At 45.3% G+C, this 230,686-nt stretch carries 214 protein-coding genes, 3 tRNA genes, 1 pseudogene and 1 riboswitch (2 of these 219 running past the window's edge); of the genes and pseudogenes, 81 read left to right on the top strand and 137 right to left on the bottom strand.

The features are described from left to right. From dnaE to miaB, 9 genes are all read right to left on the bottom strand, one after another. Window positions 1-3,201, bottom strand: the 5' portion of a protein-coding gene (gene dnaE / locus ACLWBD_RS09315) for a DNA polymerase III subunit alpha (protein WP_063207119.1). 339 nt of this gene lie to the left of the window's left edge; 3,201 of the gene's 3,540 nt are visible here — the first part of the coding sequence; the start codon lies at window positions 3,199-3,201; its stop codon lies off the left edge, out of view. A gap of 72 nt (window positions 3,202-3,273) precedes the next feature. After that, window positions 3,274-4,251: a hypothetical protein gene (locus ACLWBD_RS09320; protein ID WP_413568003.1), complete on the bottom strand. Its 978-nt coding sequence runs from the start codon at window positions 4,249-4,251 to the stop codon at window positions 3,274-3,276. Window positions 4,252-4,322: 71 nt separating this feature from the next. Further along, a complete protein-coding gene (guaA, locus tag ACLWBD_RS09325; protein ID WP_413570731.1) occupies window positions 4,323-5,843 on the bottom strand; it encodes a glutamine-hydrolyzing GMP synthase in 1,521 nt (506 codons plus the stop codon). 14 nt (window positions 5,844-5,857) lie between these two features. Further along, window positions 5,858-7,321, bottom strand: coding sequence for an IMP dehydrogenase (gene guaB, locus ACLWBD_RS09330; RefSeq protein ID WP_063207114.1), 1,464 nt, complete (start codon window positions 7,319-7,321; stop codon window positions 5,858-5,860). A gap of 90 nt (window positions 7,322-7,411) precedes the next feature. Further along, a complete protein-coding gene (locus ACLWBD_RS09335; RefSeq protein WP_063207111.1) occupies window positions 7,412-7,924 on the bottom strand; it encodes a gamma carbonic anhydrase family protein in 513 nt (170 codons plus the stop codon). 68 nt (window positions 7,925-7,992) lie between these two features. Next, window positions 7,993-9,168 carry a patatin-like phospholipase family protein gene (locus ACLWBD_RS09340; RefSeq protein WP_413568004.1) on the bottom strand — a complete coding sequence of 392 codons (1,176 nt, stop codon included), beginning with the start codon at window positions 9,166-9,168 and terminating at the stop codon, window positions 7,993-7,995. A gap of 91 nt (window positions 9,169-9,259) precedes the next feature. Next, window positions 9,260-11,485, bottom strand: a complete 2,226-nt coding sequence (locus tag ACLWBD_RS09345; RefSeq protein WP_413568005.1) for a cation:proton antiporter — start codon at window positions 11,483-11,485, stop codon at window positions 9,260-9,262. Window positions 11,486-11,502: 17 nt separating this feature from the next. Beyond that, on the bottom strand, window positions 11,503-12,060 hold the full coding sequence (locus ACLWBD_RS09350; protein WP_063244539.1) for a bifunctional nuclease family protein: 558 nt from the start codon (window positions 12,058-12,060) through the stop codon (window positions 11,503-11,505). A 2-nt stretch (window positions 12,061-12,062) separates the two neighbouring features. Beyond that, complete coding sequence (gene miaB, locus ACLWBD_RS09355; protein WP_413568006.1) at window positions 12,063-13,445, bottom strand: tRNA (N6-isopentenyl adenosine(37)-C2)-methylthiotransferase MiaB; 1,383 nt, start codon at window positions 13,443-13,445, stop codon at window positions 12,063-12,065. Window positions 13,446-13,528: 83 nt separating this feature from the next. On the opposite strand from miaB, the gene ACLWBD_RS09360 reads away from it, so the two are divergent. Further along, the gene (locus ACLWBD_RS09360) at window positions 13,529-14,167 is read left to right on the top strand and encodes a hypothetical protein (RefSeq protein ID WP_063207096.1); all 639 of its coding nucleotides are present in this window, start codon (window positions 13,529-13,531) and stop codon (window positions 14,165-14,167) included. 34 nt (window positions 14,168-14,201) lie between these two features. On the opposite strand, the gene ACLWBD_RS09365 is transcribed toward ACLWBD_RS09360, so the two are convergent. Further along, window positions 14,202-16,763 (bottom strand): hypothetical protein, encoded by a 2,562-nt coding sequence (locus ACLWBD_RS09365; protein WP_413568007.1) that lies wholly within the window; start codon window positions 16,761-16,763, stop codon window positions 14,202-14,204. A gap of 117 nt (window positions 16,764-16,880) precedes the next feature. After that, window positions 16,881-17,918 (bottom strand): hypothetical protein, encoded by a 1,038-nt coding sequence (locus ACLWBD_RS09370; RefSeq protein ID WP_413568008.1) that lies wholly within the window; start codon window positions 17,916-17,918, stop codon window positions 16,881-16,883. A 337-nt stretch (window positions 17,919-18,255) separates the two neighbouring features. On the opposite strand from ACLWBD_RS09370, the gene ACLWBD_RS09375 reads away from it, so the two are divergent. Beyond that, window positions 18,256-19,560, top strand: a complete 1,305-nt coding sequence (locus ACLWBD_RS09375) for a ferric iron reductase (RefSeq protein ID WP_413568009.1) — start codon at window positions 18,256-18,258, stop codon at window positions 19,558-19,560. Between the two features lie 52 nt (window positions 19,561-19,612). On the opposite strand, the gene ACLWBD_RS09380 is transcribed toward ACLWBD_RS09375, so the two are convergent. From ACLWBD_RS09380 to ACLWBD_RS09395, 4 genes are all read right to left on the bottom strand, one after another. Further along, on the bottom strand, window positions 19,613-20,272 hold the full coding sequence (locus tag ACLWBD_RS09380) for a type 1 glutamine amidotransferase (protein WP_413568010.1): 660 nt from the start codon (window positions 20,270-20,272) through the stop codon (window positions 19,613-19,615). Window positions 20,273-20,369: 97 nt separating this feature from the next. Further along, window positions 20,370-20,849, bottom strand: a complete 480-nt coding sequence (locus ACLWBD_RS09385) for a hypothetical protein (protein WP_063207081.1) — start codon at window positions 20,847-20,849, stop codon at window positions 20,370-20,372. Then, a riboswitch (purine riboswitch) is annotated at window positions 20,842-20,937 on the bottom strand. (Overlaps the previous gene by 8 nt.) 396 nt (window positions 20,938-21,333) lie before the next feature. Then, window positions 21,334-22,254 carry a hypothetical protein gene (locus ACLWBD_RS09390; RefSeq protein ID WP_063207079.1) on the bottom strand — a complete coding sequence of 307 codons (921 nt, stop codon included), beginning with the start codon at window positions 22,252-22,254 and terminating at the stop codon, window positions 21,334-21,336. A 66-nt stretch (window positions 22,255-22,320) separates the two neighbouring features. Further along, window positions 22,321-23,301, bottom strand: coding sequence for a DUF4097 family beta strand repeat-containing protein (locus tag ACLWBD_RS09395; protein ID WP_413568011.1), 981 nt, complete (start codon window positions 23,299-23,301; stop codon window positions 22,321-22,323). Between the two features lie 80 nt (window positions 23,302-23,381). On the opposite strand from ACLWBD_RS09395, the gene ACLWBD_RS09400 reads away from it, so the two are divergent. The 4 genes from ACLWBD_RS09400 (at window position 23,382) to ACLWBD_RS09415 (ending at window position 27,072) form a co-directional block, all read left to right on the top strand. Beyond that, window positions 23,382-24,557, top strand: coding sequence for a thiolase family protein (locus ACLWBD_RS09400; protein ID WP_413568012.1), 1,176 nt, complete (start codon window positions 23,382-23,384; stop codon window positions 24,555-24,557). Between the two features lie 6 nt (window positions 24,558-24,563). Beyond that, on the top strand, window positions 24,564-25,262 hold the full coding sequence (locus ACLWBD_RS09405; RefSeq protein WP_063207073.1) for a CoA transferase subunit A: 699 nt from the start codon (window positions 24,564-24,566) through the stop codon (window positions 25,260-25,262). 3 nt (window positions 25,263-25,265) lie between these two features. Further along, window positions 25,266-25,922 carry a CoA transferase subunit B gene (locus ACLWBD_RS09410; RefSeq protein ID WP_063207070.1) on the top strand — a complete coding sequence of 219 codons (657 nt, stop codon included), beginning with the start codon at window positions 25,266-25,268 and terminating at the stop codon, window positions 25,920-25,922. Between the two features lie 166 nt (window positions 25,923-26,088). Next, the gene (locus ACLWBD_RS09415) at window positions 26,089-27,072 is read left to right on the top strand and encodes a Crp/Fnr family transcriptional regulator (RefSeq protein WP_063207067.1); all 984 of its coding nucleotides are present in this window, start codon (window positions 26,089-26,091) and stop codon (window positions 27,070-27,072) included. A 107-nt stretch (window positions 27,073-27,179) separates the two neighbouring features. On the opposite strand, the gene pyk is transcribed toward ACLWBD_RS09415, so the two are convergent. The 5 genes from pyk to ACLWBD_RS09440 form a co-directional block, all read right to left on the bottom strand. Continuing rightward, window positions 27,180-28,667 carry a pyruvate kinase gene (gene pyk / locus ACLWBD_RS09420; RefSeq protein WP_413568013.1) on the bottom strand — a complete coding sequence of 496 codons (1,488 nt, stop codon included), beginning with the start codon at window positions 28,665-28,667 and terminating at the stop codon, window positions 27,180-27,182. A gap of 4 nt (window positions 28,668-28,671) precedes the next feature. Beyond that, on the bottom strand, window positions 28,672-30,348 hold the full coding sequence (locus tag ACLWBD_RS09425) for a hypothetical protein (protein WP_413568014.1): 1,677 nt from the start codon (window positions 30,346-30,348) through the stop codon (window positions 28,672-28,674). An 87-nt stretch (window positions 30,349-30,435) separates the two neighbouring features. After that, on the bottom strand, window positions 30,436-31,173 hold the full coding sequence (locus ACLWBD_RS09430; protein WP_413568015.1) for a hypothetical protein: 738 nt from the start codon (window positions 31,171-31,173) through the stop codon (window positions 30,436-30,438). Then, window positions 31,170-31,850, bottom strand: coding sequence for a tetratricopeptide repeat protein (locus ACLWBD_RS09435; RefSeq protein ID WP_063207055.1), 681 nt, complete (start codon window positions 31,848-31,850; stop codon window positions 31,170-31,172). The genes ACLWBD_RS09430 and ACLWBD_RS09435 overlap by 4 nt, the downstream gene beginning before the upstream one ends. 51 nt (window positions 31,851-31,901) lie before the next feature. Continuing rightward, window positions 31,902-32,615, bottom strand: coding sequence for a hypothetical protein (locus tag ACLWBD_RS09440; protein ID WP_063207052.1), 714 nt, complete (start codon window positions 32,613-32,615; stop codon window positions 31,902-31,904). A 150-nt stretch (window positions 32,616-32,765) separates the two neighbouring features. Between ACLWBD_RS09440 and ACLWBD_RS09445 the strand changes: the two genes are divergently transcribed. After that, entirely contained in the window at window positions 32,766-33,068 is a 303-nt protein-coding gene (locus ACLWBD_RS09445; protein ID WP_301335618.1) for an HU family DNA-binding protein, read from the top strand. On the opposite strand, the gene ACLWBD_RS09450 is transcribed toward ACLWBD_RS09445, so the two are convergent. Together ACLWBD_RS09450 and ACLWBD_RS09455 are read right to left on the bottom strand one after the other, a co-directional pair. Next, window positions 33,060-33,476, bottom strand: a complete 417-nt coding sequence (locus ACLWBD_RS09450; protein ID WP_413568016.1) for a DUF4339 domain-containing protein — start codon at window positions 33,474-33,476, stop codon at window positions 33,060-33,062. The two genes, ACLWBD_RS09445 and ACLWBD_RS09450, sit on opposite strands and share 9 nt — an antisense overlap. Continuing rightward, a complete protein-coding gene (locus tag ACLWBD_RS09455) occupies window positions 33,473-35,110 on the bottom strand; it encodes a ChaN family lipoprotein (protein WP_413568017.1) in 1,638 nt (545 codons plus the stop codon). The genes ACLWBD_RS09450 and ACLWBD_RS09455 overlap by 4 nt, the downstream gene beginning before the upstream one ends. A gap of 82 nt (window positions 35,111-35,192) precedes the next feature. On the opposite strand from ACLWBD_RS09455, the gene ACLWBD_RS09460 reads away from it, so the two are divergent. Next, window positions 35,193-36,398, top strand: a complete 1,206-nt coding sequence (locus ACLWBD_RS09460) for a DsbA family protein (protein ID WP_413568018.1) — start codon at window positions 35,193-35,195, stop codon at window positions 36,396-36,398. 4 nt (window positions 36,399-36,402) lie between these two features. Here the strand turns inward: ACLWBD_RS09460 and ACLWBD_RS09465 are convergent, their stop codons facing one another. After that, the gene (locus ACLWBD_RS09465) at window positions 36,403-36,990 is read right to left on the bottom strand and encodes a hypothetical protein (RefSeq protein WP_063207040.1); all 588 of its coding nucleotides are present in this window, start codon (window positions 36,988-36,990) and stop codon (window positions 36,403-36,405) included. Window positions 36,991-37,133: 143 nt separating this feature from the next. Here ACLWBD_RS09465 and ACLWBD_RS09470 point away from each other — a divergent pair, with 143 nt between their 5' ends. Then, entirely contained in the window at window positions 37,134-38,252 is a 1,119-nt protein-coding gene (locus tag ACLWBD_RS09470; RefSeq protein WP_413568019.1) for a hypothetical protein, read from the top strand. On the opposite strand, the gene ACLWBD_RS09475 is transcribed toward ACLWBD_RS09470, so the two are convergent. Continuing rightward, complete coding sequence (locus ACLWBD_RS09475) at window positions 38,249-38,575, bottom strand: STAS domain-containing protein (protein WP_063207034.1); 327 nt, start codon at window positions 38,573-38,575, stop codon at window positions 38,249-38,251. The two genes, ACLWBD_RS09470 and ACLWBD_RS09475, sit on opposite strands and share 4 nt — an antisense overlap. 129 nt (window positions 38,576-38,704) lie before the next feature. On the opposite strand from ACLWBD_RS09475, the gene ACLWBD_RS09480 reads away from it, so the two are divergent. Next, window positions 38,705-41,116, top strand: a complete 2,412-nt coding sequence (locus ACLWBD_RS09480; protein WP_413568020.1) for an LPS-assembly protein LptD — start codon at window positions 38,705-38,707, stop codon at window positions 41,114-41,116. Window positions 41,117-41,190: 74 nt separating this feature from the next. Here the strand turns inward: ACLWBD_RS09480 and ACLWBD_RS09485 are convergent, their stop codons facing one another. The 10 genes and pseudogenes from ACLWBD_RS09485 to ffh all read right to left on the bottom strand — a co-directional run bounded on the left by ACLWBD_RS09485 (window position 41,191) and on the right by ffh (window position 47,243). Further along, entirely contained in the window at window positions 41,191-41,526 is a 336-nt protein-coding gene (locus ACLWBD_RS09485; protein ID WP_063207028.1) for a hypothetical protein, read from the bottom strand. Between the two features lie 32 nt (window positions 41,527-41,558). Then, a pseudogene (locus tag ACLWBD_RS09490) lies at window positions 41,559-41,849 on the bottom strand (YraN family protein); the annotation flags it as partial. 49 nt (window positions 41,850-41,898) lie between these two features. Further along, a complete protein-coding gene (locus tag ACLWBD_RS09495) occupies window positions 41,899-42,612 on the bottom strand; it encodes a ribonuclease HII (RefSeq protein WP_081111018.1) in 714 nt (237 codons plus the stop codon). 231 nt (window positions 42,613-42,843) lie between these two features. Beyond that, entirely contained in the window at window positions 42,844-43,221 is a 378-nt protein-coding gene (gene rplS / locus ACLWBD_RS09500) for a 50S ribosomal protein L19 (RefSeq protein ID WP_063207025.1), read from the bottom strand. A gap of 48 nt (window positions 43,222-43,269) precedes the next feature. Further along, the gene (locus ACLWBD_RS09505; RefSeq protein WP_413568021.1) at window positions 43,270-43,860 is read right to left on the bottom strand and encodes an RNA methyltransferase; all 591 of its coding nucleotides are present in this window, start codon (window positions 43,858-43,860) and stop codon (window positions 43,270-43,272) included. After that, window positions 43,853-44,680, bottom strand: a complete 828-nt coding sequence (trmD, locus tag ACLWBD_RS09510; protein ID WP_413568022.1) for a tRNA (guanosine(37)-N1)-methyltransferase TrmD — start codon at window positions 44,678-44,680, stop codon at window positions 43,853-43,855. The genes ACLWBD_RS09505 and trmD overlap by 8 nt, the downstream gene beginning before the upstream one ends. After that, entirely contained in the window at window positions 44,681-45,196 is a 516-nt protein-coding gene (gene rimM / locus ACLWBD_RS09515; RefSeq protein ID WP_063207015.1) for a ribosome maturation factor RimM, read from the bottom strand. It abuts the gene before it with no gap. Window positions 45,197-45,289: 93 nt separating this feature from the next. Continuing rightward, window positions 45,290-45,529, bottom strand: a complete 240-nt coding sequence (locus tag ACLWBD_RS09520; protein ID WP_041875527.1) for a KH domain-containing protein — start codon at window positions 45,527-45,529, stop codon at window positions 45,290-45,292. Between the two features lie 64 nt (window positions 45,530-45,593). Next, the gene (gene rpsP / locus ACLWBD_RS09525; protein ID WP_041875524.1) at window positions 45,594-45,842 is read right to left on the bottom strand and encodes a 30S ribosomal protein S16; all 249 of its coding nucleotides are present in this window, start codon (window positions 45,840-45,842) and stop codon (window positions 45,594-45,596) included. 69 nt (window positions 45,843-45,911) lie between these two features. After that, window positions 45,912-47,243: a signal recognition particle protein gene (gene ffh, locus ACLWBD_RS09530; protein WP_063207012.1), complete on the bottom strand. Its 1,332-nt coding sequence runs from the start codon at window positions 47,241-47,243 to the stop codon at window positions 45,912-45,914. 166 nt (window positions 47,244-47,409) lie between these two features. Here ffh and ACLWBD_RS09535 point away from each other — a divergent pair, with 166 nt between their 5' ends. Beyond that, window positions 47,410-47,748: a hypothetical protein gene (locus ACLWBD_RS09535; protein WP_413568023.1), complete on the top strand. Its 339-nt coding sequence runs from the start codon at window positions 47,410-47,412 to the stop codon at window positions 47,746-47,748. Window positions 47,749-47,776: 28 nt separating this feature from the next. On the opposite strand, the gene ACLWBD_RS09540 is transcribed toward ACLWBD_RS09535, so the two are convergent. From ACLWBD_RS09540 to ACLWBD_RS09555, 4 genes are read right to left on the bottom strand one after another with little or no spacing between them, the layout of a single operon-like run. Beyond that, window positions 47,777-48,598 (bottom strand): MBL fold metallo-hydrolase, encoded by an 822-nt coding sequence (locus ACLWBD_RS09540; RefSeq protein WP_413568024.1) that lies wholly within the window; start codon window positions 48,596-48,598, stop codon window positions 47,777-47,779. A 53-nt stretch (window positions 48,599-48,651) separates the two neighbouring features. Then, window positions 48,652-49,425, bottom strand: a complete 774-nt coding sequence (locus ACLWBD_RS09545) for an ABC transporter permease (RefSeq protein WP_063207003.1) — start codon at window positions 49,423-49,425, stop codon at window positions 48,652-48,654. Next, window positions 49,422-50,339: an ABC transporter ATP-binding protein gene (locus ACLWBD_RS09550; RefSeq protein WP_063207000.1), complete on the bottom strand. Its 918-nt coding sequence runs from the start codon at window positions 50,337-50,339 to the stop codon at window positions 49,422-49,424. The genes ACLWBD_RS09545 and ACLWBD_RS09550 overlap by 4 nt, the downstream gene beginning before the upstream one ends. 11 nt (window positions 50,340-50,350) lie before the next feature. Continuing rightward, entirely contained in the window at window positions 50,351-51,958 is a 1,608-nt protein-coding gene (locus ACLWBD_RS09555; RefSeq protein ID WP_063207878.1) for a peptide chain release factor 3, read from the bottom strand. 257 nt (window positions 51,959-52,215) lie between these two features. Between ACLWBD_RS09555 and ACLWBD_RS09560 the strand changes: the two genes are divergently transcribed. Both ACLWBD_RS09560 and ACLWBD_RS09565 read left to right on the top strand, forming a co-directional pair. Next, a complete protein-coding gene (locus ACLWBD_RS09560) occupies window positions 52,216-53,253 on the top strand; it encodes a rhodanese-related sulfurtransferase (RefSeq protein ID WP_413568025.1) in 1,038 nt (345 codons plus the stop codon). Window positions 53,254-53,332: 79 nt separating this feature from the next. Continuing rightward, window positions 53,333-53,746 carry a hypothetical protein gene (locus ACLWBD_RS09565; protein WP_413568026.1) on the top strand — a complete coding sequence of 138 codons (414 nt, stop codon included), beginning with the start codon at window positions 53,333-53,335 and terminating at the stop codon, window positions 53,744-53,746. Between the two features lie 14 nt (window positions 53,747-53,760). On the opposite strand, the gene ACLWBD_RS09570 is transcribed toward ACLWBD_RS09565, so the two are convergent. The 3 genes from ACLWBD_RS09570 to ACLWBD_RS09580 form a co-directional block, all read right to left on the bottom strand. After that, window positions 53,761-54,549, bottom strand: a complete 789-nt coding sequence (locus ACLWBD_RS09570; RefSeq protein ID WP_413568027.1) for a siderophore-interacting protein — start codon at window positions 54,547-54,549, stop codon at window positions 53,761-53,763. A gap of 3 nt (window positions 54,550-54,552) precedes the next feature. Next, window positions 54,553-55,155 (bottom strand): PadR family transcriptional regulator, encoded by a 603-nt coding sequence (locus ACLWBD_RS09575; RefSeq protein ID WP_063206988.1) that lies wholly within the window; start codon window positions 55,153-55,155, stop codon window positions 54,553-54,555. 136 nt (window positions 55,156-55,291) lie between these two features. Next, on the bottom strand, window positions 55,292-56,062 hold the full coding sequence (locus tag ACLWBD_RS09580; RefSeq protein WP_413568028.1) for an SDR family NAD(P)-dependent oxidoreductase: 771 nt from the start codon (window positions 56,060-56,062) through the stop codon (window positions 55,292-55,294). A gap of 125 nt (window positions 56,063-56,187) precedes the next feature. Here ACLWBD_RS09580 and ACLWBD_RS09585 point away from each other — a divergent pair, with 125 nt between their 5' ends. Beyond that, the gene (locus tag ACLWBD_RS09585) at window positions 56,188-56,382 is read left to right on the top strand and encodes a hypothetical protein (RefSeq protein ID WP_063206983.1); all 195 of its coding nucleotides are present in this window, start codon (window positions 56,188-56,190) and stop codon (window positions 56,380-56,382) included. Between the two features lie 82 nt (window positions 56,383-56,464). On the opposite strand, the gene ACLWBD_RS09590 is transcribed toward ACLWBD_RS09585, so the two are convergent. From ACLWBD_RS09590 to ACLWBD_RS09600, 3 genes are all read right to left on the bottom strand, one after another. Beyond that, window positions 56,465-58,414, bottom strand: coding sequence for a methionine--tRNA ligase (locus ACLWBD_RS09590; RefSeq protein WP_063206980.1), 1,950 nt, complete (start codon window positions 58,412-58,414; stop codon window positions 56,465-56,467). Between the two features lie 60 nt (window positions 58,415-58,474). Then, window positions 58,475-61,645, bottom strand: a complete 3,171-nt coding sequence (locus ACLWBD_RS09595; RefSeq protein ID WP_413568029.1) for a PAS domain S-box protein — start codon at window positions 61,643-61,645, stop codon at window positions 58,475-58,477. A 201-nt stretch (window positions 61,646-61,846) separates the two neighbouring features. Continuing rightward, a tRNA-Met gene (locus ACLWBD_RS09600) sits at window positions 61,847-61,923 on the bottom strand. 143 nt (window positions 61,924-62,066) lie between these two features. Between ACLWBD_RS09600 and ACLWBD_RS09605 the strand changes: the two genes are divergently transcribed. Further along, window positions 62,067-63,032 (top strand): hypothetical protein, encoded by a 966-nt coding sequence (locus ACLWBD_RS09605; RefSeq protein WP_413568030.1) that lies wholly within the window; start codon window positions 62,067-62,069, stop codon window positions 63,030-63,032. 310 nt (window positions 63,033-63,342) lie between these two features. Next, entirely contained in the window at window positions 63,343-65,004 is a 1,662-nt protein-coding gene (locus ACLWBD_RS09610; protein WP_413568031.1) for a methyl-accepting chemotaxis protein, read from the top strand. 47 nt (window positions 65,005-65,051) lie between these two features. On the opposite strand, the gene ACLWBD_RS09615 is transcribed toward ACLWBD_RS09610, so the two are convergent. From ACLWBD_RS09615 to ACLWBD_RS09630, 4 genes are all read right to left on the bottom strand, one after another. Beyond that, a complete protein-coding gene (locus tag ACLWBD_RS09615; protein ID WP_063206966.1) occupies window positions 65,052-65,309 on the bottom strand; it encodes a DUF2945 domain-containing protein in 258 nt (85 codons plus the stop codon). 74 nt (window positions 65,310-65,383) lie between these two features. Then, window positions 65,384-65,692, bottom strand: a complete 309-nt coding sequence (locus tag ACLWBD_RS09620) for a hypothetical protein (RefSeq protein ID WP_063206963.1) — start codon at window positions 65,690-65,692, stop codon at window positions 65,384-65,386. Then, a complete protein-coding gene (locus ACLWBD_RS09625; protein ID WP_413568032.1) occupies window positions 65,689-66,636 on the bottom strand; it encodes a hypothetical protein in 948 nt (315 codons plus the stop codon). Before ACLWBD_RS09625 ends, ACLWBD_RS09620 begins: the two co-directional genes overlap by 4 nt. Window positions 66,637-66,642: 6 nt before the next feature. Continuing rightward, a complete protein-coding gene (locus ACLWBD_RS09630; protein WP_063206957.1) occupies window positions 66,643-66,888 on the bottom strand; it encodes a Smr/MutS family protein in 246 nt (81 codons plus the stop codon). Window positions 66,889-67,034: 146 nt separating this feature from the next. Here ACLWBD_RS09630 and ACLWBD_RS09635 point away from each other — a divergent pair, with 146 nt between their 5' ends. Beyond that, entirely contained in the window at window positions 67,035-67,217 is a 183-nt protein-coding gene (locus ACLWBD_RS09635) for a hypothetical protein (RefSeq protein ID WP_063206954.1), read from the top strand. On the opposite strand, the gene ACLWBD_RS09640 is transcribed toward ACLWBD_RS09635, so the two are convergent. Further along, entirely contained in the window at window positions 67,214-68,074 is an 861-nt protein-coding gene (locus tag ACLWBD_RS09640) for a helix-turn-helix domain-containing protein (RefSeq protein ID WP_063206951.1), read from the bottom strand. The two genes, ACLWBD_RS09635 and ACLWBD_RS09640, sit on opposite strands and share 4 nt — an antisense overlap. A gap of 101 nt (window positions 68,075-68,175) precedes the next feature. On the opposite strand from ACLWBD_RS09640, the gene ACLWBD_RS09645 reads away from it, so the two are divergent. Together ACLWBD_RS09645 and lon are read left to right on the top strand one after the other, a co-directional pair. Continuing rightward, window positions 68,176-69,063: a 3'-5' exonuclease gene (locus ACLWBD_RS09645; protein WP_413568033.1), complete on the top strand. Its 888-nt coding sequence runs from the start codon at window positions 68,176-68,178 to the stop codon at window positions 69,061-69,063. 206 nt (window positions 69,064-69,269) lie between these two features. Next, window positions 69,270-71,645, top strand: a complete 2,376-nt coding sequence (gene lon, locus ACLWBD_RS09650) for an endopeptidase La (protein WP_063206945.1) — start codon at window positions 69,270-69,272, stop codon at window positions 71,643-71,645. Window positions 71,646-71,661: 16 nt separating this feature from the next. Here the strand turns inward: lon and ACLWBD_RS09655 are convergent, their stop codons facing one another. Together ACLWBD_RS09655 and ACLWBD_RS09660 are read right to left on the bottom strand one after the other, a co-directional pair. Next, entirely contained in the window at window positions 71,662-72,210 is a 549-nt protein-coding gene (locus tag ACLWBD_RS09655; RefSeq protein WP_413568034.1) for an OmpA family protein, read from the bottom strand. Window positions 72,211-72,339: 129 nt separating this feature from the next. Next, on the bottom strand, window positions 72,340-73,737 hold the full coding sequence (locus ACLWBD_RS09660; RefSeq protein WP_063206939.1) for a sigma-54-dependent transcriptional regulator: 1,398 nt from the start codon (window positions 73,735-73,737) through the stop codon (window positions 72,340-72,342). A 293-nt stretch (window positions 73,738-74,030) separates the two neighbouring features. Here ACLWBD_RS09660 and ACLWBD_RS09665 point away from each other — a divergent pair, with 293 nt between their 5' ends. After that, entirely contained in the window at window positions 74,031-74,276 is a 246-nt protein-coding gene (locus ACLWBD_RS09665) for a GlsB/YeaQ/YmgE family stress response membrane protein (RefSeq protein ID WP_063206936.1), read from the top strand. Here the strand turns inward: ACLWBD_RS09665 and ACLWBD_RS09670 are convergent. Next, window positions 74,260-74,553 (bottom strand): Hpt domain-containing protein, encoded by a 294-nt coding sequence (locus ACLWBD_RS09670; RefSeq protein WP_413568035.1) that lies wholly within the window; start codon window positions 74,551-74,553, stop codon window positions 74,260-74,262. The two genes, ACLWBD_RS09665 and ACLWBD_RS09670, sit on opposite strands and share 17 nt — an antisense overlap. Then, on the bottom strand, window positions 74,550-77,258 hold the full coding sequence (locus ACLWBD_RS09675) for a CHASE domain-containing protein (RefSeq protein WP_413568036.1): 2,709 nt from the start codon (window positions 77,256-77,258) through the stop codon (window positions 74,550-74,552). The genes ACLWBD_RS09670 and ACLWBD_RS09675 overlap by 4 nt, the downstream gene beginning before the upstream one ends. A gap of 269 nt (window positions 77,259-77,527) precedes the next feature. Between ACLWBD_RS09675 and ACLWBD_RS09680 the strand changes: the two genes are divergently transcribed. From ACLWBD_RS09680 to ACLWBD_RS09695, 4 genes are all read left to right on the top strand, one after another. Further along, window positions 77,528-77,749: a hypothetical protein gene (locus tag ACLWBD_RS09680; RefSeq protein WP_413568037.1), complete on the top strand. Its 222-nt coding sequence runs from the start codon at window positions 77,528-77,530 to the stop codon at window positions 77,747-77,749. A gap of 112 nt (window positions 77,750-77,861) precedes the next feature. Further along, on the top strand, window positions 77,862-78,524 hold the full coding sequence (locus ACLWBD_RS09685; RefSeq protein ID WP_413568038.1) for a PilZ domain-containing protein: 663 nt from the start codon (window positions 77,862-77,864) through the stop codon (window positions 78,522-78,524). Window positions 78,525-78,605: 81 nt separating this feature from the next. After that, complete coding sequence (locus ACLWBD_RS09690) at window positions 78,606-78,941, top strand: hypothetical protein (RefSeq protein ID WP_063206921.1); 336 nt, start codon at window positions 78,606-78,608, stop codon at window positions 78,939-78,941. Next, entirely contained in the window at window positions 78,938-79,993 is a 1,056-nt protein-coding gene (locus ACLWBD_RS09695) for an AI-2E family transporter (protein WP_413568039.1), read from the top strand. The genes ACLWBD_RS09690 and ACLWBD_RS09695 overlap by 4 nt, the downstream gene beginning before the upstream one ends. Before the next feature lie 54 nt (window positions 79,994-80,047). On the opposite strand, the gene ACLWBD_RS09700 is transcribed toward ACLWBD_RS09695, so the two are convergent. Continuing rightward, window positions 80,048-81,664 carry a fumarate hydratase gene (locus tag ACLWBD_RS09700; RefSeq protein WP_413568040.1) on the bottom strand — a complete coding sequence of 539 codons (1,617 nt, stop codon included), beginning with the start codon at window positions 81,662-81,664 and terminating at the stop codon, window positions 80,048-80,050. Window positions 81,665-82,139: 475 nt separating this feature from the next. Here ACLWBD_RS09700 and ACLWBD_RS09705 point away from each other — a divergent pair, with 475 nt between their 5' ends. From ACLWBD_RS09705 to ACLWBD_RS09715, 3 genes are all read left to right on the top strand, one after another. Beyond that, on the top strand, window positions 82,140-83,684 hold the full coding sequence (locus tag ACLWBD_RS09705; RefSeq protein ID WP_413568041.1) for an MFS transporter: 1,545 nt from the start codon (window positions 82,140-82,142) through the stop codon (window positions 83,682-83,684). A 78-nt stretch (window positions 83,685-83,762) separates the two neighbouring features. Continuing rightward, window positions 83,763-85,616, top strand: coding sequence for an LTA synthase family protein (locus ACLWBD_RS09710; RefSeq protein WP_413568042.1), 1,854 nt, complete (start codon window positions 83,763-83,765; stop codon window positions 85,614-85,616). 97 nt (window positions 85,617-85,713) lie between these two features. Beyond that, window positions 85,714-86,688, top strand: a complete 975-nt coding sequence (locus ACLWBD_RS09715; protein ID WP_413568043.1) for a universal stress protein — start codon at window positions 85,714-85,716, stop codon at window positions 86,686-86,688. Here the strand turns inward: ACLWBD_RS09715 and ACLWBD_RS09720 are convergent. Beyond that, entirely contained in the window at window positions 86,685-87,203 is a 519-nt protein-coding gene (locus ACLWBD_RS09720; protein WP_413568044.1) for a LuxR C-terminal-related transcriptional regulator, read from the bottom strand. The two genes, ACLWBD_RS09715 and ACLWBD_RS09720, sit on opposite strands and share 4 nt — an antisense overlap. 40 nt (window positions 87,204-87,243) lie before the next feature. On the opposite strand from ACLWBD_RS09720, the gene ACLWBD_RS09725 reads away from it, so the two are divergent. The 3 genes from ACLWBD_RS09725 to ACLWBD_RS09735 all read left to right on the top strand — a co-directional run bounded on the left by ACLWBD_RS09725 (window position 87,244) and on the right by ACLWBD_RS09735 (window position 89,443). Continuing rightward, window positions 87,244-87,582, top strand: a complete 339-nt coding sequence (locus ACLWBD_RS09725) for a hypothetical protein (protein WP_413568045.1) — start codon at window positions 87,244-87,246, stop codon at window positions 87,580-87,582. A gap of 160 nt (window positions 87,583-87,742) precedes the next feature. Next, the gene (locus ACLWBD_RS09730; protein ID WP_063206904.1) at window positions 87,743-88,369 is read left to right on the top strand and encodes a TetR/AcrR family transcriptional regulator; all 627 of its coding nucleotides are present in this window, start codon (window positions 87,743-87,745) and stop codon (window positions 88,367-88,369) included. Between the two features lie 75 nt (window positions 88,370-88,444). Beyond that, on the top strand, window positions 88,445-89,443 hold the full coding sequence (locus tag ACLWBD_RS09735) for an NAD(P)H-dependent flavin oxidoreductase (RefSeq protein WP_413568046.1): 999 nt from the start codon (window positions 88,445-88,447) through the stop codon (window positions 89,441-89,443). Here the strand turns inward: ACLWBD_RS09735 and ACLWBD_RS09740 are convergent. After that, window positions 89,429-89,914, bottom strand: coding sequence for a DUF4442 domain-containing protein (locus ACLWBD_RS09740; protein WP_063206898.1), 486 nt, complete (start codon window positions 89,912-89,914; stop codon window positions 89,429-89,431). The genes ACLWBD_RS09735 and ACLWBD_RS09740 overlap by 15 nt on opposite strands. Before the next feature lie 184 nt (window positions 89,915-90,098). On the opposite strand from ACLWBD_RS09740, the gene ACLWBD_RS09745 reads away from it, so the two are divergent. After that, entirely contained in the window at window positions 90,099-90,308 is a 210-nt protein-coding gene (locus ACLWBD_RS09745) for a hypothetical protein (RefSeq protein ID WP_413568047.1), read from the top strand. Window positions 90,309-90,610: 302 nt separating this feature from the next. Continuing rightward, the gene (locus ACLWBD_RS09750) at window positions 90,611-91,282 is read left to right on the top strand and encodes a transposase (RefSeq protein WP_413568048.1); all 672 of its coding nucleotides are present in this window, start codon (window positions 90,611-90,613) and stop codon (window positions 91,280-91,282) included. On the opposite strand, the gene ACLWBD_RS09755 is transcribed toward ACLWBD_RS09750, so the two are convergent. From ACLWBD_RS09755 to ACLWBD_RS09765, 3 genes are read right to left on the bottom strand one after another with little or no spacing between them, the layout of a single operon-like run. Beyond that, the gene (locus ACLWBD_RS09755) at window positions 91,279-91,671 is read right to left on the bottom strand and encodes a DUF1634 domain-containing protein (protein WP_413568049.1); all 393 of its coding nucleotides are present in this window, start codon (window positions 91,669-91,671) and stop codon (window positions 91,279-91,281) included. The two genes, ACLWBD_RS09750 and ACLWBD_RS09755, sit on opposite strands and share 4 nt — an antisense overlap. Continuing rightward, window positions 91,668-92,483: a sulfite exporter TauE/SafE family protein gene (locus ACLWBD_RS09760; RefSeq protein WP_413568050.1), complete on the bottom strand. Its 816-nt coding sequence runs from the start codon at window positions 92,481-92,483 to the stop codon at window positions 91,668-91,670. Before ACLWBD_RS09760 ends, ACLWBD_RS09755 begins: the two co-directional genes overlap by 4 nt. Window positions 92,484-92,493: 10 nt before the next feature. Then, the gene (locus ACLWBD_RS09765) at window positions 92,494-92,883 is read right to left on the bottom strand and encodes a hypothetical protein (RefSeq protein WP_253696733.1); all 390 of its coding nucleotides are present in this window, start codon (window positions 92,881-92,883) and stop codon (window positions 92,494-92,496) included. 52 nt (window positions 92,884-92,935) lie between these two features. On the opposite strand from ACLWBD_RS09765, the gene ACLWBD_RS09770 reads away from it, so the two are divergent. Further along, complete coding sequence (locus tag ACLWBD_RS09770; RefSeq protein ID WP_063206882.1) at window positions 92,936-94,177, top strand: MFS transporter; 1,242 nt, start codon at window positions 92,936-92,938, stop codon at window positions 94,175-94,177. A 1-nt stretch (window position 94,178) separates the two neighbouring features. Here the strand turns inward: ACLWBD_RS09770 and arfB are convergent, their stop codons facing one another. Next, window positions 94,179-94,583: an alternative ribosome rescue aminoacyl-tRNA hydrolase ArfB gene (gene arfB, locus ACLWBD_RS09775; RefSeq protein WP_413568051.1), complete on the bottom strand. Its 405-nt coding sequence runs from the start codon at window positions 94,581-94,583 to the stop codon at window positions 94,179-94,181. Next, window positions 94,580-95,053 (bottom strand): OsmC family protein, encoded by a 474-nt coding sequence (locus tag ACLWBD_RS09780; protein ID WP_413568052.1) that lies wholly within the window; start codon window positions 95,051-95,053, stop codon window positions 94,580-94,582. The genes arfB and ACLWBD_RS09780 overlap by 4 nt, the downstream gene beginning before the upstream one ends. A gap of 126 nt (window positions 95,054-95,179) precedes the next feature. On the opposite strand from ACLWBD_RS09780, the gene ACLWBD_RS09785 reads away from it, so the two are divergent. Both ACLWBD_RS09785 and ACLWBD_RS09790 read left to right on the top strand, forming a co-directional pair. After that, the gene (locus ACLWBD_RS09785; RefSeq protein WP_413568053.1) at window positions 95,180-96,763 is read left to right on the top strand and encodes an Rnase Y domain-containing protein; all 1,584 of its coding nucleotides are present in this window, start codon (window positions 95,180-95,182) and stop codon (window positions 96,761-96,763) included. 118 nt (window positions 96,764-96,881) lie between these two features. Then, window positions 96,882-97,307, top strand: coding sequence for a response regulator (locus ACLWBD_RS09790; protein WP_041870079.1), 426 nt, complete (start codon window positions 96,882-96,884; stop codon window positions 97,305-97,307). A gap of 87 nt (window positions 97,308-97,394) precedes the next feature. Here ACLWBD_RS09790 and ACLWBD_RS09795 read toward each other — a convergent pair whose 3' ends face one another. Beyond that, window positions 97,395-97,967, bottom strand: coding sequence for a hypothetical protein (locus ACLWBD_RS09795; protein ID WP_063206873.1), 573 nt, complete (start codon window positions 97,965-97,967; stop codon window positions 97,395-97,397). Window positions 97,968-98,187: 220 nt separating this feature from the next. Here ACLWBD_RS09795 and ACLWBD_RS09800 point away from each other — a divergent pair, with 220 nt between their 5' ends. Continuing rightward, window positions 98,188-99,249 carry a hemolysin family protein gene (locus ACLWBD_RS09800; RefSeq protein WP_063206870.1) on the top strand — a complete coding sequence of 354 codons (1,062 nt, stop codon included), beginning with the start codon at window positions 98,188-98,190 and terminating at the stop codon, window positions 99,247-99,249. 55 nt (window positions 99,250-99,304) lie between these two features. On the opposite strand, the gene ACLWBD_RS09805 is transcribed toward ACLWBD_RS09800, so the two are convergent. The 4 genes from ACLWBD_RS09805 to ACLWBD_RS09820 form a co-directional block, all read right to left on the bottom strand. Next, window positions 99,305-101,758, bottom strand: a complete 2,454-nt coding sequence (locus ACLWBD_RS09805; RefSeq protein ID WP_373997575.1) for an acyl-CoA dehydrogenase — start codon at window positions 101,756-101,758, stop codon at window positions 99,305-99,307. A gap of 196 nt (window positions 101,759-101,954) precedes the next feature. Beyond that, window positions 101,955-102,170 (bottom strand): hypothetical protein, encoded by a 216-nt coding sequence (locus ACLWBD_RS09810; protein WP_063206864.1) that lies wholly within the window; start codon window positions 102,168-102,170, stop codon window positions 101,955-101,957. 146 nt (window positions 102,171-102,316) lie between these two features. Further along, the gene (gene mutM, locus ACLWBD_RS09815; protein WP_413568054.1) at window positions 102,317-103,129 is read right to left on the bottom strand and encodes a bifunctional DNA-formamidopyrimidine glycosylase/DNA-(apurinic or apyrimidinic site) lyase; all 813 of its coding nucleotides are present in this window, start codon (window positions 103,127-103,129) and stop codon (window positions 102,317-102,319) included. A 148-nt stretch (window positions 103,130-103,277) separates the two neighbouring features. Continuing rightward, window positions 103,278-104,144, bottom strand: coding sequence for an Fpg/Nei family DNA glycosylase (locus tag ACLWBD_RS09820; RefSeq protein ID WP_413568055.1), 867 nt, complete (start codon window positions 104,142-104,144; stop codon window positions 103,278-103,280). A 106-nt stretch (window positions 104,145-104,250) separates the two neighbouring features. On the opposite strand from ACLWBD_RS09820, the gene ACLWBD_RS09825 reads away from it, so the two are divergent. Then, window positions 104,251-104,967 carry a VC0807 family protein gene (locus ACLWBD_RS09825; RefSeq protein WP_413568056.1) on the top strand — a complete coding sequence of 239 codons (717 nt, stop codon included), beginning with the start codon at window positions 104,251-104,253 and terminating at the stop codon, window positions 104,965-104,967. Here the strand turns inward: ACLWBD_RS09825 and ACLWBD_RS09830 are convergent. Then, the gene (locus tag ACLWBD_RS09830; protein WP_413568057.1) at window positions 104,964-105,713 is read right to left on the bottom strand and encodes a hypothetical protein; all 750 of its coding nucleotides are present in this window, start codon (window positions 105,711-105,713) and stop codon (window positions 104,964-104,966) included. The two genes, ACLWBD_RS09825 and ACLWBD_RS09830, sit on opposite strands and share 4 nt — an antisense overlap. A gap of 107 nt (window positions 105,714-105,820) precedes the next feature. Between ACLWBD_RS09830 and sohB the strand changes: the two genes are divergently transcribed. From sohB to ACLWBD_RS09860, 6 genes are read left to right on the top strand one after another with little or no spacing between them, the layout of a single operon-like run. Continuing rightward, window positions 105,821-106,840, top strand: coding sequence for a protease SohB (gene sohB / locus ACLWBD_RS09835; RefSeq protein WP_413568058.1), 1,020 nt, complete (start codon window positions 105,821-105,823; stop codon window positions 106,838-106,840). A gap of 15 nt (window positions 106,841-106,855) precedes the next feature. Continuing rightward, a complete protein-coding gene (locus tag ACLWBD_RS09840; RefSeq protein ID WP_413570732.1) occupies window positions 106,856-107,821 on the top strand; it encodes an ABC transporter ATP-binding protein in 966 nt (321 codons plus the stop codon). Between the two features lie 14 nt (window positions 107,822-107,835). Next, window positions 107,836-108,807 (top strand): ABC transporter ATP-binding protein, encoded by a 972-nt coding sequence (locus tag ACLWBD_RS09845; RefSeq protein WP_063206843.1) that lies wholly within the window; start codon window positions 107,836-107,838, stop codon window positions 108,805-108,807. Window positions 108,808-108,849: 42 nt separating this feature from the next. Beyond that, the gene (locus tag ACLWBD_RS09850; RefSeq protein ID WP_413568059.1) at window positions 108,850-110,541 is read left to right on the top strand and encodes a peptide ABC transporter substrate-binding protein; all 1,692 of its coding nucleotides are present in this window, start codon (window positions 108,850-108,852) and stop codon (window positions 110,539-110,541) included. A gap of 57 nt (window positions 110,542-110,598) precedes the next feature. After that, window positions 110,599-111,570 carry an ABC transporter permease gene (locus ACLWBD_RS09855; protein WP_063206837.1) on the top strand — a complete coding sequence of 324 codons (972 nt, stop codon included), beginning with the start codon at window positions 110,599-110,601 and terminating at the stop codon, window positions 111,568-111,570. Between the two features lie 11 nt (window positions 111,571-111,581). After that, on the top strand, window positions 111,582-112,799 hold the full coding sequence (locus ACLWBD_RS09860) for an ABC transporter permease (protein ID WP_063206834.1): 1,218 nt from the start codon (window positions 111,582-111,584) through the stop codon (window positions 112,797-112,799). Here ACLWBD_RS09860 and ACLWBD_RS09865 read toward each other — a convergent pair. Next, complete coding sequence (locus ACLWBD_RS09865) at window positions 112,786-113,688, bottom strand: TIGR02285 family protein (protein ID WP_413568060.1); 903 nt, start codon at window positions 113,686-113,688, stop codon at window positions 112,786-112,788. The genes ACLWBD_RS09860 and ACLWBD_RS09865 overlap by 14 nt on opposite strands. A gap of 195 nt (window positions 113,689-113,883) precedes the next feature. Here ACLWBD_RS09865 and ACLWBD_RS09870 point away from each other — a divergent pair, with 195 nt between their 5' ends. Both ACLWBD_RS09870 and ACLWBD_RS09875 read left to right on the top strand, forming a co-directional pair. Continuing rightward, window positions 113,884-114,360, top strand: coding sequence for a hypothetical protein (locus ACLWBD_RS09870; protein WP_413568061.1), 477 nt, complete (start codon window positions 113,884-113,886; stop codon window positions 114,358-114,360). Window positions 114,361-114,436: 76 nt separating this feature from the next. Then, the gene (locus ACLWBD_RS09875) at window positions 114,437-114,673 is read left to right on the top strand and encodes a twin-arginine translocase TatA/TatE family subunit (RefSeq protein WP_063206825.1); all 237 of its coding nucleotides are present in this window, start codon (window positions 114,437-114,439) and stop codon (window positions 114,671-114,673) included. Between the two features lie 19 nt (window positions 114,674-114,692). On the opposite strand, the gene ACLWBD_RS09880 is transcribed toward ACLWBD_RS09875, so the two are convergent. The 3 genes from ACLWBD_RS09880 to greA are packed head-to-tail and all read right to left on the bottom strand — an operon-like array spanning window position 114,693 to window position 118,006. Further along, window positions 114,693-115,493: a glycerophosphodiester phosphodiesterase gene (locus tag ACLWBD_RS09880; RefSeq protein WP_413568062.1), complete on the bottom strand. Its 801-nt coding sequence runs from the start codon at window positions 115,491-115,493 to the stop codon at window positions 114,693-114,695. Beyond that, complete coding sequence (locus ACLWBD_RS09885) at window positions 115,493-117,466, bottom strand: hypothetical protein (protein ID WP_413568063.1); 1,974 nt, start codon at window positions 117,464-117,466, stop codon at window positions 115,493-115,495. The genes ACLWBD_RS09880 and ACLWBD_RS09885 overlap by 1 nt, the downstream gene beginning before the upstream one ends. A gap of 51 nt (window positions 117,467-117,517) precedes the next feature. Further along, window positions 117,518-118,006 (bottom strand): transcription elongation factor GreA, encoded by a 489-nt coding sequence (gene greA, locus ACLWBD_RS09890; protein ID WP_063206819.1) that lies wholly within the window; start codon window positions 118,004-118,006, stop codon window positions 117,518-117,520. A gap of 127 nt (window positions 118,007-118,133) precedes the next feature. Here greA and ACLWBD_RS09895 point away from each other — a divergent pair, with 127 nt between their 5' ends. Next, window positions 118,134-118,391, top strand: a complete 258-nt coding sequence (locus ACLWBD_RS09895; RefSeq protein WP_413568064.1) for a bacterioferritin-associated ferredoxin — start codon at window positions 118,134-118,136, stop codon at window positions 118,389-118,391. On the opposite strand, the gene ACLWBD_RS09900 is transcribed toward ACLWBD_RS09895, so the two are convergent. Next, on the bottom strand, window positions 118,388-118,825 hold the full coding sequence (locus tag ACLWBD_RS09900; RefSeq protein WP_063206817.1) for a bacterioferritin-associated ferredoxin: 438 nt from the start codon (window positions 118,823-118,825) through the stop codon (window positions 118,388-118,390). The two genes, ACLWBD_RS09895 and ACLWBD_RS09900, sit on opposite strands and share 4 nt — an antisense overlap. Window positions 118,826-118,935: 110 nt before the next feature. Here ACLWBD_RS09900 and gloB point away from each other — a divergent pair, with 110 nt between their 5' ends. Further along, on the top strand, window positions 118,936-119,694 hold the full coding sequence (gene gloB, locus ACLWBD_RS09905; protein ID WP_063206815.1) for a hydroxyacylglutathione hydrolase: 759 nt from the start codon (window positions 118,936-118,938) through the stop codon (window positions 119,692-119,694). 7 nt (window positions 119,695-119,701) lie between these two features. Here the strand turns inward: gloB and ACLWBD_RS09910 are convergent, their stop codons facing one another. The 10 genes from ACLWBD_RS09910 to ACLWBD_RS09955 form a co-directional block, all read right to left on the bottom strand. Then, on the bottom strand, window positions 119,702-121,849 hold the full coding sequence (locus tag ACLWBD_RS09910) for a TonB-dependent receptor (RefSeq protein WP_413568065.1): 2,148 nt from the start codon (window positions 121,847-121,849) through the stop codon (window positions 119,702-119,704). Between the two features lie 8 nt (window positions 121,850-121,857). Next, window positions 121,858-123,129, bottom strand: coding sequence for a lysine N(6)-hydroxylase/L-ornithine N(5)-oxygenase family protein (locus tag ACLWBD_RS09915; protein WP_413568066.1), 1,272 nt, complete (start codon window positions 123,127-123,129; stop codon window positions 121,858-121,860). Continuing rightward, on the bottom strand, window positions 123,126-124,874 hold the full coding sequence (locus ACLWBD_RS09920) for an IucA/IucC family protein (protein ID WP_413568067.1): 1,749 nt from the start codon (window positions 124,872-124,874) through the stop codon (window positions 123,126-123,128). Before ACLWBD_RS09920 ends, ACLWBD_RS09915 begins: the two co-directional genes overlap by 4 nt. Then, window positions 124,871-125,860 (bottom strand): GNAT family N-acetyltransferase, encoded by a 990-nt coding sequence (locus ACLWBD_RS09925; RefSeq protein WP_413568068.1) that lies wholly within the window; start codon window positions 125,858-125,860, stop codon window positions 124,871-124,873. The genes ACLWBD_RS09920 and ACLWBD_RS09925 overlap by 4 nt, the downstream gene beginning before the upstream one ends. After that, window positions 125,857-127,614 carry an IucA/IucC family protein gene (locus ACLWBD_RS09930; RefSeq protein ID WP_413568069.1) on the bottom strand — a complete coding sequence of 586 codons (1,758 nt, stop codon included), beginning with the start codon at window positions 127,612-127,614 and terminating at the stop codon, window positions 125,857-125,859. The genes ACLWBD_RS09925 and ACLWBD_RS09930 overlap by 4 nt, the downstream gene beginning before the upstream one ends. Continuing rightward, a complete protein-coding gene (locus tag ACLWBD_RS09935) occupies window positions 127,607-128,800 on the bottom strand; it encodes an MFS transporter (protein ID WP_413568070.1) in 1,194 nt (397 codons plus the stop codon). The genes ACLWBD_RS09930 and ACLWBD_RS09935 overlap by 8 nt, the downstream gene beginning before the upstream one ends. After that, window positions 128,797-130,104 (bottom strand): PepSY-associated TM helix domain-containing protein, encoded by a 1,308-nt coding sequence (locus ACLWBD_RS09940; protein WP_413568071.1) that lies wholly within the window; start codon window positions 130,102-130,104, stop codon window positions 128,797-128,799. The genes ACLWBD_RS09935 and ACLWBD_RS09940 overlap by 4 nt, the downstream gene beginning before the upstream one ends. A 257-nt stretch (window positions 130,105-130,361) precedes the next feature. After that, window positions 130,362-130,871, bottom strand: a complete 510-nt coding sequence (locus ACLWBD_RS09945) for a hypothetical protein (RefSeq protein ID WP_413568072.1) — start codon at window positions 130,869-130,871, stop codon at window positions 130,362-130,364. A gap of 153 nt (window positions 130,872-131,024) precedes the next feature. Beyond that, window positions 131,025-132,389, bottom strand: a complete 1,365-nt coding sequence (locus ACLWBD_RS09950; protein WP_413568073.1) for a TIGR01777 family oxidoreductase — start codon at window positions 132,387-132,389, stop codon at window positions 131,025-131,027. Window positions 132,390-132,395: 6 nt separating this feature from the next. Beyond that, complete coding sequence (locus ACLWBD_RS09955) at window positions 132,396-133,706, bottom strand: cryptochrome/photolyase family protein (protein ID WP_413568074.1); 1,311 nt, start codon at window positions 133,704-133,706, stop codon at window positions 132,396-132,398. A gap of 45 nt (window positions 133,707-133,751) precedes the next feature. On the opposite strand from ACLWBD_RS09955, the gene ACLWBD_RS09960 reads away from it, so the two are divergent. After that, a complete protein-coding gene (locus ACLWBD_RS09960) occupies window positions 133,752-135,152 on the top strand; it encodes an ABC1 kinase family protein (RefSeq protein ID WP_413568075.1) in 1,401 nt (466 codons plus the stop codon). Next, a complete protein-coding gene (locus ACLWBD_RS09965; protein ID WP_413568076.1) occupies window positions 135,153-135,644 on the top strand; it encodes a TlpA family protein disulfide reductase in 492 nt (163 codons plus the stop codon). Window positions 135,645-135,726: 82 nt separating this feature from the next. On the opposite strand, the gene ACLWBD_RS09970 is transcribed toward ACLWBD_RS09965, so the two are convergent. From ACLWBD_RS09970 to ACLWBD_RS09990, 5 genes are all read right to left on the bottom strand, one after another. Continuing rightward, entirely contained in the window at window positions 135,727-136,974 is a 1,248-nt protein-coding gene (locus ACLWBD_RS09970; protein ID WP_413568077.1) for an EF-hand domain-containing protein, read from the bottom strand. A gap of 17 nt (window positions 136,975-136,991) precedes the next feature. Then, window positions 136,992-137,996: a prepilin-type N-terminal cleavage/methylation domain-containing protein gene (locus tag ACLWBD_RS09975; protein WP_413568078.1), complete on the bottom strand. Its 1,005-nt coding sequence runs from the start codon at window positions 137,994-137,996 to the stop codon at window positions 136,992-136,994. Next, window positions 137,993-138,433 (bottom strand): hypothetical protein, encoded by a 441-nt coding sequence (locus tag ACLWBD_RS09980; RefSeq protein WP_063206776.1) that lies wholly within the window; start codon window positions 138,431-138,433, stop codon window positions 137,993-137,995. Before ACLWBD_RS09980 ends, ACLWBD_RS09975 begins: the two co-directional genes overlap by 4 nt. Then, a complete protein-coding gene (locus tag ACLWBD_RS09985; RefSeq protein ID WP_413568079.1) occupies window positions 138,433-141,444 on the bottom strand; it encodes a hypothetical protein in 3,012 nt (1,003 codons plus the stop codon). Before ACLWBD_RS09985 ends, ACLWBD_RS09980 begins: the two co-directional genes overlap by 1 nt. A 138-nt stretch (window positions 141,445-141,582) precedes the next feature. Next, window positions 141,583-142,524 (bottom strand): cation diffusion facilitator family transporter, encoded by a 942-nt coding sequence (locus ACLWBD_RS09990; RefSeq protein ID WP_413568080.1) that lies wholly within the window; start codon window positions 142,522-142,524, stop codon window positions 141,583-141,585. A gap of 88 nt (window positions 142,525-142,612) precedes the next feature. Here ACLWBD_RS09990 and ACLWBD_RS09995 point away from each other — a divergent pair, with 88 nt between their 5' ends. Then, a complete protein-coding gene (locus ACLWBD_RS09995) occupies window positions 142,613-143,554 on the top strand; it encodes a COX15/CtaA family protein (RefSeq protein ID WP_413568081.1) in 942 nt (313 codons plus the stop codon). Here the strand turns inward: ACLWBD_RS09995 and ACLWBD_RS10000 are convergent. Continuing rightward, entirely contained in the window at window positions 143,544-144,161 is a 618-nt protein-coding gene (locus tag ACLWBD_RS10000) for an LON peptidase substrate-binding domain-containing protein (RefSeq protein WP_063206767.1), read from the bottom strand. The two genes, ACLWBD_RS09995 and ACLWBD_RS10000, sit on opposite strands and share 11 nt — an antisense overlap. Window positions 144,162-144,216: 55 nt before the next feature. On the opposite strand from ACLWBD_RS10000, the gene ACLWBD_RS10005 reads away from it, so the two are divergent. Beyond that, window positions 144,217-144,627 carry a thiol-disulfide oxidoreductase DCC family protein gene (locus tag ACLWBD_RS10005; protein WP_413568082.1) on the top strand — a complete coding sequence of 137 codons (411 nt, stop codon included), beginning with the start codon at window positions 144,217-144,219 and terminating at the stop codon, window positions 144,625-144,627. Here the strand turns inward: ACLWBD_RS10005 and ACLWBD_RS10010 are convergent. Beyond that, on the bottom strand, window positions 144,616-145,023 hold the full coding sequence (locus ACLWBD_RS10010; RefSeq protein ID WP_413568083.1) for a (deoxy)nucleoside triphosphate pyrophosphohydrolase: 408 nt from the start codon (window positions 145,021-145,023) through the stop codon (window positions 144,616-144,618). The genes ACLWBD_RS10005 and ACLWBD_RS10010 overlap by 12 nt on opposite strands. Before the next feature lie 79 nt (window positions 145,024-145,102). Here ACLWBD_RS10010 and ACLWBD_RS10015 point away from each other — a divergent pair, with 79 nt between their 5' ends. From ACLWBD_RS10015 to ACLWBD_RS10030, 4 genes are read left to right on the top strand one after another with little or no spacing between them, the layout of a single operon-like run. After that, entirely contained in the window at window positions 145,103-145,846 is a 744-nt protein-coding gene (locus ACLWBD_RS10015; protein WP_063244436.1) for a YoaK family protein, read from the top strand. Further along, entirely contained in the window at window positions 145,843-147,447 is a 1,605-nt protein-coding gene (locus ACLWBD_RS10020; RefSeq protein WP_063244435.1) for a Na/Pi cotransporter family protein, read from the top strand. Before ACLWBD_RS10015 ends, ACLWBD_RS10020 begins: the two co-directional genes overlap by 4 nt. Continuing rightward, complete coding sequence (locus tag ACLWBD_RS10025; protein WP_413568084.1) at window positions 147,447-147,791, top strand: DMT family protein; 345 nt, start codon at window positions 147,447-147,449, stop codon at window positions 147,789-147,791. The genes ACLWBD_RS10020 and ACLWBD_RS10025 overlap by 1 nt, the downstream gene beginning before the upstream one ends. A gap of 44 nt (window positions 147,792-147,835) precedes the next feature. Further along, the gene (locus tag ACLWBD_RS10030; protein WP_413568085.1) at window positions 147,836-149,425 is read left to right on the top strand and encodes a hypothetical protein; all 1,590 of its coding nucleotides are present in this window, start codon (window positions 147,836-147,838) and stop codon (window positions 149,423-149,425) included. A gap of 69 nt (window positions 149,426-149,494) precedes the next feature. On the opposite strand, the gene ACLWBD_RS10035 is transcribed toward ACLWBD_RS10030, so the two are convergent. The 4 genes from ACLWBD_RS10035 to ACLWBD_RS10050 form a co-directional block, all read right to left on the bottom strand. Next, window positions 149,495-150,880, bottom strand: coding sequence for a sigma-54-dependent transcriptional regulator (locus ACLWBD_RS10035; protein WP_413568086.1), 1,386 nt, complete (start codon window positions 150,878-150,880; stop codon window positions 149,495-149,497). After that, on the bottom strand, window positions 150,880-152,976 hold the full coding sequence (locus ACLWBD_RS10040) for a sensor histidine kinase (RefSeq protein WP_413568087.1): 2,097 nt from the start codon (window positions 152,974-152,976) through the stop codon (window positions 150,880-150,882). The genes ACLWBD_RS10035 and ACLWBD_RS10040 overlap by 1 nt, the downstream gene beginning before the upstream one ends. A gap of 63 nt (window positions 152,977-153,039) precedes the next feature. After that, window positions 153,040-156,183, bottom strand: coding sequence for a hypothetical protein (locus ACLWBD_RS10045; protein WP_413568088.1), 3,144 nt, complete (start codon window positions 156,181-156,183; stop codon window positions 153,040-153,042). Between the two features lie 160 nt (window positions 156,184-156,343). Further along, entirely contained in the window at window positions 156,344-158,539 is a 2,196-nt protein-coding gene (locus tag ACLWBD_RS10050; RefSeq protein WP_413568089.1) for a heavy metal translocating P-type ATPase, read from the bottom strand. A 130-nt stretch (window positions 158,540-158,669) separates the two neighbouring features. Here ACLWBD_RS10050 and ACLWBD_RS10055 point away from each other — a divergent pair, with 130 nt between their 5' ends. Beyond that, on the top strand, window positions 158,670-159,086 hold the full coding sequence (locus ACLWBD_RS10055) for a hypothetical protein (protein ID WP_413568090.1): 417 nt from the start codon (window positions 158,670-158,672) through the stop codon (window positions 159,084-159,086). Here ACLWBD_RS10055 and ACLWBD_RS10060 read toward each other — a convergent pair. The 8 genes from ACLWBD_RS10060 to queA form a co-directional block, all read right to left on the bottom strand. Continuing rightward, a complete protein-coding gene (locus tag ACLWBD_RS10060; RefSeq protein WP_413568091.1) occupies window positions 159,083-159,649 on the bottom strand; it encodes a DUF366 family protein in 567 nt (188 codons plus the stop codon). The two genes, ACLWBD_RS10055 and ACLWBD_RS10060, sit on opposite strands and share 4 nt — an antisense overlap. Then, the gene (gene queC, locus ACLWBD_RS10065; protein ID WP_413568092.1) at window positions 159,649-160,347 is read right to left on the bottom strand and encodes a 7-cyano-7-deazaguanine synthase QueC; all 699 of its coding nucleotides are present in this window, start codon (window positions 160,345-160,347) and stop codon (window positions 159,649-159,651) included. Before queC ends, ACLWBD_RS10060 begins: the two co-directional genes overlap by 1 nt. Beyond that, complete coding sequence (gene recJ, locus ACLWBD_RS10070) at window positions 160,344-162,074, bottom strand: single-stranded-DNA-specific exonuclease RecJ (protein ID WP_413568093.1); 1,731 nt, start codon at window positions 162,072-162,074, stop codon at window positions 160,344-160,346. The genes queC and recJ overlap by 4 nt, the downstream gene beginning before the upstream one ends. A gap of 10 nt (window positions 162,075-162,084) precedes the next feature. Then, window positions 162,085-163,017 (bottom strand): protein translocase subunit SecF, encoded by a 933-nt coding sequence (gene secF, locus ACLWBD_RS10075; RefSeq protein ID WP_413568094.1) that lies wholly within the window; start codon window positions 163,015-163,017, stop codon window positions 162,085-162,087. A gap of 10 nt (window positions 163,018-163,027) precedes the next feature. Further along, window positions 163,028-164,722 carry a protein translocase subunit SecD gene (secD, locus tag ACLWBD_RS10080; RefSeq protein ID WP_413568095.1) on the bottom strand — a complete coding sequence of 565 codons (1,695 nt, stop codon included), beginning with the start codon at window positions 164,720-164,722 and terminating at the stop codon, window positions 163,028-163,030. Continuing rightward, complete coding sequence (gene yajC, locus ACLWBD_RS10085; RefSeq protein WP_413568096.1) at window positions 164,722-165,060, bottom strand: preprotein translocase subunit YajC; 339 nt, start codon at window positions 165,058-165,060, stop codon at window positions 164,722-164,724. Before yajC ends, secD begins: the two co-directional genes overlap by 1 nt. 67 nt (window positions 165,061-165,127) lie before the next feature. Beyond that, the gene (tgt, locus tag ACLWBD_RS10090; protein WP_413570733.1) at window positions 165,128-166,243 is read right to left on the bottom strand and encodes a tRNA guanosine(34) transglycosylase Tgt; all 1,116 of its coding nucleotides are present in this window, start codon (window positions 166,241-166,243) and stop codon (window positions 165,128-165,130) included. Next, the gene (gene queA / locus ACLWBD_RS10095; protein ID WP_413568097.1) at window positions 166,240-167,259 is read right to left on the bottom strand and encodes a tRNA preQ1(34) S-adenosylmethionine ribosyltransferase-isomerase QueA; all 1,020 of its coding nucleotides are present in this window, start codon (window positions 167,257-167,259) and stop codon (window positions 166,240-166,242) included. The genes tgt and queA overlap by 4 nt, the downstream gene beginning before the upstream one ends. A 129-nt stretch (window positions 167,260-167,388) precedes the next feature. On the opposite strand from queA, the gene ACLWBD_RS10100 reads away from it, so the two are divergent. Continuing rightward, entirely contained in the window at window positions 167,389-168,237 is an 849-nt protein-coding gene (locus ACLWBD_RS10100; RefSeq protein ID WP_413568098.1) for an EamA family transporter, read from the top strand. Window positions 168,238-168,370: 133 nt separating this feature from the next. Here ACLWBD_RS10100 and ACLWBD_RS10105 read toward each other — a convergent pair whose 3' ends face one another. From ACLWBD_RS10105 to ACLWBD_RS10135, 7 genes are all read right to left on the bottom strand, one after another. Further along, window positions 168,371-168,961: an outer membrane beta-barrel protein gene (locus ACLWBD_RS10105; RefSeq protein WP_413568099.1), complete on the bottom strand. Its 591-nt coding sequence runs from the start codon at window positions 168,959-168,961 to the stop codon at window positions 168,371-168,373. A 38-nt stretch (window positions 168,962-168,999) separates the two neighbouring features. Beyond that, window positions 169,000-169,545, bottom strand: coding sequence for a hypothetical protein (locus ACLWBD_RS10110; protein ID WP_063206726.1), 546 nt, complete (start codon window positions 169,543-169,545; stop codon window positions 169,000-169,002). Window positions 169,546-169,613: 68 nt separating this feature from the next. After that, the gene (locus tag ACLWBD_RS10115) at window positions 169,614-169,868 is read right to left on the bottom strand and encodes a hypothetical protein (RefSeq protein ID WP_063206725.1); all 255 of its coding nucleotides are present in this window, start codon (window positions 169,866-169,868) and stop codon (window positions 169,614-169,616) included. A gap of 240 nt (window positions 169,869-170,108) precedes the next feature. Beyond that, window positions 170,109-170,675, bottom strand: coding sequence for a hypothetical protein (locus ACLWBD_RS10120; protein ID WP_063206724.1), 567 nt, complete (start codon window positions 170,673-170,675; stop codon window positions 170,109-170,111). Window positions 170,676-170,678: 3 nt separating this feature from the next. Then, entirely contained in the window at window positions 170,679-171,737 is a 1,059-nt protein-coding gene (locus tag ACLWBD_RS10125) for a DUF748 domain-containing protein (protein ID WP_413568100.1), read from the bottom strand. A 69-nt stretch (window positions 171,738-171,806) separates the two neighbouring features. Continuing rightward, complete coding sequence (locus tag ACLWBD_RS10130; RefSeq protein ID WP_063206722.1) at window positions 171,807-172,385, bottom strand: hypothetical protein; 579 nt, start codon at window positions 172,383-172,385, stop codon at window positions 171,807-171,809. A gap of 26 nt (window positions 172,386-172,411) precedes the next feature. Then, window positions 172,412-173,002 (bottom strand): BON domain-containing protein, encoded by a 591-nt coding sequence (locus tag ACLWBD_RS10135; RefSeq protein ID WP_413568101.1) that lies wholly within the window; start codon window positions 173,000-173,002, stop codon window positions 172,412-172,414. 205 nt (window positions 173,003-173,207) lie between these two features. On the opposite strand from ACLWBD_RS10135, the gene ACLWBD_RS10140 reads away from it, so the two are divergent. The 3 genes from ACLWBD_RS10140 (at window position 173,208) to ACLWBD_RS10150 (ending at window position 175,216) form a co-directional block, all read left to right on the top strand. Beyond that, window positions 173,208-173,966: a BON domain-containing protein gene (locus tag ACLWBD_RS10140; RefSeq protein ID WP_413568102.1), complete on the top strand. Its 759-nt coding sequence runs from the start codon at window positions 173,208-173,210 to the stop codon at window positions 173,964-173,966. Between the two features lie 15 nt (window positions 173,967-173,981). Then, window positions 173,982-174,560 carry a type 1 glutamine amidotransferase domain-containing protein gene (locus tag ACLWBD_RS10145; RefSeq protein WP_413568103.1) on the top strand — a complete coding sequence of 193 codons (579 nt, stop codon included), beginning with the start codon at window positions 173,982-173,984 and terminating at the stop codon, window positions 174,558-174,560. Window positions 174,561-174,724: 164 nt separating this feature from the next. Next, window positions 174,725-175,216: a hypothetical protein gene (locus ACLWBD_RS10150; RefSeq protein ID WP_413568104.1), complete on the top strand. Its 492-nt coding sequence runs from the start codon at window positions 174,725-174,727 to the stop codon at window positions 175,214-175,216. Window positions 175,217-175,253: 37 nt separating this feature from the next. Here the strand turns inward: ACLWBD_RS10150 and ACLWBD_RS10155 are convergent, their stop codons facing one another. Together ACLWBD_RS10155 and ACLWBD_RS10160 are read right to left on the bottom strand one after the other, a co-directional pair. Then, entirely contained in the window at window positions 175,254-176,384 is a 1,131-nt protein-coding gene (locus ACLWBD_RS10155) for a YbdK family carboxylate-amine ligase (RefSeq protein WP_413568105.1), read from the bottom strand. A 76-nt stretch (window positions 176,385-176,460) separates the two neighbouring features. Continuing rightward, window positions 176,461-176,889, bottom strand: coding sequence for a hypothetical protein (locus tag ACLWBD_RS10160; RefSeq protein WP_413568106.1), 429 nt, complete (start codon window positions 176,887-176,889; stop codon window positions 176,461-176,463). 275 nt (window positions 176,890-177,164) lie between these two features. Here ACLWBD_RS10160 and ACLWBD_RS10165 point away from each other — a divergent pair, with 275 nt between their 5' ends. The 6 genes from ACLWBD_RS10165 to ACLWBD_RS10190 all read left to right on the top strand — a co-directional run bounded on the left by ACLWBD_RS10165 (window position 177,165) and on the right by ACLWBD_RS10190 (window position 183,290). Beyond that, a complete protein-coding gene (locus ACLWBD_RS10165; RefSeq protein WP_063206715.1) occupies window positions 177,165-177,662 on the top strand; it encodes a hypothetical protein in 498 nt (165 codons plus the stop codon). Window positions 177,663-178,116: 454 nt separating this feature from the next. Next, window positions 178,117-178,199 (top strand) — tRNA-Leu (locus tag ACLWBD_RS10170). 117 nt (window positions 178,200-178,316) lie between these two features. Then, the gene (locus tag ACLWBD_RS10175; protein WP_063206714.1) at window positions 178,317-181,148 is read left to right on the top strand and encodes a hypothetical protein; all 2,832 of its coding nucleotides are present in this window, start codon (window positions 178,317-178,319) and stop codon (window positions 181,146-181,148) included. A 122-nt stretch (window positions 181,149-181,270) separates the two neighbouring features. Then, complete coding sequence (locus ACLWBD_RS10180; protein ID WP_413568107.1) at window positions 181,271-181,912, top strand: hypothetical protein; 642 nt, start codon at window positions 181,271-181,273, stop codon at window positions 181,910-181,912. 101 nt (window positions 181,913-182,013) lie between these two features. Beyond that, window positions 182,014-182,604, top strand: coding sequence for a hypothetical protein (locus ACLWBD_RS10185; protein WP_063206712.1), 591 nt, complete (start codon window positions 182,014-182,016; stop codon window positions 182,602-182,604). After that, window positions 182,604-183,290: a Fic family protein gene (locus tag ACLWBD_RS10190; RefSeq protein WP_063206711.1), complete on the top strand. Its 687-nt coding sequence runs from the start codon at window positions 182,604-182,606 to the stop codon at window positions 183,288-183,290. The genes ACLWBD_RS10185 and ACLWBD_RS10190 overlap by 1 nt, the downstream gene beginning before the upstream one ends. On the opposite strand, the gene ACLWBD_RS10195 is transcribed toward ACLWBD_RS10190, so the two are convergent. The 5 genes from ACLWBD_RS10195 to ACLWBD_RS10215 all read right to left on the bottom strand — a co-directional run bounded on the left by ACLWBD_RS10195 (window position 183,287) and on the right by ACLWBD_RS10215 (window position 188,549). After that, entirely contained in the window at window positions 183,287-184,138 is an 852-nt protein-coding gene (locus ACLWBD_RS10195) for an SDR family oxidoreductase (RefSeq protein ID WP_413568108.1), read from the bottom strand. The two genes, ACLWBD_RS10190 and ACLWBD_RS10195, sit on opposite strands and share 4 nt — an antisense overlap. Before the next feature lie 100 nt (window positions 184,139-184,238). Continuing rightward, window positions 184,239-184,619, bottom strand: a complete 381-nt coding sequence (locus tag ACLWBD_RS10200) for an OsmC family protein (RefSeq protein WP_063206709.1) — start codon at window positions 184,617-184,619, stop codon at window positions 184,239-184,241. Next, on the bottom strand, window positions 184,612-185,028 hold the full coding sequence (locus ACLWBD_RS10205) for a hypothetical protein (protein ID WP_413568109.1): 417 nt from the start codon (window positions 185,026-185,028) through the stop codon (window positions 184,612-184,614). Before ACLWBD_RS10205 ends, ACLWBD_RS10200 begins: the two co-directional genes overlap by 8 nt. Before the next feature lie 12 nt (window positions 185,029-185,040). Then, window positions 185,041-185,742, bottom strand: coding sequence for a pirin family protein (locus ACLWBD_RS10210; RefSeq protein WP_063206707.1), 702 nt, complete (start codon window positions 185,740-185,742; stop codon window positions 185,041-185,043). 92 nt (window positions 185,743-185,834) lie between these two features. Continuing rightward, entirely contained in the window at window positions 185,835-188,549 is a 2,715-nt protein-coding gene (locus ACLWBD_RS10215) for a hypothetical protein (protein WP_413568110.1), read from the bottom strand. 249 nt (window positions 188,550-188,798) lie between these two features. On the opposite strand from ACLWBD_RS10215, the gene ACLWBD_RS10220 reads away from it, so the two are divergent. Next, window positions 188,799-189,191, top strand: a complete 393-nt coding sequence (locus tag ACLWBD_RS10220) for a hypothetical protein (RefSeq protein ID WP_063206705.1) — start codon at window positions 188,799-188,801, stop codon at window positions 189,189-189,191. Here the strand turns inward: ACLWBD_RS10220 and ACLWBD_RS10225 are convergent, their stop codons facing one another. Continuing rightward, complete coding sequence (locus ACLWBD_RS10225; RefSeq protein ID WP_413568112.1) at window positions 189,192-191,759, bottom strand: hypothetical protein; 2,568 nt, start codon at window positions 191,757-191,759, stop codon at window positions 189,192-189,194. Window positions 191,760-192,230: 471 nt separating this feature from the next. Between ACLWBD_RS10225 and ACLWBD_RS10230 the strand changes: the two genes are divergently transcribed. The 4 genes from ACLWBD_RS10230 (at window position 192,231) to ACLWBD_RS10245 (ending at window position 196,058) form a co-directional block, all read left to right on the top strand. Next, on the top strand, window positions 192,231-192,599 hold the full coding sequence (locus ACLWBD_RS10230; protein ID WP_063206702.1) for a CoA-binding protein: 369 nt from the start codon (window positions 192,231-192,233) through the stop codon (window positions 192,597-192,599). 187 nt (window positions 192,600-192,786) lie between these two features. Continuing rightward, the gene (locus ACLWBD_RS10235) at window positions 192,787-193,518 is read left to right on the top strand and encodes an outer membrane beta-barrel protein (protein WP_413568113.1); all 732 of its coding nucleotides are present in this window, start codon (window positions 192,787-192,789) and stop codon (window positions 193,516-193,518) included. A gap of 10 nt (window positions 193,519-193,528) precedes the next feature. Further along, a complete protein-coding gene (locus ACLWBD_RS10240; protein WP_063206700.1) occupies window positions 193,529-194,536 on the top strand; it encodes a gamma-glutamyl-gamma-aminobutyrate hydrolase family protein in 1,008 nt (335 codons plus the stop codon). 121 nt (window positions 194,537-194,657) lie between these two features. Next, window positions 194,658-196,058: an aldehyde dehydrogenase family protein gene (locus ACLWBD_RS10245; RefSeq protein ID WP_413568114.1), complete on the top strand. Its 1,401-nt coding sequence runs from the start codon at window positions 194,658-194,660 to the stop codon at window positions 196,056-196,058. On the opposite strand, the gene ACLWBD_RS10250 is transcribed toward ACLWBD_RS10245, so the two are convergent. The 4 genes from ACLWBD_RS10250 to ACLWBD_RS10265 form a co-directional block, all read right to left on the bottom strand. Beyond that, window positions 196,055-198,283: a cation:proton antiporter gene (locus ACLWBD_RS10250; RefSeq protein WP_063206698.1), complete on the bottom strand. Its 2,229-nt coding sequence runs from the start codon at window positions 198,281-198,283 to the stop codon at window positions 196,055-196,057. The two genes, ACLWBD_RS10245 and ACLWBD_RS10250, sit on opposite strands and share 4 nt — an antisense overlap. A 93-nt stretch (window positions 198,284-198,376) precedes the next feature. Then, window positions 198,377-200,005, bottom strand: coding sequence for a S8 family serine peptidase (locus tag ACLWBD_RS10255; RefSeq protein ID WP_063206697.1), 1,629 nt, complete (start codon window positions 200,003-200,005; stop codon window positions 198,377-198,379). 341 nt (window positions 200,006-200,346) lie between these two features. Continuing rightward, window positions 200,347-201,069 (bottom strand): dolichyl-phosphate beta-glucosyltransferase, encoded by a 723-nt coding sequence (locus ACLWBD_RS10260; protein WP_063206696.1) that lies wholly within the window; start codon window positions 201,067-201,069, stop codon window positions 200,347-200,349. Then, window positions 201,066-203,153 (bottom strand): site-specific recombinase, encoded by a 2,088-nt coding sequence (locus tag ACLWBD_RS10265; protein ID WP_413568115.1) that lies wholly within the window; start codon window positions 203,151-203,153, stop codon window positions 201,066-201,068. Before ACLWBD_RS10265 ends, ACLWBD_RS10260 begins: the two co-directional genes overlap by 4 nt. Before the next feature lie 134 nt (window positions 203,154-203,287). Here ACLWBD_RS10265 and ACLWBD_RS10270 point away from each other — a divergent pair, with 134 nt between their 5' ends. Genes ACLWBD_RS10270 through ACLWBD_RS10285 form a run of 4 tightly spaced genes read left to right on the top strand, consistent with a single transcriptional unit; the run spans window position 203,288 to window position 205,584 of the window. Next, complete coding sequence (locus ACLWBD_RS10270) at window positions 203,288-203,833, top strand: redoxin family protein (protein WP_063206694.1); 546 nt, start codon at window positions 203,288-203,290, stop codon at window positions 203,831-203,833. Beyond that, window positions 203,834-204,253 (top strand): serine protease spb1, encoded by a 420-nt coding sequence (locus ACLWBD_RS10275; protein WP_413568116.1) that lies wholly within the window; start codon window positions 203,834-203,836, stop codon window positions 204,251-204,253. Continuing rightward, a complete protein-coding gene (locus tag ACLWBD_RS10280; RefSeq protein ID WP_413568117.1) occupies window positions 204,250-205,149 on the top strand; it encodes a serine protease spb1 in 900 nt (299 codons plus the stop codon). The genes ACLWBD_RS10275 and ACLWBD_RS10280 overlap by 4 nt, the downstream gene beginning before the upstream one ends. 9 nt (window positions 205,150-205,158) lie before the next feature. Further along, on the top strand, window positions 205,159-205,584 hold the full coding sequence (locus ACLWBD_RS10285; protein ID WP_413568118.1) for a FixH family protein: 426 nt from the start codon (window positions 205,159-205,161) through the stop codon (window positions 205,582-205,584). Here the strand turns inward: ACLWBD_RS10285 and ACLWBD_RS10290 are convergent. Further along, a complete protein-coding gene (locus tag ACLWBD_RS10290) occupies window positions 205,581-205,907 on the bottom strand; it encodes a KH domain-containing protein (RefSeq protein ID WP_063206690.1) in 327 nt (108 codons plus the stop codon). The two genes, ACLWBD_RS10285 and ACLWBD_RS10290, sit on opposite strands and share 4 nt — an antisense overlap. Window positions 205,908-206,405: 498 nt before the next feature. On the opposite strand from ACLWBD_RS10290, the gene ACLWBD_RS10295 reads away from it, so the two are divergent. Beyond that, a complete protein-coding gene (locus tag ACLWBD_RS10295) occupies window positions 206,406-207,023 on the top strand; it encodes a DNA-3-methyladenine glycosylase I (protein WP_413568119.1) in 618 nt (205 codons plus the stop codon). A 52-nt stretch (window positions 207,024-207,075) separates the two neighbouring features. On the opposite strand, the gene ACLWBD_RS10300 is transcribed toward ACLWBD_RS10295, so the two are convergent. The 10 genes from ACLWBD_RS10300 to ACLWBD_RS10345 form a co-directional block, all read right to left on the bottom strand. After that, window positions 207,076-207,149 (bottom strand) — tRNA-Cys (locus ACLWBD_RS10300). Between the two features lie 75 nt (window positions 207,150-207,224). Next, complete coding sequence (locus tag ACLWBD_RS10305) at window positions 207,225-208,673, bottom strand: ATP-binding protein (protein ID WP_413568120.1); 1,449 nt, start codon at window positions 208,671-208,673, stop codon at window positions 207,225-207,227. Between the two features lie 86 nt (window positions 208,674-208,759). Then, a complete protein-coding gene (locus tag ACLWBD_RS10310; RefSeq protein WP_063206682.1) occupies window positions 208,760-209,638 on the bottom strand; it encodes a site-specific tyrosine recombinase in 879 nt (292 codons plus the stop codon). Between the two features lie 116 nt (window positions 209,639-209,754). Beyond that, window positions 209,755-210,366 (bottom strand): hypothetical protein, encoded by a 612-nt coding sequence (locus ACLWBD_RS10315; protein ID WP_413568121.1) that lies wholly within the window; start codon window positions 210,364-210,366, stop codon window positions 209,755-209,757. An 80-nt stretch (window positions 210,367-210,446) separates the two neighbouring features. Continuing rightward, window positions 210,447-211,214: a hypothetical protein gene (locus ACLWBD_RS10320; protein ID WP_063206680.1), complete on the bottom strand. Its 768-nt coding sequence runs from the start codon at window positions 211,212-211,214 to the stop codon at window positions 210,447-210,449. Window positions 211,215-211,682: 468 nt separating this feature from the next. Further along, on the bottom strand, window positions 211,683-213,506 hold the full coding sequence (locus ACLWBD_RS10325) for a hypothetical protein (protein WP_413568122.1): 1,824 nt from the start codon (window positions 213,504-213,506) through the stop codon (window positions 211,683-211,685). Window positions 213,507-213,542: 36 nt separating this feature from the next. Then, the gene (locus ACLWBD_RS10330) at window positions 213,543-214,700 is read right to left on the bottom strand and encodes a SpoIID/LytB domain-containing protein (protein WP_413568123.1); all 1,158 of its coding nucleotides are present in this window, start codon (window positions 214,698-214,700) and stop codon (window positions 213,543-213,545) included. Between the two features lie 92 nt (window positions 214,701-214,792). Further along, entirely contained in the window at window positions 214,793-215,542 is a 750-nt protein-coding gene (locus ACLWBD_RS10335) for a slipin family protein (protein WP_063206678.1), read from the bottom strand. Between the two features lie 10 nt (window positions 215,543-215,552). Next, window positions 215,553-216,827 (bottom strand): NfeD family protein, encoded by a 1,275-nt coding sequence (locus ACLWBD_RS10340; RefSeq protein ID WP_413568124.1) that lies wholly within the window; start codon window positions 216,825-216,827, stop codon window positions 215,553-215,555. Next, window positions 216,824-217,315: a hypothetical protein gene (locus ACLWBD_RS10345; protein ID WP_063206676.1), complete on the bottom strand. Its 492-nt coding sequence runs from the start codon at window positions 217,313-217,315 to the stop codon at window positions 216,824-216,826. Before ACLWBD_RS10345 ends, ACLWBD_RS10340 begins: the two co-directional genes overlap by 4 nt. Before the next feature lie 168 nt (window positions 217,316-217,483). On the opposite strand from ACLWBD_RS10345, the gene ACLWBD_RS10350 reads away from it, so the two are divergent. Further along, on the top strand, window positions 217,484-217,690 hold the full coding sequence (locus ACLWBD_RS10350) for a hypothetical protein (RefSeq protein ID WP_413568125.1): 207 nt from the start codon (window positions 217,484-217,486) through the stop codon (window positions 217,688-217,690). Here the strand turns inward: ACLWBD_RS10350 and ACLWBD_RS10355 are convergent. Further along, window positions 217,687-218,877, bottom strand: a complete 1,191-nt coding sequence (locus ACLWBD_RS10355) for an MFS transporter (RefSeq protein WP_413568126.1) — start codon at window positions 218,875-218,877, stop codon at window positions 217,687-217,689. The two genes, ACLWBD_RS10350 and ACLWBD_RS10355, sit on opposite strands and share 4 nt — an antisense overlap. A gap of 75 nt (window positions 218,878-218,952) precedes the next feature. Between ACLWBD_RS10355 and ACLWBD_RS10360 the strand changes: the two genes are divergently transcribed. After that, entirely contained in the window at window positions 218,953-219,357 is a 405-nt protein-coding gene (locus tag ACLWBD_RS10360) for a hypothetical protein (RefSeq protein WP_413568127.1), read from the top strand. Window positions 219,358-219,838: 481 nt separating this feature from the next. Next, on the top strand, window positions 219,839-220,501 hold the full coding sequence (locus ACLWBD_RS10365) for a hypothetical protein (protein WP_413568128.1): 663 nt from the start codon (window positions 219,839-219,841) through the stop codon (window positions 220,499-220,501). 292 nt (window positions 220,502-220,793) lie between these two features. Here ACLWBD_RS10365 and murJ read toward each other — a convergent pair whose 3' ends face one another. The 3 genes from murJ to uvrB form a co-directional block, all read right to left on the bottom strand. Further along, the gene (murJ, locus tag ACLWBD_RS10370) at window positions 220,794-222,359 is read right to left on the bottom strand and encodes a murein biosynthesis integral membrane protein MurJ (RefSeq protein WP_413568129.1); all 1,566 of its coding nucleotides are present in this window, start codon (window positions 222,357-222,359) and stop codon (window positions 220,794-220,796) included. Further along, window positions 222,356-224,245, bottom strand: a complete 1,890-nt coding sequence (gene uvrC, locus ACLWBD_RS10375; RefSeq protein ID WP_063208479.1) for an excinuclease ABC subunit UvrC — start codon at window positions 224,243-224,245, stop codon at window positions 222,356-222,358. Before uvrC ends, murJ begins: the two co-directional genes overlap by 4 nt. A gap of 93 nt (window positions 224,246-224,338) precedes the next feature. Further along, on the bottom strand, window positions 224,339-226,417 hold the full coding sequence (uvrB, locus tag ACLWBD_RS10380; RefSeq protein ID WP_413570734.1) for an excinuclease ABC subunit UvrB: 2,079 nt from the start codon (window positions 226,415-226,417) through the stop codon (window positions 224,339-224,341). A 144-nt stretch (window positions 226,418-226,561) separates the two neighbouring features. On the opposite strand from uvrB, the gene ACLWBD_RS10385 reads away from it, so the two are divergent. After that, window positions 226,562-228,853: a penicillin acylase family protein gene (locus tag ACLWBD_RS10385; protein WP_413568130.1), complete on the top strand. Its 2,292-nt coding sequence runs from the start codon at window positions 226,562-226,564 to the stop codon at window positions 228,851-228,853. Window positions 228,854-228,994: 141 nt separating this feature from the next. Continuing rightward, window positions 228,995-229,501, top strand: a complete 507-nt coding sequence (locus ACLWBD_RS10390) for a DUF333 domain-containing protein (RefSeq protein WP_253696840.1) — start codon at window positions 228,995-228,997, stop codon at window positions 229,499-229,501. A gap of 65 nt (window positions 229,502-229,566) precedes the next feature. On the opposite strand, the gene ACLWBD_RS10395 is transcribed toward ACLWBD_RS10390, so the two are convergent. Both ACLWBD_RS10395 and cysS read right to left on the bottom strand, forming a co-directional pair. Further along, on the bottom strand, window positions 229,567-230,052 hold the full coding sequence (locus ACLWBD_RS10395) for a hypothetical protein (RefSeq protein WP_413568131.1): 486 nt from the start codon (window positions 230,050-230,052) through the stop codon (window positions 229,567-229,569). A 151-nt stretch (window positions 230,053-230,203) separates the two neighbouring features. Further along, window positions 230,204-230,686, bottom strand: the end of a protein-coding gene (gene cysS, locus ACLWBD_RS10400) for a cysteine--tRNA ligase (protein ID WP_413568132.1). 966 nt of this gene lie beyond the right edge of the window; the window shows 483 of its 1,449 coding nt (coding positions 967-1,449); its start codon lies off the right edge, out of view; its stop codon occupies window positions 230,204-230,206.

Consider the following 230,686-nt stretch of genomic DNA (forward strand, 5'->3'; position numbering starts at 1 on the left):
ATCGCGAAGCTGTGCTTCAAAACGTGCGTAAGAGTCTGGGAAGATCACAAGCTCGCAAGCTCCGGTCAGATCTTCAATCTTACCGAAAGCCATGCGTGTTCCTTTTTTGGTAATAAGCTCACGCAGCTCGGTGATAAGTCCAGCCACGACGATCTTCTTTTTACCCGCATCGCGATTTTTCCAATCTTTCTTAGCGGCCTTTAAGGCCTCGGCCTCGGGCGAACCCGGCGCGGGCATCTGTGCTGGCAGCTCAGCCACCTTACACGTCGTCCAGATTTCTGAAAGAGTATCGAAACCTTTTAACGGGTGATCGCTAAGATAAAATCCCAAGACTTCCTTTTCATACGCCAAGGATGCCGTACGACTCCAAGGTTTGATTTCTTCAAGCGTCACTTTGGTTTCTGTGGAAGGACCCAAATCAAATAACGAAGCTTGTCCTAGCTCTTTGTCCTTTTGCAGGCCTTGCGCACGATCTAAGTACTTTTGATAGCCGGCCATCATTTGCGCACGATGAACACCGAAACCCTCAAAGGCACCGGCTTTAATCAAGCACTCGATCACTTTTTTATTCACGCGGCGAAGATCGATAGAGTTAAAGAACTCATCCAAAGAATTAAACTTTTTATCGGGCAAACTATTGCGAGCTTCAATAATGGCTTCAACCGCTCCCTGTCCGACACCTTTGATGGCACCCAGACCGAAGTAAATCTCGTCACCATGGGCCCCGAAAAGATACTCAGAGAAATTCACATGAGGAGGTTTTACGGTGATACCGCGTTTCGCAGCATCCTTTGAGTACTTCACGATTTTTTCCGTATCCGACAACTCGGTACTGAGAAGAGCCGCAAAGAATTCCACCGGGTAATGACATTTCAACCAGGCCGTTTGCAAAGTGACGACAGAATAAGCGGCCGCATGGGATTTATTGAAACCGTAGTCGGCAAACTTATACATGAGATCAAAAAGCTCAGAGGACTTTTCTTTATTGTGACCTCTTTCCACCGCCCCTTGCATGAAGCGTTCGCGGTGTTTATCCATCTCTTCTTTGATCTTCTTACCCATTGCACGACGAAGCATGTCGGCTTCACCCAAGGAGTAACCAGCAATCTTCGAAGCAATACCCATAACTTGCTCTTGGTAAACCATGATCCCGTAGGTTTCCGAAAGAACCTCACGCGTGTCCTCAAGCAAGTATTCGACGGGGGCTTTGCCGTGTTTACGATCGGTAAAGTCAGGAATATTCGCCATCGGACCCGGGCGATACAAAGACGTGATCGCCGTGATATCTGCAAACGATGACGGACGGATTTTACGAGTGGCATCCGTGATACCCTCACCCTCGAACTGGAACACCCCGGCAGTATCCCCGCGGGACATCATCTCGAACGTGGCAGTGTCGTTCATCGGAATCATTTTTGAGGTGATCTCTTTACCACGATTCTTCTTGATGAGCTTTAACGCCATATTGATGTGAGTGAGCGTCTTTAACCCGAGGAAGTCGAATTTGATCAGGCCAATTTTTTCGGCGTGTTTCATGTCGTATTGAACGACTTGCTCGCCATCCGCCCCTTTGTATAACGGAGCATGTTTTACCAGTTGACCGTCACCGATGATAACACCAGCAGCGTGGATCCCCGCATTTCGAACCATACCTTCCACGCGTTGAGCGAGGTCAATCATGGTTGCGACAGTTGGATTCATCTCCATCATTTCTGTCAGACGAGGTTCCATCTCTAAAGATTCTTTAAGACTGATTCCCAATTTATCTGGAATCAGTTTTGTGACTTGATCCACTTCCGAGAACAGCATACCCAAAACACGGCCCACGTCTTTCAGCGCCGCACGCGTTTGCAATTTACCGTAAGTGATAATCTGAGATACCGACTCTTGCCCGTATTTTTCCGTCACATAACGAATGACTTCCTGTCGACGATCTTGACAGAAGTCGATATCGAAGTCCGGCATCGAGATACGCTCTGGATTTAAGAAACGCTCAAAGAGAAGAAAGTTGGGAAGAGGATCTAAATCCGTAATTCTTAAACAATAGGCAACCAGGGAGCCCGCACCGGATCCACGACCTGGCCCTACCGGGATGTCATGATCTTTAGCCCAACCGATGAAGTCTTGGACGATTAAGAAGTAACCGTTAAAACCCATGCGGTCGATGATGCCAAGTTCATAATCTAAGCGCGCATAATACTCTGGTTTTTTTTCTTCCGGCACAGTTTCGCCACGGAGAACTGCTTCTTCAAAGCGCGTGAGCAAACCTTCTTTGGCACGACGAGCGATATCGTCTTTTAACGAAACGCCTTCAGGAGTCGGGAATGTAGGAAGATGATAAATCGGCTTCCCGTTTTCATCTTTCAACTTAAATTTCACATCACAGCGTTCGGCGATTTGCAAAGTGTTGCTGACAGCTTCAGGGACATCCGCAAAAAGCTGCTGCATCTGTTCTGGCTTTTTGAAATAAAACTCGTCTGTGCCTAAACGGAAACGAGACTCATCACTTAAAGTTTTATTCGTTCCGATACAGATCAAAACCTCTTGGGCGATCTGATCGTCTTGAGTCATGTAGTGAACATCATTACTTGCAACAAGTGGAACACCGGTGATCTTTGAAGCCTCCATCAAGAAGGGATTTATTTGATCCCACTCAGGAACTCCAGTGCGACACATTTCAAGATAAAGGCGATCGTCGAAGATTTCTTTCAGCTGACGGATTTTTGCTAAAGCGGCATCGGGGCCTTCGCGCAAGAAAGCCTCAGCCACCTCACCACGAAGTCCTCCTGTCATACAGATCAGGTCTGAATTGTATTCTTTGATAACTTCGTAATCGATACGAGGCTTCCAGTAGAAACCCTCTTGATAGCCAATTGTCGAAAGTTTGCTGAGATTTTGATAGCCCTTGATATTTTGAGCCAAGAAAACCAACCGGCGTGGCCCCTGACTGACTTGATCACGATCTTGCTTTTTCTCTAAGCGCGAACCGGGTGCAAGATAAGCATCCAAACCTAAGATCGGTTTGACGTTATTGTCCTTGCAAGCAAAGTAAAATTCAACGGCACCGAACATGTTGCCATTGTCGGTCAATGCCACCGCTGGCATATTCATGGCCGCTGCTTTTTTAGCAATAGCTTTTACGCGGGCCGCAGCTTCTAAAAGAGAATATTCGGAGTGAACGTGAAGATGTACAAAAGACATGATAATTTCATATCTTAGGCCCTTTTTTTATTCAATAAAAGGGGCACCCAGACCCTCACATCTCACGCTGCATTAAAAGGCCCCTGATTTGACGATAGGATGAATTTCGATTCCCGACGGAATGATCGCAGAATCCAAATCCAACTCATCGTTTCTGACAGGGATTTTGATGGTTTTTTGGCCTAAACCGGCATCCAGAACAATTTTGAGAATAACTCCGGAAATAGCACTGGGCGAAGACGCTCCATCGATATTCCAAAGAACGGCCGTGTCGTTTCCTTGAAGTTCAATTTTATCACTCCCCGGAACCGAGGGATCTCTTTCCATTGAAAATTCCATCACGCTGATGCCATAACCTGGAGCGGTTTCCATATCCACTTGCAGTTTCTGCTTCAACATCTCATTTGCATACTTAATGAGTAATGCCGCTTTCTTGCCCGGAGCTGCTTCGACAAAATCGCGATCCCGAGTGGAGTCTTGAGTGATCGCCCCGATATAACGAGCGGCCAGTGTTGAATTTGGAACTTCCAAAGAAAAAGGCTGAGTGACTTTTTCTTTCCAAGCAAAATCATTGAAGGACATGATCAAACGACCCGTTTCGATATTGAACAGGCGATAGCCTGTCATCTCGGCACAACATCCCCCAAGACCACTCACCACTACGGGCTGGTTCGGGTGTACATTCACCTCGGTGGCAGACTCCGTGCGGCTCCATAATTGTGTCTGTAACTTATCCCCCGTGCGCACGTTCCATGTCGCTGTCCCGACAATACCTTCTGCATCCAAATATCTTTGCACCGTTTTTTTGATATTTACCAAAAAGAGCTTTTCGCCTTCTGAAGCCGTGTAGTGACGAGCGAGCTCGAAGTCTTGTGATTGAATCACTGTAGAGCGAAGCTCTGATTTTGTGTCTTTATAAAGTTTGAAACTGGCAGTGCCAGAAGCTTCGTAAAGAAGTTCAGCTGTGGCTGCCATTGCGGCGATGGCTGAAAGGACGATTAACAACGTGACGGCTTTAGAGACGCGGAAGAAATTCTTTTTTGTTTTCATGCGATGAAAACTACAGATTTCCTCCGCGCATATCGAGTTACAAAGAAGCCATTACCTGCGGGTAACGGCCATTATTCCCATTCGATCGTCCCCGGAGGTTTACTGGTAATATCATAAACCACACGATTCACACCTTTCACCTTGTTGGTGATCATGTTTGAAACTTCACGCAAGAACTGAAATTCAAAAGGATACCAATCTGCGGTCATCCCATCACTGGACGTCACTGCCCGCAATGAAAGAACGTGATCATAAGTTCTGGAATCGCCCTGAACACCGACAGTTTTTACTGGCAAGAGTACACAGAATGCCTGCCAGATTTTCTCATAAAGACCGCGACGACGAAGCTCTGAAATGAAAATATCATCGGCTTCTTTAAGTATTTGCAGTTTCTCTTTTGTCACTTCACCAAGAACACGAATCGAAAGTCCCGGCCCGGGGAAGGGATGACGCCACAACATTTCATGCGGCAATCCCAACTGAGCCCCTAGCGCACGCACTTCGTCTTTAAAAAGCTCACGAACCGGCTCTACAAGCCCTAGATTCATTTTTTCAGGCAAGCCTCCGACATTATGGTGAGATTTAATTGTGACACTGCCACCGACAGACGAAACACTTTCAATCACATCGGGATACAAAGTGCCTTGCGCCAACCACTTAATCGGATACTGATGATCATAACTTTTATCAAAGACCTCGATAAAAACACGCCCGATGGTTTTTCTTTTATCCTCCGGATCAGACTTACCCTTGAGGGCTGACAGAAATTCTTCCGAGGCATCCACACCTTTGACGTTTAATCCGATCTTGCGATAATTCTCCAAAACGGTTTCAAATTCATTTTTGCGCAGTAAACCGTTATCAACAAAAACACAGTGAACTCTTTCAGCCCCCAACGCTTTCGTTAAAAGAGTGGCCACCACGGTGGAATCCACGCCACCGCTAAGCCCCACTAGCACGTGATCAGTCGCGCCCACTTGTTTCCGAACATTTTCAATCAAAATATCTTTGATATGAGGCGCATCCCAATCTGAAGCAGCCTGACACATTGTTTGCGCAAAGTACTTCAATAAATCTGTGCCGTGCTCGGTGTGAGCGACTTCGGGATGAAATTGCACAGCTAAAACTCCGGGTCCTTGCATCGCCGCCGGATGATTTCCATCCGACATACCGATCACTTGAAAACCTTCCGGTGCTTTTTCAACAACATCGCCATGGCTCATCCAAACCTTTTGTCGGTGTGGAATACTTCCTACGACGGAAGTCCATGTTACATAATTCAGGCCGTACTCACGGTGCTCCGACCGAGAGACCTTGCCACCCAATTGGTGAGTCAAAAGTTGCATTCCATAACACACACCCATTAAAGGACTTATGTTACGAAGTTCATGGATGTCTCTTTGCGGAGCTCCTTGTTCGTAAACCGAGTTTGGACCACCACTGAGAATAATTCCGTATGGATTTCTTTTACGAATTTCTTCTGTGGGAAATTTATAAGAATGAATTTCTGAATAAAAACCCAACTCGCGCAAACGACGCGCGATCAACTGAGTAAACTGAGAACCGAAATCTAAAATAATAAATCCGCGCATTTTCGATTCCATTTCTATGTTTCGATGCGATAGTTCGGAGCTTCTTTGGTGATGCTGACGTCATGAACATGAGATTCACGAAGCCCCATGGCAGAGATGCGCACGAACTTCGCTTTTGCTTGAAGTTCATCGATATTGCGCGCACCCAAATAACCCATCCCGGATTTTAATCCTCCAACAAGTTGATGAATCACTCCGGCAGCAGACCCTTTGTACGCCACTTTTCCTTCAATGCCTTCAGGCACCAGTTTTTCATTTTCTTCGATGTCCATTTGCCCGTAACGATCTTTGGATCCGCGAGACATAGCACCGATACTTCCCATACCGCGATACACTTTGTAAGTACGGCCCTGGAATAAAATAGTTTCACCCGGTGATTCTTCCGCACCTGCCAGTAAATTTCCGATCATCACGGTGTTTGCGCCCAATGCTAAAGCTTTTGTAATATCGCCGGAAAACTTGATTCCCCCGTCTGCAATCACTGTTTTACCTTTGGCTTTTGCAAGCTTTGCACACTCAATCACTGCAGAGATCTGCGGCATTCCCACACCAGCTACAACGCGAGTCGTACAAATACTGCCGGGCCCCACACCGACTTTTACAACTTCAGCGCCCGCATCAAGCAGGGCCTGTGTTCCTTCAGCCGTAACGACATTCCCTGCCACAACGATCACATCTTTGTGCTTCTGAGAAATATACTTCACCATCTCGAGAACATTTTTAGAATGCCCATGGGCTGTATCCACACAAAGTACATCGGCTCCCGCCGCCACCAGAGCATCGGCGCGATCGCGAGAATCTGCGCCTACGCCGACACCGGCACCAACGAAAAGGCGACCATGTTCATCTTTTGTCGCTTGCGGATAGTTCTTGGCTTTTTCAATGTCTTTGATCGTGATAAGACCTTTGAGCTTCCCCTTACTATCGACCACGGGAAGCTTTTCGATACGATGCTTTTGCAAAATCTTTTTGGCTTCATCCAAAGTCGTTCCCATTTTCGCCGTGACCAGATTTTCTTTAGTCATCAAATTGCGAATAGGTTGATTGAAGTTTTCTTCAAAGCGCAAATCACGATTGGTCAAGATACCCACCAAAGCACCATCCACAGTGATAGGAACACCACTGATAGAAAACTTTTCCATCAGCTCTACCGCCTCTTGCACCAGGTGATCCGGCCCTAATGTGATAGGGTCCATGATCATACCAGATTCATACTTCTTCACTTTTTCAACTTCGAGGGCTTGTTTTTCGATATCAAGATTTTTATGGATAATACCCAAACCACCATGCTGAGCCATCACACGCGCGATACGGTTTTCAGTGACGGTGTCCATCGCCGCAGAGATGATCGGTGTATTTAAATATTTATCTCTAGCGAAAAGAGATCGAGGAACGACTTCTGTCGGTGTGATCTCGGAATATTGCGGAAGAAGAAGGATGTCATCAAAGGTTAAGGCATAGGGAATTTCACGTTCCATAAAAAGCTTGCTCCTGACAGGGTTTCTTCATTCTCAAACGAAATATTTGAGAGTTCAACAGGAACTCTGTCAGAAATAAGTTTTTTAGAACTATTCGTACCAGGACTTATAGAGCAGATAGTTGTCGGCCGATTTTTCTAAAAGGGCCACTTCTTCATCCGTCAGAGGTCGCTTTACTTTCGCAGGGCGTCCTACGACCAGACTGCGCGGAGGAATCTCCGTGCCCTCCGTTAAAAGAGAGCCCGCACCGATAAGACAATGCTCGCCGACTTTCACGCCATCCATCAAGATGGAACCCATTCCAACCAGTGTACCGCGGCCCACCTCACAACCATGAAGCATGACCAAATGACCAATAGTCACGCGGTCATGCAAAGTTGTTCCCCATTTTCCGTAGGTGCCATGAATGACCGTACCATCTTGCACATTCACTTCTTTTCCAATGCGGATGGGCATGACGTCGCCGCGAATGACCACATTGTACCAAATAGAAGAACCCTCACCAATCTCCACATCACTGATGATGCGCGCGTTGTCGGCAATAAAAACATCTTCTGAAATTACAGGGGAAACGCCACGGGCTCTTACAAAAACGTCACTCATAAAATCGAACCTCTTTATCGCCTTAGAATGGCGAATTTTTTATCGCAATGCAAGAATGATTGATCGCTTTACGGATTGGCTTGATGCTTTACAGAATGGGATTTTGCGGCCTTAGAAACAATCAATTCTTCGATACGCTCTTTTTCCTTCATTCCGTCCGAAAAACCAATATCCACTAACTGTTTGCAGTAACTGGGCGTAAATAAAAGATAACTCAACATCTCTCGCGATTCTTCAATGGATCCCGGGCCACGCAGCAAGTAGCGAATCATGCGCGGAAGTTCGGAACCTTTCTCTTTTGCAATTTCCGAAAAATCCACCGAAGGGGAAATCCAAAGATAATCAATCGCGTGAACCGCGACCTTTTTCTTTTGTCCGCCGGTTAATGTCGAAAAACTTTGATTGATCTGCTCGATACGATGAATATCTGATTCAAAGCCATCCATCATAACGGCATTCATCAAAACGTTTGCCACTCGTGACACGGAAGGCGCCTGCCTTGCCGAACTGTTATGATACGAAAACCAAGTGTCCTGCCTGCGACGGACTCCGATTGCGATCAAACTGTCGGCCCCCATGTAAATCGCGGGACCACAAGGCGACTGATTGCGAATGCACCCATCACCGAAGTACCGCGAACCAATTTGAATAGGTGGAAACAACAAAGGAATCGCCGAAGACGCCATGACGTGTTCCGTCGAGAGGTTGGTTCGCTCACTGCGATGCATGCCACGCTCCCAGGGAACTATATCAGGACTTCCTTGAAAGAAAGTGAAGGTTGAAACACTTTCATAATCTAATGCTGAAACACTGACGGCGCGCAACTGTCCGGACTTTATTTTTTTGTCGATTTGATTGAAGTGACACTTATCAGAGATAAAATTACTTAAAGGATGAGTGCTTAAAAGAGATCGCAGTGCCGAGTCTTTATTTCCCCCGCCCCAAGAAAATTCACTCATCCATTGCAGACCACCGCGAGAAAGAGTCATCAAATCGGCATAGTAGATTTGATCGCTATTGATATGACTCCAAAGAGAGACAAGATTTTTCGCGCTCTCAACAAAATCGCCGCTGTTTCCAGCCAGCATCGCGACATTGATGGCGCCGGCGCTGACACCGCTATAGATCTTAAAAGGATTTCTAATTTTTGTCTTCGCCGCTACATGGGCAATCGCCGCAAGAACGCCTGCTTGATACGCTCCCCTCGCGCCTCCACCTGACAGAACAAGTCCCAAACAAGGCATGCCGGCTCCTTCCCTGGACTTCTATGGTAAAACCTTTCTGTCCTCAGGAAAAAAGCTGGCGATTGGAAACGATGAAATACAAAGTTTACGTCTAAGAGTTTTGTTTACGGTCAGAGACGACCCACAGAAGATCATTCTCTAAGATCGTGAAGCTCGCCCTAGGACCTAGGATACGTTCGGAGCCTCTTTCAATACCCACGACCATGCCGTGCATTTTTTCTCGCAAACCGCTTTCACGGATGGATTTTCCTTTTAACGGCGAGTCCTCAGTCACACTGAAAGAAGATAGCTTGTAATCCTGCTGATCTGTCTGCGTGGGTTGAGTTTTTAAAGCGCGTTCCATCTCTAAAGTCTTGTGGAAGTTCTGCAGTTCTTCTTCACTGCCAAAACAGATCAATCGATCGAAAGGATAAATTATGAATTCTCCGTCGGGTGCAAATTTACGATGGGTCCCCCGAAATACAGCCGCGACTGTCACGCCATATTTTTCTTTAAAAGAAAGCGTGCGCAAGCTTTGTCCGACAATACTGCTTTCCGGGAAAATCTCATAACTTCCCAGTGTCGCTTCCCAAGGCAGAAAGTTTTTTGCAACCTCAGCGCTGACTAAAGATTTACGCTCTTTTTCCGTCAGATTTTTTAGAAAGTTTTTTTCAATCACCTGATAAAGTTTTTTCACCCATAGTTGCGCCAAACCAGCGGCAATGATCAAAACGGCGACCATCACGCCAGACGCCATTTTCACGGTCACGAATTGCGACAGAATCGCGGCCACCAGCATTAAGGCCAACAATAAACGGCCCGCAAAAATCCCAGCTTGCAAGCCACGAAGCTTTTGCAATTCTTCCACATCACGTTCGGATCCTAAAGAAGGTCCTCCCAAAACAATTCCCCAAAGGAACGGCCCGCAAATTAGTAAGCACAAGAATAAAGAAACACTGCTCGCCCAGGGGCTTTCTTGCAAATAGCTTTGCACTTCGCCAGTTAAGAAAGTTTTTGAAGCCAGTAGGATGGCCACTACCATCACCGTGTTCATTAATACTTTAAGTCCGTAGGTTCTAAAGATAAGTCCGCCGACGTTGACTCGTCCCTCTTGGTTAAAGGATTGTTGATAGCGATCTAAGATGACTTTGATTCCTTCAGGAAGACGCGCTTCAACCCAGGTGTGTACGGGACCTGAGAATTTAATCAGATATGGCGTCGTAAAGGTCGTCACCGCTGATGTGGCTATCGCCAAGGGGTAAAGGAAATCACTGGTCACTTTCATCGTCACACCTAGCGAGGCGATAATAAAAGAGAACTCCCCGATCTGCGCCAAGCTCATTCCCGACTGAAAAGACACCTTACGGGTTTGCCCCGACAAAATCGCACCCAAGAAGGTGCTGATGAATTTTCCTATAACTGTTATCAGCGTGACCGCCAAAACGAGGTCCCATCTTTCCCAAAGTATTTTAGGATCAATCATCATCCCGACAGAGACGAAGAAAATCGCCGCAAAAAGATTCTTCACCGGTTGAAGCACCTTTTCCATATTATGACCTTCAGGCGTCTCAGCTAATAACGAACCCATGACGAAGGCGCCCAAGGCCGGAGAAAATCCGACATAAGCCGCGATCATCACCATCAAAAAGCACAGACCAATAGCCACTAAAAGCGTGGTCTCATCTTCCAGCAGACGACGAATACGACGCAAGAATATGGGAATAAGAAAGATCCCAACGATAAACCAAAGAGCAATAAAGAAAAAAAGACGAAGGCCATCTAACGCAAGTTCTGCCGTTGAGAACTCTCCAGAACCGGCAATCGCAGTTAGCAATACCAAGAGCAGGATGGCGATGATGTCTTCGACAACCAGAATACCAAAAACCAATTCAACGAACTTCTTCCCTTTGATTCCCATCTCTTGGAAAGCACGTACGATAATCGTCGTGGAGGACATGGAAAGAATGGCACCGAAGAAAAGACTGTCGATACTGTTCCAGCCAAACATGCGGCCGAAAAGATACCCTAGTCCCATCATAAAGATCACTTCAAAGGCCGCAGTGAAACCGGCAGAGCCACCGACTTTGAACAATTTTTTAAAACTAAATTCCAGACCTAAGCTGAATAAAAGAAAGATAACGCCGATCTCGGACCAGACCTTGATGCTTTCATTATCTGTCACTGTTGGAAAAAATGGCACATGCGGACTTACTAAAAAGCCCGCGATCAAATATCCAAGAACTAAAGGTTGTCCGAGTTTTTTAAACAGCAGCGTCGCTAACGCCGCAATGATAAGAATAAAACCTAGATCAGTAATCAAATGAGGCAAATGAGTCATGCCCCATTTTTACAAACCTAGTTCAGATATCCAAATCCTTTATCCATGAAACCAAAATTTTGTGCCTTTTGCGCGCCGCTCTCGATCTCAGCATTCAAAATACGCGAACGACCGATAAAGTTTTTTGTCGCAAACAGAGGCACTTGTAAGTACAGACACAAAGACATGGCTTCATCGGCGCGCAATTTCACTGAATTTGTCGCCGGGTGCCCACTGATATAAAGACGCACATATTGGTGGGAGCCTTTAATTTCAACGAACACGGCTTGCTTTATTTCGATCCCTAAGGACTGAAGCAAAAGTGCTGTGAATTTGTGCGGTGAAGACTCAGCGACGACTTTGTTATTCTGAGAAAGCGCCACTCCCGCATCAATTGGACTGACTGCGACGGGCAAAGTATAAACGTGCGCTTCATCCTTCAAAAGCAAGAAGGGACGAGTCGCATCCGTCGTCACTGACAAGCCATAAGGAAACAATTGCACCAAGTCATTTTGGTGAAAGGTTTCTTCCTCATGCGTGTTCTGTGCAAACACAATCTGAGCTTTAAGATTTTGTGAATCCAAAAGATCTTTCATGTTTAAACTAACTCTCCTCTGAATACCGCCGGGAAGGCTTTGGTGATCTTCACATTCACTGTTTGACCGATCAAATCTTTGCTACCTAAGAAGTGAACAAGCTTATTGCCAGAGCTACGGCCTTGGATCTTGCCGTCTTCACGGTCTACATTCTCAACTAGCACCTTCATCACTTGGCCTTCGTACTTTTTCACAAGTTCAAATGCCATCTTATCGTGGGCATCAAACAGACGGTTCAAACGCTCGGTTTTTACTTCTTCAGCCACTTGATCTTCAAATTTCGCCGCTTTTGTGAAAGGACGCGGAGAATATTTAAAGGCAAAGATCGTCTCAAAGCCCACTTCTTCAACCAATGTCACCGTATCACGGAATTCTTCCTCTGTTTCACCGGGGAAGCCCACGATAATGTCTGTCGAGAAAACCACATTCGGAATGGTTTTCTTCAACATCGCGATTTTTTCTAAGTAGTGTTCACGCGTATAGTTGCGATTCATGCGATCTAAGATACGTGAGTTTCCGCTCTGGAATGGAAGATGGATGTACTCCATGATTTTATCTTGGTGAGCCGCCATTGTATCCGCGAGCTTTTGATTAAAATCTTTAGGATGCGACGTCGTGAAACGAATTCTTTCGATATCCGTTTCTGTCGCTACCTTCGCCATCAAATCGGCAAAGTCCAAGCCCTCTTCGGCTTTATAGGAGTTTACGTTTTGCCCAAGAAGAGTGACTTCTTTCACTCCACGCTTCACCAAGTGGCGAATGTCCGTCAAAATGTGTTGCAGTGGACGAGATTTCTCACGACCGCGAGTGTAAGGCACCACGCAGAACGTACAGAAATTATCGCAACCTTTTGTGATGTTCACAAATGTCGCAACACCTGGATTACGAACCATGGTCTCGATGTGATAAGGCGCGCGGTGTTCAAACTTCGCATTGATGATTTTCTTTTCACCTTCGTAAGTTCTAGCCACCAAATTAGGAAGATTGTCGATTTGATCTGTACCGAATACGAAATCAATCATTGGTTGGTTCTTAATCAAGTTGTCTTTTTCTTGCTGACCGACGCAACCACCAACACCGATACGCAAGTTCGGGTTTTTCTCTTTCATTTTTCTGAATGTGCCGACTTCAGAATAAACTTTGTGCACGGGCTTTTCACGCACACTGCAAGAGTTGATGATGATCAAAGAAGCGTCTTCAGGTTTTTCTACCGGCGTGAAGTTTTGCATCTCTAAAAGAGAGTACATACGTTCAGTGTCGTTCACGTTCATTTGGCAACCGTAGGTAGAAATATACACACCACGGCCCTGACCAATGTCGTTGTTTTGCTGAAGGCTTTCAGGGTTTTGCGAAGTGTTTTCCACGGTTCTTACCTCTTGTGTCATTAAAGAAAGTGAGTTATAGAGGAGCGTCTTAAATTTGTCAAAATGCCCGACGCAAAAATCGCCCGGCAGACACAGAGGTCCCTATGAATCCAAGACTCAAAAGCTCAAAAAAATGGACGGCATTTCCGAAAGAGTACTCAGATCAGATTCAGGCCGTTTTCACCGAAAACTTCGCCCAATATCTCGACAATGGCGACCTTGTGATTGAAGGCCGTATTTACCCCGAAGAGATTCTGCTACGCGTCGGATATCTTGAAAAAGGCCGTTTGGCCCAGGCTAATTTCGAAGTTTCTATGAATTACTCTCAGGATCAACAAGATGCAGTTCAACGCATCCACAACTGCGTGGACGCAGCTGCAAGCATGATGATGGAGTATCTAGAAAACGACGGCGAAGTGGACTTCCCGTACACATGGAAAGAGTTCCCCTTCCAAGGCAAAAAACTTTATCTGCAATTCACTACCGAGAATTCATCCTTAGAAGCGGAAGCGAACAAACTTCTGGGTGTCGATGACGAGACACTTTATAACGACGCTGAAGAAGCGGACGAAGATGCACTTTCTCGTGCAGAACAAAGTGAGGAGCTTTCCCCACCTCGTGATGAAGAAGAGTTTTCCGAAGACGAGGACTACGAAGACGATGAAGAAGAGGACGACGACACCGAAGATCGCGGCCCCCGCATGTTTGGCGGTGGTAAGAAAAAGAAAGGTGATCTTCACTAATAAAAAAAGCCTCCTTCGCGGAGGCTTTTTTATTTTAAGGCGTGGCGCGCGTGAACCACTTGTTCATTAAGATCGGACGCAACCAGTTTAAGTAAACAGCTCCGGCGGCCAATCCCCCGGAACATCGATATTTTCCGGATGTCGTGATTCCGCAGTCCACCGTGAGTAAATCCGAATACGAGGTACCAGCATCCACAACCGAATAAGCGCCGTTCCTAGCTCCACATCTTAGAGCTCCCGTCGTAGTAATGCCACACACTCGGCTACTCCAGTAATCATTTGGAGCTAACACTTTCACATACTCAACACCAGGATCCTGAACGGTGAATACTGTAGGATCACCTGTATAGTTACTGTAGTTATCCCAACACTTTATCTCTTTCGTGGTAGCGGAAATTGCGCATCCTCTTTGGTAGTGACCGGAAAGTTCTGTGTAAGTGTCTGTATTGTCAACGATCGTTGGAGTGGGGATCGTGCCATAATCATTTTCCCAACAAGACAAAGAACCTCCAAGAGAAAGATAACAACCTACAGAATAATCTCCAGAATAGGATTTAATTGTTGCCCCGGCATAAATTTCCTCAAAACTTCCGTCAGATTTCAAACAGCGAATCTTTTGATTCTCGGAGAGTCCACAAAAGCGATAGTTCCAATCGCCCGTCGATATAAAAGCTGCATACTTGACGGTATCGACTTGAGCTTGAGTCGCACTTGAAAAAACATAGCCCTCTGAAGTGAGAACGTAAGATGTATCGTCCAAAAGGTCTTTGACATTATAGGAGGCTAGACTCACTTGATCGACAGGTGTTGATCGCAAGAAACCCTGAACAACTCCTCCGAAACATTTTACTTGGCCAGTTGTTAGAATTGCGCATGTGGCTCCATGAATACTATTGTATCGAATCTTAGCTACGTTAGATAACCCTGACATATCAGTTCGAATCGTGGAGCTAGCTATCACATCCACACCGCGCCACCCTCCATAGTTATAGTCAGACGTGTTCCAGCAATACATTTCGCCGGTCGTAGAAACGCCACAAGCTCTTTGGTAATTTCCGCCGGATCCCGTAGCATAAACTTGTTTAAAGAGAGGACTAGGTACAAGTGAAGACTTATCACACTTCACACCACCATCAGCATTGATCACACATTGCCGATGAAGACTTGCAAAAGTACTCCCAGGACTCAGCACTGTAGGACTGCAGGCGTAGGAGTCACAGATTCGCTTCCACTCGCCGGAAGAGGTCAGTCCATAGATCTCTCCCTGTCCCGAACTTGAAATATCCAAGTAGGCTGTACCCACATCTATATCAGAAAATGAGCTCGGACCACCAAAGGGATCAAAATCTGCGCACCGTAAAGCATTTCCAGTGGTAAGCCCACAAGCCATGTAAAACGACAAAGCAATCTTCTCGTAGGCAACGCCCGCATCGAATGTTTGCATGGAGTAATAAGACTCGTATCCACACTTAAGTTCGTTAGAACTAGTAATGCCACAAAAACTAAACTCAGAATCAAAATCCAAATAATCGGTAGCACTATCCAACGCAGTCATGGCTAAATCACTTCCGTTATTGCATTTGATTTTCTTCGTCGTCGTTAATCCGCAGAAAGAGGCGTTATCACCATTTCCTTGCTTGCTGTCTTCGATCTTGATGTACTTCACACCTGGATCTACTTCTACGGGCGTGGAACCAAACTGTGCGCCCGAACAATAAAGACTGCCATCCGTTGAAATCGCGCAGGTAGTTTGAGAACCAATCACGAAAGCCTTATCAATATTTAATTCGAAACCACCATCATTATCTCTTAGAAACAAACGAGCTTGATAATGCTCTGCCAAAGTGACCATGGCACGATTGGTACCTACTAAGTTCAATTGAATGAGGCGTTCAGGCTGAGCAACCCCGTTGTTTAGAACCTGAAAACTCAAGGTCTTCGTTGTTTCATTCGCGGCAAAAGTCACTGTCCCGGCCGGATTTAAATCAGCATCCAACATATAAACGTAATCACCGGAAACGTTGTAGTTAACTTCCACCGGATAAGGCTTCGCCTCTGAAAGTTTCAAAGTGAATGATTTTAGGCCAACAGGCTCGCTTACACGCTCTTCGTATTCTTCAACCGATACTAGGGCCGCACTGTCGGGACCGGCAGAACAACTGGTAAAAGTCGCCGAACCGGAAAGGCTTCCATTCGTGCAAAGTCGAGACTCGGAAACACTCGCGCAAGTATCTCCACCAGTGACAGTTGCGCTTGTATAAGCCAGAACACTCTGTCCGTGCGGGATCGTTTGATTGTCAAAAACGCAGGACAATTTTTTAGTCAATTGAACCGAGGAAACAGGACCGTTCCCATCCTTCCTTACGCCCACTAATTTTACGGTGATAACCTGCCCGGAAAGAGTTGAAAGATCTAAATTGACACTCCATGCATTGTCGATACACGGAGCATTCACACTAAAGGTCTCTGTCGAGATGACAATTTCTGAGATGTCTTTACAAACCCCTTGCATCAAAAAGGAGTTCTGATTGGTGTCGTTAACAACACCGGAGTTATCGACCTTTTCTACTGCCAAGGATGCGGATGTTTCCGACATTAGTGTCGCTTCAATTCCACATCCCTGAAGTATAAAAGCAGAGTATACCAAGCTAATTCTAAGAAGTTGATTACTGAACACGTCCCCCTCCAACTTTCTTATTTTCAAATAGACGCACTATTTAATACGTACGTAGTTTCCGTTACTGCGCACCTCTTGTCCTTTTTCGTTAATAGCGACAACTTGAAGGTGGTAATTTCCTGCGCCTGGGTTATCCACAACGACGGTGACCTGGTTATCAAATTCAGGATAGTGCTGAGAGTTTGCATACCATTTGCCGCTGACGATTTTCTCTCCTTGAGCCGTACAAGAAAATCGAGTCCCCGCACGAACTTCCTTAGGACAATTTAAAATCACATAACCGTCGATGCTTTTTTTCGCATAGGAATGAGCTTTTCCGGCAGTATCGGTAATGGCAATATCTGAGTTATTCACACGAACATAACGGTCTGTATATTCTTTAAGGCGATTTTCAAAACTGCTGTTCGCGGATGCAATCAAAGAACCTTGGCAGTAAAGATCAAACTTCACCGCTCTTAAATTGTGCGAATCTAAAAGATCACGGCGGATATTCAAATTCACATAGGAACCTTTAGACTGTGTCGTTTGGTAACTGACGATTTGACCTTTCAATTGAAAGCCAGGCTCACTAGAGAAATCAACAAAGTGCGAAGAAGGAACATCGATCACGGCACCGTTTGCCAAATTTGTGATCTTTACTGACAAGCCGGCAGGAATACTCGCAAGACCACTTGAGTGAGGCGCTGACAAAGCCGCCGCATGGAAATTGATTCTAAAACCTTTTGAAGCTGGCAGTTCAGATTGCCCCACAAGCTTCTTGTCATAGGATAACGGTTCAAGGACGAATTTATTTAATTGAACTCCTTTATCCCAACCGATGGCTTGGAGAGCTTGAGAACAACTTGCAGAAGCAGACAAAGTCGAAGCACTGGGCGTTGCCGTGTTACTTGACCCGCTCCACATACCAGGCTCTGCAATCACGCCAGATCCATCTAAACTCAATGAGGAAGACGCCAAAGACTCTTGAGCCTGCGGACTGAACTGACCCGCCGGGCTGCAGTTCTGAAAGGCAATCATTGAAGCTGCTGAAGCAATAAATAATAAACCGCCACCAACGTATTTTTTGATTTCCATGATAGTTCCCCTTTGATGTTAACTTTTCGGAGGAGAACTCACGCTGCATGACCAAAGCACGGTGAATACTGATTCAAGTGCGTTGAAACAGTTTGGAGCCAAATCGACTTGCAAAACTTCAACAGCCAACCCGTTCCACGAAGATCTTTGAGAGCTGAAGAAAATTCTAGTTAAGATCTTATTTTAACAAGGTTTTCCGGTAATCTCATTCTGAGATACTGCATTCATAACACCTGTCGATCAATTTGCCAGTACGCTTGCGCCACAATCGCAATTCCCCTCTCGAAAAATTGGCATTCCCTTTGAAAAAGGAAACTTCGTCAAAGAGGAGTTCCGGATGTCTATTTTGAAGGCCGCGAAAAATTCGCTGGTAATTGCTAGTATTTTTTCATCTCACCTTTCATGGGCGATCAGCAAAGAGATGCATGCCCTTGTTCGCATGGAAACTCATTCAAATGCCGTAGCCACTCGCGAAAGCGGATTCACGCGTCTGGAACATTATGAAATTCCTTTAAAACTTATCGAGGCCGATGTAGCCCTTCGTTCAAATCCTGAATTCGTCAGCTCCTTAATCTTTGAAAGAAACGGTGAAAAGTTTGTCCGTTGGGTGATTAATCCCGAAGATACAAAATGGTATTTGCAAGTTGAAGAATTCCTTAAAAAGAACGGCATTGAGCCCGTTCGTAAAAAGCATTTTATCGGCTACATGACAGCTTCACGCAGTTATATTGCTGTCGATCCTAAATCAGGAGCTGAGTTTTCAGTAAAGGTTTCTACGGATCGCACAGGTGGTAATTGGCGAGACAAACAACAGACATGGGACGACGGAAAACAGATTCGTCTGATGACCGACTTCGTGGATAAACAATTAAAAGGTCAACCAAAGCTAGAGCACATTGTGCTTCTAGATGAACCAATGGCATTCGGCATTAAAGACATCGACCAAGGCATGATCATCCGCTCTTATGAAGAGGTGAAGAAATCAGGGAAACGTTATGTTCCAGGCTTTTCTATTATGCACGAAGATTTGGGACGCGATCTTGCGAAGGCCAATGGCTCCAAGGATCCCGCAGCGTATTGGAACGAACATTATAACAAACCCCTCGCCCGCGCATTAGCAGAGTTTTATGCTTTAACAGGAATGACCTACGATTCCCCTCATTCTCAGAACTTTTTGGTGGAGCTCGATGCGAAGAACCGCCCGACAGGTAAAATCGTTTTGCGTGATTTCGGTGACACCTATCTTTCCAACGAGTTTTTCGAGGCTGTGAAACGCACAGACATCACGAAAGCTTGGGAACAGTCAAACCTACTTAAGGGATATATGTCCGTATCCGTGGGAATCTTACACGGAAACACCGCACCTTCCTGGATGGATATAGACGCAAAGAAAGTTACTAAAAACAACTACAACGGTTGGGGCTTGGATTTCTTCAAAGAATTCGAAAAGGAGTTTGCCCGTCAGACCGGAGTTCAGTTGAACTCAAGCAAGCCCCATGTTTCACGCAATGGCTTGTACTTGAATAAGGGCTATATCATGAACGACGAAGCGGCAAAACGCTTCTTGGACCTTTCAGAAAAAGGACTTCAGCGCGACAACTTGATGATCCGCTCTTGCAGTCGCACTTTACTAGCTATTTAATTTTATTTTTTAGAACGTTGTGGAAGGGCTTTCATTTCGAAAGCCCTTTTTTTTATTTTACCAGCTGATCCAGTTGATCAAAGTACCAGTGCTTTAAATCCTTTTGCAGCGGAAGACTGGCCAGCATGTCTTTTTCAGACTGAACAAGGCCCGTATATGTCTTTTCATTTAGAGCGACTTCTTCAGCACATTCGCGAATCCACTGATCGGTGGTTTCGGGATGAAACTGCGTGGCCACGATATTCTTGCCAAAAGTGAAAGCCTGATTTTTACAAAAACTTCCTTCACAAAGAAGCTCCGCTCCCGGAGGAAGTTCAAAAGTATAACGATGCCAGTGAAAGGCCTGTAACGTCGAGCCCTCGCGAGTTTTCACCGGCACAAAACCAATTTCCCATCCGTGATGTTGATGAACCGAGCCTCCTAGAATTTCCACCAGAAGTTGCGACCCCAAGCACAAACCAAAAATCTTGGAGTTATTTTTCACAAGCTTACGAATGAATTCCTTTTCAACAACCAACCAAGGATGTTTTTCTTCTTCAAAAGTATCCATGGAACCACCACAAATAACGACCAGATCAAAATCTGTTTTTACAGGTGGCGCATCCGTTCCGGGCGACCAATGATGAACAGTGTAGCCTCGAAGCTCAGCCCATTCTAAAGTGGTGCCTGGAGGAGTGTCTGCTTCGTGCTGAATAACCAAAAGACTTTTCATACTCTCAAAACTAACAGAAGCCGCAAATTTTAGGCATAAAAAAACCCATGCTTTTTACGGCATGGGCACCCCTCGAAGAGAGATTGAATTTTAAAAATTAAAGAGAGTTCACGTATTTTTGAATCTCTGGAACTTCATCCAAGTGATTCTTAGCTTGCATGATCAACTCAACAGCTTCTTTTTGCTTCAAGCGACCTGCTGCCATCTTTTCACAAACCAAAGCTTCCAACTGATCTGTGATTTGATAAACGCTTTCATGCTGAGGCCAAAGATTTTGCGGAGAGTTCGAACCACCCGCACAAAGTGGGATGTAATGATCAATCTTGAACGCCTGACGCTTCATAGAGCGCGTACGGTAACCAAGCTGATCGTACTTTTGAAAGATAGCGGCTTTTTGAGAAGAAGAGACATCACGCTCGCAATATTTGATATGCTCTGGATATCTGTAAGAATCCGCTCTTGAACAAAGAGCACCCGGAGTTAGATTTGCGTCCGGTCCCTTTGGAAAATTCCCATTCGCATGAGAAACAGTTGAACACAAAACAACGACTGCTAAAAGAGCCACGCTCTTAAACATTTCCCCTCCAAATAGTCTGCCCTTACGGTGGCAGGTAGAAACATCAGACCCATCTCTGACATATATTTGAACAATTTCGGTTAGTCCTACCGATCAGATTTCCCTATTGCAATGAAAAAAGTCCGCACCAGCAGCTTTAACGCAACAGCAAACCCCAATCCTAACCATTCCCAAACAATTCCAAGCCCCCAACCACCCTCCAACAAAACTGAAGCAAAGCATCAGAAACATAAGAAATGAAAGACTAAAAATCCCAAGAAAAGAAAACCTAATTTTATAAAAGCTAAACTTAGAGAGAGACCTAAAGAAGCGAGCTCCGAAGGAGCAAGCGAAAGACCGTGGACACCCAGAAAGAGCGAGCGGTCAAAAATGCCCATGCGCAAGGCGGGAGGAAGGAAGCGACTGAGGCGTACGCCTGTACGCCGCAGGGAGACGCCCGCCCGACCAACGCAGTCGAATGGGCGTTTTTCACCGCTCGCGGTAACTAGTACTCGTCGTCTTCTACGCCCGGAGTTCCGTTATCACCCATGCCGCGAACTTCTTCGATGTAGGCACTTGTATCCTCTTCAAACTCATTATCCTGAGCCGATTCATCAATCTCAAGCTCCTGAATAGCAGCCAAGAAGTCTTTTTCCGTGCGCAAATCACGGCGGATCATTTCTAAGAATTTATCTGGATAACGGGAAGTCAATTCTTCCACGTAACGTTCCAATTTACCATCAGCCAAGATTTTCTTACGAACTTGGATCTTCTTCCAGAAAAGAAGATAGTGGTAACGGCAATAAGCATCTACGGCAGCGATTTGATCGCAGTCACGCGCGCGGCAATAACGATTGCCTTCGGCGTCCGTCAGAATGATCTCTTCGTCTGTTTTTGGCTTTTCTTCGCCCGACCATTCTTCTTCTTCTTCGACGTCTTCGTCAGACTCTTCAACGGCTTTCAGTTCTTCTTCGTACTCGCCGATTTCATCGCCCATCAAATCGTCATCAGCAATAAAGTCGTCATCAAGATCGGATTCTTCCTTCTCTTTATCCTTTTTGCCTTTACCTTTTTTTGCAGCCGCAGGAGCTTTCGCATCCTTCTTCGCAGGTTTTTCAGCAGTAGGTTGCGGAGTGGCAGCCTTTTTATCTTGCTTCTTAGCCTCAGCGACTTTCGTCTCTTTGACTTCCTTTTCCTTGGCAGGTTTCGCAGCGGCCTTAGCCGGAGCTGCCTTCACTTCGGGCTTTTTCTTTACTTCAGGCTTTTTCGCTACCGGTTTTGCCGGAGCTTTATCAGCCTTTTTCTTTACCACAGCCTTAGGTGCCGCCTTTTTAGGAGCAGGTTTTGCGGCCGCTTTCGCAGGCGCTTTTTTAGCAGATTTTGCAGCAGGTTTTGCTGCGGGCTTCTTTTTAACGATTTTTGCCATAATTCTACCTAGATAGTGCTTAAAAATGATCTTTCATGTGTGAAGCATTTCAAGAGGAGCGTCAACTCATTTCACTGAAATTGTTCCATCTTGACTGCGCACAAACACGCTGCCTCTTTGCGCATCGCCCCGCAGACGACCACGCACGGATTTTTCTGCACTCAATTTAGTCACTTTAAGCTCGGAAGGGACGACGATTTCGCCCTCGACCGTCATTAAATTTAAACTCATTCCCGAAGACGCCGGCACTTGGACATTCACGCGGCCCGACTTCGCTTTTACATCCAACTCTGAATCTAGCGTCATTGTCACATTCACAGAACCCTCTTGGTTCTGACCTTCCATGCGACCTTGAAAACCTTGTATGTTCAATGCGCCACGACCGTTTTCAAACTGAATCGTCCCCGTTCCCTGATTGATTTTGCTATTGGATTGCTGCGTCGCCAAAGTGAGGAAGCCGCGCACTTTTTCAATCTGAAGCTGACCAGAGAATAGGCTCGCACTCACATCACCCTGAATGTTTTTAAGAGCCATGGTGCCCGAGTACGAGTCGGCATCCACCTTCCCCGTATGATCAGAGACATTCACATCACCTTTTTGCACATAAATATTCAACGAACCTGAGCCGTTTAAAGAACTGACGCGGCCCTGAGCGACACTCACCTTCAAATCTTTATTCCATTTCTGAGCGACGACCGATCCGCCGCGCAAGTGAATTTCCGTCGGAACTGCGGCTCCCCAAATCTCAATTTTTCTCATTTGCGTGCCGGACTTAGGCAAGATGTTCAACCAGTTCTTTTTGCCCGCGTATTCATTCATTTTTACTTCGATGATATTATTCTTCTTCGTAACAACGAATACGCCCTCGGTGCTGGCCTCATCCACGCCAGATACTTTCAAGGAATTACCACCCTGTCCCACAACTTGCACCTGGGCTTCTAATCCTTTGAGGACCAGACGATCGCCGTCGGCGACGGGAACTTCAAATGTTGCAGCCATAACCGGCTGAAAAAGAAGATGCGCGAGAATGATACTGATCGCTGACATGCGTTGACTCCCTGGGAAATTGACTCTGCCTTTAAAATATAAAAAAGTATCGGGGCATTGACAACTAATTGAGGTGAAAAATGGAAAATGTCGTAATTGTGAGCAGCGTAAGAACTCCTGTGGCTTCGTTTCAAGGAGGTTTCTCTTCTCTTCCTGCACCAAAGCTCGGTGCGATTGCAATTAAAGAAGCGATCACTCGCGCGGGTGTTTCCGCTGACGAAATTGATGAGTGCATCATGGGTGAGGTTTTGACTGCAGGCGTAGGACAAGCTCCGGCTCGTCAAGCCGCGATCTTCGCCGGTTTGAAAAACACAACACCTTGTATGACAATCAATAAAGTGTGCGGCTCTGGCCTTAAAGCTGTGATGTTAGCGGCAGATTCTATTGCTCTTGGTAACACAAAAATTGCCGTAGCTGGCGGTCAAGAAAACATGACATTGGCTCCGCACTTGCTAGAAAATTCTCGCTCTGGTTACCGCATGGGTCCAACACAAATGACAGACTCTATGATCAAAGACGGTCTTTGGGATCCGTACAACAACTTCCACATGGGAAGTGCCGCAGAGATTTGCGTGAAAGAGCATAACTTCACTCGTGAACAACAAGATGCTTTCGCGATTGATTCTTACAAAAAAGCGCAAGACGCTTGGAACAAAAATCTTTTCAAAAACGAAATCGTTCCTGTGACGATCGAAGGCAAAAAAGGTCCTGTCACTGTGGATAAAGACGAAGAGCCGTTCAACACGAACTTCGACAAAATCCCAGGTTTGAAACCTGCTTTCGACAAAACCGGAACTATCACGGCAGCCAATGCTTCTAAAATCAACGATGGAGCTGCGGCTCACGTCTTGATGTCTGAAAGCGAGGCTAAAAAACGTGGTTTGAAACCGATTGCAAAAATCGTAGCTCACGGCACATTCGCTCATGAACCAAAATACTTTACAACAGCTCCTGTTGGCGCGATCAAAAAAGCTTTGGCTAAAGCGAACTTGAATGTGGGCGACATCGACATGTGGGAGATCAACGAAGCTTTCGCGGTCGTAACTCAAGTGGCGATGAAAGAACTAGAAATCCCTGCTGAAAAAGTAAACGTGCACGGTGGTGCGGTGGCTATCGGTCACCCGATTGGTGCTTCCGGTGCACGCATTCTTGCGACACTGGTTCACGGTCTTCACACTCATAACAAACGTTATGGTCTAGCAACTCTTTGTATCGGTGGCGGTGAAGCCGTTGCTTTGATCGTAGAAAAAGCGTAGTCCGCTATGAGCAAAAAAGTTTTTACTGATGCAAAGAGCGCGCTCTTTGACGTTAAAGACAATATGACTTTAGTTCTTGGGGGATTCGGCCTTTGCGGAATCCCTGAAAATTGCATCGCGGCCCTTCGTGATATGGGAGTCAAAGGTCTTACTTGCGTTTCTAATAACGCCGGTGTTGACGACTTCGGCTTAGGTCAGCTTTTGCAAAATCGCCAAATCAAAAAAATGATTTCATCTTATGTGGGTGAAAACGCGTTGTTTGAAAAACTCTATATGAGTGGCGAACTGGAACTTGAATTCTGCCCTCAGGGAACTTTGGCTGAAAGAATTCGTGCGGGTGGCGCGGGTATCGCTGGATTCTACACTCCGACAGGAGTGGGAACTTTAGTGGCTGAAGGAAAAGAAATTAAAAATTTCGACGGTCGAGCCTATGTCCTTGAGCGCGGAATCAAAGGTGACTTTGCTTTCGTTAAAGCTTGGAAGGGCGATAAATTCGGAAACTTGGTTTTCCGTAAAACCGCACGCAACTTCAATCCTATGGCGGCAACAGCCGGTAAGATCACAGTTGCTGAAGTTGAAGAGTTGGTTGAAGTGGGCGAATTAGATCCCGATCAAATTCACACGCCGGGTGTTTACGTACAGCGCATCTTCAAAGGTGCTAACTACGAAAAACGCATCGAACAAAAAACTGTGAGAAAGGGGTAAGCCATGCCATTAACTCGTGAACAAATCGCTCAACGTATTGCTCAAGAAGTGGAAGATGGCTATTGCGTGAATTTAGGAATCGGCATTCCTACTTTGGTTGCAAACTACATCCCTTCAAACAAATTCGTTATGTTACAAAGCGAAAACGGCCTTTTAGGAATGGGACCTTTCCCTTTCGAAAAAGACATCGATCCCGATTTGATCAACGCTGGTAAGCAAACGGTGACAGCACTTCCGGGTGCTAGTTTCTTTTCAAGCGCTGACAGCTTTGCGATGATTCGTGGGGGCCACGTGGACTTAACAGTTCTTGGCGCCATGGAAGTCGATGAAGAAGGCAGCATTGCCAACTGGATGGTTCCAGGAAAAATGGTCAAAGGCATGGGCGGAGCGATGGATCTAGTCGCGGGCGCTCGTAACGTGATCGTAGCTATGCAGCACACAGACAAAGAAGGAAATTCAAAACTTCGCACAAAGTGCACTCTGCCTTTAACGGGCGTAAAGTGTATTAAAAAAATCGTGAGTGATTTCGGCGTGATCGAAGTCACACCTCAAGGTTTTGTGTTAAAGGAATATGCTCCGGATTTATCTCCAGAGAAAGTTCTGGCGGCGACGGAGGGGAAGATGACCATCGCCCCCGATTGCAAACCTATGACATTCTAAAAGTACTTTGTAATTTGTTACCGAATCTAATTAGACCCCAAGACCTCTTGGGGTCTTTTTGTATCAAAGAAAAACACTCTCCATCGAAGGTCCAGCCACCGTTTGCCCGTCCTGTTTTTTCCAGTGATAATAAGACTCCACAATCCAGTAAAAAAAGAGGTCTTTCGTGGCAGAGCAGAAAAAGGTGGCTAAAGATACTTATCTATTCCGTGAAGGTGATGCCCCTGATGCGATGTACATTGTGAAATCCGGCGGATTCGCCGTGACAAAAACAAAAGGGAATACCGAGATTGTTTTAGCCGAAATCGCTCCTGGCGCCATGGTGGGAGAGATGGCTCTTTTCGACAACAAACCTCGCAGTGCCAATGTCAAAGCCACAAAAGAATCTGAAGTCATTGCACTTCCCTATGACTCTTTAACGAAACAAATGGAGCAATTGCCCGTGTGGGTGCGCGCGATCATGAAAACTCTGAATGAGAACATGCGCGAAGCAAACAAGAAAATCAAAATTCTTGAAAACTCAAATCCCGATGAAGAGCGTTTTCCTCCGCACATCGTGAATAAGTACATTTCAATTTTAAATCTTGTGGGAAATAAATACGGAAAAGAAGAATCGCCAGGAACATTGGCTTTTTCGTCTGTTCTTATTCGCAACTACACGATTCAAATCTTTCAAGAAGCCACAAACAAAATGCAAAGTGTTGTGAACGCGCTGACGGATCTTGGCTATCTGAAACAGGAAGACCGTGGTGATGGTTCACAAAAAATTACAAATCTAAAACCTCAGGAATTATTCTCGTTCGTTGATTGGTATAACGAATGGCTTTTCAAACAAGAAAAAGACCGCTTACCCGCAATGACAGATCAAGAAGTGAACGTTCTTAATGGCATCTTGCACTTCGCACGCAAAGTAGAGCCCAATCATAAAGGTCTCTACAAAGTCGACTTGAACGAAGTCCAAAATGAATCCATGAAAGAACTCGGAAACCTCATTCGCCCCGACGACGTAAATTCTTTGATTGAGAAAAAATATCTCACCGAAAAAATCATGGACGAAAAAGGAGTCTACATCATGGTCGAACTTCCTTACGTGGAACCCATGGCCCGCAACTGGTCCATCGTAAACAACCTCAAGAAAAAACTCCGCTAAGGTGCTGCTTCCCTTCATTTCGAAAAGGAACCATGTATAAAATAAAAAAGCCCAAGATAACCTTGGGCTTTTTTTATTTCTGCATTTGAAAAAAGAACCTGGTACCTTTAATCGATGTTGGGATCGGCTTGGCAGCGCAATGGCAATTGATCATCTGGGAGTTTTGAGTACTGCTCCCCATTCACCGTGTGAACGTATATCGAATTGGTTTTTGCGCCTTGAGCGATGGGTTGTCCCAATGTCAGGATCACGCGGTCGCCGGTCTTTGCTAAGCCATGAGTGACCATCAACTGATCGATCTGACTTAAGATGTCTTCCATCGTTTTATAAGGCTTAATCACGTGAGTTTGAATCCCCCACATCAGCTCCATCGAATTTAAAACTTCCATGTGCTGAGTGACTGAAATCACGCGCGCTTTAGGACGGAATCCTGAGATGATGTTTGCGGTTTTGCCTGACGTTGTTAAGCAGACAATGGCCGTCGCATTCAGTTTTAAAGCACTCAAAGAAGCACTGGCTGCGATAGAAGCTGGTGTACTAAGGAATTCACTTTCAAGCGAAAGCTTGTAGTACTCTTCCTCGTTGCGCTCCACTTCCGTGATAATCTCATGCATAGTGCGAATACACTTAAACGGATACTTACCGCTGGCAGATTCTGCCGAAAGCATCAAAGCATCAGAACCATCTAAAACAGCGTTTGCAACGTCCGTGATTTCCGCTCTTGTGGGACGAGGATTTTCAACCATGCTATCTAGCATCTGAGTCGCCGTGATAACGGGCTTACCCAATTGGTTGCAGACTTGAATGATGCGTTTTTGGAAACCCGGAAGACGGCTTTGCCCCACTTCCACAGCCAAGTCCCCACGCGCGACCATCACGACATCACTTAAACGGCAGATCTCTTCGAGGTTTTCCAAAGCTTCTACCATTTCAATTTTTGCTACGATCTTGGCATTGGATTTTTTAGATTCAATGATTTCACGGAGTTTACGAATATCACGTGCATGACGAACAAAACTCAATGCGATGTAATCAACTTTATTGGCAATACCGAACTCAAGATCTTCAAGATCCTTCGGCGTCATGCACTCCACCGGCAAATTAACACCTGGAAGATTCATTCCTTTACGGTCTTTCAAAATGCCACCGTAAACCACTTCCGCATCAACTTCGTTACCACGCACCTTCAGAACTTTTAGTTCCATCAAACCGTCATCAAGAAGAATGCGCGTCCCTGGAGAGCACGCCAGCGGAAGCTCTTTAAAGTCAGAAGGAATAAGGCCTGTCGTTCCCAACACAGCATCCGTTGTGATGATAAGCTGTTCACCCGGTTTGATCTCGATAGAGCCTTTTTCAAATTTACCCACACGGATCTTAGGACCTTGAAGATCCTGCAAGATAGCTACGGGGGCTCTTAATTCTTGGGATAGTTTTCGCAGTGAATAAATCACCTTCAAGTGATCTTCATGACTGCCGTGGGAAAAATTAAGGCGAGCCACGTTCATGCCCGCCTTAATTGCTTTTTCTAAGTTCTTTTCATCACGAGTAGCGGGCCCAATAGTGGCCACAATTTTTGCGCGACGATCTGCTAACATTTTTCTACGCCTTCCTGCTATATGAACTCATCTTCACAGATAAGTTTTGCATATCCTCCTGATGGCGTCTATTCATTCTATCTAATTGATCCTGATGAGACTCGTTGAGTTGAGCTAGCTTCGCCTCATACTTCATCGACAAGGATTCTTTTTCCATCTTTACGGCTTTTTCACGCTCGCCAGAACGAGTAGAATAAAGATTTTCTAGGCGTTTGATTTCCCGGTCGTTGCTATCCTTCAATTGAGATAATTTGTCCTCATAATTTTTGATAGTCTGCTCAAGCTTCGCGTTAAAACCGGCTTCCATATTTCTAAAGCGCTCAGTCATAACCTTATTGGTCGCGGTCTGGTCACTCACCGTCTTTTCGCGGTACGAATCCATACGATCCAGATAATTCGATTTTACGACATCCAAGGAATCCGTATAGTAGCGTTCCATGTCTTCCGAACGCTTATTCGTCAGATCCAGAACCTTTTTAACGCGGCCTTCCGCATTATTAGAAATTTGCGTCACCTGATCCTTATGCTGTTGGATCATGTTTTCACGCTCTTCGCGGTGACGAGCATTTGCCATGGTCGACTGAGATTTATTTTCGCGATCTGCGTTTCTTAATAGCTTACGGTTTTCGTTCAAAACCTTGCCTATTCTTTCATCATTCAGATCTTTCATTTGATCAACAGCATCTTGTCTTTGCTGATCCACAAGATCAAAACGCTTTTCATAGGCTTCCGTAAGGTTGCGACGCTCTAAACCACGCAGCCTTTCGTTTTTGGACATCTCGTTATTCAATTTACTATTCAGACGCTGAATTTGGCTGTCACGAGAACGAACTTGCGAGTTCACCCGCTCATTCACAGAATCGCGGAAGGATTGATTTTGATCATCCATCACATCCGTTTTTTTAGCCAAGGCGTTTTCGTATTTACCACGGATGGCCTCACGCTCTCCATCTAGGATCATTTGTTTCATCTCGAGATTATCAGCATACTCCGCATTTTTGTTAGCTACAGTGTCTGAATATTTCTGCGACCAACGAGAGTTGTCAGCTTCTCTTTGGCGTTCGCTTTGACGAAGACGGGATTCGTAAGACTTACGCATCTCATTGGCATTTCTATGCTGTGAGCGCAAAGACTCGTTGTAACCCGCTTGCATAGCGTCTTTTTCTTTTTCATGAGCGGCATTTAATTTACGGGCATTATTGTGCACAGTTTGCTGGGCCTTCAGACGATTTTCTTCAGACATCTGAGCAAAGCGTTCATCTCTTTGCGCCACTTCATTATTCAACTGTCCAACAAGGTTTTCTTTTTGGGATTCCGTGATTTCTTTTTGCTTACGCAGAGTGCCCTCGTAAGCCGCCTTCTGCTCTTCACGCGAGTTGTAAGCATCTTCCATCTTATTGCGCAAAGATTCGCGATACGTCTGGCGTACCTCGTCAATCTTGCGATTGTTTTCAAAATCTCTGTCACTTAAAGTTTCACGATTGCGCTCTTTGAGCTCCGCAATCCGACCTTCATAATTATCAGTGATATTACGAATTTCTTCGTGATGACGTTGCTCTAAACGCTTGATTTCAGCGTTACGGCGTTTAGCATTTTCTGATTCACGGTTTTCATACTCTTCACGAGTTTGGCGAATCTTGTCATCCTGACGTGCGCGATCCGAAGATGAAATAGAAGACATCCTTATCCTCCCAGACCACAGATTAACATTAGTCTTTGGAAGAAACTTCTATTCAACAGTGTCGTATTTTAAAAACAGGACCGGAGTCTAGCGCTCAAAGACCCTTTGATGGTACAGACGCTTCATTTCCTGGCGCTCCGCCTCGATGCGGGCCTTACGAACCTGCTCGGCGCGCTCTTTTTGCTTCTCAGAGGCGATCTCACGCTCAACAACGTTTTTGTAAATCAGAGCGCTTTTTTCAGTCAAATCACCCCAGTTCTCGCGCAAATGCGAAACCATGGCGATGAAGTCTTTCTTAGATCCTTCATACATCAAATTCCAAAGTGGAAGATGCGATTTCATGTCTACAGGCTGAATCATTCCGTAATCAGTTTGGCCTTTAGAATTCACGCCGGAAATCCAGAACTCAAATCCCTCTGGCAAACTCAAGGTCTTACCATCACGAAGAATCACGGTCAGAGTTGCATCCATATTACGAACAAGCACCTTGTTTCCCTGATCCACAACGAAGTACTGACCCTGTGTAGCTTTCAAAGTCCCATAAAGAGTTTCTAGCTCTACGTTTTTAGATTTTTCCATCCATACTGCACCGTTGACAAAACGCCACTGATCCGGAGCCAGACGAACCAATGTTGAACCATCTTTAGCGTGAATCTTTAAGCTTTCACTTGAATAGTGCAAAGCCTTCCCCGTCACCTGCAAGGCGCAAGTTTCTTTGGACTTTAAACATTCTGAAGGTTGTTGAAGAACATCCCCGGAAGCACGAACTCGCACTTCCATTTGAAAAGCCATGATGAAAATGAGGACACGGAAGAACTTCTTCATTTGTATTCTACACTCTGAGCTAGCTTACGAGCCTGTTTTTTGAGATCGTCATTTTTGAAGTTCTTAAAAACGGTCTTGTAGATTTCAGAAGCTTCTTCAGTTTGATTGTTGAACTCACTGATTTGACCCATTCTTAAAAGAATAAAGCCCGTCAGCTCATGCTGTGGAAACAAAGTCACCATCGAGTCAATTTGCGTAAGACTGTTGCGGAAGTCCTTTTTAAGGAAATAGCTTTCAGCGATAAAAAAGTGTGACTCGACCACGTGCTGAGAAAGCGGATATTTATCAAGAAGCTTATTAAACTCCCCAATCGCCTTGTCATAGTCTTGATTGTTAAAGTACTTCTTTCCCTTTTCAAAGAAAACGCCTGATAGATCCAAGGAGTCTTCACTAGCTGGCGATCTCACGACAGAGGAAAGATTCTGCAGTTCATACTTTGCTTGAAGTTTTTTATCCTCGGGAAGAACCTGCGCGACAGTTTGCTGAAAGTCCTTCAGCTGATAGCTTAAAAGAGAGTTGTTAAACTTCTCTTTTTCCACCTGTTTTTGCAGATGTGCGAGCTTTAATTCATACTGTTCATGACCATTGAAATACCCCACAAAAGAGGCATAGGCACCTAGAATGCCGACCGTCAGTGACAAACAAAAAACTATGAAAAAAGCGTTTTGATTCTTCATGTCTCACTTATCGGCAAAAACCGATAAAAATTGAGACTGAAAGGCCTCGTATTATTTTGAGACTGCCTTCTGGTCGTAGGTGTAGACCACTTCAGCGTCGAGGTCTTTAAAGCTTCCACCTACCTCGATCTTCGGAGCCACTCGCCCTTTCATAACCATAAGCTTTTTAGAGTCATGGGAATACCAAAGATAAACCGGATCCACCAGGGCGGCGATCACAAAACTTGTCGGCTTCATTCGAAGCTCCATCCATTTGTCAGTTCCCTTATCGAGATCGCTCATTTTCTTTAAGGTGAATCCCACCGTTTCCAGTCGGTCCCAGACCGCAAAGCGCACCTCAAGCTCTTTCCCAGACGAAAGCTTTTCCCAGTTTTCCATAACCACCGCGTTGAAGTTCGCGGTGGAAAGCAAAAGACCTTTTAACTTTTCATCCGATGTTTTCTTTTTACCGTTAGCCCCGGTGTATTCGAAATGAATCTTCTCACCCTCCACGGTGAACTTTCCCTTTTCCGAAGTTTGCGGACGCTCAATTTCATAGCTTTTCACTTGAGCTTCTTGAGTCACGCCTTTTTCTTTGACCACCGTTTTACCATTCAGATCTTTATAAACAGCTTCACTATGAACCCGTCCTCCAGCTTCTGAAAACTGAACTTCCAAAGTGTAGAGTTTTTTCGTTTGTTCGGATTTCAAATCATACAGATTTGCCGTGGAAACAATTTGAGTGAATCCCACAAAAGGCACCAGTAACGCGACAAAGAGGCTCATGAGTCTTCTCCTGGATATTTGTCTAACAATATTAGATGTCACTAGAAATTGGAAAGCTGATCCTTAACATTCAGAAATTTTCCGCGTCACATCTAGACCCGACTCTTATTCAACGCATTTCCCTTGACGATTTTTCGAGCCAAAACTAGTTTGAATCCTTCGATTAAGGAACCGCGTTACATGAATAAAGCACAATTGGTCGAACTTGTTGCTGAAAAAACCAAGTCGACAAAAAGTCAATCCGAACAGATTCTCGACGCCACTCTGAAAGTGATTCAAGAAGCGCTCAAAAAAGGCGATGAAGTAAAACTCGTGGGATTTGGCACTTTCTCTCGCAGTGCTCGCAAACCTCGCCAAGGAAGAAATCCTAAAACGGGTGAAACAGTTAAAATCCCCAGCGCCTATGTTCCCCGATTTAAACCCGGAAAAGATCTTAAAGACGCTTTAAATTAATCCGGCGAATTCAGGTCGGTCTTGAAGCCTGCACCAGCCACTCAAGCCCGACTTCCAAATATATTGCTCCCCAACTACTTTCTGGGTTGTAAGCATTTCGCGCAATTCGCGCACAGAATAAGGTCCTTGCTGCACCAAAGACTTTCCTGATTCAGAAGGACTTAAAAGCACCCACTCTTTTTCATCTTCAACAATGTCTTGCCCTGGCATAAAAGTTTGCCCAGCAGGAAAAAGGTATCGCTCAAATTCCGCAAACTCGCAGGCCGCTTTCCATTCACCTAAACTGTCGTTACAAATCAGATCATAAGGACCCACGTCCCCACGATGAATCAAAGAACGCATTTCTTGGAGCGACAAAGGACCTTGAGGCTTTAAATCTTTGTTGTAAAACCACGAGTTGCTTTTCATAACTTTTCCTTCTTGCTGTGAAACAAAGTCGGCAAACTTTCAATCACTTCTAGCATATCATAGTAGGCCACTTGAAAATGTTTGCTATCAACAGGTTTCGCTAAAAAATGTCGCAGTGTTGTTGTTGAAACCATCTTCTTACGATAGCCATTATAAAGTCTTTCACCCAACATACCACCCAGTAGTTGCGCCGCAATCATGTAGCTCCACTTCTTTCGTGGCTTGGCTTGCAAGCGATGCCCGGGAACTCCAGTGATAACCATCAACTCATGCATTTTTTGCGCTAGCGCCAACTGCAAAGCCTCTTTACCCAACTCAGAAGGTCCCCGCGATGCTAAGCTTGCTTTAATGTCCGCAATCGTATCTGTTTTTCTTTTATGGTTGATAATTTTAGACCCAAAATAAGCCGTGCCTTCAAGCCAAATCAGACTCAGAAAATCAGACGGCACATCCGTCGGCAACTTCGTCATTGAACTGCTTTGCGCGTGAACGTAGCGCATGGCTAACGAAGCCGCATGATTCACAGTCGCACGTGCCAGATAAGCGGCCTTGATCTCTGGAAGATAAAAAGACATTCCTTCAGCAATCATGGATTCAATCCAGCGCAAGGTTTTTACATCATAGGATTCGCGGGCCTGTACCCAAAATGAACTGTCTCGCGCCGTGTACACTGACAACGCATCCACTGAAACATTTAGCCCCAGTTCTTCGGCAATGATTTTTACATAGCGACCGACATGATCGGTATAATCTAATTGCTCATCATCGTCGTCATCATCTTCGTCTTCATACTGCAAACCCAAATCGTAAGTTTGCTCAAGGTACATGAGATAATTTTGCCACTTCACCCAAGGTGGCACACTCATCAGGCAAAAAATATTTTGCGAAAGTCGCACTAAGTCTGTCGAAGCCTCAAGTTCTTTATTCAGTAACTGAAAATAGATGGATTCGGAATTCTGAAAGATACGCAGAATCTTTTTAGCGAAAGGTTTCCCCAGAATTTTTGTGGTTTCTTCCGGAATATGGGGTGCAGCCAAATGCAAATCCCCGTAGATAACGAAAACCAAATGATCGGGAAACTCACTGACGAGCTCTGCAATCTTTTTACCAGCAAAGACATCCCGGGATTTCAGAGTGATGGCTGTTCTTTTTTTATAGCTCTTATTCAATCCGCGAACAGAAATCTTATGTTTCTGAGCCCAGCGCATTAAAGGACGATAGTGCTCCCAAGGAAATCCCCATTTCGACTGCCACTGCACGGCTTTTAAAAATTCTTTTTCCGAAAGTTTACCCGAAAGGTATTTGTCGATTTTTTCTTGATCTGCAGCTTCGAAAAACTCCACCGCTAAAACAACTTTGCGCCCCTTAGGCAGGCTGCGCAGTATTCGCAATTGAGCTTTCTGTGATTGATGAAGTGCGTGAAAATCACCTATCATCACGACTTGAGATTGCGACACCTGCTCCCAGAGTGCTTCTTTATTAGACGCTGTCCATTTTTTGAGAAACTCTTTATTATAAGTCTTATGGTAGCGCATTAACTCAGGCGTGTCCTCGCCCAGTCTGTGGCGAACCTGACGTTGCATTTGGAGATAAAGCTCTTTGCGGATGCGAATCCACTTCTGTAAGTCGTTCAATGCTGTCTTCCTTGATAGCGTGCTTCCGATTTTTACATAATTTTGATTGATTTCAAACACGAATCTACGATTCAATGGGAGCATGAAAAATACAGCATCTAGCAAAAAGAAGTTTTTGAATCTTGCCCTGATTGCCACTTTGATCGCCATCGGCGTGCATCTTTACCTGACTCTTCACTACTATGGGTTGAAATATGGAACAGCTGAGGGCGGTTCCGCATGTAATATCAACGAAGTCCTTAATTGTGATGCTGTAACGGCGAGTAAATACTCGGCTCTTTTCGGAGTTCCGGTGGCCCTTTGGGGAGTCGTCACCAACCTGGTACTTCTTTACTTTTTGGCGGTGACCCGCTTCAACATGGTTCAAGATCAAGGCAAGACGTCTCGCTACGCTTTCTTGTTCTCCGGAATTACGATCCTCGGCACCTTGGTTATGGCAGCCATTTCGTTATCCTTTATGAGCAACTTGTGCATCTTCTGCATTAGCGCTTATGTTCTTTCTATCATCGGATTTATCGGCATCTGGTTGGGCGCTGAAGACCTTTCTGTCGCGAATCTTGTCGAAGACGTTAAAGACATCTTCACGACAGAAAAATGGGTGGGTGGATTCTTACTTGCTATCCCCGCTTTCGCTTTTCTTGGAAACATTATGTATCTTGAAAGCCATGGTCTTTCGGACATTGAAAAAATGGCCAAAGAAAAAGTGGCTTATTGGGCCGCGGCTCCCCAACAAACCTTTGATCTATCTGCTGGTTTAACTTTGCAAAAAGGGTCTTCTGAACCGGTCATGACAATTGTGGAGTTCGCAGATTTCCGTTGCCCACACTGTAAGCACGCTGCACCAACCCTTCATGCTTTCACAAACAGCCATCCGGATGTAAAATTGGTCTTTAAACCTTTCCCACTTGATGGAACTTGCAACGAGGCTATCCGTGGCGGCGGCGATGGCATCTCATGCGGACTGGCATCCGCAGTTATGTGTGCAGAAAAAATGGGTCAAAAAGGTTGGGCGGCGCACGATTACTTCTTCGACAAACAAGAAGAAATCATCCGCGCAGGCAACTTAGATAAAAACCTTGAAGACGTTTCTAAAGCCACGGGTCTTGCACTTGAGGAGTTAAAAACCTGCGTGAAGGATCCAGCCACAGCAGAACTGATCCGCAAAATGGCTAAAGAAGGTGAAACAGCTCAGATTCAAGGAACTCCGACTGTTTTCGCTAACGGTAAACTTTTGAGTGGCGGGCAATTGATTCCTATTTTGGAAGCCGCTTATAGAAGCTTAAAGTAATAGTTTAAAAACCTATGGATTCGGCGAGCCAGTCTGCAAGTTTGCCGAATCCATCATCAAAGACCAAGAAACTTGTCTTTGCCAGGCCGTGGACGATGTCCATCCAGAAGGCCAAAATAATGATTCCCAACACAGCAAACCACATGGCTTTCACCACATAGATAGTGGAACGCACGTCTTGAACGCGCAAGTCTCCTTGGATTTTCTCAACTATTTTAAGAACATATTGAAGCTCTCTAAAGTGCTCTTTGAATTTTTCGCGCAACTCTTGTTGTTTGGCGCGCGTTAAAGAATTGATCCCCGGGAAGCTTCTTTTAGCCTTGATGGCGTAAATCAAGTCTACCGAATGATGAATGTAACGAGTTACTTTAGATTTAAAGTTAGGATACTCAGACGGCTTTTCAAGGAAGTCTTTAAGTTCCTCAATCGCCCGGTCATAGCGCTCATCCAACACCCAAGTTAGAATATTGTAGCGAATCGAATCCGGTCTTCCGAAGTCGGCTTTATCCACACCCACGTCAAAAAACGCAGATTCATCTTGTTTTTTCGTTTCAACAACGGCGTTGTCATCTTTGGGTACAGGTAATGCCATGAAGTCCTTTTCGGAAAAAACCCCAATTCATTGAAGCTTTCTTTATATTACCAAGGTCTAGTCTTATCGACCTAAGTTTGACGAGTCCTGTTTCATCTTGAGATTATGTAGCAAAGGCTACCTAGACTTCATGGAGGAGGGCTATGGAAACCGACTTTCAGACAGCTATTTTAGGACATTTAGACTTCGAAAACCCTCAGAAGACTGTGGGGCAAATTCCTTTGCCTGACGAGCTTCCAAAGCGCAATGACTACAGTCATCTTCCTAAAGAGATTCTAAAATCATCGACGGTGGAAAATCTTATTTCCCAAAACGAAGACTTGATGGCGCGCCTTAAGGTGGCTCTTCGCCGTCTTTCTTTGCTTGAAACCGAAAACCAAAGAATGACGGAAGAGACCGGCAAAGCTCGCCTGGCGCAATCTTCGATCACAGATCAGATTTTGGTTTGGAAAGAAAAAGACAATCTGTGGAGACAAAAAGTCGACCAGCTTGAAAGAGAAAAGGAAATTAACACGGAGAAAATGCGCGCGTTGCAGGAAAAATTGCAAAATATGGGCGCAGAACTTTCTCGTCATGTAAAATACCATGACCGCATCAAAAATCAGGTGAAGCCTTACATCTCTCAATTGAAAGAATATTCTCGCACACAGGATTTGAAACTTGCAGAGACCGAGAGCTCTTTAGCACAAAAAGAAGCGCAGCTTCGCGATCTTCGTCATCAAATCATCGAAGTGACTAAAAATTCGCGTTACCAAGTTGAAGCATCCGAGAAAAAAGCTCAAGAGATGGTTCAATTCTATGAGGCGCAAATTCAAAGCTTAAGCCGCGAAGTTCAGCAGCTTCATCAAATTCAAGAAGAACTTGAAGTAAAGACTTTGAAACTGCACACCGCTCTAGAACGTCAAGACACTTTAGAAAACGAAGTTGTGACACTTCGCCGCACTAAAGAAGACATGAAAGAGCGTTTGGAAAGCGAAATCGAGCGCCAGCATGAGCGCATCAGCGAACTGACGAAGCAGAATCAAAAACTGGGTGTTGAGCATGCAGATCTACAGATTCGCGTGGTCGAAGATCAAGAGCGCATCCAAAAATTAGAAAAAGAAAATTTCCAATACATGGAGCAGCTGGAAAGTCTTCGCTATATGTGGAATGCCAAGAATGAAGAAGCAGAAAAACTCAAGGCTGCGGCCGCTGCACTAGAGCGGATCAACCTTGAGCTGAGTCAGAAGCTCAACGAGCTGCGTAAACAGGACGGGCTCTAGAAACTTTGGAGAGCCCCTTCGATACTTTCATGAACCTCAAGGTTTGCACACTCTGAAAAACTGAAAAGACGCTGGAAATCCGGGTTTAACCCCGCGATTTTCGCGTTCAGCTTTTTGTTGCAGTTCAAATCATTCAACACATTGAACAAGTTCTGAATGCCGGATGAACCCACAAAGCTTAGATTTTTCATGCAGAACACCACTTTTTTATCAGAAAAGTTTTGTAAGCACGCTTTTTTGAAAGACTGAGTTTTCTCGATCTCAATACGACCGCTTAAAGATACGATCGCAATATCCCCATCGAGCACGAGTTTTACTTGCATGAAAGACCTCACGTTAAATCACTGTGTCTTCTTGTCGGTGGGATTTTCTGACATTTTGAGTCCAAAAAGAGGCTGGGAAATAGGATTTTCTAACTCGACAAACGCCTAACTGGTCCCTACACTACTTTGGTGCTTCAGAGCTGGATCTTCTTGTTTTTATTCTTATTTGTGACCGTTTTCACGGGCACACCTCTATGGGCCGCCGAACCCACGGCGAAGATCCATGGCATCTTGATCAATGCCGATAGCATGTTTCGCGATACCGAAAAAGAAACGGCCGAACTAGAAGGCAATGTTCAAATCGTTTATCAAGGACAACACATACGTGCGGACCGCGCCCGCGTTCTTCTGCGCTCTCGTCAGGTGGAGCTTTTTGGCAACGTGGAAATCATGGATGCTAAGAACACGATCGTCGGCGATCAAGTGTACCTGGATTACGAAAACAACACTGGCGTCATTTACAACGGTTATGTTCAATCCGGCTCCATCACTTTTTCGGGAACTGTCTTACAAAAAACGGGTGAATCCGATTACGTGGTTTCTTCTGCTGACTACACGGCTTGTACCAACTGTCCTTCAACGTGGAGTTTTTCAGGAACCACAGTGCGTGCGGAACTGGGTGGCTATGCCTATATCAAGAACGCCGTTTTGCGCTTCGGCCACCTTCCTGTTTTCTGGTTTCCCTATCTGATTGTTCCACTGAAAAGTGATCGCCAATCTGGATTATTAACACCGACGTTTGAAGCCTCAGATACGGGTGGTTTTGCGATCTCACTTCCGTATTTCTGGGCTATTTCCCGAAGCAGTGATGCGACCCTCGAACTTAAAGATTATTCCAAGCGTGGCATGAAAGGCTTATTAGAGTACCGATACATGCTGAACGAAAACTCGGAAGGAACTTTGAATTTCGGAAGTCTTTTCGATAAAGCCTTCGCCAACGATGATCGTTTAAATCTTTATCGCCCGTTGACTGAAAAAAATGAACCCATCGAGCGTTACTTCGTCCGATACAGTCATTATCTAGAAATGCCCGACGGCGGAGTTCATCGCGCCCAGATCAATTACGCCAGCGATCTTCAATATCCCAAAGACTTCCCGACAGAAACTTTGAATCACGGTGACTCAGCGATGGAAAACCGTGTGTCCTACACAAAGAACACCGAGGATCAGCACATGAGTGTTGATAGCTCTTACTATGTGAACCTCTTGCATGGAGATCCTTTAGCGGGCAACAGCGATGCCGTACATCGTATTCCCGAGGTACGCTGGTCACACACACAGCAAAACATCGGCGAGAGCAACTTCATCTATGCGTTTGATTTAGATGTCGTGAACTTCACTCGCTCAGGCAACGCCTATGACGATATGACAACGCAGAATTCGGGCGACACTACAGTGCGCTTTCCGAAGAACAGCTGTAACGATCCTAAGTGGGAAGACAACCCCGCGTGTAAACGCGTGTACGATGGGTCATTTGATCCAAGTGTCGACTTGATCCGCACCGGACAGCGCATCGATTTTGAACCGACAGTCTATTATCCGATCAAGCTTGCTGACGGCTTGGACCTGGTTCCGGCGGCGGCCTATCGCGAGACTCATTATAACTTTAATATCGAAGACAACTCTCACGTCGTGCGACGCTATCTTCGGGCCGAGATCGGCGCCCGATTAAGCTTAAGTCGCGTCTATGGCGACACTGTCAGCTCTAAAGCCACGCGCTACAAACACGAAATCATTCCCGAAGTTTCTTACAGCAACCTTCCCTGGTTCTCACAAGATGAAAGCCCCTTTTTTGGTAAAGGCTCTGTCACGGATGCGCCCTACTCCGCTCGTGACAGTATCACCGACTTAGATATCGCCAGTGATTACAGCGTGCAGTTTGACTATAATGACCGCGTTTACGATCGCAATCTCGTGACGATGGCTCTTACAAACAAAGTCACTGAAAAACGCTGGGTGGGGGATCGTCCTGAATACCGTCAGATTGGCTATTTGAAACTGGCGCAGTCTTACGATGCTTCTCAACAGAACCGCGGGGGAAGTATCTATGAGCCGTGGTCGGACTTAACAGCAACACTGGATGTGCGCTTAGATCGCTTCCAAACTTATTCTATCTTTAACTACTTCCCTTATCAGAACGTCACGAACGCTTCGTCTCGTGTGCGTTTGATGAATGACCTAGGTCAATTCTTCCAAGTGCAATTGACTCGTCAGTATAAAATCACTCCGGGTCAAGCCGTTGATACCAGCGCTCGTCAAGAGGACTACACATTCTCTGCCGGCTTTGTTTCAAAGTATGTAAACTTGATGGGTAAATTCGTCTACGATGCCAACTGGGCCGACCGCAGCTCAGGCGATCAAATCAAGTCATGGGCTTACATCGCGCAATTAAAACCACCGGGAGACTGTCTTTTAGTCACATTCATTCATGACCAAGTCACTGGTGGTGATACGAACTTCAAGTTGAATTTCGAATTCACGTTCGACGGCGTACCAAAACCACCGCTTCCACCGGAAACACTAGACACTTACGGATTCTAGTTCTTAGTTTAAAAAATAAAAAAGGCTGAGGTTTCTCAGCCTTTTTATTTAGAATTCATACATTCAATTTGAATTTAGAAATCTAGAATGGTTTTAGAAAGCATGACGCCATCGACTTTTCCTTCTTGGAACTGCGGGACGATGGCAAAATCCGGAGCCTGTTGCATCTTAGGCTCTTGATTCATTTTCACCAGACCGTAAGCGATGCCCGCATACAAGCCAAGTGAAGCACCTTTAGCGACGTTATTCCAGCTTTCACTGGGCTTATCTTCAACCGCCAAACTCATCACTCCTACTGCGGCACCACCTAAAGTTCCCCATGCACAGCTTTTTAGAAAGTCACGAAGACCTTCGGCTTGGGCGGTTTGAAACTGACAAAGAAGAGCGATGATAAAAATAATTTTGCGCATACTTCATTGTCGCTTGCGATAAGGGGTTTTAGTCAACCACTGATGTCTTCAATAATGGTGACCGTTCCGTCTTTTGTGACAAAGGCCCAGTGAACTTCGACGAGGTTTTCGAGTTTGCTTGTTAAATACTGGAGCGCCCGCACCAAGCGAGCTTTTTGTTTCCACGAAATTCGATGCGGTTGAAAGTCCGCAATATTGGTGGTCTTTACTTCCACCATCAGGGCATGGCCTTCAGGAGTTTGAAAAATCAAATCCACTTCTGCAAAAGGCGTGACCACCCGTTGCGCCAGAAGTGTATAGCCTTTTCTTTCATAAAATTTTTGAACTAGTTTTTCTGAATCAAGCCCACGCTGATGGGCCCAATAAAGGGATTTATTCTTCGTCGACGACGAGTTCTGCGAGGTATTCTTTAACGCCCGCGAAGGATTTACGGTGCACGCTGCACGGTCCGTGCGCGACGATGCTGTCTTTGTGAACCGGTGTTGAGTAGCCTTTGTGAACTTCGAATCCATAAAGAGGATATTTTTCTCCTAACTGTTTCATCAGACGATCTCTTGTCACTTTCGCAACAATCGACGCCGCTGAAATCGGAGCCACTCGCAAATCCCCTTTAACCATAGTCGTTTGCTCAAAGCCTTCAAGTCCGGGGATCTTCATGTTGCCGTCAATCAGCACATGACCACCCTTCACCCCTAAAGCTTCAACCGCGCGTTTCATCGCCAGCAAGGAAGCCCGCAAGATATTCATCTCGTCGATTTCTTCTACTGTCGCAAAACCAATTCCTACATGATGTTCTTTTTGAATGAGCGCCGCCAATTCTTCACGACGTTCTTCGGATAATAATTTTGAATCAGTGACATCTTCAGCCAGAGCGTCCGATTTGAAGATCACAGCTGCTGCATAGACCGGCCCCGCAAGACATCCACGTCCCACTTCATCCACACCAATCACAGGCTCGGGAAAGAACTCGCGCCAGTTCACCTTAGGATACTCTTCCTTTTTGAGCGTTTTCTTAGGCTTCGCTTTTTTGAGTGTGATTTTCTTAGCTGCAGATTTTTTAGCGAGCGTTTTTTTCGATACTACCATGTCTTAGCGCCATCCCCACAAATCCTGCGCATATTAGACATAGAGCCAGTCGCGGTCACCGGAAAACAATCGCGTCGAAAACAAAAAGTTCTTTGGGATATTTGGCGAAATAGCCAAAGTTCCGTTGCACCTTTTGGTAGGAATATTTAGTGATGCGAGAAAAAAGAAAAGACCTAGAACGTGAGTCCTAGGTCTTTTTTAAATTTAACAGAAATGTTCTGTCGAGAAGAATTAAGCTTCTGCTTTAGCAGCAGATACTAGCTCAGATTCAATCTTCGCAGCTTTACCTTCAAGAGAGCGTAGGTAGTAAAGTTTAGAACGACGTACTTTACCTACGTTTACAAGCTCAACTTTATCAAGTGCAGGGCTTGAAAACGGGAAAGTTCTTTCAACGCCAACACCCGCAGAAATTTTGCGAACTGTGAAAGTTTTCGCAGCGCCAGATCCTTGGATCTTAGTTACGATACCTTTGTAAAGCTGAACACGTTCTTTTTCACCCTCTTTTACTTTAACGAATACGTTAACAGTATCACCAGAGCTGAACGCTTGAATATTTTTGTTAGCAGCTTTTACACTTACGCGACGAACGAGGTTTGTTTCTTTAGCCATTGCTTAATCCTTGTAGCAGTCAATTTTCACAAAAAGTAAAACAAGGGTCTACCATGGACCCATTACGCGGTCAAGACAGATACTTACTGCCGATCTTACTGAAAGATGGCGGTAGTCCTTGGGAGGAGCCCCTCGGATACTCTCCAAGACTCCAGAGCAAGACCCAATGAGTTGTTCTGTCATACCGAAACCGGTACCAAATAACATGAATACGGGCTTTTTTTCTACATGCATTTCATGGCGCAGCTCAGCAAAAGAGTACTTTCTTTTCGCCCACTCTACACGGGCCGTGGTGGCGATGGTCAGGCAGTCTGGAACATTCCAGTCGGCCAAGGCCGCTTCCACGCTGACAGCGGTTTTAACGGGGTTTAAAGCGGTTTTTCTCATAGGATTGAACTTCGAGCCCTGCCCGGTTCTCCAATGATCCAAGACGCGCTCAACGAACATGAGCTGCTCTTGCATGGGATGGATGATGTAATATTTTTCTACTCCAAAGACCGTCGCCGCTCGGGCGATGTCATGGATGTCGAAATTCGTGATATTCGTCGACACTGTTTTCTGCAATCGATCACGCACGGGATAGTGAACTAGACCGATTGTCAGTCTTGGAACATAGGGAACTTCAGCGGTCTCAGACATTGAAATCTTCCTCGCGCAGATCTTCTAAGCCCAGCACCTTTAAATCATTTTCACTGAGAGTTTTATAAAACTCGATCAGTTCTTTTAAAGGAGCGGCTGTCTTTTTTTTCTTCTGCGCCTGATACTTTTCGTTTTCTACTTTAAGAAATTCTTTAAATAAATCGGGACGTTTTTTAAGTGTCACAAGCGCTGATACTTTCTTCTTCCACTCTTCAATCACTTTGTGATTTCCACCAAGAAGAACCTCTGGAACTTCTTGCTCTAAATACGCGCGTGGTCTGGTGAAATTCGGATGCTCTAACAGCCCTTCAGAAAAACTGTCTTTATCTGCGGAATCATCGTGACCTAATACCCCGGGGATAAAACGCGCTAAGGCGTCGATCACAACAAGAGCGCCTAGCTCTCCGCCAGATAACACATAGTCCCCGATCGACACTTCCTGATCGACGTAGGAATTAATAATACGCTGATCAATACCGCCATAGCGGCCGCAGATAAAAACCAGATGCTCTTCTTTAGAAAAAGAACGAGCCATTTCATCTGTCAGAGTTTTTCCTTGGGGGGAAAGATAGATCACTTTGGAATTCTTATGTTGCACTTTCTGGAGCGTTTTTTCCAGAGTCTCAGGCAACATGATCATACCGTCACCGCCCCCAAAAGGACGGTCGTCCACAGTGCGATGACGGTCTTGAGCAAATTCGCGGGGCGTGTGCGCTTTAACCGAAAGACGCTCACTCTTTAAAGCCTGACCAAGAACACCGTGAGAAACCGCGGCGTCAATCATCTCAGGAAAAAGAGTGATCACATCAATCGTTAGCATCTAAGCGTTCTCGATATCAAAAAGCCCTTCAGGCAAATCCATCACCACAGTCTGGTGTTTGAAATCGATTTTTTTGATGAAAGCATCTACGAACGGCACTTCCACCTTTTTACCTGCAGCTTCAACGACCAATAAATCTTGAACACCGTTCGAAGAGAAATCCACGATTTCACCAAGAAGCTTTTGCTCTGGATCTTTCAATTTGAAGTTTTTGATTTCAGAAAGGAAGATAGTTTCCCCAGGCTTAGATACGAACAAGTCGTCGTCGACGAAGAACTCTAAATGCTCAACACCTTCAGCCGCCGTGCGATCCGCGATTTCAGCCGCCTTAACGATCAGACCTTTTTTAAAAGGCTTTGTTCTTTCCACAGAGAATGTGCGAATTTCATCAGAGTCTTTCGGTTTTAGACCAAAGCTCTTCATTCTTTTTGCCCAAGAGATATCGCCAGAAAAGATAAGAACATAAAGATCACCTTTAAGTCCATGAGCCTCGCGTACCTTGCCTACCAATTTCATTTCAAACCTCAGAAAAAAAATGAAGGGGTTGCTTGTGACAACCCCTTCCTTAGAGAATTTTATTTTTGCCCCTGTTGAGGACTTGCGGCTTAACTATTCTACGATATCTAAGTGATAACGCTTGTTAAGTTTTGTACCAGCTGCGCGGATGATAGTTCTCATTGCGGCTGCTGTTTTACCTTGCTTACCAATCACTTTGCCCAGGTCTTCTTTATCAACCTTCAAAGCAAGAAGAGTGGTTTGCTGACCAGGGATTTCATCAACTTCGACTTTTTCAGGCTTATCTACTAGAGATTTCGCCATGAACTCCACGAGGTCTTTCAAGCTATCCATAATTACCCCCACAACAGATAGTACCTGTCCGATATTCTAACGAAATCGGAACAAATGCCAAATACTATTTAGCTTGAGCCAACTTAATAACGTGTTTTACACGGTCTGTAGGCTGAGCACCTTTTTTGATCCACTCTTCAACTTTAGCTAGATCAAGCTCAACTTTTTTGTCGTTACCTTTAGGAGTTGGGATGTAAGTTCCAAGAATATCAAGGAATTTACCAGTAACATAGCGACGAGAATCAGCTACAGTGATGCGGTATTTAGGGTCGTGCTTTGCGCCCATACGAGCCAAACGAATTACAACTGCCATTTCTTAAACCTCTTGTTTCAAAAACAGTAAGACCAAGTGTGTACTGTGTTAACGATTAAATATCAAGCGTTAAAATGGGAACTTCATTCCACCTCGACCCATGCCCATTTTCATCATTCCACCCATCATCTTCTTAGCGTCCTCAAATTGCTTTACCAGCTTGTTCACATCTTGAACTTGAGTTCCGCTCCCCTTCGCAATACGCTGACGACGCGAAGCGTTTAGAAGCTTATGGTTGTGTCTTTCCTGATAGGTCATGGAGCGAATGATGGCCTCGATCTTTTTCATCTCAGCATCAGGTGGGGTCATATTTTTCAGCTGTTTGCTGAGTTCACCCATGCCAGGTAAAAATTTCAAGATGCTTTCAAAGCCGCCCATTTTTTTAAGCTGCTGGATCTGAGCTAGGAAGTCCTCCAAAGTAAATTCATTCTTCATGATCTTTTTCGCGGAATCACGCGCCGACTTTTCATCGATCACTTCCTGCGCTTTTTCGACCAAAGAAAGAACGTCCCCCATATCCAAGATACGCCCAGCAAGACGATCCGGATGGAAGACTTCCAGAGCAGAGACTTTTTCACCCACGCCCAGGAACTTAATTGGAATGCCTGTCACTTCACGAATAGATAAGGCCGCACCACCGCGCGCGTCCCCGTCTACTTTCGTGAGCACAAGTCCTGTCAGATTTAATTTTTTATGGAAACCTTCTGCGACATTCACAGACTGCTGACCGAGCATGGCATCGGCCACAAGAAGGATTTCTTGCGGAGTCCAAATTTCGCGAAGGCGGCCCAACTCGTTCATCAGTTCATCATCAACCTGCAAGCGCCCCGCCGTATCGACGATCACAACATCAACCATGTTGTCCTTCGCCCACTGCTTGGATTTTTCTAAGATCTCTTCAGGCTTCATTCCGACTTGAGTTGGGAAGGTTGGAATGTTGTTTTGACGACCTAAAGTCTGCAATTGATCGATGGCCGCGGGACGATAGATGTCCGCGGGCACCATGCCGGGTTTTTTACCCAATTTTTGACGAATATAAAGAGCAAGCTTTGCCGAAGACGTGGTTTTACCCGCCCCTTGCAAACCCACCATAAAGATCACGCTCGGATTTTCACGTACGTTGATATCAACAGCGCCGCCACCCAAAACGTTCACGAGCTCATCATGAACGATCTTAACGAACATTTGTCCTGGATTGACGTTTTGAAGAACCTCCGCCCCCAGGGCTTTGGCTTTTACCTTATCAATAAATATCTTAACGACTTTGAAGTTCACGTCCGCTTCTAAAAGACTGAGGCGGATCTCTTTAATGACGTCCTCAATGTTAGCTTCCGTGATCTTGCTTTGACCACGGACCTTTTTAAGGCTCGCCATAATCTTGTCAGATAAATTCTCGAACATGTGAAACTCCCGAAAGAAAGAGGTTTAACCTATCAAGAACCGAATGACAAAGAACCTTGCGACGCGCTGCACATACAAACACCTTGTAGAATTGTAAGGCGCAGAGCATTAGATGATTCATTCGGGCGGCTTTATGGTTATGAGAGACGCAAAAAGGGGCCCTACAATGAAAAAAATCATTCTTGTATCATTATTAGTAAGTACTGCAGCTCAAGCCCAACTTGTGACTTCCAATGCGGCAGCACTTGAGGGACTTAAAGACGCGCGCAAACAACTTGAAGTAAAAACTGAAAACTCAATCCTTGAAAAATTGGAAGCCGCTCGCTTGGAAGACGAAAGAAATCGTCGCCAACAATTTGAGTCTTTGAATTTCAGCGTCGTCAATGACGGAACTTCTTCTTACAACCATACGCCTCCTCAAGCTCCGGCAATGGCAGCTCCAGGATATGTTCCATCGGAAGTTCAACAGAACAACACGCAAGCTGTACAAACAGTGAACTACTAGTTCGCCATAAGGGGCCAACTTAAGGCCCCTACTTCGCTAGCTCCATGGCTTTGGCGACAGATCTGGCATCATGGCTCGGAACAATTAAAACTTCCGGGCTTCTTTTCTGAAGGGCTTGCAATTCCTGAATTCGCAGCATGACTTCATCAGGCTTATTATCGACGAACTTTTTAGAGAACCAGAATTTCGGCACGCCTTTCTCTATCGCATCGGCATTCCAGACTGTATCACCCACCAAGAAGATTCTTTTTTCGATCGACAGATTTACAAAAAGTCCCACTGAACCCGGAGTATGTCCCGGAAGACCGACCAGAACAAGCTTACCATCACCATAGATGTCACGGCTTTTGGGAAAGCCTTCATATTCTTTGGCCTCAAGTTCATAGGTTTTAAATTGGACCGTTTCTGGAAAAAGAGAAGGAAAAATCGCCGCGCTAGCATCTTTCGTTTTTGCGAAAGCCATTTCTTCAACCGTCACCTCAATGGGCAAATCTGGGAAGTCCGCAACACCACTGGAGTGATCGAAGTGCGCATGCGAAAGAATGATTCTGTCGAGTTTAATGCCTTTTTCTTTGATTTGTTCTAGAGCTGAAACATCCTGATTAAATTCCGTCGCAAGACGGGCCCACCAGACCATGTCTTGAACTTGTTCTTTCGCCTTCGTTCCCAGACCCGTATCAAACAGAAAGTTTCCTTTGGGATGTTCGATTAGAAATGCTGGATGAGTCATAGGGAAGCGCTTAAACCAAGAGCCTCCCTGAAGCGTCGTCGCCTCTAAAGGATCTATAGATCCCGTCTTTAGGACCGTGAATTTAACACTTTCGTTTTGCGACCACACTGGTAAAGACATTAAAAGAAATATATGGGGAATTGTTTTTACCAGTGACCGAATCTTCATGAAGTTTACCAACGTTGAAAAGAGCCTTTTTTTAGACTGAAGTGAGCTCCCGCATAGAAGAAGATAAATCCCAAAACGGATATCACCGCCGCTGTCCATACGTTAACGTCACTGACTCCCAGAATGCCGTAGCGAAGACCATTGATCAAATACAAAAGAGGATTCGCTTTTGAGACGGCCTGCCAGAATGGGTGCAGGTGTTCGATGGATAAAAATACTCCACCCAGATAAGTTAATGGCAAAAGGATAAAAGCCGAAAACGCAGACAACTGATCAAAGGTTTTTGCCCAGAAAGCCACACTGATACCGATCATTCCAAAAATCAAACCGGCAATAATGATAAAGAATAAAGTGACAAATGGATGAGCAATGGCCAGCCACTCTCCACGTTGATAATACATGAAGATAGATCCCACAGTGTAAGTGATCAAGGCGACAATGCTTCCGCGCACTAAGGCCCCTAAACTCATAGCCCAAATAATTTCTCGGTCGGTCACGGGTGCTACACGCAAATCCTCAAGGTCCCCAGAGAACTTTGAAGACACAATTGATGACGAAGAGTTTTGAAAAGAGTTATTGATCAAACCCATCATCATTAATCCGGGAATCAAGAAAGCGATATAGCTAACACCTTGGTGAGCGGCCATCTGTTCACCCAAGGAAACACCGAAAATCAAAAGGTATAAAAATGACGAGATGAATGGCGTCACCACTGTCTGCACAAGCACTTTCAGAAAACGTGCGATCTCGCGTTGGAAAATAGTTAAAAAACCGGTCATTGCAGGGCCTGCGCTTCTTTTTTACTTACAAGTTTAAGGAAGGCTTCCTCAAGATCACCTTCTTCAATTTTAACATCTTGAATGATGTTCACGGGAATACGGACTTCATTTAAGAAATCACCCAATGTTTTATTTTGGGGAACTACGAAAAGAAATTCTTTGCCGATCACTTCCATCAAATACGACGAGCGCACCTCATAGTGTTCAGTTAATATCAGGCGAATCTTTTTGTGCGTGTATTGGCGGATGATATCTTTGGTATTTCCCAACTCGACCAGACTGCCCAAGTTGATAATTCCCACACGATCACAAAGTTCTTCGGCCTCTTCGAGGTAATGCGTTGTCAGAAGAATGGACATGCCTTCGTTGCGCAGTTCTTGTACGAATCTCCAAAGATCTTCGCGCAGACGAATATCAACTCCCGCAGTCGGTTCATCTAAAAGCAGAAGTTTGGGATTGTGAACCAACGCTTTGGCAATCATCAAACGGCGTTTCATACCACCTGAAAGCTGCTTCACTTTTTTATGACGGTGTTCATAAAGAGCCAGCTTGCTTAAGACGAAATCGATACGGTCTTTGTTTTTACGAAGACCGTAGTATCCGGAATGAAACTCCAGAATTTCTTGAACATCAAAAAAGCCCGAGTTGATCACTTCCTGATGAACAACGCCGATTTGTTTTTTGGTGAACATCGGATCTTTGGCCACTTCAACACCGAATACTTTTACAGATCCTGAGGACGGTTGCTCCAGTGTCGTGATGGTAGAAATGATTGTGGTTTTACCTGCGCCGTTAGGCCCCAATAGGCCAAAGATCTCTCCCCCTTTGACAGAGAAAGAGATTCCTTTGACAGCTTCCGTTTTTGCGCCTTCGTATTGTTTACGCAGGTCTTGAATTTCCAAAGGTAGGTTCATGCGACTTGCCCCTAACGTGCTCGTGTGATGCTGGTGTGGAATTCCACGCTTGGGTTTTCACGCTTTAACCAGTTTAGATCCCACTCCTGATTTACAAGGACCACTGGATTTTCTTGAAGATCGCGGAACATATTGGCGCCACCTTTCAATTCAGCGACGGGCTTTCCGTCCTCTGTTCTTGGCCAGCGAGCGACTCCGTAAGGAAGACGATTCAGCTTCACTTCCAAATTGTATTCATCCTGCAAACGACGAAGCAGAACTTCGAATTGAAGTTCACCGACGGCACCGATGATAGGATCTTGAGGACCTACCAAAGGATCAATGAACAATTGGATGGCGCCTTCTTCAGACAAATGATTCAAAGCCTCTTGCATCTTTTGACGTTTCAAGGCATCGCGCACGGAAAGACGACCGAACAGCTCGGGAGCAAATTTTGGAATGTCCTCGAAGTGAACTTTTCCGGAGGCATACACGCAGTCACCAATGGCGAAGTTTCCAGTGTCACCAACACCGACGATATCACCAGCATAAGCGTCGTCCACGGTCTCTTTGTCTGCCGCGATAAATTGGCTGGCATAAGAAAGGCGCAGCTCCTTGTCATGACGAGAGTGCTTTACTTTCATGCCGCGCTCAAACTTACCGGAGCAAATACGAATGAAGGCGATGCGGTCACGGTGACGCTTATCCATATTGGCTTGAATTTTAAATACGAACCCCGTGAAGTTCGCATCACAAGGGTCCATCTCTTTATCGTCTTTTGTGTGACGAGGTTGAGGGCCCGGAGCGTACTTTGTGAAGAACTGCAGGAATGTATCCACCCCGAAGTTCTGTTTTGCAGAACCGAAAGTCACCGGAGAAATCGTTCCATTTAAAAACTCATTCACGTCAAAGGGTGGAAGTGCCCCTTCGATCAGTTCCAACTCGTCAATCACTTGGTCTGCAGACTCTTTATCAAGATAGTCATAAAGAATTTGATCGTCTTTGCCTTTTTCAAATGGAATGATTTTGTAGTCTTCCACTTCTTCACGACGTTGATCGTAAACCCAGATTTCCTTTGTCAGGCGATTATAGATCCCGCGGAAACGTTGACCGATCCCCAAGGGCCAGGTCACCGGGTAACATTGCATGTTCAATGTTTTTTCAACTTCGTCGATGAGAGTCAGAGGATCTTTACCTTCACGGTCCAACTTGTTAACGAAAGTAAAAATAGGAATTTTACGAAGACGACAAACCTCGTAAAGCTTTTTAGTACGTTCTTCCACACCCTTTGCCACGTCAATCAACATGCAGGCTGAATCCACCGCCATCAAAACGCGATACGTATCTTCAGAGAAGTCTTTATGGCCCGGAGTATCCAGCAAGTTCACTCGCAACGAATTGTAATCAAAGGTCATCACTGAAGACGTGATTGAGATCCCTTTTTCTCTTTCCATGGCCATCCAGTCGGATGTCACCGCTTTGGTTCCTTGTTTTCCCTTCACCTCACCTGTTTCATGGATGACTCCACCGTGATAGAGAAGTTTTTCGGTCAACGTTGTCTTACCAGCATCGGGATGCGAGATGATCGCAAACGTGCGGCGGCGTTGAATTTCTTTTTGAACCTGAGGTGTGGCTAACATAGAAAGCATCCTGTCTAAAAGACTCATTTTTACGAGGAAAAGCTTTAGGTTACAAGCATTTAGCGCAGCGCCACCATGAAGCATTTCGAGGATTTTTTGGGAAAACAGCCAATTTTAGGAATTTCATTCAAATCTGGGTGGATTTTAGAGGTTTTGAGCCTCCACCCCTTGCGCATTCCAACACTTTTCCCTTATAACCTCGTTGAACTACAACTCCGATGGGTTTGGAGCCCTTTTAGGACAATTGAGGTGAAATTATGACTGCTACGTCGAAGCATTATGTTACGACTTTCTATAAGTTTTTAAAACTTTCTGATGTTCCCGCTGTACAAAAAGATCTCGAAAACAAAGCTGATGAGCTGAACGTTAAGGGCTTAGTGATTTTAGGCACTGAGGGCTTTAACTCTACAATTTCTGCAAGCTCTGTCGAATCTTTTGAAGCTTGGAAGCAGTTCATTCGTGAATACTTCAATGCGCCGCAATTGTTCTTTAAAGATTCCGAGTCACACAAAGCTCCTTTCCGCCGATTCAAAGTGAAAATCCGTGAAGAGATCGTGACAACCGGCATTCCGGAAGTGATGCCTCCAGAGGGAAAGAATCATCATTTGACTCCCGCAGAGTGGAATCAAGTTATGAAGGAAGAAAAAGATTTTGTGATGATCGATACTCGCAATTGGTACGAGTATAAGATTGGAACTTTCAAAGGGGCTTTGAATCCAGATATTGAAAAGTTCACGGATTTCCCTCAGTACATTGAAGAACAAGGTATTCCTAAAGATAAAAAGATGCTGATCTTTTGCACTGGTGGTATCCGCTGTGAAAAAGGAATTTTAGAACTTCAAAAGCAAGGTTATGACAATGTTTTCCAATTGGAAGGCGGCATCATCAACTACATGAAGGAATATCCGAACGATCAATTCGAAGGCGAATGTTTTGTTTTCGATCACCGCGTGGCTTTAGATCAAAACCTTCAGCCATCGACAAAGTACGGTCTTTGCCCTCACTGCGGTCAACCTTCTGAAATCAAGATTGAATGCAAACGCTGTGATTCCGAAGAGCTTATTTGCGTGGATTGCGCAGAAGTCGAATTTAAAAAAGACACCTGCTCTAAAAACTGCGCTCACCAATACAAACTTCACCCTGGCAAAAAAGGTCCAAAACAAATCGTACCTTTTGAAATTGAAAAATTAAAAGCCGAAGGGGCCGACAAGATTCCAACTATCCGTGTCTCTAAAACGAAGGTTGTGACGGTAAACGCCAAGGGTGAATCTGTCACCGTCAGCGATAAGAACTAGGGGTCTGCCGGGTTTCCGGCACCCTCTATTTTTTTTATTCTTTTTCTTGTATTATAGCTGCATTGAAAGGTGGTTTCCTATGAAATCAATTCTATTAACTGTGCTTTCTTTTTTAACTATTTCATCTGTACAAGCTGAAGCCTCAGAGCTTTTACATGAGACTCCACGAACTTCTTCTGTTCAAGCTTATGTCCTTGGAAACTATCAAATCACCTCTAGGCAGTTTAACGGTCCAGACCTTGCTGTAGAAATTCAAATTCTTAATTCAAGAACACGTGAAGTCGTTACACATGCATTTGTTCAAGATCAGCGCCCCTTGGAAATCAGTATTACACAAAATGGCGGCGAATATATCCGTGGACGATTCACGCTAGTGCAAGACACTTCTAAAGTATATTTGTACGCGGACCTTTCAAGCGGTTCCACACCACAACCGCAGTATACGGTGCAAGGAATTATAGCTTACTGGAATCAAACCGATAATTCGAACTGATTGCAGAGCTATAGTTATAATAAGATTTTCCAATAGCCCGTCGCTTTGATCCATTCCTCTTGAGCGCCTTTTGTATGAAGAAGAAACTCTTTCAATTCAAAGGCGCAAGATTTTTCTAAAGCCACCCAAGCAAAGTAGTCCCCGGCTGGAAACCTCATTCTTTCCAACTGTGTCTTTAAGCGTTCGCTTTTTCCAGGAGCGTCCCCTTTTCTGAAAATCCAGAAGACTTCTACCAGACCTTCATGAACGAAATCTATTTTGTCTGACTCGTTTTCCACCTCAACGATAAGTAAAGATCTAGAATTCTTCGGCAACTCTTGCAATCGACGGGCAAACGATGGAATTGCCGACTCATCACCAATCATCAGGTACCAATCAAAATTATACGGAACAATCTTAGAACCCCTAGGGCCGCCCACCGTCAGAGTTTGCCCGATACGAGCCTGTTCCGCCCATTGGGATCCCGGGCCACTTCCGTGCAGAAAGAATTCAATATCTAATTCTTTTGCCTCGCTATCATAGCGGCGAGGAGTGTAGTCGCGCATGATGGCGGGTCGACTGCCTTCAGGAACTTTGAGTCCCTCCGGCGTCATAACTGGCAATACCGGAGTTTCTTCGCCCGGATAAGGGAAAAATACTTTCACATGATCGTCGGGAGATAAAGATGTGAAGTCAGCAAGCTCTTCACCGGAAAAAGTAATTCGTTTCAAATGAGGTGCAATCTGCTGAATATTTTTAACCTTCAGAGTGCGCATCTTTACGGGATGCATGACTGTTTTCAATTCTCTTTCATTTGATGACATACGCTATCCTTTGATTTTTCTAATCTCTTCCACAGCGCGATCAATAACGTCAGCCACTTTTTGCTTTTGCTCTTTTGTTGCTTCAGTAAATGAGAATAGTTCGGCCTTCAAACGGTGCATAGAACCGCGAATCGAAGAGCGTTCTGATTTTGCTTTGGCAATCTCTTCAACTTCATCGCGCCCTATCCAGTGCTTGAGACGAGACATTCTTTCCCCGACCATTTCAAATCGCTGAAGAATCATATTTAAGAAATCACGATTTTCCTCTAGAAGAATTTTTCCTTCTGCGGTGATCGTATAAAGTTTTTTATTTTGCTCTGTCGTTGCGGTTGCAAATCCGCCTTCTTCCAGAAAAGTCAGTGTCGGATAGATGGAACCTGGACTGGGAGAATAAGCACCCGACGAAAGCTCTTCTAAAGCTTTGATAATTTCATAACCATGCCTTGGCTTTTCTTCTAAGAGAGACAGGATCACATAGCGAAGATCTCCGTGCCCTAAGAGCCTTCCCATCTTTTCTTCCATACCGTGATGGTGATGTGGATGATGTTGATGGTGGGAATGAGAGTGTCGACCGAAGCGAAAACCGCCTTTACCATGTCCGCGCATAAGGACCTCCTTGAATTGCGTCTGGATTACGTAATATCTTTCGATATATCGAATTAAAATATAAATCCGATATATCGAAATAGCAAGGAGGTTTTCATTAAATTCTTAAGTTATGGATTTGATTGAACTTTTGTTATTACGAAATTCCTAAAAAAGATCCTCCCGAAGCTTCAATTCGCTGTCCAGATATCCATCGAGCTTCCTCCGAAGCTACGAAAGCTACGACATCCGCGATATCTTGAGGCTCCCCGACTCTGCCTAACGCTGATAAAGACTCCATGAACTTACGACTTTCAGGGTGACCTAAGGCCTCGGCGTTCATTTCTGTATTAATCACCCCCGGAGCTACGGAGTTCACCGTGATTTGCTGAGGTCCTAATTTTTTCGCCAGAAATAATGTCAGTACATCCACCGCCCCCTTCGTCATCGAGTAAGCGCCTACTGAAGAACTGGCCATACGAGTGACAATGGAGGTGATGTTGATGATGCGTCCTCCACGCTTCATCCTTTGACAGGCTTTTTGCGCTACAAGAAACGGAGATTTGATATTGATGGCGTGCAAAGCATCAAGTTGCGCTTCAGTAGTCGTTTCAAAATCTTGGATCATTCCGATCCCCGCATTGTTCACTAAAATATCGAGATGGACTTTGCCCTCGCGGACGGCGATCTTGTCTATCTGGGAAAACAGGTTTTCGACCGCCTCTGATTTTTTAAAGTCAGCAGAAACCAAAACGCCATCACCGCCCTTTTGCTGAATTTCTTTTAAAGTTTGTTCAGCCTCGACTTTATTACTTCCATAATGAACAATGACAAAAGCTCCTTCCGAAGCAAGCCGCAAAGAAATAGCTTTTCCAATACCGCGGCTGCCACCGGTGACCAATGCGATTTTACCGTTGAGTGATTTCATTCCATCTCCTTTTTAAACAAAAGATAGACTGCTTTGGACAATGACACTGGCTGAAAGCGGTCCTGATCCCCGGGTTCAGTTGAATTTCCTAGGAAGCTCAAGTTTAATAGAGACAAGAGGTTGATATGGATGAACGTGACTTTGAAGGAACGTTGGTTTTAGAGCAAATGGCTTCTATTAATAAACTAGATGAATTCTTTGAGGCTATTGACTCCGATGACACCCAAGAAGCCGTACGCCTTATGAAAAAAGCGCGAGTCGATGCGCAGACTATCGCAATAGTCGTAAGAAAAATGCGCGAAGCCGATGGCAAACACTGATTCCACTCATCATTATCGTCGATAGATAAAAAAGACCTCCTAAAAGTAGGAGGTCTTTTTGCTAATATATGGTCAGAAAAGATTAAGTGGCCTCGGAAGATTCTTCGGCAACGGCGGGGAAGTACACCCCTTTGGCATTGATCGCGTGACCTGCCGGGATGCCTGTCCCTAATTCTTCGGCGCGCAGAACAGATTCTGGCAAGTTGAGCGATTTACGAAGCTCGTTCACCGTTTCTGGAACAAAAGGGGCCAGCATAATCATCAAGTTCTTCAAAACATAGAAGCACGTGAAAAGAGCGTCTTTTCTTCCCGTCTCTTCCGCGCGGTCATCATGAGGCTTGTGCTGAGAGAACAACGAGTTGATCAAACGCGCGTAGTTCTCAATCTGACCTAACAAAGTGGAGTAGTCTCCCTTTTGCATCGAGCGAAGATAAAGCTGTACCAGCTTCAATGTTTCCGCTTCCGCTTTTCCGATCAACTTACCTTCCGGTACTTTTCCGTCGAATTTGGAATTGCACGCAGAAATCGGCTTTTCGAAGGCGGCGTTCATCGGCCCTGCTAAGAATTTATTTCTTTCGGCAAAGTGCTCGAAATCAAAATTCGAGGCCTTCACTGGCAAGCTTAACATCGCTAAGAAATAACGAATTTGATCTGGAGAATAGCCCATCTCTAACAACTGATCCCCAGTGTAGAAATTGCCCTTCGACTTACTCATCTTTTCGCCGTTCACCATCAAATGGAAAACGCTCAGGATTTCTGTCATCTGTAAGTCGCCCTTCTTCGGCAACTCTTGAGGTTGATCTTTGTGGCCCAGCCACATAGATCCTTGCATAATCACGTAGAAGAAAACGTTGTCTTGTCCTAGGAACTGAACAACTGTCGCCTCAGGATCACACCAGAATTCTTTATAAAGATCCTTACCTCTGCCGGATTTTTCCAACGCCACTTGTGTGAACACGATCGGTGCAATCAAAGAATCCGGCCATACATAAAGAGTTTTTCCCTTCATGTCAGGATCAAGCTCCGCAGGAACCGGAATCCCCCAGGAGACGTCGCGAGTGATGGGGCGATAACCCCACTTATCTGTCACAAAAGAAGGGATGCCCGCAGCTTCGAGGATCTCTTGGGCTTTTGCTAGATCTGCTTTCGTATCAAAAAGACATTCCACTTTTTTCCCAGGAACATAACGAGATTTATGCTTCGGCAAAGTATCTTTGATCTCTTTGTATTTTGGTTCATGCACATTTTCAAAACGACAGCCGATCAAAACAGTATTGATCACTTCTTGCACCACAGCAGAACGCCAGGATTTTTGTTTAGTCTCGATCCAAGCTTTCAATGGATCTGCCACTTTCCACATGTCCAACCACCAGTGAGCCGTGTCCTTCAACTCGGGCTTTGCATCACTCAACTGACTGCGGGGATCTTTAAGCTGACTGGGATCAAAGGAACTTGCACACACATCGCATTCGTCCGAATAGGCTTCGGTGTTGCCACAGTTTGGACATGTTCCGCGAACGAAACGATCTTGCAAAAAGCGATTCATTTTTGGATCATACCACTGCTTTGTCACGCGCTTTTCAAGCAAGCCGTTCTTAAAAAGGCGGCGCAAGAAATCTTGCGAGTACTCTTCGTGCAAAGGATAAGTTTCTGGCCGAGAAGTCCCAGTGAAAATATCTGTCTGCACAGAATATTTTTTAAGAGTGTCTTTTTGCTGCTCATGAATTGTATCGATAAATTCACGAATCGTTTTACCTGCTTTAATCGCGGCAACTTCACTGGTAGAGCCGTGATCATCATTGCCGTTAACGAATAAAACATTTTCGGCCCCAATCAACATGCGCATCCAACGAGCGTAAATATCCGCGGGCACGTGCGCCCCCGCCAAGTGTCCAAGATGCAAAGGACCGTTGGCATACGGCATCCCCGCCGTGACGACAACCTTCTTTGGTTTTTTGAATTGGGCAAGAGCCGACTTCACATCTGTAGGAGGAGAGAATTTATTTTCGGGCTTTGAAGATCCTGGCTGCATATTAACCTCTAAAGGCCTTAATTTAGCTAAAATCCAGGGGTGATGCACCCTTTTTGTCGGTCATCTCGAAAATTTTTGGACGGCTTCGACCAAAGCTTTTTTATCGATGGGCTTTGTCAGATGTGCATTACATCCTGCTTCAATAGATTTCTTCACCTCTTCAGCCATGGCATGCGCTGTCAGCGCGACGATAGGGCCTGTGTAACCTCTGGAGCGCAGCTCCTTAGTGGCTCTAATTCCGTCTAACACCGGCATTTGTATATCCATTAAGATAATATCGAAGTCTCTTTGCAAAGCCAGCTCGACGGCCTCTGCACCATTATTAGCAAAAGCCACCGAAGCGCCTGCTTTTTCCAAGTATTTGCTGATCAAAATCTGATTGTCGATCACGTCTTCGGCAAGCAAGACCCTCACGTCTTCAAGTTCTGCGCGAGCTCCTCCGTCGTGTTTTATTTCAGGGATTGAGGGTGCCGAAGGACCTTCGGTATAGCTAAAAGGTTTTGCATCGATACGTACTACAAAGGTCGTCCCTACACCGACAATACTTTCTGCGACGTCAAGACTTCCGCCCAATGTTTCTGCAAGCCGACGCGAAAGTACAAGTCCCAGCCCTGTACCACCAAATTTACGAGTGATAGAGCCATCAGCTTGCGCAAAGGGTTTAAAAAGTTTTTTGAGATCTTCTTCTGAAATACCAATACCCGTATCACGCACTTCGAAAATCAGGTAGCGGAAGTCTTCAGCTTTCAGTGATACTAAGACCTCACCGACGGATGTGAATTTAATAGCATTCCCAATGAGGTTCACCAGAATTTGTCGCAACCTTCCAGGATCCGAAGTCGCCTCTGTGGGCACGCTGGCATCGACTTTAAGTCTTAATGAGACACCTTTTCTTTCGGCATTAACCCGCATGAACGACACCACATCAGACACGACGGCTACCGGCGAGAATCGCGACTTTTGAATGTCCAATCTTCCGGCTTCAATTTTAGAAATATCCAAAATATCGTCGATAAGACGAAGCAGAGCCCTGCCGCTGTTATCTATTCGCGAGATAGCATCGATTCTTTCAGCTTGAGTCAGCGTTGAATCTTTCAGGATTTCCGTAAATCCCAAAACAGCGGTCATTGGAGTTCTGATCTCGTGACTCATGTTCGCAAGAAATGCGGATTTGGAAGCGCTGGCGCGATCGGCGGCCTGTTTTGCCCTATGCAGTTCTTCTTCCAATTTTTTACGTTCCGTGATGTCTTCAATAACGGAAATATAATATTTCGCCTTTCCATCGACATCGCGAACGATGGACTTTGTCAGAATCACCCAGACATAAGAGCCATCTTTTCTAAGATAACGAATCTCCATCGAGAAGCTGTCGTATTTTCCGGCTCGCATTTCTTCTAGATGAGAAAGCTCGGTTTCGACATCCTCAGGATGGGTCATTTCTGTGCATGTCTTCTGTGATAGTTCCTCTGCAGAATACTGCAGAATTTCTGTCAGTCTAACATTTACCAGCTCCCAACGACTGGCGGTAGATATGCGCGCAATACCGGATGCGGCTTGCGCAAAAATAGCTCGAAAGTTTTCTTCGCGCTCTTCAAGTTCCGCTCGCAATCTGTTTCGTTCGGTCACATCAAAAAAAGTTCCGACGGCCCCACTGATTTTACCGTCATGAGTGAAGATAGGACCGGCACTGACGGAAAGATCAATGGTTTTACCGTCATGACGGATGTAACTCATGTCTTCGTCAATAATGGTTTCTCCGTATTTAAATGCACGAACCGTAGGGTAATCTTCCGCGCTATAAGGAGTGCCATCTTTATGAATGGCACCCATTTTCCCATATTGCTTGTAGTTGTCTGTGACTCGAGATTCATGACCCAGAATTTTTCGGGCTTGATCATTCATCATTATCATCTTACCCGAAGGGGCTTCGATGAAGGAAATCCCCATGGGAGCGCGATCCAATATGGCTTGCAGCTTCTGATTTGCCAGTTCCAGCTCTTTGCGCGACTCAACTTGTTCCGTTACGTCTTGTACGACGGCGAAGACACCTTTAACTTCTCCTCCAGATTCCTGAAAAGGATGATAGGAAAGGTTCACATACTGCGTTTTAAGATGACCATCCGGCTCTGGAAGAGTGAGAGGTATTTCTTTTCCAACAAAAGGTTGACCGGTTCTTACAACCTTATCCAAAAGAGGTATGAAGTGCCCAACCTCCTCATCCGTGAAAGCCTCAAGAACCGTTTTTCCGGCGACTTTGCGGCCGACGATTTTTTCATACGCTGGATTTGCCATGACAAACCTGTAGTCTGGCTCCATCACTAAAACCATCGCCACTGGAGCCTGCATCACAAGTTCGTTGAGCGTGTTTCTGGCCGCTTCGGCTTCCGATTTCACCCGATGTAGATTTTCCTGAGTGATCATCTTTTCTGTAAAATCACGTAAGACTTTAACGAAACCAATCAACTTCCCTTGCGAATCGCGCAGAGGATTCATGATGCCGGTGGCAAAAAAACGACTTTGATCCTTTCTGATATGCCAGCGATTGTCTTCAGCCATTCCTTCATCTGCGGCGGTCTTCATCTCTTTACGATCCCTGCCTTGCTCAAGGTCTTCGGGAATGAAAATTCGCGAGCCGCTGGTTCCCAAAACTTCATCGCTTTTCCAAAGGAAGAGGTTTTCAGCACCAGGGCTCCAGTAAACAACAACCCCCTCAGGGTCAGTGCAGATGATGGCATGGTCTTTCACGCCTTCAACAACCAGACGAAATTGTTCTTCGCTGATACGCAAATTTTCGCTGGCCTGCAAGGAAGCTTGGTTGCGACTTTGGACAAACTCCACCGCCCCTTTTCGTATGCCAACGCTGATCGCATCAAGAATTATGTCCCGTGTTTTCACATCGACGGATGTTTCAGCTTCTAATATTTCAAACAACACTTGTCGCAGAATTTGGTATTCATCAATGACCTGTGAAAGATCGTACTCAAGCTGCTCACTCCGCTTCTTTCCATGCTCTTTGGCCATACGGCTTTCTTCATCAAGAACATACCGTTGCGATTGGGGGTATTCTAAAGTTTTAGCCAGCTCATCCAAGAACTGCGGAAGAGAATTGCGCAAAGCTCGTGGCGCCAAGGGCCCCGCTGCTGGCAACAAGCTTCGACATCGTTCTTCCCATGTCTTTAGCACCAGCTCTTTAGATTTTTTTAGAACAGAGGCGAGTTCGCGTGTACTCATTCAATGCACCTTACAAGCTTTACCTCTAGCTTAGACCAAAGCTTTAACATGCCTAAAAAAAATGAGGCCTGCGAAATAAAAAGCACAGCTTGAGTATTGCAAAAGACAATGCAATCCCGACGATCAAAGAGGACGATGATGTTTAGCAAACCAGAGACTTAAAAATGGAAAAGGCCCGAAGGTTTACCTTCGAGCCTTTATTGGTTGCGGGGGCAGGATTTGAACCTACGGCCTTCGGGTTATGAGCCCGACGAGCTACCAGACTGCTCCACCCCGCGACAAGGAAGTTAAGGTATAGGTTGAAAGCGTCGCAGCGTCAACCCCTCATTATTAAAAGAATGAATATAACAGCCTGTATCATTTAGGCCTCATTGCTCGTGCCGTAAAAGCATGGTTGAACTCACTTTCAGAGGAGAATCTTATGAAACTCAAAAGTGTTCTCAAGACATTAGGAGCAAGTATTGCGATTCTAGCACTGGTATTCGTCGGTCTAGGTGTGTGGGGACTTTCAAAATTGCCTTCTATCTTTGAGATTCGACAAGGACTCACTCCTCCTGCTTTAAAGAAAACTGCCGCGAAAACAAGCACAACCAGTCCCCTCTCTGCCATCGACGAATCACAAAACAAGATAACCTCCACGCCGGCGAAGATAGAAAATGTGCCAGATCAACCTCGCTCTTCTCAGGAAGCTTTAGCAGACGACACCGCGAAGGTTCTTTTAGAAGACTTTACCGACTCACGAAAACCACTTATCGAAACTTGTCACAACTTGGAAAAAGCTTCCGACAGTCATCTTCTTCGTGATCCCACGAATGCGAATGCAAAAACTTTTTTTCACAGCTTAGCTCAAGGTGAAAAAGATCCGTTAGTGGAATCTGCGGCGCCTATTCTTCGCTATGTTTTTCGAGCGCCGGGTATGTCTGCGGCCGTTGATATGATCATGAAGTCGGAAGAACAAAATGATCCGTCACTTTTAAAAAAGGCCGAGTTCTATTACGAGATTTATCGCGCCGGAGGCTTCTTAAAAGAAAATACGCGCGCCATGGACGACATTCTTCAGAAGTCATACAACCTGCATTACCTCGCACGCGCCGTCGCGCAGAAACCTGAATTGGCTCGCGATTCTGCAACACGCACATTTTGTGAGCAGATGGAAAAAACGATCAATCAAGGTGATTCCTACAACGCTGATGAAGCTGCAAAAGAAATGCAAAACTTTTTTGAGTCCGCCGGGATTGACGCCAAGAAATTGGGCTATGATCCTCTTTATCGCTCGAAAGTAAACATGAACGTTTCGAATTCACAGGTGCGCCTGAATGATGCCTGGGTTTTAAGATTGTTCGCTCGCGATATTGAAAAGGCCCAGCAAGATCCGACGCAAAATTAAATCTAAAACACACTCTTCTGTCATTGTTACGAAAACATGACAAATCTCTTCAAAGTGTTTCGCCGTGAGACAGCATTGTAGTTGCCTTAACACATTCTTATTACGACACTGTCTCATTCTGAGAAACCGTTTCAGGTTGATTCGACATTGTTTCTGAAACTTCATACACTCTGTGCATGTTCGTTTCAGAACGAAACACTTTTCCTTTATCGCAGTTAAGTTTCGGTTAAGAAAATTCAAGTACCCGCAAAAGTACTCCGAACTAATTCATGTCCAACAAAAGTTTTGAAGTCTTGAAAGGAACGTTGTCATGGGCGCTCAAAATGGATTTTTAAGTACATGGTTTCGAGGAATTAAAGGTCGCTTGCTGATCGCTGCATTTTTTCCGCTGATCGCTTTTGGCCTTTTAGGTGGCGTCGCCTACAATAGTTTGCGCGACATTGTTAAACTTTTAGATCAAAATACAGACATTATAGTTCCCGCTTTTGATAATTTAGGTGAGATGCGCCAGTCTCGAAATAAGTTTCTATATAATGTATGGGCTTCGATGGCGACAGAGAACCCTGAACTTCGTACGAAATTCATCAAAGGTGCGTCGGACTCTATCGAGGAGTTCCAAGCGGCGGAAAAGCTTTACACCGAATCGACATTGTCCGATGAAGAAAAGAAAATGCTTGAGCCGATTCAGCAGATTCTTCCGGGTTATTACGCAAACATTAAACAAGTCCTCACGCTAGTTCAGTCCAACGACCCAGCGAAAATCGCCGAGGCAAAACGTCTTCTTGAAGGTCCCATCGGAAAAGACGGTGCCGTGATTCGTATTTGGAACCGTGACCTAGCGAAGGTCTTTAGAAAAGTCGCAGAAGAGTCTGCTGCTTCTGCGGAATTAACCGAAAAGAAATCCTTCCGTACTCTTATTGGTATCACCGCTATCGCGGGTCTGGCTATCTTTGCCGTTCTTCTATTTATAGGTTCAAGAATTGCCAATGCGGTAGGAGTTATCTCTAACAAAATCAATGAAGCCAATAAGAATGTTGTCGCTTCTGTGGACCAATTGAGCCAAGCCGGCAACAGTCTTTCCCAATCCTCAACGTCTGCCGCGGCCTCCTTAGAAGAAACTGTCGCCTCACTTGAAGAACTCACATCCATGGTGAAGATGAACTCAGACAATGCAAAACAAGCAGCGTCACTTTCAGCTTCTTCGCGCGAAACTGCGGAAAAAGGCGAGCAAGAAATCCAAGCTCTGATCCTTTCCATGCAGAAAATCTCTCAGTCGTCTAAAAAAATTGAAGAGATTATTTCTGTTATCGATGACATTGCTTTTCAGACGAACTTACTAGCCCTCAATGCCGCCGTTGAAGCGGCTCGTGCCGGCGAACAAGGTAAAGGCTTTGCGGTTGTCGCTGAAGCCGTGCGTTCCCTTGCCCAAAGAAGTGCGGCGGCAGCTAAAGACATCACCTCTTTAATCAAAGATTCGGTGACACAAGTTGAGGAAGGAAGTCGTATCGCAGATAATAGCGGTGCGGTTCTAAGTAACATCACAAATTCAGTTAAAAAAGTCGCAGACCTCAACAATGAAATCTCGGTAGCAAGCACTGAGCAAACAACGGGCATACAACAAATCAGCAAAGCGATGAATCAACTGGATCAGTCTTCGCAAGGTAACGCCGCTTCGGCAGAAGAAATTGCTGCAACCACGGTCGAGATCAATGGCCTGGCTCAGTCAACGCAAGATCTTCTTGGAAATCTTCAAGGAGTCATCTTTGGAGGTTCGCAAGAGCCAGAGGCAAATTTAAAAAGTTTTCAACCGAAGGCGGTCGCCGTCGTCCCCGCCAAAAAGGCGGCCGTTCTTCGCAGTAACAATGTTTTGAAATTTAAAACGCCCGCTAAGGCCACCCGCGCCGAGGCGACAATCCCCTTCGATGAGGATCAGGAAATCCGTGCTAAGGTCGGCACGACAGAGGGTTTCTAGATCTAACTTGTTCCAGAGTGCGAAAAGCGCTCTGGAACACCTCTTTTTTACCTAAACATTTTCGGGCCGTTTTTAGATTCTGCTTTTACTGAAGATTTTCGAAGTTCCGTCTCGAGCTTTAAAGCTTGATTGCCTTTATCCGACTCAACCAGGTACGCAGGTTTCTCGTCGCTGCCATGCCGAGTGATTTTCTTACCTTTGATGGTTTTCGTGACCGACTCTTTAAAAACATCGACGACCACACCGTGAACCGTACTTCCCGCCCAGGACCATTCAACTTTAGAGTTTTTGCGAAAATGCGCCATTGATTCTCCGTCATCTAATATGACAGTATTACACTTCAAAAAATTAAAGCGGAAACGCTTCTGTAAAAAAGCAATTAGAAATCTTGAAGATTCAAAATTTCTTTGCAGATGTCCATTTGCTTTTCGATCTCTGCCAAGGCTTTTTCCAAACGAAGTTGATCTCTGTCATCTATTTCAGTTTCCATAGCGGCTAAGACAATCGCATGCTTCTTTAACCAAGCCCCTTGACGAGAAGCATAGTTTTCTGGCACTCCCGAGCGCAAAGCCGCCAACCGTGCATCGCGATCTTTAAAATATTCGACGATGAACTTCAAGGTCTCAAGGGTCAGAATTTTTCTATGGGCTTTTAATCGGGAAGAAAATCCCACTTGTCTGATTCTCATGATCCCTCTCCCAGAAAATAATCCAAAATCCTTTGTGCGATTACGAATTCCTCTTCAAAGTCCAAGGGGTCTTCGGGAAGATAGTGCACGTCTTCTTTAGAATTTTTATGATACAAGAACAGTTGCTCTTGAGCTTGCTTCCAGTATCTTTTTTGCCATTGAAGATTCGTATTTAAGGTGAAGAGCTCGCTTAGCTCTAATCCGCGCTCTACGGCATCTTTATTGATTTTCTTTTGACCTGGCAGTACATAATCCAAAGCTTTCGGAATGTCTTCGTGATGAGCTAATTCCAAAGCTAAATAGCTGACATACATCACAGCAAGAAGATAGCGGCGATACTGATCTAAAGATTTTTTCGACCAGGAATCAGCTCCGGCAGGGCGATAGATACTTTTTAAACGCTCAAACGCCTCTGAATATTTCGGCCCGATCTGATCCCCCAAAATTAAATCTAAAGTGATCACCAGGCTTTCTGCAAAATTTAAATAACGACAGAAATCACGCTGTTCTTCGGGAGCGCGAGGCAAAAGGTTCCAAAGAATGCGATGATTCTGCTCGTGATAAAGAGAAATCTGGTTGAAAGCGGTCATCCCACTCACCAGAACTTCCGGGTCATAAACCTCTTGCCAGTGATCTTTAAACCACGCCATCTCTGAAGCAAGCGGACTGAACTGCAATTCGTTCTTAAATAAATCGGGGGAACTTAAAGACCGCATGGTCGAGCACACGCTGGGAACAAAAACCCCGCCTTGCTTCAAAAAAAGCTTTCGGCTGTTCCGATATATGGGACTGATTGATAAAAGCTGTTCATCGAAGGGATACTCACCCACTGCCTGCTTCGCCGCTTTTTTATTTACAGCTATAGAGGAAAGAAGTGTCACGTCATGAAGAAAATCTTGAACTTCTTTTGTGGGCCCTCGGCCTTTTTTATTTGTTTTTTTCATTTGCAACTACTCAAGAAAAATAACCAGACAACCTTCATTTTGTTTTCCATTGGGAAGACGCTCGTACTGCCACGGATATCCCGCCATCTTAAGATATTTGATAGCAACGGATTGAACGACCCCAGACCCTTTACCAGTCATAATCCGAGCGCGTTTTAAATTAGAGTTGGATAGTTTCATTAAAAATGCGTCAATCGCATCTTCGACTTCATCTGATTTAAAACCATGCAAATCCAATAAATCTTTAGCCATAAAGCATCCTCGACCCTATTGAAACAAGAATCAGACGCAAAAGATAGGAGGAAAATCCGGGGTTTCAGGAAAAAAGTGCTAGTGAAACAGAGATTTATCCATAGCCAAAAATGACCGGTAGATATATGATAAGAGCTGAGGTTTTTATGAGCACTGGTTTTGTTATTATGGGAAGCATTGCTATCGTGGTTATCAGCGTCCTTGCTTACGCTGTCTTGGCCGTATTTTTTCCAGAATGGGTTGGCATCACTGGTAAAGTGGCGTTAGATGCGGAACAAAGCCACAACGAAGGGGCCCAAGCTAAAGCGCACCCTATGGACAAATTCTAGTTTCCTTTTTTCTTTTGCGCTTCCTCACGAAACAAGGAAGCGTTCATCTGCAAATTCTGCCTTAAGAATCGACTGAAATAATTGGGATCCTCAAAGCCCAACGCATAGCCGATGTCCGCCACGGGAGTTGCGGAATAAGCCAGCATTCGCTTTGCCTCTAACAAACACCTTTCCGCAATAATTTCTTTCGCGGACCGATGAAGCTTTTGCTGAAGGACGGCTGACAACTGCTTTGGCGTAATTTTTAATTCTTTGGCGTAAAAAGAAAGGCCATGCTCCTTCTTAAAGTGAAGTTCCACCAAGTCTTTGAATTTATCGGCGATTCCGCCATGAAAAGAAACACCTTCCCCTTGCGAACGAAGGGCGTGAATCAGCAACAAACCCACATGGTTTTGCAGACTCGCTTCGTAATACGACGGACGCTTTTCATACTCATCAAGCATGATTTCCAGTTTGTTTTTCCAAATCAGAAATTCTGATTTTGCAAACTTCCAGACGTCAGGCAAAGCCAAGGCCTTCGGAACTAGATCCAGCAAAAAGGAATTTTTCGGCAAAGACTCTTCGGTGAATTCGACAATGAAGCCTTGTGAATCGGCGGATAATTTCCAGGAATGCACTTGCCCCGGTTTCATCATAAAAACTTGCGGTGCTCTCACGGCGTGACGTTTAAAATCAATCTCATGCCATCCACGTCCTGCGGACACCACGAGCAGCTGAAAGTAATCGTGTCGATGCGGAAACGGAACGCGAGGCTCCAAACGTTCTTCCAGGCGCTCAACACGGATATCACCGCGCCGTGCAAGCTGATTTCCAAGTTCTTCTAAAGGGACAGGTTTAGACAGATTCTTTTTAGGCATACGGAAAGAGAATAAAACTTTGTTTTCGCTCTGGGCAATGAATATTGAGAAGCCCGGGAAAATGTGCCAAACTTTGAGGACCCTATTTCGAGGAGAATTTCGTGGCATTTCGTTGGATTGGTAAGTCAGAGGATGGAAACACTGTCACTCTTAAGCGTCTTGAAGGTTGTCCAGCACAAACTCCCCTGTATGCGACTCCAGAATGGGCTAAAAATAATAGCGATGTTGTTCGCGTCGGCATCGTCCTCGATGTAGAAACCACGGGTTTAAATCAGGCTGAAGATAGCATTATTGAAATTGGCTTGCGTCAATTTTTGTTCAATCGAAATTCCGGCGAGATTTTAACTTTGGGTAAATCCTATTCCAGCTTTCAAGATCCAGGAAAACCCATCACTCCAGAAATCACCGAGCTCACCGGCATCACTGACGAGATGGTGGCCGGGCAGAATATTGATTGGACGCAAGTGAATGCACTTCTGGAAGAGGCTTCCGTCATCATCGCCCACAATGCACGCTTTGATCGTCCGTTCATTGATCGCAAATCTAAAATTTCTGCCGAAAGAGTTTGGGCCTGTTCGTTGAAACAAATTGATTGGAGCAACAAAGGCTTTACGAGTTCAAAACTGGAACTGCTTAATATCTATCACGGGTTCTTTACCGATTCCCATCGCGCGATCAATGATGTTGATGCTTTACTCTATCTGCTAAGCTTATCAGATTCAAAAAGCCATAAGCCTTATTTGGCTGAATTGTTGAGCAACGCCCGTCGACCGATGGCCCACGTCATTGCGAGTTCAGCTCCCTTTGAGTCGAAAGACCATCTCAAAGGTCGAGGTTATAGCTGGGATAGTACAAATCGTTTCTGGTCCAAAATAATTTTCAAGGACGAGGTCGCGTCTGAGACGGCCTGGCTTGAAGAGATTGTTTACTGCGGGCCCTTTGCCGGACTGACTCGCGATATCGCCTTGGTGGACGGATTTAAATCTTAAGCACCTTTTGTTTTATTGCAGGGAGAGCAAAAGCCCCCTTCATTCCAACCGCACAATGTTAAACTAAGAGTGTCGAGAACATTCCTGGGCTAAACTGCGGAGTTCTCAGTTTTCTGTAAGAAATTGGGACCTCCGACTTGACGAAATTTATATCGTGCTCATGTTTGTTACAATTAACCCTTTTGGGGTTGGAAAAGAGGTCCTCGATGTCTTACGTCTCAGGTTTTATCCCCGTGATCCCATTGAAGAATTCTGTGTTGTTTCCCGACATCAGCATGCCGCTTCGAGTAGGTAGAGAAAAAAGCATATCTGCCCTGCAAAAAGCTCTTCGTGAAAATCACTGGGTAGTCCTTCTAACACAAAAAAGTCCCCACGATAACGTGGAGAAAATGGAAGATCTTTATCAAGTGGGAACACTTGCTAAGGTGGAATCCTTCCGTATGGATGAAGATGGAAGCTACAATATCTTCGTGAAAGCGCATCAGCGAGTTCGCGTCGTGCAAAGCCGTGATCAGGAAGGTTTTTTTGAAGTGCAGAGTGAAAGCGTTGAAGACGTTGGCACGATGGATAAAAAAACAGAAGAAGCTTTGCTATCCAGCCTTCGTCTTTTAAGTGATGAATTATTAGATCTTCTTCCCGGCAACACACGTCAAGTGAAAGACATGCTGACCGAAATTGAAGATCTGGCCACGCTCACCAATATGTGTGCTGCGTATGCCGATATCGCCATCGCGGAAAAACAAGAAATTTTGCAAATCAATGTCCTTCGCGACCGAACGTTAAAACTTTTAGATCGCCTGCAAGAACTTAAAGAGCGCCTAAAAATTCAACGCGGAATTCGCGACAAGCTCAACGAAAACTTCCAGCAAACGCAAAAGGAAACAATTTTGCGCGAGCAAATGCGCGTGATCCGTGAAGAGCTTGGCGAAGGTGAAGGCGAAGATATGTACGCCAAATTCAAAGAGCGTATTGAAAAAGCCGGAATGACTGCCGAGGCACTGGAATTGGCACGCAGTCAGTTGAAGCGTCTTGAGACGATCAATTCCGCTTCACCTGAACACCAGATGATTCGCACGCATTTGGAATTAATGTTGGATCTGCCGTGGAGCAAATCTTCTCCTGAAAAAGAAATTGACCTGGAAGAGGCGGAAAAGATTCTGAATGAAGACCATTATGGTCTAGAGAAAATTAAAAACCGCATCTTGCAACATCTAGCCGTGATGAAGTTGCGTAAAACTCATCAAGGTTCGATCTTGCTGTTCATTGGACCTCCAGGAGTAGGTAAAACTTCGTTAGGAAAAAGTATTGCTCGCGCTCTAGGCAAAAAATACGTTCGCGTCAGCTTAGGTGGCGTTCGCGATGATGCGGAGATTCGCGGTCATCGTCGCACTTACATTGGCGCCCTGCCCGGTCGAATTATTGCCGGAATTAAAAAAGCCGGCGAAAACGATCCTGTCTTCATTCTAGATGAGATCGATAAATTGACTCGCGGCTTTGGCGGCGACCCGGCGGCAGCTATGCTGGAAGTTTTAGATCCAGAGCAAAACAACACCTTCCAAGATCACTATTTAGATACGCCGTTTGACTTATCTAAAGTGTTCTTTATTGCGACAGCCAACTCTTTAGAAGGCATTCCTTTGCCTCTTTTAGATCGCATGGAAGTCGTTGATCTTACGGGTTACACTTTGGACGAGAAAAAACAGATTGCGCTTAAATACCTTTGGCCAAAACAACTTCGCGAGCACGGCTTAAGTGAGGAATCACTGAAGATCACCGATGATGCCATGGTGAAGTTATTAACTCACTACACACGTGAGGCCGGTGTTCGAGATCTGCAAAGAAAAATAGCGACGATCTGTAAGTTCATGAGTTTGAAGCTTGTGAAATCACCAGATAAAACTTTGACCGTGAATGTGAAAGATCTTGAAGAGATCTTGGGCGCTGAAAGATTCTCATCCGATATGATTGAAAGTCTTTTACCGCCTGGCGTGGTGACGGGCCTTGCTTGGACCCCTGTGGGTGGTGACATCCTCTTTGTCGAGTCAGCCTCCATGCCGGGTTCAGGGCAATTGCTATTAACAGGTCAATTAGGCGAGGTGATGCAAGAATCGGCTAAGATCGCTCTGAGTTTATTGAAGTCACGATTGGTTCTTATGGACCCATTGATGGATTTCAGTAAAAAAGACGTGCACGTCCATGTGCCAGCGGGTGCTATCCCCAAAGATGGACCTTCTGCGGGCGTCACAATGCTGACCTCGATAGCGTCTTTGTTATTGAATAAACCCGTCGATCCAAAGCTAGCCATGACCGGCGAGATTTCATTACGAGGAAGCGTCATGCCTGTGGGTGGTATTAAAGAGAAAGTGATAGCAGCACACCGTGCGGGCGTGCGAGAGATCATCATGTGTACTAAGAACGAAAAAGATCTTCGTGAAATCCCCGAAGAAATTCGTCGCAGTATTCAATTCCACTTTGTCGATGACGTGAACGATGTTTTGAAAGTCGCTTTGGGAGTGGATCTTCCACGCTGGAACAAGTTTCCTATCAAACCTTCGGGAACTCCCCTGCTGCCAGCAGGGTGAGTTCCGAGGATGAATTCTATTCTACAACAACTAACATCAGGGCCGTCGTCGAACGGCCCATTTCTTCGAAAAAGCCGCGCTTATTCTGTGTAGGCGCGGCTCCTGTCGCTTCGGCGGACGTCTTCACTTCATAGTCATCGGTTTTGAAAAACTCGCTTAATTTTGAGGGACGCTCGGCCATGTTGTGGATATCCACGGAAGGAACCTTCAGGTCTTCTTGAAGATATTTTTTGATAGCTTCAGCACGGGCTTTGGCCAATTCAATTTGTTTTGGTGAAGCCTTTTTTTCTTTCTTATCTGGGTACTCACGATCCCCCCAGGCAAGAACTTTGATCGACTTGATCTCTTGGGTTTCTCTGATTGTCGTTACAAAAGCTTGCATCTCGGCTTTTTCGGTTGCAGTTAAAACTTTCGCACCCGGATCAAAGAACACCGGTGCGACATTCGACGCTCCCACCATTTTCGCCGTGGCCATTTCGGTGTCCGGCTGTTGCGCCTCCACAAACAAAGCGACAAGTGTGATCGGCAGCAAAATCGGTAAAAGGAAGCGAACAATTGACATCATGCTTTACTCTCCTTGTTAGCACGAAGGATGAGTTTGCAATGTGTGAACCAGTTTAAGAATGGATAAAAGCCAGCTAGAGAGACTTCGCGAGGCAGAATTCCCCTCGCGAAGGGGAATTCTGATTCATGATTAAGTCGTTTCGATTTCTTGCAATTTGCGATACAGAGTTTTCCGATCGATACCCAAGGCCTTCGCCGTCATTTCTTTTGCACGATTGTGTCTTTCATAAACGAACTGCACGTACTTCTTTTCAAGCTCATGCAATGAGGAAACTTCTTCACCAAAGCGGAAGATAAAAGCATTCTTTTTGTCGTCATCAACGATGGCCGAGCTTCCTGTCCCCTCGTCAAACAACGTCAAAGCACTTACGTCGATTTCAGGGCCTGTTGCCAAGACCACGGCGCGCTCAATCGTGTTTTCTAATTCGCGCACATTCCCGCGCCACGGATGAGTCAGCAAAAACTCTTTGGCATTCTTTTTAAAGCCCACGATTTGTGTGCCGTTCAAAGTGTTGAACTTCTTTAAGAAATGCTCAGCTAAAGGAATGATATCTTCTCTTCTTTCACGTAGAGGTGGAATTTTGATGGGAATTACATTTAGACGGAAGAATAAGTCTTCGCGGAAGCGCTTTTCTTGAACTTCTAGGCGCAAATCTTTGTGAGTCGCGGCAATCACGCGCACATCGACAGGACGAGCTTGGTTTTCGCCGACTCTTTTGATTTCTTTTTCTTGAAGCACACGCAATAGCTTCGCTTGTAAAGTGAGATTTAAGTCCCCGATTTCATCAAGGAACAAGGTGCCTCCGTCAGCTTCTTCAAAAAGTCCGGTTTTTTTATCGACCGCTCCGGTGAAGGCACCTTTGGCATGACCGAAAAGTTCTGACTCTAAAAGGTTTTCCGGAATTGCCGAGCAGTTGATGGCCACGAAAGGCTTTTTGTTACGAGGACTCCAGCGATGAATCGCTTTGGCGAAAACTTCTTTCCCCGTACCACTTTCACCTGTGATAGATACCGTCGAAGAACTTTTCGAAACTCGGCGTGCAAGATCCATGATTCGATGAATGCTTTCGCTTTTCCCGATGATACCTTCTGGATGAAGCCCCTTACTAATATCCAAAGTTTCTTTCAAAGTTTTATTTTCTGCACTGAGAATGTTGAACTTAAATGCCCGCTGAGCCGAAATCAATAGTTGCGGAAAATGCAATGGCTTCACGACAAAATCGTAAGCACCCGCTTCAATGGCCTCCACCGCCACGTCCACATCGTTTGATACGGTGATGAGGATAATGGGAGTTTGCACTCCTTCTGCGCGCAAACGTTTGATGAACTCCATCCCGTTTATCGTGGGTAAATTTAAATCCGTGATGATGGCATCAGGAGTGATCTTTTGAGCTACCACCTGTTGAAGCGCGGAGAGAGGGTTTTCTTCGTGAATCACCGTGATGTTTTTTTGGCGAAAATAAGCCGTGGCCAATTCTGCTAAATCTAGGTCGTCTTCGATCAGAAGAATTGTTTTATGCTTGTCCATGACTGCCTCCTGAATAGGTTATTCTTACCAAACTGGGGCATATCTCCGCAATATTTTTATGGCGTTTTGCCACATTAAGACGTTTATACTCTTTTATATCCTATATATTAGACTTCATTGATTTTCTGTAAGGAACCGCGTTTGCATAACAAATATGCGTCGGGGACATTGTCCCGGGCACTTTTAGACATATATAGTTCGTTGCTGGCAGTCCACGAGCAGCAACGATAAGCGGCCCCCCTGCCTTGCCATGTGAGGGGGGCCTTCCTAATTTCAGGAGAAAGGAGAACTGTATGCTTTCATCCATCATTCTGGGTTTTGCTGTAGGTATTGCCGCAAAGATACTGATGCCTGGAAAGGATCCCGGTGGCTGGATCATCACTTGTTTATTGGGCATTGCCGGAGGAACTGTCGCCCACATCCTGGGAACATCCGCAGGATATTATCGCGACTACGAACCTGTCGGATTCATTGCTGCCATCCTCGGCGCAATGTTCATTCTTTTTCTATATCGGATTTTAGTTAGACGGACGACGTAAGGTTTTGATTAAGTGATTCGAGACTGGCCTGCAACTCATCACACACATCTTTTAGTAAGTGCGGGTCTTTGACTTTTCCCGCCTCTTCCAAACGAGTTCCCAAATGACTTAGAGAAGGAAACTCAAAAGTTTTCGCGTTTCCTTTTATTTGGTGACCCACTTTTATTACGAACCCCCAGTCGGGCGCGTGGGCCATCTCTTGAATTTTTGCAAGCTCCGCTAGCCTGCGCGAAAGATATTTCTGCTTAGCATCCAAAGGCACAGTCATTCCACTCATGCTTCCGCCCGATGATTCAAATAGAAATACACCTCTTGAACCAAAAGTTCTCCCGAAACCGGTTTTGTGATTTGACCATTACACCCGGCGGCCAGGCAGCTTTGCACTTCTTCGTTGAGTGCATGCGCAGTCAAAGCAATCACAGGTTTCGTAAAGCCACGCTGACGAATGCGCTTCGTCGCTTCTTTACCATCCATCTTCGGAATTTGGATATCCATAAGTACGATATCGGGCTCCACTTTGAAGGCACTTTCAACGGCTTTTTCACCGTCGTCCGCAACAACAACATCAGCGCCCGCAGCCTTTAAAAAATGCTGAAAGATCTCTTGATTGTCTTCAGAATCCTCCACCAACAAAATGCGCACGTCTTTCAAAAGATTTTTTAAATCAAGACCATTCCAATCGATATCACGCACGGGTCCCTGCTCAACTTCTTCGAAGTCTTTCTTAACTGGTGTTTGACGCAGGTTCAGGAATTCCTTATTCACCCCTCGCAGAGGAACGCGCAGGCAAAAAGTAGATCCCTTACCCACGGACGAAGCCAAAAGAAAAAGCTCGCCACCCAAAAGCTCTGCCAAACGGCGCGACAAGGCCAAACCCAAACCAGTGCCGCCATACTTACGGGTCGTAGAAACATCGCCTTGCGAGAAAGGCTTAAAAAGATTTTCTCTGTTTCTTTCACTGATACCAATACCGCTATCCTGAATCTGGAACTCGAGGAATTCTTCCTGCATCTCGTTCACATAGGTCTTATAAAGAAGTTTTACGCTTCCATTTTCCGTGAACTTTATGGCATTGCCCACGACATTCACCAGAATTTGTTTTAAACGAATATCATCCGTGAAGAGATAGGTCGGAACATTCGAAAGCTTCGCCACGTTGAACTGAATTTTTTTGTCAGAGGCGCGAACTTCCATCACGGACTTCACTTCATGAATCAGGCTTTCCAGGTTCACTTGTGCCATTTCAAACTGCAGTTTTCCAGCTTCGACCTTTGAGATATCTAAAATATCATCAATAAGACGAGCGAGCTCTTTACCGTTGCGCTTCACACTTTTTACAATCTGCTTTTTTTCTTCCCCGTCGAGCTCATCATCAGCCAAAATTTCAGAGTAACCAACGATCACCCCCAGAGGGGTGCGGATTTCGTGACTCATGTTTGCCAAGAAGGAACTCTTCATAAAGTTCGCGTCTTCTGCTTTTCTTAATAAAATCGCTTTATCGTAGGACATCGCAAATTGCCCCACGATGCTTGCTAAGGCGTATTCTAAAACCTTCGAATCCACCAAGGTTTTAGGCCCCTTCACGATAATCAAGATCGAATTACTTTTACCTGATTCATGCAAAACCGAGCGCATCATGAAGTAAGGACTTTCACGCAGTCGCTCTTGCATCTCGGAACTAAAAAACGAAATCACCTTGCGCGAAGACTCTGTGTTAGAAGCCAAGGCAAAGACACCCTCTTTTAAGAAGCTGTCAAATTCGGCAGATAAATCCAAGAACTCTGGAAAGCTGTCGATGACTTTCTGAAAACGTTTTTCATAAGGTCCGCGATTTTCGCGAACAAAGACCACACAGTCTTCAATTTGAAAAACATCTTCCAAATGGTGACAGAATTTTTCAAAAAGGTCACTGCCTTCGATGGATGAAGAAATATCTGCAATTATAGCGTTCAAACGACGGAATAACGCCAACTCCTCGGATTTACTTTTGGAGATGAGCGCCAGGGAATCCTGATGTTTTTCGCTAAACTTCAAAAATTGTTGTGTCGACCATAATGCTAGAAAAATGACCGACAACATAATCAGCGTGACGAAGGCAAAAAGGATCGGCACATAACGCTCATACCAATTAAAGAAATGAGGCAACGGTTCAAAATGCAATTTCCACACTTTATCAAGAACCTGAATTTCACGATCTACGGAAATATCTGAGACCACCCGATCTTCTTCCTTGGCGGGGAAGCGCTCGTAAAGCGGCAAAGTTCGCCCCAGTTTACGGTCATAGATCTCGATTTTGTAGTTCACTTTTTCTTCGTAAAATTGAGGCGTCCCGAAAGCCCCATTAAAAAAGCGATTGATGCGAATCACCGAATAGGCAAAACCCAATAATGAATTTTTTGGTTCAGCTTCTCCTGTCGCATCTAAAACTTTTGAAACAGGAAGATAAACTAGGACTCCTTGGAGGACCTTTTGACCTTCGCTTTCATCAGAAAGCAGAACGACAGGGTCCGACATTGCTAGAGCATTGGATAATAACGCCTTATCCATCGCCGAGCGCCGTGTAAGATCCGAATACGGATCAAACCCTAAAGCTTTCTTATTTCTCCAATCATCAGGTTCAATCATTACGACCGATGTATAAAGAGAGCGCTCAGAATCTGGCCAAAATTTAAAATCTTTAACTCCCTGTTCACGCATCCTGCGTTCAAGCTCAGGGATCTCAGATCTATCTATTTTTTGCGCAAAACCAATACCTTGAAGTCCGGGAGAGCGCTTTAACAGTTCTGTCGATTCTATATAATCTTGGTACTGCTTCCCCGTTGGGACTCCACTTAACTGAATAAATGCGCGCGTATCTAACAAGGCCTGACCATAGGCTGAAAACTCTCGATGAATGGTCGAACTGACTTTTCCGATTTCAGATTCAAGACGTGCATTCCATTCTTTTTCCAAATGCACTTTCACGGTCCACCAACTGAGCAAGCTGACAGATATAATTATAAGGAGAACGAGAAATACGTTCCACTCATGAGATAAGACAAAAACTCTTTTAAGTCGTTTCACAAAGCATCCTTACAGTTGTTGACGTCGCTCTGTCATATGACCGTATTTTTAGGTGAAGAACCTCCCCGCCGCAAGAAGGAATATCGCCCAGTGCTTGAGGCATTTCACCCCAGAATTAGCCATTTTATTGCTTATAAGCAATATGTTTGATCTGAAGAGCGGCTTGTCAGTTGCAACGGAACTATTACATGACAGAAATGACCTTGCGCTTTCACTACTTTGACCACCAACACTTCTCTAAGGAGAGGTTGCAATTCGTGAAAGAGATGTTCTGCGATGGCACAGCCATTCATATCGGAGACGGCGTTTATGCAGTTTCCATTAAAATAGATCCCTTCCCTCCAGGTGGCGGCTCAGCGCAAGAGAGCCGCCACTTGCCCTATTCTCAAGCTGAGACTTATTTCATCTAACACTGTTAGTGAAAGTTAGACAGGTGTTCAGGAATTTCTTTATCAAATGACACACACCGAATTTCCAGTTGGCTTTGCATTTGCTTTAGGAGGTGTCACGGGAGGAAATTCCATGAATACACAGATCTTCATCACGGGAACACTGACAGTTCCAAATGTTTTAAAAAAAGAAAACAGCTTTGATTGTCACATCATTGAAAATCCATACACATTGAGATCGGCACTACAAACGACACAGGGGGAAAAAATCGTCGTCGTTTTTTTGCCATTTTTAGAAGTCCGTCATTTTGACATTTACGCATTCTTACAAAAGACGATTGAAAACGTGAAAACCTTCTTCGTCGTCAGCGAACTTTCCGCCCCGATGAAGATGAAGTTGAAAACTTTTAAAGACTTTATCGTTTTGTGGAAAACGGAAGAGGCTCACCTCGCCAAAGATATCCAAGCTTATCTTAACGGCAAGAATCTGGAACTGCGCCAAGACAAGCGCGAGGTGCATGAGAGGCGCGCCATGCTTAGTCCCTCCATGCTCCCCCTCGGCACCGAGAACAGAAGCTTCCAACCCATTTTAGGCGGAGCTTTTGAGAACATCTCTTTGAATGGGTCCTGTGTGAAGATCAAAGCCCCCTTCTATCAGAAAAAGGACTTCGTCACCCTTTCCTATCAAACCAAAGAGGGAGAGTACGTGAATGTGGAAGGCCAAGTTCGCTGGACAAAGTGGGATGAAAAAAATCAAAGCCAGGAGTTGGGCGTCCAATTTCTAACACAGGCTTAATCGCTCGACGCCCTGCTTTGACAAAGCTACATATTGCCTCCCACTCTAAACTGTGCGTTCATTGTAAGAGTGGGAGACATTATGAAAACATCACTCTTCGTCGTGGTATTACTGCTTCAACTTTTTTCCTTCACCGCTGAGGCCACTCGCCGAATCACCGTCACGGGACGTGGCACTGAAAATTCTTACTGCAACGCCAACAGCGGTTCTTTCTGTTTATCCAACGCTAAAAACAGAGCGGAACAAGATGCCGAACGTGATGCACGCTGGACTTGCGAAATGAGCCATCGCGGGCGCGCCCTTTCTTACACGGCTTTCTGCAGTACCTATTGCAATCCCAACTATCTTCCACCACGTCACGATGGAACTTGGGTGAATTGCCGCTCTGAATGTCGCATGGATTGTGAAGTCCAATGATTGATTTTCTAAAAAACAAAGACGTCGCTGTACGCTGGGGATTTTTCCTGGTTCTATTGGCGGCGTTTCTATTTGTAAATTTACCGTTCTTAATGCCTTTCCTGATTGCCGGGGTGTTCGCACTGGGCCTGAATGACTTTGTAGAGCGCCTTGGAAAAAAACTAAAAATAAAAAGAAAACCCGCAATTGCTTTAACACTTCTAGGCGGCTTTGCAATTTTTTGGATTCCTATTTCTCTTGCGATCTATCGTCTTATTTCTTATATCAGCCAACCCGAAGTTATTAAAACAGATAAGTTGGTCGGACAGATACACGAACTCAAAGATTTAATACTGGGATATCTTAAAAAGATCTCGGGTTGGACAGGGACTGACATTGCCACTCCGGCAGCCGACATGACGAATAGCCTGCTTCGTAAATCGGGCGAAATTGTTTTTCAGTACTCCACGGAAATTTTGGGACAACTGCCTGCCATCTTTTTAGCAAGCTTTGTTTTTGTTATCACCCTAGCTTTACTTTTATCAAAAGCTCAGGCGATTAAAGAATTCGTATTTAAATACAGCCTTTTGAAACCCGATCTGACAGTTCGACTGATTGATGTCTCTAAAAAAAGCTGTTCGATCACATTGTTTTCAACCTTGGTCATAGGCCTTATTCAAGCCGGTGTCATTGGGATCGGAAGTTTAATATTTGGTGAAGGAGATTTCTTCTTAGTCCTGACTCTCACCTTCTTCGTTTCCTTTATTCCGGTGATTGGCGCTGCACCCGTGGGTTATTTACTTGCGATTTTGGCCTTTATCGGCGGACGCACTGGAAATGGAATCGGCCTGGTGGTTGTTGCGACCATCGCAGGTAGTATCGACAATATCCTGAAGCCCTTCATGGTAGGAAAAGAAAATAAAATCTCTGCCGTGATTGGATTTACCTGTGTCGTGGGGGCCATCATTATGATTGGCTTACCAGGTCTTCTGATTGGCCCGGTGATCATGAATCTTTTTGCAGGTTTAAGTCCGCTTCTTTTAAAGCGCGAAGAGCCTGATCTGATACAATAAAAAAAGGCGTCCTTCAAAGACGCCTTTTTTTATTTCTAGCTATACCTGTACCGATTACAACTTGCGAATCACGGACTTGAAGAAATCATTTCCTTTGTCATCCACGATGATAAAGGCTGGGAAGTCTTTCACTTCGATTTTCCACACTGATTCCATACCCAACTCAGGGAAATCCAGAACTTCCACTTTCGTGATACATTCCTTTCCTAAACGAGCTGCAGGTCCACCGATAGATCCTAAATAAAATCCTCCGTAGGTCTTACAGGCTTCAGTGACCTGCGGGCTGCGATTCCCTTTACCCAACATGATCATAGAACCACCCAAGCTTTGGAAGGCACCCACATAAGGATCCATACGTTCGCTCGTTGTAGGACCAAAAGAACCCGAAGCATAACCCTTCGGAGTTTTTGCAGGGCCCGCATAATAAACCGCATAGTTTTTGAAATACTCTGGAACACCTTCACCGCGATCCACTTTTTCTTTGAGTTTCGCATGTGCGATATCACGGGCCACGATCATCGGACCATTGAGCATCACTCGCGTGGCCACTTTTTGTTCCGATAAAATTTTAAGAGTTTCCTGAATCGGCTTATTCAAATCAATCTGAATAGCTTCTGCACTCGCCTCCTTGAGGTGATTCGGAAGATACTGTTCAGGGTGAAGCTCTAGCTGCTCTAAGAAAATACCGTCGCGGGTGATCTTGCCCTTGATATTGCGGTCAGCAGAGCAGCTCACGCCGACTCCGATCGGGCAACTTGCACCATGACGAGGCAGACGAATCACGCGCACATCGTGCACGAAATACTTTCCACCAAACTGCGCACCGATCCCTGTGTCCCGGGCCCACTGTTCAACTTGCTTTTCCATTTCCAGATCACGATAAGCTCTACCACCCTCACTGCCTGAAGTAGGAAGTCCATCCAAATAACCCGCAGAAGCATACTTCACGATTTTTAAAGTTTCTTCTGCTGAAGTACCACCTACACAGAATGCCAAGTGATACGGAGGACAAGCCGCCGTCCCCAGTGAGTTCAAAGTCTCGCGTACAAACTTTTCAAAACCCTCGGGATTTAAAACCGCTTTGGTTTTTTGATAAAGATAAGACTTATTGGCACTGCCGCCACCTTTAGCCATGAATAAGAAGTGATATTCATCCCCTTGTTCGGAATAAATATCAATTTGCGCTGGAAGATTAGAGCCCGTGTTTTTTTCTTCAAAGAAAGAAATTGGAGCCATTTGCGAAAAGCGCAGGTTTCTTTTTTGATAAGTATTAAAAATGCCTTTAGAAAGATGTTCTTTGTCGTCTGTACCCGTAAAAACACGTTCTCCTTTTTTTCCGACAACAATGGCCGTCCCGGTATCCTGACAGGAAGGAAACTCCATTTGTGCCGCGATGATCGCGTTTTTCAGAAGATCCACAGCAACGAAGCGGTCGTTCGGAGAAGCTTCGGGATCTTGTAAAATTCTTTCTAATTTTTCCAAGTGACTCGCGCGCAGAAGATGCGACACATCGCTGAGGGCTTCTTGAGCAATAAGCTCTAATGCCTCAGGTGCTACGACTAAGACTTCTTTGTCTCCTAGCTTGTCGACGCGGACATGATCTGAAGAGATTTTTTTATATTGAGTAGTATCTTTTTGTTTTTCGTAGAGAGGGAAATATTTAAATGACATGCAGTTGAATGTAGCATTGCGTCTTAAGCGCGCGCAAGCCTCGGTGCGGCTTTTAGGTGGGCTTTGATGGTGGGATTTAAGGAGCCGTGAGTACGGCAAAATTTTGGGGACCGGGTCCTCTCTTTGCGTATGTGAGAGGTGGTCAAGGACCTTACCGAGGGTCGAAGAAGATTTCTTATGTCTCCTTCTGAAACAAACTTATCGCCCTAGACCTATAAGCACAAACTCATAATTTTTAGACTTTCCATAAGTTTTACTTATGGCAAATGAAGGCGCCGAATAAACACGTTTTGGGCGCCAATCAATGAAGTTTTTGCATCGTATCAGCGGATTTTTCAGAGGGAAATTCACTCTGAGCGCGGCTCTGCGCCATCTTAACAAAATCCTAAAATTTACGAGGAGGATTTAGAGGCTCTTTAGATTGCCAATTGATCATTTATCTATTAGCTTCTCGGAAATTTTTACTGGAGGAACCATGGCTCTTTTGCTCGTAAGCTTATGTCTTGCAGCGGTGATCACGCTCTACTTTAAGAACAATCCGTTGGGACACTCGCGCAAATTCATGATCCGACGCTTTGTTAACTGGTTTCCTCTAGGCATGACTTACGCCTTCCTTTATATGGGTCGTTACAACCTGAACGTTTCTAAGAACGCTTTGGGCGACATGATGACGAAAGAGCAGTTTGGTCTGATCTTCGCGGCCGGTACAATCACTTACGGTCTTTCTTTCCTCCTGAATGGTCCCATTGTCGATAAAATCGGTGGTAAAAAAGGAATCATCATTGCCGCTTTAGGTTCTGCATTGATGAACATCCTTATGGGTGGCGTGACTTATCTTTATTTGATGGGTCGTTTAAAAACCAACATGGTCCTCGCGTTCTCCGTCTTGTTCGCATTGAATATGTTCTTCCAATCTTACGGCGCGGTTTCGATTATCAAAGTAAAAGCTTATTGGTTCCACGTACGTGAACGCGGTGTCTTCGGCGCGATCTTCGGGACTTTGATTTCTTTCGGTGTTTACTTTGCCTTCGACTGGGGACAAGCAATCGTTGAAGCTTCTAAGCTTCATATCGAAGGTCAAAAAACGGCGTTCCAAGGTTTTATCCAACACATCTTCGCTATCGACACAGGAACGACAAATGCAACTTGGTTGGTGTTCACAATCCCGGCATTCCTTTTGATTGTTTGGGCTTTGATCGACTTCGTTCTTCTTAAAGACTCTCCTAAAGAAGCCAACTTTGATGACTTTGATACGGCAGATGCTTCTTCATCTCCAGGTGAAGATGACTCTAACTTGAAAATCTCCATCGGCTTCATGCTTAAAAAGATCTTCACTAATCCAGTGATGATCACAATCGCTTTAGTAGACTTCACTTCCGGTGTTCTTCGTAACGGTATCATGCAGTGGTACTTGGTTTATGCCCATGAAACAAAAGAGACAAATCCGGTCTTCTTTGAAGGTTCCCAATTCTTCATTAAAAACTGGGGTCTGCTTCTTTGCTTAACAGGTATCTTCGGCGGATTCGCAGCAGGTATCGTTTCAGACCGTTTATTCCAATCGCGTCGTGGCCCTCCTGCCGCGATCAACAACGGTATCATGATTATTCTTTTGATCATCATGGTGTTCTCTTTGATGAATCATCCAACAATGCTGGGTCTTTCAGCGGTTATGATCACATTGACCGTTATCGGCGTTCACTCGTTGATGTCGGGTACAGCGGCGGCGGACTTCGGTGGTAAAAAAATGACGGCAACAGCCTCTGGCATCGTCGACGGCTGCGTTTACTTAGGAAGTGGTATCCAATCTTTGGCGATTGGTTATCTTTCACACAAGAACTGGATCTACTGGCCGCTATTCTTGATCCCGTTTGCAGTGATGGGTCTTTTCTTAGCTCTTAGAATGTGGAATGAACTTCCAGCAGCTACTAAAAAGTACATCTTGGAAGTAGAGAAAAAAGAAGAAAAGCTGCAACAACAGCAAGCGCGTGCTTCCACAGATCCAGCGGGTGTACCAAACTAGTCTTTGCACCTTGACGAAATCTTAAAAAAAGCCCACTTCCAAGTGGGCTTTTTAATTTTTCTCGATTAATGTGGGCTCATGTCGTTTTTAATTTCTTCTGGCCGCTACATTCTTCGTCTTGTAATTTTCGGAATGGTTCTACGTGCTGTCGTAGCCCTTTACCTAAATCTTTGGGACTTTTCTGTCCCTGCAAGCTTTGATAACACTTTAGGTCCCTTTCTTTATGGATGGCATTTCGATCTCGCGATTGCCGCTTTTCTTTATCTTTTGCTTTACGGAAGCTCGTTGCTTTTTTCGTTTTCCGAAAAAACATTTTCGCGACTCAACAGTCTTTTGTTATTTTGTTACACGATTTTGATTACTACAGACGCGATTTACGCTAAAGAGTCCGGCCGTCACATTTCTTATGAGGTCTACAACCTCTTTACAATTCAAGGCTCTTTAGGAAATCTTTTAAAACTTTACTGGTTACAACTGCTCTTCGCCTTCTTGGGCGCATCTTTCGTCGGTCGCTTTTTCACTCCACGTTATAAGCCGGTTCAAGGAATTGTGAAGCGCACTTTGGCTTTGCTTTTTGTATTAGTCATCAGCTTAGTCTTTGCGCGTGGCTTTGAAGGCATTCCCCAGGATCCCTCTTGGGCATATCGCGCCGGGGGCGGAAGTAAGGGTGCGACACTGGCATTAAATGGAGCTTACGGTATTGTGTGGGCGGCCTTTGCCGGAAAAAAATCGAGTAAGGAAAATATCGAAGTTCCTCTGCACGTGAAGAGTCTTGATATCTTCAATGAATGGCGCGTTCGTCGTGGTATAGAAAAAGCCGTTGGCAATTTCGATGGCAACATCGTGATTGTTTTCATGGAAGGCTGGCCTGGCGTGTACGTCGATAAAAAAGTCGGCGAAGAAGAAGTTCTTCCTTTCTTTAACTCTCTTCGTGCAGAATCCCTGCGGGTGGACTTGATGCTCGCGGGAGGGCACCGTACAACGGAAGGACTTTTTGCCACTCTTTGCAGTCTGCCCAATCCTCCCGGAAAAAGCATCATGTTCACTGAAATCGAAAACAAAGATTTCAAGTGCTTTCCGCAGTTCTTAGAGAAAAAAGGCTACAGCTCTGCTTTCTTTCAAGGATCTGATCAATACACCAGCGGCGTGGGTCTTTTAGTTTTAAAAACAGGCTTTCAGAATTCTTATGGCAAACGCGAAATTCCGGATTGGACGATGATTGAACAAAACGCTTGGGGCGTGTTCGATCAGGATCTTTATAAATTTGCGACCCAAAAGATGGACACGATGACAGAACCCATGTTGATTGGCATTAACACCAATACAACCCATGATCTGGCGCTACCGAAAGGTGTTCGTCCTGCCTTTGGTGAAGAGAACAATCAGTCCATGCATCTCAGCGTCACCCACCACGCGGACAAAGAGCTGAGGGGTTTTTATGAGACTTTAAAGAAAAGATCTTGGAAAAAAGACTGGCTCTTTGTTCTTGTATCGGATCACACCAGCTTTGCTGCAAATGGAATTTTTGAACACTACTCGATTCCATTTTTAATGAAATATCATTCCGTGGGTGGAAATAGAAAACCTCCCTTTGAACACAAATTGATTCATGGAGCGTTTTCACAAAATGATGTCGGTGCAACGATTGCGGACCTTACTGGAAACGCAGCACCGGAGTTTTTGGGAAGATCTTTGCTGCGCCCCCAGGAGTTTTCAACAGGCGCCAACCTTTTCCATTTAGGAACCTCTGTTTGGTTTGAGGGAGAATGGGCCGTTGTCTTTAATATTCGCGATTACGGGAACTACAAGTGTTATCACTGGCAGAACGACATGCTTTTTCACTACCCTCTTCCGTGCCCGACCGATGGCGAACAGATGTACTTAAGAGGCCTCAGCTACCTTAAAGAATCTCAAGAACTGCTTTTCAAATAACAAGGCTCTGTCGGGATTCTTGATTCCTGACAGACAAGCCTCACCGTTCTTTTATAACATCGAACCTTCAGCGCAAAATGGATGTGTGGGAGGTTCTATGAGAATCATCTGGGCTATTGACGCGTTTGAGGATAACAAAGAGCTAAACCAGAAGATGGCGGACTACATCACCCATCTTCACGAAACCACGCAGGCAGAGATTGAACCTCTTTATCTGCTCAGGGAAAATGAAATCGTTCTTCCCACGTATGAAGTGCCAGCTTGGGTGACAGACCACTCTAAAACCGCTGAGTCTTTATTTCGCGAAGTGGTCTCGGACTACAATCTTCCCTTTTTAAAAGAGCCTAAAGTTATTCCACACGCTTCGCAATCCCACGCGGGGGCTGCAGAAACACTTTCAAACTATGCTTTAAAAAGTCACGCTGACTTGATCATCGTTGGCAGCCATGGACGACAAGGCTTTCAAAGATTTATCTTAGGAAGCTTCGCCGAAAGCCTCCTCCTGCAATCCGAGGTGCCCGTATGTGTGGTGGGCAGTCACGCTTTAAAAACCCGCTCTAGCCGCAGCATCTTATTCCCAACGGAGTTTGGTGAACACTCTAAGGATAACTTCCGCCACGTCTTGGATCTGGCTCGTAAATTTAATGCTGAAGTGTTGCTGTTGCACGCCATCGCCCGCCCTATTGAAAGCCTTTTTGATCTGGATACGCGTCCTCGCGTGTACAACTATGATGGAAAAATGATGACGTTAGAACAAATCGTAGAAAGTCAGATTGAAGCTCAATCCCATCGGGCTCAGCAATGGGTGGATTGGGCGGCAAAGGAAGGCGTAATCGCGCATTTTCATATCGACAACACCTTTAAGCCTATTGATGAATTGATTCTTGATGCCATAGAAACCCATCAGTCAGATTTGATTGTGATGGAGGCTCAAAGCGGCCCCATGAGTGCCGCTCTTTTAGGAAGTTACACGCGCAATGTGGTTCGTAAAGCGACCTGCCCCGTGTATGTTCTGACTCGTCACTTCTATGACAAGCAAGAAGATCGCTTTATCGATACACCTGCACCTTAGGCGCCGCGTCCCTGTGAAGGGCGCATCGAGTCTGGAAGTTTTTTATAAATATTATTTAAATGCGTTTTTAGCGTCGCCTTAGAAATAAAAAGCTTTTCGGCGATCGCTGCATTCGTGTGCCCTTCTAACACCATGCTCATAATTCGCAGTTCGCTCTTAGTTAAACCTTTTTCTCGGAAGAAGGCTTCTTGTTTCAGTTTGGATTCTTGCTGGTTTTCAAGAAGGTACATGAATGTCATGATACGCTCGCCATCATTCACGATTGTGATATCCACTTTTTGACCATCGATCTCATGATCTTTGAAAAGATGCATACCGGGAGAGACCGCCGCACATTCATCAATTTTCTTGCAGAGGGTATTGCAGGTCTTATTACAGATCTGTCCGGCCATGGGACCGCAGGTCTTAATGGAGTTGTCGTTCTGAAAGAGAACCCGTTGTTCTAAATCCTTTACACAGACACCCAGTTTTTTACCCATACTTGTTTCAGCATTGAGCATTTCATTCAGATTCACGCGAAGCCTCCTACAGTCAGTTTCGTGAATACGGCCTCGCATGTCGATGATGCAGATCATGATTCAAATTTATTTTCGCCTCACAATTGTTAGAAATGAAAATGTGAGGAGGTGCGGAAAATACAACATGCGCAGCGCGCCAGAAGATGCTTCATTCACACTGCGAAGGAAGCCGAAAAAGCCCATTTCTCGGTGTTTTGATGTCGATCGTTGGCAAAAAAATGATGAAGGATCCACGGATCTACATTATGAAACTGAAATTTCAGAGATGATTTTTGTGATTTACTGGGCAGAAGATATTAAAAATTTCGCATTTCATTCGATCTTTGATTGCGCTCTAGTAATATTGCTGGACTTAAAGGTCTCTGGACTAAAATGAGACTAACGTTCGTGATTTATGTTAAGATTTAGTAAAGACGTACTCCCTGTCGGCACCGTGGTACTGCTAATCGATACTTTAGTTACTAGTATTGAATATTAACCCTTAAAGACCGAATATGAACACGAGCAAAGTTTATAAGCCTCGAAAGGAGGAAGTTATGGGTGCTGCTCCTATCAGCCACACAAGTCCTGAAAAGAAATATATGCTCAAAATTCCGGTTCAAAAACGTTCCAAAGAGACCGTTGCGAGCATTGTGGAATCTTGTGCCCGACTTCTCGTTCAAGAGCCGTATCATGCGATTACGACAGATAAAATCGCAGAAATGGCCGGAGTGAGTATCGGTTCTCTTTATCAATTCTTCGCAAACAAGGAAGCCATTGTTGCTGCGGTTATTGATGATCTTTTGCAAAAAGACCTCGCTTATATCGAGGAAAACTTAGCAAAGCTTCAAGCCACAGACTTGGATTCTAAAGTTCATGCATTTATTGACATCGGGTTCACACGTTTCCACGACAACCGCCCGCTAAGAACGGCATTGCAAGGCGTGCAAGGGATGCTGGACTACTGGGATACCCGCCGTGTGTTCTTTGAACATTATCAAAAAGCGGTATTGGCTCACATGCCACCAATTCCTGGTCGCGATCGTGACATGATGGCTCTTTTTATCGTCAGCTGCTTTAATAATATTCTGCATCTGGCTTTATTAGGCCCGCAATCGCAAGAGCGTGAAGATGCGATCAAAAAAGAAGTGTTCTTATTGATCCGTCGTTACTTGAATCCTTAGGATTAAAACTAAGAATTCCCTTGCCTCTTCAAACCCTCCTCGTATCCTTAAAAAGGACTTCAGGAGGGTTTTTTTATGTTAAAGAAAATCAAGACGCCATTCACGGAGATGATGAAGATTGATTACCCCATCATCGCGGCACCGATGTTTCTAGTGAGCAACGCCGACATCGTCGTTCAGGCCAGTGAAAGCGGTGGCATCGGAACCTTCCCCGCCTTGAATTATCGTCCGATTGAAAAATACGTCGAAGCTTTGAAAGAAATCAAAAGTCGCACGAAAAAACCTATCGGCGTTAACATCATCGTTAATAAAAGCAATGCACGCCAAAACGAGGACCTCAAACACGCCTTAGACAATGGAGTGGAACTTTTTATTACCTCCTTAGGAAGCCCCAAAGAGGTGATTAAAGAAGCACATAAAAACGGAGCGAAAGTTCTTTGTGACGTTACAAACTTAGAGCACGCTTTGAAAGTACAAGACATGGGCGCTGATGGTGTGATTGCGGTATCCAGTGGCGCTGGCGGACATGCTGGGCCCATTTCTCCTTTGGTATTAATTCCTTGGCTCAAAACTCGTTTGCAAATTCCTATTGTGGCTGCCGGTGGAATTTCACACGGCTCGATGATGTCTGCTGTTTTAGCTTTAGGAGCCTCCGGCGTGAGCGTAGGAACGAGATTCATTGCCAGCCATGAAGCACAAGTGGATGAAGCCTACAAAGAAGCCATTATCAAATCCACTCCTGAAGATATTGTTATGACGACAAGGGTGTCTGGGACTCCCGCGGCCGTCATCAACACTCCTTATGTGCAAAAAATCGGGACGGATTTACCTTGGGCGATGAAAGTTCTAAAAGACCATAAGATGACAAAGAAATACATGGTGCCGCTGATTCATCTTATGGGAATGAAGTCTTTAGAAGAAGCCGCCAGCAAACCCACTTGGAAAACTGTTTGGACAGCCGGCCAATCCGTGGGTCTGGTGGAAGAAATTCTGAGCGTGAAAGAGATTTATGAAAAATTCATCACTGAATATGATGAAAGCGTAAAAAATCTTTCAAGCCTAGGACTTGATTGATCTGTTACGCACCGACAGAGTGAGCTCGTAAGTCATTACGGGCTCGGTCGGATTGGATTTCGGCACAACGGCGTACCCTTTCATCTTTCTTTCAAGACGAGCCGGGTTGGTTTTTGATTCTTCAATCAAACTGCGAACCGCTTCGATTTCATCACAAATAAAATGCACATCACCGTCGGCACGTTTGATGTACTGACCTGAGAAATCTTTAAAAATAAAATCAATTTTCTGCTTACTTTCAGAAATCGCCACCACGGCGGCTGCGGCAATTGAAAGTTCAGCACCTATTCCTAAAGCTCCAAAGTACATGGAATTAAGATGATTCTTAGTCCTATAGTTTAAAGGAATTTTTAAAACGAAACGTTGCGCTGTCGACTCAATCACGCGTGGATTGACGAATAAAACCAACGGAATTTTTAAAAGACCGTAAAGATTCACAAATGCTGTCAGTTTGAAATTTTTCATGTTCATATTTGAAATTCTAGGCCCACGCCCGAGGACCTACCAGCATTGACAAAACGCACCATCAAGAATGAAATAAGGATATAGAAGCAGGCTCCCGCGAAAACCCCTCTTTGCGGTCCTGCCCTTTTACTTGACCCCTTAAACTAAGCTCTTATAAAGGAGAGAAGACTTCAGTTAAGGGGCCTTTTTTATGGCAAATTCCTCAAAACCTCCATTGCTTGACCGCATGACTCCCAAAGTCGTCCGCGAAGCCAAGCAGGTCTTTCGCGAAAGCGGCCTTAAAGGCGTGATTAAACGCTATGGGTGGAAGTTTTTTGCCGTCTTCTTTGCCTATTACCTGATTCGTGATGTGACTTTATATATTCTGTTGCCGCTGTATTTAGCGAATAAGCTTTTTTAAAGATCAAAAACTGCACCCTTATTCTGTGTAAACCAAATTTGAACTTCCTGGCTCTGTACTTGCCATTGTTGATAACCATGAAGTTCAAATGCCCATATTGCCACACCCAAAGAAACAAACGATCTGCCTCTCGGACGATTCGTAAGCTTGGTTCATACTATCGCAAGTCGGATGGTCAGCATCTGACTAGATTCTGGTGCTTTCCATGCAAAAAAAGCTTTTCTGCAGCGACCACAAGTCCCTTGAAAGGCCAGAAGAAAAGACACCTTAATAAAGCTATCTGTGACCTATTAACTGGAGGAGTGAGTCAACGAGAAGCTGCACGGATACTAAAGATCAATCCAAAAACGGTGGTTCGAAAGTTTCGATTCGCCATAACTACAGCAAAAGAAGAACTCAAAGGATGGAATCAAAAGTTTCAGCCCTGTACTGAAGTTGAATTCGATGACTTGGAAACTTTTGAACATACAAAGTGCAAGCCGCTTTCAGTAACTTTGATGGTTGAATATCGAACAAGGAGAATCTTAGGGTTTGAAGTTGCGCAAATGCCAGCCAAAGGAAGAATAGCTGCTTTTGCGAGGAAGAAGTACGGACCTCGGGCAGATCACCGATCCCAGGCTCGTAAAAAGTTGTTTTCAGAGATGAGATCCTTTATTTCACCAACAGCGCTTATACGATCAGATTCAAATCCTTATTACCCAAAAGATGTAAAAAGGTATTTCCCGAAAGCCCGACACGAAACTATCTTAGGCGGAAGAGGAGCTATCGTTGGCCAGGGGGAATTAAAGAAGCTCAAGTGGGATCCGATTTTTAGTTTGAATCACACTTGTGCGATGTTTAGAGCCCATATCAATAGGCTCTTTAGAAAAACCTGGTGTACGACTAAGAGAGCCGATCAATTAGCGGGACACATTGCTCTCTATGCTCTGTTTCATAATCGCCGCCTTGCCACAGGCAAAGGGGGCAGTTCTTAAAGATCAATTCCTAAAAAGAAGCTGCCAATTAAAATGACAAAGACCGTGAACGCCATGAGCGCAAGCTTGTTTTCTTTTTGCTTAATAAAAAGAATTCCCGTCAGGAACACACGCAGAACAGGTAGCGACACCAAAATAATCAATCCCGTATAGGAAATAAGCATCGCCCGATCTTGCATGAGCAAAGCCCATTGCAGATTCTCAAACAAGGATGTCGGTTGATACTCAGTGAAAGAGGAAAGACTTTGCTCCCCTTTCCACCACATCCACAACCAACCTACCAAAAGAAAGATTCCCGCAAACAAGACACCACTGCGCAAAAGCTGGCTGATACGATATTCCAAGCGGTTCAATGTTTTCTCTTCCGAGTTCACAGATTGCACCGTCATGAAAGCCCCTTAATAATCATTTGCACAGAAACAACTACAAGAACGACCACAAAGATCTGTCGAATTCTTTGGGCAGGCATTTTCGTCATGGCCTTTGCTCCAACAAATGAGCCGACAATAATCCCCACAGCAACCGGAGCTGCGATCTGCGGATGAATATCTCCACGTAAAAGATAAGCCCCCGCGCTTGCTGAAGCTGTGACCCCGATCATGAAATTTGACGTCGCTGAAGAGACTTTAATCGGCAGCTTCATCGCGCCGTCCATCGCCAGAACTTTAAAGATGCCGCTGCCAATACCCAACAGAGCCGAAAGAATCCCCGCACCAAACATGGCAAAAAGACCGAAAGGAACGTTCTGAACTTTGTAAGACATCCATTTGCCATCAGCTTCTGGATAGGAGCCATCAAGCTTCAAAGATTGCGCCCACGGGTGGTTTTCTGCTGTGAGATGTTCGGATCTTTTTCTAAACATCATCAAAGCGGAAAATAATAAAAGGAGTCCGAAAAGCAGAAATAGAAACTGAGCCTGAATATAAGAAGCAATAAAAAATCCGACAATGGCGCCCGTCACGGTGCCGATTTCAAGAAACACCGCAAGTCGTAAATTAGTCAGGGAGTCTTTCAGGTAACTGGCCGCCGCACCGGAACTTGTTGCCACAATCGAGATCAAACTTGCTGCAATCGCATATCGAATATTGACGTGATACACGAGAGTCAAAATAGGAACGATAATCAAACCACCGCCGAGCCCCAAAAGGGCTCCTAAAAATCCAGCACCGATAGCCGTGGCGAACAGCAAGAGCTCTAACATTTTCTAAGGCCTACTTCGCGCATTCGTAAAGACGAACTAAACGAGCTCCGAAGAAAGTATCTTTTTTTGTAAACTGCCAAGGTGGGTATGGCAGAAACACCGCTTCCGCACATTGTCCCTTTTGCGCCACCGCCCATTGACGATCTTCTGAAGAGGCGGTGTAGATTTCGCCGGTCTTACTATCTTTGATACCGATCGCAAATGAAAAGACTTTCGAGGTAATATCACCTTCTGCTCTGGTTACCAAAGCAACTGGAAGCTCTACGCGCTCAACAGCGGTGATTTCTCCGATAATGGTTTTAGAAAAAATAACACTGTAATTCGCCATAACAACCCACACAAGCGCGATGACGAGAACAAGTCCCAATACGAATTTTGTAAACTTCCAAATTGTTGCCATAGAAATGAATTATCGGTTACTTTAAGTGGCGTCAACAAAAAGGACCTCCGCCGTGTTTTCAAAGCAAGAAAAGATTCTCTTAGGCATTCTCGCAGCAATTCAATTCAGCTCTATCGTGGACTTCATGATCATGATGCCGCTGGGGCCGCAATTGATGCGCATGTTTGCAATCAATCCTCATCAGTTCGGACTCCTTGTGTCATCGTATACATTCTGTGCCGGCATTAGCGGATTCATGGCTTCGTTCTTTATGGATAAGTTTGATCGCAAACTGAGTCTTTTATTTTTCTTTATTGGTTTCTCTTTGGGCACAGTGGCGTGCGGGGTTTCTCCCTCTTACGAAACCTTGCTTTTGGCTCGCGGATTGACCGGGATCTTTGGTGGTGTTTTAAGTTCCCTTGTTCTTTCTATCGTCAGTGATGCGATTTCTTACGAACGCCGTGGAAGTGCCATGGGTGTGATCATGACATCCTTTTCAATGGCTTCTGTATTAGGCGTGCCGTTCAGTTTGTTCTTGGCAAATCAGTATTCTTGGCATGCTCCTTTCGTGTTTTTGGGCGTGATCTCTTTAGCGCTCTGCTTAGTCATTTGGTTCCATGTGCCTCCGATGCGTTTGCATTTGATGGAAGCCCGCGCCAAGGAGCCACCTCATCGGGTTCTGACTCGCATTCTTCACAATAAGAATCAGCGCCGCGCTTTATTGTTCATGTCCTCGGTGATGTTTGGTCACTTTGCGATCATCCCTTTTCTTTCACCTTCATTGGTGGCCAATGCCGGAATGACCGAGGCACAACTTCCGTTTATGTATATGACTGGCGGGATCTTTACGATCTTCACGTCCCCTTGGATCGGTCGCTTGGCAGATCGTTATGGTAAGCACAAAGTGTTTTTATGGGGCGCCTTAATCACTTTGCTTCCTTACTGGGTGATCACGCATTTAGGTCCGACACCTCTTTGGATTATTCTAGCTATTTGCGCCTTCTTCTTTGTTTCGTCGGGAGGGCGCATGATTCCGGCCACTGCATTGGTGTCTGGAACGGCCCTGCCACAAACTCGTGGAAGCTTTATGAGCATCGTCAGCTGTGTGCAGCAGCTTTCGTCTGCGGTTTCTAGTTATATCGCAGGCTGGATCGTAACGACCAATGTGACGGGACAACTCGAAAACTACAACATAGTCGGTTACGTCGCCGTGGCGTTCACATTTGTGGCGATTTATCTTTCAAAAAAGATTCAAGCGGTTGAAACATCGCCAACAAAATCCGCCGATGCTCATCTTGCAGAGCCTGTTGTTTAGATTAAATTTTAACTTTCTGACGTAAAGACTTGACCTCGGAGTGCTGTTTTTTGCTTTCAAGTCTTTTGCGTTGAGAACTTTTAGTAGGCTTTGTAGCGATGCGCTTTTTCGGAACGAAGAGCGCTTTCTTCAAAGTTTCATGGAGACGACGAATACATTCAGATCGATTTTGATCCTGATCGCGGTGAACATCACTGCGCACGATAAGATCTCCCTCTTCTGTCAGTTTGCCTTTCAGTTTTTGACCTAAACGCTCCTTCAATTCATCTGTCAAAGACGTCGAGTCCCATAGATTCCATCTTAAAATGGCTGCTGAATTCGTGCGATTCACGTTCTGCCCACCTGGCCCCCGTGACCGCGCGTATGTGAAGTCCATTTCGTGAAAAGGAATCTGAATAGAAATCATGTCGTGACAGGTTCCTGATTGAAATCCGCGTAAGCCTCCCCGACCTTCGCTTCGTTGACATAAACCTCATAGTGAATCGGAGACGCCTTCACAACCATGGCGCTGACACCACAATACTTCGTCATAGACAAACGCACCGCCTTTAAAGCTTGCTCAGGCTTGATATCCGGGCCCACAATTTTGTACTGCAGTTTCACTTCTTTAAAAATTTTAGGATGAGTGTCCGTCGTATCGGTCTGAGCCAACACATCACAAGACTGAAGATTCAGTCGCATTTTTTGCAGGATCGAAACCACATCCATACCTGAACACGTGCAAATGGCCGTCAGCATGATTTCCTTCGGTGTCGCCGCCTGATCCAAACCTCCGTCTTCGGGTTTTCCGTCGATAAGAAATTTGTGATGACGAACATGAGCCTCAAAGCCCAATTTACCCACCCATTTAGTTTGACACTCCATATGACCCATCATTTCCTCCGAGGACGTTTTTAAGAAGGCTACAATTCATAACGCCAGAAGTAAAGCGCTGCCCCTATGGCCGGATCATTTGCGTTGGAACACAAGGGAGGCTATCCTAAGAGGATTAGGAGTACCCTTATGATTGCAATGATTGCTACAGCTCTATTTGCTCTGATCGCCGGTGGTGGCGCAGGCTGGGCCTTGCACAAAATCTTAAACGCGCGCACTTTGCGTCATGCTCGTGAAGAAGCCTCTGATATCGTCGGTGAAGCCAAAGAAGTCGCTGAATTGAAAGCATTGGAAGAAAAAGAACGCGTTCAAGAAATTGAAATGGAAATGTGGACCAAAGTGGAACCTGATATGTTGAAGGTGGAAGGTCGCATTGAAGAACTGCAAGAGCTTGCTAACGAAAAGAAAGCGAAAGCGGATTCGATAGTTCAAGAAGAAAAAAAGAAACTACAAGAGCGTGAAGCCGAAGTAAAAACTCAGGAACAAGCCTTGCGTGGTCAAGAGTCTGAACTGAATAAGCTCAAAGACGTTCAAAAAAATATGAACAAAGATTTGGTTCTAAAATTGACGGAAAGACTGGGAACCTCTGCCGAAGAATTCAAAAATCAGTTGAAAGCCCAGATGGAAGAAGAGTCTCGTCGTCGCGCGGCTCGCTTTATCCAGGAATCTGAAGAGGACTTGAAAGAACATGCGGAACAACGTGCGAAAAAGATCTTAAGTCTTGTGATCGACCGCTTTGCTCGTCCTTACTGCGCCGAGCGTGGTATTGGTGCTGTGAACTTCCCCGACAACCATATCCGCAAACTTTTCTGTGACCCTAACGGAAACAACATCAAAGCCGTTCAAGATGCTTGCGGTTGCGATATTATCGTAGAAGAAGGCATGGACATGGTAGGCGTCGCAGGCTTTGACCCTGTTCGCCGCGAACTCACTCGCCGAACTTTAGAGCGCATTTTTAAAGAAAAGAAAAACATCAATCCTGATTTCATCAAAAAGATTGCGGAAAATCAGAAGAAAGAACTTTTCAAAAATATCAAACACGATGGCGATGCTTTAGCGAAAGAATTGAAATTGGAAGGCTTGAACGTCGAAGTTCGTCAGATGATGGGCTCTTTGCGCTATCGTTATTCTTTCACTCAAAATCAATACTTCCACTGCGGTGAAGTCGGATGGCTTGCCGGCTTGATGGCGGCGGAATTAGGTCTCGACATCAAAAAAGCGCGCCGTGTGGGCATGCTTCACGATATCGGCAAATCCATGGACCACGTGATGGAAGGTGGACATGCCGTGATTGGTGCTGACTTTATCGCGGCTCGCGGAGAAGCTCCCGACGTCGTTCATGCGGTCAAAGCCCATCACTTTGACGAACAGCCTTCGACAGATCACGCGTTTTTAGTAATTGCGGCGGATGCTGTCTCTGGAGCTCGTCCTGGCGCACGTCGTTCAACGATTGAGTCCTACAACCAGAAGGTTTCTGAGCTTCAAGACATCGCGCGTTCTTTCCCCGGTGTCACGGACTGCTTCGTTCTTAGCGGTGGACGCGAGTGTCGTGTCCTCGTCAATGGTAAAAAAGTCGACGACTCTCAAGCATTAGATCTTTCAAAGAAAATAGCGGCGCGCATCGAAGAGGAATGCAACTACCCGGGCCAAATCAAGGTGGTGGTTGTGCGTGAAACCGTTGTGACAGAACAAACTAGGAAAGAGCTCGCTTAAAATGCGAGTTCTTTCTGTATAAAAACAGACCTTTTATTAAAACCCCATCATCTTTGCTCTTTTAGAAGATTCTCCGACCCACTTTAGGTTCAAATAAGGTGGTAACGAAGGAGAACTCATGGTGATCGAGACATCTTTAGAAAAGCAGCACGCACAACGCGTGTTGGTCATTGATGATAGCTTGGATTCTGTAAAGCTCATGTCACACATCCTAGATCACTACAAATGCGACGTGACGATGGCTTTCGATGGACAAGATGCTATCCCTCTTCTTGTAAACCGACATTTTGATTTGGTTGTTTTAGACTGGCAAATGCCACAAATGGGTGGGCGTGACACGCTTCTTTTGATGGACCGTCTTTTAACAGAAAGAAAGGTTCACAAGCTGCGCAAACCCATCCCTGTCGTCATCTATACGGGCCATAGTGAAGAGGAACTGGAACTTCCCTTGGTACGTAACTTTACGTACATGGGCTTCATTAATAAGCGTCAGGCGTTCAGCTCAATGATGCGTTCATTTAATTTTATTTTGCGTTCGGTTTAGGGAAACCTATTGAACGACGAGAGGGGCCCTTTTCGCAGGGACTGCAAAGGGCCCCCACATCCAAAAGCCCTGCATCTCAGGAACAGATTAAGGACGAGCGCATTCTTTGCGATTTTGACAACGAATCATTTCGTAACGGTAGTTATGCATCTCTTTCAAAGTGTACTCGAGTTCTTTATCATAACCCACACTCACTGTTCCCTTTTGTCCCATAGAGAAAAATTCATTTACGAATTTAAACTGCTCTGCAGAGTAAACTAATTTTGAGGACGTCGAAAAGAATCTGAGATTGTTCGCCGTCGAACGAACTGTTTTCAAGAAACGAGCACGTTGCTCTTTGGCTTTTTCTAAGCCGCCACGCATATCCTTCCAGCATTTCACTTCACCGATTTTAATAACCTTATTCAGGTTATTATCAAAGATGACGATGTCGAGCTCACCGATCACACGTGCTTCATTTCCGTAAGCAATCCCAACGATGACTTCGTACTGAGGCTTTTGATATTCGCGTTCGACCTCGATACGAGCCACTTCTTCACAGATTGCGCCGGAATCTTCGTAACTGCGAGGCACATCCTTAAGAAGTTCAAAGTCTTCTGCCCAAGTTGCAAAAGCAGGAGAAGAAAGAAGAAGTGAAAAAACAATCGCCACCATTTTCATGGAACCCCCTTGAGTCATTAGGAATGTGTGGTTGCTGTGCCGCTTCTTTTGCCTAGGAGCGACATAAAAGGCAAATAGAATGTCCACATTCCAATAACGCGGCGCAAATATCTTAGGAAGAATCCTCCTCTATTTGATATCGTTGTTCCCAATTTATGGATCCTGACCCTTACCCGACCTCTCAAGTATTTCTATTTCTATTAAAACCGGAGATCTCCCCATGATCGAATTTATAGTGGTGCTAGTTTGCCTAGCGCTGAATGCTGTATTTTCTGCGGTGGAGATGGCTTTCGTCAGCGTCAACCGCGTTGAATTAAGAAAGCTTGCCGATAAAGGCGACTCTAACGCAAGCTTGCTTTTACGCCTGCGCTTAACCCCTGAAAGAACTCTTTCGGTTCTGCAAATCGGGATCACACTTGTCGGCGCGATTTCCGCCGCTGTGGGTGGTGCCGGTGCTGAAGAATCCCTGTCACCGATTTTCGAACAGCGCTTCGGAATCAGTGAAGACTTTGCCGAAGCACTTTCGATCTTGGTCGTCGTTATTCCTATCACCGTAGCAAGTGTCGTGATCGGTGAACTGGTTCCGAAAAGCTTGGCTTTAAAAAACTCGAAAAAAATCGCGTTGATTTCCGCAAAAGGTCTTTTCACTTTCGATAAAGTTCTTTCCCCGGTGGTGAACCTTTTAGAAAACATGACCCACGCCATCGTCAGAGTCTTCCAAAGAAAAGCCGCTCGCGGTGCTTTGCAAGAATCCGCAGCCTCCGAAGAGACGTCGATCAGTATTGACTCCTTGTCGAAAACGCACAGACAATTCGTCCTTAATCTGGTGAACATCGAAGCTAAACAAGCTGAAGACATGATGGTGGATTGGGAAAACACGGTGAAAGTCTCTGTGGATCTGCCTGTTTCTGAAGTTCTTACTTTAGCTGTTGGCTCAGGACACACCCGACTTCCCGTCGTTAACGAAGCTGGCATTCCGTTGGGATTGCTGCACACCAAAGAATTTATCACCTACATAGGCAGCGGCGACACCAACTGGCCATCCATAGTAAGACCGATCTTGAAAGTGGCCGAAGGCGATGACGCTCTTAAAGCCCTGAAGCTGATGCAAGAAAAGAAAAGCCACATGGCACTCGTCTACGATAAAGACACCGTTGTAGGCATCATCACCATGGAAGACATCCTCGAAGAAATCATAGGCGAGATCGCCGACGAAGACGACGACGGCCTAATAAAGCGCCTGCTAACAACAAAATCCCGCCGCCCTTTTGGCCGCCGCTAAAAAAAAAGCCCCGAACCAATGGGCCGGGGCTTCACTCACGATTCAAAGTTCAAAATTAAAGAACTTTATTTGCGTGGTACTGCTCTTCAGAGAAGTCATCCACCAAGATAGCGTCATAACGAACTGGTTCGGCTTCTTGCATAAGTTTATACTCAGCTTCAGTAATAATATTCTTACCTTTAGCCTCGTCCAACAATAGATGCGCTTTCTTCTTAGGAAGAGCGCCATCACGAATCGCTTTCTTGATTTTCTTTTCTGCCGCTTCGGCTTGCAAAGTCACTGACATTGCATATTCAAGGCGACCCAATTGATCATTGCGATTTGTTGGCATGTAGATACCCGCTGTCAAACGATCGCGAATACCGCCTTCTTTCATCATTGCTGAAGCAATGGCATGTGACCAACCATCAGAAGCTTGTGAACCGATAGAGTTGATACGAGACCAAGCACCAATCCAACCTTTGAAGAACCAACGAAGACCTGGGATCTTCAAATTGTCAAAGATACCATCGAAACCTTTTTGGATTTCAGCCATGTTGTATTTCAAGTTGTAGTGAACAAAAGCCAAGTCTTCTTCGCGACGACCCTCTGCTTCGAAACGACGAAGGATCGAAGTCGCGATATACATATTTGCCAAGATGTCAGCAAAACGACCTGTGATTTTCTCTCTCATTTTCAAAGATCCACCCAAAACGCCCATCGCTACGTCAGCAAGCAAAGCGTATGTTGCTGAAGTCCAAGAAAGACGACGGAAGTAGATTTTCATCTGTGGATGACAGTCTGGAGTCGCTGCCAAGTAACCACGAGACAATGAAAGAAGGATCGCACGGCATGTATTACGCACAATGTGACCAATGTGACCGAAGAATGCTTTATCAAACGCTTTCAAGTCATTCGCCTCGTAAGCTTTCACTTCCGCGTAAGCAAATGGATGCGCACGAAGAGCCCCTTGACCGAAGATGATCAAAGTACGAGTCATGATGTTCGCACCTTCAACAGTGATACCGATTGGCGTTGCGATATAGATTTCAGCCAAAACGTTGCGAGGTCCCATAGAGATACCAGCACCACCCATGATGTCCATCGCGTCGTTGATCGACTTACGGCCCATCTCAGTAGAATAGTATTTTTGCATCGCCGTGATCACACCTGGTTTGATACCTTTATCAAGGGCACCCAAAGTGTAGATTCTCATGGCTTCTAGAGCGTATGTGGAAGCACCGATACGAGCCAAAGGCTCTTCAACACCTTCAAATTTACCGATAGAAACACCGAATTGACGACGAACCACAGAGTGAGCTGACGTCACGCGAGTCGCAAGTTTTGCGCCGCCTGTTGCTTGAGCTGGCAATGAGATACCGCGACCTGCAGCCAAACATTCCATCAACATCATCCAACCGCGACCGGCACCACCAAGACCGCCGACGATAGCTTCTTCAGCGTCGACGACAACATCTTTACCTTGTGTTGGACAGTTGTAGAACGGAGTGTTTAATGGATCGTGACGACGGCCCAGAACGACACCTGGAGTTTTAGAAGGAATCAAAGCACAAGTGATACCTACGTCTTCACCTTTGCCCAAAAGATTTTCAGGGTCACGAAGACGGAATGCCAAACCAATTACTGAAGAAATCGCCGCTAGAGTGATCCAACGTTTATTCCAGTTCAATTTGATTTTAATTTTACCATCAGTGTCTTTAAATAAAATACCTGTTGATGTGATCGCACCGGCATCCGAACCCGCTGTAGGCTCTGTCAAACCGAAGCAAGGAATCTCGCGGCCGTCCGCCAAACGAGGCAACCAGTAGTCTTTTTGTTTGTCAGTCCCGTAATGAGCAAGAAGCTCTGCAGGGCCCAAAGAGTTTGGAACCATCACTTGGATCGCGACAGAGATTGAGCGCGAAGACAGTTTCATGATCACTTCAGAGTGGCAAAGAGCCGAGAAGCCCAAACCGCCGTATTCTTTCGGAACGATCATGCCCAAGAATTTTTCTTTACGGATGTAATCCCAGATATCTTGTGGAATTTCTTTTGTCTTATAGATTTGCCAGTGATCGATCATCGCACAAAGCGTGTTCACCGGGCCATCCATGAAGGCTTTTTCTTCAGCCGTCAAACTTGGATACGGCTCATTCATCAAATTTGTGAAGTTTGGTTTACCAGAGAAAAGATCTTTCTCTACCCACACAACACCGGCATCCAATGCCGCTTTTTCTGTGTCAGAGATTTTTGGCAAGAATTCAAACTTCTTGAAAATGCCAAACACACCCGAAGTCACAAGGGCCGCGCGGATTGGTGGAATGTTGAAGATCACTGCCAAAACAGCGAACACAATCCACAACCATGTTGGAGCACCGAAACCGAACAGAATCGCTGCGAGTGCGATCGTCCACACGATGAGCGGGCTGCCAAAGAACCCGACAAATAACAGAAGAGCGACGGAGCCTAAAACCCAGGCCCATGTGCAGCTCTCTAAGAAAAACCCATAAAGAGAGTTGATAGAATCCACGATGTATCTCCTTTAATCCTTTAAATTGATACACAGTAATTAGACTCTGGAATGTGAGGATGTGCAAGCGCTTCAGACGCTCGTCTATATATGATGGGGATGGAAAAAAACGTGAGGAAGAGTCTGAGAAAAAACAAAAGCCCTCTTTCGAGGGCTTCGTTTGTAGCTCTAAGCTATTTTCGCCGTAAGGCTAAAATTACTTAGTTTCGCCAGCAGGAGCTGCAGGAGCAGTCTCTGTAGTAGCAGGAGCTGCTTCAGTAGTAGCTGCAGGAGTACCTTCAGCAGGAGCTGCTTCAGTAGCAGGAGCTGTTTCAGTAGTTGCAGGTGCTTGCTCAGCAGGTTGGTTTTTAGAGCAAGTGAAACCAGTTGTGAAAGAAAGTGCTAGCAAAGCAGCGATAACGATTGCTTTCATTGTTGTTGTCCCTTCGTTTATTAATTTGTGCATTCCACTCAGCCACGTTCTTTAACGTTTCGAGAAGGTCCGCATTTTTGTTTTAAAACTCGACTAAGGACCAAATTACACAAAAGTGCCGCCGGATAGCAAACGAATTTTTAAAATTATTTTTGGCAAGTTGAACACCAGAACGTATTTCTTCCGCCCAAAACTTTGGATTTCACCTGTTGCCCGCAAGTCACACACGGTTGTTTTGCGCGATCATACACTCGGAAAGTCGACTGAAAATAGCCGCTTTCTCCACTGGCTTGAGCGAAGTCACTGATCGATGATCCACCGAGTTCGATGGACCGAGATAAAATTTTTTTAATCTCTTTTGCCAGAACGTCCGCGCGTTCACGAGACAGCTTTTGCGCCGGCAAAGCGGGCTTGATCCCCGCCGCAAACAAGGCTTCACTGGCATAGATGTTCCCCACCCCCACCACGATTTTTTGATCCATAATCGCGACTTTAATGGCGACGTCTTTCCCGCGCAGGCTTTCCCACAGTTCTTTACCGCTAAAGTTTTTAGTTAAAGGCTCTGGCCCCAAACCCTTTAGTTTCGGGTGTTCTAAGGGATTTTGCACGAAATCAAAATAGCCGAAACGGCGCGGGTCCCTGTACGCCAGGCGTAGATTTCCGGAAAAATGAAGATAGATATGATCATGCAACCGCTCATCGCCTGGAGGAGCCACCCTCCAAGTCCCCGTCATTCCCAAATGTGAAAGCATCGCGCCTTTTTTCGTCCAAAGCAGAAGATACTTCGCTCTTCTTTCTACGGACAAAAGCTTTTCACCCACCAACGTGCTTAGTTTTTTAGCAGGAATAGGCTCGCGCAAATCGGGTCTTTTCAACTCGATCTTTTCTAAAATGGGTTCATCTTTAAGGATTTTTTCTAATCCGCGGCGAACGACTTCGACCTCTGGAAGTTCAGGCATTTGAGCACCCACCTTTGTGGCAATGCTCTTTATAATAGTGCATTTTAGAAATTTGACCAGTCGCAGCGCAAAACTGATTCCAGTCTTAGACTTTGATCAGCCTTTAACAAGCAGGGCTCGAACTCCAAAAGTCTCTGACACCTTTTGGTTATTTTTGCCATCCGGGCACCCAGGCGGTGGTGCGGCCGCCGACTTCTTCGTGCACAATTTTTCCTTTGGAAGTTTTGGCGTTTTTGGATTTTCCCCAGCGTTTGTGGAAGAGCCAGGTTTTAGGATATCTCTCGTAGTCTGCGTCCGCCGCAACGGCTTTTTTGACGACCGCGAGAGTTTGTTGGTGCAGCTTTTTCATTTGAGCGGGCGTTAATTGCGAAGCCAAGTGATGTGGCGAAATTCTAGATTGATATAAAATCTCATCGGCCAGCCAATTTCCAATTCCAGCGAAGAGAGCCTGATCTAAAAGAACCGCTTTGATGGCCTTTTTTCTCTTCTTTAATTTTTCCGAAAGGACTTTCACCGAGGGAAAATCTAAAAGCGGATCATAGCCTAACTTTTTAATGCGTGGATGAGTCCACGGATCATCCGTCAACCACATACGACCGAAGCGACGTGGATCGACGATGGACATTTCAACTCCACCTTCTAGATGTAAAAGCAGACGACTGAACCAAAGTTTTTCAATAAGTTTTTTATCGCGCTCTTTCCAAAGCTGCGCTCCTCCCCACGTGTGTTCGTGGGAAGATCCTTTCATTTTGGGATTTAAAAATGTCGTGTTGCCACTCATTCCCAAATGAATCAGCGGCCAGGGTTTGCGATCCAACTCGATCCAAAAATACTTTCCCTTACGACCAGCCCCAGTTATGCGCGCACCGACCAAAGCTTTTTCGACTTCTTTGACAGGAGCAAAAGCGAAAAAGTGCCGGTCACTTTTATCCAAAGTGATTTCTTTGATTTTCTTTTTCTTCAGCTGCTCTTCGATACGGCGACGGACTGTTTCGACTTCGGCTAATTCAGGCATAGCCCATGTTAGTCCATTTCTAATGGATAAGTAGTCCGTGTGCTAATTTGCATTTCTACGCACAGCGCAGCTTGCCTTTTTAGCATAAGCCGACAACTATGCTGGGATGCAATCTGTCCAAGAAAATCCGCCAAAGGAAAACGGGCTTTTGAACCTCGTTTTCAATATCGTACTTCCCGTTTTAATTTTAAATAAATTAAGCAAATTCATCGGCCCCTTTTGGGCATTGATCCTAGCCTTGGCATTCCCTTTGGGCTACGGCGCTTATGATTTAATCAAACGCAAAAAAGCCAACGCGTTTTCAGCGTTAGGTCTTCTGAATGTGCTTTTGACGGGCGGCCTGGCTTTAATGGGTCTGCACGGTTTTTGGTTCGCGGTTAAAGAGGCGGCCTTTCCAGCTCTTGTGGGACTTTTCGTTTTGGGTTCGGCGTTCACGAAGCGTCCGTTTATCGAGACCTTGTTTTTAAATCCGTCGATCATGAAAGTAGATCTGCTTGAAGACCGTTTGAAAGAACATGGCAAACAGGTTGAGTTTCACGATCACATGAGAAAGGCGACTATATGGCTTTCTCTTTCTTTTGCATTCAGTGCGGTTTGTAACTTCGTACTGGCACGACGTATCTTCATTAATATCGATTCAAACTTGTCATCGGAAGCGCAGTCCTTAGTGCTCAACGATCAAATTGCGGAGATGACGACGTGGTCGATGGCCATCATCATGGTTCCTTCTATTATTTTTCTCTTGGGAATCTTTTGGTATCTCATGCGAGGCATCAAAGAGTTCTCCGGTCTTTCAACAGAAGAACTCATTAAAGAAAGTTAGAATTCCCCACCCTCATCACCAAAAGGGGGTGGTGGAGGCGGCGGCGGTGGGAAGTCAGATCCGCCTTGGAAGCCTCCAAAATCATCTCCAAATCCTGGAGGTGGTGGCGGCGGCGGCGGTGGAACATCACCGAAATCATCAGACATATTGGGAGCCGGAACGTAACCTCCATCTCCTCCCCCGAAATCATCAAATGTAGGCGGCGGCGGGAATGAAGAGCCTCCTCCCCCACCAAATCCACTGCTTCCACCTGAGCTTGAAGAAGACCCGGGACGACCAAATTTCGTCTGCGCACCGAACATCGCTCGCTTGCGATAATCGTAACGCGGACGCAATTCATCCAGACCTAACTCGGTGGCTTCTGTTGGTAAATGCAGGGCTTGTCGGTCAATCGTTGTAAGTTTTGATTTTTGGGAGGCATACTGTTCGCGAGAATTTTCATATTCTTGCGCCACTTTTTTCTTAGCAGCCGCATCAGCTTGCGCTTCCGGGCCATCCTCACTCATGCGCACGGAACTTTTTCGTGTTTTGTAATCTTCAAGCGCACGCAGCTTTTGATTTTCCCACTGCTCTTCTTCTTCGAGATGAGCACGTTCCCCTTTGCTACGAGCAACGTCGAATTGATCGAGATTTTTTTGATGCTGAGCAAAACCGGAAAGGCGTTCAATTTCAGCATTTTGCGCCCACGAGCTGGCACAAAAAAGAGCTACAACAATGCTGATGAAAAACGCGCGTGAATGGATCATCTTGGCACCAGCTTATCAGGCTCCCAGAATTTTTTTGAGCAAACAAAAAAGATGCTCGACCTTTGGCCAATTCCTGAATAACGTAAGCCCTTGTTCGAAGGAGCCTCATGAACGCATTAGAACACATTGGTATTTTCGCAGCGCAGACATTTTTGATTCTTTTTGCCATCATCGCCGTCATTTTGGTGATCGCCATGGTCGCGGCGAAGGCCGGTCATAAAAACGAAATTCAGGTCGAACTTCTTCACAAAAAATACAAAAACTTTAAAACCCTTCTTAAAGCGCAAACTCTAACCAAGAACGAACGCAAAGAGTTGCGTAAAAAACTTAAAGAAGAAAAGAAGAGTTCTGAAAACAAATCCCGCGATCAAGAAAAGAAAATCTTCCTCATTGATTTCGAAGGTGACGTGAAAGCTTCAGCGGTTGAAAACCTGCGCGAAGAAGTCACAGCGGTTTTGACGATTGCCACACCCAAAGACGAAGTCGTGGTTCGCGTGGAAAGTCCTGGAGGCGTTGTTCATGGCTATGGACTGGCGGCTTCTCAACTTTTGCGCATCCGTGAAAAACAAATTCCCCTGACAATCTGTGTGGACAAAGTCGCTGCAAGCGGCGGCTACTTAATGTCTTGCACGGCCAATAAAATTCTTTGCGCGCCGTTTGCGATCGTGGGTTCTATCGGCGTCGTCGCTCAAGTTCCCAATCTTCACCGTGTTCTTAAAAAGCACGATGTGGATTTCAAAGAATACACAGCGGGCGAATACAAACGCACGGTCAGTCTTTTGGGAGAAATCACTCCAAAGGGTGAAGAAAAATTTAAAGAACAACTTGAGGATACTCACGTTTTGTTTAAGAACTTCGTTCACAAATTCCGTCCGAATCTCAATTTGAATGAGGTCGCGACTGGCGAATATTGGTACGGTGAACAAGCTATCGCTAAAGGCTTGGTGGATGAAATTCGCACCAGCGACGATTATTTGCTCGATCTTTCACAACAGCATCAAATAGTTAAAGTAAAGTACGAACATCATGAGAGTTTTAGTGATAAACTCACGGGAATTATCGGTAAGGCTTTAAAAAAAGGCAGCCTTTCCATTTTGGAAGAATTAGAAACACGACGCTTTCTTTAAGAAGGACATGTGACGGTGCAAACTCCAGTACTTGAAGTTAAAAACTTAGAAACGACCTTTCATACCAACGCCGGCCCCGTGCGCGCGGTGAATAACATCAGTTATTCCATCCAAAAAGGGCAGACTTTGGGCATCGTGGGCGAATCCGGAAGCGGTAAATCCGTCACCTCTTATTCTTTGATGCGCCTGATCGAAAAACCGGGACAAGTTTCCGGTGGCCAAGTTTTATTAAACGGTCGCGACCTTTTGAAACTTTCTGAAGGGGCAATGGCTGAAGTTCGTGGCGGCGAAATGGCCATGATCTTTCAAGAGCCCATGACCGCCCTAAACCCTGTTCTTACCATCGGCTATCAGATGGATGAACAAATTATGAAACACAAAAAGTGTTCACCAAAAGAGTCCAAAGAACGTGCGATTGAGATGCTCCGTCTTGTCGGCATTCCTTCACCGGAGGAACGCTATAACGCCTACCCCCACCAACTTTCAGGCGGTATGAGACAAAGAGCTATGATCGCTATGGCTCTTTCCTGCGATCCGACATTCCTTATCGCCGATGAACCGACGACGGCTTTGGATGTAACCATTCAAGCGCAGATTCTAGAGCTGATTCAAACTCTGCAAGCGAAGTTCAATATGACCGTTCAGTTCATCACCCATGACTTGGGTGTGATTTCTGAAATTTCAGATCGCGTTTTAGTCATGTACGGCGGACAAACATGTGAGCAGTCTGAAACCCAAGAGCTTTTCTTAAACCCTCGCCACCCCTACACTGCGGCATTGATCTCTTCCCGTCCTAAGTTCGGAGAGAGAGTGAAACGTTTGAATACAATTGAAGGCAGCGTACCTGCTCCTTTTGATCTTCCGCGCGGCTGCCCGTTTGTAAACAGATGCACTCGCGCTAAAGGCGAATGCACGGCGAACAAACCACCTTTGGTGGAAATCAAACCGGGTCACAACGTGGCTTGCTTTAATCCACTTTAATTGCGGGGAAGACAATGAGCGATATCATTCTTGATGCAAAAAACATTAAAAAGCACTTCCCGATCCGCAAAGGTCTTTTGTTGCGTGAAGTGGCCAGCGTCAAAGCTGTCGACGACGTGTCCCTTTATGTTCGTAAGGGTGAAACCTTAGGACTTGTGGGCGAGTCTGGTTGTGGCAAATCCACGCTGGGTCGCACGTTGATTCGTCTTTACGAACCCACGGGTGGCGCGATCAGCTTTGACGGCCAGGACTTTTTAACTCTCAAAGGTGAAGCTCTTCGTAAAAAACGCAAAAACATGCAGATGATTTTCCAGGATCCTTACGCCTCTTTGGATCCGCGCATGACTGTAGGACAAATCATTCGTCAGCCGATGGACATTCACGATGTGGGAACTCCCGCGGAACGCAATGCCCGTGTTTTGGAATTGATTGAACTTGTCGGGCTTCGCAAAGCCCACGTCAATCGCTACCCGCATGAATTTTCAGGTGGTCAACGCCAACGTATTAGCATCGCGCGCGCGATTGCTTTAAATCCTGAACTGATTATCTGTGATGAGCCTGTGAGCGCTTTGGACGTTTCTATTCAGGCACAGATTCTAAATCTACTCAAGGATCTTCAAGAGAAACTAAACCTGACTTATATCTTTATCTCTCATGATCTTTCAGTGATCGAGCATACCTGCGATCGGATTGCGGTGATGTACTTGGGTAAAATCGTGGAAATAGCGACCCGCGATGAGCTTTTCAGCAACCCAAAACATCCTTATACACAAGCTTTGATCAGCGCGATTCCTCGCGTAGGTCACGGTAAAAAAATCATGAAGAAGTCCTTAGGCGGAGAAGTTCCAAGTCCTATCAACCCTCCATCGGGCTGCACCTTCCATCCGCGCTGCCCACATAAGATGGACGTCTGTGCTTCACAGATTCCGGTTCTAGAGGGCGAAGGCACGCATCAAAAAGCGTGCTGGTTGACGACGGCAAAATAGTTATTTTTTTGGGGAATTATTATTAATCAACAAGGAGTACGTATGTTGAATAAGTTTGCGAAAGGACTCATGCTGGTAGCGGGTTTTGGCTTTACAAGCCAGGCTTTGGCTGCTCCAACAAACAATGAGCTTAAAATCGGAATCTCTCAAGAATTTGAGACGATGAATCCGCTTATCATGACCATGTCAGCTTCTGCTTACATGTACCGTTTGGTAGGTCGCTCTTTAGTGAACCTCACTCCAGAAGGTAAATGGGTGGCTCAATTGGCTAAAGAAATTCCTTCTTTGGACAAAGGCACAGCGAAGATTATTGACGACGGAGGAAAAAAGAAAGTTGTCGCGACGTGGGAACTTCTTGAAGGCGCAAAATGGGGCGACGGAAAGCCTGTAATCTGCCAAGACTTCATCACGGCTCATACGATTGCTACGAGCAACAATGTCAGCGTGGGTGAAAAAGAAAATTGGACTCAAGTTGAAAAAATCGACATTGATCCTAAAAACCCTAAGAAATGTACTTTCAAGTACGACAAAGCAAAATGGGATTTCTATCAGCTGGCTCAATTCTTCCCGGTTCCAACTCACATCGAAAAAGCGGTGTTTGATAAATACGGAAAACAAAAAGAGGGCTACGAAAAGAACTCAAACTACGTACGTAATGCAACAAATCCAGGTCTTTACAACGGACCTTACGTGATTTCTGAAGTAAAATTGGGTTCGCATGTGGCATTTGCACCAAATCCACATTTCTATGGAAAACAACCTCAGATCAAAAAAATCATCGTGAAGTTGATTCCTAATACAGGAACAATGGAGGCAAATCTTCGTTCTGGTACGATCGACATGATCTCTACGTTGGGTTTGGATTTCGACCAGGCTTTGGCTTTTGAAAAGAAAGCTAAAACAGAAAACCTTCCGTACGACGTTCACTTTGTTCCTTCAGTGACTTACGAACACATCGACCTTAAATTGGACAACCCTATTTTGAAAGATGTGCGTGTACGTAAAGCTCTTCTTTACTCCATCAATCGCGATGACTTGGTAAAAGCGCTTTTCGAAGGCAAACAACAAGTGGCAATTCACAACGTATCTCCGAAAGACCCTTGGTTCACGGCCGATCCAAAAGTTGTGACAGTGTACCGCTACTCAAAGCGTGAAGCTGGTAAACTTTTGGATGAAGCTGGCTGGAAAATGGGTGCAGATGGATACCGTGCAAAAGATGGCAAACGCCTTTCTTTGGTATTCCAAACTACGGCGGGTAATAAAACTCGCGAGCTTGTTCAGGTTTACCTGCAAAACCAATGGAAACAGGCTGGTATCGAAGTTCTTGTGAAAAACGAACCGGCGCGTGTGTTCTTTGCTGAAACTATGACAAAACGTAAGTTTGACGGCTTGGCTTTGTTTGCTTGGGTTTCTTCACCTGAAAACAGCCCACGCTCGACAGTTTCTTCTAAAGCGATCCCTAACAGCTCTAACGGTTGGTCGGGGCAAAACTTCCACGGCTGGGCAAATCCGACTGTGGATAAAAACTTGGATGCTTTGGACGTTGAGTTCAACGCTTCAAAACGTACAAACCTAGTTCACGACATTCTTAAAGCGTACACAATGGACGTTCCAGTGCTTCCGCTTTACTACCGTTCAGATATTTCTGTAACACCTAAGAATTTGAAGAACTACAAAATGTCAGGCCATCAATTCTACGAAACAAACAACGTAGAAGACTGGTCATTGAATTAAGATATTTTTTAAAGCTCTGTTTTGAAACCAAGACAGAGCTTTGAGTGAGGAACCATCATGACTACATTTATTACCCGTAGAATTTTACAAACACTCGCTGTGATTGTTGTGCTTTCCTACGTGTGTTTTTATTTGATGAGCTTAATGCCCGGGGATCCTGTAGACATGATGGTCGCTTCGAATCCTAAAATCACGGCTGAAGACGTAGCCCGTCTGAAGTCATTGTACGGTTTGGATCAACCTGTTTATAAAAGATATGCAAATTGGGTGGCTTCCATTGCTCAGGGCGATTTGGGTTACAGCCGTACCTACCGTGTTCCTGTTCAAGAGCTTATGGGACCTCGTCTTTGGAACACATTTATTCTTTCTTTTGCGTCACTCACGCTTTCACTCTTAATTGCAATCCCACTAGGTGTGATCTCGGCACTTAAACCAGGAAGTAAGACAGACTACTTCGTGAATCTTTTCTCTTTTGCCGGCATCTCCATTCCCTCCTTCTGGTTGGCGATTGTTTTGATTATTATTTTCGCCGTGAAGATCCCTATTCTTCCTGCGGGCGGCACACAAACTATTGGTGCAGGCCCCATGGGATTTTGGGCTGATCTTGCGGATCGCTCGATTTATTTGATTCTTCCGGTCCTCAGTTTGGCCATTCAACAAATCGGACGCTTTTCGCGCTTCACCCGCTCTGCAATGCTTGAAGCCATGAGAAATGACTTCATCCGCACAGCACGCGCCAAAGGTCTTTCACGTCGTCGCGTGATCTGGCAGCACGGTTTCCGAAACGCTTTAATTCCATTGATCACGATCCTGGCTTTAAGCTTCTCGGGTCTTTTCTCGGGTGCGATTCTAACAGAAACAGTTTTTGCTTACCAAGGCGTTGGTAAGTTGGTTTACGACTCTATCATCGGGAACGACTACAACGTCGCGATGATTTCTTTTGTTATCTCTGTCAGCATGGTTCTTTTGGCGAATCTACTGGCTGACATCTTGTATGGATTTGCAGATCCAAGAATTTCGTATCAATAAGGGCTAAGACGATGAGTTCAAATGAAATCACTATGAATGAGATTGAAATCGACACTGGCCTTTCTCAAGAGGAACGCGCCAAGATTGAAAAAGCCCAACCTATGTGGAAGATGGTGCTGACTCAGTTTATGGAGCATAAAGCGGCTGTTGCGGGCGCCGTGGTTATCAGCTTCTTGATGTTTATCGCTATCTTCGCCAATCAGATCCAAAGCCTGACAGAACTGGATCCGGATGCACAAAACGTCGGAAATCGCTATTTAGCTCCGATGACAACTGCTCAAGTCGGTCAAGACGTTCGTGAAACTGACATCGAACGCTACATCACCGTAAACCCAGAGATTGCTGACAAAATTCAAAAAGCCCTGGTTGAAAAAGGTGTTGTTCAAGTTGCTGAAGCCGATGCGATTTATGAATTGGCCGCTCAAGATGTTAAACAAGCGGTTTCTCATCTTGAGTCTTTGAATGTCGCGGAAGCGACGGGCTTGATTTCTTTGTTTAAAAACTTTGAGACTTTCCATCTTTTTGGAACGGACGAACTAGGTCGCGATGTATTCATCCGTCTTGTTTACGGCACACGTGTTTCCATGGGTGTGGGCGTTCTTGTGGCGATTGCCTCTGCGCTGGTCGGACTTCTTATCGGAAGTATTGCCGGCTTCTATGGAGGATTGATCGACACCGTCTTGATGCGCGTGACAGATGCGCTTCTTTCTTTGCCACACATCCCGGTTCTTATCGTGATTGCCGCTATTGATTTGACCAAGATCCCATGGCTGAAAGCCTTGGTAAGTACATCGAATGAGAGTGTCTTTAAGATGATTATCATTCTTTGTATTTTCTCTTGGATGACGGTGGCTCGTTTAGTACGTGGAAGTATTCTTTCGATTCGTGAGCGCGAATTCGTTTTGGCTGCAAGAACCTTGGGTGCGAAAGACAGCACCATCATCGTTCGCCACATGTTCCCGAACGTGATTGCTCCCATTCTTGTTTCCATCACATTGGGAGTGGGTGAATCCATCCTTTTTGAGGCCGCTTTGAGCTTCCTTGGCTTAGGTATCATGCCACCAATGCCAAGCTGGGGTAATATGCTGAATAATGCGCAAGAACTTATTTACCAAGCTCCATTCCTAGCAATTCTTCCCGGCGTGATGATTCTTATTACGACGATCAGCTTTAATTATCTGGGTGACGGCTTACAAAACGCCATCGATCCAAAAGCTATTCGTCGCTAAGAGTATTCCAAGGTCCTTGAGCCCTGCGATGATAAAACTCTTGCAGGGCCTGTTGATTCTTCTTTAAAGTCTGAGGCTCCATCCATGCCTCAACGGCCTCTTGATATTCCTTCGTGAGCGCGATCTTCTGCATGGCTTGATCGACTTTTTGTACCATATCCCGTCCCCACTCGTTTTTCGTGCACGCAAAATGAAGAGGAACATAACTCGTTGATTCAAGAACGGGCTTCATCATTAAAGCAGGTTCCGTGATATTACGTGCGTTGTAAGCATTGACTACCGAAGAATACTCGAGCGTAAAATCATATCTTTTTTTGGCAACCATTTTAAGAATTCTCCCGAAATCAGCAGTCAAAATCCGAGGATCTTTGGTATTCGTAGGGACATAGTTCTCTTTGATGATTTTATCGATGACCTCTCCGTAAGATCTTTCCATAGGGATGAAACCCTTCCAACGATTCTCTCGAAGAAGTTTCTTCAAAGACACTTTTTTTGCGGGAGTTTCTAACAGAGCGCGGTTCATGGTCACAAGCATCAGCTCACTGCCCGGCTGAAACGCGGATACTGTAAAGTAAGCCCAACGCATGCGTTCTTTGGTTTTCAGTGCCGCTCCATAACAGACCTCTTTATTCATCTTCCATAGTTCTACAGCGCGACCAATACCAATATTCATGTCAACGAACTGAATTTCTGGCAGCTCTTTCTGGATCAGAACACGGATTCGATCTATGCGACCTTCTCCGATATGGGGTCCCGACAAAATATAAAAGGGAGGAAGATCCACCACAGCCCAGGGAATAGCCGGCCGATTACTTCTTTGCACAAAGGTGTCTTGGGCATAGGAGCCATTTATAAACAGACAAATAAGTAAGGTGAGCAGCACTTTCACGGCGACCCCCTTCGTCCCTTAATTTTAACTGGGCCGCACCCACATGCCATATGTAATTGAGCAGTCCCCCAGGACGACGCCAATTGTCTGTACAGCAGTGTAAAAAACACAAGGGACTTAACCTCTTAACGCCTTCTGCGCCACAAGGGAACGGCACGGATCTTGGATTAGGAAGATGATTGAATGGGGTAACTTATGAAAACGATTCTTTCATTTTTTGCGACAATTTTGTTTGGTGCGAATGCTTTTACTCAGCAAACTTCGGCGGAACTCACATGCCGAGCTTCCGCTAAAGAAATCGCGATGCAAACTTACTCTGCTTGTATCACTGAGGCTCGCAATAACCAGGTCGAAGAAATCCGAAAAAACTATCAAAAAGAGCTTTCTGAGCTGAAAGCCAAATACGATAAAGAGTTGAAAAAGATGGGCGGTAAGAAATCCGCTAAAAACTCAGCTCCGACTGTTAAAGAAGTTCAAGCCGCTCGACCAGTTAAAGGTATTGCTAAAGAACTTCCTAGCAGAACCGCTGTTACGATGGAAACGGCCCCTGTACAAAACGTCTCTGAAGGTACAAAAGTCGTTGCTGTGGGCTCTGAAGACGCTCCAAACGCTTTAGAACAAGAAGCCTCTGACGCGGATCAGGTTGAAATCGTCGAAATGCCCGTGGAATAACCGCCGTTCTCGTTGATTTTCCTCCCAGACAGGTCTAAAAAGTGTATTCTTAAAGAAATTTCTGGGAGGAACCCCCATGGGTGAGTTTAGCCTTACACACATTCTACTTCTTGCAATTCTTGGTTTGATTTTCTTTGGACCAAGCCGTCTTCCACAGTTAGGACAAGGTTTGGGTAAAGCCATCCGTGGTTTTAAACAAGGTCTTAACGAAATCGACGTGGACCCTAAAGACATCCAGGATCACAAACAAGTGAACCACACATCACAGCAAGCGACTCAATCACAAAAACAAACAGAAACACAGAATTCTTAATTGTTTTATCGGGAAGCCTTCACGAATTTGCTGAAGGCTTTTCTCCCAATGTGTCTGAAATAATACTCAAAGCTCCTGCTTTTAGATAAGCTTCCGCTTTTTCTTTATCATTCACTGTCCAAAGCGCCACGGGTACTTTTCTATTCAGCCACTGCTTTACATTTTCAACGCTCACGTAGTGATGATCCAAGTGTAAAGCGTGAATGCGCACGTAAGGTGCAAACCAAAGATGTTTTAAATAAATTTTATTTTCGGGCTCGTCTTCTTGAGTCGCTAACAAAGCACGCGGTACATCAGGCAGGAGATGACTTAAGCGCCATAAGGATAAGGGATTGAAGCTTGAAAAGAGCACCCGTTTTTCCATCTTGTATTTCTTAATAAGATCAGCGACGGCCCTTTCCAGGGCTCCATCCCACATGGCTGATGTCTTTAGCTCGATATTAATAAACGACGGAACGAGCTTCGATTGAAAAACTTCTTCCAAACTGGGAGCATCCGCTTCGGCTCTTAATTCGGCAGCCGACATTTGCACAACGATCTTTTCGATCTCTTTAAGACGTTTTAAATCTGTGTCGTGAAAGACAACCGGCACTCCGTCTCCCGACAAGCGAATATCCAATTCGATCATCATCAAGCCGCGCTGTTTGGCTGCCTCAAAAGAGGCCAGAGTGTTTTCTTGTGCTCCGCCTTTCCAGTAACCACGATGGCCCTGATAAGGAGGCGGCTTCACTGCTCCGTCAGGCCATGGCAAAGCCTTCCAAGTGAGATGCTTATAGAAAAGAAAAAGTGCAATCAGTAAAAGAAAGACAAGAAAAATCATCACTTCCTCTTGTCTTCAACGAATACCGGCGTTTCCCGCGTTCCTTCAATCACCCAACGACGATGAACTTTACCATCCCGATTGTGCACATGTCCCTTTAAACGGCCTTCTTCGTTCCAAGATCCATCCGTTACCAAGCGGCCATTTTTACCGGTCTGTGCCTGAAAGTTCTTCCAGGTTAAATTCTTAAGACTTTTGAATTGAAACTGCCCTGTCAGATCCGACATAGTTAATGCGTTTTGATTCCACCAAGAAGGCTCAGTCACATGTTTTAAAATTCCCGCCCCTGCAGAAGCGGAACTAACTTTCAGACTGCGTACTTGAGTATTCAATTGAACTTCACCATGGGACCAATCCAAAGTAGCTTTGGTTTTATTAAACTGCATGCCCTCGACATTCATCGCATCAACACGCACCAGGCCTTTGAGGAAATCCAGCTGTCCTTTTTTCAAACGGATATCTCCGTCGATGCTGACCAGACCGATTTCTCCACCATTGGTCATCAAGCTTTGCACAGGGGCCGCAAAAGAAATTTCATCTACTCCGGCTTTGATATTTATTTCTTCAAAGTCGCGATCAGCTTTGACTTTCACATCGCCAATAAAAACACCGCCGCGTGGTTCAACCCGCTTTACTTGAAAGTTCCAAGTGTCACCATCAAGACTGATGTCGCCGACCATGTTTTCGATAACTTGAGTTTCTCTTTGACCCTTATTTGAAAAAACAAATTCTAGTCCGCGATGCTCGCCAGACATTTTCATTTTTCGATCCGAATGAATTTCGGCGCGCCCCGTGAAACTCCCGAGCTCGCCAAGAACAGAGGTATCCTTAGGACGATTGAGCAACACCAAAAGTTTCGCGATATCCAATCGCTTTACATCGACGATGATCGGAGTGTACTTCAAGGGCTCCAAAGCCGTGATATCGATCTTATCGACCTTCATTTCACCTAAGTCGCCTTCCAATCTTAGATCACGCACTTCCAAGGGGATTTTATAAAGATCATCCACGGCCCCCATCATACGGGCTTTAGAAGAAATCCAGACTTGGCGTCCATTTAAATCTTTCGAAGCCAGGTTGTATTTCTGAAGAATGCCCAGGATCTGACTTAACGGAATGTGTTTTAAATCGGATTCAATCGCCAGCATGCGATCGTCGATGGTGTAATTTGCAATGATACTATAGTGACCCTCACGCCAGTTTCCGAAGAAGTGCGTTTGCACCGTGGCCTCCGGAGACTCTTTATATTGCATGTACAGATTAGCGTGAGAAAGATAGTCCCCCACTTGATCGTCTTTAAGAAGATGACTCTTAGCTGTGAGTTCAATCACGCGCGGTTCAAAGGATTTTACTTTCACTGCAAAATTTAGAAGCTCAGAATAATACTGCGGATACTTTTCAGCGGTGATACGCAGCTTTTGTACGTAAACTCCACTGATGTCGTTGCGGTATTTTGTAGATGGTTCAGACGGAGTGAGTGTCACTAGCGGCGCAGACACCGCTCCGCTCCCTTGCTGTTGCTCTATCTCTTCGGCGGCGCAGTCCTTAATACTGTTGCGAAGGTTCAACTGAACAAGATTTGCTTCAATGTTTTTAATCGGACCACGACCGCGCAAGACGTTTAAGAATGAAAATGGCAAACGCAGTTCATCCACTTCCAGGACCGGAGCTCCCCAACATTCTTTCGCGGATTCCATGCGCACACCGGTGATGATCACAGCGATACGAGGCAGGATGCCATCAGCCAAGCTGAAGTGAGCTGAATTGAATGTGACTTTAATGTCTTTGTGGATGTGGCTTGCTGCTTTTTCAATTCGTGTTGCCACTCGCGATGGTGACAACAATGATTTGGTTGTGTAGCCGATGAAAAACGCCAATAAAAAGCCTGAAATAAGAATGACCATTCCAGGCTGTTCTGCAATGAGATGTTTATCAGATGCTGATCGAGAGTAAGAGCGTTTGCGCGAGTCCATGACCTATTGTCTCTTGGAGGCCATGGACCGACAATGTCTTTTCAAAGAAAATTACTTATAGTGGAAGTTAAGAACTTCGAATTCCTTGTCACCTTTGGGACTTTGCACCGTAACTGTGTCACCGACACGTTTACCGATCAAAGCACGCGCTAAAGGAGAAAGGATGGAAATCAAACCAGCTTTCACGTCAGATTCATCGACTCCCACGATTTGGTAAGTCACTTCCTCTTCGGATTCCGTGTCCACGATCTGAACAACCGCACCAAAAACGATGCGATCTGCTTTGATTTGAGCTGTATCGATAACTTCAGCACCGGCAAGTTTGCCCTGAATTTCAGCAATACGTCCTTCAATCATAGCCTGGCGCTCTTTTGCGGACTCATACTCTGCATTTTCAGAGATGTCGCCTTGAGCACGGGCTTCTTCGATCGCGCGGATCACAGAAGGTCTTTCTTCCAACAGAAGTTTCTTGAGTTCGGCCTCAAGCATCGCTTTTCCGCGAATTGTCATGGGAAGTTTATCAGTAGTATTAGTGGCCATTTCTTCTCCGTTGTTAGAAGGACACTTGTTTTACAGGATTCTCCTGGACTTATCAACGCAATATAACGCACCGCACTTTAGGCTTGTAGCCATACCCTTTTGCATTGCACGGCATTACAATCGTGAGATGGACGCTAAAAAGAAGAGCGAAATCATCTGTCGCTGCAACAATATAAACCGGGAAACCATTGAAGAAGCTATTCGCAATGGCGCTCATACATTGAACGACATATTCGATACGACCTCAGCCGGTGTTGGCCCCTGCGGAGGATCGTGCCGTCGCAAACTGGGTCCCCTCTTAGAATATTACCTAAAAAATGGGACATTCCCCGATAAAATAACCGAGGACCTGACCGGAAAAGGCCCCGGCCCTAAGAAAGACTAAGCCGTCTTTCTTCCTAAACGATAATCAATGATTTTTTGAACATTGGGACGACAAGTACCGCAATTAGAACTTGCTGACGTCTGACGAGTGACGACCTCGGGAGAATGTGCCCCAGCAACGATGGCTTGATCCACCGTATGAGCGGGAACACTTCGGCAGTGACAAAGTTCTTCTTCGTCATAGGGAAAATTCCATTCTCCCCGCAATTTTAAAATCATTTCTTTGAGCAAAAGACTGGAGTGATCATGACCGTCTGGCACAGGCCATTTACTAAGATCGTTTCCAAAATGGCGACGCATCTGTTGCATCATTCCCATGAATTCAGAACAACCTAAAATAGAGACTTTTTTAATAGCTCCCGGTTTCTGAAGATCTTCACCTTCACAGTCCACTTCAATTAAATCTCGGCCTTCGAGTTCCACTTTGATTTTCATAGGAACACTTATTTTAGAGGGAAGTCGGTGATCGTCCAAGGCCAGTTATTGTTATCAATCAATCCCACCTAGGTCTTGTCCTCCCCGAAAATAAAAGGGACAATAGAGGGATGAGCTCAGGCCTACTGCGAGTGGAACTCGTCCCCATTTTTGAAGATAACTACGTCTTCATCTTACTTGATGAAGACGAGCGCAAGGCTTTGATTGTGGACCCAGGCGAAGCGGCGCCTCTAGTTCAGTACTTAAAAGATCGCGACCTCACTTTAAACGGGGTGCTACTGACTCATCATCACAATGATCATATTGGCGGAGTGAAGGATCTGGTGCAGGCTTTTAAAGCCCCCGTCTATGCGCCTTTAAAGAATAAAAATCAAATTCCTTTTGCCTCTGAATATGTGCAAGAGGGCGACAAGATTCAACTTGGAAACTTTTCCTTTGCCGTGATGGAGCTTCCCGGTCATACCTTGGGACATGTCGCTTATTGGTGCGCAGATAAAAAGTGGCTTTTTTCTGGAGACGTGCTGTTTGGCTTAGGCTGTGGACGTCTTTTTGAAGGTACCTACGATCAGATGTATCACAGCTTGCAACGTATTAAAGCGCTACCGCCAGAAACACTGGTTTATTGCACTCACGAATACACGGAAACCAATCTGCAATTCTGTAAGATGCTTTCAAGTTTAGATGATTCTCCCATTACGGGCGATGACGAAGATTTAGAACTTTACGAAAATGAACTGACCAATAGAAGAGGACTTGATATCCCAAGTGTGCCGTTAAAACTTTTTATCGAAAAAAAGGTCAATCCCTTTTTGTTAGCGCGCAATGTACAGCAGTTCACTTACTTACGTGAACTGCGCAACAAAGGTTGATTCTAGATTATAAGTACCATGACAAATTCAGGCCTAGCTCTTGAGGTGAATTGACTTGCTTGTAATTCACCGTCTGGCCACCGATAGAAGACGTGCGGTCATAAATCACATATTGCGAATTCAGAATATTTCTTACGTATAAATCCACACCCATATTCCACTGGCTGAGAGCATATTGAAGGCTGCCATCCCAATAGAATTGTTCTGGAGAGTCGATCGTATTTTCGGCATTACCGTAAGATGTTCCCAAGTAACGAAGTGTACTTGTGACGGTCCATTCAGCACTGACCTGATAACCATAATTAATTTTACCGGTCCAATTAGGTGCAAAAGGGAATTCGTTGTTTGAGTAGTCCTTGGTTCCGCTGACGAAGTCCTTGAAACGCGTTTTTACATAACCCGCGCCGATCGTGACTTGATGGCGTACGGCCGGAGTCATTGTCAACTCGACTTCCGCACCATAAAGTTCAGACGAAGCAGCATTCACAACTTGAGTATCAAAGATGTCACTAGAAAGTTGAACCAAAACCTGTTGATCTTGCCAGTCGGTATAAAAGACATTCGAACTTAGAGTTCCAAAACTTTCAGCGAGCTTGTAAGACAACTCGTAGTTATTCGTTTTTTCGGGATCGTACTTATCCACCTGAGCGCGCTTACGATTAATGCTGAGGCCCCCCGTTCTGTAGCCTTCAGAATAGGTCAGACCGTAGGTATGCTGACCTTGAGTGATCGTGTACGCGACCTTTGGAAGAAGAATAGAGTTATCATCCGTGTCTTCGTATCTTCCAGAAACGCTGTTTAAGTAATTATCGATAACGGCATTCACGCCGCCACCTAAGTTCTGAGTTCGTTTAGCGTCAACCAGGGCACCGTATTTGTTTTTTACAAACTCATAGCGCAGACCTAAGTTGATAGATTGATTTTCTGAAAATTTCCAAAGGTAAGAATCAAACAGGGCAAAAACTGTGCGGTACTTCTCTGTCTCTTGAACAGAATCAATCGGCGTATAGACGTTACCACCTAAAGGATAAAGAATATTAAAGTGAGCGTAGTCTTTCAGATAATAGTCGTGAGCATGGAAACCTAAAACATTTTTCACATCGGCACTTTGGTATTTCAAAAGGTTCTCAATGCTGAAAAAGCGGTCGTTATGCTCTTCAGTGCGAACGCCTGCCGTCGGGTTGCTGGTACCGTCAGCATCGCTGGTCTCGTCATTTTTTGCCATCGAGTAAGCCGCGATGGTTTCGTTTCTCCAAAATTCATTGATTTGTTTTGAGTAAGTCAAAGAAGTCTGTTGATTGTTTGTCTTACTATCAGAATCAACATCTTCGCTCACTTCATAATCAAACGGGTTGGTGCTTTGCACATAATTTCCGCCCGTTTCGTTTTGAAATAGTTTTGTATTCCAGCGCAGGAAGTCCGTGGCATTCAGGTCGTAAACCAAATCCACAGTAAGAGCGTCTTTTGATTTTTTGCCCCATTTTGAATTATTTGTCGTAACGTTTTTGATGAAGCCATCGTCTTGATCGTGACTATAAGAAATACGTCCCTTAAGGGCGCCTTCTAGCCATGCCGTATTTCCTAAAGCTGCAAGATTGAAGCGATTGTAGCTGCCATAACCTAAACGTCCCGCCACCTCGTTTTGATCCGAAGGTTTGTTATGAAATAGCAAAATGCTTCCGGCTAAGGAGTTCACGCCTTGAGTCGTCGACTGAGGTCCACGGTAAAGTTCCAACTGTTCTGTGTCCCACAATTCGAAACTTCCGGCTTTGATGGCAAGATCTGTTTGAAAAACGCCATCGATAATAACTGAAGATAAATTGTCTTTCTGAAATCCCGTTACGCCCGTATTGTTGATACCGCGAATACTGAAGCTGTCGTCATTTTTGTTCACGGTGACGTTCGGAGCCGCATTGATGACCTGCAAAGAATCTTTCTGCACGGGAGCATCAACTTCATTGCTTTTTAGGACCGAAATACTTTCCGTACTTTCTTGATAACTTTTATTTTCTTTATTTCCCTGAACCTGAATGCCTTCAATGCGGCTTTCTGCCGCCTCGGTGGTTGCGGGAGTTTCCACTGTGGGAACTGTCTCTGCGTCTTGGGCAAAAACACTGATCGGAAGAAGCAATAAAATGAGTGCAAGTCTATTCATAGTGTCACCTAGGTGTATGTCGTAAAGTTGGGTACGGCTCTGTTGATAGGGAAAACTTCTTTTTGCATTAAATCGTTGATAATTTTCGCCGAACGCCAAGCCATCAGACTTGTCTGTGGTTCAGAGATACCATGACCATGACGGCTGAAGTTCAAAGCGTAGACTTTGTTTTTTTCAGATCCCTTCCACGATACTTGGAAGTTTTCTTTCATTATGAAACGGCCATCGCCGTCAAAATCAATCAAGGTGCGCAAAGGCTCAATGATGTTGGGAATGTTGACTCGGAATCCCGTGCTCAGAATGACCGTATCGGCATTCGATGTTTCTTCGGCTTTGTTGAAACCGTTTTTGATGTTCAGGGTGTAGCGATCTCCCCACTTTTGCATGCTTGTCACGCGACGGTATGGAAGAATCTGAATATCTCGAGAATCACCCCACACATGCTTTAGCTGATAAAGATCGCGATACAAAGTATCCAGGTATTCAGGCGTATTCCCATCGCTCGCAAGTTTTTGATATTTTACGATAGGATCTTTTAATGACTGATCCAGTTGCAGGAACTCGTGCACATAAGACGGAGCAAAGTACTCATTCACAAACGGTGAATTGTCCAACGGCTCTAAGTTGGGACGGCTGGCAATCAACTTCAAGCTTTTCGGATGCCCCCATTTACCTTGAAGACAATTACGGAAAATCTCTAAGCCGGTTTGACCGCCCCCCACAACAACAACATCTTTATTAGTCGCATCTAGAATTTTGATGTAGCTGGATTTAGCGTGGAAGACGTCTGGACCTTCTAATTCTTTGGCAAAGTCTGGCAGATGCGGAACAAGGCCCGTCCCAATACAGATATTTGTCGCCGTATAGATTTCGTTATTGATTTGCAAAATGAACTTTTCACCATCGTAGCGCACAGACTGAACTTCACTGTCGAAATGAAGATGCTCCGGCATATTTTGACTGACCCACTGACAGTACATTTCAAATTCACGGCGTGTGATTGTTTTACGATTCGTATTGATGAAGGAATAGAACAATCCTTTTTGCACCAAGTAATTCATAAACGTGAACGGATTCGTAGGATCTGCCGCAGTGACAAGGTCCTTCAAATAAGAGGTTTGCATCTCAGAATCAGCGAACATGATTTCTGAGTGCCAATCAAAACGGTGCTTACGATCAAAAAACGCAAACTTAATGCCCGGAGTTTTGTGCAGCAGAGCCGCTACACTCAAGTTAAAAAGACCGATACCGAGTCCGATTAAGTCATAATGTCTGTTCATAAACTCACCTTTTTCAACGCCTGGGCTATCGGATTTACTAAATCATCACCCAGTATCGGCAGCGGACGCTCGGCAGAATCCGCATAACCGATCTTAAATCGCACCTTATTCACCAACACGCGGTGAAACTTTTCCTGCAAAAGATCTACGCTCTTAAAGTCTTTCGAGCTCACGAGCGCAGGATTTTTCTGCACATAGTCTTGCAAACATTGTCCGAGAACTGCGTAAAATTTATCCTCGTGATATTTATCGCATTCTTGCAAAGTTTCGGAGATAAATCGTAAGACCGTGACTAAATGACCAGTCAAAAGATCATGGATCAAATAGTGCTTCGGTAAACGAGTTAGATCAAATCCAGAAAGCGCCTCGGAATCCTGGCTCAATCTCAAATCACCCTGAAAATCTTTTAAGAAAAGACCTACAGGCGTGTGATTTTTCATACGCACAACGACGTTCTGACCGTGAGCCACCAACCCCACCCCGTGTTGAACTTGAAGATGGTAAAGTGGAATGAACACACTCTTAAAATAGGCCTTAAGCCATTCGCTGATGCTTAAGCCCGATTTTTGGATATAAGCGCCTATCAAGGAACGACCGCTTTCATCCACATGGAAAAGACTGCCCGCGATTAACGCTTTCTCACCGTCTTTTAAGTGTGAGGAAGAGCTTTGGCGCCACAAAACACCTAAGAACTCGTTGTAGCGATAGGGAGCTTGTCCTACCTGTTTATAAAGGGGATGCGAGACAGAGATGCCTGCTTTCTCCTCTAAGACGGTGACCGCGCTCAATTGATTATCGCGACGGCAAAGTTCACTCAAAGCGTGGCTGAGTGCGGGCCCCTGCTTCATGTACTTACCGGGAATCCCGCGAATCGCTGATGTATTTAAGATGGTTATCGGCAGTTTGACGTCTAATTTTTCAGGACGTGAAATATTTGAGAAGGTGCGAAGACTGATCTGGGGGATATACTTGTCGCCCCAGGTTCCTAAATAATACGCCTTCCCTGCGTGCAGATATTCGGCGAACTGAATTTTTATGTAACGCTGCCACTGCCAAGGATGAACCGGCACGAAATAGAAATCCTTTTCTTGGAGCGACTTTTTAGCAAGTTCCACCTTGAATGCACTTAATTCTTGAATGCATTCATTCAAAAGGGCGTCACCCTCTAAGCTTTTATCGATCCCAGCAAGACACAAAGATTTATCCACCGCAAGCCAAGCAAACTGAATGGGCTTTTGAAATTCGGGTCCAAACTGATCTTGATCGTCAGCACTCCAGCCGATGCGCCCCTTATTCAGCAAGATCTTTGGGTGACCTTTAAGAACAGTTTGCACGGCTTCTCCACTCATTTCAGTGATTTGTTCTAAACTGAAACTGCGGCTTCTTTGCAGAATGTGAAGGTCGGCATAAAGCGTGTTATGCATTTCTTCCAAGAAGTTTCCTAGGATGATGTCATCCATTCCGGTTTCTTTTTGTATATCAATGAAAAACTGTCCCGCACTTTCCGCTTCTTCACCGTTACGACGGATGCTCGCGGCTTGAACTTTCAAATCGGTCCAAACACCACGCCAAGCGTGAAAGCTGTAAGTGATCCCAGAAGTAAGTTTTAATTGATACCGACCGACGGAGGATTCATCACGCACCTCTGTTGCCACAGGGCTCAGAACCTGTTCATAGGTCAATTCTTGCAAACTTTTTGCGATCATTTGCAAATTGATTTTTTTCCAGTCGGTCACGGACATCATAGGTAGTTATTCCCAAAGAAAAGTTCGCGCTTACATTCAAGCAACGCCGCGCGCTTATGAGGGAAGTCAAATTCCTTAACTTTTCTCCATGCCTTAAATGTTTCAAGATACTTCAACACATTTGTATTATCAGAGCGAGGTTCCGCCATGATCTTACGAGTGCGAGGTTCTTCCAGGAAAAGATAGTGACAAACGGCTTTTAAAATCGCGTCTGTGTTTTTGAAACCCAAAACTTCGATGTTTCCGATCAGAAAGTGGAAGCCGCGATCAAAAGCCTCAGAGTCGTAGTAAGGCCCCAAACGGTCTTCCTTCGTCCAATACATTTCGAAATAGCCAATGGGTGTTTCATCAAATTCCAAGATCACGGGGAATTGATGCGGATCTTGAAGGCCTTTTTTCAAGTAATCACGCAATTCTTCCTTCGGCTTATCAAGCTCCCAGAATTTCAATACGCGGGGCTGATTGTGCCACTCGTGGAAAATATCCAGGTCTTTTTCAATGTCAGCCACTCTGAAGCGCACCACTTTGTCGATACCCGGAATGCTTCTTTGGTAAAGCACTTGGCCTTCTTGAATGCGTGGGCGAATGGGATGCTTCACTTCTTTAGTTTCAGTCCAGCGCTCCGGAGTCACATTCTCAAGACCGTTATGAACCCATAAAGGACGAAGCTGGAAAAAATCAGTGCGTTCGACTTCGAAAGAGTCCGCTTTCGCGCCCAAAAGATTTTTAAGTTCTGAAGGGCCTGCCGGTAACGAGATTTTTTGGCAAGCCGGGTCCAAACCGAAAAGCGCCTCTAAAGTCGCTAAGGCTCCTGTTAAAGTGATCTTGCTATCTAAAGCTAGGACCTTTGTTTGTTCCGTTTGATCGAGTTTAAAATTCCAGTTTTGCGCACCAGAGCTCACGGTGCCGCCAGCAGATTCTAAAGAGACTTGGAAGTTTTCGGCCGTAGCGCAGGCAAAGGTTTTAAATACTTGTGTCGTGCTCATAGAACGGTCTCCGTTTTCTTTGTCGCAAGAGGATTATCAATTAAATTATAAATCGCTAAAGGATTGGCAACCGTGTTTTCATTCAAATTCTGCAGGCTGCAAATGAAGTTGCCCTTTTGATAGATACGGGCTTCTTTAAGGACATAATCCAAAAAGCTTGAGTCCGGCAAAGAGGCCTTATTCATGCTTGTCATAAACTCATTCAGCATTTCTAACAGACGCTCTTCACTCACACCCTTTTGATGCGATAAAGCCGCCATCACATTCCAGGTCGAGTTCACTAAAAGGTAATAAGCAAAAAGAATATTTCCTTTGTTATCAAGAACATTCCCATTTTCACGCGTTAAAGAAGCCACATCTTGGTGGAAAAGCTGATAGCCATGCTCACTGTATCCCGTTCCCTGACAGTCACGGAAGTAAGCCTTCACGGGTAAGCCGTCTTTGATTTGTAAAATCATGTTCTGTTGATGGGCGCCCAACAAAACGCCGTACTGAGACTGCGCAAAAACAAAAGGCTTTAGAGCAACCTTAAGATATTGTTCAAACCACTTCTCACTGGCCTCTGCTAATGATGTCTTTGCCAGCGCCGCGTATTTTTCAACCTTTTGCCAGATCAAAGTTTCACCGCCCAGCGGGTTGTCTTGAGCCAAAGTGGAAACAACAATATTCTCCTGGAACGCCTCTTCTTTTTGAAACGGATTTTCGCGACAAACCACGATGCTTTCAGAAATAATGCCGCCATCAGTATTTTTGAGAGCCGCAAAAGCCGGTTCAAAGATAATTTCAAACTGCGGGTGTTCTTTGCGGAACTGTTGGCCCGTCTCCGTGTTCATGACATCATAAACTTGCAGACCTCGAACAACCTCAACATCTGTAAGATGTCGAATGGAGTTTGTAAGTCTTAAGGTCAAAGAAAACTTCAACATATAAGGACTTTGCTGAGAATACACCGAACGCAAAGACGACGTTGGATACCAGGTGTTTGGCGTCGTTAAACTGGCGTCCACGAGGGCTCCGGATTTCAGGTAGCTCTGAACGTCTTGGTTCTTTAGCAGATGCTGGGCTTGCCAAGGATGCACGGGAAATGGAATCATTCCTTCTGGAATAGATTCCTTCACATCAGAATTAAAAAGAACTTTCGTCCACTCCTCTGTGGCAAAAGAAGCTGCTTTTTGCAGATGTAAAATTTCTGGTTTGGCAAAGAACCAGTGCAGACCGAAATGCCCAGCCATTTCTGGAGAGTAGATTTCAAAGTCTTTATCATCAAAACCTTCGCGCATTTTAGGATACGGATGAAAGTTGTGGCCAATCATCAATCCCTGCTCCGCTTGCGCAAAAGAGATTTTTTGACTGTAAAGATTTTGAAGATCTTGATGGCGTGCTTTTAAAGAAAGCTCCATGTTATGCAGACTATTTTTCAAGCGTTCGACAAAAATTCTTTTCTTTTCAGAAGGCTCATTCCAATGCTGACATAGAAGTTCCAATAGAAGATCCACTGTCGCATCAAAGCTCAAGCTTTTAATGGCGTTCGCAGATTTTAAATAAAAATCACCTTGGTATTCGTGCCGACCTAACAGTGACCTCTTCGTCAGTGGAATAAGGACGGATCCTTTTTGCGGAACTTCAACGGCAATAGCGACCTTAGCTCTTTCAAGACGGACGTCCTCGAAAGAATAGTTCTGGTATTCCCTGAATAGAGAGTTAAAGAAACAGGAAATCGTGTGTTTTAAAGCCAAGTTTTGGAAGTTAGACATACTTCGCCTCGCGATTTCTATTTTTATATAACAACGCAATACACGCGATCATAAGAACAGAAACAAGTGTCATGACCATTTCAATACTGATCAGATTTATCTTAAATGTGAAAGAAGCAATAGCGCCGCCCACAGCATAACCGATCGTGTTTGCCGCCGCCGCCAGCCCGGCTCTGCGGCCGAAATGATCTTGAGAGCCCCGCGCTGCCATGAGAGCCAGATAACAAGGTGGTATAAGAGAAATCCCCACAGACAAAAAGATGATTGCAATTCCAAGCTCAGTCTTATTTTCCATGTATTGTAAAACAAGACTTCCTAACAAAAGACTGAACGCCCCCAAAACCATGGCACCTTGCCAAGGATTTTTGAAAAGCATTTTTCCAATTGCTTGAGTGACAACAGCAAGAATGGCACTTCCCAATAAAACTTGAGCCATCAGAACACTTGAATCCGCACTGGTCAGTTCGAAGGTTTTCTTTAAAAGAGATGCCAAAGAAAAGTTCAAAATGCCAATATAGCTTGTGAAAAGCAGAGCTAAGATAACCACATCCTGAACACGCACAACATCCGACCACCAGCTTTTGAACAGACTTTGCTCAGAAGCCACCGTACGAGTTGGCGGAGAATGCCTTATCCCTACAAAGTTCAGAATTAAAAGAATTAAGGACCACAGTGTTGCTAATTGCAGGATGCCTAGCATATTGCTTGCTCCCCCCAACAACAAAGTTAACGGCCCCAGTGCACGCCCAACATTTAAGCTCATCGAGTTGCTAAGCATGGATTTTAAAGCGGTCTGCTCCGGATGAAGATCAATTTGCAAGGCTTGCGCAACCGGCACCGTAGCAGAGGCTGTAAGTCCATAGAGCAAGCGACTGCCCCACATTAAAACTTCGTTTTGTAAAACAGAGCCCGGATAGGCAAGAAGGTACAAAATTAAACCTGACGAAACAAATAGGCCCAACATTCCCACAGCCAGTATTTTCATGCGACCATGTCGATCACTCTGTGACGCCCAGAAAGGACTGGACCACAAAAAAAGAAACGAGCCGACGCTAAAACTTAAGATCACGGAAGAGACACTCAATCCCCCCTTTTCCGACATCAGGGGGATGAAGGTAAAGGTCATCATCTGAATCGCGCTGAAAGTCGCGCTATTGAAGTGTCCTAGCAAGCTTCTTAAATTCATACCGATCCTTTACGAAGCCAGCGCACGAACAAATGAAGAACAAAGTAAGCCGGTAAAGCTAAGAATAATGCCAAGAGCGTATTCACAATACCAGTCGTTAAGAAACTTCCCACCACCGCAGTCACTGAAGCCATAGCGATGATTGTCGGCATCAGATAAGGACGCTTAAAGAAATCGCCCCTTCCGATACTCAATGAAGATTTCGGTGAAGCAGAGCTGACTTGCGACCTCTTTCTGCGGCGATCCCACCAGATATAAAGGCCTGAGATCGGTAAGAACAAAGAAATCACGGAAAGGATCAACCAAACGATTTTTAAAAACAGACCGCCATAATTACCAAAATGCAGTGGTTCTGAAAGCATCGCTGCTTTTAAGTACCATGGCAGGGAACGCACTTCTGTCAGTTTTCCAGAAACGGCATCGACAACAACGAGCTCAACTAAACGCTCCGTCCAGACGGTATTTCCATGCATCAAAACCAAGAAGTGCCCTGGTGGAGAAAACTGCGAATTCGGAAATGCTAGATAATCAAAGCTTGTACCAGGAAGAGCTTTTTGAGCCTCGGATAAAACAAGATCTAGCGAAGCGTAAGGCGCCTCCGGGGCTTCAGGATACTGAGCCGTGAGTTTTTGCAATTCGCTGTACTGAAAAACTTTGATAAGAGTCGAAGACACTCCTAAAAGAAGACCTGTCAGTGCAATCATCAATCCCCAGGCAAAAATACTCATTCCTAAAAAGCGATGAAGATCACTATTGAAAGTGCGAGACGTGTTTTGTCGAACTTCTCCAAATTGAGTTTTTTTGGCAAAGTTTCCATAAATAAAAAATCCAGAGATCAGAACAAAGGCATAAAGAAGCCCAACAAAACCGACATAGATTTTGCCGTTAGAACCCATAAGAAGCTCGCGATGAAGGCGTAAAATAAAATCCATCAAAGAGCTGGTCTTTTGCGGGGCCGCGACTTCTTCACCTGTGTGAATATTGAAATACACGCGACGAGACTCACGAAACATTTTCGAGCCGTTAAGTCCCATGCGTATTTGCGCTACATCGGGATCAGACTCTTCGATATTGAAGGCCAAAGGTCGATCCGAAGGATAGCGAGCCAAGATTTTTTGGAAGTGGGCATCCAGTGAGGGTAAAGTCACCGCTTCATGATGTTCAGCGTGAGACTCTCCACCTTCAATTTCATCTTTGAATAAAAGAACCGCACCCGTGGTGATAAACACGAATAAGTGAATAGCGACAAAAAAGCCGGCATAGATATGAATTTTATAGAAGAGTTTAAATAAGCGACTTTTCACGAGCTACCTGCAAATAGGAATCAATACGGATCAAAGCTTTTATCACGGGGAATACAGTGGAACAAGGTGGTTTGTCCCTCGAGAGTATCACTGAAAGCCTATAGAGAATTTGTTGCAAACGTATTGAGAGAGATGCGAGGGATTTTCCTTCTAGAGCCCCTCTAAGGCGCCTAGAATGGCAGAGAGCAAAAAGAACGAGATTTACTCTAAAAAAGAAGGGGTCTTGCGACCCCTCTATTTGCTGTACAAACGAGCAATTATTTCACGCGACCAGTAACTTGGATATGAATACCTACTTTGTCAGAAGAGCAAAGTTTAGAAGCATCTGCCACTGGAACATAAAGAGCCACGCGACCGTGAAGGTACTTGTAAGCGTTGAAAGAAAGAAGATTATCTAGGAAAGCTTTACCAGCTGCACAAGTCGAAGTGCCTGCAGTTGGATACGCGTTCGATTTTTCCAACTTAACGGTCCAAGCTGCGTTGTCAGCGAACAAAATAGCGCTGTAACCGCAAGTCGCGCCGTCTTCAGAGAATGTGGCTTTCAACAAGATGTTGTCCAAAGAGTAATCTGCAGATGCTGTTGTGAATTGGATTCCTTTAGCCGCGATTTCTTCAGGAGTAGCAACTTGAGTGTTGCCGTCGTCGCAAACATAACCAGTAAATTTAGCCAACCATCTTTCGCCATCAAGAACCAAGTCTTGGTTCACTTGTGCATGAGCTTGAGCGAATGCCAGAGTCGTCAATAGAGCTAGAGCAAATTTTTTCATTTTATCTCCTTGTTGTTTTTAAAATCGAATGCAGCGATTTCTAAAAACAAACCCACTGGGGGTCAATAAATATCGCCCCCATTGTCTTTGGGTTTTCATTTACACGGAATTTCCCGTTTGTTGAAAACCTAATGATAAGATGGGAGCAAATACTCAGCCCTTCTTAGGAATTTCCAGAGTGGAAATGAAGCGTTTTCGAAATGCAAAGATGTTCTCTACGTCCTTACGAATCCATTTCCCGGCGACCAACCATCCTAAGTGTCCCATTGGCAAGCGGTAGCGGACGCGATCAATCATCAAAGTGCCACCACAAAACGGACGGAATTGATGTGTGTGGTGCCACATACGATAAGGCCCTTTAAGTTGTCTGTCGACAAAACGATGAGGTGGTTGCCATTCGTCGATCTCTGTCCGCCATTTCACCGGCACACCGCGAATTTTAAGCTTATAATCGATCAAAGTGCCCTGCTGCACTTCGGGAGTTGAAATATTCTCGATATGAAAATTCAACGTCGGCGGTGTGATTTGCTCTAAATTGTACGCGTCCTGGAAAAAATGAAAAATCTTTTCCGGAGGTTCTGGAAGAAACTGTTCAGAATAAAATATATCTTCGCCTGTTCGGTAAGGTTCGCAGATTTCCTCAAGAGCTTGATCAACAGTTCGGTATTGAAACTTATATCCCAAAGACTCACTTTTTTCAGTCGATCCACGCATCGAAGAAAGCATCACGGTCGCAACTTCTCCGAAAAGAACTTTGAGCGCCGCTGTAGGCACCGACGGTCCCAATTTTTTTCCTAATTTACTTGCAAGCACCTCTGAAAGCTCGCGATTAGAGACCGGCACCGGCGCTACGCCATTAAGCGGGCCGCTTACTTGTGTATTTTCTAATGCAAAAACGTAGAGGCCTACGATGTCTTGAAGATGGATCCAACTCATATAGTGTTTTCCCGAACCTAGGACGCCTCCAACACCGGCACGGAAAGGGAACATCATTTGTTCCAAAGCTCCACCTTGTTGCGAAAGAACAATACCCGTGCGAATAAAAACTTTTCGCCCTGGAGCTTTCTCTGATTCCGCCTCCCACGCCACGGTAACGCGTGCTAAGAAATCACTTCCTGCTGTATGTTCTTCAGTCAGAATCTCGTCACCACAATCCCCGTAATAGCCAATCGCCGAACTTGAAATAAAAGTTCGAGTGGATTCAGGAATACTTTGAATCAGGTGACGAGTTCCTTGAACACGGGAGTTGTAGATCCTGCGTTTTTTTTCTTCAGACCATCGCCCCTCGACGACGGGCTCCCCCATCAGATTGATGACCGAGTCGATGTGCAAAAGTTTTGCGTCCTTAACCGGGCCGTCCATCAAATCGCCGACAACGACCTCGCAAGGAAAAGGCAAATTTTCACGCGCTTTGCTTAAACTGCGACTGATCACAACAATTTCGTGACCTTTTTCTGCCAAGACTTTTCCTAATTCTTTACCGATAAGGCCTGTAGCCCCCGTCATCAGAATGCGCATCACTTCCTACTTTCTTAGAGCTTTTGTATAGGTTTGCAAACAGCGGCCGCGGGCCTCTGCATGATCTATCATGGGTTCAGGATATTTATCCGTACCTAGTTCGGGAACCCATTTTTTAATATATTCTTCATCAGGATCAAACTTCTTTGCTTGGGCTTCGGGATTAAAAATTCGAAAGTAAGGAGCGGCATCGCATCCCGTCCCTGCGGCCCATTGCCAGTTCCCGTTGTTCGCGGCCAAATCATAATCTAATAATTTCTCGGCAAAATATCTTTCGCCCTCATACCAATAAGTCAACAGATGCTTACACAAAAAACTGGCCGTTACCATACGAACCCGGTTGTGCATATAACCAGTAGCATTCAGCTGTCTCATACCCGCGTCCACCAAGGGATACCCGGTCTTTCCTTCGCACCAACGTTCGAAATCTTTTTTGGATTTTCTCCATTCAATTCTATCGTATTCGGGGCGAAAGCTTTGTTTTTCAACTAAAGGAAAATGCCATAGGATTTGCATAAAAAAATCGCGCCAGATCAGCTCGCTCAACCACACTTCAGAGTGCTTTTTTCCGATTCTAGCGAGTTCACGAATGCTCACCGTTCCGAACCTTAAATGAAGACCTAATCGAGTGGTTCCATTTTCCAGCGCCGGAAAATCGCGGGTCTTTGCATACTCTTTTATTATCTTTGTTGAGACCGTCGCTGGAGGAAAATCCAAGTCTGATTTCTCAAAACCGATGTCCATCAAAGAAAGCATCTTTTCCGGACGACTGACTTTCAAGTAGGCTTTTTCATATTTTTTGTTCGGGTACGATTTCAGATAAAAGTCTGTCAGCCGGGAAAGAACTTTCTTTTTATAAGGCGTAAATACCGTATAGGGCTTTTTTGCATCCGTGAGAATTTCATCCTTTTCAAAAAGTGTTTGATCCTTGAACGTTTTAAAATCAATATTCTGTTGGGCCGCCCAATGCGACACCTTCTCATCTCTTTCGCGTGCGACAGGTTCATAATCGTGATTCGTGTAAATCGCCGTCACATCCTTTTCTTGAGTCAGTTGTTTCAAGACATCCAAAGGTTTTCCGTGGCGCACCAAAAGGTCGGAGCCCTTCTCGTTAAGTGCCTTCTTAATTTCCGTGATGGTCTGATGAATAAAAGTCACACGCGCATCACGTCGATCTTTTAATTTCCCTAAGATTTCGGTGTCGAAGATAAAAAGAGGAAGGACATTTTCCCTCTTCTCTTTCAGTGCGGCATAAAGTCCCGCGTTATCATGGAGTCGTAAATCACGGCGGAACCAGAAGATCGTCACATTTGCCATAATAAAAGTTTAATATTTCTGTGAGTTAAGGTAAATTTGGTTTCCATGGACGACAAGAAGTCTGACAAAAAACAAACTAAGAATCTCGACAAGATCAAATCTTCGATGTTTTCGCGTAGTTTGTCTTTGGCAAAATTGACCATTCAAGCCGGCGCATCCCTTGCCTCTCATGGTGTCACATCCGCCTTAAAATCCAAAGAAGATAAAGAAGAAAATTGGAAAAAGCTTTTGCAAAACCAAGCCTCCTTAATAAGTTCTGAACTCGGAGAACTTAAAGGCAGCCTGATGAAAGCGGGCCAGATGTTGTCTATGTACGGCGAACACTTTTTGCCGCCAGAAGCCAACCAACTTCTTCGCTCCCTTCAATCAGATTCCATCCCACTTACATGGGAAGCTATTGAACCGACGTTGAAAAAAAACCTCTCGCCAGAAAAGCTTGCTGAACTGGAAATTGAAAAAGAGGCTTTGGCTTCCGCATCGATGGGTCAAGTTCATCGCGCCCGCGTGAAAGCCAGTGGCGAAAGCATTGTACTTAAAATTCAATATCCCAATGTCGATAAAGCCATCGATAGTGACTTACGCGCGATCCGCACTCTTCTTGGTACATTGAAACTTCTACCGAAGGATTTTGATTTAAATCCTCTTTTCGCCGAAGTTCGAGAAATGCTGGTGCAGGAAACCAATTACGAAATTGAAGCTCAGCTCACCGAAGATTTTTATGCTCGACTGAAAGACGATGCTCGCTACGTCGTACCTAAAGTAATTCGTGAGTATTCAGGTCCTAAAATTTTGGCGACGACCTTTGAGCGTGGCATTCGTGTTGATGATCCATTAATTCAAAGTTTGCCGCAGGATCGTCGTAATAAATTGGCGATGAATTTCTTGGAACTCTATTTTAAAGAAATCTTTGAATGGGGTGTGGTTCAGACCGATCCTCACAGCGGCAACTATCGCATTCGCTTGAATCCTCAAGGACATGATCAATTGGTGCTTTTGGATTTTGGCGCCACACGTGAATACGACGTCGAGTTTTTAAATCCTTACCGTCGCATGGTGAAGGGCTCACTATTTAACGATCGTGAGTTATTCCAATCTTCTGCATTGGATTTACGTTTCATCCGCGAAGGTGACGCGGACGAGCTGAAAAAACTTTTTGAAGAGTTCTGCTTTGAAACGGTAGAGCCCTTCATTGCTCCAGAAGATCCGCGCAATCAGCAAGGTCGCGTTGATAAAGAAGGTCTTTACGATTGGAAGAATACGGATCTGCCGCAACGTCTTTCTAAGAAGGCCTTTCAGATTATTCGACATTTTTCATGGCGGACTCCTCCTAAAGAAATGATCTTTCTAGACCGAAAAACGGGCGGCGTATTTATTTTCTTATCTATCCTCCGCGCAAAGATCCGCGGGCGGGATCTTTTGCTGAAATATATCGAGAGGATTTCTTAGGTGCTAGCTCGTTTGTTTTTTATTTCTCTTTTCTTTCCTATAGCTGTTTTAGCTGCGACACCTACGAATTTCGATGTGGATTTTAAAAAGATCACAGCGACACCGTTATCCCCTGCTAAAGGAATCGCCTTTGAGAAGCTCAAGGGCAAAGTCGTCCTGGTGGACTTCTGGGCTTCTTGGTGTACGCCCTGCAAAGAGGCTTTACCGCACTACAACCGGCTTTATAAGGCTTATAAGGATAAGGGCTTAGTTGTCATAGCCGTGAATGAAGATGACGATCTAAAAGAACGTGATGCGTTTTTAAAGGGTCAAAGTTTTGATTTTTATATCTATCAAGATCACGATAGAAAGATGCTTGGTGAATTTAAGGTCCAAGCTCTGCCGACGTTGTATGTATTTGATAAGAATTTAAAGCCGGTGACTTTCTATCGCGGATTTGGTCCGGATAAACCAGAACTATTAGAAAAAACGATTCAGGATTTGTTGAAGTAGTTTTTCTACGAGGACAATAGGGTCTATTTTACTTCCACGGTGGAAGTGAAAATAAAAAAGGCGGGGTTCACCCGCCTTTTTCTTATCTTTGACTCAGCTTTGTTTCCGCTGGCGCAAGCCAGATATCCACGATATCTCCTTGCTTCTCTTTGCCTTTTTCTTTGTACCAGAATTTCGCTCTTTCACGAGCCTCGGCGTAGCGGCCGATCGGTCTCACAACACCTTTTTCATAGTTCAAAGAAATCTTCGTGATCTTGTCAGAAAGCTTCACGACTTCTTCTTTTTGCGAAATACCATCGCCGTTCGCATCATTCCAAAGAACTAGCTTTTTAAACTCTTTATCTTTTTTATCGATAAAGCCGTCTTTGTTCGAATCGAATTGCTTCAAGACTTCAAAGCCATTCACTTTGTCTGCGTTATCACCAAAGAGCTCGTTACGTTGATCAATCATACCTGACTTATCGCGATCCAAAGCCACGAACCAACCTGGGGATTTTGCTTCTGGCCACATCGTTTTACCGAATGGGTTCAAAGGGAAATCACTGATCGCATCAAACTTCGGTCTTTCATCATCCCAGAACACCATCAACGGCGACCAGTAACCACCGCAGAAGCCTGTTTGTCCTGGGAAAGAAACGTTGATGTCGATATTGGATTTATCAGAGGACACGGAGATACCGCCGAAGGAGGCTGAAAGAGCGCCTGGCTTACCCATGTAGTCACCGCAGTTATAAGTTGCGTGACTTGACGAGTGCCCGTAGGCACCGTAAACGGCAGGACCTCCACAAGAAGTGATCTCTTGGTTGAAGGCATAACTTTTCAGATAGACATCACCCTTTGCTTTTTCCGTTACGTTACCTTCGTCATCAATGGTAACGCTGGTTGGAATTGGCGTTTTCAAGATAACGCTGTTTCCGAAAATTCCCGCAGATCCACCACCAGGAATAGAAAACTTATCTGCAGACATCGGAGCTACAGATCCACCGCCGGACATGCCCGCAGCAGTTACTAACATGGCTGGATACTCAACCGTGATGGGATATTCTTTTCCACCAATGACCATAACAAAACTAGCTTGAATAATAGAGCTTGGGGCTAATGGATTTCCCACACCACGAAGGTTGGTCCCGAAGCACGAGTTGTTTACTTTGATCATAACTTCTGTCTTACCAGATCTCGTCACCAATCCTGAGGCTGGCGCCGAAACGACAGAGTCACCCGATGTCGCCGAGTTGACCGACATTGGAAAATCTTTATCAGCCGCCAAGGACGGAATACTGAAAAATACAAGCGCCCCCAGAGCGACACTGTTTTTTGATAACGTACCCATAATTCCCCCTGAAACCTTTAAAGACCGGCGGTCTTCGTCGGGTCCTTTTTTTCCATTTTCTTAACTTTAAAATAAATCATTCTCTTCAAAACTGAATCGCGGCGAAGATTAAATTCTGCCACCGCATCGGCCATTAAGAAGGGCTCTGACCATTTTCCATCTTCATAAACAGATTTATAAAGATTGGCAGGCTTACCAACGTAACGGGCATCTTCTTGAGGTTTTAGAAAATAACGGATCAGTCGAACAGCACGCATACGCACAATCGACTGGCCCCCGCCAATAGAAGGTGCAGCACGCAAGAATTCATCCACTGTATCCAATGTACTTCCTGACTCGGGCTCTTTAAGATCGACAAGGCCTTTAATAGTCGCATCGATTTTAAGAGCATTGCCATCGACGTATCCAATGAAAATCGGACTGCGGGGAGCGATTTTCATATCAACGGAACCATCTGTCTTAATAGGACGCAAACGCGCCGGCGTATCTAACATCAAAGCTCTTCCACGAACCCAAAAGGCAGGCCTTTGTTTTTCGACCCACTTGCTTTTGTTCAGTGAAGAAAAAGACAGCGTTGCTGATTTGTTGAAATCCGACGGTACAGCTCCAATATCATAAGCCGCCACCGGATCATAGTTCATCAACGCTCCGGCGTTGAGGTCTTGCAAAAGAATATACATTTCCGTACGACCACCCAGTTTGAGAGTGATATTTCTTTCTAGGTCTTCTTTTTTTCCAAGCATATTCGCTGGAACATCCGGATAGTAATCAAAGAACGAAAGACCCCGGTCGTCTTTCACCGTCAGATTATTGTAAGACGGCTCGACCGCATTCAAGTCAGAGAAGACCACCCGTTCGGCCAAATTCGTATCAATGGACTCTTCAAGCTTGGTTTGAAGTTTCACCTGCTCTTTAGTGACCATCAACTGAGTCGCAAGCACGGCCGTTGTGAGGATCGCGACCACACCAATACCAATTGCAACTTCTATGGCTGTGAAGCCTTTTTTATTCATCAACATCATTTTGCACTCACCACGAAAACGTAATCTTTATATGGCTCTGTCCATGACTTGTGAGTCATGCGTAAAGTCACTTTATAAAGACCACGGAATTCTTCATAAGGTTGAATCGTATATCCGTAAGTCCCTGCGCACTCTTTACAGTCCTCGCGCTTAGCCACGCGTCCGGTATCCCACGCCATTGGCAATTTATCTAAAGCCAACACTGAAGATGTTCCCGACTCGTAGTCAAAGTTCACTTGATAGTTTTCAACGCCGGCCTTGATGTTCTCTGCGATATCATTGATTTGTTTATCCGATGACGAAAGCTGCACGGTCTGCGCGGTTGTTTTTCTTAACTGCGCCATACCACCTACGAAGGCTGTGCCAACGACCGTTAATAGTGCAAATCCCACGATCGCTTCAACCAGCGTCTGACCTTTGTTATTCAATGTTTTCATTATAAGCCTCCTTCGCGGGACTGTTCTGCCACGAAGAAACGCACCAGACGACGTTTACATGTCGTATTCGATGCGCCTGATACGAGACCACAATCTGGATCAACCGATGTCCATTGGAACGGATCCGCTTTAGCTCTCAAGCTGATCGTGTTACATGCCATACGATCGGCGACTCCCTGGACCGAGGGAATTGGATGCCAGATAGGATCTACGCGGTTATTACAATTCGCACCGGAAAGGGATTTTAAGATTCCAGCAGCGCGCAATTCTTTGGTCGATTGCGGATGATAGATAGTACTCCACGTGATCCCTGCACGAATCGCATCCGGGTGTAAACGTAATTTTCCTACGATGAAAGTGCCAATGATGCGCAAAGGTTTAGAGCGAGCTTCAATTTCCAATTCATCACAAGCAAAGAAACCTGTGACAAAGTCAGATGTTGAATCGATCAGACACTTACCGACGATAGAACGAACCTGGAACGTCGCTGTACTTCGTGTTGAATTTACGATTTCAAGACTTGGAAGGCCCGGGTCTTTTCCCACTTCTTCGCCACCCGCAAAATTCCATGATGTTCTTGTGCTTGGAGCAAAGCTGGTATTCCAACCCGCACCACCGAAGGATTGTGAGGATTGCGCATTACGGGCATTTTCACAGTCTTCAGCAAGTTTCGCCCAGTCCGTACCACCTTCATTTAAACTTTCAGCCGTACTTGCAGGCGTACGTGATACCGCATTGGGAGGATTGAGGTTCGAAGTCGTTCCATCAAACTTAAAATTCAGATAGCCAAGAAGGTTCGCATTGGCTGGATTCACGATTGGATTACTTCTCCAGTACGTACCGTCGTATGCCTGAACTCCGACGACAGGAGCGATCTTGGTACCATCTTTTCCAATCAAACTTCCCGCATTTTTAACGCGCACTTGGAAGTCCAATTTATCGTAAGATGTAAAACCCCAATAAGATTTTACTTTGTCAGTTTCAATCTCAATATAAGGAGGGTTTGCTACCAAGTACTCGTAGTTTGAAACCGCACTTTTTGCGACGCTCACTTGATAGTTGGCGTCTTCAACAACCTTCTGCTGATCTACCAACTGAGTGTTAAGGCTCGTGATGGTTTTCTTGGTTTCCTCAATCTGATCTTCATAGTAAGCAATCTTCGCTGGGTCTTGATATTCCACTTTGCCACCAGAAGTCGCTCCACTGGAAGTACCACTTGAAGTGGAGCCTTCCGTGGACGGTGACGTTTCAGTCACCGTCGTGCTGCTTGAAGAAGAGGAACTGCTAGATGACTCCGTCGAGGTAGATGCCATCTCCGTTTCTGTTGTGCTAGATGGAGCACTTGCACCACTCGTCGAAGTGGAAGTGGAAGTCGTGGAAGGTGCGGTTGTTCCGCCACCTGAACTTGCTTTTTTCTCGGGTTTTGCTTCTTCAGAGGCAAGCTTTGTTTCCCAAGACGCTAGACTTGCGCGTGCCGCCTCAAGGTCATCCTCTAATTTATCATATTTGGCAACGGCACTAGTGCGTGCATACTCTTTCGCCGAAACCGCAGATTTGAGGCTGTTGTAATATGTTGAGGATCCGACTTGAACTTTTAATTTCAATGTCGCATCTCGCGGCATCTGAGCCTCAACCCATTTATCACCGATGTCGACGCGCACCTTAACGACAGCGTCATTGTAGTCATCAGAAACCAGCTCTGCTGTTCCTGTGCCCCAATTGTCCTTATTCAGAGTCAAGGAATCCGTTTGCTTACTGAAATAGTTCCCGTTAGACAGGAATAAGCGATAATCGAAATTGTTGTTTTCCGATGAGTTCAGAGTTACGCCCAGCTTTGATTGATACATGTATTCACGACTTGACTGTTTTTTCGTGAGCTCAATACACTGGCTCATCAAATCACTTTTAGGCACGGTGCCTGATAAGATTTTCGCAAAATAGTGAAGACCTAAATCCAGACCACCATCATTTTCAATACCCTTTAAGAACCCCCCGAATGTACGAGCGTCAGCCCAATAGCGGTCGCTCATTCCACCTGACGTTCTAGGTGTATAATTAGAACCATTTGATTTCACCCAACCGTTTCCAAGATAAACGCGGTCTGCAAACGTGACGGCAGAATATTGAATGGCACCAGGGTCCGTTTCTTCACTACCGTTATCCACGGCAATATGAATATTCTTATTCACAAAGACAGGACTTAAAAAGACCAAGCCTTGGCTGTTTCCAAGCTCGGAACGATTATTAAATTTATGAATTGAAAGATCGCCTTTTTCCATTTGCGCATCCCAAGTTGAATCCAAATGCAAATCATTCGGAACCAACAGAGCAAATGAACCCACCTCGCGTGGATACACTACGATCTGAGAACTGATGCTTAAATCTTTATTACCTATACGAATAGGCTCGGTTTGGTCACGATGAGTTTTCAAGAAAACCGTGATCGTCGCGTACACTTCACGGCCGGAGCGCGGAAGAAAGGCGCTATCATCGCGGGTGATCTTCACCCCTACACCGTCAATAGCTACAGGTTTTCCATCTGCACCCTTCACCATCTTCAAGCTTTGTAATACTGGAAACAGAGGATGGTTTGTGGATGCAGCACTCACGCGGATATAACGATCGATGGTTTTTAAACGAATGTTATTGGGATCCACATCCCCTACACTCTGACCGTTGGCGAGCAGTTGACGAATGAAGTTTTCCTGCTCTACCGACATGATCAGACGTTCAACGCTGCCCGTGTTCGTGAGGTTGCATTTTTCAGCAGGCTCAGCCAAGAGCATGTCATCATTAGAAAAACAATACTTCTGACGAACACCGAAAATCACATAGTCCATCGCGCTATTCAGCGCAAAGCGGACATTCACGAGGTTCGCGGTTTTAGTGACTTGTTCTTTTTGGCCAATCACGTAGTTGGTGAGGAAATAAAAAGAGGTACTCATCACAGCGGTGGCCGCCAAGATTTGTAACAAAACGTTACCTGCAGAGTTACGTACCGTATTTCGCATAATTTTTCCTAACGTTTCCTTAACGTACTTATCGGACTTTATTAGGAAAAACTTTTATTAAACCGAGGGAATAAATAGAATTTTGCGACTAAAACGTTCCGTCCTGAGACGGAAACTCTGCACATTCTTTCATCATTATTATTTATGTTCCGGATCGAGACACGTGAAACCGGCGACTTCGGTTTCGATCGTCGCTTCGACGATCCCAAAATCCTTCACCAGCTTTTTGACTTTTGTTTTTACGATTTCCATATCTGAAACAGTCGCATCCGGACCCAAGACCACATGTCCCGTGAAAATGTGATTCTCTCCATCCAATGACCACAGATGACCATGATGCACGTCCTGGACTTTTTCGATTTTACGAATCGCCTGCTCAACTTGTTCAACTTCGATGTTGGTCGGCGATGCCATCAGAAAAACTTTCAAAGCTTCACGCAGATTCTTAAAGACGTTGTACATGATCCATAAAGCCAGTGCGATCGCCATGCCGGCATCAAGCTGCGGTAGATCGAAAAACTTCATGACGATGGCCCCGGTTAGTACCAAAACCCACCCCATCACGTCTTCGATCATGTGCCACATCAACATCTTTTCATTCAGGGATTCCCCCTTAGAAATTCGATACGCGGCAAAACCATTCACGCTCACACCTAAAATGGCGAGTAAAATCATTCCGTCAGTATGAGGCTGTTGCGGATTCAAAAGTCTGGGCACGGACTCGATCAAAATCAATATCGACCCGACAATCAAAATGATTCCCGTAATCAAAGCTCCAAGGGTGGAAAAACGTCTATAGCCGTATGAAAAATTCCCATCACTTTTCTTATGCGAGAACTTTTCAAGAACAATCGCCAGTGTCACGGCTAAGGCATCACCGAAGTCGTGCAAAGCATCACTCAGGATCGCCACACTGTTCGTCCACAAGCCACCGACAAGCTCGATACAAGCAAAACCTAAATTCAATGCCAAAGCCCATTTCATGCGACCCATAACAGCGCCATGAGAGTGATGGTGATGATGCCCATGGGCATGTGAATGATGGTGATGGTGATGAGCGGACTTTGATGTTTCTGACATGCCCTATTTAACTCTTTTCCTTGTCAGGAAGTCAATCGTCACCCCTCGAGATTGACCGCATTTTAGGGGCGTGATACTTCTTTTTTCTATGACGAAACCTACTTTCAAGAAATTTGCATTTGGCCTTCTGTTTTACACGATTTTGGTGATTCTTTGGGGCGCTTGGGTGCGCATTTCTCATTCAGGTGATGGTTGCGGAGACACCTGGCCTTTATGCCACGGGCAACTTATTCCCGAAGCAGAACGCGGAAAAACCTGGGTGGAGTACGGTCATCGTTTGATGTCGGGTATTTACGGCCTTGTCGTCATTTACTTCTGGTGGGTGGCCCGCAAAATTTATCCTAAAACTCATTTTGCTAGAAAAATGGCTTTCGCCACTTTGATCTTTACGATTACCGAAGCTCTTCTAGGCGCAAAATTAGTTCTGTTTGGATTGGTCACTACGAACGACACACCTTATCGCGCCTTCGTCATGGCTCTTCACCAATTGAATTCATTCATGCTGACGGGCTCTGCAGCTCTGGCTTTTTCGGCGGCAACTTTGCAATCAGAACTGCAAGCGCCTTCAAAAGAAGATAAGCGCTATCGCTATTTGCCGTGGGCTATTGTCATCATTGGCATCACCGGTGCCTGGGCGTCGCTTTCCAACTCACTCTTCCCGACGGAAAATCTGTGGGATGGTTTGCTGGCCGACTTTGACTCGAACTCTCACTTTTTAGTTCGCTTGCGTGGCCTCCATCCGGTGCTTGCCCTTTTAGGTGGAGGAAGTTTGGCCCTGTTCTTCTGGATCAAAGCTCAAACTGCTGAATCTCTTTTAGTGGAACGTCGCTCTTACCAAATGAGCTTAGCGCTGATCACAGCCATCGTGTTTGGAATCCTGACTTTACTTTTGCACGCACCGGTTTGGATGAAGATTGTGCATCTCGCGCTAGCACACTCAGTGTGGGTGATTTTGCTTCAGTGGGTTTTCTTTGTTCGTGCAGAGACTGTGCACTTAGATAATTTAGAAGCGAGCCCAGTTAAGTCGTAAGCTCGTTGGACTCAATCAGACGGTGCAGAAAATGCACCTTCTCGTTGATGTCGTCATATTCGAGCACCATCTGCTGCAAATCGTAATCACGCACCAGATAAGAAGCGAAGCTTCCAATGATCTCTTCGGGATGCACAAGATTGCGCATGAAGATGTCTCGTTGCTGCGGGTCTGGGATGTGCGTCTGTATCCAACGCACAAGAATGCGATGAATGGCGTTGAGTTCTGTCTGATAATTCGGTTCAAGAACTGTTTTTTCAGGAATGATGTGGCCCTCACAAATGATGTAGGGAGTGCCGCGATCAAGGACCTTGCCTAAACGTAACTTGCCTTGCCCTTGCAAAAAGACCAAAAGAGTCCCGTTTAATCTTTCCTCCACGATTTGCGCATATCCATATCCCGCAATTTCGCGAACAAAAGGGACGTTTTCACCCGGACGAACTGACGCGACCTTTGACGGGTCTTCGATAAAACCCAAGGCAACGGGCGTCTGTGTGGCCACGGCTTCTTTAATCATGGAAAGATAACGAGGTTCAAAAATATTGAGAGGCTTCGTCGTTCGCGGAAACAAAGTGACGTTGACTAGAGGAAATAAAAAGACTTCCATGAACAGGACTCCTCAACTTGAAGTTTCATTATAAAGACTGTAGCCTGGAATTGCTATGGAAAAGGTGGATTTAAAAATGCGAAACGTTGTCTTTTTTGATGGTGTTTGCCACCTTTGTAATGGTTTTGTCGACGCTGTGATCAGTCGCGATAAAACTCATCTTTTCCTTTTTGCCCCCCTTCAAGGAAGCACGGCTGAAGAACTTCTGCCCGCGCAAGACCGGACTGATCTTGATACAGTGATCTACTTTGAGAAAGGCAAGATCTATCGTCGCTCCGCTGCGGTCATTAAAATTTTATCGGGACTGGGAGGCTTTTTTAGAATCTTCTCCCTGGCTATGATCATTCCAGGACCTTTGCGTGATCTCATTTACAAATACGTCGCAAAAAATCGCTACAAGTGGTTTGGCGAAAGAGAGTTCTGTCGCCTTCCGACTCCGGAAGAGCGCTCTTACTTACTTCCCTAAGATCTTCTCAACAAAAGGTCGATCCGCTTCGGAAAGCTCATCGACTTTGATTTCATGAGGCAGACACCATTTAAAGGCGTCATGTTCTGTCAGCACCAAATCACTTTGCAAGGTTTCGGCCCAGTACAAACGAAGACGTATGAGCTTTGTGGGATAAGAAAAGTCAGCTTCACCAATGAATTCTCCTACGCGGATAGAGATCCCTAGCTCCTCATCGATCTCACGCTGCAAAGCTTGTTCAGGAGACTCGCCCAATTCCACTTTGCCACCAGGAAACTCCCAAAAACCGGCGCCACTTTGCTCTGGACCCCGGCGCACGATCAGAATTCTCTTTTCCGCGTCAGCAAAACGGCGGATCACCGCTGCAACGACTAAAACCGGTGTTTTGGCTGTCATGAGTCTTTCCTCTTTCTTAGGTCTAAGTATATAGGGGTCTTTTGTCTTTTTAGAAGAGTTGTTTTACTCTATTTTGAGAATGTTCTCGTATCACCAAACCCTTTCTCACTTCAGTCGCTCTAACGTCACCATCTGGCTTTCGATGGCCTTTCAAGCAGGAGCCATCAACACGGGCGGATACCTTGCCTGTCACCGCTTTGTTTCTCATGTCACGGGTTTTGGAACTTTGATCGGCACTGAGGCCGCGCAAGGAAAGTGGATACAGTCCCTAGGAATGTTGACGGTCCCTGGCTTCTTCATCGGTGGAGCTATGCTTTCCGCTTTCTTCGTCGACCGTCGCATTCAAACAGGTCGCAAACCTCTTTATCCTTTTGTGATGCTTTTGATTCTTTTCTTAACCATCATGGTGGCGACTCTGGGAAATCTCGGTGTCTTTGGTGAGTTTGGTGCTCCCTTGGCTCGTCATGGTTATATCTTACTCGCTGCTCTTTGCTTGGCCTGCGGAATTCAAAACGCCACCGTCACTTCTGCATTCGGAGCCATTATTCGCACGACTCACCTCACTGGCATCACAACAGACTTAGGAATTGGCCTTGTGCGCGTGATCACGCGCTCTCACAAAATTCAGCCACGCACGAATGAAATTCGCGCCAACTGGATGCGTGTTGGACTGATTTCGTCTTTCATTCTAGGTTCACTTGTATCTGCTTACGTTTATCTTCACGCACAGTATTGGGGCTTCCTTATTCCTGGTATCATTGCTACAATCTTATTCTTTTGGAGCTTAATTCACTTTAATGAGCACAATGGAACTACATCATGATTGATACGCACAACTCCTATTTCATCATCCTGATCAGCGGGGTGGCTCTCTTCTTGTACGGGATGGGACTGGCTTCTTCGTCTTTAGAAAAATTAATGGCGGGGAAAATCACGATTCTTTTGAATCGCCTTTCGCAAAGTAAATTTCTCGCGATTCTTACGGGCGTTGTTCTTACTACATTGATGCAAAGTTCAGGCGCCGTGACCTCTATGCTTGTGGGCTTAGGCTCGGCACGCGTGATCAATCTTCGCCAAGTGATGGGCGTGATCATTGGTACTGCCATCGGTACAACACTCACGGTTCAGTTCATCTCTTTGGATTTGGGCTCTTATGCCCTTCCGGTTTTTGCTATTGCGTTTGCGTTTTATTTTAAATCCAAAAAGACTGTTTTCAAAAATCTATCTTTGGTTTTCATGGGCTTTGGCCTCTTGTTCTTTGGTTTGAATTTAATTTCGGTGTCTTCTCATCACTTTGCGGAAAATCCATTATTGACGGATCTCTTCCAAAACGTTCGTGACAATCCCGGATACTCACTACTTATCTCTATTGTATTCTGTGCTTTTGTTCAAAGTAGTGCCGTAACAATCGGTCTTGCGATGAGCCTAGCTGCAGTAAAAGCTATTACGTTCTACGATGCGATGATTTGGGTGTACGGAGCCAATATCGGAACGACGTCAGTCGCTTTGATTGCGGCAGCGGGCGGTAATTATATCGGCCGCCAAGTGGCTTGGGCGCACTTTTTCTATAAAACAATCAGTGTCGTGATCTTTTATCCGTTCACTCAGCTCTTCATTGATTTCTTGAATACTTTCGACACGACCACGTCGCGACAGATTGCCAATGCTCACCTAATCTTCAATATTCTGTCAGCGGTGATCTTTTACCCATTCATCAACAAAGGTGCAGAGCTGATCGAAAAAATGTTCCCCAAACAAGCTTCCGAAGAGTTTGGGACAGAGTTTGTAAAACTTGATAACTATCAATCCTCGGCCCTTGCCGTTTCTTATGCAAATCGCGAAATCATGCGCACAGCGGATATCGTCTTAGGAATGATTAAAGATTCCATTCGTCTTTTTGAGACCAATGATCCTAAAGATTTCGATTCGATCAAAGATCGCGACAACAAAGTCGATTTCTTATATCGCGAAACCAAAATGTTCCTTCTAGACCATGCGAACAAGTCCAACACAGTTGTGCATCAGAACGTGATGAATATGATCATGTTCCTTAGCGATTTAGAAAGAGCCGCTGACGCGATTGACATCAACATCCTGGCTTTAGCCATCAAGAAGAACGCCTTAAAGCTTGAGTTCTCTACCGAAGGTTGGTCGGAAATCTGCCAAATGCACCAACAAGTGGTGAAAGTGGCGGCGATGGCTATTAACGCCTATCAGAACAAAGAACTTTCAGAAGAAGCCATTCAACTGAAACGTGATTTAGCGAAGACAGAAATCACTCTTCGTGAAAACCACATCAGCCGATTGAACCGTGGAATGAACTCTTCGATCAATACAAGTTCCATCCATTTGGATCTGTTGAGTGAGTATCGTCGTATCGCAAGCTTGCTGTGCAATCATGCTTATAACCAAAGGTCTTCATAATGAGCCAAGCCGTCCTTCCAATCAGTCTTTTAGTTCTTTCAAATGTATTCATGACCTTTGCTTGGTATGGACACTTGAAGTCCTTCAAAGAATCCGCCTTATGGGTGGCTATTCTTGTCAGCTGGGGCATTGCTTTTTTTGAATACCTGCTTCAAGTGCCTGCCAATCGCATTGGCTACACTCAATTCACCCTGCCACAGCTCAAGATCATCCAAGAAGTGATCACCATGGTCGTCTTTGCCGGCTTTTCAGTTCTCTATATGAAACAATCACTGAAGCTAGATTTCTTATGGGCTGGATTGTGTTTGATTGGAGCTGTTTATTTTATTTTTCGGTCCCCTTAAAAATAATTTTACTTTCGTGACTCATTTCAAGATATAATAAAAGTATGAAGTTCATATACGTCCTCGAAGATGATGAACGTATCCAGAAGGATCTATTCGACACCTTAAAAAGTATAGATCCCAAGCTCCATATTCGCTTCTTCCTCAACCTTTCAGAGTTTCACGAATGGCTTAAAACCGCGCTGACCGCAGGCCCCTTGGCGTTAGCCCCGGGAGGCCGCAAACACAAAGACGACACAAGTGAAGACGTCTCTCCGGCAGCAACACACGAACTTCGTTTGGTCATCGCAAAAAATGAATTCCTAGGAATACAAAACATGGGCCTGATAAAACGGGCCCGTGATTTTTTTATACGTAAGAAAATGTGCTCAGAGCAAGAACCCACGGCCCTGATTCTGACGGCTTTTGATAGCCCAGACTTTAATATCGCCTTGGCCGAAGAGCGCATTATCAATAACGTCATCTTCAAGCCCTTTGATAAGCTTATCTTAAAGCAGCATTTAGAATATGCACTGACAGGCCACCACCCGGTCACTTCAACGACCGTAGCCTCGATGAACATCAGCTCCACCATTGAAATGCTGAAAGAGGTTTCACTGAATTCGATTTCTGAAATCGGATTTACGACAATGAATAATCACGAGATTAAAATCGGGGCCATGACGAAGTATTACAGTGACTCCTTCACCTCTGGCAATATCAAGAGCGTTCTTGCTTATTGCAAATCCTGTAAACCCGTGAGCGACAAAGACTTTCTTTGCGAGTTTCACTTTTTTGGCGCCGACAACAAGCAGGTCAGCCAGGTCCGAAGAAATATTCTTCAGGATAAAGCTCATCAAACAACGGAACTTTTAAATACTCATGGACGTCAGACACGAATTCTAATTTTAGATGAAGACGCCGCTTTAGGTCTTGAGGTCAAAAACTTCTTCACGGATAAGTTTAAGAACGCGGAAGTTTTCCAATACTCTTTACTAGGCCAGCTTCTTTCTGATCTGTCTGATAAAGACACTGTTCACCGCCAGCAGCTTCCAGAAACTTTCGATATGGTTTTTGCAAACTATGAAATCTTTGATATCGAAAAAAAGAAGCGCTGGGAACAAATTCAGCAATATCTTACCGATCGCGCCGCCAAACACGGGGTTCAACTGCAGAACTTCCCAGATCTTTATTTGGTTTCAAAACGAAAACTGAGCTTCGAAGTGATGAAAGACTTATCTGAATGGGTGAAAGAGATCTATTTCACTCCCCTAGATAAGTCATACATCTTAAAAAAGACACTGTGCTTAAATCCGCACCTTCTGAACAAAGAAGCCACTACACTGGGGAGCGTAAAAGACTCTGGCGCTCTGAAAGTAGCCAACCCTGTTCAGATCACGCAGATTTCCGAAGCGGGCTTAGTCTTAAAATACTATCGCGCCATCAGCATCGGAGCCTTTAGAGAGTTTATCCTATGGCGTCCCGAAGAACTCGATACGCCTGAGATTATTGGAACGGTGAACTTCAACGAACCCAATAAATCCGGCGAAGGCTATTTGAATCATTTCGTGTTTTTCGGAATGAAAGATTATTACCTGAAGCACCTTCGTAAGTGGCTTCTCGAAGCGTATATAAAAACAAAAGATAAAGAATAACTCTTTGCCTACGCTCAAGCAAAGAGTGGAAGAAAGACCTCCAATTCAAAAAAGAGGTCTTTAAAAACTTTATTTCTTAATTCCCGCCAAACGACGACGCAAGTCCCCTAAAGTACTTCTTGGAATTCCCAGATAACGAGCCGCTGCCGACTCAGAGCCTTTTTTCTGCATAGCAAAGTCGATCAGTTTTAATTCAAATTCGGAAACCAAGTGACTGAAGCGCCCTTCTAAAGCCTTTTCGTCGATTTCAGTGATCGAATGATTTTTAAGAACTTCTTCATACACCGGAGCAGACTGAACCAAGTGAGGCGTAATATCACTAGGCTGCAATTCACTGCCATCTGCAAGTACAGATGCCACTTCGACGGCAGACTTTAATTCACGGATATTTCCTGGCCAAGAATAGCTTAAGAGCAAAGCCTCCGCTTGAGAGCTAAAGTGTTTATCACCGTAGTTCCCTTTTCGTAAAAACTCGTGAGCTAAATCTAAAATGTCTTCTTTGCGTTCACGCAATGGCGGAAGAGTGATCGTGAAGTTTTTAATTCTAAAGAACAGATCCTCGCGGAACTTTTTCTCTTTGATAAGTTCCTCTAGATTTTCATTCGTAGCAGCAATAGTACGGCAATTTATTTTCTTACCGACGTCTTGCCCTACTGGATAAATGTCGCCACTACTAAGAACTCGCAACAGCTTTACTTGAATGTCCATATTCAAAGTAGCTAACTCATCTAGGAAAATATCTCCACCGTCTGCACTTTCAAACTTCCCCGAGCGACTTTCCGTCGCTCCCGTGAAAGCACCCTTTTTGTGACCGAAGAGTTCCGACTCTGCGAGCTGCCCCGAAATAGCTCCGCAATTCACGGCGATAAAAGGACGTGAGCTGTCGTTTTCAAGACTCCACAGATATTGCGCCATGATCTCTTTACCAGATCCACTCTCCCCGCGGATCAAGATTGACTGATTGGCGCCACGGATTTTTTTAGCGGTATCTAGGACAGCTTTAAAGGCCGGTGATTTTGTGTAGAGATTGATGTGCTGAACCAGTTTTGCCCCTGCTTGATGTTTCAAAGTTTGGTTCCGACGAAGCAGACGATGCAACACCGGAGCTTTGCGCAGAACTTGAGTCAGGGTGGTGCGATCGAAAGGTTTTAGAAGATAATCGACGGCCCCAGCCTTCATACACGTTTCAACAAGAGGGCCTTCGTCATGACCCGTCATCGCTACAACAACTGTCGTTGGGTGGCTTTTGGCGATTTCTTGAATCAACTGCAAACCAATACGATCGGTGGACTCATCTAAAGAGAGATCTACAAAAGCAAGATCAATCACCTGCTTATCTAAGATGTCTAAGGCTTCTTCCATGGAATCCGCGAGCGAAACCACATGCGGGGATTCGATCTGTGATTGCATGGTTTTTCTTACTAGCGTTTCGTCATCCACAATCAAAACACGCATTAGGAACCTCTCACTTTAATTTCAAACTGACTGACTAATAATTTCGGAATCAGGAAGCCATTGATTTTGCGCACTTGATCTTGAATCCACTTTTCGTCAAAATCCGTGGTGCATAGATAAGCTCTTTTGCCGATAGCCAAAGCACTCATCACCTCAAGCCCTTTTTTAGTCTCACTTAAATTCTGATCAATCACCAGCAATGCTGTTGGGGGCCAATCAGATAGTGGGAAAGCCTTTTCCAATGCTTCGATACTTTCAAAGAAATGAGCCTGTTTTAGGGAGGCAGCTTGAGCCTTGGCTTTCCAGCTTTCTAAAATTTGGGCGTCGTCATCTACGAAACAAATAATTTGATCATTCGCCAATTCAATCAAGGAAGGAAGCCAACCCGGTGTTTTCTCTCGAGGAATGCGAATAGTAAAGGTTGTCCCTTTGCCTTCTTCTGATTGCAGCTCTAAAGTTCCACCACTCCATTCGATGGCGGCTTTTGCTTGAAAGAGTCCTAGCCCCGTCCCCGCCGCCTTTCCAAAGGTAAAGCTGCGTTCAAAAATCTTATCGATAATTGCCGACGGAATACCTTTGCCATTGTCTTTCACTTCCAGCGTCCAAGCTTTTGGCTGTTCGGAAAGAGTCAGATGCACTTCGGTCGCTCCCGCCTCAAAGGAGTTATTAATCATATTGGAAAGAGCGGTTTGGATTTCGTTCACTTGAACTACACTCCAAAGATGCGGAGTCGCGCTCATCCCTGTAAATTTCAAAGTTTGGTGATCGGCCTTACGCACGCGATGTTCATTCACGACCGTTGCGATCAAGGGCTCCATCAATGTTAATTTCGGCTCTTCCGTTTTAGCGGACTCATCGGGTTTGGCCGACAAAGAAGACAGCTTTTGTACGATACCTGCCACCCGTGCGACGGCACTTTTGATGATCGCTAACGACTCTTTTTGCGGACTCTCGATTTGGCTGAGCGCCATATTCATACTCATCAGCGGACTGCGAATATCGTGAGCGACTTGCGCCGCGATTTGTGCGCGCGCCTTATCGCGTTCCGCCCCTAGAAGCTGAAACTGATGAGCTTGCAAAGTCTCTAACATATGATTCAGATTTCCGCCCAGTTCGTCCAACTCGTCTTTTGATTTTTCAACAATAGATACACGTTTTGAATAATCTTGGTCCTGCGTGATTCGCGACAGCAACGAACGGATAGATTCTACCTTCGCCAATAAAGTGTTAGTTAAAGCCTGCGACAGAACCCAAGAAATCAAAATTAAAATAAGGGCGGCAACTGCCAAGGTCATTTGAATCTTCTGTAAACCTTGTCGCAAGAACCGATCTGATATCACCGCTGCCAGACGATAGGTTTTTTGATTCGCGTTTGTTGAAGAAGCTAAAACAATCAGCCGCCCTTGATCCCAATGAGCCCCGTCCTTCAGACTCAAAGCTTTTGAAAGATCCAAAGTTTCGGTAAAGTCCTCTTTTTGAATGCGCCCTAAACTTTTACTGTCGGGCCCGAACATTTCGATAACAAGATTATCCACATCGTGTTCGGCCATTTCCTTCAAAAGCAGTGTCACGGCATCAAAATAAAGCGCCGCCTCAATATACCGATTCAAATCTTTCGTGCGCAGAATCGTGTGATGGCGAACCTTGGAGTCAGAGTCGCGCAAAAGATGGGTTTGATAAACAAGTGAGTTGATCGAGAGTAAATCCGGGAATTCTGCAAATAAAGGTTCCGGCAAATCATCGGAATAAGCCATGGCTTTGCCATCTTGATTGAAAACGTTCACTTCGCTGACACCCAGTTCATCAGCTAAGGCTCGGAGATCTTTATTCGTCCACTTTCCTTTAACGTCTTGATCACGAAGCTCCACAGCTTTAGCCGCATTCAGAGCAATACGCGCTTGAGCCGCTTCAATACGCCCTAAAGCTTTACCAAAAAGATTCATATGATCGACGTAACTGTCTTCAAAATCACTGGATTGATAGCGGGAAAGGGTCGCATAAAGCGAAAGACACAGAATCAGGGCCGAGAATGAAGCTGTGCCAAAGATGGCTAAAAAGATCTTCTGCGAAAACTTCATTCTTGAAAAACGCGTCATAAATTCATCCTAAAGCGCGCCCCTTTGAAGTCAACGCTTTAGGCAGGCGGATTTATATAAAAATCAAATCTCGGGAGGCAGCACCACGGTGGGATACCAAAGGTACTCACCCCTTCCAGACTGACCATAAGAGTTATCTCCCCAACATTTCACTCTTCCTACTTCCAGATCTAAAGGATCCGGCACCGTGCCGCATATATGGGTGTCTCCTACGGAGAGAAAATTATAAGTCCCCGTCAATTGCATATCTTTTGGAGAAGTAGCGATATTGCCGCCCCAACACTTCACAACCTGATTGGTGGTGATTCCACAAGTTTTTATTCCACGAGCACCCAAGAAGGTATAGGTCGCAGAATCATTTATCAGCTCAGGCGATGTTTTCGTCCCCGTAGAGGTTCCAATACCCAGAATTCCGCCCGAATTAGAGCCCCAGCAATACACTCGGTCCAAATCAGAAATGGCGCAGACATGATTGCCACCGGCTTGAATATTTTTAAACGTCACTCCCGTGGGTAAAGACACCCGCACGGGCGTATTACTAGCTACGTTTGTTCCGATACCGAGCTGGCCGCTAGTGTTGGCTCCCCAGCAATAGGCTTCCCCTGTCGGAGTCAAGGCGCACCCAAACTGACTTCCCATCGTCACCTTGATAAAATCCATTCCACCCGCAATAAGAGTTGGACTAGGTCGTGTGGTGTTCGTTCCATCACCCACTTGACCGGAAGCGTTCGCTCCCCAACAGTACAATTTATTTTCATTCGTCAGTGCACAGGCTGTTTTTGCCGAGTCCATGGGGGTCACGGACACAGAATGATATTTTCTAGAGGTATCCACAACCTGGATTATCTGCGTGGTAGAAACCGGTCCCAGCCCACCGGCTCCCCAGCACTTTAAATATCCTTGGATGGTCACAGCACAACCTCCAGAGAACTGATCACTATTTCCACCAAAGGAAATGTCTTTATACTTTGTTCCTGAATCTACAGACAGAGGCCGAGAGCGCGCAATTTCACCAATCGCTGCCCCAAAGGTAGTACCATAAGTTAAACCCCAGCATTGAAGATCTCCATCTTCCGTGATGGCACAATTATGATGGGACCCTGAAGAGACTTTCCTATATCTCAAATTTGAATCTATATAAGGAACGCCACTGTCAGCGGCCACAGCGCCAAGAGTTTTTCTTATCACAGAGCTCGTCCAACATTTTAGAATGCCGTCAGAGGTTATTCCGCAACTTTTATCAATACTATGCGATACAGACTGGTAGGTAGTATTTTCGTCAAAAAGACCGTATCCCAAACTTAGCCCCGACCCGCTCGTCGAGTTATATCCGTTACACCACAAAGTATTGTTCAAGCGGAGCCCACAAACTCCAATTCTCTGCGTAGCCCCCGGACTATGACGTAAAACACCAAGTTTTTTTAGTGGCGAAGGCGACACATCTGCAGTTTGAACCGTCGGCGTGAGAGTTGCCGTCATGTCGTGACCTAATAATCCCCAGCATTTTAATTGATTCGTGGTCGTCAAACCGCAGGCCGCAAGTCCTTGTGATAAGGAAACATCAATATAGCTACTGCCAGAGTCAATAGCTTGAGGGTCGTTCCAACTTCCGTCACCTACGAGGCCATTTCCCAGTATACCACTTCTGCCAAGCCCCCAGCATTCTAATTTTTGATCGGAAGATCTGATTCCACAGTAAGAATGCGAATAGTCCCATTCGCCACCTGATACGAACTTTGAGTACACCGTATTATTAATTTGCACTGGTGGATTCGCACCATCTTTCTTACACCACAATCCCGTCAAAGCCGGAGTAGAGGATTCTTTCTGATAACAGTAAATACTGATCTTGCTAGAGTTATTATAAAGGGCTGGAACCGAGACCCAAGTTACTTCGGTATCTATAACTTGAGGTAACAAGTTCGTAGCGTGGATACCTTTCCCCCAGCACTTCAACACATTTCCGGTGGTGACGGCACACGTAGCTCCTGATCCTGAAACAGAAACCATTTTGTATTTCACTGGCGAATCGACTAACACCAACGAGTTTGAACTTACGGTAGTCCCGTTTCCCAAATCCCCGTTTGTATTGACTCCCCAGCAGTAGAGATTCCCGCCCATTGTGATGGCACATCGATTCCCAGGTGCTGTCGAAACAAAACTAAACTTATTGTCTTGAGTATTATCTAAAAGTGTTCTTCGAACCGAAGTCATTCCCAAAGCGAAGGGGCCTGGGGATAGTTTATCAATAGATATCTGTAACTTTCGCGATCCTGCCGCTGCGAAATTCCCTAAAAAATCTAGGGAAATTACGCCTGTCGTTGTCCCTGCAGGCAAGGTCACACTGCCTTTGAGCGGTGTAAACTCAGAAACATCTGTCGACGCCGATGTCACAGAATATTCCACGACCACCTCCGCAGGAAGGGCCACGGATTTCAAGTTGAAGCTTTGAGAAGACACATGATTGTCCTTATTCGCTATCGTCTCAGCCTTGTCGACGAAGGATATTTCATACGAGTTAATTAGATGGAATAAGGATGTCGAGATAATTTCTGAAGTTTCAACGCCATCGGTGTCTTTAGCAATTCCAGGAGCGAGTTTCAACGCCAAGGAGCCATTCCAAAGACACCCTGTCACTCGCACTCTTTTGTTAATGGCATCCACACTTTCAATCGTCGGCGCGCACCCCAGAGCATTTCCAATAAAGCTGACATGGGAAACCGCTAAATTAATCTCCGCCGCATCTTCTATTTTTACTGGCCAATAAAAACTGGTAGACGATCCGCCCGACGCGGGCGTAACACTCCCGACATTTACTTTAACCTTAGAGTTTACAACTTTAGCTTCGCCTGAAGTCAGCGCCATATCAGAGCGTGAAATCTGAAGATAAATGAACCCATTTCCGGAGCATCCAGAGACTCGCACTAAATGGACACTCGCTGAAAGTGAGACTAAGACCGGCAAACAGCCAGAAGTATCCGCGCCCTGGAGGTGAACATTTGAAATATCTAAATCTTCAATACTTTCGATACGCCATTCGAAAGTGGAACTGTGGGATCCCTCTTTAATATCGGGGCCATACACGGCAGGAAGAAGACTTGAACTATCTAGAGCCCCAAACATAAGCTGCGCATCCAGTGTACATCCACTGATCACTGCAACAAGCAATAGCCAAACTAACTTCTTTAACCAGAACCAAACGTTCATGAATCCTCTTCCGAAAGGTCCTTACTGGACTCTTAGAAACTTTTCGGAGTGAAGATTGCATCTCTGGAAAAAATAAGGCCTTTCACCAGGATAAAGCGTTTCATCGACAGTGACACACGCCTTAGGACCATCTCAAAATAATCCCAAGGTACGGGTCGTTCTAACGACTGGACTGTATTGATTTTCTTTTCAGAAGCAATGAATTGCTGACGACGGACACAGAACTCATCGCCATAGCCGCTCCGGCAATAACCGGATTCAGCATACCCATTGCTGCGAGCGGAATTCCTAGAACATTATAGAAAAAGGCGAAGAACAAGTTCTGGCGAATTTTCTTTAAAGTCATCTCGGAAAGCTCAATGGCTTGAACCACAGACTGAAGATCGTTTTTCATTAAAGTGACATCCGCAGTTTCAATGGCAATATCCGTCCCTGAAGACATCGAAAAACTAACGTCTGCAACTGCTAAAGCCGGAGCATCGTTGATCCCGTCACCCACCATCGCCACACGGTTTTTCTGACGCTTCAATGCAACAATCACACTCGCCTTATCCGCAGGCTTCACGCTGTGCTTGAATTCTTTAATTCCCGCTTGAGCAGCGATTTCTTTCGCCGTGCCTTCATTATCCCCAGTGAGCATCATCACGCGGATGCCTTTTTCCTGAAGTTCGGCAATGGCTTTCTTGGAAGTTTCACGAATCTTATCCGCAACAGCAATATAACCAAGTACGCGTGAGTCATCGGCTAGGGTCATAACCGTCTTCCCTTGTCCCTCTAGACGGGAAAGGGTTTCTTTGTTCAAAGAATATTCCGGAGCCACCCAATGCGGACGACCTAAGCGCATTTGTCGCCCTTCAACCACACCTTCGACCCCCTGACCCGCGACGGATCGGAAATTCGTCACGGCAGGTAATGACGGACCATGCTTTTTGGCTTCATCAACAATAGCTTGAGCCAAGGGATGTGAGGAACCCATTTCAAGACTTGCGGCCCAACGAAGTAAATCCTCTTGAGAGCCTTGAGTTACCACCACATCCGTCACCTGTGGCTTACCTTCAGTGATAGTTCCCGTTTTATCTAAAACCAGGACTTTGATTTTTTCGGCAAGCTCCAGAGCTTTGGCATCGCGGAATAAAACTCCGGCTTGAGCTCCCTTACCAATTCCGACGACGACTGCTGTCGGAGTCGCTAAGCCCAAAGCACAAGGACACGCAATGACTAACACAGAAACTGACGCAATAAATGCGGAAGTCAGATCCCCTGCAAGGAACCAAGTCGCGAAGAATGTAATGATACTTATAAGAACAACGACAGGAACAAAGACGCCTGAAATTTTATCAGCCATTCTTTGAATCGGAGCTTTCGAACCTTGGGCCGTTGTTACGATCTTAATGATCTGAGCTAGTTGAGTTTTACTTCCTACACCTGTCGCTTTTATTTTAAGTGTGCCTTCTTGATTCAGTGTCGCCGCATAAACGGCGTCACCCGCGACTTTCTGAACAGGAATACTTTCACCCGTCAACATAGACTCATCGATGGAGGATTCCCCGGAAGCGACGATACCGTCGACTGGAACACCTTCTCCGTTCTTCACCACAACAATATCGCCGGCTTTCAAATCAGACGTCGCGACTTCGATAATCTGCCCATCCTTTTCAACGAAGGCTTTCTTTGGCTGCAAACGAAGAAGACTTTCCACGGCCTCGGAAGTTTTTCCTTTAGCTCGGCTCTCCATTAATTTTCCAAGAAGAATCAAAGTGATAATCGCGGTGCTGGCCTCGAAGTAAACGTGTTGATCCTTCCAGTTTAGAACTGTCACCACGGCACTTAAAAGATAAGCCATAGATGTTCCTAGAGCGATTAAGACATCCATATTGGCACTTTTAGATCTTAAGGCAAAGAAGGACCCACGATAGAATCTCCAACCGATCCAGAACTGCACCGGGGTCGCCATGATCAACTGCACCCAGCGCGGGATAAACTCGTGATGCGCTCCTGTGAACATCCAAACCATTTCGATAAGAAACGGGATCGTCAGAACTAAGGAAATAATAAAATGACGAAGTTCTTTTTTGTATTCTGCTGCCGCCTCTTCTTTAAATTTGGAGGATTCTATTTCGTTACTGACTTCATAAGCTTGATAGCCAATATCCTGAATGGCTTTTAAAAGTTGAGAAACATCGGTATTTCCTAAGAACTCGATGTGCGCTTTCTCGGTCGCAAAATTGACCGAAGCTTTAATATCTGGAAAAGAATTGAGGGTCTTTTCCACCTTGGCCGCGCAATTTACGCAGGTCATACCCATAAGTTGAAGTTCAGTTGATTTTTCAGTTTGATCTAGTTTTTCAGCATCCATTTTAAACCTGCCCGCCTTCTGAACTGTGTTAGGAGACCACCCTGGTTTTAGTGACAGAAATAAATATTTAGATTTATGTCACAAAACCCACGTCTCATTCCTAGAAAGACTGATAAATGAGGAAAACACTATGAAATTACTCTCTCTATTGATTCTGACACCATTTATAGCCCTAGCCCATGGCGAAGACAAGGAAGGCCCTCACGGCGGACATATTCGCATGCCCGGAGCCTTTCATACCGAGCTTATGTTAGATGAAAAACAAGACGCCCACATTTTTCTTTTAGACATGGAATTTAAGTACCCTACCGTCAAGAATTCTAAAATCGAGGTTTCTGCCGTGAATGGAAAAGACAAAGTGGATTTTAAGTGCTCCGTCATGGGAGGAAATCACTTTCACTGCGTGCCTACGAAGAAGTACCCATTAAAAGGCGAACTGAAAGTAAAAGCCGTGCGTGATGGCGCTGTTGGAAACGAAGTCAGTTACAAGCTTCCGTTGCCTAAACTCGCAGAAGAAAAACCTTCTTCCGCTCACGATCACCACTAAGAAACAGGGCGCACTTTCTGTGTGGCCACGACGATTGATTCAAACTCTTTTTTAAATTTCGCCATGAGGTCCTCGGAAACTTTTCGAGGATCTAATTTCAAGTCCTGCAAAGACAAGGTTTTTACCGGCGTTCCGTCATTAGTGATATTCATTGCAAAATGCACCATCACCGATACGGGCGATTTCGTAGCAATGCTGATACTCAGCTTGCGATCATCCAGGTAAATATCATCCCCCTCACGCACCAACGACTTACCCACCAAAGCAGAAGATGCGGCTTGTAAGTAGTCACGCGTGATCGAAGCAAAAAGCCTTTGCAAAGCCACGCCTGAAAACAAATCACGATCAAAGACTTCGATGATGAAATGAAGCATTTCATCGCCTTTGATCTCCGCTTGTTCTAAAAGATCTTCTCCATCCACCATGTGATCAAAAGAGATGGAACAAGCTCCCTGCCAAGAAACAATCGAAGGTCCTAAAACCTTATGATCCAGATAAGCAAATAGGGAATGCAGCTGAGTTCCATCGTAAGGAAATTTCTTTTCGATAAAAAGTGTTTTCATTAGTAATCCTTAAACAGATGTTTCACATCCACATTCGCCGACGCGAACGCGCGCTTAGAACGTTGGCAAGATTCACACTGCCCACACCACTGCTCTCCAGAGAAGTAACATGGCCAGATCATCTCCCAAGGAACTTTCAATCCATGACCTAAACGAACAATATCGGTTTTTTTCAAGTGAACCGTATAGCAACCCACCGTCACATGATTTGATGTCGAATAGTGCAAAGCTTTCGTCGCCGTATCCATAAACTCTTTGGAGTTATCGGGAAAAGTCGCCGCCTCTTCCACATTGAATCCGGGAATAACGGCCGTCGCACTTAAAGCTTCTGCGTAAGCCGCTGCGATATTTAAAAAGATGCCATTGCGATTAGGCACCCACACGGACTTCGCTGATTCCTCCGATTTTTGCATATTATCGATTTCAACTTGAGCCCCGACCGGGACTGCTTGATCTTCAACTAACAAAGATGATTTGTTAAAATCTTTGAACCAAGGCAAATCCACCACTTTATGCGGAACCTTTAAGTGCGCCGCTAGTTTCGCGGCTGATTCGATTTCTTTCTGAGCGGCTCGCTGGCCATAGTTGAAAGTCAAAGCCAGAACGATTTCACGACCGTGTTTAACGGCATCAAAGGCATTCACCGTCGAGTCTAAACCCGCCGATAAAAGAACAACGACTTTTTTTGCTGGTTTCATGTGCTAGCTACCTTTAAATCACGAATAAGAATCTGCACGGTTTTCTGACCGGCATAGTAGTTCCACTGAAGCTCTCCCAAGATATGGTAAAAGCCAGGGACGTTTTGTAAAGTATCCAACTGACGAGGTGTCGGCGTAAACAACAGAGCTTCTGAAGAGGAGCGACCGTCAGGATCTGCGATTCTTAAACGCAGATGACCACCCTTTAACTCTCGTTTGGATAGAATTTGAATATTTGAAAAATGAATCAATGGGATGGCGAAGCCAGTACCGAAAGGGCCCACGAAGTCATACCACTTCATTAAAGGCGCCCCGACCTCAGAAAGCTTTGCTTCGACATCATAGAAGATCTCTAAAGGCTTCGGTTTTTCGCGAAGATCCGAAAAATGCCCGCTTAGTTTTTCAATGAAGTGAGCCACGCGAGTTTCCGCGATTTCAAATCCCGCAGCCGCCGAGTGTCCCCCGAAACGACTTAAGAAATCTTGAGCACTGGACATTGCCTCGACCAGGCAGGCTTCTTGCCCCTGCGGCAAACGCGCACTTCCCACAATCATGCCATCATCACCGACAGAGCCCACGAAGGCCGGCTTGTTATAAACTTGCGTGAGCTTCGTTGCGATAAGTCCGACAACGCCGCGATGAAAAGTTTTAGAAGCGACAAAGACAAAATCTTGATGAGGCCACTCTTTAAGTAAAGCTTGAGCTTCGATCTCGGCGTCATTTTGTAGCTGCACACGAGTGGAGTTATTTTTCATAACTTCACGAACCATGTTTCGCGCCTTTGCAGCATCATCTAAAAGGAAAATATCAATAGGTAAAACACCGGACTCCATACGCGAAAGCGCATTGAGTTTGGGTGCAAAGCGGATCGCGACGTCTTGGCTGGTTAGAGGACGATCCACAAGATCCAACTCTTCAAGTAAAGCTCGAAGTCCCGCTTTTTTGGTTTCAGCAAGCTTCATCAAGCCATGCTTCACTAAAACCCGGTTGTCGTCGACCAAAGGAACCATGTCCGTCAAAGTCCCGATCGTGAAATAATCTAGAACTTCTTTTAAATCCCAATTGTTTTTAGGGAGTTGCTCATGATCCTGAAAGTAGCGTTTTAATCCACGCAAAAGATAAAACGCCACACCCGCACCGCAAAGATAACCCATCTCGGAAGGACAATCCCCTTGATTCGGATTCACAACGACGTAGGCATTAGGAATGGTGTCAGCCGGCAAGTGGTGGTCCGTAAGGATCACATCCACGCCTAATTCTTTGGCGCGATTGACTGCGGCATGTGCGGTGATACCGACATCGACTGTGATGATAACACTCACGCCCTGATTATGAAGTTCTTCGACGGCCGCTACGTGAAATCCGTAGCCTTCCGAAAGGCGCTTCGGCTGATAGTGCAAAACTTCAGGAAAACCCAAAGCGACCATGCCGGTTTTAAGCAAAGCTAGACCTGACGTTCCGTCCAAGTCAAAGTCCGCATAGATACAGATTTTTTCTTTATTGAGATACGCCCGACCTAGGCGCTCAAGAGCTTGAGACATCCCCTTTAACAAAAGAGGATCTTTCAAGTCCGCGAGCTTTGGAAAAAGAAGCTTCTCCACTTCGGGAGAAGCCGCGAACCCTCGAGCCGCCAGAATCTTGCCGATGAGAGGCGGCCATTGCCCTTCGACTGTCGAGGGCACTTCCGCTTCTATCGTTAAATCACGCGACTTCCATAAAGGGTTCATTCCGTCCTTATTACGCTCTGGCTTTTTTAAGGTTCAACTTTTCCATCAAAAGTACCAGCGGCGCTGCTACGTAGATAGAAGAGTAAGTTCCGAAGAAGATACCCACGCACATTGCGAAGGCGATATCTTCAACAGTTCCGTCTGCAAAGATGTACAAACAAATCGCAGATACAAACGTCGTTCCCGAAGTGATCAAAGTACGAACCAACATCTCATTGATAGATCTGTTGATAATGAAGCCAAAGCCTTTATCGTGATAATGACCTTCAGTTTCACGGATACGGTCAAATACAACGATCGTATCGTTCAGAGAGAAACCAATCAAAGTCATGATCGCGGCAAGAATAGCTACGTTCACTTCTTTACCTACCGCCACGAAAACAGCCAATGTGATAACTGCATCATGGAACAAGCAAAGAACTGCGCCCGGAGCAAACTTATAGTCGAAACGAAGCGCCACGTAGATCAAGATTACCAGCAAGCAGTAGAATACCGCAAGGACACCATTACGTTTCAACTCGGCACCCACCTGAGGTCCCACTGTGTCGACACGACGGATGTCAGGGCCTTGAGAGGCAAACTGAGTTGTGATCACGTTACGGATTTTCCCAAGATCTGCATTCAAGATCTCGTTCGTCTCTTTATCTGTTTTACCAGTGCGGCCTTGGAAACGAACGATGTATTCGTTGCCTTCACCGAAAGACTGAACACCGACTTCACCTAGCTTAAGGTCATCGATAGATTTACGAAGATCTTCGATAGTCACTGATTGCGCGAACTTTACTTGGATCTCAGTACCACCTTTAAAGTCGATACCATAGTTGATCCCATTCACCGCAAGGTAGATCAAAGATGCAATTGTCAAAATTAGGGAAATGCCACCGAACAACCAGGCTTTTCCTACAAAATCAAAACGTCCAAAAGAATCATTTTTAATAGTCATGCTGCACCTTCTACACTGCCAACTTTTTAACTTTAAATTTATGAACCAAAAGATCCACGATGACTTTCGATACAAACACGTTTGCAAACATAGAAGTCACGATACCGATCAATAGAGTCACAGCGAAACCACGCACAGGACCTGTACCGAAGTACAACAATACAACCGCAGTTGCTGCCGTTGTTACGTTGGCATCGATGATCGCCGACATCGCGCGGTGATAACCTTCTTTTACCGCCACATTCAGGCCGTGCCCCAAACGAAGCTCTTCTTTAATACGCTCGTTGATCAGAACGTTCGCATCGACCGCAAAACCCACCGTCAACGCGATACCCGCGATACCCGGCAAAGTCAGTGTGAAGCCCATGCTTGTCATCAAAGCAAACAACGCAAGAACGTTGATACCTAGTGAAAGACTCGCCACCGCGCCCATAGCTTTATAGTAAGCCAGCATGAAGATCACGATGATCGCTGCGCCCACATAAGAACCCAATTTAGCTTTATCAATCGCATCGGCACCCAATGTTGGACCTACGCGACGCTCTTCTAATTGCTCCAAAGATGCTGGCAAAGCACCCGCACGAAGAGCCGTAGAAATCATTTTCGCTTCATCCATCATACCGTTACGGTCACGGCCACCACCTAAAGTGATCACCGCTTGGCCGCCAGCAATACGGTCACGAATGCTTGGAGCTGATTTCACAACTTTATCCAAAACAATCGCCATCTGTCTGTTGACGTTGTTGCCAGTGAGGTCCGCGAATTTATTAGATCCTGCAGAGTTAAAGTGCAAAGAAACTTGAGGAGCACCATATTGGTCGTAACCAACGAAAGCGTCATCCAAAGCGTCTCCGCCTAAGTCTGTGTCTGTTTTAAGAAGATACGGCATGGCGCCCGCTTCCATTGTGGTCGCGTTCGCTGACTTTTCAAAGTAAATCACAGATTTCGCTGGAAGCTTTGATGCAAGATCTGCATTCAACTTCGACACGTAGTCCGAGTACTTCATTGTCGTCATGCTATAGTTCCCTGCTTTTTCAGCTTCAGCGATCATCGCTTGCAGTTCTTGCGGGGATTTTTCGTTAGAAACGATCATGAAATCTAACTTAGCTGTTGTATTGATCAACTGCTTTGCTTTTTCAGCATCTTCCATACCTGGAAGCTGGATCAAGATGCGGTTCGCACCTTGTTGAGAGATTGAAGGCTCTGCCACACCGAATTCATCGATACGGTTGCGGATTGTTTCAATCGCTTGTTGAATCACGCGGTTTTTATAATCATTCAAGTAAGCATCGAAGTAACGAGTCGTGATAGAAGTATCCGTCGAGCTTATCACTTGAAGAACTGTGGAGTATTTATCCGTAAGGAATTTTTCCACCGCTGCCTTACCCGCAGCATCGCTCACGTCGATAGTCACTTCACCCAAGTTTGGGTTTACAGATTTCACGTCTTTAACAGGGACATTTTCTTTTTGCATGTCCGCTTTCATTGAAGTGATAAGACGGTGCGTGCTTTCAGAAACAACGCCATCTACGTCCACACCCATAACCAAGTGCAAACCACCTTGGATGTCCAAACCGTAGTTCAGCTTTTGTTTCGAAGGCCACCATGCCTTTTCACCGAAATTAACAACGTTTGGTAGTACCCAAACGATGGCTGCCGCCACTCCTAGTGCTGCGAGAATAGATCTCCAACGAAGTCCTTCCATTATTTCTTTTCCTCTGCTGTTGCTGCCTTCTGAGATGTTGCAATCTGACTGCGAAGCATTTTTACTTTAACGCCGTCAGCGATTTCCAAAGTTACGAATTGGTCTGTGATGCCTTCCACGCGACCCAAGATACCAGATGAAGTGATCACTTCATCGCCACGTTTAACTTCTGACAAAAACTTTTGGTGATCTTTTTGTCTTTTGGCTTGAGGACGGATGATGAGGAAATAGAAAATAACGAAGATGAAGATAAACGGCACAAACATTTCAAAGGCTGAGGGTTGAGTGCCTGTTGCTGTTTGTGCATGAGCTGTGGATACTAGAAGTCCGAATAACATGATTCCTCCAAGTTAATAACTGACAGTAAAATTCAGCATTATTCTTGAGAAGAATCAATATTTTAGTCTAGCTGTCCTTCTTTGCGAATCGCGTCAAGCAGTCGTTGCGGAACTCTTCCCAACGGCCTTCCTCGATGGCTTTACGCGCACGTTCCATCAATTTCATATAGAAATAAATATTGTGAATCGTGTTCAAGCGAGAGCCTAAAATTTCACCACTTAAGAATAAGTGACGAAGGTAAGACTTCGTATAATTGCGGCAAGTATAACAATCGCATTCTGGATCTAGAGGCGAACTGTCCTCACGGTATTCGCTGCGCTTGATACTGACTTTCCCTCTCCAAGTGAAGATGGTTCCGTTACGTGCCACTCTTGTAGGCATGACGCAGTCAAACATATCAATGCCGGAATCAATCGCGATAATCAAATCTGTCGGAGTTCCTACTCCCATCAAATAACGCGGCTTATTTGCTGGCATTTTCGGAGCCACATTCGGCAAAAGTTCGTGCATCAAGTGAATCGGCTCACCCACGCTGAATCCGCCCAGGGCGTAACCCGGAAGATCCACGGAACAGATTTGCTCCATGCTTTTCAAACGATGCTTCAGGCTTAAACCACCTTGAACGATACCGAAAAGCAGACTTTCCTTACGAACCATAGCATCGCGCGAACGCAATAACCAACGGTACGTCAGAGCCATAGATTTATCGATCTCTTCTTCGGTGGCGGGATATTGAAGACATTCATCAAATGCCATGATGATGTCGGAGCCTAAATCCATTTGGATTTCCATGCTCTTTTCGGGAGAGATGAAATGCTTGGCTCCATCCAAATGAGAGCGGAATTCCACACCCTCTTCAGACATATTACGCAGTTGCGACAAAGAGAAAACTTGGAAGCCGCCAGAGTCCGTCAAAATCGGACCATGCCAGTTCATGAATTTATGAAGACCGCCCATTTTAGCGATCGTCTTTTCACCGGGACGCAAGTGCAAGTGGTAGGTATTTCCCAAAACAACTTGAGTGCCGCACTCTTTGAGTTCTTCAGGAGTCATGGCTTTCACGGTGGCTTTTGTTCCTACGGCCATGAACACCGGAGTTTGCACCGGACCGTGCGCCGTCATCAGCGTGGCACGACGTGCGTTGCCCGCAGTTTGATGAACTTTGAATTCGCCTAAAGTCATTGTTTTGTTTCCGTCCAGCACGAGAGATCTCCGTATGAAAAGAGTCGGAACTTTCGCTCAATAGCCCAGTGATAGCAAGCTTTTACTGTTTCTAGGGAAGAAAATCCAGCGACCAGGGCTAAGAGCGTGGATTGCGGTTGGTGGAAGTTCGTTAAGAGGCGATTGACGACTTTAAACTGATATCCAGGTTGAATTAAAAGCTTCGTAAATCCACGGAAACCTTCTTCTGGATTTCCTTGCAAAAGTCCGTTCCCCACACTTTCTAACGAACGCGTGGTCGTCGTGCCTAAAGACCAAACTTTGTGACCTTTTTTACGAGCGTTATTCACGACCGCCCACGCAGCCGCCGAAACTTCCACGTATTCTTCGTGCATGTCATGATCGTTCAAGTCTTCCGCAGTGACCGGCAAAAAAGTGCCTAAGCCCACGTGCAAAGTAACTTCGCAAAGAATGACGCCCTTGGCTTTTAAGGCCTCCATGTCTTGTGCAGAAAAATGCAAACTTGCCGTGGGAGCTGCAAAACTTCCCGGATTTTTTGCCCAAGCCGTTTGATACCAGGACTCATCAGCCTCTACAGTATGGCGCTGTTCACGCGCCTTTTGAATATAAGGTGGCAAAGGCAGTTCCGCGACTTTTTGGAAATAATCTTCAGTGACTTCCTGATTCAGGCGCACTTTTTGGGGACGACCTTTTTCCACTAAAGTCATGGTAACGCCCAATGGAAGCTCGAGACTAGAGCCGACTTTATATTTTTTTGAAGGAAATAAAACTTCCCAGTCTACGGAACTTGTTTGTTTAAGAAAAAGAATTTCGACATCGCCAGCAAACACGCGGCGTTTTAAAACGCGCGTATTATTAACAACAAGCACGTCCCCTGCGGGAATCCGTGACATCAACTCTTGCATAGTGATTTCTTGCGGAACTCCCCCTTCCACCCACATCACGCGAGAAGGCCTTTGCGGGGAAGTCGCAATCAATTCTTCAGGAAAACTAAAATCTAAATCTGCCAATTTCATGAGCCCCCGTTCATACCATATTTTGAAGGTGCCTGCTTCTTTTTTGGGTCTACAGCGCATCATTGATGCAGCGTAGACCCAAAAAAGAAGCAGGCACCTTTCGGGAAAAGCAGGTATGGTGGTTTTTATATGGCTATGGGTCCTTTATTGCTTATTGGTTCGGCTTTTTTACATGCGGGATGGAATGCCTTAGCTAAATCCTCGCAAGATAAAGAAAGCTTTCTTTTTCTCACGATTTTATTGTCGGGGCTTTTTACTTTTATGACTGTGCTCGTATTTGGCCAGTTGGAGTTTCCAAATAATACGGTCGGTGCCCTGGGATTTCTTTCGGGAATTTTTGAAGGACTTTATTTCTTAACTTTGGCGAAAGCCTTGCGCACGACCAGCCTAGGAAAATCTTATAGCATCATGCGCGGTGGGGCGATGATTGTCGTCTGGGTGATCTCGACCATCTTTTTACAAGAGCGCGCGGCTTTTTTACAATACTTCGGCGCATTTACAATTCTTGCCGGCATTTTTACTATGAATTTGGCGGGACGAACGAAAGACGATCTTTCGGTATTTAAGAAAGAAGATATTTGGTCTTATCTAAGCGCGGTGTTCATCGCCGGCTATCATTTGACCTACCATCAAGCTTTGGAAAGAGGCGCGGAACCGCGCACATTGTTTTTTATCGCGATGGTTGTGTCCCTGCCGTTTTTATTTTGGAGTATTCGAAAAAATCCGTTTGAAAGAATTCGCGACACCGTGAAAACAAAAGGTTGGACTGTGATCGCAACGGGAGCCGGCGCCACGGCTTCGTTCTTGATTTTCCTTTACGGCTTAAAGATTTCCTCACCAGGCTTCGCGATTTCTCTGCGCAACACTTCGATCTTCTTCGCAGTGATCTTTTCTTACTTCCTAAAAGAATCACTGACGAGAAAACAAATCCTCAGCGCCTGCGCGATCGGACTCGGCGCCTTCTTACTCAGTCTTTGAAAGGTGCCTGCTTCTTTTTTGGGTCTACAGCGCATCATTTGATGCAGCGTAGACCCAAAAAAGAAGCAGGCACCAAAAAAAGAGCCCTTACACTTCCTGTGCAAGGGCTCTTTAAACTCGCAGAAAACAGGTTTTATAAAGTCAGTGGCAATGAAATACTGACTAAACCTAATTTATTTTTCAATTTGTTGTCGATCTCTCCTGAGATTGGACCGGCTTGTTCAACCTTAGAGTCATCGTATTCAAGATCCATGTATTCAACGTTCAAGCTGACCATGAAGATCTTAAATCCAAGACCGACTTTGGGCCCCTTCGCTCCTGTGAACTTCACGTCCACACCACCGCTTTCATCGGGATCCAGTTCTCCGCCAAAGATGTATCCACCCCAAATGCGCAAACCGATGTGTGGCATTTGGCCTCCTAAGATCACCCCGTACAGAGACGACTTGGCATCCGCATCATAATCAGTTGCCGAGTGCTCGAACTTAGGTTGAGAGTAAGATCCATCTAGGCCTATGAAGAAGACTGAGTCATAATGATAACCCAACTTAAGATTCACACCCAACCCCTTCGTATTTCCAGTGGAATCTCCAAGTGGTGCCGGCCATTCTAATTCGTTATCACCTTTTTCATAAGTGATACCGGGTTCAATGTAAAAGCCAGCGTAAGATTGTGCGGATACAAGGAAACCTAAAACCAGCATTAGTACACTCAGATTTCTCATGTGAGCCTCCTTCACAGGTGTCATTAATTAATAAATCACTATTCCATGTAAACCATGATCACAGCTTTAGAAGCTTTCGCTTTTTGACCAAAGAAACCCGTTTCGTCCTGTGTTTTAGGAGCTGAACCGCTTTGCTCTAGAGCTGTTTTTGTTTTTTCAGTTGGTGTTTTGAAGAATTTTTGAAGTGCGTTGGGTCTTTCAGTCATGTTGTAAGTATTGACGTCATTCACTGAAAGTTCTTTTTTCACGAAAGACTTAATGTTCTCGCCACGCTTCTTCGCAAGATCGATATCAGACTTCGACGCTTTCGTGTCTTTCGCAGGATATTCGCGGTCAGCCCACGCTGCCACTTTCAATTCGTCGATCTTGCCGCTTTCTTTTGCGGATTTAATCAAGCCGCGGATTTCTTCTTTTGCCGAGTCGTTCAATGCCGATTGACCTTCATCAAAAGAAATTTCTGTAACCATAGATGCGCCCAAGTTTTTAGAAGCTGTTTCTGTTTCAGAGTCAACAGCTGCTACTGCCTTCATTGAAACCAAAGAGAGAAATGCTAAACCTACTGCTACTTTGTTGATAGTTCTCATTCTGAACTTCCTTTCCTTGATAATCAGAGAAGGCCCCACCACGGGGCCCTATCTGGTAAAACTACAAATTAATGTCTAACGTTTGTCAGAGCGTGAGCCGCCCATATTTTGACTTTGGTTTTGATTCGGACCCGTGGATCCTCGTTGATTTCCGGAGTTTGATCCCTGTTGGTTGGATTGACCGGTTTGGTTGGGATTTCTGGATTGGTTCCCTTGTTGTTGATTTGATCCTCCTTGCGAATTTCTGGACCCTTCCCCGAATTTGAGGGGTTGACTGGAATTTCCGGTTTGGGAACCGAACTGTTGTGGTTTTTGCGATCCATTATTAGTACCTCTTTGTTCAGGGCTTGTAGAAGGCGTCATGCTTTCTCCTTTTGTTTAATCGCAGTCACGACCATACGGGCTGCACATTCACTAGAGCAGGAATCAGACCAAACGAAAAAATGATTGAGATCGAATATAAAAGAATTAAACAGGAATTTTTCGACAAGCAGCCCAAGGTGCCCCAGAGCTTGCGGGGAAAATTTCCGCATGGGCTGCTTAAAGAATTGCAAGAATGAAAACTATTCTGTGATAGCCATCACGATGGCTTTTGAAGCTTTCGAAGGAGTTTTAACTGCAGTGTCTGTTGTGGGAACTCCCGCCACTTCCAAAGACTTTTTTACGCGCGCGTCAGATGTGTTCAACATCTCCTGCAAAGCATTGGGTCTTTCTGCCATACTATATGTTTCGACATCGACACCTTTACTCGCCCCTTCGATGTACTTGCGAATGGCCGTATTTCTTTTCTTTACAAGCTCCACTTCAGCTTGTGAAAGCTTCTCTGTGTGAGTTGATGGGTATTCAGAGTCTCCCCATGTAATGACTTTAAACTCTTTGATCTCGCCTGACTTCTTAGCCTGATCCATGACCTGTAAAATATTTTTTTTCATTCCGTCTGACAATGTCGCTGAACCTTTTTTGAAAGCAAACTCTGTCACGTATGAGGCTTCCTCTTCAGCTGCCACCTGTTTGGCTTCAATGCTAGGTCCCGCCGCCGCTGCTGTTTTCTCAGCCTCTTTCTTTTCATCCGTGGCACAGCCAAATACAAATCCTGAAATTAAAAGAAGAGACATCAGCTTCACGTTCATAACTTACTCCTTTTTTTCATTTGTGTTCTTATTCATTTTATATTTATTTTCCAGGCCCGTAGGCAGCTCCTTGGTATAGCCATGGGCTAAAGCGCTGCTCACAATGCCACCTTTATCTAAATTGAGTGTCCCTTTTTCGTAAGAAAAGTTCACCATGGTGGCGACAGTTTTGTCGGACTTTCTGCTAAAGATCAAATTGGCTAACTCTCCTGAAATTTCTATGCCGAAATGTTTGATGCCTTGAAAATCTTTTTTATTCCCCACAGCCTGCATGTCTTTTACAAATGGTTTTATATACCCTTTGAGTCCATTGTTTTCTCCTTTGACCTCGGCGTACACATCCATTTTTCCACCGGTAAAGTTGAGAGGAAGTTTATGCGTTAAGAAAGGATTGAGCGAAGTAATATCGAACTCTTTGGCTTCAAAAGAAAGAAGCCATTCTGCGGGTGTTTTCCACTGATTGACTTCACCCACGGCGTACATAGTTGCGGAGTCTTGCAAAACGGCCTTAATCTTTGCCAAAGTGAGAGGATCTTTTTCTGTTGCCGTGGCATTGCTTATACGTCCGTCGATCTGGGTGATTTTAATCTTAAGCTCTTCCGGAAGACCTTTCATATCAGCTACGGCAACTTCTGAATTTTTAATATCGACGCGCGAGATGCGAATCGGTAAAACTTTTTTTCCCAACTCTTGCGTATCTTTTGCCGAAGCTTCCGCGTTCTTCTTTACGGCCTCCAAAAGCTGATCATTTAAATCAAACTTCATTCCTTCAACAACGATATCAGTTCTAAGATTTCCTTGAAACAAATCTCTCCATGCTAAAGAGACGTCTATATATTCAATCTTTAGAAAGCTGAGTGGTGGATCTTTAATTTTTGCTTCAATGGCCTCTAAACGATAAGCCCCGCGCAGAAAACTCAGGCTTAAGTCATCTGCGCGAATCAAAAATACCTTTGAGAAATCCCCCATGAAGACGTTCAATGGATAAAGAATCATGTAAGGAAGGGCTATGCGAAAGACAACGAGCAGGCAGATGATAATTATGAGTGTGCGTTTTTTCACTGCGGGCCTCCGAGGACGTTCTAAAAAGAAAAAGACCCCCTCTGGTCGAGGGGGTCTTTAAAGAACAGATTAAATCTGTGATGAGCGGTTCATATTATTAGCGCGTTCTTCAGCCGATTTTTGGCTGACCTCGCTAGAGCTAGAGACATCTTTAGCTCCACACGATTCAAGAATGCGTTCTGCTTTATCCTCCCAATCTGAATCATCGACGTGAACAGAAAGAAGAATGCCGCCCTCTTTAACAAATTTCTCATAACGTTTGGCTTCGTATTCTGGAATACCGATACCGACCAAGGCTCCGGCAACGCCACCAACGGCACCACCGACTCCCAGTCCGGCTAAAGCCGCCATGATAGGGCCTGCGGCAACAAGTGGGCCGAACGCAGGAATGGTCGCAATCGCGCCAATACCCGCAAGCCAACCTAAAGTACCGCCGACGACAGCACCTGTACCGCTACCAATTGCCGCACCCTCTGGTGCCTTGGTTCCTTTTTCATGAGCAAATGTAGCTGTGTCACCTTTATCTGGCATCAACACAGAGACATCCTCGGGGCGGAAGCCTTCCATCTTCAAAGTGCTCACGCAGCTTTCAAGGCCGGAACGATTTTGAAAAATACCGAAGACCACTTTTCTTCCTTGTTTTGGCATAACCACCTCCTAGTAGTTGCTACAATCTAGTAGTTCGAAACTTCTGTCTGATTATCTACATTTCTGGCACCTTGAACGCCTTCAGCCAGTTCTTCAACACGAGCCTTTTCTTGATTCGTGGCAACCGCACCTTTTAAAGTGATGTTACCGCCTTCAGAAATCACCGTGATGTTTTTGGCACGAACTGAAAGACCCGGATCATTCACTAAAGACTGACGCACACGACGAGTCAAATCCGTGTCAGATTGACCAGTGCCTGCTTGATCCATCGCGGTCACACCCGCCGCACCTACCGCCGCACCACCCATCGCAGCTCCGGCAGAGCTTGATGAAGATCCGCTATTGCTTGGCGAACGTGTTGTTGCTGTAGAGCCTGAAGAAGAGACTTCAGAGGGGTCACGACTTGCTTCTGAAGTTGAAATAGTACGATCATAACTGCTTTCTTCTGCCGCTTGATTGACGGAAGTCGTATTCATGCTTTCCATTTCTTTTTCTAAAGCGCTGCCTAAAGATTTTGTGGCTGCTTCTGTGTCTGTCATGTTTTCTTTAACGGAAGTCGCCAAAGCAAGGGAAGAACTTAGTCCTACCGCCAGCATTGCAATAATACTTTTTTTCATAATAACCTCCAGTTGTTTCATCCTCGATTTTTGGGACCGTATTTATGATAGGCCAAGATCCATTTTCCCTCATCGTGTTTGATAGCAGTGAGTGCGAGCCTGGATGTGACGAATGTCACTAGATCATTCAAAAATGTAATGTGTTTTAGAGTGAATTCTATTTCATGCTGATGCTTTCAATAGCAATTCCCAGGAGGATATTACTATGGCACAACAGTCCCGTGGCTCTATGTATGGCCGCAACCAGGAAAATCGTCCACGCAAAATCGATGAGCGCGAAGATTGGTACGAGCGTGATCCTATGGATGAAAGATCCGGCTATAGAAACGAAGTTCCATTCTCTGAAGAACGCCGTCGTCTTCGTCGCGATGATCGTTCTGACTATTCCCGTCCGACAGAATATTATCAAAAAAGAAACTATGACTCCTCCTATGACTATACCGGAAGAGCTTACCCGCAACCGCGCTATCAGGGCTCCTCAGAGTACCGTGAAGAACTTGACCGAGCTTACCGGCAAAACTCCGGTGAACAGAACGTCAACTCTCCGGCCTATGCGCCCTCCTCTGGATTCATTGGTTCTTCCTCGTCATCCAGCTACTTCACAAGTCAACAAGAAGGCCAAGGTCAGCATTACGGAAAGGGTCCGCGAGGCTTCACTCGCTCTGATGACCGTATCAAAGAAGAAGTGTGCGAGATGCTGACTCGACACGGACAAATCGACGCTCAGGATATTGATCTTGAAGTGGACAACGGCATCGTTACGCTTACCGGGACGGTGCCGGAAAGAAAAATGAAACACCTCGCCGAGGACTGCGCCGAGCACTGTTTAGGTGTGAAAGACATTATTAATAATATACGTGTAAAAAAAGAAGGTGAAGAGAGCAGCACCACTCTGCCCTCCTCTACCACCGTTGAAAAAACAACTTCCAAAAAAGGAAGAACATCTTCAACACCAAGACACTAACTCAAGGAGGCTTCGATGACACCCTCATTAAAAGGAAAAAACATTGCGATTCTAGCGACGGACGGATTTGAAGAGTCAGAACTTTTTGAACCCAAAAAAGCCTTGGACGACGCTGGGGCGAAAACCACCCTGATTTCTTTAAAAGAAGGCGAAATCAAAGGCTGGGCAAAAACGAATTGGGGAAAATCCATCAAGGTGGATTTAACAGTAGAAAAAGCAAGTCCCGATGACTATGACGGCCTTCTGTTGCCGGGTGGTGTGATGAATCCCGACAAACTTCGCAAGGAAAGCAAGGCTGTCGAATTCACTAAAAAGTTTGCGGAATCTGGCAAACCTATCGCCGCCATTTGCCATGGCCCACAGCTACTTATTGAAACAGGCATGGTGAAGGGACGTCGTATGACTTCGTACCCTTCCGTAAAAACAGATTTGAAAAATGCAGGTGCGACCTGGGAAGACAAAGAGGTGATTACGGACAACGGCTTAGTGACCAGTCGTAAACCCGAGGATATTCCCGCTTTCAATCGCAAGATGATCGAAGAATTTGCAGAAGGTCGTCACGTTCAAAGACCGGGAATTGACGCTTCTATTTAACTGTCACCTGTCAAATATGTAAAAAGCTTCCTTCTTCAAATGTAGGAAGCTTTTTTATTTTCCCCTTCCTTAGCAGAGCTTCTGTTCAAGATTTCTTGTCGGGGGTTTCAACAAAATACAAATAGCGAGACAATGAAGTCTGCAAGAATATCAAGGAGGTTTTTATGAAAACTCTACTTGTTGTCGCCTTAACTAGCCTCTTTGCAGCTAGCACGGGTATGGCACAAATGACGACGTCACCTAGTTCCACGGGAACTTCCACGGGCTCCACCACAAATGGAACCTCTGGAACAACCGGAGCAACTGGTTCTGTGACAAGTTCTCCTTCAGGAACAACTACGTCTACGACCACACCTTCCGGCACGACCACGGGTTCAGCAACAACCAGTACGACTGACTCAGGATCAACAATGGGAACTTCGACATCATCAGTAAGTGGTGCTCCGATGGGACCTCAAGGTGCGCCTACAACAACGAACACACCTCAGACATCACAAAACACAATGCAACCAGGACAAAGCGAGCTTGAACAATCACAGCTAGAAATGCAAAGAACTATGGAAGAAAATCAACGGGATTTGCAAAACCAAACAACTCCCACAACTCCTTCGACAACCACTCCATCTTCAACACCAGGTGGAACAAGCACCTTCTAAGGAGCGAAAACTCACGGGTGAAAACCCGTGAGTTTTTTTAGACTTTCAAATCATTTTCAAAATAATCACAAAGAGAGTCGACAACAGCTTCCAACTTTTGGCTTTGTTCAAAAACCAAACGCTGTTCCAAATAACTGGGCGACGCCATGTCTTTTTCAACAAGATCCTGAAGGTACTGCTCGTAGCGCATGGCAACCGCATCTTCTTTCATCTCGGTGATGAGATCCAGAATATCTTGGCGAACGGATTTGGTGTTGCCGTCGTTATCGATCAGCACCTCGGCATCAAGTCCAAAGCGCGACGCGCGCCATTTATTTTCGCGAATAAACCAATCTTGAGGCGTCGGTCGGCTTTGACCACTTTCAATTTTCTTTTCCAAATGACGGGCCAGTAAATGGATAAAAGCCACTAAGCGGCTGGTGCGACGAATGCCGGGAAGACCATCGCAAATACGAATTTCCAGAGTGCCATAGTTGGGACTAGGTCGTAGATCCCACCACACATCTTTAAAACTTTCGATGCTTTTACTTTTTGTCAGCTTATGGATGATGCTTTCAAAATCAGCCCAGGATTCCACCCTGCACGGATGGCCACCGGCGGGATGCGATTCAAAAATCGTAATGCGAGACGAAGCAAGACCGGTATCACTCCCGGACCAATACGGAGAACTCGCCGACAAAGCCAACATGTGCGGAAGATAATACAGAAACTCATTCATCATCTGAATGCAGCGATCCCCGTCTTTCATGCCTAAGTGGACGTGCAATCCATAAATCATCAAGCGACGGGCGATGTGTTGGTTGCGCTCGATCACGTATTCGTAGCGCTCTGAGGGATAATAAATACGATCTTGCCAACGCGCGAAGGGATGAGTGCCATTGGAAGAAATACGCGCTCCACTTTTTTGGCAAATGCGATGAAGCTCACGTGCGGAAAGCAAAAGTGTTTCTTCAACTTCCTGCACATTTTTGCAGATAGGCGTGTCGATCTCCAGCATACTCTGGAAGATTTCAGGCTTTAAGTGAGGACCGGGTAACGACCACTCATCAAGAATTTCTGGCGAAATCGGATAAAGATCTCGAGTTTGAGGTTGAACGATCTGCAATTCAACTTCAACCCCCAAAGTAAGGGACTCCGATTTTCCGAATGGAATATTTGGTATCGTCATAAATTCACCCTACGGGAAAAAATCGCCGTAGGGCAAATTTATATATATGAAAACGAACGATAACGCTCTGCTCGCGTTAATTTAGACCTCGGTCTAATTTGGAATTCAGGGGACTTTTATAACCCGATTTCAAAGATGAAAGATCTAACAAAGACCCATCCGCAAACTGACACATAGTGATCATCTGACCGCTGATAGCCTCAGCACGCACCGTTGTTGCATTCAAGCTTTCGCAAGAAGAAGCGGTTGAACTAACACCGCTTAAATAGGCATTTAAAGATAAAGCGATTTTCTTATCTGTCTTATAGACGAAGAACTCGTCCGCACCGACAAAAGAATTATCAAAAGAACAAGTCCACAAGAACTGATCTTTAGTTCCTTCAACAACCAAACCTTGAAAGAAACCTTCCGCTATACGACATACGCGCATCCAAGGATTAGGGTTCGCCATTGCCGCACTCGACGAAAAACAAAGAACCATCAAAATCAAAATTTTCTTAAACATAGGGTCCTCACTGTGTGAGGCACGTATACCAGTGATTTCGGAGAATTCTCAAGAGGTTTTGAAAAAAAGGCGGCCCATCCATAGGTCTTCGCAAACACTTTTCTGTAAAAAGAAAGAGTGTAAAGACCTTAGACACTCCTATAAGTGTTGCAATCCTCATTCACGGTTTTTGTGGTATTCCATCGCGGTTTCTTCTTACTTTAGCGATTCGGGGCGGTCTCTGGTAATATCCACCCTGTTTTAACAACCTCGAATGGATAATAAAGGAGACCCTTATGAAAATGCTTCTTTCGGCATTTATTTTTCTTTCTTCTCTGAACGTATTTGCTGCTCCCGCGCGTTCTCTTGAAGGCACTTACCAAGTGGCTCAAGGCTGCAAAGTTGATAACTCCCGAATCGGCGTTTTGCAACTTATGTACTTCGAAGGAACTCCTGTCACTGTCGAAACCGATTCCGCAAATGGAGTTTTGCTATTTACAGCAGAACACAACACCTTAGCATTGCCACTGACTTCAAGTTCAGAATTAGAGCACATGAACTTCGCAGACTATTATAAAAATTCAGAAGTGCGTGTCACTGAGAATGCGTATGCGATGCGAACAAAAGGTTCGGAATGGTCGACATGCGATAACTATCCATTTCCTGGAAGTCATCCTTGCCGTCGCAAATGGGATGATGCTGTCGGCATGAGCGTGAATGCTCAGGGTCAGTTGCTGATCCAATGGAAAATCGAGAACTCCAAAGGCACTTGTGTTCTAGAACGCCTGAAATAAAAAAATGGGGGAGGTCATCCCTCCCCCGGACTCACGAAGGGAACCACCAAACCTTCGAAGAGCCGCAGAATACATAGAATTTAAAACTCAATACTAAGAAGCCCTTTTATTCTTCACTTCCACCCTTTGGGGCCGGCGGGCTACTGTGACCCAGAGAGCGTACATCACGACTCCTGAGTAAAAGATGCAGAACATTGCTACGTCATGTAATTCAGTCATTGTCCTTCTCCTTTATTCGGCCTTCCCTGGCCTCGGAATCAAGCAGTGCCATCCTAGCGTCTTCTTGTTTCCGTCTTAAGAGCGTCCGTGCTCTTACTCATAGGACTGGTAGGCTACATATTCAGGTTAAAGATTTTTGCTAAAAATGTGTGCATTTTGAGGTCTAGGGGGTGATTTTATTGCGTATTGCAATATATTGACTCTGGGAAATGACAATGGTCTGATAAAGCCTCGCGCGCGGATGGTGGAATTGGTAGACACGTACGTTTGAGGGGCGTATGCGCAAGCGTGAGGGTTCAAGTCCCTCTCCGCGCACCACTAAATAATATTCCCAGAATAACTGAATAATTTTCCAGAATATCCGGAACAAGAAATCTTATCTTCCTGTTTAGTTGCCTTACCCTTTATACCCATTTGGCAATTAAAGAGGTTCAAATGAATTTAAAGGTTTTCCTGTCCCTTTTGGTGACTGCGTCTGTCGTTCACGCTCAAGAGCAAACTCCGCCGCTCACTTTAGAAGAAGCTGCGAAGCTGTATAAGCCTACTTACAAAACTAACTTCAGCACGGACATGACGGCGTTCATGCAAAATTCGCCGATCTTTAATGGCTTGGGATTCGTTTATGTCAATCCAAACGGCGTATCGCCAAAAATCACGGAGACCGTTGTATTTCACACGAACACGGTGAAAGTTCCAGTGACGACAACAACGATTGTCGATGTCCCTTACACTTACACAGTCCCTGTTACGACAACAACAACGGTGACTGTTCCTTATACCTACACCGTTCCTGTCACCAGAACTTGGACAACGACATCGGTTGTTCGCACTGAGGTTGTTACTCCCTATAGCGTAGTTACCTCCCAAAGCAGTCATTTCGACATGCAGTTTGGTGGTGGCTACCTTCCATCTTGGACGGTCTCAGACGTTATTGACCAAGTCCTAGCCAATGCAGGTCAGTTAACACCTTCGGAAACCCAAACATTTAATGGTGCAGACGTTTCAAACTATTGGGTTATCAATGGAGCGCCAACAAGCGCTCAAGATGTGCGTGATGCACTGAAAAACTCTGGGACTAAAGCACCTTGGACAAAGGGAGCTGTCGATATTTCCGGATACACCACAACGGGCGTTTCCAACGCGAATACAACAACAACAATTTCAAATCCTGCCGATTATGTTGATGGGTCCGGCGTATTACATCGCGCTCGCACGATCACGGTGTCGACCTATTCCGCAGTTGAAGACAGATCCAAAACGACAGTCTATGGTTGGGTCGATACCAATGGAAACGGCATCGTCGACGACACTGACAACGTGACTGTACTTACTAATGGCTCCTTCCAGGGCAATGCGACTTCAACAACGACGACTGAAACCGGTGAACGCGTCACGTTTACTGATGAAACAGTGACGGAACATCATTCCGAAACTGTTTTAGAAGAACGCACAGGAACACGCGAAGAAACTCGTACGGAAACGCGCGACGAAGAGCGTACAGGCGTTCGTCAAGAAGAGCGTTCAGAAACTCATGAAGAAGAACGCACTGAAACGACACAAGAAGTTGTTCGCAATAAAAAGAACACCTGGAAATTCAGCTTCTCTCCTATTCTTTCGTTAGATATTCAAACGCCAACGAAGATCACGAGCTTGGATTCTCAGTTCGTAGTCCCTACTGTTTCTCAGGGAACAAGCCGTAAATTTATCGAACCTTCTTCTTCAAACAAAGGCTTCTTGGTTGAAAAGAAAATGGCTGTTACCGGAGCTATCGGTGGCGCCGTGGTTGCTCAGTATTCTGCTTGGAAACCAGGAACCGCTTTGACCTTGGGCATGGCTCCTATCGCTGGAACTGAAAAAACATTCCGTACGATTGTTAAAACAGGTTATGAAGCGGAAAATGTTAAAGTTCCTTCCGTCCCTTCTTCATTGAATGACCTTAAAAAACTGAAGATCGGTGACTCTATCAGCTTTGCGCAAATGGGTGGAGTTATGTTCTCTGCCGGTGCAGCGTACGTGGCCTTAAACGTAGGCGTTAACTACATCGCCATTGGTCAGTGGAAAACAGACATCCAAAAAGTAAACGACAATATCTACTATGTGAACCGCACTGCGCTTAAAATGAATAACTTCGGTGCTTCTATTGGTACGACATTGACGGTGGCTTATTCTGCCAACCAATTTAAATCCACAGACTCTCAGTTCTCGTGGGTATTCAACACAGCGGACTCTCAAGGCGCGAAAGCTTTGGAAAACTTCGTATTCAAAGGGATTGCCCTGGACGCTCAAAAGTTGGTGAACACGACGGGCGAAAAAGTCGTCATGGCGGTTACGAAGCAAGACAATATTGCTCGTGGTCATATGCGCACGATCAGCATGGGTGTTCCTTATATCACAGCTAGCTGGGGTAAAGGTCGCATCAACCAGACTCAATTAACTCAATACTTCCCTGACAATACTTTGGGTGACGCGAACTATTCTGTTTATTTGAAAGCGCGCGACAGTCGTATGTTCAACTGGATTGAGAACTCAACAGTGGCGTTCTCTGCAGGCCGCTACAATGTTCGTGACGTGAATACGAACGAACTTCAAGACTCTGGCTATATGGGTCAGTTCATCGTATCTTACACAGATACGCACACGAAAGGCTCTGAGCTTCAACGCGTCGTGAACCAACTTGTCGCTTTAACGGGAATGCATAAAGAGCTTTACGTTGAAGTTCCTAAAATCGGCAACTTGGGTTACGGAGCTCTTTCATTCCAACTGACTTTTGATAAATCAGCGACAGACTTCTTAATGGCCTTGGCGACAGACCGCATGGCTTCAAGAAAACTTGAAAGAGATGCGCAAGTGTTCCTGAATGGTTACGTGCGCGGTAATGGATTTGATCGCAGAAACAACTCTTCTTCGACCGATCCTATCGGCATGTGTGGTACGATCTACAACAACGTTATCGACACTTGTATCCGCCAAGCTCAAGAAGCAACATTGGATGCCACAGGTGAAGCTATCGTGAATCTTCGCGATATGAAGGCCGCTTTGGATCGTGGTGATCGCCGTGCGTTTACGACAGCTTACGCTGACTTCGGTAAATCTTTGACAGCAAGTCCATTTACTTTCCAAGCCGTTCTTTCTGCAGCGGTTGCAGGAACTGCGGGTAAAGGGGTGAGTTCTTCTTACAACGTGTCTGGAACACGCATTAAAAACTACTCTTTAACGCCTTCTTGGGATGCGGCTTTAGTTAACGAAGTAAATCCCCTTGTTAAATAACGCTCGATTCAAATAGTTCGTGTTAAAGGCCAGGAATTCCTGGCCTTTTGTTTTTTACCAAACGTCCGCCCTTCCATCTTTATCTTCACCCCTTCCGTTGATCTGATGACGTAGGGGCTCTGATGGTGAATCGTTTTAAAGATTTTTTTAAATCAAGTCTGATGGCTGCCGCCAGCGTCATTCTGCCTGTTCTACTTTTAATATTTCTTTTTGAGAAAATCCTGATCACCTTAGAACGCTTGGCAACCCCAATAGCTCAGGCTCTGTTCCCTGCTCAATTCTTGCAAACCCCGCACGCAATGAAACTGGCAATCATATTGATCTTTGTGCTTCTATCCATGCTCCTAGGTTTTATCGCCCAGACCGAAAAGGGCCAAAAAGTGGGACGTTGGCTCGAAGAAAAAACTCTGGGTCACTTTAAGATGTATCATGTGATGAAAGAGTTTTCCGAAAGACTGATTCCTTCTAAGACTAATAAACTTTTTGAGCCCGCCCTTCTGACTCGCGCTGACGAAATGAATGCACTGGTATTCGTTGTTGAATACATCGACGAAGAGCGCGTAGTCATATTCGTCCCTGGAGTTCCGACGGCTTTTAGCGGCAATCTCTACGTCGTTCCCCGGCTAGATATAAAACTTCTGGATGTCCCTGTTATGGATGTAGCTAAGGTTTATTCGCGCTGGGGCGTGGGATATGCTAAAATTATCAAATCCACCAATACTACCGAGCGCCTGCAAGGCATTGAACGCAGCCACATGAACTGACTGTCTAATCTGTCAACAGTACTGAATTTTATTCCTCTAGGGAAACCCCTTTTTTTGCGGTATAAAGCGATTCGCAATTCGAATCAAATTTAGGAGCTCACATGAAAAAAGAGTTATTGGCCAGTGTTCTTACACTGACAGCGGGTATGGCAAGCACGGTTTCTTTTCCTCAAACCGCTTTAGCAAAATCGACAATTGTCGAAAAAGAATTCGCGAAAAACTTTGTTCTAAAATCTGCGAACAAAGCCCGCTACACTGATAGCGAAGGTAAAGTGGTGGTGGGGCATCTGTATCTTTCGATCGAACAATCTCCGTTGACTCCGGACTCTCAAAATCAATTGCGCGGTGAAATGACAGGTGTTTTCTATTTTGAAAGTGACGAAGCGACTGAAGAATATGATGGCGTTAAGTACACTACAAAGATCGTATTAGCAGGCGATGACGGTGAAGTCCTTTTGGATCGCACTCACAAAAGCCGCGACGAAAATCGTTATTCTCTTTATGGATGCAACTCGACTTTGACTTATTGTTCTCCTGAAAACTATGAACTGACATTGGCACCAGGAAAACTTGCAACTATGAATCTGCAGTTTTCAGCAAATATTGGAATCGAAGTTGAAGAAGTATGGCAAGGAGGCTCGCAATGGTCGCCGTATGCTTACAATGCTAAGATGATTGAAATCAAAAAATAATGAGTGTTTGGCTGGAGCGTCTTTCACGCGGTTTTACCGAAGCTGAATCTTCGCAGATTCAAGCAGAGATATTTAACGTCAAAGGCCTTCAGCTGGAACTAGATTCTCTTTCAACGGAGCATCTTCAAGAGGGGCTGATTCGCATGGCCCCTTACCGCCTTAAATATTCCGGAAGTCTTCGCCATGGGCGAGTCGAATCCTGGCAACAAGCCAACTCTTATGTAGCCGAAAAAATCCAAGCCAATGAAGCTCCGACATGGCAAGACATCTTAAATCTCAATGCCCTTTTAACCAATCAAGTGAAGTCAGAGATTCGCACAAAGCCTGTCTATCTAGGACCATTTGAGGCTTGCCCGCCTGAAGATCTTGCTTTGACTCTTCAGCACTTTGAAAGAGACATTCTAACGAACAAAGCTCAGCTTGATCCGCTCATCGCAACAGCTCTTTGCCAGTACTGGCTAGTGAGCCTGCATCCTTTTGAGGATGGCAACGGTCGGACGTCAGTTCTTTTAAGTGACTGGCTCTTAGGACTTAATGGCTATTTGCCTATGAGCTTTGATACGAAGTTAGATGGCATGGTCGCAACTCTCTCTAGCGATCGAGTTTCTGCGACGCCGGGAAATGCTGTTTTGAAACTTCTTACGAATGTTCAACGGTCCTATCGACTGGTTTTGAATGACGCCTAGGTGCGCTTCATTCTAAAACCTTGCATCATCATTTTATCGATCAAAGCTGCTGGCAGTAGGCGACTCATCAAAGAAAAAATCTTTACATTCTTTCCTAGAAGATAGTAGCGTTCCGGCGATCTGCTTTCTATGGCGTGAAGCATGGCTTTTGTTACTTCCTCGACCGGAATCGCAGTTTTCACCGTGTCAAGAACGCCCCGCTTTAAAGCTTCTAATTGAGGCCCGTAAACTTTGCGCATTTCTTCGCTCATGCCCTTTTGCTGATCTTCGCTGTGAGAAATTGATTTTGACCAGATTTCCGTGCGCACAGGACCGGGTTCGAAAAGAACGACTTTTACACCTAATGGCAAAAGCTCCCTTCTTAAGGAATCATTGAAAGAACGTAAGGCAAACTTGGACGAACAATATGGCGACAAGAACGGTGTGGAAATTTGACCACTGATCGAGCCCACATTGATAATACGACCTTGGGTTTCCCGCAACAGCGGAAGGAATATTTGTGTCAGTCGAACCGGTGCAAAGACATTCACGTTAAAAAGATCCTGCCACTCTTTGAGTGGCAAAGCTTCAATCGGGCCACCTACCGCAACCCCGGCATTATTCACTAATATCAACTCATCTTGAGTGTTAACTGTACGACGTATCTTTTCGAAAGCATCTTGAATATCTTGTTCATTGGTAACGTCCAACTTTAAAACTTCAAGCTGCTGGGGAAAACGAGATTGCAAAGACTGTAAGACTTCAGGCCGCCTGACACCGGCCCACACTCGATAACCTTTTTCACAAAGGCTCTTTGTTAGATCAAAACCAATCCCCGTAGAAGCTCCTGTTACCAAAACTTGTTTCAAGCAAAACTCCCCGCTAATTCTTTGGTATCATGGAGCCCATTCAGTGTCCATCTTCACTGGACTCTATCACAAGGGTCTTCACTTTAATTTGACAGTCCGTTTAAGAGACCGTCGTGCTGATTGTAATCTTGCTTTCTAAAAGGTTATGAATAGGACACCTTTCCAGAATATCTGAAAGACGATCGCGCTGTTCTTGTGTGAGATCACCGCGATAAGAAATCTGACGACTGATTTGAGTTTCTTCCCCTTCAGAGACAATTTTAACAACCACATCTGTGGACTCTAAGGGGATGCCCTTTCGAGCCGCATACATCTGCGCAGTTAAAACCGTGCAAGCCGCCAAAGCGGCTTCCACGTACTCGTGAGGATTGGGACCTTCATCGTGTCCTCCTAATTTTTCAACAAGCCCGGCAACGAAGTGATGATTTCTGACTTTGAGTTCAGCCACCATGGCGTCTGATTTTCTTTGCGCTTTAACCATTTGCTGCCTCCATTCTTAATTCTGTTTCTGCCTTTTCAGGAACTACTGACAAGAGAGCATTGAGTTTTGAGTAGGCCAAAATAAATTCACCATCGTAACCCAAGTAACTCTGAATGCGGTCCCTAATAAGCGAGCCCTCGTGCTGCAAAACAAACACTATTTGATCTCGCACGTCCTGTATATTCCAAGCTGGGACTTCTTCTTCATCGAGGAAGGCGTCCACATCGGCTATCAAAGTTGAAAAGGGTCTCATCCATGCAAAATTCTCGTCTTGGGTTAACAAAAAGAGGAAATCGAAAGAAGAGAGTTTTCTTTGCAAAAGCTTTTCAGCCTCCAAACGCTCTCTATCTAAGAAAAGACGGTGAAGATTTTTAAGCTCTTTGTTGATTTCTTGCATTTGCCATTTCATGGCGTTCTCCTTTTAAGGAAGGTCGAAAAGAATAAACTCTGCACCTTCGCTCCATTGAACTTTCAAGCGTTCAACTCCGGTAATTCCCGCGCCGTCGCCCGATTTTAAAGTTTCCCCTTCCACTTGCACATCGCCTTTGATCACTTGCACCCACAGATGGCGATGTTCATAAGTTTTCAGAAGCTTTTCTCCGGCGTCTTGGGCTTTGGCCGCGTACATATCCACGTCTTGGTTGATGGTGATAGACCCGTTACGACCATTTTTGGAAGCCACTAAAACAAGATCACTGCAGGATAAATCACTTCCGAAAAAAGTTTTTTGCTCATAACCGGGAGTCAGCCCTTTTTCTTGCGGCTGAATCCAGATTTGCAAAAAGTGCGTCGTCTGATCGTGAAGATGATTGTATTCAGAGTGACGAACTCCTGTGCCCGCGCTCATGCGTTGCACTTCGCCAGGTTTAATGATGGTGCTATTTCCCATGGAATCTTTGTGCTCTAAGGCACCTTCGATCACATAAGAAATGATTTCCATGTCCCGATGCCCGTGAGTATCGAAACCTGTCCCACCTTCGATGCGATCTTCGTTGATCACACGCAGGACGCTAAAGCCCATGTTTTTTTCGTCATAATACTCGGCAAAAGAAAAAGTGTGGTTTGAGTTAAGCCAACCGTGGTGAGCCTGTCCGCGTTCGTTTGATCTTCTAACTTGAATCATATGTTTCTCCCTATGAAGAAGAAATTACCGTCAAGTTAATATAAATGATATTTCTTATTTTTTATAAACTATATACATATTTTCTATATAGGTTAGTCACAGTTACCTTCCCAGCGACCCGCCTGTAAAGATCCGTTGCTCCAGCTCGACCAAATACCCGACGTATTATCTCGCACCCGCACTTGGAAAGTCATTTCTGAACCTCCGCAGCGACCTTCTAACGATAGACTATTGCTAGTCCCGCCACCGGTGACGATACCTGTAGAACCCATCCCGCCGTTGTTATTGCTAACTGTGCCTAGAATCCATTCATAACTATATCCACCACTTCCCACGCCACCGGCGGGCGTGATGGTTGCCGTGGTTCTCTGATCTCCCAATGACCCGAAGCTGACGGTGCTATACGATATACTTAAAGAAACCACGGCATAATCCTGACAGGAAGTGATGGTGTAAGATCCTGCCATACTTCCGTTGGTACAACCCCGCGCCTGCGACAACGATGCACAAGTTGTGGGTGCCACAGCGTAAGTCGCCGAATAAGCAGTACCTAAGAAACCATGTGATACATTACCCCAAGGTGTGCCCGCACAACCGGCGTTACAACTTTGCGCAGTGTAAGAGCCTGAAAGAGCCCCGGCATTACACGAACGATTTTCAGAGGTACAGGCTCCCGTCGGATTTGTTGAAAGATATGCGGTCACACTTTGTCCCGATGAAATGCCACCGCTCCAGGGCAAAGAGCATCCGGCAGTACATGTTAATGACGAATAAGATCCGCTCATCACCCCACTATTACATGTGCGCACTTCAGAAACGCATGTTCCCGCAGGCAGGCCTGCTGCGTAAGAAGTGTTTGAATATCCGTGAGCGACATTTCCCCAAGGAGTTCCCGTACAACCATCGTTACACGCTACTTCATTAAAGCTTCCTGACAGCACTCCATCTGTGCATGTGCGCGTCTCTGCAATAGCAGAACAAGCAGATGTTGGAGCGGACTGTGAAAAACCCTGGACTGTTGCTCCGTGAGCTAGCGTTCCCCATGGTGTGCTTGTACAAGAAAGTGCGGCACGCGTTGTCACTAACCAAGCGTTGGAAGTGACGTTTCCTAAAGTTACCTGGGCCGTCACCGCCGTAGAGAAGGACGAAGATGAAGTGCGACGGATCGTGATCGTATCCCCGGGCAAAAAGCCACCTACAGACGTGCCACCCCAAACGCCGTTGCGCGCAATCGCTGAACAACCCGTGCAATTAGCGATAAGTGGACCATCAAAGCCACCCAGGGTGAGAGTATTTGAAGTGGTCAACGTAGAAAGCTCCACACCAGACTGAGCTGCGAATACTAAAGCATCTGGCGTGTTATCTGTACAGTGATCCCCACTTGGATCATAGCCGATGTCACAAGTTAGAACCGAACTTACTGGACAGCTGTTAGCGCCACTTCCCGAACCAGAATAAACCACCGCCGTTGCGTGAACGGGAACATTGGTACATGCATAGCGTGTGTCGTTATTCGCAGGGGAATAAAATCCTGAACCCACATCAGCACACGCGCTTCCGTCCCAGTATTTATCCGTGGCACACAACGCACGACATGTAAGACCATTTTGCGTGTAATTCGTTTCACACGTGTCGATGCTCACGATCGGACACGAGTTGCTTGTTAAACCTGAACTTGCGCCATAGCTTACACTTGCAGCGTGTGCGGGTTTATTAGTACATGCTGTGACTGTGTTAGCTCCGGCACTATCAACATAAGTACCTGTACCGGCACTCACACAAGAAGCCGAGATACTGTTTGATGGCTGATAAGTTCCTGGTGCACACTGCACGCACGAACCGGAACTTAAGTAATTTCCCGGCCCGCACTTCACGGTCAAAACCTGAATGCCGGATGCTGACCAATTTCCTGCTTCGTCACGTTCTTGTACATACAACGTATGAGTCCCAAAAGCGACATCACTGACCGAGGCATAACTTAATGACGTCGTTACCGTAGCGCCTGAAGAAAGATCTGAATCATTAAGTTTATAGCGATAAACTCCATTCCCGCCGCCACCGCCACTCACCCACGTCCATACGGGGCGAACACCCGCGTCCGCGGCGGCTGGCAATAGCGGCGGATTTGGAGGAACGGTGTCAACGCGAATCGTGATAGCGTCTGGTTCAGAATAAGGATCCTGACTTAATGAATTGAGAGAACGCACTTGAATCAGATGATCGGTTTCGGGATTTCCTGTTAACACCGGAAGAGTTAAAGACCAAGTACCTGAGGTACAAGAAATCAGAGCGTTGCTCCAAGCTCCACCGCCAATTTTAACTTCCATTCCGTTTGTTTTTTCAGACAAACATGTGCCTTGTAAGAACGGAGTCGTATCGTTTGTTACAAAGTCGCGACCGCTATTTGATGTGATGATAGGCGAAGGAACAGAAGGACGCTTGTAATTCACTTCGTAAGTCGTTGGAACGGTCTTTCCATCCGGATAAACTGAAGAGGCTTCAAACAAAATCAGTCGATCATTGTTTGGATGGGGGACCTTGTAATTCACAGTAAATGTTAATGTCGATGGATCGCAGTTGGCATTTAAAGTTTCGCCTTCTACAAGAAGACGGACCTGCAATACGTCTTCAGGACACTGCCCTTCGAGTTCCAACAAAATTTCATCCAAAACAACTTCATTGATTTTATGAGCCGTCACCGTAGGCGGTAAAGAAACAGACTTATGTAATGCAAGCTCTAGCGTACAGCCGGACGCAAAGAAAGAGGTAAGCAAGAGAAGTTCCCGAATACGCACTAGTGACTTCATCTTAATCTCTTCGGCGAACATTGCGGAATTTAAAGGTACACTCTGCTATGGTTTTGTCAGGATTGTGTTAGGAAGTGTCCTAGCTTGAAACGAAAATCCCATCGCGATGCAGTTTCTAGAGATAAATTCTAGAAAACTTTTTCTCGCAACATCACAAACGTCGAGCAGCGTTTTTCTTTACTTGGTCTCGTTAACTCCTAGCTGAAAACACCGAAATGTTACCATCCAAAATATGAGGAGGACGTTTCGATGAACAAAACAAAGCATTACGAATATTACGGGCATGAATTCAAATCTTACTTTAAACCTGTAGGTCATGGCTATGAAGTGGGATTTACATTTGAAGGCAAACCTTTGTTTGTCGGAAACTTTGTACATAAAAAAGAAGCTATGGAATGGTGGCGTTCTTTCAATCAGGAAATTCCCTACTTCTTTAGCAAGTATGAATTCCCAGTCGACGGCCCTCATCAATGGATGACAAAGTTCTTTACGAACTACATGTACACTTGCTACTACGCTTGGCTAGACAAAAAATTCAACAAGTATACAAAAGAGTACACGAAGTCGTTTGAAAGCAATGTGAAGTTCTATAAAAAGATGCAACCCGTTTGGAAAAAACGCGCTGAAAAACGTGCGGCTTAATTAAGGTGCAAGCTCTGCGGAGACGGCTGAACTGTCTCCGCCATAGCCTGCGTCTCCCCACGTGACCACCGTCCCGTCTGTTTTCACGGCAGCAAAAGCTTTGCTAGTCGAATATATTTTTACGACATTGGAACTTAATGCGGCAGCCACACTGCTTGAGTCGCCACCATAAGAAGGATGCCCCCAAGTCACCACCGATCCGTTTGACTTAATCGCAGCAAAGGCGTTTCTGTTCGCAAAAATTTTCACTACATTGGAACCTACGGCCGTCACCGATGTCGGCGCTGCCCCACCGCAGTTGGAAGATCCGCAGGCTGTACCACCCCACGCAATCACGCGACCATCCTGAGTTAATGCCGCAAAGGCATATTGAGTAGCGAAAACAGCCGCAATATCTCCCGCGGTCGTTGCCTCGGTTGGTGCAACACCGCCAGCGTCCGAGCTTCCCCAGGATACAACACTGCCATCATCTTTTTTCGCAGTGAATGCGGAAAAACTTGAAACCACCTCCAGGACTCCAGCTCCAGGAACTGTCAGCTCTGAAGGTGTTATTCCTCCATTAAGGCTTCCGGCTCCTCCACCCCAAGCAACAATAGAACTATCAGACTTTAAAGCCACGAATGCAAAATTATTACTGAAGAGTTTCACAACATTTGTGGAAGCAACAAGCTCCGCAGGCAAGGAACTCCCATTGGAAGAGTTACCCCACGCTACGACAGAGCCATCGGACTTCAAAGCCGCGAAAGCGCCGTCGTTCGACTTCACACTCACAACTCCTGAAGACAATCGCGAGGCCACAGTCGAGCTATTTCCCCCGATGGAACTCGAGCCCCAGGTCACAACAGAACCATCGGCCTTGATAGCGGCAAAGGCGCCGGTGTTACTCACAATGCTTTTAACACTGGTCAATGCGGCACTGACGGAAGAAGAATCCCCTCCAAGGGCACCATTACCCCAAGTGACGACAGAGCCATCCACTTTCACTGCCGCAAAAGCAGAACCCGTTCCATAGACGTCTTTAACTCCGTAGCTCAGTTGACTGACAACAGTTGAACTAGATCCTCCTGCAGCGCTATCCCCCCAGGTCGCAACAGATCCATTGGCTTTAACTGCAGCAAAGGCAATCGAGGTCGAAGCCACCTTCACGACATTTGCTGAAACATCACTTGCAACGGCAGAGCTATTACCACCCCAACTCGACTCACCCCAAGTGATCACCTTGCCACCTTTCACGGCAGCGAAGGAATAAAGATTCGAATAGATTTCAACTACAGGTAAGAGAAATGTTCTACTTATAGAACTTGAATGACCGACAGCATCTGTCAGAGTCGCCGTCAAAGACACAGAATTTGCGGACACCGCACTACTAAAATCAATTAAGGCGCTCCAAGTATCGGCGGCGCACGTCACAATACTTTGAGTCGGCCAGTTAAATGAGATGGTCTTACCATTCTCACTGCAAGTACCAGAAACAGAGGCCCATTGTGTTCGGCTCGGAAACTGAAAGTTCTCTGCCGGTGAAGTAATGATCACAGCTGGCGCAATGTTATCAATCGTCACTGGCGATAACAAAAGTTGAGCTGCATGATTTCCAGCTTCATCTTGTGCCGTGTTTTCGTTCACCGTGACTGACAGCGGCCCATTTCCGGAACAATTTGTAAAAACGATATTTCGACTATCACCCGTCCCATTCACGGCGACACTGCAGCCCACCGATGCCCCCGAAAGAACAATATCTGACGGTGACAGTGAGATAGTCGAAAAGCCGGAGTATCCCAAGCTCCATGAAAATGTCGAGCTCATAGATCCCGCACTCACAGGCATAGCGGCAACAGTGATTTCTGGAGCCGTTAAATCCACTTCAATCGAGTCCGTCAGAGTGCACGACGTCACATTACCCGCGGCGTCTTTGGCTTTTAAATAAAAGGTTTTAACTCCTTCACCACTCAAAACCGCAACATTACCGGAGGCAGGTCCCCAAGCTCCACCCGAGTTACAGGTGGCATCTTCTGTCACATAAACTTCAGCAATGCGTTCCCCGGTTACTATGTAGGGAATGCTTAAAGAGTTAGAATAAGCATCGCCATTTTTTAAAACAAACGAAGTGATTGTCGGTGGCACAATTTGGATGGAGATCGTGAGATTTTGCTCTTCAATAGCAAATGTTCTTTTGCTGCCTCGCCAATTTAAGTTTCCCGCATTGAGCTTGATACGAACATTTGAGGCGACAACACCATTCTCCACCGCGACTGACACCAGAAACGAACACACATTGGTGTCACTATCACAGGATATGTCTCCTTCACGCGTGGCATTTTGAATTTCGAACATCTCTGCTTTCAACGAAGCGGCATCTGCCATCTTCGGCAATGCCAACGACACAGGAATCCCAGTTATTTTGTTTGTCGGATTTGCTGGCGTGGATAAACCCACATCCAAAGTTTGCGACGCGAGCATTTGAACTTGGAGATCTCGCTCTGTACAAGCCTGCAAAAGAAAGCACAGGCATAGCAGGTAAACCCTGCGAAATACTTGCGCATTATTGAAAAGACGATCCACAGTTTGCACATAGACTTATCGGCACAATACACACTTTCGTCTAGAGTTTTGGCACGGTATTTTTCAAGCTCTCCTCATTCTGAGACAGACCTGATTCAGAACGGGATTTCCACAAAGACAGACCCACCTAACTTTGTAGGTTTACAGCCTCCTCCCCGGGAGGGATTCTCAACCTGCTTTCACTTGCTAAGAATTATTCTCAACAACTAGATTCCCCGCAAATTCCCGCCTTATCCTAAAGAAGGCGGAGGTGTTCAGTGCGAGTGGTTCGTTTAGTTTCCGGAAGCGACTGTCAAAGTTCACTACTCTCAGTAGAAGCCGTTAAACTTATTAACGCGATCGATACGGATCGTGCGAGGTCAAAGGATGTCGCAAAGCTCTGCTGCCAAGCGGGACTCTGCCCGGTGATCTTCATCAATAAAAACACAAAAGTCCGCTGAAAGAGATGACGGCCCCAATCAGGCGACATATACTTTCCGTATGAAAGAAAAAGTCGCCATTCTCGGAGCCAGTAAAAATCCAGAACGTTATTCTTACCTCGCAATGAAGATGTTGCGAGAATACGGACACACGGTATTTCCCGTAAATCCTGGCTTGGACGAAATCGAAGGCGTCCCCGTTGTCGCCTCACTCAGTAATCTTCAGGGTATCGATACGGTCACTCTTTATATGAATCCTAAAAATCTTGAACAGCATGTCGACAAGATCATAAAACTAAAACCACGTCGTGTGATTTTCAATCCGGGCACGGAGTCGCGAGAAATTGAAACCGCATTGCAGAATGCAGGCATTGAAACTTTAGAAGCCTGCACGCTCGTGATGCTAAGAACCAATCAGTTTGAAAAATAAGCCCTTGAAGTGCCAGGCGTTGTTTATCTGTTCAACGCCTTTTTTTGTTAGTGCCGCGTTCACATCTTTGCCATCTCATAACGAGACATCGTTCTAAGTCCTCAAATAAACTTAAAAATCTCCTCACACTTTTCTTGCTCCTTCGGCACCGTCTTTGCTTTGTTAGAACTGCAAACAGGAGATTCAAATGAAAACAAAGATCTTTGTTACCGCTGCTTCTATCGTGATGGGTTTTTCATCAATCGCTTCTGCAAAATCCTTTAAAAGCATGCGCAACAATCAAGGGGCCGCTGGATATTCCCGCATGGATGCCATCGAACCACGATCTTCTTTCGTACATTTGGAACCTGTTATTGGTTACACTTCTTCAACATTCGGTGGCGTTGAAGGAAAAAATGGAGCGGAATTAGAGAATATCGGTGGTATGCAAGCGGGTTTAGGTTTGCGCTTAGGCCGATCTCAACTGCAGTTTGAAACAGGTCTCTATTACTCAGAGCGTGGAGCGAAACTTTCTAATCTCTATAGTTCTGACGGCATTACTATTCCTGGTAAAGCGACTATCGAATATAAATTTAAGTATCTCGAAGCTCCCCTCTACGTTCGATATGCTTTTCAAGATCCAGAAGCCACACACTTCTTCATTAAAGGCGGTGGCGTTGTGGGACTGCTACAAGAAGCGAAAATGAACGGCACGGGAGGTCTTACAGGCAGCGTAGACATCAAAGATTCAGCGAACGAAACGGATTTTCGCGCAGGCCTCGGAGTCGGCGGCGTTCTTCGCATCAACAATATGTTTTCAGTCCTGATTCAAGGTGACTACCAATTGGGCTTAAATAAAGTAAATAAAGAAAGTGCTGAAGGAACAGAAATCAAGAATAGCTCCGTAGCTCTTTCCACTGGTCTTGTATTTGATATCTAAAGGGATATTAATGAAGTGCCTTCTCTTATTCTTAGCACTGACTCTTCAAGGACTTTCCGCCTTCGCGGCAGAAAGTCTGAAACTTTTTGAATGGCATGTTAGCGAAGCCATGGCGCCGCTGATTTTGCCAGTCAGACAATCAGAAACTCCCGAACAAGCAGCACAACGTTACTTGAATAATTTAGGCAAAAACCCCGACCTCATGGAGCTATTTGAAGGACGTGTGCCCGCTTTACCTTTGCACGGCTTTAAAGCTCTCTCGCAAGAGGACCGCGAAAGTCGCGCTCTTCTTATTGCCAATCTTCCCAAAGACTACACACGCAATTCTTTGCGTGTGCAAAATTTCAAACGCATTTTCCAACAATCTCGACAGACCTCTTACATTCTTCCCATCAACGCCAACCTTGGCTTGAGCCAGGAAGAGACTCGGGAACTCTTTAAGCAGATCGCCGAAAAGTTCCCCATGATGGTGGCTATGGGCGGCGATGATGTCGACACCCACCTTTATAAAAAAGAGAACTTTCATTCGCGCAACACCATTCCCGCTCGTGACCAATTCGAAGTGGCACTCATCAAGTCTTATGTTGCACAAGAAAAAGGATTTCTTTTAGGAGTATGCCGAGGATCTCAGATCACTTCGGTCGCTCTGGGATATCAACTTATCCAAGATATTCCTTTTCACATCGGCGACAAAGTCGCCCATGGCAATGACTGGCACCCTATTGACGTCGTGGAAACGAAATACAACCTTTTAAAACCATTTGCTGACGGAAATATGAAAATGACCGTCAATTCTCTTCATCACCAGTCGGTGATTTTTAAAGAAGGTGGAATGCTGCAAATCGCGGCAAGAAGCCATGATGGCATCACCGAAGCCACTGAGTTTAAAAATGGGCGCGGAATGTTATTACAGTTTCACCCAGAGTTGATGAATAATGAATTAGGTTCTAAAATTCTGTGGAGCCTTGTGCAGCAGAAAAATCGCGTAATGCCCGCCCGTTGTTCAAAGATTTTCTAAAGTGCGGTTTGAGTCCAAAGCGGCTCGCCGCTCCTGATTCTTAACAGATATTTCAACAAGATTTTGTACTCGTCTTTAAAATAGGCGTTGCTTCCTTTACCTGGTCCTCTAACATAAATACATGCTTGAACAAATATTCCTTCATCAGAAACATTTCAGTCTTCAGCTGCGCAAAGAGCCTATCAAAACGCGCGTGGAATATTTGAATAAACTCGATGCCGTCATTCGTAAAAATATCCCCGACATCATCAAGGCTTTAAGTCACGACTTTCAAAAACCGGAAGCCGAAACTTTAATTACTGAAGTCTATCCGACACTTCATGAAATTCAGTTTGCAAAAAAGAATTTAAAAAAATGGTCCCGCCCTCAAAAAGTTAAAACACCTTTGCTTTTACTAGGCTCGAAGAGTTCGATTTCGTACGAACCTCGCGGGGTCTGTTTAATCATCGCCCCGTGGAACTATCCCTTTCAACTCACTCTAGCACCTTTGATTTCGGCTATTGCGGCGGGAAACTGTGCCATATTAAAACCTTCCGAATTTACAACGCATACATCCCGTCTTTTAAAAAAGATGATGGATGAGACCTTCGCTCCAGAGCATATAAAACTGATTGAAGGCGGCCCCGAAACCACAAGCGAACTTTTAAACCTGCCCTTCGATCACATCTTCTTCACTGGCAGTACACGCGTGGGAAAGATCATCATGGAGGCCGCAAGCAAGCATCTGACGAGCCTGACTTTGGAACTAGGCGGAAAATCCCCTACGATCGTTGACGCCTCCGCCAACATATCGCTGGCCGCAGAAAAAATAGCCTGGGCCAAGTTTCTTAATGCCGGGCAAACCTGTGTCGCACCTGACTACATTCTTGTTCAGCGCGAAATTCTTGCGGAGTTTAAAACGGAACTTTTTAAAAAGATCGAGGAGTTTTACGGCAAAAAAGAAGAGCAGAAAAAATCAAAACATCTCGCTCGTGTCGTATCGACTCATCACACCCGTCGCCTGGCGAATATGATTGAAGAAGCTAAAAACTCCAACGCAGAAATTTCCTATGGCGGAGATGTCGACGTTGTCTCTCACTATATCGCGCCCACAGTTTTAGAAAAAGTAGATCCACACGCCGCAATCATGAAGGAAGAAATCTTTGGGCCACTTCTGCCACTTGTGCCGTTTAAAGATATCGCTGATGCCGTTCACTATATAAACGAGCGCGAAAAGCCTTTATCACTTTATATTTATTCTCGAAGCAAACTCAATATTGAGCATATCTTGAAAGAAACTTCCTCCGGCGGCGTTTGCGTGAATGACTCCGTCATTCACCTTGCGAACCCCCATCTTCCCTTCGGTGGCGTTGGGCACAGTGGCATGGGTAGCTCCCATGGTTTTTTCGGTTTTAAAAACTTCTCACACGAAAAGGCGATTTTACGTCAGTCTTGGATGGGACGTTTGCTGCGCTTGATTTACCCACCCTACTCTGATTTTAAGCTGAAACTTATGAAGCTGATGATTGACCTGAAACTTTAATCAAGTTGCAGGATTTTTGTACGGTCACCGACAATCCAAAGAACATCACCTTTTTGCAAAGTCTCTGAAGAATCCGGATTCAAAATACGCATTCCTTCGCGTTCAACACCCACCACTAAACCATTTGTCGCTTCACGCAACCCGCACTCACGAATGGTCTTATTCAAGTACGGAGAATCCTCGGTCATCACATACTGTTCCAGACTGTATTGCGAAGCTTCTCCGACACTCATCGCTGGGGAAACATCAAAGTTTTCAGAATCGATGAACGACTTAAAGCGAATCAGCTGCGCATCTGTTCCGATAACATGAACCTGATCATGAGGCATCAGGCACTCATTGCGTCCCGGAGCCGTAATTCTTTTGCGTCCACGTTCAATCAAGGCGATCGTAACACCATACTTTTCACGAATCGAAAGTTGATGAAAAGGCGTCCCTACGTAGGGAGCTTCCGGCGGAATGGTGAACTCGGTGATGTGCGCATCCCAAGGCGCCAGCGCTCGGTTGCTCTTTCGCGCGTGTTTCTTTTGGACGTCATCATGAAGATTGGAAAGAAAACGATTTTCAAACCACTCGTAGATATCTCGCAATTTTTGGGAAAGAACATAACCAACAACCACCACCATCCAAAGCGTGATTCCCACCGCCCAGGCAAGAGGTACGAACTGAGCCACCATGGCACCCAATAAACCGACGGCTAGCATAATGCGCGAAACCAGAAATACGTAGTTATGATTTCCTTTACCTTGTTCGACCAACAGAATCTCAAACTGTTTGGTGCGACCAAATGCCAAGGCCCAAAGAAACGGAGCCGTTAACACCAGAGTGGCACTTAAAGAAATAAATTTAGCTGGCCCTTCTTCAACCTGTCTTTCCAACAGAAACGGCAGAAACACGCGCGCCATCAGAAGAAAGATCGCTACGACAACGACAGAATTCAAAACAACCTTCAAAATGTAAGAGCGCACTTGCTCTTTCCATTCTTTATTTCCTGACATGGAAAAAGAAATCACGCTATAGCTATCAAGAGCCGCGATCAACTTGGCGGGAAGAACTTTCTCTAAAAAAGCATACACTTTGCCCGAAGATCTTAACATGTAAGGTGTCGTAAATGCCGTTACAACCGAAACTGACACCGCAATCGGATAAATCTTTTCGCTTACGACTTTTAAGCTTAAGCCTAAGGTGGCGATGATGAATGAGAACTCACCGATTTGCGCAAGACTCATTCCTGATTGCACCGAAGACTTGAGCGTTTGTCCGGCAAGCACAGATCCCAATGTAACACTGAACGTCTTACCGACAAGAACGACACTTGATAAAATCAAAACTTCTTTCCAGTTGTCGCGAATGACAATCGGATCAATCAACATTCCGACGGAAATAAAGAACACGGCTGAAAACAGATTTTTGATGGGACCAACAAGATGATGAATACGCTCACCTTCAATGGTCTCTGCCAAAATGGAACCCATGATAAAGGCGCCCAGAGCTGAAGAAAAGCCCACGGAACTTGCAAAAACCACCATCACTAAGCAAAGACCCACAGCGACCACCAGAACGGTTTCTTCGTTCAAAAGCTTTTGGGCTTTTTTCATAAACGAAGGCAGCATGAAGATCCCGGCCACAAACCAGATAGAAAGGAAGAAAGAAAGCTTTACAATAGCACCCAACATTTCAGTGCCCGCAAAATCGCGAGTTAAAGCCACGGTTGTTAGAAGGACCATCAAAAGCACGGCCACAAGGTCTTCGATAACTAAAATCCCGAAGACCTGACTGACGAAGCGAAGATTTTTAAATCCCAACTCTTCGATGGTACGAATGATAATTGACGTGGACGAGATTGCTAAGATTCCACCCAAGAAAAGACTGTCCATCGGCGACCAATCTAATAGACGACCCGTCACGTAACCAAAAACAATCATCAACGAGATTTCTAAAATAGCCGTGAAACTCGAAGAACCACCTACCCGGAAAAGCTTCTTAAAACTGAACTCAAGGCCCAGGGCGAACAAAAGAAAAATAACGCCAATCTCGGCCCACAGGTGAATGCTGTCATTACTGACAATGGTTGGGAAGATTGTGGTCTTAGGACCGACCAGAAAGCCCGCAACAAGATATCCAAGAACAATGGGCTGATTGAGTTTTTTAAAGATCAAAGTCACTAGCCCCGCGGTACCAAGAATCAGGGCTAAATCGGAAATCATTGCTGGTAAGTGCTGCATATCAAAGATTATGACAACTCTTACAGCGGGCCACAAATAAAAAACGGCCTCCTTTTGAAGGAAGCCGTCTTTAATTTAGATTTTAAAATCTAATTACTTCGCGTTGATAGCTGCAGCAACTGCCGCTTCAGCGTTCACAAGACCTGCACCGTATTCATTGTTCGTGTTAGGACCCAATGCTGTTGCAGTTTGTTTTAGAAGTGCTTTCACTTGAGCACCCGTCAAAGCTTTGTTTGCAGACTTCATAAGAGCAACAACACCTGATACGTGAGGAGTCGCCATTGAAGTACCATCAAACGGAGCGTAGTCTGTAGCAATCGTTTGAAGAGTTGCTTTTACAGTTTGACCTGCAGTGATTGATTTCAAGATTTCTTGACCTACGTTTTGTTCGATCATGAACACCGCGATAGGAAGAACTGATCCATCATCAGTCAAAGCACCGTTGATCAAACCAGGAGCGTTATTGTAGATAACCGCGCCAGCCGCACCCGCTTTGATAGCATTTTTGATTTTGTCAGCGAAAGTGATTTCACCACGGCTGATCAAAGCATATTTACCTTTTACGTCGATGTTCGCGAAATCAGTGTCTTTACCAAGACCTGCTGGAACAAGAACGTTGATTTCAGGAGTCAATACTTCTTTCGCACCTTGGAAAGTCGTTGAAGCAACTTTTGCAGATTTAGTGCCGATAGAGATTGTTACAGAAGACTCGCGGCCAGTTCCTTGTGGTACAGAAGAAACAACTGCAACACCTGGAGCTACGATCGCCAATTCAGGACCGTATTGAGAGAAGTCTGCTTTAAGGTTGTTGATATCAGTAGCACCTACTGCGATCACTGTAGAAAGAGCTGCTGGGTAAGAAACGCGGTTTGAACCGTTGTTACCAGAAGCTGCAACCACTGTGATGCCCGCTTTGTCTGCTTTAGCAACAGCATCGCGTTCAGCAGGAGTCGACCACATACCACCCAAAGACATAGAGATAACGTCTACTTTTTCTTGGATACCCCAGTTGATACCTTGAGCGATAGAAACGTTCGAGCAACCGTTTTCAGAACAAACGCGACCCGCAAGGATTTTCGCCTTAGGAGCAACACCTGTGAAACCAGTTTTATCGATCGCACCAGCGATAGTACCCGCTACGTGAGTACCGTGACCAACGTGGTCTGTGTAATCAGAACCGTTGCTATCACCAGTGAAGTCTTGACCTTTTTCGAAGTTAGACTTCAAAGAAGGGTGAGCTTGATCAATACCAGTATCTAGAACAAGAACGCGAGCGCCTTGGCCTTGATTAGATAGAGCCCATGCTTGAGGAGCTTTAACTGCATGGATACCCCATGGAGTTTTTTGACCTACTTTTTGTTGAGATTTTTGAGCTTTCGCCAAGAAACCTTTCACTGGGCGTGGCGCCTCGTGGAAAATCTCTTTTTCAACATAAGCAACTGCAGGATTTGCTTTCAATTTAGCAATCTCTGACTCGCTGTTTGTGTCGATGATTAGTGTATTTAGATTCTCAAGGCTGTCTTCAACTTTACCATCAACTTGTCCCAATCCATTTGGTTGTTGATCCCAGTTGAAACCTTTAAGTGCATAAGACCCCTTCATCTTATACGCCATGTGTGCCGATTTGAAGGCTTGTTTATCCTTCATAATAACAATCACACGCTCAGCTTGAGCCGCAGTCGCAAACAACACCGTAACGATGAGTGCAAATACGTTTTTCATTAAAGTCCCCCCATATCCATGGACTCCAACTATTGAAGTCCTCTATGGGTAGGCACTTCATTTCAGGTTGAAAGATTTATCAAGTACTCTTTTGGAACCACTTCAAATTTTTTTTCCACCTAAAAAAGTGAAATTTTCTGTCATGGCACTGGTAGTTCCAAAGTGGAACCTCAGCTCAAATTTAAGACAGGAACGCGGTTAAATATAAGAAACCCTTATAGAAGACATTATTTATGAGCTTGGTTTCTGCTTAATATTAAAACAACGTAAATGACGCTAAGAGTCTTCATTTTCTTGTTTGAGATCACAGAATTGTTCTTTATTACAACGAACTTTTTCCGTCAGCGAAGGCGCAGTTTCAGTTTAATCACCGTCCACAACATTTCTAAACTGTCGCGAATAATGTGCACGTGCGAGTGATCTTGATGACGCCAACGAATCGGCACTTCCGTCACGATTTTATTTCTTCTTAAGAGAAGAACTATCAGCTCTACATCCCACGCAAACCTTGTCACTTGCAAGCGCGGCAAGATTTCAGAGCGAAACACCTCATCATTGCGCAAAAGTTTAAAACCACATTGCGTATCCTGATAAGGAAGTCCGACCAGAAGCTTTAATATCTTATTAAATGTCTTTCCCATGTTCTGGCGAATCCAGTGCTGACGTCTTTCTATATGACTATGCACGAGGCCTCGCGACCCCATGACCATGTCTGATTTTACCGTCGACGGAAAAAGTTTAAAGAGTTCCTCCCACGGAGTCGCCATGTCGGCGTCGGCCACCAAGATATAATCGCCCGTAGCCTCTTTAAAGCCTGCATGAACAGCCGCACCTTTTCCTTGATTGGGAGACAACGATATCAAGCGCACCAGGGGAAATCCTTCACGATCATTCTGCGCGACTGTTGCTGTTTGATCCGTTGATCCATCATCGACAACCAGAACTTCCGTGATCACCCAATCGGGATTTTCTTCGGCGACAAATGACTTCAACGCTTGCAAAGTTTTAGGCAAGCGCTGCTCTTCATTGTACGCGGGAATAACTATAGAGATCTTTGATTTCAATGTTCGTTCCCACTCGACGAAGACCTTATGGAGGCTCCGACGGGTATAAAGAAGCTCAAAGGATTCGCGAAAAATCTTTTTGCGATCGCACGGCGGATCGCCCGCCTTTCAGTGACATTCACGCCACGAGCTTTGATCGCGGTGTAAAATGCCATACCAAAACTCACAAGCACGTTGAACGCGCCAACAAAAAAGATCCCAATCACCGCGCGCCAAAAGTCCCAGGTCTTTAAGAAATCCAGGCCTAGCACGGGTAAAGCACCCGCTAAAGTTCCCGATGACAGCGTTACGTGTCGCACATCCAAAGGAATGCTTAAAAACTTCATGATCTCGGGCACCATACCTAACAAGATACCTAAAGAGATATTGCCTAAGAGACCTGAAATATTATTTTCTAAAAAGACCGCGATATTGCGAGCGCCTCTTTTACCAAAAATAGCGCGCAAGCTAGGGCTGCGAGCAAGAGTTTTACGCAAAGAATTTAAAGCAAACCAGTTATCTCCCCACCCGGCAATCAAACTTGACGAGTAAAGAAGAATTCCCGTGAAAGCAGCATAGATAACCGTGGGGCCGAAGATATCTACGGATTTATAAGCAGAAACGGCTTTTTCCATCGACATGATATTGTGTCCAACCAATAAAAAGAAAGCCGTATCAATTAAGATGACCGTTGGAATAACGAACATCACGTTACCTAGAATAGACGCCACCTGCGAGCGAATCAAATGCGTGATCTCGGTCACAAGATCCGCCATCCCTTTTTCAGTATCGACGTCTTCCATTTTTTCGGCTAGCGCTGGCGCTGTCATCGCCGGCTGCTTCGTTCCAAGCGTAAAGCCCGCAAGATGAATGAGCACGAAGCTCAGCGCATAGTTGATCGAAGCTAAAGAACCTTCGACGAATCCGCCCAACCCCAAGGCCAAAATACCTACTTTTACGTAAACCGTGATCGCCGTCACCGCACCACCACCGCCGGCGGCCGCGAGCATGTGACGGTATTGTTCTTTCGTGCGCGTGATGTAGTGTTCTCCCGTTTCGGCAGCACGCTCTACGACTTTGCGGGCGAATAAAGCGATGTTTTGCGAGAACAAAGATTTGATACTGCGCAGATCCTGATTTTCCTGAACGAGTTTTGAAAAGAAACTTGTGACTTTACGACTATCCAGGCGCTCGGTTAACAAAATCTCAAGCAGACTGTCGATGCGTTGTAAATAAGTGCTGAGTTTTGCGATCTGGAACACCAACGAGATGCTCACGCCGTACTCGTCAAGATGCTTGTGGACTTGCACGAGCTCTCGACGGCACTCCCACACAATCATGCGAAAGCGCGATGCTTTTTCAAAGGCCTGGTTGCGATCACCCGCAAGATAAGCATTCATAAACTCTTCATGCCCGCGCATCATCGCAAAGAACGCAGAGTCACGGAAATTTGTTTTATCTAAACGCGTGCGTATCGCTGGCGAAAGCCCAATCGCACGAACTTGAATGACGAGGTAAACCAAAGCGTCTTCAAGATCACTTTGCAAACGGTTCCAGTCACGCTCCTCAGCTGCGACTTCGTACTGAAAAAGCTCCACCAGTTTATCAAAGGTCACGTTGTCGATAGATGCCAACCACAATGGATCATCTTTGTCTGGAAAGAGCGCCCAAAACAAATATCCCAACTCGTGATCCAAAGGCGGAGTGGGCAGAAGCTTCATCATCAGACGATCTGAAAACTCACTCCACATTCCAAGTTCCTTGGGAAGTCCCGTATCGGTATAAAGCTCAATACCACTGACTTCATGAACAACCGTACGAAGAATGCGCGCGACGTTCTTTTTCCATTCCGGATTCCTGTCGAGTACCATAAGCAAAAAGCGCAAGCGAGCTACAGGCAGACGGCCTGTTTCCTTTTCCAAGTGAGAATCAACAGATCCTTCATAGCGAATCCACTGCATCAGCTTCACCAGCCATTGCAGTTGATCTTCTAATTGGCGTTGTTCTTTAGCGCCAGATAACAAAACATCGAGGTCGCTGTGGACTTTTCCACTTCGCTTGTATTGAATGAATCGTGCTCGGAGGGCCTTAAGTTTTGTAAACATACGGAAAGTTTACAGAAATCCTTTTTAAAAAGGTATGGAAAGAGGCCTGTTTGAAACGCATTGCGCCGTACAGGCGGATTTACGCAACATTTGGTGGCGTTTGCGAGATAGACCTCCTGTGTTAGAAAGGCCTTATGCAAAGACTTTCGACTCTAATTCTGCTGACACTTTGGGCATCGTTTTCATGGGCCCTGCCGACTTTTGACGGAAACGATGTCACTTCACAAAAAGAATACCAGTTTTCGACATCAGATAAAGAGGCAACGGTCTTGATTTTTGTTTCTGCTAAATGTCCCTGCTCTGCCAGCCACGAAGCTTTACTGAAAAAATTATCGGAAGAATATAAAAGCATGCAGTTTGTGGGTGTTCATTCCAACTCCGATGAAACTGTCGAAGAGACCAAACAACATTTTGCCGAAGCTCAACTTCCCTTTCCTGTCATTCAAGATAGAAAATCTAAGCTAGCCAACGAACTGGGTGCGTTGAAAACACCTCATGCGTTCGTTTTTAATAAGAAAGGCGAAATGGTCTATCACGGCGGCGTGACCGACAGCCACGTCGGCCCCAGTGCGAAAAAGTTTTTCTTAAAAGAAGTTCTTGAAGACATTCATGCAGGCAAAGCGCCTCGTCACAAAGAAGGCCGCGCTTTAGGTTGCTACATCCAAAGGGAGGACAGCTAAGTGAAAGCTCTGATGCTCATTTTAAGTGTCTGTTTGTTTGCGGGTTGCGCGAATCCTGATTATGTCTCGGACGATGACCAACATCTGCAGAATAAGCCGATGGCCGATGGCGCTTACTTTTCTAAGGTTCGTATTATGGCTAAGATCAGCTGGGAAAATACGCCGACAAGTGAACAAGCCAATGCATTTGTTTTAAATTTTTCAGCGCCTTCGGATCAGTTCAATGAATTGGCGGTCAGTCTTTGGATGCCGTCTATGGGCCATGGCTCGATTCCCGTAAAAATCGAAAAAATCAATGCGACTCAATACCGCATCACCGACGTGTACTTCTTGATGCCCGGAGATTGGGATATTCGCTTCACACTAAAAAACAACGGAGTCACGATTGACTCTTCATACGCCTCAATGATCGTTCCATGAAATATTTTGTATTTGTCTTGATTCTTTTTAGTGGCTCGCTGTCTTTGGCCGCGAGCTGTTGTGGTGGAAGTTTTTCTTTTCCCGCGCTGATTTTAGCTGACGACAAAGCTCAGGTAACAAGTACGTATTCTTACGCGCAAGTCAGCGATGAAGTTTTAGCCAATGGCAAATGGCTGCGTCGTCAGGATGGAAACTTAGCGCAAACACTGAAACTTGAAGGCGCGTCCTTGGTGAGCGACAGCTTGCAAGCCGGATTTTCGATCCCGGTGATGATGAAGTCTGCTGACAACTCTTCTGATTCTAGCGGAGTTGGCGATATTTCTTTATACCTGGGACATGAAACTTTTCCTGAAAGAACTTATTCTCGATGGAAACCCAAAGGTCTGACTTTTTTACAAGTGACCTTGCCAACAAGCCCTTCCATTTACGATTCCTCTATCACAACAGCCACAGACATTCGCGGTCGCGGTTTTTATTCCCTGGGCGGTGGCGTCGCTTTGATGAAAGCCTGGGCGACCTGGGACGCCAATTATAACGGAGAAATTCACTACTCTTTACCGCGCACGATTTCGAACGAGGCCTATGGTGGAGACGTTGAAGTAAAGCCTGGATTTGGAACCACTCAGACCGTAGGCCTTGGATGGAATCGTGGCGATTATCGCGTGGGTTCTGCACTCACCTATTTATATGAAGATGCGATTCGACTTTCAGGCGCAACGAGTAGCGATGGCACAGCTCAAAGAAATTTCACCTTGGGATTTTCAGGCAGCTACATGATCAATCTCGAATCTGCGGTCACTGTCAGCTACAGCGACCAAAGTTGGATTGGCAATCCCGTGAATTCAAGTTTATCAAAAACATTTAATATCAGCTACCAACAGCGGTGGCCTCGGTAGGAGAAAGAAATGAAACTTATTGGTTCTATTATTTTAGGAGCAGCTCTTCTTATTGCGGGTCTTCTCTTCAGTGCAAATGCCAGAGCTCAAGCTGGCGCGGCATGCCCTGTTTATTTCAAAACGTCAAATGTTTGCGCTTCGGTTGAATTCACAAAAGGACCGTCTGATTCTGAAGAGTCTCAGTTCCTAGTAAAATTCTATGGGTACGCCTCTGCTAACGGCGAACCCGTGATGGTGGATCCACAAAATTTGAAAGTCGATCTTTGGATGAACATGGGCCATCATGGTCACGGTTCAGGCCCGGTCAAAGTTGTGAAACAGGATCAGGGTATTTACTTCGTATCGGAAGCATACTTCGTCATGGCAGGTCGCTGGCAGATCCGCCTTTTCGTGAATGGCGAAAAAGGCGAATTCGATGTCGATGTAAAACCTTAAGCGTCGACACAGTAGTAGGGAATTTCAACAATGGCGCGAACACCTTTTCGCGCCAACGTTGCGCTGATCACCGCGCGCACGCCGTTGATATTCTTGCCCTTGGCGCCGATGATTTGGCCTAGGCACTTTTGATCGCATTCGACTTTATAAACAGTCGTCTTATCACCGAAACTGTATGTCACGATGATAGAATCCGGATGATCAACCAAGCCGCGAATCAATGTCTGCAGCAATTCCTTGCCTTCCTCACGCACTCGACCTGAATCCAGGTCTTTAAGCTCAGGACGCTTTTTAATAACTTTGATCTCGCTTGGGCCCGTCATTTATTTCACTCCAGTAATGTTTCGATAATAAACCTTTCGGGAGTTGTTTATGTTCTCTAAAGGGCCAAATCCCCACATTCATATTATTTTGTGTGATTTAAATCAGTTTAGGTCCACGATTCGGCTGGGATATTTTGCGAAGAATTAAATTTTCAATTCGTTGAGCTTTTATTTTACTAACAACATCCGAACAAAGCCGAATTATCAGAATTCCTTTCAGATATTTGTAATGTTGGATTCACGTCACGATCGAATTTCATGTTAAAGATCTTTGTTGCCTGGTTCGGCATTCAAGATCATGACAACTCGAAGTTGCTTTGAAAGTAAATGTCGCCTTATAAATAATCCGTACAGTGAAGGAGAACCTCTTTTGAGCAAAACAACCGAAGACAATGAAAAGCAGATCCGAATTAAAACTCTTATTATTCTGGGGTTGACGTTTATTCTGCCGTCGATCGGGACTCTGGTATTTATGGCGTTTTATCTTAATCGATAACTATGAGTAAGACCATCCACTTTCCTGACAGAAAAAAGCGCTGCACATGGAGCGCCTCAGCTCCCGAGTTTTTAAAGTATCATGATGAGGAATGGGGCTTCCCAGTTGGCGATGACTATCGCCTTTTTGAAAAGCTGTCTCTCGAAGGATTTCAATCGGGTTTAAGTTGGCGCACGATACTTGCTAAACGAGAAAACTTCCGCAAAGCATTTCATCAATTTGATTTCAACAAGGTCGCAAAGTTCACCCAGAAAGACGTCACAAGATTACTTAAAGACGAAGGCATTATCCGCCACAAAGGGAAAATAGAAGCCGTCATCAACAATGCCAAGATGGCGCAAGAAATCGTTCGGACTCACGGCTCCCTAGCCGCTTATATTTGGAGTTTTGAGCCCGACAAGAAGGATCTTGCAACACCTCAAACGGCTTCAACCTCGGCAGCATCAATAGCGCTTTCAAAAGCATTAAAGAAACAAGGCTGGAAGTTTGTAGGACCAACAACGGTGTACGCCTTCATGCAGGCGATGGGGCTTATCAATGATCACGCTGTTGGTTGTGTTATTAGATCTAAGGTTGAAGCTAAACGCCGAAGGTTTAAGAAACCAAAGTGCGCAATATAAATCCTTGCAGACTTTTTAGCGAATCCCACTTCAAAATGTAAAAGAAATTAATTGGAGGTGGCGGCCGGAATTGAACCGGCGTGAGCGGTTTTGCAGACCGCGGCCTAACCACTTGGCTACACCACCTTAAAAAGGAGTCTCAATTTAAGGTTTAGGTGCCTTTAAGTCAATTGGAAAGACGGACAGTCTGCATAGAACCGCTCAGCAACCCAGGCGTTTCAATGCCTCAAACGGTACATAAGTGACTTTCAGAGCACGCTCTACATGCCGGGGTTCGAGCTTTTCACTCATTTCTAAGTCAGCATAACTTCGCGCAACGCGAAGCGTTGCCAGATCCCTTCTTCGAGAAATCATCTCTTTAGGAAAGAGTTCCTCTAAGTAAAAACGAGGAAGATCCTCGATCAGCTCTTCCCAAGTCCAACGAGCGGAAACCTTCTTAAATCTCAGATCATGAAGAGCGGTTTTCTTTCTGAAAAGGCGAACATCTTCAAGGTGTTTCAAGATATCAGCCCCCAGCACCGTGGACCCTCTTTCCCGCTTCTGTGTAAAGAACAAAACTTGAAAGCGATCCACGAGTGGTCCTGACAGTCTTTCCATATAGGATTGGCATTTCTTTAGCGAACGACCACAAACCACTTTGGATTGTGGAACCCAGTCGCCGCATGGACATAAGTTTGTCGCCGCGATCACCAATGCTTCCGCAGGATGTTCTTCAATATACCTTCCCCGTCTAAGACGAATGCGGAATTCTTCCATGGGTTCACGCAAAGTTTCTTGAGCGCGTGGATTGAACTCCAAAAGTTCATCAAGAACGAGGATGCCTTTATGTGCGCGAGAAAATTCTCCTTTAAAAGGAGGCACACCCCCACCGATCAAACCGAGGGGCGATGTTGAATGGTGGGGATGAACCATAGGACGCCAATTTAGGGGGATCTTTGATTCTTTGTTATTGCGAAAGATCTCATGAAAATCTTCTTGCGAAGGCTCTTGCAATAAAGACAACAAAGATTTTGCGATGGTGCTTTTTCCAGAACCGGCAGGTCCCGCAAGCAACAACGAATGCTCACCGATCGCAATGAGTTTTAAAAGTTCAGCCTGTCTTTCGGGAAAACGAAGATCTAAACCGAACATCGGTCTTTCAATTAAATATTCTCGTGCGACTGCAGGATGAATTTCAGGTGCGAGCAAATCACGAAGCTCCTTCAAACAGGCACGCATAAAAGGAGTTTTGCGATGACTTCCCGCCCCTGTCCACACAACACGATCTTCGCTAGTTTCAAAATCTTCCGTCAGATCGTCGGGCTCAAAGACAGAACCGTTTAATGACAATTCTCCATAGACCAAAACAGAATCCTCCGCAGGCTTGGGGACTTGTTCACTTTCCCAAAGTAAACCCAAAGCCACGGCGAGTTCCAACCCTCGCGAAGACTTTTTCAAATGCGAAGGACGAAGATTCACTAAAATCTGCTGCGCTTTCGGAAATTCAAAACCTTGAGCACGAATGGCACTTTTGATTCGATGAATGCTTTCTTTGATGGCTTGATCAGGAAGACCCAAGAATTGAATTTGTGGCAACCCAGGAATCAAAGAAAGTTCGACTTCCACTGGCACCAGACGATCATTTTCACGAATTAAAGACTGTATTTTCATGCCGAAATATCTTTGCAAAAGAAATCTCGACTTACGAAAAAAACAAAGGGCTTCTTATTCAGAAGCCCCTTCGAGGTTCGGACGATCTATTTGTCCACTTCGACCATCTGCGACAGCGGATGGTGTTCTTCAATCGTGCGCGACATCGTATTTGTCGTTACACTCGTATAGATTTGTGTTGTTTGAATACTTGCGTGACCCAACAACATTTGAATCGAACGAAGATCCGCACCACTTTCCAAAAGAGCCGTCGCGCATCCATGACGGAAGCGATGTGGATTCACAGGTTCTGGGAATCCCGCTCTTAAAGACCAAGCTGCCAACCATCTCCACACATCGACGCGTGAAGGACGATGACCGCGATCATTAATCAAGATCGAAGGGCTGTTTTCTTTCACTAACATCGGACGGTGTTCTTTAAGATAAGTGGTTAGATTTTCCGCAAGCTTTTCAGTCAAAGGAACCAAACGTTCTTTGCTGCCTTTACCTAGAACTTTGATCCAACGATCCGTCGGATTGAAGTCTACGATGTTTAAAGCAATCAATTCAGAAACGCGGCAACCCAAGCCATACAAGAAAAGCAAAGTCAGCTGATTGCGAGCTGTGCGAATAGGATCTTGCACTTCAGCCGCATCAAAAAGCATTTGGAATTCTTGTGGAGTTAAAACTTTAGGAAGTCCGACTTTCACTTTCGGCGGACGAAGTTCACGAAGCTCCTCACATTTCATCCCGCGTGTCTCACAGAACTTGAAATACGTGCGCAGAGAAGAAATCACGCGCGCTTGAGAACGCGTGGAGAGTTTATTTTTCTTCATAAACTCATAAAATCCGCTCACCGTTTTGTTGGTTTTTTTGTATTCCATGTAGAGTTCTAAATCACGACGATATGCCATCACCGTATTCTGAGAACGTCCCCGGACATTTTGAAGCTCATCAAAGAAGTCGATCCAAAGAGGTAATTCCATACCGATATTAGACCTAGACTTTCCTCTAAGCGCAAGCAATTATTATGTAAGGCTTTTGAAATAAAAAAGCCCCAAGGTTTTATCCTTGGGGCGCAAGTTATTCTTAATTTTTGATCTTACAAGATCGTATCAGCAAACATCGCTGAACATACGTAGCCATTCGCGCGCACGATCGTTACTTTTGCATAAAGCTTACGACCCTCATCAACGAAACCGCCTCCAGCAACTCCTGTAGATTCGATCTTCAACTCGATGTTACCCGCAGTTGTTAATAAAGCTGGAACTGATACGTTCGCACCTAGGTTACCAAGTTGACCTACAGAGTATGTCTGCAAGTAGTAAGTTCCTGCTGGCACCACACAGCCTGAGTTTGTAGTATCGTAGAACGTAGTTGGTACAGTGAGAGTTCCTTGCATCGCAATGGGACCGTTGTACCACTTATAGTTGTAACCTGAAGCATTTGGCTGAATCAAACCCGCCTGCGCATACACTTGCATATTCGACAAAGTAAATGCGTTGGTCGATGCTTGGCTGCTAAAAGTTGTGATCACTGTTGGAGCGGTAATACCGCCACAGTTTTGGCAACCATTGATACCCACGATCGGCGTTGTCCCGCCGCTATCACCTTTACCACACGCTGCCAGTGTTAGAACAATTCCCAGCGCTGCTAAAGCTTTTGTGAATACCATTGCTGGAAAACTTAAAGTCTTTTTGTTAAGTCTTTCCATAAATCTCTCCTAGTTTCCAATTCTTTCTTTTAATCCCTAGTTAAACTTCTATCTAATTTCTACTTCGTTATCCGTCACTCTTATTTGATCGCTGCTGCTTTAGAAAGTCCTGAGAATGTACCAAGCTTTCTGTAACCGTCTCCAGGGTATGGAGTGTTTTTGTTCATCACAGCAGAAGCGCGGCAGTTGTAAGGACCGTCATAGATGTACCAGCATTTTCTGTAAGGTGATTGTTGAACATAGGATTGAGCAAAGTTTTTGTAGTAAACAGAGCCCGACAATGTTCCTGAACCTTGAGCGTCACCTTGGTTGATATAGTTATCAACTACTAGCACGATCGCACCGTAAGCATCTTGGAAGTATGCAGAGAAGTAGTACTTACCATTGATGATGAACCATCTGTTGAACTCAGCTTCCATCAAACCGTTATCTTTCATACCTTTATAGCTTACGTTTGTGCCGGAACCTGCTTCGAACTTACCTTCATATTGGTAACCAGTGTCTACGTAAGAGATTTTTACGACACCTGCGTATCTACCATTACCTGCGTTGTTCAAATCAACTGTCAGTTTAAAGTTCGTTGGGTTGTTCAACGGATGCATTGCTACGTAAGAGTTAAACTCTGAGATAGACACCGGAGTGAATGTCACAGTGTTTGAACCTGTTGCAGTGGAACCGTTATTGTTAGAGCCACTTCCATCTGGAGAATCAGGGATGATACCTTCTCCGCCAATGAGTGGTGGCTGAACTACTGAATTCGTTTGGAACTGATTGCTTTGACCACAACCTACACCCATAAGTGCGAATGCTGCCATCGTTAGGATCAGTTTTGAGTTGAATGTTTTCATATCAGCCTCTCTTTAAGCAGTCCGGTTTAAAAGGGACCGCTCACGAGGATACTATTGCGATGCTTGTGCCAACCCACCAAAACTGCGCCAAACTATTGAAACCACAATACAATAGTCACATTTCTCGTGTTGAAACAGCCCCCTGTTTGTCGTCTAACGTCTGTGGCAGGTGCGCAAAATGGGCACTACTGTCACATCTTGAGATGGCAAAAAGTTCGACGAAAAAGAAAATATTTAAGATTTTTCCTCACCTTACCGAAATGGGATTGTAGCGAAAATATAAAGGAATTAGTCATGACTATCACAGCAACTAATGCATTGATCTTGGGCGCAGTTTTTATGTTCGCAGCTCGAGTCTTTTTGGGATTCTAAAATTTAACTGAATTTAGACTTTCCAAACTTTTACGAAGGACCTTCCTTGCGAAGATCCTTTTTTTATTTCTAGCCCTTCGTTTCTTCCCGAATAAATTAGAACTTACCGTGCAAGAAGACCATTCCTTGGACTTTGTTTTGAGTTGTTCCCATAACTGGTGACACCGGACCAATAACTCCAAATGGCGTGATTTGATTTCCGCGCGTGTGGGACACATTGGCGCCCAACTCGAACATTTTATTAAGCTTCTTCGTCCATTCTACAGAAACCGAGGAAGCTGGCTTGATGTCGTAAAAGGGGTCTTTGCTTTTGTTGTCAACGATGCGTCCCAGATCGGCACTCACGCTGAAAGTGCCTAACTTCTCTGTCGGCAAAACAGCCTTAATAGAGTTGCGAACGGCAATCGCGGAGGATGTATTCACTCCTTCCAAGAAATAAACATCCGCCCCCACAACAAGATAAGCCTCCTTTTTATCGGGCTTGCTGGTGTCATAGATCACACCGACGCGGTCATAAGTTGTTTGGAATTCTCGTTGATGTTTCTGTTCTAATTGAACTGGCATGAAGCTCCAAGTGCGGTCGGCAGAAGCTTTTAAGTTCAGCTCTTTCCATTCATGCTCTACACCTGCTTTGAGTTCCGTGCGAACGCCTGAAGTTGTATTCTTATCTTGGTCACCGCTTTTGGGTTTAAAATCAAAAGTGGAGGTGCTGAGTTCAACTTTTCCGGTCGTATTATTGATACGCGCGGACCCTTTAAGATCCGAACCAAAGAACAAGGTGCTTCTTTCACCGTCTTTGAAAGTATTCGTCATGCGGTCAAAACCGGGAGCCGTTAAACGAAGGGCGCCACCGTAAGTTTCAGCTGTGACCTTCACCTCATCGATCAACTTTCCATCAGAAATAATGCTTGCCCCCGTTCGAGCGGAAAGGCCTGCAGCTTCAAGACGATACGTGCCTTCGTCGGTGCGAACTTGAGTGCCCAACATAAAGCCTTTAACCGTTTTTGTTCCCATTTGCACAGCAATGGTCTGCTCGTTATTAGAAGCACGCACTGTGAAAGCACTTTGATCAGGTTTGAAAAGCGCCACACCTTTGATCGACTCTTGCACCCATTGCGAAGTCGCGGGAACATACTCATGCACTTTTCCCGGACGAGACTCAACATATTGAGTTCCTGTCAGGACGCCTAAAATTTTAGAGGAAACATCGACCGCAGACTGCAGTGTCTTCTGCTTTGTATTGTAAAGCTGAGAATAGTTTTGCACATAGTATTCACCCGTTTTGGGATCTCGGAAATGAAGAATCGCGTGTCCGCCAACTTTGTCTTTATCTAGATTCTGCTGCCACTGACCGTTGTGATGGCCCACGGCTTCGAAACCCAAGCTCTTTGCGACCTCACCAAGAACGCGATGAATGTCTCCACAGATGCCACCCTCTTTTTGCTGGCGAACGGCGTTTTGATAAACCGCTTCTAAGTTTTTATTCTCTGTCCCCGTCGCGCTGTAACCAGCAGAAAGGCGACTTCCGATCATGCTTAAAAGTAAAAGCTTTTCTTCATGATTGAACGAGACACCACTTTTATGAGCGTAAGCGACAGCGTCGTTAAGACTTTTTTGCGAAAGAAAAGCGAGATAGGCGGAATTGACTTTGCTTTGAGAACTTTGTGAAAGCTCCAGATCCTTGGGATTTTTGAATGTGACATCTAACTCTTTACCGACGACTTTGGTGTCAGCATAAAAATACCCATCGATCCAATGGGTGTTTCCCGAGTTCAAGGCTTGCGCGAAGGACTTCAGCGAATTGACGGGTTTATTTTCCGTAACACCGCAATCGATACAAGGCATTTCCGCCTCTGTTGCCAAAGAAGATGCTGAGAAACTCACGACGACAAGACTCACTAAAAAAGCTGATGTTTTCATATTCAGCTTTTCGGAGGATTCACTGGCTCGCTGTATTTACTTAAGTCGGGCTAAGGGGTAATAGTGTGTTAAGATCTGTTTATAATTCATTCCGGAACGCGAGAGCGCACGGCTCCCCCATTGACATAATCCAACGCCATGGCCAAAACCACGACCTTCGAATACAAAATTTTCACCGACTTTATTCATTGTAAACATTGTACTGCGAAGTTCCGTGAACCCGATCTTTTGCCGGAAATCATTGGCTGGAATCTCGGCGAAGGAAGAATCATTCATGGCGACCTTCACCTTAAGAACACGCTTGTCGGCGGCGTTGCGAATAAAATCTATTTTTGCAATCGGTGGAAGCTGCAGGCGCTTATGCAACTCTTCTTTAGATAAGGACAGCTTCCAATTCGCACGCGGGTTTGTCGGGCACGAACTGTCTATCGCTGTTCCGGTATTCACTCCATGATTCCAGACACTTTTGGCTGTCGTCGTTTTACCACCGCAATCAGAATGAAAGAACGCTTTCAGAACTTTATCATTAGAGGCATACAGCTTTTGCCCGTGAGTTTCCCTAACCGCTTGCAGAGCTTTTTTAATCAAAGGATCGTTTTCATCTTCTGCAAGAACGTGCCGGAAAACCTGATCTAAGATGCTGCTTTCTAAATGATAGGGCTTGTCTTTGCGTTCATTCATAACAGCAAGAGCGTAGGATCTTGCCGCCACGGCTTGGGCTTTTAAGCTTTCCATGGGCCAAGATAAAGGCATTTCACTGGCAAGCACTCCCACGACATAATCTTCTAAGGGCATCACGCCGACGACGTCGACCTTTTCTTTACTGGCGTGAAGAAGAACTTTTTCTGGCAATGCTTGTGCACCCACCCGCAAGTTCTCACCTTGGATATAAAGAAACTTTTCAGAGAAAAGAGTTTCAGGATCTTTATTGTTGATTCTTAAAGACCAAACCTTCTTCCCTTCTCTTTCCATCAAGCGCACCTCTGCCTGGCCACTGTCAGGAATCGCAACCTGGCGATAAGGACGATCTAAATTGTGAAATTTAAGGCCCAGGCCCGAGATTTGAACTTTTTGAGATGTAGATAAAAGACGAACACGCACTAGCTCCGACCCTGGGATGAGGGAGGATTGCGCGTCGGAAAGAAAACTGACATACACAAAGATGAAACACAAAGACGCCCAAATCAGTTTCACTGACACTCCATCCATGAAGATTTAAAACAAAAAGGGCAAGGCTTCATGCCTTACCCCCCTATTAAACCGCACAGATGAGCGCAGATGAAAGTCTAGTTTTGCTTTTGGGCATCCAAAAGTGGCTTAATGATATCCAGCGGCAAAGGAAAGATGACCGTGTTCGTCTTGTCCCCTGCGATTTCCGTCAAGGTTTGCAGGTAAGCTAACTGCAAAGCGGAAGGAGATCCAGCCAAAGTATTTGAAGCCTCTTGAAGTTTCTGCGCACGCTGAACTTCACCTTCGGCGCTAATAACTTTCGCACGACGTTCACGCTCTGCTTCCGCCTCACGTGCCATCGCTCTTTGCATTTCTTTTGGAAGGTCGATCTGTTTTACTTCCACCATCGTTACCTTAATACCCCAAGCTTCTGTGTGCTTATCCAAGATACCTTGAAGAGCCGAGTTGATCTTATCTCTGTGCTCTAACACGTCATCCAAAGGGTATTGTCCCATTACCGAACGCAAAGTTGTTTGCGCAAGTTGGCTTGTTGCGAAGTAGTAGTCTTCAATTTTTGTGATCGCCTCTAGCGGAGAAATCACTTTGAAGTAAACAACGGCATTTACTTGCATGCTCACGTTGTCTTTGGTGATGACGTCTTGAGGTTGCACGTCCATGGCGATTGTACGTGTATCGATCTTAATCATGCGTTCAACGAAAGGAATAAGCAGGATGAGGCCGGGGCCACGCACGCCGACAGCTTTACCTAAACGAAGAACAACACCGCGCTCCCAGTCGTTAAGAATTTTGACCATGGAACTTAGGATGATTCCACCGATGATGACTATGGCTATTAAAAATTCCATTATTTTCTCCTTATAAAACTTTTTTTACATTTAAAGTAAGACCCTGGCGACCGGTGACTTGCACGCGGTCGTTCACCTGTAACGAATCTTCCGAAACGAAGATCCATGTTTCACCCATGATCTGAATCTGCCCACGATGCCCGTGAGCTTCGACTGTCATCACTACACCCGTGTGATTGGCCAAATCAGCGTCGGCGTCTTTGCTTTTATGACGAATCGTCTTTAGCGCCAGATAGCCAATTCCTAAAAAGAAAACGCCCAGTACAGCGACAACAGAAATAATCAGGGACAATGGCAACGTATATCCAGTCGATTGAGCATCGAATAAAAATAAACTTCCAACGAACACCGCGACTAAACCACCGATTCCCAAAAGACCGAAGCTAGTCACAAATATTTCTAAAACAAGGAAAGCGATACCTAGAAGGATCAAAGCCAATCCTCCCCAAGCAACATCCAACTTATGAAAAGCTACCAGGGAAAGGACTAGTCCGATGCCACCGATCACTCCTGGCGCAATCATCCCTGGATTTGTGATTTCGACATAAAGAAGCCCTAAGCTTCCCATAAAAAGAAGATATGCAAACTCGGGGTCTGCGATAAAGCCTAAAACTTTATAACGGAGATCAGGGGCGAATTCTTGCAACTCCCCCACTTTGACCGAAAGCTCTTTCTTTTCATTTATTAAAACTGTTCGCGCTTCCGATTGCTTTAAAAATTCAGACTCGTTTTGTGCCAAGATGTCTAAAGCTTTTGCTTTGTGAGCGGCTTCGCTGCTCAGTGATTTTGCTTCAGTGACAATTTCTTTAGCAAACTCCAAGTTACGACCGCGTAGCTGCGTAACACCTTCAAGCCAGCTCACGGTGTCGTTGATGATTTTTTTGCGTAAGTCTTCTGGAGTGGCTTCACCTGTTCCCAGGATAGGCGTCGCGGCTCCAATGTTCGTCGCAGTTAAGCCGCCATTGACGTGGCAGGCTTGAAGAATAATGGCACCGGCACTGCCCGCGCCACCTCCGCTAGGAGTGATCAAACAAAGATAAGGAATGTCTGAAGCCAGAATTTGTTCGACGATCAAACGCGTGCTTTGCAGACTTCCGCCCGGAGTATTCATACGGACAAATAACGAATCACACTTTTGTTCTTTTGCTCTTTTTTCAGCGCGAGCCAAATAGTCTGAAGTAGAGGCCGTGATTGCTTCGTTGATTGTAACCGCTAAAGTGCAGGCCGCTTCCGCCTGAGCTGCCAGAAACAGAGTTACAAAAAGAGTGGCGATGACTTTGATCATAACCCTAACTCCTTCATCACTTTTTGCAAATCATTCCACACGACTTTTTTTGCCGCAGCATCTTCAAGCAAATAGGCCGGACTGTAGGTCTCAATCCATTTTCCAGGGCCTTTGAAAATCAACTCTCCCAAATCCTTAGGGAAAGAGCTGAAAACGACGACCACACGACTTTCGCAAATCTGCGCCAGTTCTGATGGAAGTTGCGAGCGATCTTCCACCGTGCAGTCGAGTTCGAGAACTTGGATGTTCTTTAGCTTCATCGCAGTCTTCATCTTGTCGAAAAGATCGCGCACCTCAGGAAGGAAGAAACTTTCTTTGGCTTGAGTCAGAATATTGAGAAAGACCAATTCTTTTTGCTGCACGGATGTGGGTGCAAAAGCACCTTCTTGAGTGAAGAAATGAGCCTTCGTAGAACCAGATTCAGACGCTGGAAGCATCACGTTTTGCAGGCCTAAGACTTCTTGCAGGTAGTGGATATAGTCTTTCATGGCAGGGATTTTACCCAGACCTTTGGCTATAGACTAATAAAACCGGACGTAATGCAGCGCTCAAACCGCCTCAATGACCGCAAATTTAGTCTCAAGTTGAGACGATGCGCGCCGATAAGAGTATTAAGACGCCGAAGTGCGCAGTGCTAAGGCAGTAAAGGAGATCCCATGGAAATCTTTAAATTCAATATCCTTCCAACTGAAGAATTCAATAAGCGTGAGGACTTTCGCAAAGCTGTGAATAACTGCGATATCTGTGGCGGAACTTTGGAATTTAGCTATGAACAAGCGGCCGAGTTTCATGTGCTTCAAGAAAAAGCTCAATGCCCTTGTTGCTCTTCTGAAAAAGAACCTCGCAATCACCGCGTTCACTAAACGCGCGCACGAAGTCCCTTCGCAAATCCAATCAAGGCCAACGCTGCGGCCGCAATAACGAGCGCCCACGATGTTTGGCTTAAACGAGCAACGGCTCCCCAACTGACCGAGCCGATCGCCATGCCCGCATAAAACACCGCAAGAAAAACGCCCAACATCGTTGCTTTGAGATGGGACTTGCCAGTGATCTGGCGCGAACTCATATTCATCAATGTTGATAGTACCAGCCAACCGGTCCCGCACAAGAACATCGCCAGACACATGACTGCGAAGTTGGGAGCCAAACCCAACAATAAAATTCCCAACGCATAAACAATGTACGAACCCGCGAGCGAATTATTTGTGCGATGGGGTTGCATGATCTTTTCTGACAAAAACGCGCTAACACAAGCTCCTAAGCCGAAACATCCTAAGAGGGATCCGTACTGCCAGGAGTTTAAGGCCATCTCGACCCTTCCGCGCGTGGGATAAAGCGCCCACATGGAAGACGCGCAGAAGGTAACAAAGAAAATTTCAACCCAGAGCTTTAAATTGTGAAAAGAGAAAAGAGGCTTCCAATCTTCTTCCGTCAGAGTGATTTTCTTTTTCGTTTCAACATGCTCTTCTTTCACGGGCCAAATCCAGAAAAAGCAGATGAGTCCCAGGAATGAAATGCTGTTGACTAAGAAAGCTGTACTGGGGCCGAAGGCGCTCAGCAAACCTCCGCCGACTGTAGGCCCGAGCACTCGCGTGATGTTAATTCCCATGTAGTACACAAGCACAGCCTGCTGCTGCATGGGATGCGGAACTAAGTCCGTCAGCACAGATTGAAACGCGGGATTCGTCATTGCAAAACCAACTCCCATTGTCAGGGCCAACGCTAACAAACTGAGTTCGGTGATTTTTTCCTGCCACACTAGATAGGCAAGCAAACCCGCAGCTACGAACATAAGACCTTGCGCAAAAAGCAAAATGCGCCGGCGATGCCCTAGATCAGCCACAAATCCAGCGGGAATGCTTAAGAACAAAACCGGAAGATTCGTCGAAAAGGCTAGCAGTGAAATGACAAGTGGAGAAGTATTTAAATGTGTCATCACCCAACTGGCCGCCACATCTTGAATCCACGTCCCCAAATTTGACAAAAACGCACAGATCCAGAAGGACCGGTACAGCGATAATTTCATGGGGGACCAAACAGACTCATTCATGACAACGAAAGCATACTACGGAAAAACTTTGCGACCAATTTCTTATTAGTAAAAAATAAAGGTGCGGAGGTTTGTATGAAAGCTCTAATACCTGCTCTCTTAGGTTTGTTATTGTCAGTCTCTTCTTTCGCAGCTCCAACTCCGGTAGAGATCAAAACACAAACAGGTCAAATCGAAACCAAAGGCGATCGCTACTATTCATACAACTTCGGCAGTCAATGGATCAACTTCAGCCGCTGGGTGGACTTCACCTTAAGAAACACCGGCAACCACCCCGTTCACTTGCGCGGAGTCTTTATTATGGGCTCCAGCTATTGGGCCCAAAGCAACTGCCCGCCGATTTTGGCTCCAGGACAGGTGTGCCTAACACGCGTAGAGTTCCGTCCGTGGTTTGAGGGTTCACATCACGGAAGACTGCGTTTCGCGTTTATCAATGATAGTATTTATATCGATTTGTATGGCTGGGGTGTACGTAGGTAGTTCAAAAGGAACATTTGACGATCTGGCCAGCCGATTTTCCTTCGCGAATTATATTCTTTAGAGTCCTCCACAAGCTTGCATCGGGCAGATGTATCTATCTATTCGGCCCCTGCTGGATATGTAACTCTAGAAGTACTTGTACTTCTAGAAAGCAAAGTGCACGAGAGGAAAAATAATTTACTGAACACTACATTAGGATGAAGTTATGACAAACCTCGCAGCGAGGGCGCCTTGCGTTGATTTCAAAAATTAATGCACTTTTCTCTTGTGGCTCTTTTTTGAATCTTTAATTCTCGGTTTACTTGATAATATTTTTTAATACAAGACCGATCTCACAATTCAAAAAATCACCAAATCTAGAGCGTTTCAGGCACTATAAAGATATTTAACCGACCTATAAAGTATCGAGTGTTCGTTAAGAAAAAGTCGAAAAATCACCTCAAAAATCCCGTGGTATAGTCACCTTGATTAAGAGGTTCCTATGACACTTCAAAATATTTCTAATGATGAATTGATCTTTCGAATGGAAAAATTGGTGCGCACGGAGCGTAAGATCACTCATTTGGTTTTGTGGCATATTGCCGAGATTGATTCGCGCAAGCTTTATGCGGATCTGGGATACGACGGAATGTATGCTTATCTTACTCGTGGTCTCGGATATTCTGAAGGCAGTGCTTATCGTCGATTGCAGTCTGCCCGTCTTTTGAAGAAGGTTCCAGCCGTTGCTGAGAAAATTGAAAGTGGTAAGCTGAACTTATCGCAGCTAACGCAAGTTCAGAAGTGTCTTAATGAAAGCAAGAAATCCGGCGAAAGAATTTCAGAGCAAAAGACCTTGGATGTTTTAAGCAAGCTTGAAAATAAAAACGCCTTCGACACTCAAAAAACTTTGGCTCTTGAAATGAATCTTCCGATCGAAACGCATGAGAAAATCAAACCGCAAAAGGACAGCTCAGTGCGAATTGAACTAACACTTACTCAAGAGCAGTTCGTCGAGTTAGAAAAGGCGCGCAATCTTATGTCCCATATTTGCCCGGAGGGAAATTGGTCTGACGTCATTGCTGAACTTTCAAGACGCTTTAACAATAAAAAACTGGGAGCACTGCCAAAGTTAACTCAGCCCGCCATCGCAGCGGGGTTTCAATAGAAAAATTGATGTTCGGTAGTTTTGTTACGTTAATCTACCTTGAACAACCAAGAGCATTCCTCGAAACAATGCATAGAATCTCCACTAAGTTCGTAACTGTTTATAGATTGCCGTATCCCCTTGAAACTTAACTATGCTCAAAATGAAATTAATAGGTCGGCATTATCGGACAGAGATTTACAACATGACGATTTGTTCGGGCTATAGCAATGACATTACGATCTTTTGCCATAGATCATGTTGTCACGACTTCTATCGGAGCGACTAGCAACGGCCATTCGATTCGTGAAATCTATCTTCCTAATCGGCGCAGGATTTTATCGGCTACGGATTTGGTTTGTTCAATTTTGAAAGCGTATCCTAATCCGAAGTACAATAAGCCATAGATAGAAAGAGCGATGGCGGCTCTAATGATAACATGGAGATCGGACTGCAGGACGAAGCGGGCAATAGCGGCGCCGGATAATGCGGAAATTATGGCGGCGGACCATACTTTGATTTGGAATGGGATTTTTAATCCGGTGTGGCCGATTTTTTTGTTCAATGATTTGCGGAGGAAATAGAATTCAATCCAACCAGCTAAACCTGCAGACACCGTCAAACCTGCTGTTCCCCACTGGCGTTCGAAGCCCAAGGTTTCAGGTAAGTAGAACGCGAAGATCACACCCAAAATAGTTGTGAAGATCACGCGGATGATCGCAAACTGAAGTGGCGTTTTTGTGTCTTTCAATGAATAGAAAGTCGAAGAATACAAGCGCCCTAATGTGGTGGCTAAAAGCCCCACAGAATAACCCGCCAAAACCACCCATACGAAATCGGTGTTTTCCTTCTGGAACTCACCTGTTTGAAAAACCGCTCCCACAATCAAATCACCTAAAAAGAAAAATGCGACTGCAGAAGGAATCACAAAAAAAGCGATTTGTTCAAGTCCCCGATTCAAACGCTTTTGCAGATATTCTTTGATTTCTAAATCAGACCCCGTCGCTTGCGACATTGCGGGTAACTCTGCCACAGAGACGCTCATGCCAAATAAACTCACGGGCAAAAGATAAAGAGTTTGCGCATAGGCCAACGCAGAAACGGCTCCTGTTGGAAGCAAGCTCGCTAACATATTGTCGATATAAGCGCTGATCTGAACTACACCACGGGACACAACCACGGGAGCAAAATTCTTCGTGATGGAACGGACGCTGTCTAATTTCAAATCCAATGAAGGAAAAATCTTTTTCCCCAGACGAAGTGCGGAAGGCAATTGAATCGCAAACTGCAAAAAGCTTCCGGCAACAAGTCCCCAAGAAACTGTGACCGCCAAATCATACTGCCCTTGCTTACTTCCCCACATCACCAAAGTGAAGATGATTGCCAAGTTCCAAATAACGGGAGCCACATACGAAAGAAAAAACTTACGGTGAGAATTTAAAATCCCCAAACACCAAGCCGACATAACCAAGAATCCCGTGCCCGGGAAAAGAATCTGCACGATCTGAATTGTCAAAGCGCGCTTTTCACCTTGGAAGCCGGGAGCAATAAGATCAATTAAGAAAGGAGTTGCAAAAACGCCCACTAAAACCAAGAAGGACGTCATCAGGAATAGAAGACTGCCGATAACAGATGCGACCTTCGCGGCTTCTTCGTCGTGTTTTTTTGCTAAGAGCTGAGCATAGACTGGAATGAAGCTTGCGGAAAGAACACCTTCACCGAACAGATTTTGTAGGAAGTTGGGAATTTTAAGGGCCGCCTTAAACGCATCCCCGGCATCCGAGTTTCCAAAGAAATGAGCGAAAACTCTTTCACGAACCAGCCCTGCAATGCGACTTAAGAATATTCCCAAACCTACTAACAGGGCATGACTTTTCACTCTTCAACCTCAGCATCTTCATCATCTGGTTCATTCAATTGAAGCAGAATGCGCTCCGCCAATACACGGTTGAAACCTTTAAGGGTTGCAATCTCTTCGGGTACGGCACCCTTGATTTCATCAATAGAGTTAAAGCGAGTCAAAAGAACTTTCTTTCTTTTTTCGCCCAATCCCACAACATAATCCAGTTCGCTTTCCAAAGAACTGCTTTCACGAAGCTTACGATGGTACGTGATGGCAAAGCGATGGGCCTCATCACGAATGCCCGTCAGAATATGCAAGGCCTCCGCGTTATGCTTAAAGATCACCGGATTGGACCTGTTAGGGAGGAAGAAGCGTTCCTCGGTCGACTCCACTTCTTGCTTCTGGAAGTCACTTTCCGTCCGCGCCTTCGCCAATCCCACAACCGGGATATCGCTACGGCCAATCTCTTGTAAAATACGAATGGCTTGAGTCAATTGCCCCTTACCACCATCGATCACAATAAGTTGTGGATCTTCGTACTCAGTATGCTTAAATCGACGGCTCAAGACCTCATACATAGAGGCGAAGTCGTTAATGCCTTGAACCGTTTTAATTTTATAGCGACGATAATGTTCTTTCGCCGGAACACCATCTTCAAAGACCACTTGAGAAGCTACGGTCTCCGCCCCTTGGAATGTCGAGATATCATAACACTCAATACGGCGAGGAAGCTCTGGCAAAGAAAGCTTTTCTTTGATTTCATCCAAACCGCGAAGTTTTTCTTCGGACTTAGAGACGTATTTTAAGAAATGAGCTTTGGCATTTTCATTCGCCATATCAATCAAATTGCGACCACGCTCATCCGTCGCAAATCGCACAACGACTTTGTTACCGGAGCGTTCTTTTAGGACTTCACCCATCAACTTTGTTAAGTCATTGCCAATATCCACGGTCAACAGGACTTCGTCCGGGATAAAGTTGTCTTCGTAATACTGATTCAGGAAGTCCACCAGCCATTCGCGTGGATCTTCTGCCGGATCATTAGGATCAAAATGAGGTAAGAAGTGAGATCGAGTTCCAATCACCCGACCTGAACGAACGTGCACAGTTTCCACCAAGCAACCACGATGATCGCCAAAGAAACCCACCGCATCCTGATCTTTTTCAGACGTGTCATTGATAACGGCTTGTTTTTCTAAAATGGCTTTAATCGCTTGTACAGAATCGCGCAGACGAGCCGCCACCTCAAACTTTTCTTCTTCGGCCGCGACCATCATTCTTTCGGTGATAGATTTCACGACCTTCTTATTCTGTCCTTTTAGAAATAACTTCGCGCCTTCGACTTCTTCACGGTAATCAGGCTGTGTGATGTAATCTACACAAGGTGCTGTACAACGGCCAATCTGATAAGTCATACAAGGACGCGTGCGAGATTTAAAAACCGCATCAGTGCAATCACGAATCTTAAAAGTTCGATTTAAAAAACGAATGGTGCCTTGAACAGCAAATCCAGAAGTATAAGGGCCGAAATAAAGCGACCCATCCTTCTTCACTTTGCGAGCAACGTAAAGACGAGGATAATCATCAGCCCAAGTAAAACGAATGTAGGGATAAGCTTTGTCATCACGAAGACGAATGTTGTACTTCGGACGGTGTTTTTTAATTAACGAAGCTTCCAATAAGAAAGCTTCGACTTCGGTTTTAGTTAGAATGTATTCAACTTCATGAATATTCTGAACTAGCAACCGCGTCTTGGGTGAATGATCCTTGCTGTCCGTAAAATAACTTCGAACACGCGCGCGCAGATTCTTCGCCTTACCGATATAGATGATCTTATCGGCGTGGCCCTTCATCAGATAGACCCCGCTTTGTACGGGGAACTCTCTCACCTTATCGCGCACTTCCTCGAACTTAGAAATCATATCAGACCCTCCGCTGCAAGGCGCGAGGAGGAAGGCGTACATCTCGTACGTCGACGACGAGCAACGCAGTCAGAGGAGGGTTTGAGATGATTTCTACTTAAGGCCATCTTTCAGGACCTCCGCGCTGGTTTGCTCCACTTCTCCGCTGCGGATGTTCAGTTCAATGATTTGCAAACGCTTGATTTCGTCGCGAACCTTCGCGGCTTCTTCAAACTCCAGCTCGGCCGAAAGTTTTTTCATCTTCGCGCGCAGTTTAGCGATCTCTTCTTGAAGTTTATCCGGCTGACTCGAGAACTTCGTAACCACAGCTGCAGTTTTATTTTCCCCTTGCAGAGGACCGCCAGCCAAAGTTCCGTCAAACACTTCGCCCAGTCCTTCTTTGATTCTTTTACGAATCGACTGCGGAGTGATGCCGTTATCTTCATTGTATTTTTGTTGAATGCGACGGCGACGTTCGGTTTCGCCCATGGCTTTGGCCATGCTTTCGGTGATGGTGTCTCCGTAAAGAATCACATGCCCATTTAAGTTACGAGCGGCACGGCCAATAGTTTGAATTAACGAACGCTCCGAACGCAAGAAGCCTTCTTTATCGGCATCTGTGATACCAACAAGACTGACCTCTGGGATATCCAAACCTTCTCTTAGCAAGTTGATACCCACAAGAACGTCAAAAACTCCCAAACGCAAGTCGCGCAAGATTTCTGTACGCTCTACCGTCTGAACTTCACTGTGCAGATATTTAACTTTAATACCTAAATTTTCATAATACTCAGTCAAGTCTTCCGCTGAACGCTTCGTCAACGTCGTAATAAGCACACGCTCGTTCTTTTTGATACGATCACGGATCTCTTTTAACAAATCATCGACCTGGTGTTTGACCGGACGCACTTCAACGACAGGATCAATCAAGCCTGTCGGACGAATGATCTGCTCAACGATAATACCTTCAGATTTTTGCAACTCGTAAGTTCCCGGTGTCGCCGATACATAGACGACCTTATCCATCATCGTTTCAAACTCTTGAAAGTTTAAAGGGCGGTTGTCTAAAGCCGAAGGCAAACGGAAACCGTGTTCGACCAGAGTCATTTTACGAGCACGGTCTCCACGATACATCCCCCCGATTTGCGGCACGGTCACGTGCGACTCATCGATAAAGGTGACGAATTCTTTCGGGAAGTATTCTAAAAGTGTCGGAGGTGGTTCCCCCGGGCCACGGCCTGTCATGTGACGAGAGTAGTTTTCAATCCCCTGACAGAACCCCATCTGCTCCATCATCTCGATATCATAGTAAGTTCTTTGCTCAAGACGTTGAGCTTCTAAAAACTTCATCTCTTTATTCAGATCAACCAGACGTTCACGCAGTTCATCTTGAATCGTGCGAATCGCACGCTTTAAGTTGTCATCACTGGTGACGTGATGGCTTCCCGGATAAATACCGATTTGATCCAGCTCTTCTAAAACCTGACCTGTTAATGGATCAATCCAAGAAAGACGCTCGATAAAGTCGCCAAAGAATTCCACACGCACGGCGCGGTCTTCTTCATAAGAAGGAAAGATTTCGACATTATCACCGCGAACGCGCACAGTTCCGCGCGAAAAATCCACGTTGTTACGCTGATACTGAATACGGATCAACTCACGAATCAAATGATCGCGCTTCATCTCGGTATTCGACACGATTTGAATCATCATGCCTTCGTAGGCTTCCGGAGAACCCAAACCGTAAATACAAGAAACGGAGCTGACGATGATCACATCGCGACGATCAAACAACGAGCGCGTCGCTGAGTGGCGCATACGATCGATCTGTTCGTTGATCGCAGAGTCTTTTTCGATGTAGGTATCCGTCGACGGAATATAAGCTTCCGGCTGATAATAATCATAATAGCTGACGAAGTACTCAACCGCATTGTGAGGAAAGAGTTCTTTAAACTCTGCATACAGCTGTGCCGCCAAAGTTTTATTCGGGGCCAGCACCAATGCCGGTTGATTGAGTTTTGCAATAGTGTGCGCCATCGAAAAAGTTTTTCCCGATCCCGTCACACCCAAGAGTGTCTGATGTTTTAATCCAGCATCAAAGTTTTCCATCATCTGCTGAATCGCACGCGGCTGATCCCCAGAAGGTTTATACTCAGATACTAGTTGAAAGTTCTTTTTATAAGCAGAGGCCATCCCTTCGAGCATAGCATAATTTTGAAAGGTGCCTGCTTCTTTTTTGGGTCTACATTGCGTCAATCCAAAGTCCAGTCCTTCATTTCTGCATAGTGACATGGAAAGTCCCTTGCTTCGAGCTGAGCTCCGTTCGAGAGTTTTACTATGAAAAACTTAAAGCGAATTCTGCTCGTTCTTACCGCTCTGATCTGTGTAGCTGTCTTTGTCGTCTACTTTTTTATGAAGCAATCCGTAGCGCCTATGGACGGACAACTAAAACTGGAAGGTCTTTCTGCTCCGGTCACAATCACTAGGGACACTTTCGGCATTCCGCACATCAAAGCACAAAACAAGATCGATGCTTTAAGAGCCTTAGGTTTTGTCATGGCAAGTGAGCGTCTTTTTCAAATGGAACTTTCACGCCGCATGACTCAAGGAGAATTGAGTGAGGCTTTTGGAGACGTGGCCGTTACCAGCGACAAACTTTATCGCAGCCTCATGATTAAACCTGCTGTCGAACGCATGCTCAAACACGAAAAAGAAACAGGCACCTTTGATGAACGCCTGTGGAGCGAGATGGAAGCCTATTTCGACGGCGTTAATCAGTACGTCGCCACTCGCCCCTTGCCTTTTGAAATGAAAATCCTAGGGCTGAAACCCCGTCCATTCACCCCAATGGATGCTTACGTCATGACCGGCCACATGGCTTATAGTTTTGGCATCGCTTTAAAAGCAGATCCTTTGATGTCAGAACTGGCAAAAAAACTTTCTGAAGAACAGTTTCAGGCTTTAAGAAACAATCCTTTGAGCGCACCTCTGAAGATTGTCACCAATAGCTTAGCATTGCCGGCTCTTACCGAGGGATTATTCACTCCCCACTTTGAAGGAAGTAATGCCTGGTTGATTGCCCCCAGCAGGTCACAATCGGGAAAAAGTATTTTCGCCAACGATCCCCACATTGGTTATGCACTGCCCGCAGTTTGGGTGGAAGCGCATATTCAAACACCGGAGTTTGAACTTTACGGTCACTATCTTCCACTCGTTCCCTTTGCGATCTTAGGTCACAACCGTCATCATGCTTGGGGTTTCACTATGTCTCTTTCCGATGACATGGATCTTTATCGCGAAACTTTGGACACTGAGAAAAAAACGGTGCTCTTCAACAAGAAACCTGTCAGCTACCAAGAGTGGAACGAAGTAATCAAAGTGAAGGATGGCATCGACGTCACTTTACCTATGATTGAAACTCCGCACGGACCCTTGATGGACGGAATCTTTACAGAGAAAAATCTGGCGCTAAAGTGGGCTTTTCATAGAAAAGAAAACAACCCCATGAAAGCCTTACGCATGATGGGCGAAGCAAAAAGCATGGCCGAGTTTGAGTCTGCCTTAAAATCGGCAACAGCACCGGGACTTAATGTCATGTACGCTGACGCCGATAACATTGCTTGGTGGATCTTCGGTGATATCGCCGTTAAAAAGAATCCAAATTCAGACATGCTTCTTGATGGAACTTCTGGCGATGATGAATACCTTCGCCTTTTAGAGTGGAACGAGAAGCCCCATTCTGTGAATCCACCTTCAGGGTTTATTGTGACTGCGAACTCACGCCCTGAAAGTCTTCCAACAAACATCCGCGGAGATTTCCAAGCCGATGACCGCTATCAAACTATCGTCAAAGCCCTTTCCGAAAAAGATGTGTGGAATGCAGAAGAATTTAAGGCCCTGCAAACGGACAACTACAACGCCTTTACCCCAGAAATCTTAGAAAAACTGCTGGCAGATCTTCATTTATCGCCAGAAGAAAACAAAAAATATGAAAAAGCCCTGCAAAGCCTTAAAGATTGGAATCATCGATCCGATATCTCGTCGACAGCGGCAAGTCTTTATCACCAGTGGAATAGCGAAAACATCCAACTTCTGCTGCAGAAACTTTCAGAAGAGGAACGCCGAACTTTCCTTAACACCCCTTACGCTTGGCAATTCTATCGTCGTACGATCTTGAACGAAACGGCGCCTTGGTGGAAAGACTTAAAAAGACCTGAAGTAATCACTGCAGGTTTCAAAAAAGCGATTGAAAAGGTGCAAAACAAAACCTGGGGCGAGATACACACTGTTGAATACATACATCCGCTAGGCCGAAATGCGCCTTTAAACAAAATATTCAATTTGGGACCCTACCCCATTCCCGGAGCCTACAATGAAATCAACAACAACAAAATGCGCGGCATGGGTGGCGACTTTAAAGTTGTAGCCGGTCCATCCACTCGCAGAATCATTGATTTTGCATCCCCTCAAAAAAGCTGGGGCATCAATCCGATTGGTATATCTGGCCATATGCTCTCCCCGTTCTATAAAGATCAGGTTCATCTTTTTATCGAAGGCAAATACCGCGAACAATGGATGGATGACAAAGATATCGAACAGGTTAAAACCCACGTGCTTACCTTAGAATAAGCCCGATTTTCGTTTACATCTATTGCAGTTTTATAAGGGCTCAGACCAAATGCGGAGCCCTTCTTTGTATGATTGCAATCTCACCAAAGAATAGCTCCCCGCCTAAAAATCTCGTGCCATTCTGGATCCCATACAGGAGGCATGATGAAACTTTATAAACTTTTTTCCGCTTTGGTGGTTTCTTCGTTCTCCCTGCAAGCCTGGGCATATCCCAGCGTGGGAGACAAAGTTCAATGGACAGGCACGGTTCAACAACGTGATGGCACTCAAAAATCTGTGCGCATTGTAAAAGAAGTTGTTAAGTTCGATAAAGAAACTAAGAAGTGGACCGTCAAATACGAAGCCACGATGGGAAATGACGTGGTTTCTGAACATCTGGAAGTGACGGACCTTTATTCTCCAGAGCGCTTTAAGCAGATTCTTGCTAACTGCGTGACTAGTGGAGGTGTCTTAGAAAAAGTTGAAGCTCCTCCAGCCGGCACTTATGACACCTGCAAAATGACGACTAAAAATGCAGATGGCTCTATCGTAGAAAAATGGTGGGGCAACATCCCTTTCGGCGTCGTTAGCAAAAGTACGAAGGCCGTCGTAAAAGGCAAAAAATTGGCGGACATCCCGGATCTTCAATCCATCGTCGCTGGTCTTTAAGAATAATAAAAAGGGAGCACGAAGCTCCCTTTTTACTAGAAAAGTTTTTAGAACACACGAGCGACTTATTTAGCCGTCTCTTTTACTTCCACCGTCGTCGTTAAGAACCCATCACAGAAAGCACTTCCGCAGTTATTGCGAAGTTTACGCTCATCACTGAACATCTTTGTCGCATCAACAGTATAAGTCATCTCTTTGAAGGTCTCATCATACACCTGCGCTTTGATTTCATAAACACCAGCGGCAATTCTTTGAGCCGAAATAAACTTATAAGCCTGTTCCGTAATTCTGAACTCAGCAAAGATATTTCCCATTTCCGCAAGACTTGCTAACGTCAGATAAATCGCATGTCTTGGCGATACATCCGTGCTCATCCCATAATCCGTGACGACAACAGAAACCTTTAAGTTTGAAGACCCTGGGGAATCTTTATCCACCAAACGAATCACTTGATCGATTGAAGAGGGATTTATTTTCTCTTCGACTGAAGGCAATGTGCGGGCTTGCGCCCAGGAAGAGGCCAATAAGATAGTAACAATTAAAAGACGCATAAAAAGCTCCTTTGAATTTGAATGACGGGATCTTATCCGATTCAAAATCAAAGGAAAGAAGGCACACAGAAATTACAGAGGATTAATCAGAGAGCTGCAAACTCACAGCCCTTTATGAAAAAAACGCCAGGCGTGGCTAACGTTTTAAAGATTATTTAGTCACTTCCCAGAAGCTTCCTGTAGGAGTGTCACTGACAGAGATTCCCATCCCCGTCAGTTTCGCACGAAGCTCGTCGGATTTTGCAAAGTCCTTGGCCTCACGCACCTGAGTGCGTTCTGCAACTAAGGCATCTACCTCTGCGCGTTTTACATTCATTTTCGTGAGCAACATATCATCAAGCTTAACCAAGAAAGAACCGGCAGGCTCTTGGAATAAACTTAGAAGACGGCCGAGCTTAGAAACAAAATTCTTAAACGCAACAGCCTTCCCCTGCACCGCCGGGTTGGACTTCATTCCACGACGAACTTGAGAGTTAAACTGACGCACGACTTCGAACAAAGAAGCAAAGGCCTCTGGAGTCCCAAAATCATCATTCAAAGCCGCTTCAATTTTTTTCCAAGCTTCTTGGGTGATTTTTTCAAATCCAGCATCTGGCGGCACGCCTTCAGCCACATAGTCATCCGCCAAAGAAAG

It is taken from the genome of Bdellovibrio sp. HCB117, assembly GCF_047305915.1.
GTDB lineage: Bacteria > Bdellovibrionota > Bdellovibrionia > Bdellovibrionales > Bdellovibrionaceae > Bdellovibrio > Bdellovibrio bacteriovorus_B.

Excerpts from the sequence above, each read along its gene's own strand:
- ACLWBD_RS09320 (WP_413568003.1), bottom strand. The coding sequence starts at position 4,251 with ATGAAAACAAAAAAGAATTTCTTCCGCGTCTCTAAAGCCGTCACGTTG.
- guaA (WP_413570731.1), bottom strand. The coding sequence starts at position 5,843 with ATGCGCGGATTTATTATTTTAGATTTCGGTTCTCAGTTTACTCAGTTG.
- guaB (WP_063207114.1), bottom strand. The coding sequence starts at position 7,321 with ATGGAACGTGAAATTCCCTATGCCTTAACCTTTGATGACATCCTTCTT.
- ACLWBD_RS09335 (WP_063207111.1), bottom strand. The coding sequence starts at position 7,924 with ATGAGTGACGTTTTTGTAAGAGCCCGTGGCGTTTCCCCTGTAATTTCA.
- ACLWBD_RS09340 (WP_413568004.1), bottom strand. The coding sequence starts at position 9,168 with ATGCCTTGTTTGGGACTTGTTCTGTCAGGTGGAGGCGCGAGGGGAGCG.
- ACLWBD_RS09345 (WP_413568005.1), bottom strand. The coding sequence starts at position 11,485 with ATGACTCATTTGCCTCATTTGATTACTGATCTAGGTTTTATTCTTATC.
- ACLWBD_RS09350 (WP_063244539.1), bottom strand. The coding sequence starts at position 12,060 with ATGAAAGATCTTTTGGATTCACAAAATCTTAAAGCTCAGATTGTGTTT.
- miaB (WP_413568006.1), bottom strand. The coding sequence starts at position 13,445 with ATGACACAAGAGGTAAGAACCGTGGAAAACACTTCGCAAAACCCTGAA.
- ACLWBD_RS09360 (WP_063207096.1), top strand. The coding sequence starts at position 13,529 with ATGAATCCAAGACTCAAAAGCTCAAAAAAATGGACGGCATTTCCGAAA.
- ACLWBD_RS09365 (WP_413568007.1), bottom strand. The coding sequence starts at position 16,763 with ATGTCGGAAACATCCGCATCCTTGGCAGTAGAAAAGGTCGATAACTCC.
- ACLWBD_RS09370 (WP_413568008.1), bottom strand. The coding sequence starts at position 17,918 with ATGGAAATCAAAAAATACGTTGGTGGCGGTTTATTATTTATTGCTTCA.
- ACLWBD_RS09375 (WP_413568009.1), top strand. The coding sequence starts at position 18,256 with ATGTCTATTTTGAAGGCCGCGAAAAATTCGCTGGTAATTGCTAGTATT.
- ACLWBD_RS09380 (WP_413568010.1), bottom strand. The coding sequence starts at position 20,272 with ATGAAAAGTCTTTTGGTTATTCAGCACGAAGCAGACACTCCTCCAGGC.
- ACLWBD_RS09385 (WP_063207081.1), bottom strand. The coding sequence starts at position 20,849 with ATGTTTAAGAGCGTGGCTCTTTTAGCAGTCGTTGTTTTGTGTTCAACT.
- ACLWBD_RS09390 (WP_063207079.1), bottom strand. The coding sequence starts at position 22,254 with ATGGCAAAAATCGTTAAAAAGAAGCCCGCAGCAAAACCTGCTGCAAAA.
- ACLWBD_RS09395 (WP_413568011.1), bottom strand. The coding sequence starts at position 23,301 with ATGTCAGCGATCAGTATCATTCTCGCGCATCTTCTTTTTCAGCCGGTT.
- ACLWBD_RS09400 (WP_413568012.1), top strand. The coding sequence starts at position 23,382 with ATGGAAAATGTCGTAATTGTGAGCAGCGTAAGAACTCCTGTGGCTTCG.
- ACLWBD_RS09405 (WP_063207073.1), top strand. The coding sequence starts at position 24,564 with ATGAGCAAAAAAGTTTTTACTGATGCAAAGAGCGCGCTCTTTGACGTT.
- ACLWBD_RS09410 (WP_063207070.1), top strand. The coding sequence starts at position 25,266 with ATGCCATTAACTCGTGAACAAATCGCTCAACGTATTGCTCAAGAAGTG.
- pyk (WP_413568013.1), bottom strand. The coding sequence starts at position 28,667 with ATGTTAGCAGATCGTCGCGCAAAAATTGTGGCCACTATTGGGCCCGCT.
- ACLWBD_RS09425 (WP_413568014.1), bottom strand. The coding sequence starts at position 30,348 with ATGTCTTCTATTTCATCTTCGGATCGCGCACGTCAGGATGACAAGATT.
- ACLWBD_RS09430 (WP_413568015.1), bottom strand. The coding sequence starts at position 31,173 with ATGAAGAAGTTCTTCCGTGTCCTCATTTTCATCATGGCTTTTCAAATG.
- ACLWBD_RS09435 (WP_063207055.1), bottom strand. The coding sequence starts at position 31,850 with ATGAAGAATCAAAACGCTTTTTTCATAGTTTTTTGTTTGTCACTGACG.
- ACLWBD_RS09440 (WP_063207052.1), bottom strand. The coding sequence starts at position 32,615 with ATGAGCCTCTTTGTCGCGTTACTGGTGCCTTTTGTGGGATTCACTCAA.
- ACLWBD_RS09450 (WP_413568016.1), bottom strand. The coding sequence starts at position 33,476 with ATGAAAAGCAACTCGTGGTTTTACAACAAAGATTTAAAGCCTCAAGGT.
- ACLWBD_RS09460 (WP_413568018.1), top strand. The coding sequence starts at position 35,193 with ATGAAAAATACAGCATCTAGCAAAAAGAAGTTTTTGAATCTTGCCCTG.
- ACLWBD_RS09465 (WP_063207040.1), bottom strand. The coding sequence starts at position 36,990 with ATGGCATTACCTGTACCCAAAGATGACAACGCCGTTGTTGAAACGAAA.
- ACLWBD_RS09470 (WP_413568019.1), top strand. The coding sequence starts at position 37,134 with ATGGAAACCGACTTTCAGACAGCTATTTTAGGACATTTAGACTTCGAA.
- ACLWBD_RS09475 (WP_063207034.1), bottom strand. The coding sequence starts at position 38,575 with ATGCAAGTAAAACTCGTGCTCGATGGGGATATTGCGATCGTATCTTTA.
- ACLWBD_RS09485 (WP_063207028.1), bottom strand. The coding sequence starts at position 41,526 with ATGCGCAAAATTATTTTTATCATCGCTCTTCTTTGTCAGTTTCAAACC.
- ACLWBD_RS09495 (WP_081111018.1), bottom strand. The coding sequence starts at position 42,612 with ATGGTAGTATCGAAAAAAACGCTCGCTAAAAAATCTGCAGCTAAGAAA.
- rplS (WP_063207025.1), bottom strand. The coding sequence starts at position 43,221 with ATGGCTAAAGAAACAAACCTCGTTCGTCGCGTAAGTGTAAAAGCTGCT.
- ACLWBD_RS09505 (WP_413568021.1), bottom strand. The coding sequence starts at position 43,860 with ATGTCTGAGACCGCTGAAGTTCCCTATGTTCCAAGACTGACAATCGGT.
- trmD (WP_413568022.1), bottom strand. The coding sequence starts at position 44,680 with ATGCTAACGATTGATGTGATCACTCTTTTTCCTGAGATGATTGACGCC.
- rimM (WP_063207015.1), bottom strand. The coding sequence starts at position 45,196 with ATGAAATTGGTAGGCAAGGTACGCGAGGCTCATGGACTTAAAGGTGAT.
- ACLWBD_RS09520 (WP_041875527.1), bottom strand. The coding sequence starts at position 45,529 with ATGGATAGCTTGAAAGACCTCGTGGAGTTCATGGCGAAATCTCTAGTA.
- rpsP (WP_041875524.1), bottom strand. The coding sequence starts at position 45,842 with ATGGCAGTTGTAATTCGTTTGGCTCGTATGGGCGCAAAGCACGACCCT.
- ffh (WP_063207012.1), bottom strand. The coding sequence starts at position 47,243 with ATGTTCGAGAATTTATCTGACAAGATTATGGCGAGCCTTAAAAAGGTC.
- ACLWBD_RS09535 (WP_413568023.1), top strand. The coding sequence starts at position 47,410 with ATGAAAAAAATCATTCTTGTATCATTATTAGTAAGTACTGCAGCTCAA.
- ACLWBD_RS09540 (WP_413568024.1), bottom strand. The coding sequence starts at position 48,598 with ATGTCTTTACCAGTGTGGTCGCAAAACGAAAGTGTTAAATTCACGGTC.
- ACLWBD_RS09545 (WP_063207003.1), bottom strand. The coding sequence starts at position 49,425 with ATGACCGGTTTTTTAACTATTTTCCAACGCGAGATCGCACGTTTTCTG.
- ACLWBD_RS09550 (WP_063207000.1), bottom strand. The coding sequence starts at position 50,339 with ATGAACCTACCTTTGGAAATTCAAGACCTGCGTAAACAATACGAAGGC.
- ACLWBD_RS09555 (WP_063207878.1), bottom strand. The coding sequence starts at position 51,958 with ATGTTAGCCACACCTCAGGTTCAAAAAGAAATTCAACGCCGCCGCACG.
- ACLWBD_RS09560 (WP_413568025.1), top strand. The coding sequence starts at position 52,216 with ATGACTGCTACGTCGAAGCATTATGTTACGACTTTCTATAAGTTTTTA.
- ACLWBD_RS09565 (WP_413568026.1), top strand. The coding sequence starts at position 53,333 with ATGAAATCAATTCTATTAACTGTGCTTTCTTTTTTAACTATTTCATCT.
- ACLWBD_RS09570 (WP_413568027.1), bottom strand. The coding sequence starts at position 54,549 with ATGTCATCAAATGAAAGAGAATTGAAAACAGTCATGCATCCCGTAAAG.
- ACLWBD_RS09575 (WP_063206988.1), bottom strand. The coding sequence starts at position 55,155 with ATGCGCGGACATGGTAAAGGCGGTTTTCGCTTCGGTCGACACTCTCAT.
- ACLWBD_RS09580 (WP_413568028.1), bottom strand. The coding sequence starts at position 56,062 with ATGAAATCACTCAACGGTAAAATCGCATTGGTCACCGGTGGCAGCCGC.
- ACLWBD_RS09585 (WP_063206983.1), top strand. The coding sequence starts at position 56,188 with ATGGATGAACGTGACTTTGAAGGAACGTTGGTTTTAGAGCAAATGGCT.
- ACLWBD_RS09590 (WP_063206980.1), bottom strand. The coding sequence starts at position 58,414 with ATGCAGCCAGGATCTTCAAAGCCCGAAAATAAATTCTCTCCTCCTACA.
- ACLWBD_RS09595 (WP_413568029.1), bottom strand. The coding sequence starts at position 61,645 with ATGAGTACACGCGAACTCGCCTCTGTTCTAAAAAAATCTAAAGAGCTG.
- ACLWBD_RS09605 (WP_413568030.1), top strand. The coding sequence starts at position 62,067 with ATGAAACTCAAAAGTGTTCTCAAGACATTAGGAGCAAGTATTGCGATT.
- ACLWBD_RS09610 (WP_413568031.1), top strand. The coding sequence starts at position 63,343 with ATGGGCGCTCAAAATGGATTTTTAAGTACATGGTTTCGAGGAATTAAA.
- ACLWBD_RS09615 (WP_063206966.1), bottom strand. The coding sequence starts at position 65,309 with ATGGCGCATTTTCGCAAAAACTCTAAAGTTGAATGGTCCTGGGCGGGA.
- ACLWBD_RS09620 (WP_063206963.1), bottom strand. The coding sequence starts at position 65,692 with ATGAGAATCAGACAAGTGGGATTTTCTTCCCGATTAAAAGCCCATAGA.
- ACLWBD_RS09625 (WP_413568032.1), bottom strand. The coding sequence starts at position 66,636 with ATGAAAAAAACAAATAAAAAAGGCCGAGGGCCCACAAAAGAAGTTCAA.
- ACLWBD_RS09630 (WP_063206957.1), bottom strand. The coding sequence starts at position 66,888 with ATGGCTAAAGATTTATTGGATTTGCATGGTTTTAAATCAGATGAAGTC.
- ACLWBD_RS09635 (WP_063206954.1), top strand. The coding sequence starts at position 67,035 with ATGAGCACTGGTTTTGTTATTATGGGAAGCATTGCTATCGTGGTTATC.
- ACLWBD_RS09640 (WP_063206951.1), bottom strand. The coding sequence starts at position 68,074 with ATGCCTAAAAAGAATCTGTCTAAACCTGTCCCTTTAGAAGAACTTGGA.
- lon (WP_063206945.1), top strand. The coding sequence starts at position 69,270 with ATGTCTTACGTCTCAGGTTTTATCCCCGTGATCCCATTGAAGAATTCT.
- ACLWBD_RS09655 (WP_413568034.1), bottom strand. The coding sequence starts at position 72,210 with ATGATGTCAATTGTTCGCTTCCTTTTACCGATTTTGCTGCCGATCACA.
- ACLWBD_RS09660 (WP_063206939.1), bottom strand. The coding sequence starts at position 73,737 with ATGGACAAGCATAAAACAATTCTTCTGATCGAAGACGACCTAGATTTA.
- ACLWBD_RS09665 (WP_063206936.1), top strand. The coding sequence starts at position 74,031 with ATGCTTTCATCCATCATTCTGGGTTTTGCTGTAGGTATTGCCGCAAAG.
- ACLWBD_RS09670 (WP_413568035.1), bottom strand. The coding sequence starts at position 74,553 with ATGAGTGGAATGACTGTGCCTTTGGATGCTAAGCAGAAATATCTTTCG.
- ACLWBD_RS09680 (WP_413568037.1), top strand. The coding sequence starts at position 77,528 with ATGACAGAAATGACCTTGCGCTTTCACTACTTTGACCACCAACACTTC.
- ACLWBD_RS09685 (WP_413568038.1), top strand. The coding sequence starts at position 77,862 with ATGAATACACAGATCTTCATCACGGGAACACTGACAGTTCCAAATGTT.
- ACLWBD_RS09690 (WP_063206921.1), top strand. The coding sequence starts at position 78,606 with ATGAAAACATCACTCTTCGTCGTGGTATTACTGCTTCAACTTTTTTCC.
- ACLWBD_RS09695 (WP_413568039.1), top strand. The coding sequence starts at position 78,938 with ATGATTGATTTTCTAAAAAACAAAGACGTCGCTGTACGCTGGGGATTT.
- ACLWBD_RS09700 (WP_413568040.1), bottom strand. The coding sequence starts at position 81,664 with ATGTCATTTAAATATTTCCCTCTCTACGAAAAACAAAAAGATACTACT.
- ACLWBD_RS09705 (WP_413568041.1), top strand. The coding sequence starts at position 82,140 with ATGGCTCTTTTGCTCGTAAGCTTATGTCTTGCAGCGGTGATCACGCTC.
- ACLWBD_RS09710 (WP_413568042.1), top strand. The coding sequence starts at position 83,763 with ATGTCGTTTTTAATTTCTTCTGGCCGCTACATTCTTCGTCTTGTAATT.
- ACLWBD_RS09715 (WP_413568043.1), top strand. The coding sequence starts at position 85,714 with ATGAGAATCATCTGGGCTATTGACGCGTTTGAGGATAACAAAGAGCTA.
- ACLWBD_RS09725 (WP_413568045.1), top strand. The coding sequence starts at position 87,244 with ATGTCGATGATGCAGATCATGATTCAAATTTATTTTCGCCTCACAATT.
- ACLWBD_RS09730 (WP_063206904.1), top strand. The coding sequence starts at position 87,743 with ATGGGTGCTGCTCCTATCAGCCACACAAGTCCTGAAAAGAAATATATG.
- ACLWBD_RS09735 (WP_413568046.1), top strand. The coding sequence starts at position 88,445 with ATGTTAAAGAAAATCAAGACGCCATTCACGGAGATGATGAAGATTGAT.
- ACLWBD_RS09740 (WP_063206898.1), bottom strand. The coding sequence starts at position 89,914 with ATGAACATGAAAAATTTCAAACTGACAGCATTTGTGAATCTTTACGGT.
- ACLWBD_RS09745 (WP_413568047.1), top strand. The coding sequence starts at position 90,099 with ATGGCAAATTCCTCAAAACCTCCATTGCTTGACCGCATGACTCCCAAA.
- ACLWBD_RS09755 (WP_413568049.1), bottom strand. The coding sequence starts at position 91,671 with ATGACGGTGCAATCTGTGAACTCGGAAGAGAAAACATTGAACCGCTTG.
- ACLWBD_RS09760 (WP_413568050.1), bottom strand. The coding sequence starts at position 92,483 with ATGTTAGAGCTCTTGCTGTTCGCCACGGCTATCGGTGCTGGATTTTTA.
- ACLWBD_RS09765 (WP_253696733.1), bottom strand. The coding sequence starts at position 92,883 with ATGGCAACAATTTGGAAGTTTACAAAATTCGTATTGGGACTTGTTCTC.
- arfB (WP_413568051.1), bottom strand. The coding sequence starts at position 94,583 with ATGATTTCTATTCAGATTCCTTTTCACGAAATGGACTTCACATACGCG.
- ACLWBD_RS09780 (WP_413568052.1), bottom strand. The coding sequence starts at position 95,053 with ATGATGGGTCATATGGAGTGTCAAACTAAATGGGTGGGTAAATTGGGC.
- ACLWBD_RS09785 (WP_413568053.1), top strand. The coding sequence starts at position 95,180 with ATGATTGCAATGATTGCTACAGCTCTATTTGCTCTGATCGCCGGTGGT.
- ACLWBD_RS09790 (WP_041870079.1), top strand. The coding sequence starts at position 96,882 with ATGGTGATCGAGACATCTTTAGAAAAGCAGCACGCACAACGCGTGTTG.
- ACLWBD_RS09795 (WP_063206873.1), bottom strand. The coding sequence starts at position 97,967 with ATGAAAATGGTGGCGATTGTTTTTTCACTTCTTCTTTCTTCTCCTGCT.
- ACLWBD_RS09800 (WP_063206870.1), top strand. The coding sequence starts at position 98,188 with ATGATCGAATTTATAGTGGTGCTAGTTTGCCTAGCGCTGAATGCTGTA.
- ACLWBD_RS09810 (WP_063206864.1), bottom strand. The coding sequence starts at position 102,170 with ATGAAAGCAATCGTTATCGCTGCTTTGCTAGCACTTTCTTTCACAACT.
- mutM (WP_413568054.1), bottom strand. The coding sequence starts at position 103,129 with ATGCCTGAACTTCCAGAGGTCGAAGTCGTTCGCCGCGGATTAGAAAAA.
- ACLWBD_RS09820 (WP_413568055.1), bottom strand. The coding sequence starts at position 104,144 with ATGCCTGAATTAGCCGAAGTCGAAACAGTCCGTCGCCGTATCGAAGAG.
- ACLWBD_RS09825 (WP_413568056.1), top strand. The coding sequence starts at position 104,251 with ATGCAATCTGTCCAAGAAAATCCGCCAAAGGAAAACGGGCTTTTGAAC.
- ACLWBD_RS09830 (WP_413568057.1), bottom strand. The coding sequence starts at position 105,713 with ATGATCCATTCACGCGCGTTTTTCATCAGCATTGTTGTAGCTCTTTTT.
- sohB (WP_413568058.1), top strand. The coding sequence starts at position 105,821 with ATGAACGCATTAGAACACATTGGTATTTTCGCAGCGCAGACATTTTTG.
- ACLWBD_RS09845 (WP_063206843.1), top strand. The coding sequence starts at position 107,836 with ATGAGCGATATCATTCTTGATGCAAAAAACATTAAAAAGCACTTCCCG.
- ACLWBD_RS09850 (WP_413568059.1), top strand. The coding sequence starts at position 108,850 with ATGTTGAATAAGTTTGCGAAAGGACTCATGCTGGTAGCGGGTTTTGGC.
- ACLWBD_RS09855 (WP_063206837.1), top strand. The coding sequence starts at position 110,599 with ATGACTACATTTATTACCCGTAGAATTTTACAAACACTCGCTGTGATT.
- ACLWBD_RS09860 (WP_063206834.1), top strand. The coding sequence starts at position 111,582 with ATGAGTTCAAATGAAATCACTATGAATGAGATTGAAATCGACACTGGC.
- ACLWBD_RS09870 (WP_413568061.1), top strand. The coding sequence starts at position 113,884 with ATGAAAACGATTCTTTCATTTTTTGCGACAATTTTGTTTGGTGCGAAT.
- ACLWBD_RS09875 (WP_063206825.1), top strand. The coding sequence starts at position 114,437 with ATGGGTGAGTTTAGCCTTACACACATTCTACTTCTTGCAATTCTTGGT.
- ACLWBD_RS09880 (WP_413568062.1), bottom strand. The coding sequence starts at position 115,493 with ATGATTTTTCTTGTCTTTCTTTTACTGATTGCACTTTTTCTTTTCTAT.
- ACLWBD_RS09885 (WP_413568063.1), bottom strand. The coding sequence starts at position 117,466 with ATGGACTCGCGCAAACGCTCTTACTCTCGATCAGCATCTGATAAACAT.
- greA (WP_063206819.1), bottom strand. The coding sequence starts at position 118,006 with ATGGCCACTAATACTACTGATAAACTTCCCATGACAATTCGCGGAAAA.
- ACLWBD_RS09895 (WP_413568064.1), top strand. The coding sequence starts at position 118,134 with ATGGACGCTAAAAAGAAGAGCGAAATCATCTGTCGCTGCAACAATATA.
- ACLWBD_RS09900 (WP_063206817.1), bottom strand. The coding sequence starts at position 118,825 with ATGAAAATCAAAGTGGAACTCGAAGGCCGAGATTTAATTGAAGTGGAC.
- gloB (WP_063206815.1), top strand. The coding sequence starts at position 118,936 with ATGAGCTCAGGCCTACTGCGAGTGGAACTCGTCCCCATTTTTGAAGAT.
- ACLWBD_RS09910 (WP_413568065.1), bottom strand. The coding sequence starts at position 121,849 with ATGAATAGACTTGCACTCATTTTATTGCTTCTTCCGATCAGTGTTTTT.
- ACLWBD_RS09915 (WP_413568066.1), bottom strand. The coding sequence starts at position 123,129 with ATGAACAGACATTATGACTTAATCGGACTCGGTATCGGTCTTTTTAAC.
- ACLWBD_RS09920 (WP_413568067.1), bottom strand. The coding sequence starts at position 124,874 with ATGATGTCCGTGACCGACTGGAAAAAAATCAATTTGCAAATGATCGCA.
- ACLWBD_RS09925 (WP_413568068.1), bottom strand. The coding sequence starts at position 125,860 with ATGAGCACGACACAAGTATTTAAAACCTTTGCCTGCGCTACGGCCGAA.
- ACLWBD_RS09930 (WP_413568069.1), bottom strand. The coding sequence starts at position 127,614 with ATGTCTAACTTCCAAAACTTGGCTTTAAAACACACGATTTCCTGTTTC.
- ACLWBD_RS09935 (WP_413568070.1), bottom strand. The coding sequence starts at position 128,800 with ATGAATTTAAGAAGCTTGCTAGGACACTTCAATAGCGCGACTTTCAGC.
- ACLWBD_RS09945 (WP_413568072.1), bottom strand. The coding sequence starts at position 130,871 with ATGAAAAAATTTGCTCTAGCTCTATTGACGACTCTGGCATTCGCTCAA.
- ACLWBD_RS09950 (WP_413568073.1), bottom strand. The coding sequence starts at position 132,389 with ATGCGCATTCTGATGACGGGGGCTACAGGCCTTATCGGTAAAGAATTA.
- ACLWBD_RS09955 (WP_413568074.1), bottom strand. The coding sequence starts at position 133,706 with ATGGCAAATGTGACGATCTTCTGGTTCCGCCGTGATTTACGACTCCAT.
- ACLWBD_RS09960 (WP_413568075.1), top strand. The coding sequence starts at position 133,752 with ATGGACGACAAGAAGTCTGACAAAAAACAAACTAAGAATCTCGACAAG.
- ACLWBD_RS09970 (WP_413568077.1), bottom strand. The coding sequence starts at position 136,974 with ATGGGTACGTTATCAAAAAACAGTGTCGCTCTGGGGGCGCTTGTATTT.
- ACLWBD_RS09975 (WP_413568078.1), bottom strand. The coding sequence starts at position 137,996 with ATGATGTTGATGAATAAAAAAGGCTTCACAGCCATAGAAGTTGCAATT.
- ACLWBD_RS09980 (WP_063206776.1), bottom strand. The coding sequence starts at position 138,433 with ATGAAAACATTGAATAACAAAGGTCAGACGCTGGTTGAAGCGATCGTG.
- ACLWBD_RS09985 (WP_413568079.1), bottom strand. The coding sequence starts at position 141,444 with ATGCGAAATACGGTACGTAACTCTGCAGGTAACGTTTTGTTACAAATC.
- ACLWBD_RS09990 (WP_413568080.1), bottom strand. The coding sequence starts at position 142,524 with ATGTCAGAAACATCAAAGTCCGCTCATCACCATCACCATCATTCACAT.
- ACLWBD_RS09995 (WP_413568081.1), top strand. The coding sequence starts at position 142,613 with ATGACGAAACCTACTTTCAAGAAATTTGCATTTGGCCTTCTGTTTTAC.
- ACLWBD_RS10000 (WP_063206767.1), bottom strand. The coding sequence starts at position 144,161 with ATGGAAGTCTTTTTATTTCCTCTAGTCAACGTCACTTTGTTTCCGCGA.
- ACLWBD_RS10005 (WP_413568082.1), top strand. The coding sequence starts at position 144,217 with ATGGAAAAGGTGGATTTAAAAATGCGAAACGTTGTCTTTTTTGATGGT.
- ACLWBD_RS10010 (WP_413568083.1), bottom strand. The coding sequence starts at position 145,023 with ATGACAGCCAAAACACCGGTTTTAGTCGTTGCAGCGGTGATCCGCCGT.
- ACLWBD_RS10015 (WP_063244436.1), top strand. The coding sequence starts at position 145,103 with ATGTTCTCGTATCACCAAACCCTTTCTCACTTCAGTCGCTCTAACGTC.
- ACLWBD_RS10020 (WP_063244435.1), top strand. The coding sequence starts at position 145,843 with ATGATTGATACGCACAACTCCTATTTCATCATCCTGATCAGCGGGGTG.
- ACLWBD_RS10025 (WP_413568084.1), top strand. The coding sequence starts at position 147,447 with ATGAGCCAAGCCGTCCTTCCAATCAGTCTTTTAGTTCTTTCAAATGTA.
- ACLWBD_RS10030 (WP_413568085.1), top strand. The coding sequence starts at position 147,836 with ATGAAGTTCATATACGTCCTCGAAGATGATGAACGTATCCAGAAGGAT.
- ACLWBD_RS10035 (WP_413568086.1), bottom strand. The coding sequence starts at position 150,880 with ATGCGTGTTTTGATTGTGGATGACGAAACGCTAGTAAGAAAAACCATG.
- ACLWBD_RS10040 (WP_413568087.1), bottom strand. The coding sequence starts at position 152,976 with ATGACGCGTTTTTCAAGAATGAAGTTTTCGCAGAAGATCTTTTTAGCC.
- ACLWBD_RS10045 (WP_413568088.1), bottom strand. The coding sequence starts at position 156,183 with ATGAACGTTTGGTTCTGGTTAAAGAAGTTAGTTTGGCTATTGCTTGTT.
- ACLWBD_RS10050 (WP_413568089.1), bottom strand. The coding sequence starts at position 158,539 with ATGGATGCTGAAAAACTAGATCAAACTGAAAAATCAACTGAACTTCAA.
- ACLWBD_RS10055 (WP_413568090.1), top strand. The coding sequence starts at position 158,670 with ATGAAATTACTCTCTCTATTGATTCTGACACCATTTATAGCCCTAGCC.
- ACLWBD_RS10060 (WP_413568091.1), bottom strand. The coding sequence starts at position 159,649 with ATGAAAACACTTTTTATCGAAAAGAAATTTCCTTACGATGGAACTCAG.
- queC (WP_413568092.1), bottom strand. The coding sequence starts at position 160,347 with ATGAAACCAGCAAAAAAAGTCGTTGTTCTTTTATCGGCGGGTTTAGAC.
- recJ (WP_413568093.1), bottom strand. The coding sequence starts at position 162,074 with ATGAACCCTTTATGGAAGTCGCGTGATTTAACGATAGAAGCGGAAGTG.
- secF (WP_413568094.1), bottom strand. The coding sequence starts at position 163,017 with ATGACTATTAAAAATGATTCTTTTGGACGTTTTGATTTTGTAGGAAAA.
- secD (WP_413568095.1), bottom strand. The coding sequence starts at position 164,722 with ATGGAAGGACTTCGTTGGAGATCTATTCTCGCAGCACTAGGAGTGGCG.
- yajC (WP_413568096.1), bottom strand. The coding sequence starts at position 165,060 with ATGTTATTCGGACTTCTAGTATCCACAGCTCATGCACAAACAGCAACA.
- tgt (WP_413570733.1), bottom strand. The coding sequence starts at position 166,243 with ATGACTTTAGGCGAATTCAAAGTTCATCAAACTGCGGGCAACGCACGT.
- queA (WP_413568097.1), bottom strand. The coding sequence starts at position 167,259 with ATGAAATTGGCAGATTTAGATTTTAGTTTTCCTGAAGAATTGATTGCG.
- ACLWBD_RS10100 (WP_413568098.1), top strand. The coding sequence starts at position 167,389 with ATGGCTATGGGTCCTTTATTGCTTATTGGTTCGGCTTTTTTACATGCG.
- ACLWBD_RS10105 (WP_413568099.1), bottom strand. The coding sequence starts at position 168,961 with ATGAGAAATCTGAGTGTACTAATGCTGGTTTTAGGTTTCCTTGTATCC.
- ACLWBD_RS10110 (WP_063206726.1), bottom strand. The coding sequence starts at position 169,545 with ATGAGAACTATCAACAAAGTAGCAGTAGGTTTAGCATTTCTCTCTTTG.
- ACLWBD_RS10115 (WP_063206725.1), bottom strand. The coding sequence starts at position 169,868 with ATGGATCGCAAAAACCACAACAGTTCGGTTCCCAAACCGGAAATTCCA.
- ACLWBD_RS10120 (WP_063206724.1), bottom strand. The coding sequence starts at position 170,675 with ATGAACGTGAAGCTGATGTCTCTTCTTTTAATTTCAGGATTTGTATTT.
- ACLWBD_RS10130 (WP_063206722.1), bottom strand. The coding sequence starts at position 172,385 with ATGCCAAAACAAGGAAGAAAAGTGGTCTTCGGTATTTTTCAAAATCGT.
- ACLWBD_RS10135 (WP_413568101.1), bottom strand. The coding sequence starts at position 173,002 with ATGAAAAAAAGTATTATTGCAATGCTGGCGGTAGGACTAAGTTCTTCC.
- ACLWBD_RS10140 (WP_413568102.1), top strand. The coding sequence starts at position 173,208 with ATGGCACAACAGTCCCGTGGCTCTATGTATGGCCGCAACCAGGAAAAT.
- ACLWBD_RS10145 (WP_413568103.1), top strand. The coding sequence starts at position 173,982 with ATGACACCCTCATTAAAAGGAAAAAACATTGCGATTCTAGCGACGGAC.
- ACLWBD_RS10150 (WP_413568104.1), top strand. The coding sequence starts at position 174,725 with ATGAAAACTCTACTTGTTGTCGCCTTAACTAGCCTCTTTGCAGCTAGC.
- ACLWBD_RS10155 (WP_413568105.1), bottom strand. The coding sequence starts at position 176,384 with ATGACGATACCAAATATTCCATTCGGAAAATCGGAGTCCCTTACTTTG.
- ACLWBD_RS10160 (WP_413568106.1), bottom strand. The coding sequence starts at position 176,889 with ATGTTTAAGAAAATTTTGATTTTGATGGTTCTTTGTTTTTCGTCGAGT.
- ACLWBD_RS10165 (WP_063206715.1), top strand. The coding sequence starts at position 177,165 with ATGAAAATGCTTCTTTCGGCATTTATTTTTCTTTCTTCTCTGAACGTA.
- ACLWBD_RS10175 (WP_063206714.1), top strand. The coding sequence starts at position 178,317 with ATGAATTTAAAGGTTTTCCTGTCCCTTTTGGTGACTGCGTCTGTCGTT.
- ACLWBD_RS10180 (WP_413568107.1), top strand. The coding sequence starts at position 181,271 with ATGGTGAATCGTTTTAAAGATTTTTTTAAATCAAGTCTGATGGCTGCC.
- ACLWBD_RS10185 (WP_063206712.1), top strand. The coding sequence starts at position 182,014 with ATGAAAAAAGAGTTATTGGCCAGTGTTCTTACACTGACAGCGGGTATG.
- ACLWBD_RS10190 (WP_063206711.1), top strand. The coding sequence starts at position 182,604 with ATGAGTGTTTGGCTGGAGCGTCTTTCACGCGGTTTTACCGAAGCTGAA.
- ACLWBD_RS10200 (WP_063206709.1), bottom strand. The coding sequence starts at position 184,619 with ATGGTTAAAGCGCAAAGAAAATCAGACGCCATGGTGGCTGAACTCAAA.
- ACLWBD_RS10205 (WP_413568109.1), bottom strand. The coding sequence starts at position 185,028 with ATGAAATGGCAAATGCAAGAAATCAACAAAGAGCTTAAAAATCTTCAC.
- ACLWBD_RS10210 (WP_063206707.1), bottom strand. The coding sequence starts at position 185,742 with ATGATTCAAGTTAGAAGATCAAACGAACGCGGACAGGCTCACCACGGT.
- ACLWBD_RS10215 (WP_413568110.1), bottom strand. The coding sequence starts at position 188,549 with ATGAAGTCACTAGTGCGTATTCGGGAACTTCTCTTGCTTACCTCTTTC.
- ACLWBD_RS10220 (WP_063206705.1), top strand. The coding sequence starts at position 188,799 with ATGAACAAAACAAAGCATTACGAATATTACGGGCATGAATTCAAATCT.
- ACLWBD_RS10230 (WP_063206702.1), top strand. The coding sequence starts at position 192,231 with ATGAAAGAAAAAGTCGCCATTCTCGGAGCCAGTAAAAATCCAGAACGT.
- ACLWBD_RS10235 (WP_413568113.1), top strand. The coding sequence starts at position 192,787 with ATGAAAACAAAGATCTTTGTTACCGCTGCTTCTATCGTGATGGGTTTT.
- ACLWBD_RS10240 (WP_063206700.1), top strand. The coding sequence starts at position 193,529 with ATGAAGTGCCTTCTCTTATTCTTAGCACTGACTCTTCAAGGACTTTCC.
- ACLWBD_RS10245 (WP_413568114.1), top strand. The coding sequence starts at position 194,658 with ATGCTTGAACAAATATTCCTTCATCAGAAACATTTCAGTCTTCAGCTG.
- ACLWBD_RS10250 (WP_063206698.1), bottom strand. The coding sequence starts at position 198,283 with ATGCAGCACTTACCAGCAATGATTTCCGATTTAGCCCTGATTCTTGGT.
- ACLWBD_RS10255 (WP_063206697.1), bottom strand. The coding sequence starts at position 200,005 with ATGAAAAACGTATTTGCACTCATCGTTACGGTGTTGTTTGCGACTGCG.
- ACLWBD_RS10265 (WP_413568115.1), bottom strand. The coding sequence starts at position 203,153 with ATGTTTACAAAACTTAAGGCCCTCCGAGCACGATTCATTCAATACAAG.
- ACLWBD_RS10270 (WP_063206694.1), top strand. The coding sequence starts at position 203,288 with ATGCAAAGACTTTCGACTCTAATTCTGCTGACACTTTGGGCATCGTTT.
- ACLWBD_RS10280 (WP_413568117.1), top strand. The coding sequence starts at position 204,250 with ATGAAATATTTTGTATTTGTCTTGATTCTTTTTAGTGGCTCGCTGTCT.
- ACLWBD_RS10285 (WP_413568118.1), top strand. The coding sequence starts at position 205,159 with ATGAAACTTATTGGTTCTATTATTTTAGGAGCAGCTCTTCTTATTGCG.
- ACLWBD_RS10290 (WP_063206690.1), bottom strand. The coding sequence starts at position 205,907 with ATGACGGGCCCAAGCGAGATCAAAGTTATTAAAAAGCGTCCTGAGCTT.
- ACLWBD_RS10295 (WP_413568119.1), top strand. The coding sequence starts at position 206,406 with ATGAGTAAGACCATCCACTTTCCTGACAGAAAAAAGCGCTGCACATGG.
- ACLWBD_RS10305 (WP_413568120.1), bottom strand. The coding sequence starts at position 208,673 with ATGAAAATACAGTCTTTAATTCGTGAAAATGATCGTCTGGTGCCAGTG.
- ACLWBD_RS10310 (WP_063206682.1), bottom strand. The coding sequence starts at position 209,638 with ATGGAATTACCTCTTTGGATCGACTTCTTTGATGAGCTTCAAAATGTC.
- ACLWBD_RS10315 (WP_413568121.1), bottom strand. The coding sequence starts at position 210,366 with ATGGAAAGACTTAACAAAAAGACTTTAAGTTTTCCAGCAATGGTATTC.
- ACLWBD_RS10320 (WP_063206680.1), bottom strand. The coding sequence starts at position 211,214 with ATGAAAACATTCAACTCAAAACTGATCCTAACGATGGCAGCATTCGCA.
- ACLWBD_RS10325 (WP_413568122.1), bottom strand. The coding sequence starts at position 213,506 with ATGAAAACATCAGCTTTTTTAGTGAGTCTTGTCGTCGTGAGTTTCTCA.
- ACLWBD_RS10335 (WP_063206678.1), bottom strand. The coding sequence starts at position 215,542 with ATGGAATTTTTAATAGCCATAGTCATCATCGGTGGAATCATCCTAAGT.
- ACLWBD_RS10340 (WP_413568124.1), bottom strand. The coding sequence starts at position 216,827 with ATGATCAAAGTCATCGCCACTCTTTTTGTAACTCTGTTTCTGGCAGCT.
- ACLWBD_RS10345 (WP_063206676.1), bottom strand. The coding sequence starts at position 217,315 with ATGAAAGACTATATCCACTACCTGCAAGAAGTCTTAGGCCTGCAAAAC.
- ACLWBD_RS10350 (WP_413568125.1), top strand. The coding sequence starts at position 217,484 with ATGGAAATCTTTAAATTCAATATCCTTCCAACTGAAGAATTCAATAAG.
- ACLWBD_RS10355 (WP_413568126.1), bottom strand. The coding sequence starts at position 218,877 with ATGAATGAGTCTGTTTGGTCCCCCATGAAATTATCGCTGTACCGGTCC.
- ACLWBD_RS10360 (WP_413568127.1), top strand. The coding sequence starts at position 218,953 with ATGAAAGCTCTAATACCTGCTCTCTTAGGTTTGTTATTGTCAGTCTCT.
- ACLWBD_RS10365 (WP_413568128.1), top strand. The coding sequence starts at position 219,839 with ATGACACTTCAAAATATTTCTAATGATGAATTGATCTTTCGAATGGAA.
- uvrC (WP_063208479.1), bottom strand. The coding sequence starts at position 224,245 with ATGATTTCTAAGTTCGAGGAAGTGCGCGATAAGGTGAGAGAGTTCCCC.
- uvrB (WP_413570734.1), bottom strand. The coding sequence starts at position 226,417 with ATGGCCTCTGCTTATAAAAAGAACTTTCAACTAGTATCTGAGTATAAA.
- ACLWBD_RS10385 (WP_413568130.1), top strand. The coding sequence starts at position 226,562 with ATGAAAAACTTAAAGCGAATTCTGCTCGTTCTTACCGCTCTGATCTGT.
- ACLWBD_RS10390 (WP_253696840.1), top strand. The coding sequence starts at position 228,995 with ATGATGAAACTTTATAAACTTTTTTCCGCTTTGGTGGTTTCTTCGTTC.
- ACLWBD_RS10395 (WP_413568131.1), bottom strand. The coding sequence starts at position 230,052 with ATGCGTCTTTTAATTGTTACTATCTTATTGGCCTCTTCCTGGGCGCAA.